At 70.9% G+C, this 230,686-nt stretch carries 200 protein-coding genes and 14 pseudogenes (2 of these 214 only partly in view); 136 read left to right on the forward strand and 78 right to left on the reverse strand.

Translation table 11 applies throughout. The features are described from left to right. A protein-coding gene (locus RPX00_RS26650) for a cupin domain-containing protein (protein ID WP_406629400.1) crosses the window boundary here: on the forward strand, positions 1 to 43 show its final stretch. It extends 605 nt beyond the left edge of the window; 43 of the gene's 648 nt are visible here — the last part of the coding sequence; the start codon falls outside the window, past its left edge; its stop codon occupies positions 41 to 43. Between the two features lie 55 nt (positions 44 to 98). Next, entirely contained in the window at positions 99 to 968 is an 870-nt protein-coding gene (locus tag RPX00_RS26655) for a LysR family transcriptional regulator (RefSeq protein ID WP_406629402.1), read from the forward strand. Here the strand turns inward: RPX00_RS26655 and RPX00_RS26660 are convergent. From RPX00_RS26660 to RPX00_RS26680, 5 genes are read right to left on the reverse strand one after another with little or no spacing between them, the layout of a single operon-like run. Then, a complete protein-coding gene (locus tag RPX00_RS26660) occupies positions 934 to 2,379 on the reverse strand; it encodes a purine-cytosine permease family protein (RefSeq protein WP_406629403.1) in 1,446 nt (481 codons plus the stop codon). The two genes, RPX00_RS26655 and RPX00_RS26660, sit on opposite strands and share 35 nt — an antisense overlap. After that, positions 2,379 to 3,776, reverse strand: coding sequence for a gamma-aminobutyraldehyde dehydrogenase (locus RPX00_RS26665; protein ID WP_406629405.1), 1,398 nt, complete (start codon positions 3,774 to 3,776; stop codon positions 2,379 to 2,381). Before RPX00_RS26665 ends, RPX00_RS26660 begins: the two co-directional genes overlap by 1 nt. Beyond that, a complete protein-coding gene (locus RPX00_RS26670) occupies positions 3,773 to 5,416 on the reverse strand; it encodes a thiamine pyrophosphate-binding protein (RefSeq protein ID WP_406629407.1) in 1,644 nt (547 codons plus the stop codon). Before RPX00_RS26670 ends, RPX00_RS26665 begins: the two co-directional genes overlap by 4 nt. Continuing rightward, positions 5,413 to 6,366 carry an agmatinase gene (gene speB / locus RPX00_RS26675; RefSeq protein WP_406629409.1) on the reverse strand — a complete coding sequence of 318 codons (954 nt, stop codon included), beginning with the start codon at positions 6,364 to 6,366 and terminating at the stop codon, positions 5,413 to 5,415. Before speB ends, RPX00_RS26670 begins: the two co-directional genes overlap by 4 nt. Next, positions 6,363 to 7,814, reverse strand: coding sequence for a sodium:solute symporter (locus RPX00_RS26680; protein ID WP_406629410.1), 1,452 nt, complete (start codon positions 7,812 to 7,814; stop codon positions 6,363 to 6,365). Before RPX00_RS26680 ends, speB begins: the two co-directional genes overlap by 4 nt. 109 nt (positions 7,815 to 7,923) lie before the next feature. On the opposite strand from RPX00_RS26680, the gene RPX00_RS26685 reads away from it, so the two are divergent. From RPX00_RS26685 to RPX00_RS26700, 4 genes are read left to right on the forward strand one after another with little or no spacing between them, the layout of a single operon-like run. Continuing rightward, the gene (locus RPX00_RS26685) at positions 7,924 to 8,526 is read left to right on the forward strand and encodes a PucR family transcriptional regulator ligand-binding domain-containing protein (RefSeq protein ID WP_406629412.1); all 603 of its coding nucleotides are present in this window, start codon (positions 7,924 to 7,926) and stop codon (positions 8,524 to 8,526) included. Further along, a complete protein-coding gene (locus RPX00_RS26690; protein ID WP_406629414.1) occupies positions 8,460 to 9,407 on the forward strand; it encodes a PucR family transcriptional regulator in 948 nt (315 codons plus the stop codon). The genes RPX00_RS26685 and RPX00_RS26690 overlap by 67 nt, the downstream gene beginning before the upstream one ends. A gap of 60 nt (positions 9,408 to 9,467) precedes the next feature. After that, complete coding sequence (locus RPX00_RS26695; protein ID WP_009075614.1) at positions 9,468 to 10,139, forward strand: response regulator transcription factor; 672 nt, start codon at positions 9,468 to 9,470, stop codon at positions 10,137 to 10,139. Next, positions 10,136 to 11,260 (forward strand): sensor histidine kinase, encoded by a 1,125-nt coding sequence (locus tag RPX00_RS26700; protein ID WP_406629417.1) that lies wholly within the window; start codon positions 10,136 to 10,138, stop codon positions 11,258 to 11,260. Before RPX00_RS26695 ends, RPX00_RS26700 begins: the two co-directional genes overlap by 4 nt. A 184-nt stretch (positions 11,261 to 11,444) precedes the next feature. On the opposite strand, the gene RPX00_RS26705 is transcribed toward RPX00_RS26700, so the two are convergent. Beyond that, positions 11,445 to 12,362, reverse strand: a complete 918-nt coding sequence (locus RPX00_RS26705; RefSeq protein WP_406629419.1) for a LysR substrate-binding domain-containing protein — start codon at positions 12,360 to 12,362, stop codon at positions 11,445 to 11,447. 93 nt (positions 12,363 to 12,455) lie between these two features. On the opposite strand from RPX00_RS26705, the gene RPX00_RS26710 reads away from it, so the two are divergent. Next, positions 12,456 to 13,508: an MBL fold metallo-hydrolase gene (locus RPX00_RS26710; RefSeq protein WP_406629420.1), complete on the forward strand. Its 1,053-nt coding sequence runs from the start codon at positions 12,456 to 12,458 to the stop codon at positions 13,506 to 13,508. Positions 13,509 to 13,510: 2 nt separating this feature from the next. Then, positions 13,511 to 14,827, forward strand: a complete 1,317-nt coding sequence (locus RPX00_RS26715) for an MFS transporter (RefSeq protein ID WP_406629422.1) — start codon at positions 13,511 to 13,513, stop codon at positions 14,825 to 14,827. A gap of 58 nt (positions 14,828 to 14,885) precedes the next feature. On the opposite strand, the gene RPX00_RS26720 is transcribed toward RPX00_RS26715, so the two are convergent. The 4 genes from RPX00_RS26720 to RPX00_RS26735 all read right to left on the reverse strand — a co-directional run bounded on the left by RPX00_RS26720 (position 14,886) and on the right by RPX00_RS26735 (position 21,246). Next, the gene (locus RPX00_RS26720; protein WP_406629424.1) at positions 14,886 to 16,037 is read right to left on the reverse strand and encodes a DDE-type integrase/transposase/recombinase; all 1,152 of its coding nucleotides are present in this window, start codon (positions 16,035 to 16,037) and stop codon (positions 14,886 to 14,888) included. A gap of 156 nt (positions 16,038 to 16,193) precedes the next feature. Further along, entirely contained in the window at positions 16,194 to 17,795 is a 1,602-nt protein-coding gene (locus tag RPX00_RS26725) for a PHP domain-containing protein (RefSeq protein ID WP_406629426.1), read from the reverse strand. A 143-nt stretch (positions 17,796 to 17,938) separates the two neighbouring features. Beyond that, positions 17,939 to 20,047: a 3-hydroxyacyl-CoA dehydrogenase NAD-binding domain-containing protein gene (locus RPX00_RS26730; RefSeq protein ID WP_406629427.1), complete on the reverse strand. Its 2,109-nt coding sequence runs from the start codon at positions 20,045 to 20,047 to the stop codon at positions 17,939 to 17,941. Continuing rightward, complete coding sequence (locus RPX00_RS26735; RefSeq protein ID WP_406643101.1) at positions 20,047 to 21,246, reverse strand: thiolase family protein; 1,200 nt, start codon at positions 21,244 to 21,246, stop codon at positions 20,047 to 20,049. The genes RPX00_RS26730 and RPX00_RS26735 overlap by 1 nt, the downstream gene beginning before the upstream one ends. Before the next feature lie 206 nt (positions 21,247 to 21,452). On the opposite strand from RPX00_RS26735, the gene RPX00_RS26740 reads away from it, so the two are divergent. After that, complete coding sequence (locus RPX00_RS26740) at positions 21,453 to 22,514, forward strand: tetratricopeptide repeat protein (protein WP_406629428.1); 1,062 nt, start codon at positions 21,453 to 21,455, stop codon at positions 22,512 to 22,514. Positions 22,515 to 22,539: 25 nt separating this feature from the next. Continuing rightward, a complete protein-coding gene (locus RPX00_RS26745) occupies positions 22,540 to 23,604 on the forward strand; it encodes a tetratricopeptide repeat protein (RefSeq protein WP_406629430.1) in 1,065 nt (354 codons plus the stop codon). 37 nt (positions 23,605 to 23,641) lie between these two features. On the opposite strand, the gene RPX00_RS26750 is transcribed toward RPX00_RS26745, so the two are convergent. From RPX00_RS26750 to RPX00_RS26765, 4 genes and pseudogenes are all read right to left on the reverse strand, one after another. Next, positions 23,642 to 24,613: a 3-hydroxyacyl-CoA dehydrogenase NAD-binding domain-containing protein gene (locus RPX00_RS26750; RefSeq protein WP_406629432.1), complete on the reverse strand. Its 972-nt coding sequence runs from the start codon at positions 24,611 to 24,613 to the stop codon at positions 23,642 to 23,644. Next, positions 24,610 to 25,722, reverse strand: a complete 1,113-nt coding sequence (locus RPX00_RS26755) for an NAD/NADP octopine/nopaline dehydrogenase family protein (protein ID WP_406629434.1) — start codon at positions 25,720 to 25,722, stop codon at positions 24,610 to 24,612. The genes RPX00_RS26750 and RPX00_RS26755 overlap by 4 nt, the downstream gene beginning before the upstream one ends. 219 nt (positions 25,723 to 25,941) lie before the next feature. Next, positions 25,942 to 26,088: pseudogene (locus RPX00_RS26760) on the reverse strand (SDR family NAD(P)-dependent oxidoreductase); the annotation flags it as partial. A gap of 62 nt (positions 26,089 to 26,150) precedes the next feature. Continuing rightward, positions 26,151 to 26,435: pseudogene (locus tag RPX00_RS26765) on the reverse strand (SDR family NAD(P)-dependent oxidoreductase); the annotation flags it as partial. Between the two features lie 51 nt (positions 26,436 to 26,486). Between RPX00_RS26765 and RPX00_RS26770 the strand changes: the two are divergent. Continuing rightward, positions 26,487 to 27,251, forward strand: coding sequence for an IclR family transcriptional regulator (locus RPX00_RS26770; protein ID WP_406629436.1), 765 nt, complete (start codon positions 26,487 to 26,489; stop codon positions 27,249 to 27,251). A gap of 140 nt (positions 27,252 to 27,391) precedes the next feature. Here the strand turns inward: RPX00_RS26770 and RPX00_RS26775 are convergent, their stop codons facing one another. From RPX00_RS26775 to RPX00_RS26785, 3 genes and pseudogenes are all read right to left on the reverse strand, one after another. Next, entirely contained in the window at positions 27,392 to 28,654 is a 1,263-nt protein-coding gene (locus RPX00_RS26775) for an HRDC domain-containing protein (RefSeq protein WP_406629438.1), read from the reverse strand. A gap of 71 nt (positions 28,655 to 28,725) precedes the next feature. Next, positions 28,726 to 29,441, reverse strand: a pseudogene (locus RPX00_RS26780) (response regulator). A 672-nt stretch (positions 29,442 to 30,113) separates the two neighbouring features. Next, positions 30,114 to 30,677, reverse strand: coding sequence for a DUF3000 domain-containing protein (locus tag RPX00_RS26785; protein WP_406629440.1), 564 nt, complete (start codon positions 30,675 to 30,677; stop codon positions 30,114 to 30,116). 560 nt (positions 30,678 to 31,237) lie between these two features. Here RPX00_RS26785 and hemE point away from each other — a divergent pair. The 4 genes from hemE to RPX00_RS26805 are packed head-to-tail and all read left to right on the forward strand — an operon-like array spanning position 31,238 to position 35,839. Next, the gene (gene hemE, locus RPX00_RS26790; RefSeq protein WP_406629442.1) at positions 31,238 to 32,320 is read left to right on the forward strand and encodes a uroporphyrinogen decarboxylase; all 1,083 of its coding nucleotides are present in this window, start codon (positions 31,238 to 31,240) and stop codon (positions 32,318 to 32,320) included. Beyond that, the gene (gene hemG / locus RPX00_RS26795; RefSeq protein WP_406629443.1) at positions 32,317 to 33,726 is read left to right on the forward strand and encodes a protoporphyrinogen oxidase; all 1,410 of its coding nucleotides are present in this window, start codon (positions 32,317 to 32,319) and stop codon (positions 33,724 to 33,726) included. Before hemE ends, hemG begins: the two co-directional genes overlap by 4 nt. Before the next feature lie 46 nt (positions 33,727 to 33,772). Then, complete coding sequence (gene hemQ, locus RPX00_RS26800) at positions 33,773 to 34,465, forward strand: hydrogen peroxide-dependent heme synthase (RefSeq protein WP_406629445.1); 693 nt, start codon at positions 33,773 to 33,775, stop codon at positions 34,463 to 34,465. A gap of 6 nt (positions 34,466 to 34,471) precedes the next feature. Next, positions 34,472 to 35,839: a CoA transferase gene (locus RPX00_RS26805; protein WP_406629447.1), complete on the forward strand. Its 1,368-nt coding sequence runs from the start codon at positions 34,472 to 34,474 to the stop codon at positions 35,837 to 35,839. Positions 35,840 to 36,387: 548 nt separating this feature from the next. On the opposite strand, the gene RPX00_RS26810 is transcribed toward RPX00_RS26805, so the two are convergent. The 9 genes from RPX00_RS26810 to RPX00_RS26850 all read right to left on the reverse strand — a co-directional run bounded on the left by RPX00_RS26810 (position 36,388) and on the right by RPX00_RS26850 (position 43,779). Next, complete coding sequence (locus RPX00_RS26810) at positions 36,388 to 37,179, reverse strand: TIGR04222 domain-containing membrane protein (protein ID WP_406629449.1); 792 nt, start codon at positions 37,177 to 37,179, stop codon at positions 36,388 to 36,390. Positions 37,180 to 37,279: 100 nt separating this feature from the next. Further along, positions 37,280 to 37,606, reverse strand: a complete 327-nt coding sequence (locus tag RPX00_RS26815; protein ID WP_406629451.1) for a hypothetical protein — start codon at positions 37,604 to 37,606, stop codon at positions 37,280 to 37,282. After that, entirely contained in the window at positions 37,603 to 38,406 is an 804-nt protein-coding gene (locus tag RPX00_RS26820; RefSeq protein WP_406629453.1) for a DUF692 domain-containing protein, read from the reverse strand. The genes RPX00_RS26815 and RPX00_RS26820 overlap by 4 nt, the downstream gene beginning before the upstream one ends. A 59-nt stretch (positions 38,407 to 38,465) precedes the next feature. Beyond that, a complete protein-coding gene (locus tag RPX00_RS26825; protein WP_406629455.1) occupies positions 38,466 to 39,413 on the reverse strand; it encodes a TIGR04222 domain-containing membrane protein in 948 nt (315 codons plus the stop codon). A gap of 99 nt (positions 39,414 to 39,512) precedes the next feature. Continuing rightward, on the reverse strand, positions 39,513 to 40,442 hold the full coding sequence (locus RPX00_RS26830; RefSeq protein ID WP_406629456.1) for a TIGR04222 domain-containing membrane protein: 930 nt from the start codon (positions 40,440 to 40,442) through the stop codon (positions 39,513 to 39,515). 112 nt (positions 40,443 to 40,554) lie between these two features. Continuing rightward, complete coding sequence (gene msrB / locus RPX00_RS26835; RefSeq protein ID WP_037819046.1) at positions 40,555 to 40,983, reverse strand: peptide-methionine (R)-S-oxide reductase MsrB; 429 nt, start codon at positions 40,981 to 40,983, stop codon at positions 40,555 to 40,557. A 19-nt stretch (positions 40,984 to 41,002) separates the two neighbouring features. Next, the gene (locus RPX00_RS26840) at positions 41,003 to 41,308 is read right to left on the reverse strand and encodes a hypothetical protein (RefSeq protein WP_344267465.1); all 306 of its coding nucleotides are present in this window, start codon (positions 41,306 to 41,308) and stop codon (positions 41,003 to 41,005) included. A 50-nt stretch (positions 41,309 to 41,358) separates the two neighbouring features. After that, positions 41,359 to 42,987 carry a protein kinase domain-containing protein gene (locus RPX00_RS26845; RefSeq protein ID WP_406643103.1) on the reverse strand — a complete coding sequence of 543 codons (1,629 nt, stop codon included), beginning with the start codon at positions 42,985 to 42,987 and terminating at the stop codon, positions 41,359 to 41,361. 117 nt (positions 42,988 to 43,104) lie between these two features. After that, positions 43,105 to 43,779 (reverse strand): TVP38/TMEM64 family protein, encoded by a 675-nt coding sequence (locus tag RPX00_RS26850; RefSeq protein ID WP_406629457.1) that lies wholly within the window; start codon positions 43,777 to 43,779, stop codon positions 43,105 to 43,107. A 37-nt stretch (positions 43,780 to 43,816) separates the two neighbouring features. Between RPX00_RS26850 and RPX00_RS26855 the strand changes: the two genes are divergently transcribed. The 3 genes from RPX00_RS26855 to RPX00_RS26865 all read left to right on the forward strand — a co-directional run bounded on the left by RPX00_RS26855 (position 43,817) and on the right by RPX00_RS26865 (position 46,820). Continuing rightward, positions 43,817 to 44,839: a DNA polymerase domain-containing protein gene (locus RPX00_RS26855; protein ID WP_406629459.1), complete on the forward strand. Its 1,023-nt coding sequence runs from the start codon at positions 43,817 to 43,819 to the stop codon at positions 44,837 to 44,839. A 193-nt stretch (positions 44,840 to 45,032) separates the two neighbouring features. Next, positions 45,033 to 45,425, forward strand: a complete 393-nt coding sequence (locus tag RPX00_RS26860) for a DUF6221 family protein (protein WP_116206681.1) — start codon at positions 45,033 to 45,035, stop codon at positions 45,423 to 45,425. 390 nt (positions 45,426 to 45,815) lie between these two features. Continuing rightward, positions 45,816 to 46,820 carry an MsnO8 family LLM class oxidoreductase gene (locus RPX00_RS26865; protein WP_406629462.1) on the forward strand — a complete coding sequence of 335 codons (1,005 nt, stop codon included), beginning with the start codon at positions 45,816 to 45,818 and terminating at the stop codon, positions 46,818 to 46,820. On the opposite strand, the gene RPX00_RS26870 is transcribed toward RPX00_RS26865, so the two are convergent. After that, positions 46,817 to 47,473 (reverse strand): maleylpyruvate isomerase N-terminal domain-containing protein, encoded by a 657-nt coding sequence (locus tag RPX00_RS26870; RefSeq protein ID WP_406629464.1) that lies wholly within the window; start codon positions 47,471 to 47,473, stop codon positions 46,817 to 46,819. The two genes, RPX00_RS26865 and RPX00_RS26870, sit on opposite strands and share 4 nt — an antisense overlap. Before the next feature lie 41 nt (positions 47,474 to 47,514). Further along, positions 47,515 to 49,107: a PucR family transcriptional regulator gene (locus RPX00_RS26875; protein ID WP_406629466.1), complete on the reverse strand. Its 1,593-nt coding sequence runs from the start codon at positions 49,105 to 49,107 to the stop codon at positions 47,515 to 47,517. Between the two features lie 117 nt (positions 49,108 to 49,224). Between RPX00_RS26875 and pruA the strand changes: the two genes are divergently transcribed. Continuing rightward, the gene (gene pruA, locus RPX00_RS26880; protein ID WP_406629468.1) at positions 49,225 to 50,853 is read left to right on the forward strand and encodes an L-glutamate gamma-semialdehyde dehydrogenase; all 1,629 of its coding nucleotides are present in this window, start codon (positions 49,225 to 49,227) and stop codon (positions 50,851 to 50,853) included. A 15-nt stretch (positions 50,854 to 50,868) separates the two neighbouring features. Continuing rightward, positions 50,869 to 51,798 (forward strand): proline dehydrogenase family protein, encoded by a 930-nt coding sequence (locus RPX00_RS26885; protein ID WP_406629470.1) that lies wholly within the window; start codon positions 50,869 to 50,871, stop codon positions 51,796 to 51,798. Positions 51,799 to 51,875: 77 nt separating this feature from the next. Here RPX00_RS26885 and trxA read toward each other — a convergent pair whose 3' ends face one another. Next, a complete protein-coding gene (gene trxA, locus RPX00_RS26890; RefSeq protein WP_378309216.1) occupies positions 51,876 to 52,247 on the reverse strand; it encodes a thioredoxin in 372 nt (123 codons plus the stop codon). 88 nt (positions 52,248 to 52,335) lie between these two features. Between trxA and RPX00_RS26895 the strand changes: the two genes are divergently transcribed. After that, positions 52,336 to 52,575, forward strand: coding sequence for a DUF2630 family protein (locus tag RPX00_RS26895; RefSeq protein ID WP_182890496.1), 240 nt, complete (start codon positions 52,336 to 52,338; stop codon positions 52,573 to 52,575). Positions 52,576 to 52,636: 61 nt separating this feature from the next. Further along, a complete protein-coding gene (locus RPX00_RS26900) occupies positions 52,637 to 53,224 on the forward strand; it encodes a TetR/AcrR family transcriptional regulator (RefSeq protein ID WP_406629471.1) in 588 nt (195 codons plus the stop codon). 648 nt (positions 53,225 to 53,872) lie between these two features. Here the strand turns inward: RPX00_RS26900 and RPX00_RS26905 are convergent. The 7 genes and pseudogenes from RPX00_RS26905 to RPX00_RS26935 form a co-directional block, all read right to left on the reverse strand. Beyond that, positions 53,873 to 55,440: pseudogene (locus RPX00_RS26905) on the reverse strand (alpha/beta hydrolase). 123 nt (positions 55,441 to 55,563) lie between these two features. Next, a complete protein-coding gene (locus RPX00_RS26910; RefSeq protein WP_406629472.1) occupies positions 55,564 to 56,637 on the reverse strand; it encodes an ATP-dependent DNA ligase in 1,074 nt (357 codons plus the stop codon). Between the two features lie 26 nt (positions 56,638 to 56,663). Continuing rightward, on the reverse strand, positions 56,664 to 57,263 hold the full coding sequence (locus RPX00_RS26915; protein WP_406629474.1) for an alkaline shock response membrane anchor protein AmaP: 600 nt from the start codon (positions 57,261 to 57,263) through the stop codon (positions 56,664 to 56,666). After that, positions 57,263 to 57,796, reverse strand: coding sequence for a DUF6286 domain-containing protein (locus tag RPX00_RS26920; protein WP_406629475.1), 534 nt, complete (start codon positions 57,794 to 57,796; stop codon positions 57,263 to 57,265). The genes RPX00_RS26915 and RPX00_RS26920 overlap by 1 nt, the downstream gene beginning before the upstream one ends. Then, entirely contained in the window at positions 57,796 to 58,182 is a 387-nt protein-coding gene (locus tag RPX00_RS26925) for an Asp23/Gls24 family envelope stress response protein (RefSeq protein WP_406629477.1), read from the reverse strand. Before RPX00_RS26925 ends, RPX00_RS26920 begins: the two co-directional genes overlap by 1 nt. Further along, positions 58,179 to 58,355, reverse strand: a complete 177-nt coding sequence (locus tag RPX00_RS26930; RefSeq protein ID WP_378309199.1) for a hypothetical protein — start codon at positions 58,353 to 58,355, stop codon at positions 58,179 to 58,181. The genes RPX00_RS26925 and RPX00_RS26930 overlap by 4 nt, the downstream gene beginning before the upstream one ends. Before the next feature lie 219 nt (positions 58,356 to 58,574). Continuing rightward, positions 58,575 to 59,030 (reverse strand): Asp23/Gls24 family envelope stress response protein, encoded by a 456-nt coding sequence (locus tag RPX00_RS26935; RefSeq protein ID WP_406629478.1) that lies wholly within the window; start codon positions 59,028 to 59,030, stop codon positions 58,575 to 58,577. A gap of 1,008 nt (positions 59,031 to 60,038) precedes the next feature. Between RPX00_RS26935 and zapE the strand changes: the two genes are divergently transcribed. After that, positions 60,039 to 61,082: a cell division protein ZapE gene (gene zapE / locus RPX00_RS26940; RefSeq protein ID WP_406629480.1), complete on the forward strand. Its 1,044-nt coding sequence runs from the start codon at positions 60,039 to 60,041 to the stop codon at positions 61,080 to 61,082. On the opposite strand, the gene RPX00_RS26945 is transcribed toward zapE, so the two are convergent. Continuing rightward, positions 61,024 to 61,605 carry a phosphatase PAP2 family protein gene (locus RPX00_RS26945; protein WP_406629482.1) on the reverse strand — a complete coding sequence of 194 codons (582 nt, stop codon included), beginning with the start codon at positions 61,603 to 61,605 and terminating at the stop codon, positions 61,024 to 61,026. The genes zapE and RPX00_RS26945 overlap by 59 nt on opposite strands. A gap of 76 nt (positions 61,606 to 61,681) precedes the next feature. Between RPX00_RS26945 and RPX00_RS26950 the strand changes: the two genes are divergently transcribed. Genes RPX00_RS26950 through RPX00_RS26960 form a run of 3 tightly spaced genes read left to right on the forward strand, consistent with a single transcriptional unit; the run spans position 61,682 to position 64,692 of the window. Then, a complete protein-coding gene (locus RPX00_RS26950) occupies positions 61,682 to 62,833 on the forward strand; it encodes a serine hydrolase domain-containing protein (RefSeq protein ID WP_406629483.1) in 1,152 nt (383 codons plus the stop codon). A gap of 24 nt (positions 62,834 to 62,857) precedes the next feature. Then, entirely contained in the window at positions 62,858 to 63,208 is a 351-nt protein-coding gene (locus RPX00_RS26955) for an EF-Tu/IF-2/RF-3 family GTPase (RefSeq protein WP_406629485.1), read from the forward strand. Beyond that, positions 63,205 to 64,692: a hypothetical protein gene (locus tag RPX00_RS26960; RefSeq protein ID WP_406629486.1), complete on the forward strand. Its 1,488-nt coding sequence runs from the start codon at positions 63,205 to 63,207 to the stop codon at positions 64,690 to 64,692. Before RPX00_RS26955 ends, RPX00_RS26960 begins: the two co-directional genes overlap by 4 nt. 33 nt (positions 64,693 to 64,725) lie before the next feature. Here the strand turns inward: RPX00_RS26960 and rocD are convergent, their stop codons facing one another. Further along, positions 64,726 to 65,964, reverse strand: a complete 1,239-nt coding sequence (gene rocD, locus RPX00_RS26965; RefSeq protein WP_406629488.1) for an ornithine--oxo-acid transaminase — start codon at positions 65,962 to 65,964, stop codon at positions 64,726 to 64,728. 183 nt (positions 65,965 to 66,147) lie between these two features. Here rocD and RPX00_RS26970 point away from each other — a divergent pair, with 183 nt between their 5' ends. The 12 genes from RPX00_RS26970 to RPX00_RS27025 all read left to right on the forward strand — a co-directional run bounded on the left by RPX00_RS26970 (position 66,148) and on the right by RPX00_RS27025 (position 84,735). Next, the gene (locus RPX00_RS26970; RefSeq protein WP_406629490.1) at positions 66,148 to 67,002 is read left to right on the forward strand and encodes a PPK2 family polyphosphate kinase; all 855 of its coding nucleotides are present in this window, start codon (positions 66,148 to 66,150) and stop codon (positions 67,000 to 67,002) included. Positions 67,003 to 67,023: 21 nt separating this feature from the next. After that, positions 67,024 to 69,114, forward strand: a complete 2,091-nt coding sequence (locus tag RPX00_RS26975) for a prolyl oligopeptidase family serine peptidase (RefSeq protein WP_406629491.1) — start codon at positions 67,024 to 67,026, stop codon at positions 69,112 to 69,114. Positions 69,115 to 69,478: 364 nt separating this feature from the next. Further along, a complete protein-coding gene (locus RPX00_RS26980) occupies positions 69,479 to 70,963 on the forward strand; it encodes a pyridoxal phosphate-dependent decarboxylase family protein (protein ID WP_406629493.1) in 1,485 nt (494 codons plus the stop codon). Further along, positions 70,960 to 72,252, forward strand: a complete 1,293-nt coding sequence (locus RPX00_RS26985; protein ID WP_406629495.1) for a lysine N(6)-hydroxylase/L-ornithine N(5)-oxygenase family protein — start codon at positions 70,960 to 70,962, stop codon at positions 72,250 to 72,252. The genes RPX00_RS26980 and RPX00_RS26985 overlap by 4 nt, the downstream gene beginning before the upstream one ends. Then, positions 72,249 to 74,042 carry an IucA/IucC family protein gene (locus RPX00_RS26990; protein WP_406629496.1) on the forward strand — a complete coding sequence of 598 codons (1,794 nt, stop codon included), beginning with the start codon at positions 72,249 to 72,251 and terminating at the stop codon, positions 74,040 to 74,042. Before RPX00_RS26985 ends, RPX00_RS26990 begins: the two co-directional genes overlap by 4 nt. Beyond that, the gene (locus tag RPX00_RS26995) at positions 74,039 to 75,343 is read left to right on the forward strand and encodes a glutamine synthetase (protein WP_406629498.1); all 1,305 of its coding nucleotides are present in this window, start codon (positions 74,039 to 74,041) and stop codon (positions 75,341 to 75,343) included. Before RPX00_RS26990 ends, RPX00_RS26995 begins: the two co-directional genes overlap by 4 nt. A gap of 51 nt (positions 75,344 to 75,394) precedes the next feature. Continuing rightward, positions 75,395 to 76,807 (forward strand): Si-specific NAD(P)(+) transhydrogenase, encoded by a 1,413-nt coding sequence (sthA, locus tag RPX00_RS27000; RefSeq protein ID WP_406629500.1) that lies wholly within the window; start codon positions 75,395 to 75,397, stop codon positions 76,805 to 76,807. Between the two features lie 57 nt (positions 76,808 to 76,864). Then, positions 76,865 to 78,817 (forward strand): intein-containing Rv2578c family radical SAM protein, encoded by a 1,953-nt coding sequence (locus RPX00_RS27005; protein ID WP_406629501.1) that lies wholly within the window; start codon positions 76,865 to 76,867, stop codon positions 78,815 to 78,817. Positions 78,818 to 79,386: 569 nt separating this feature from the next. Continuing rightward, a complete protein-coding gene (gene aspS, locus RPX00_RS27010) occupies positions 79,387 to 81,183 on the forward strand; it encodes an aspartate--tRNA ligase (protein ID WP_406629503.1) in 1,797 nt (598 codons plus the stop codon). A gap of 52 nt (positions 81,184 to 81,235) precedes the next feature. Continuing rightward, on the forward strand, positions 81,236 to 82,177 hold the full coding sequence (locus tag RPX00_RS27015; protein WP_406629505.1) for a DUF389 domain-containing protein: 942 nt from the start codon (positions 81,236 to 81,238) through the stop codon (positions 82,175 to 82,177). 69 nt (positions 82,178 to 82,246) lie between these two features. Next, on the forward strand, positions 82,247 to 83,434 hold the full coding sequence (locus tag RPX00_RS27020) for a phosphotransferase (protein WP_406629507.1): 1,188 nt from the start codon (positions 82,247 to 82,249) through the stop codon (positions 83,432 to 83,434). A 458-nt stretch (positions 83,435 to 83,892) separates the two neighbouring features. Further along, positions 83,893 to 84,735: an SGNH/GDSL hydrolase family protein gene (locus tag RPX00_RS27025; protein ID WP_406629508.1), complete on the forward strand. Its 843-nt coding sequence runs from the start codon at positions 83,893 to 83,895 to the stop codon at positions 84,733 to 84,735. Here RPX00_RS27025 and RPX00_RS27030 read toward each other — a convergent pair. Continuing rightward, a complete protein-coding gene (locus RPX00_RS27030; RefSeq protein ID WP_406629510.1) occupies positions 84,701 to 85,456 on the reverse strand; it encodes a metallophosphoesterase family protein in 756 nt (251 codons plus the stop codon). The two genes, RPX00_RS27025 and RPX00_RS27030, sit on opposite strands and share 35 nt — an antisense overlap. A gap of 68 nt (positions 85,457 to 85,524) precedes the next feature. On the opposite strand from RPX00_RS27030, the pseudogene RPX00_RS27035 reads away from it, so the two are divergent. Together RPX00_RS27035 and RPX00_RS27040 are read left to right on the forward strand one after the other, a co-directional pair. Next, a pseudogene (locus tag RPX00_RS27035) lies at positions 85,525 to 86,892 on the forward strand (replication-associated recombination protein A); the annotation flags it as partial. A 715-nt stretch (positions 86,893 to 87,607) separates the two neighbouring features. Further along, entirely contained in the window at positions 87,608 to 88,465 is an 858-nt protein-coding gene (locus tag RPX00_RS27040; protein ID WP_406629512.1) for an NAD(P)-dependent oxidoreductase, read from the forward strand. On the opposite strand, the gene RPX00_RS27045 is transcribed toward RPX00_RS27040, so the two are convergent. Further along, a complete protein-coding gene (locus tag RPX00_RS27045; RefSeq protein WP_406629514.1) occupies positions 88,449 to 89,360 on the reverse strand; it encodes a hypothetical protein in 912 nt (303 codons plus the stop codon). The two genes, RPX00_RS27040 and RPX00_RS27045, sit on opposite strands and share 17 nt — an antisense overlap. Positions 89,361 to 89,513: 153 nt before the next feature. Between RPX00_RS27045 and RPX00_RS27050 the strand changes: the two genes are divergently transcribed. The 8 genes and pseudogenes from RPX00_RS27050 to RPX00_RS27085 all read left to right on the forward strand — a co-directional run bounded on the left by RPX00_RS27050 (position 89,514) and on the right by RPX00_RS27085 (position 98,195). Next, entirely contained in the window at positions 89,514 to 89,909 is a 396-nt protein-coding gene (locus RPX00_RS27050; RefSeq protein ID WP_406629516.1) for a DUF948 domain-containing protein, read from the forward strand. Beyond that, positions 89,906 to 90,208, forward strand: a complete 303-nt coding sequence (locus RPX00_RS27055) for a hypothetical protein (RefSeq protein ID WP_101434607.1) — start codon at positions 89,906 to 89,908, stop codon at positions 90,206 to 90,208. Before RPX00_RS27050 ends, RPX00_RS27055 begins: the two co-directional genes overlap by 4 nt. Positions 90,209 to 90,290: 82 nt before the next feature. Then, positions 90,291 to 92,954, forward strand: a complete 2,664-nt coding sequence (gene alaS / locus RPX00_RS27060) for an alanine--tRNA ligase (protein WP_406629519.1) — start codon at positions 90,291 to 90,293, stop codon at positions 92,952 to 92,954. Further along, complete coding sequence (gene ruvX / locus RPX00_RS27065; protein ID WP_406629521.1) at positions 92,944 to 93,444, forward strand: Holliday junction resolvase RuvX; 501 nt, start codon at positions 92,944 to 92,946, stop codon at positions 93,442 to 93,444. The genes alaS and ruvX overlap by 11 nt, the downstream gene beginning before the upstream one ends. Then, positions 93,441 to 95,771 carry an endolytic transglycosylase MltG gene (gene mltG, locus RPX00_RS27070; protein WP_406629523.1) on the forward strand — a complete coding sequence of 777 codons (2,331 nt, stop codon included), beginning with the start codon at positions 93,441 to 93,443 and terminating at the stop codon, positions 95,769 to 95,771. The genes ruvX and mltG overlap by 4 nt, the downstream gene beginning before the upstream one ends. After that, positions 95,755 to 96,621 (forward strand): shikimate dehydrogenase, encoded by an 867-nt coding sequence (locus RPX00_RS27075; RefSeq protein WP_406629524.1) that lies wholly within the window; start codon positions 95,755 to 95,757, stop codon positions 96,619 to 96,621. The genes mltG and RPX00_RS27075 overlap by 17 nt, the downstream gene beginning before the upstream one ends. A gap of 43 nt (positions 96,622 to 96,664) precedes the next feature. Further along, a pseudogene (locus tag RPX00_RS27080) lies at positions 96,665 to 97,228 on the forward strand (GrpB family protein); the annotation flags it as partial. 25 nt (positions 97,229 to 97,253) lie between these two features. Beyond that, positions 97,254 to 98,195, forward strand: coding sequence for a D-2-hydroxyacid dehydrogenase family protein (locus RPX00_RS27085; RefSeq protein WP_406629525.1), 942 nt, complete (start codon positions 97,254 to 97,256; stop codon positions 98,193 to 98,195). On the opposite strand, the gene RPX00_RS27090 is transcribed toward RPX00_RS27085, so the two are convergent. The 5 genes and pseudogenes from RPX00_RS27090 to RPX00_RS27110 form a co-directional block, all read right to left on the reverse strand. Continuing rightward, positions 98,192 to 99,688, reverse strand: a complete 1,497-nt coding sequence (locus RPX00_RS27090; RefSeq protein ID WP_406629527.1) for an alpha/beta hydrolase — start codon at positions 99,686 to 99,688, stop codon at positions 98,192 to 98,194. The two genes, RPX00_RS27085 and RPX00_RS27090, sit on opposite strands and share 4 nt — an antisense overlap. After that, positions 99,685 to 100,499, reverse strand: a pseudogene (locus tag RPX00_RS27095) (serine hydrolase domain-containing protein). Before RPX00_RS27095 ends, RPX00_RS27090 begins: the two are co-directional and overlap by 4 nt. Before the next feature lie 125 nt (positions 100,500 to 100,624). After that, a complete protein-coding gene (locus tag RPX00_RS27100; protein ID WP_378309141.1) occupies positions 100,625 to 100,894 on the reverse strand; it encodes an HPr family phosphocarrier protein in 270 nt (89 codons plus the stop codon). Positions 100,895 to 100,923: 29 nt separating this feature from the next. Next, on the reverse strand, positions 100,924 to 102,162 hold the full coding sequence (locus RPX00_RS27105) for a PTS transporter subunit EIIC (RefSeq protein ID WP_406629530.1): 1,239 nt from the start codon (positions 102,160 to 102,162) through the stop codon (positions 100,924 to 100,926). After that, the gene (locus RPX00_RS27110; protein WP_406629532.1) at positions 102,159 to 102,956 is read right to left on the reverse strand and encodes a GntR family transcriptional regulator; all 798 of its coding nucleotides are present in this window, start codon (positions 102,954 to 102,956) and stop codon (positions 102,159 to 102,161) included. Before RPX00_RS27110 ends, RPX00_RS27105 begins: the two co-directional genes overlap by 4 nt. Before the next feature lie 245 nt (positions 102,957 to 103,201). Here RPX00_RS27110 and RPX00_RS27115 point away from each other — a divergent pair, with 245 nt between their 5' ends. Together RPX00_RS27115 and RPX00_RS27120 are read left to right on the forward strand one after the other, a co-directional pair. Continuing rightward, on the forward strand, positions 103,202 to 103,438 hold the full coding sequence (locus tag RPX00_RS27115; RefSeq protein WP_037713328.1) for a glucose PTS transporter subunit EIIB: 237 nt from the start codon (positions 103,202 to 103,204) through the stop codon (positions 103,436 to 103,438). Beyond that, positions 103,435 to 103,890 (forward strand): PTS glucose transporter subunit IIA, encoded by a 456-nt coding sequence (locus tag RPX00_RS27120; protein ID WP_406629534.1) that lies wholly within the window; start codon positions 103,435 to 103,437, stop codon positions 103,888 to 103,890. The genes RPX00_RS27115 and RPX00_RS27120 overlap by 4 nt, the downstream gene beginning before the upstream one ends. Positions 103,891 to 103,939: 49 nt before the next feature. Here the strand turns inward: RPX00_RS27120 and RPX00_RS27125 are convergent, their stop codons facing one another. Further along, positions 103,940 to 104,344 (reverse strand): Rieske (2Fe-2S) protein, encoded by a 405-nt coding sequence (locus RPX00_RS27125; protein WP_406629536.1) that lies wholly within the window; start codon positions 104,342 to 104,344, stop codon positions 103,940 to 103,942. Between the two features lie 99 nt (positions 104,345 to 104,443). Here RPX00_RS27125 and RPX00_RS27130 point away from each other — a divergent pair, with 99 nt between their 5' ends. Next, positions 104,444 to 104,836 (forward strand): hypothetical protein, encoded by a 393-nt coding sequence (locus tag RPX00_RS27130; protein ID WP_406629538.1) that lies wholly within the window; start codon positions 104,444 to 104,446, stop codon positions 104,834 to 104,836. Here the strand turns inward: RPX00_RS27130 and RPX00_RS27135 are convergent. Next, on the reverse strand, positions 104,799 to 105,215 hold the full coding sequence (locus RPX00_RS27135; protein WP_406629540.1) for a pyridoxamine 5'-phosphate oxidase family protein: 417 nt from the start codon (positions 105,213 to 105,215) through the stop codon (positions 104,799 to 104,801). The genes RPX00_RS27130 and RPX00_RS27135 overlap by 38 nt on opposite strands. Before the next feature lie 82 nt (positions 105,216 to 105,297). Here RPX00_RS27135 and RPX00_RS27140 point away from each other — a divergent pair, with 82 nt between their 5' ends. From RPX00_RS27140 to RPX00_RS27170, 7 genes are all read left to right on the forward strand, one after another. Beyond that, on the forward strand, positions 105,298 to 106,221 hold the full coding sequence (locus RPX00_RS27140) for an AraC family transcriptional regulator (RefSeq protein WP_406629542.1): 924 nt from the start codon (positions 105,298 to 105,300) through the stop codon (positions 106,219 to 106,221). Between the two features lie 103 nt (positions 106,222 to 106,324). Beyond that, positions 106,325 to 107,533, forward strand: coding sequence for a prepilin peptidase (locus tag RPX00_RS27145; RefSeq protein ID WP_406629544.1), 1,209 nt, complete (start codon positions 106,325 to 106,327; stop codon positions 107,531 to 107,533). Between the two features lie 49 nt (positions 107,534 to 107,582). Beyond that, a complete protein-coding gene (gene aroC, locus RPX00_RS27150; RefSeq protein WP_344267350.1) occupies positions 107,583 to 108,770 on the forward strand; it encodes a chorismate synthase in 1,188 nt (395 codons plus the stop codon). After that, positions 108,767 to 109,291: a shikimate kinase gene (locus tag RPX00_RS27155; protein ID WP_406629546.1), complete on the forward strand. Its 525-nt coding sequence runs from the start codon at positions 108,767 to 108,769 to the stop codon at positions 109,289 to 109,291. The genes aroC and RPX00_RS27155 overlap by 4 nt, the downstream gene beginning before the upstream one ends. 142 nt (positions 109,292 to 109,433) lie before the next feature. Further along, entirely contained in the window at positions 109,434 to 110,549 is a 1,116-nt protein-coding gene (gene aroB / locus RPX00_RS27160) for a 3-dehydroquinate synthase (RefSeq protein ID WP_406629548.1), read from the forward strand. Beyond that, positions 110,546 to 110,977 carry a type II 3-dehydroquinate dehydratase gene (gene aroQ / locus RPX00_RS27165; RefSeq protein ID WP_406629550.1) on the forward strand — a complete coding sequence of 144 codons (432 nt, stop codon included), beginning with the start codon at positions 110,546 to 110,548 and terminating at the stop codon, positions 110,975 to 110,977. Before aroB ends, aroQ begins: the two co-directional genes overlap by 4 nt. 423 nt (positions 110,978 to 111,400) lie before the next feature. After that, positions 111,401 to 112,891, forward strand: coding sequence for a beta-xylosidase (locus tag RPX00_RS27170; protein WP_406643104.1), 1,491 nt, complete (start codon positions 111,401 to 111,403; stop codon positions 112,889 to 112,891). Here RPX00_RS27170 and RPX00_RS27175 read toward each other — a convergent pair. Next, positions 112,815 to 113,414, reverse strand: a complete 600-nt coding sequence (locus RPX00_RS27175; RefSeq protein ID WP_406629552.1) for a B-4DMT family transporter — start codon at positions 113,412 to 113,414, stop codon at positions 112,815 to 112,817. The two genes, RPX00_RS27170 and RPX00_RS27175, sit on opposite strands and share 77 nt — an antisense overlap. 94 nt (positions 113,415 to 113,508) lie before the next feature. On the opposite strand from RPX00_RS27175, the gene RPX00_RS27180 reads away from it, so the two are divergent. Genes RPX00_RS27180 through nusB form a run of 3 tightly spaced genes read left to right on the forward strand, consistent with a single transcriptional unit; the run spans position 113,509 to position 115,672 of the window. Further along, positions 113,509 to 114,606, forward strand: coding sequence for a M24 family metallopeptidase (locus tag RPX00_RS27180; protein WP_406629554.1), 1,098 nt, complete (start codon positions 113,509 to 113,511; stop codon positions 114,604 to 114,606). A gap of 45 nt (positions 114,607 to 114,651) precedes the next feature. Beyond that, the gene (efp, locus tag RPX00_RS27185) at positions 114,652 to 115,215 is read left to right on the forward strand and encodes an elongation factor P (protein ID WP_009075786.1); all 564 of its coding nucleotides are present in this window, start codon (positions 114,652 to 114,654) and stop codon (positions 115,213 to 115,215) included. 40 nt (positions 115,216 to 115,255) lie between these two features. Then, positions 115,256 to 115,672 (forward strand): transcription antitermination factor NusB, encoded by a 417-nt coding sequence (nusB, locus tag RPX00_RS27190; protein WP_406643106.1) that lies wholly within the window; start codon positions 115,256 to 115,258, stop codon positions 115,670 to 115,672. Positions 115,673 to 116,772: 1,100 nt separating this feature from the next. On the opposite strand, the gene RPX00_RS27195 is transcribed toward nusB, so the two are convergent. Next, the gene (locus RPX00_RS27195) at positions 116,773 to 117,261 is read right to left on the reverse strand and encodes a transcriptional regulator (RefSeq protein ID WP_003096372.1); all 489 of its coding nucleotides are present in this window, start codon (positions 117,259 to 117,261) and stop codon (positions 116,773 to 116,775) included. Between the two features lie 260 nt (positions 117,262 to 117,521). On the opposite strand from RPX00_RS27195, the gene pyrR reads away from it, so the two are divergent. The 14 genes and pseudogenes from pyrR (at position 117,522) to RPX00_RS27265 (ending at position 133,181) form a co-directional block, all read left to right on the forward strand. Continuing rightward, positions 117,522 to 118,118 (forward strand): bifunctional pyr operon transcriptional regulator/uracil phosphoribosyltransferase PyrR, encoded by a 597-nt coding sequence (gene pyrR / locus RPX00_RS27200; protein ID WP_406629558.1) that lies wholly within the window; start codon positions 117,522 to 117,524, stop codon positions 118,116 to 118,118. Continuing rightward, positions 118,115 to 119,046 (forward strand): annotated as a pseudogene (locus RPX00_RS27205) (aspartate carbamoyltransferase catalytic subunit). The gene pyrR and the pseudogene RPX00_RS27205 overlap by 4 nt, the downstream one beginning before the upstream one ends. Continuing rightward, positions 119,043 to 120,329: a dihydroorotase gene (locus tag RPX00_RS27210; RefSeq protein ID WP_406629559.1), complete on the forward strand. Its 1,287-nt coding sequence runs from the start codon at positions 119,043 to 119,045 to the stop codon at positions 120,327 to 120,329. The pseudogene RPX00_RS27205 and the gene RPX00_RS27210 overlap by 4 nt, the downstream one beginning before the upstream one ends. After that, positions 120,329 to 120,832, forward strand: a complete 504-nt coding sequence (locus tag RPX00_RS27215) for a transporter (RefSeq protein ID WP_406629561.1) — start codon at positions 120,329 to 120,331, stop codon at positions 120,830 to 120,832. Before RPX00_RS27210 ends, RPX00_RS27215 begins: the two co-directional genes overlap by 1 nt. Continuing rightward, positions 120,784 to 121,953 (forward strand): annotated as a pseudogene (gene carA, locus RPX00_RS27220) (glutamine-hydrolyzing carbamoyl-phosphate synthase small subunit); the annotation flags it as partial. The gene RPX00_RS27215 and the pseudogene carA, both read left to right, overlap by 49 nt. A 77-nt stretch (positions 121,954 to 122,030) precedes the next feature. Further along, positions 122,031 to 125,348: a carbamoyl-phosphate synthase large subunit gene (gene carB / locus RPX00_RS27225; protein ID WP_406629563.1), complete on the forward strand. Its 3,318-nt coding sequence runs from the start codon at positions 122,031 to 122,033 to the stop codon at positions 125,346 to 125,348. Then, positions 125,345 to 126,187 carry an orotidine-5'-phosphate decarboxylase gene (gene pyrF, locus RPX00_RS27230; RefSeq protein ID WP_406629565.1) on the forward strand — a complete coding sequence of 281 codons (843 nt, stop codon included), beginning with the start codon at positions 125,345 to 125,347 and terminating at the stop codon, positions 126,185 to 126,187. Before carB ends, pyrF begins: the two co-directional genes overlap by 4 nt. A 107-nt stretch (positions 126,188 to 126,294) precedes the next feature. Then, positions 126,295 to 126,612 carry an integration host factor, actinobacterial type gene (gene mihF, locus RPX00_RS27235; RefSeq protein WP_003096398.1) on the forward strand — a complete coding sequence of 106 codons (318 nt, stop codon included), beginning with the start codon at positions 126,295 to 126,297 and terminating at the stop codon, positions 126,610 to 126,612. Further along, entirely contained in the window at positions 126,609 to 127,280 is a 672-nt protein-coding gene (gene gmk, locus RPX00_RS27240) for a guanylate kinase (RefSeq protein ID WP_406629567.1), read from the forward strand. Before mihF ends, gmk begins: the two co-directional genes overlap by 4 nt. Beyond that, positions 127,277 to 127,546 (forward strand): DNA-directed RNA polymerase subunit omega, encoded by a 270-nt coding sequence (gene rpoZ, locus RPX00_RS27245; RefSeq protein ID WP_020658117.1) that lies wholly within the window; start codon positions 127,277 to 127,279, stop codon positions 127,544 to 127,546. Before gmk ends, rpoZ begins: the two co-directional genes overlap by 4 nt. Then, positions 127,539 to 128,771: a bifunctional phosphopantothenoylcysteine decarboxylase/phosphopantothenate--cysteine ligase CoaBC gene (gene coaBC / locus RPX00_RS27250; protein ID WP_406629569.1), complete on the forward strand. Its 1,233-nt coding sequence runs from the start codon at positions 127,539 to 127,541 to the stop codon at positions 128,769 to 128,771. The genes rpoZ and coaBC overlap by 8 nt, the downstream gene beginning before the upstream one ends. 88 nt (positions 128,772 to 128,859) lie before the next feature. Then, on the forward strand, positions 128,860 to 130,062 hold the full coding sequence (gene metK / locus RPX00_RS27255; protein WP_406629571.1) for a methionine adenosyltransferase: 1,203 nt from the start codon (positions 128,860 to 128,862) through the stop codon (positions 130,060 to 130,062). Positions 130,063 to 130,194: 132 nt separating this feature from the next. Further along, positions 130,195 to 132,273: a primosomal protein N' gene (locus RPX00_RS27260; protein WP_406643107.1), complete on the forward strand. Its 2,079-nt coding sequence runs from the start codon at positions 130,195 to 130,197 to the stop codon at positions 132,271 to 132,273. A gap of 362 nt (positions 132,274 to 132,635) precedes the next feature. Next, complete coding sequence (locus tag RPX00_RS27265) at positions 132,636 to 133,181, forward strand: GNAT family N-acetyltransferase (protein WP_406629573.1); 546 nt, start codon at positions 132,636 to 132,638, stop codon at positions 133,179 to 133,181. A 217-nt stretch (positions 133,182 to 133,398) separates the two neighbouring features. Here the strand turns inward: RPX00_RS27265 and RPX00_RS27270 are convergent, their stop codons facing one another. Continuing rightward, positions 133,399 to 134,001: a hypothetical protein gene (locus tag RPX00_RS27270; protein ID WP_406629575.1), complete on the reverse strand. Its 603-nt coding sequence runs from the start codon at positions 133,999 to 134,001 to the stop codon at positions 133,399 to 133,401. Between the two features lie 98 nt (positions 134,002 to 134,099). On the opposite strand from RPX00_RS27270, the gene RPX00_RS27275 reads away from it, so the two are divergent. Beyond that, positions 134,100 to 134,591, forward strand: a complete 492-nt coding sequence (locus tag RPX00_RS27275) for a hypothetical protein (protein WP_406629576.1) — start codon at positions 134,100 to 134,102, stop codon at positions 134,589 to 134,591. On the opposite strand, the gene RPX00_RS27280 is transcribed toward RPX00_RS27275, so the two are convergent. Next, the gene (locus RPX00_RS27280) at positions 134,527 to 135,594 is read right to left on the reverse strand and encodes a helix-turn-helix domain-containing protein (RefSeq protein WP_406629577.1); all 1,068 of its coding nucleotides are present in this window, start codon (positions 135,592 to 135,594) and stop codon (positions 134,527 to 134,529) included. The genes RPX00_RS27275 and RPX00_RS27280 overlap by 65 nt on opposite strands. 253 nt (positions 135,595 to 135,847) lie before the next feature. Between RPX00_RS27280 and RPX00_RS27285 the strand changes: the two genes are divergently transcribed. The 4 genes from RPX00_RS27285 (at position 135,848) to RPX00_RS27300 (ending at position 137,799) form a co-directional block, all read left to right on the forward strand. Continuing rightward, a complete protein-coding gene (locus RPX00_RS27285) occupies positions 135,848 to 136,468 on the forward strand; it encodes a hypothetical protein (protein WP_406629579.1) in 621 nt (206 codons plus the stop codon). A gap of 34 nt (positions 136,469 to 136,502) precedes the next feature. Further along, complete coding sequence (locus RPX00_RS27290; protein WP_406629581.1) at positions 136,503 to 137,165, forward strand: Crp/Fnr family transcriptional regulator; 663 nt, start codon at positions 136,503 to 136,505, stop codon at positions 137,163 to 137,165. Between the two features lie 71 nt (positions 137,166 to 137,236). Next, entirely contained in the window at positions 137,237 to 137,569 is a 333-nt protein-coding gene (locus RPX00_RS27295; protein ID WP_406629583.1) for a hypothetical protein, read from the forward strand. Further along, on the forward strand, positions 137,566 to 137,799 hold the full coding sequence (locus tag RPX00_RS27300) for a hypothetical protein (RefSeq protein WP_406629584.1): 234 nt from the start codon (positions 137,566 to 137,568) through the stop codon (positions 137,797 to 137,799). Before RPX00_RS27295 ends, RPX00_RS27300 begins: the two co-directional genes overlap by 4 nt. 416 nt (positions 137,800 to 138,215) lie before the next feature. On the opposite strand, the gene RPX00_RS27305 is transcribed toward RPX00_RS27300, so the two are convergent. After that, positions 138,216 to 138,674, reverse strand: coding sequence for a GatB/YqeY domain-containing protein (locus RPX00_RS27305; RefSeq protein WP_406629586.1), 459 nt, complete (start codon positions 138,672 to 138,674; stop codon positions 138,216 to 138,218). Positions 138,675 to 138,798: 124 nt separating this feature from the next. Here RPX00_RS27305 and fmt point away from each other — a divergent pair, with 124 nt between their 5' ends. The 3 genes from fmt to RPX00_RS27320 are packed head-to-tail and all read left to right on the forward strand — an operon-like array spanning position 138,799 to position 141,649. Next, positions 138,799 to 139,725, forward strand: a complete 927-nt coding sequence (gene fmt, locus RPX00_RS27310; RefSeq protein WP_406629587.1) for a methionyl-tRNA formyltransferase — start codon at positions 138,799 to 138,801, stop codon at positions 139,723 to 139,725. Next, complete coding sequence (locus tag RPX00_RS27315) at positions 139,722 to 141,146, forward strand: RsmB/NOP family class I SAM-dependent RNA methyltransferase (protein ID WP_406629589.1); 1,425 nt, start codon at positions 139,722 to 139,724, stop codon at positions 141,144 to 141,146. The genes fmt and RPX00_RS27315 overlap by 4 nt, the downstream gene beginning before the upstream one ends. Next, the gene (locus tag RPX00_RS27320) at positions 141,143 to 141,649 is read left to right on the forward strand and encodes a flavoprotein (protein WP_406629591.1); all 507 of its coding nucleotides are present in this window, start codon (positions 141,143 to 141,145) and stop codon (positions 141,647 to 141,649) included. The genes RPX00_RS27315 and RPX00_RS27320 overlap by 4 nt, the downstream gene beginning before the upstream one ends. 133 nt (positions 141,650 to 141,782) lie before the next feature. Here RPX00_RS27320 and phoA read toward each other — a convergent pair whose 3' ends face one another. Beyond that, positions 141,783 to 143,186: an alkaline phosphatase gene (gene phoA / locus RPX00_RS27325; RefSeq protein WP_406629593.1), complete on the reverse strand. Its 1,404-nt coding sequence runs from the start codon at positions 143,184 to 143,186 to the stop codon at positions 141,783 to 141,785. A gap of 168 nt (positions 143,187 to 143,354) precedes the next feature. Here phoA and rpe point away from each other — a divergent pair, with 168 nt between their 5' ends. The 5 genes from rpe (at position 143,355) to RPX00_RS27350 (ending at position 147,049) form a co-directional block, all read left to right on the forward strand. Next, positions 143,355 to 144,038 (forward strand): ribulose-phosphate 3-epimerase, encoded by a 684-nt coding sequence (gene rpe / locus RPX00_RS27330; protein ID WP_406629595.1) that lies wholly within the window; start codon positions 143,355 to 143,357, stop codon positions 144,036 to 144,038. Between the two features lie 85 nt (positions 144,039 to 144,123). Beyond that, the gene (locus tag RPX00_RS27335; protein ID WP_406629597.1) at positions 144,124 to 144,729 is read left to right on the forward strand and encodes a riboflavin synthase; all 606 of its coding nucleotides are present in this window, start codon (positions 144,124 to 144,126) and stop codon (positions 144,727 to 144,729) included. Between the two features lie 33 nt (positions 144,730 to 144,762). Then, on the forward strand, positions 144,763 to 146,094 hold the full coding sequence (locus RPX00_RS27340; RefSeq protein ID WP_406629599.1) for a bifunctional 3,4-dihydroxy-2-butanone-4-phosphate synthase/GTP cyclohydrolase II: 1,332 nt from the start codon (positions 144,763 to 144,765) through the stop codon (positions 146,092 to 146,094). Continuing rightward, positions 146,091 to 146,597, forward strand: a complete 507-nt coding sequence (gene ribH / locus RPX00_RS27345; protein ID WP_370938750.1) for a 6,7-dimethyl-8-ribityllumazine synthase — start codon at positions 146,091 to 146,093, stop codon at positions 146,595 to 146,597. Before RPX00_RS27340 ends, ribH begins: the two co-directional genes overlap by 4 nt. 5 nt (positions 146,598 to 146,602) lie before the next feature. Then, positions 146,603 to 147,049: a PH domain-containing protein gene (locus RPX00_RS27350; RefSeq protein ID WP_406629601.1), complete on the forward strand. Its 447-nt coding sequence runs from the start codon at positions 146,603 to 146,605 to the stop codon at positions 147,047 to 147,049. Between the two features lie 6 nt (positions 147,050 to 147,055). Here RPX00_RS27350 and RPX00_RS27355 read toward each other — a convergent pair whose 3' ends face one another. Continuing rightward, positions 147,056 to 147,841, reverse strand: coding sequence for an exodeoxyribonuclease III (locus tag RPX00_RS27355; RefSeq protein WP_406629603.1), 786 nt, complete (start codon positions 147,839 to 147,841; stop codon positions 147,056 to 147,058). Between the two features lie 146 nt (positions 147,842 to 147,987). Between RPX00_RS27355 and uvrC the strand changes: the two genes are divergently transcribed. The 7 genes and pseudogenes from uvrC (at position 147,988) to RPX00_RS27390 (ending at position 154,645) form a co-directional block, all read left to right on the forward strand. Then, the gene (gene uvrC, locus RPX00_RS27360) at positions 147,988 to 150,024 is read left to right on the forward strand and encodes an excinuclease ABC subunit UvrC (protein WP_406629605.1); all 2,037 of its coding nucleotides are present in this window, start codon (positions 147,988 to 147,990) and stop codon (positions 150,022 to 150,024) included. Positions 150,025 to 150,076: 52 nt separating this feature from the next. Beyond that, positions 150,077 to 150,933 (forward strand): annotated as a pseudogene (gene rapZ, locus RPX00_RS27365) (RNase adapter RapZ). Between the two features lies 1 nt (position 150,934). Beyond that, complete coding sequence (yvcK, locus tag RPX00_RS27370; protein WP_406643110.1) at positions 150,935 to 151,897, forward strand: uridine diphosphate-N-acetylglucosamine-binding protein YvcK; 963 nt, start codon at positions 150,935 to 150,937, stop codon at positions 151,895 to 151,897. A 36-nt stretch (positions 151,898 to 151,933) separates the two neighbouring features. After that, positions 151,934 to 152,923 (forward strand): DNA-binding protein WhiA, encoded by a 990-nt coding sequence (gene whiA / locus RPX00_RS27375; protein ID WP_093574335.1) that lies wholly within the window; start codon positions 151,934 to 151,936, stop codon positions 152,921 to 152,923. A gap of 749 nt (positions 152,924 to 153,672) precedes the next feature. After that, on the forward strand, positions 153,673 to 154,140 hold the full coding sequence (locus RPX00_RS27380; RefSeq protein ID WP_406629608.1) for an LLM class flavin-dependent oxidoreductase: 468 nt from the start codon (positions 153,673 to 153,675) through the stop codon (positions 154,138 to 154,140). Between the two features lie 2 nt (positions 154,141 to 154,142). Beyond that, a pseudogene (locus tag RPX00_RS27385) lies at positions 154,143 to 154,334 on the forward strand (LLM class flavin-dependent oxidoreductase); the annotation flags it as partial. A 92-nt stretch (positions 154,335 to 154,426) separates the two neighbouring features. Then, positions 154,427 to 154,645, forward strand: coding sequence for a hypothetical protein (locus RPX00_RS27390; RefSeq protein ID WP_406643341.1), 219 nt, complete (start codon positions 154,427 to 154,429; stop codon positions 154,643 to 154,645). A 46-nt stretch (positions 154,646 to 154,691) separates the two neighbouring features. Here RPX00_RS27390 and RPX00_RS27395 read toward each other — a convergent pair whose 3' ends face one another. Together RPX00_RS27395 and RPX00_RS27400 are read right to left on the reverse strand one after the other, a co-directional pair. Continuing rightward, positions 154,692 to 156,767: a PQQ-dependent sugar dehydrogenase gene (locus tag RPX00_RS27395; RefSeq protein WP_406629610.1), complete on the reverse strand. Its 2,076-nt coding sequence runs from the start codon at positions 156,765 to 156,767 to the stop codon at positions 154,692 to 154,694. A gap of 183 nt (positions 156,768 to 156,950) precedes the next feature. Next, a complete protein-coding gene (locus RPX00_RS27400; RefSeq protein WP_406629611.1) occupies positions 156,951 to 157,391 on the reverse strand; it encodes a PPOX class F420-dependent oxidoreductase in 441 nt (146 codons plus the stop codon). 77 nt (positions 157,392 to 157,468) lie between these two features. Between RPX00_RS27400 and RPX00_RS27405 the strand changes: the two genes are divergently transcribed. Genes RPX00_RS27405 through RPX00_RS27415 form a run of 3 tightly spaced genes read left to right on the forward strand, consistent with a single transcriptional unit; the run spans position 157,469 to position 164,214 of the window. Beyond that, positions 157,469 to 158,932 carry a hypothetical protein gene (locus RPX00_RS27405; protein WP_406643112.1) on the forward strand — a complete coding sequence of 488 codons (1,464 nt, stop codon included), beginning with the start codon at positions 157,469 to 157,471 and terminating at the stop codon, positions 158,930 to 158,932. Continuing rightward, positions 158,932 to 159,735 (forward strand): hypothetical protein, encoded by an 804-nt coding sequence (locus RPX00_RS27410; protein WP_378309088.1) that lies wholly within the window; start codon positions 158,932 to 158,934, stop codon positions 159,733 to 159,735. Before RPX00_RS27405 ends, RPX00_RS27410 begins: the two co-directional genes overlap by 1 nt. A gap of 12 nt (positions 159,736 to 159,747) precedes the next feature. Next, entirely contained in the window at positions 159,748 to 164,214 is a 4,467-nt protein-coding gene (locus tag RPX00_RS27415) for a hypothetical protein (RefSeq protein ID WP_406629613.1), read from the forward strand. A gap of 43 nt (positions 164,215 to 164,257) precedes the next feature. Here RPX00_RS27415 and RPX00_RS27420 read toward each other — a convergent pair whose 3' ends face one another. Continuing rightward, positions 164,258 to 165,238 carry a YncE family protein gene (locus RPX00_RS27420; protein WP_406629615.1) on the reverse strand — a complete coding sequence of 327 codons (981 nt, stop codon included), beginning with the start codon at positions 165,236 to 165,238 and terminating at the stop codon, positions 164,258 to 164,260. A 113-nt stretch (positions 165,239 to 165,351) separates the two neighbouring features. Here RPX00_RS27420 and RPX00_RS27425 point away from each other — a divergent pair, with 113 nt between their 5' ends. The 7 genes from RPX00_RS27425 to RPX00_RS27455 all read left to right on the forward strand — a co-directional run bounded on the left by RPX00_RS27425 (position 165,352) and on the right by RPX00_RS27455 (position 172,443). Next, positions 165,352 to 166,248: a LysR family transcriptional regulator gene (locus tag RPX00_RS27425; protein ID WP_406629617.1), complete on the forward strand. Its 897-nt coding sequence runs from the start codon at positions 165,352 to 165,354 to the stop codon at positions 166,246 to 166,248. Between the two features lie 48 nt (positions 166,249 to 166,296). Beyond that, positions 166,297 to 167,775, forward strand: a complete 1,479-nt coding sequence (locus RPX00_RS27430) for a winged helix DNA-binding domain-containing protein (RefSeq protein ID WP_406629619.1) — start codon at positions 166,297 to 166,299, stop codon at positions 167,773 to 167,775. Positions 167,776 to 168,646: 871 nt separating this feature from the next. Then, positions 168,647 to 169,648 (forward strand): type I glyceraldehyde-3-phosphate dehydrogenase, encoded by a 1,002-nt coding sequence (gene gap, locus RPX00_RS27435; protein WP_182896131.1) that lies wholly within the window; start codon positions 168,647 to 168,649, stop codon positions 169,646 to 169,648. Positions 169,649 to 169,653: 5 nt separating this feature from the next. Next, on the forward strand, positions 169,654 to 170,868 hold the full coding sequence (locus tag RPX00_RS27440; protein WP_406629621.1) for a phosphoglycerate kinase: 1,215 nt from the start codon (positions 169,654 to 169,656) through the stop codon (positions 170,866 to 170,868). Further along, entirely contained in the window at positions 170,869 to 171,654 is a 786-nt protein-coding gene (gene tpiA / locus RPX00_RS27445; protein WP_406629623.1) for a triose-phosphate isomerase, read from the forward strand. A 137-nt stretch (positions 171,655 to 171,791) separates the two neighbouring features. After that, the gene (gene secG / locus RPX00_RS27450; RefSeq protein WP_033292761.1) at positions 171,792 to 172,022 is read left to right on the forward strand and encodes a preprotein translocase subunit SecG; all 231 of its coding nucleotides are present in this window, start codon (positions 171,792 to 171,794) and stop codon (positions 172,020 to 172,022) included. A 76-nt stretch (positions 172,023 to 172,098) separates the two neighbouring features. Next, complete coding sequence (locus tag RPX00_RS27455; protein WP_009075886.1) at positions 172,099 to 172,443, forward strand: RNA polymerase-binding protein RbpA; 345 nt, start codon at positions 172,099 to 172,101, stop codon at positions 172,441 to 172,443. An 860-nt stretch (positions 172,444 to 173,303) separates the two neighbouring features. Here the strand turns inward: RPX00_RS27455 and RPX00_RS27460 are convergent. Continuing rightward, the gene (locus RPX00_RS27460) at positions 173,304 to 174,506 is read right to left on the reverse strand and encodes a sensor histidine kinase (RefSeq protein WP_406629626.1); all 1,203 of its coding nucleotides are present in this window, start codon (positions 174,504 to 174,506) and stop codon (positions 173,304 to 173,306) included. A gap of 444 nt (positions 174,507 to 174,950) precedes the next feature. Between RPX00_RS27460 and RPX00_RS27465 the strand changes: the two genes are divergently transcribed. Then, on the forward strand, positions 174,951 to 175,622 hold the full coding sequence (locus RPX00_RS27465) for a GntR family transcriptional regulator (protein ID WP_406643115.1): 672 nt from the start codon (positions 174,951 to 174,953) through the stop codon (positions 175,620 to 175,622). A gap of 158 nt (positions 175,623 to 175,780) precedes the next feature. Here RPX00_RS27465 and pgl read toward each other — a convergent pair whose 3' ends face one another. Genes pgl through tkt form a run of 6 tightly spaced genes read right to left on the reverse strand, consistent with a single transcriptional unit; the run spans position 175,781 to position 183,957 of the window. Continuing rightward, the gene (pgl, locus tag RPX00_RS27470) at positions 175,781 to 176,554 is read right to left on the reverse strand and encodes a 6-phosphogluconolactonase (protein WP_406629628.1); all 774 of its coding nucleotides are present in this window, start codon (positions 176,552 to 176,554) and stop codon (positions 175,781 to 175,783) included. Further along, positions 176,551 to 177,585 carry a glucose-6-phosphate dehydrogenase assembly protein OpcA gene (opcA, locus tag RPX00_RS27475; protein WP_406629630.1) on the reverse strand — a complete coding sequence of 345 codons (1,035 nt, stop codon included), beginning with the start codon at positions 177,583 to 177,585 and terminating at the stop codon, positions 176,551 to 176,553. Before opcA ends, pgl begins: the two co-directional genes overlap by 4 nt. Then, on the reverse strand, positions 177,582 to 179,108 hold the full coding sequence (gene zwf, locus RPX00_RS27480; RefSeq protein ID WP_406629632.1) for a glucose-6-phosphate dehydrogenase: 1,527 nt from the start codon (positions 179,106 to 179,108) through the stop codon (positions 177,582 to 177,584). Before zwf ends, opcA begins: the two co-directional genes overlap by 4 nt. Beyond that, positions 179,105 to 180,724: a glucose-6-phosphate isomerase gene (locus RPX00_RS27485; protein WP_406629634.1), complete on the reverse strand. Its 1,620-nt coding sequence runs from the start codon at positions 180,722 to 180,724 to the stop codon at positions 179,105 to 179,107. Before RPX00_RS27485 ends, zwf begins: the two co-directional genes overlap by 4 nt. 10 nt (positions 180,725 to 180,734) lie before the next feature. After that, a complete protein-coding gene (tal, locus tag RPX00_RS27490; RefSeq protein ID WP_406629635.1) occupies positions 180,735 to 181,844 on the reverse strand; it encodes a transaldolase in 1,110 nt (369 codons plus the stop codon). Between the two features lie 13 nt (positions 181,845 to 181,857). Then, positions 181,858 to 183,957, reverse strand: coding sequence for a transketolase (gene tkt, locus RPX00_RS27495; protein ID WP_406629637.1), 2,100 nt, complete (start codon positions 183,955 to 183,957; stop codon positions 181,858 to 181,860). 431 nt (positions 183,958 to 184,388) lie between these two features. On the opposite strand from tkt, the gene RPX00_RS27500 reads away from it, so the two are divergent. The 3 genes from RPX00_RS27500 to RPX00_RS27510 all read left to right on the forward strand — a co-directional run bounded on the left by RPX00_RS27500 (position 184,389) and on the right by RPX00_RS27510 (position 188,503). Beyond that, positions 184,389 to 185,369, forward strand: coding sequence for a heme o synthase (locus tag RPX00_RS27500; protein ID WP_406629638.1), 981 nt, complete (start codon positions 184,389 to 184,391; stop codon positions 185,367 to 185,369). Between the two features lie 89 nt (positions 185,370 to 185,458). After that, on the forward strand, positions 185,459 to 187,699 hold the full coding sequence (locus RPX00_RS27505) for a HelD family protein (RefSeq protein WP_406629640.1): 2,241 nt from the start codon (positions 185,459 to 185,461) through the stop codon (positions 187,697 to 187,699). A gap of 288 nt (positions 187,700 to 187,987) precedes the next feature. Beyond that, positions 187,988 to 188,503, forward strand: coding sequence for an FKBP-type peptidyl-prolyl cis-trans isomerase (locus tag RPX00_RS27510; RefSeq protein WP_406629642.1), 516 nt, complete (start codon positions 187,988 to 187,990; stop codon positions 188,501 to 188,503). A 1-nt stretch (position 188,504) separates the two neighbouring features. Here the strand turns inward: RPX00_RS27510 and RPX00_RS27515 are convergent, their stop codons facing one another. Then, positions 188,505 to 189,476, reverse strand: a complete 972-nt coding sequence (locus tag RPX00_RS27515; protein ID WP_406629644.1) for a quinone oxidoreductase family protein — start codon at positions 189,474 to 189,476, stop codon at positions 188,505 to 188,507. A 92-nt stretch (positions 189,477 to 189,568) separates the two neighbouring features. Here RPX00_RS27515 and RPX00_RS27520 point away from each other — a divergent pair, with 92 nt between their 5' ends. Both RPX00_RS27520 and RPX00_RS27525 read left to right on the forward strand, forming a co-directional pair. Continuing rightward, the gene (locus RPX00_RS27520) at positions 189,569 to 189,886 is read left to right on the forward strand and encodes a hypothetical protein (protein ID WP_406629646.1); all 318 of its coding nucleotides are present in this window, start codon (positions 189,569 to 189,571) and stop codon (positions 189,884 to 189,886) included. Next, a pseudogene (locus tag RPX00_RS27525) lies at positions 189,883 to 190,747 on the forward strand (RimK family alpha-L-glutamate ligase). Before RPX00_RS27520 ends, RPX00_RS27525 begins: the two are co-directional and overlap by 4 nt. On the opposite strand, the gene RPX00_RS27530 reads toward RPX00_RS27525, so the two are convergent. From RPX00_RS27530 to mptB, 7 genes are all read right to left on the reverse strand, one after another. Further along, positions 190,744 to 190,968 carry a helix-turn-helix domain-containing protein gene (locus tag RPX00_RS27530; RefSeq protein ID WP_406629647.1) on the reverse strand — a complete coding sequence of 75 codons (225 nt, stop codon included), beginning with the start codon at positions 190,966 to 190,968 and terminating at the stop codon, positions 190,744 to 190,746. The pseudogene RPX00_RS27525 and the gene RPX00_RS27530 sit on opposite strands and share 4 nt — an antisense overlap. Continuing rightward, positions 190,968 to 191,588: a hypothetical protein gene (locus RPX00_RS27535; RefSeq protein ID WP_406629649.1), complete on the reverse strand. Its 621-nt coding sequence runs from the start codon at positions 191,586 to 191,588 to the stop codon at positions 190,968 to 190,970. Before RPX00_RS27535 ends, RPX00_RS27530 begins: the two co-directional genes overlap by 1 nt. 61 nt (positions 191,589 to 191,649) lie before the next feature. Beyond that, the gene (locus tag RPX00_RS27540; RefSeq protein WP_406629651.1) at positions 191,650 to 192,585 is read right to left on the reverse strand and encodes an acyl-CoA desaturase; all 936 of its coding nucleotides are present in this window, start codon (positions 192,583 to 192,585) and stop codon (positions 191,650 to 191,652) included. 291 nt (positions 192,586 to 192,876) lie between these two features. Beyond that, the gene (locus RPX00_RS27545) at positions 192,877 to 193,848 is read right to left on the reverse strand and encodes a COX15/CtaA family protein (RefSeq protein ID WP_406629653.1); all 972 of its coding nucleotides are present in this window, start codon (positions 193,846 to 193,848) and stop codon (positions 192,877 to 192,879) included. 123 nt (positions 193,849 to 193,971) lie between these two features. Further along, on the reverse strand, positions 193,972 to 194,760 hold the full coding sequence (locus RPX00_RS27550; RefSeq protein WP_406629655.1) for an ABC transporter permease: 789 nt from the start codon (positions 194,758 to 194,760) through the stop codon (positions 193,972 to 193,974). Continuing rightward, the gene (locus RPX00_RS27555; RefSeq protein WP_406629657.1) at positions 194,757 to 195,683 is read right to left on the reverse strand and encodes an ABC transporter ATP-binding protein; all 927 of its coding nucleotides are present in this window, start codon (positions 195,681 to 195,683) and stop codon (positions 194,757 to 194,759) included. The genes RPX00_RS27550 and RPX00_RS27555 overlap by 4 nt, the downstream gene beginning before the upstream one ends. Positions 195,684 to 195,689: 6 nt before the next feature. Continuing rightward, positions 195,690 to 197,330, reverse strand: coding sequence for a polyprenol phosphomannose-dependent alpha 1,6 mannosyltransferase MptB (gene mptB / locus RPX00_RS27560; protein ID WP_406643117.1), 1,641 nt, complete (start codon positions 197,328 to 197,330; stop codon positions 195,690 to 195,692). A 243-nt stretch (positions 197,331 to 197,573) separates the two neighbouring features. Between mptB and RPX00_RS27565 the strand changes: the two genes are divergently transcribed. The 9 genes from RPX00_RS27565 to lepB all read left to right on the forward strand — a co-directional run bounded on the left by RPX00_RS27565 (position 197,574) and on the right by lepB (position 205,488). Next, a complete protein-coding gene (locus tag RPX00_RS27565; RefSeq protein ID WP_406629658.1) occupies positions 197,574 to 198,428 on the forward strand; it encodes a helix-turn-helix transcriptional regulator in 855 nt (284 codons plus the stop codon). Further along, positions 198,425 to 199,873, forward strand: coding sequence for a Fe-S cluster assembly protein SufB (gene sufB, locus RPX00_RS27570; protein WP_406629660.1), 1,449 nt, complete (start codon positions 198,425 to 198,427; stop codon positions 199,871 to 199,873). The genes RPX00_RS27565 and sufB overlap by 4 nt, the downstream gene beginning before the upstream one ends. Further along, positions 199,874 to 201,046 (forward strand): Fe-S cluster assembly protein SufD, encoded by a 1,173-nt coding sequence (gene sufD, locus RPX00_RS27575; protein WP_406629662.1) that lies wholly within the window; start codon positions 199,874 to 199,876, stop codon positions 201,044 to 201,046. A gap of 39 nt (positions 201,047 to 201,085) precedes the next feature. Next, positions 201,086 to 201,856 carry a Fe-S cluster assembly ATPase SufC gene (gene sufC, locus RPX00_RS27580; protein WP_406629664.1) on the forward strand — a complete coding sequence of 257 codons (771 nt, stop codon included), beginning with the start codon at positions 201,086 to 201,088 and terminating at the stop codon, positions 201,854 to 201,856. Between the two features lie 49 nt (positions 201,857 to 201,905). After that, positions 201,906 to 203,222, forward strand: coding sequence for a cysteine desulfurase (locus tag RPX00_RS27585; protein ID WP_406629666.1), 1,317 nt, complete (start codon positions 201,906 to 201,908; stop codon positions 203,220 to 203,222). Then, a complete protein-coding gene (gene sufU, locus RPX00_RS27590) occupies positions 203,219 to 203,668 on the forward strand; it encodes a Fe-S cluster assembly sulfur transfer protein SufU (protein WP_009075916.1) in 450 nt (149 codons plus the stop codon). The genes RPX00_RS27585 and sufU overlap by 4 nt, the downstream gene beginning before the upstream one ends. After that, positions 203,665 to 204,063, forward strand: coding sequence for a metal-sulfur cluster assembly factor (locus RPX00_RS27595; RefSeq protein ID WP_406629668.1), 399 nt, complete (start codon positions 203,665 to 203,667; stop codon positions 204,061 to 204,063). Before sufU ends, RPX00_RS27595 begins: the two co-directional genes overlap by 4 nt. Before the next feature lie 216 nt (positions 204,064 to 204,279). After that, entirely contained in the window at positions 204,280 to 204,630 is a 351-nt protein-coding gene (locus RPX00_RS27600; RefSeq protein WP_406629669.1) for a hypothetical protein, read from the forward strand. A gap of 87 nt (positions 204,631 to 204,717) precedes the next feature. Further along, complete coding sequence (gene lepB / locus RPX00_RS27605) at positions 204,718 to 205,488, forward strand: signal peptidase I (protein ID WP_406629670.1); 771 nt, start codon at positions 204,718 to 204,720, stop codon at positions 205,486 to 205,488. On the opposite strand, the gene RPX00_RS27610 is transcribed toward lepB, so the two are convergent. Next, positions 205,403 to 207,334, reverse strand: coding sequence for an ABC1 kinase family protein (locus tag RPX00_RS27610; RefSeq protein ID WP_406629672.1), 1,932 nt, complete (start codon positions 207,332 to 207,334; stop codon positions 205,403 to 205,405). The genes lepB and RPX00_RS27610 overlap by 86 nt on opposite strands. 173 nt (positions 207,335 to 207,507) lie before the next feature. On the opposite strand from RPX00_RS27610, the gene RPX00_RS27615 reads away from it, so the two are divergent. Beyond that, positions 207,508 to 208,050: a snapalysin family zinc-dependent metalloprotease gene (locus RPX00_RS27615; RefSeq protein ID WP_406629674.1), complete on the forward strand. Its 543-nt coding sequence runs from the start codon at positions 207,508 to 207,510 to the stop codon at positions 208,048 to 208,050. A 198-nt stretch (positions 208,051 to 208,248) separates the two neighbouring features. On the opposite strand, the gene RPX00_RS27620 is transcribed toward RPX00_RS27615, so the two are convergent. Further along, entirely contained in the window at positions 208,249 to 208,974 is a 726-nt protein-coding gene (locus RPX00_RS27620) for a class I SAM-dependent methyltransferase (protein ID WP_406629676.1), read from the reverse strand. 83 nt (positions 208,975 to 209,057) lie between these two features. Here RPX00_RS27620 and RPX00_RS27625 point away from each other — a divergent pair, with 83 nt between their 5' ends. Then, the gene (locus tag RPX00_RS27625) at positions 209,058 to 210,257 is read left to right on the forward strand and encodes a histidine kinase (protein ID WP_406629678.1); all 1,200 of its coding nucleotides are present in this window, start codon (positions 209,058 to 209,060) and stop codon (positions 210,255 to 210,257) included. Beyond that, positions 210,254 to 210,898, forward strand: coding sequence for a response regulator (locus RPX00_RS27630; protein ID WP_406629680.1), 645 nt, complete (start codon positions 210,254 to 210,256; stop codon positions 210,896 to 210,898). Before RPX00_RS27625 ends, RPX00_RS27630 begins: the two co-directional genes overlap by 4 nt. Here the strand turns inward: RPX00_RS27630 and RPX00_RS27635 are convergent. Further along, positions 210,882 to 212,561 carry a GGDEF domain-containing protein gene (locus tag RPX00_RS27635; protein WP_406629682.1) on the reverse strand — a complete coding sequence of 560 codons (1,680 nt, stop codon included), beginning with the start codon at positions 212,559 to 212,561 and terminating at the stop codon, positions 210,882 to 210,884. The genes RPX00_RS27630 and RPX00_RS27635 overlap by 17 nt on opposite strands. A gap of 145 nt (positions 212,562 to 212,706) precedes the next feature. Continuing rightward, positions 212,707 to 213,813: a lycopene cyclase family protein gene (locus RPX00_RS27640; protein ID WP_406629683.1), complete on the reverse strand. Its 1,107-nt coding sequence runs from the start codon at positions 213,811 to 213,813 to the stop codon at positions 212,707 to 212,709. Between the two features lie 38 nt (positions 213,814 to 213,851). On the opposite strand from RPX00_RS27640, the gene RPX00_RS27645 reads away from it, so the two are divergent. The 8 genes and pseudogenes from RPX00_RS27645 to RPX00_RS27680 all read left to right on the forward strand — a co-directional run bounded on the left by RPX00_RS27645 (position 213,852) and on the right by RPX00_RS27680 (position 222,988). Beyond that, positions 213,852 to 215,414: a deoxyguanosinetriphosphate triphosphohydrolase family protein gene (locus RPX00_RS27645; protein ID WP_406629685.1), complete on the forward strand. Its 1,563-nt coding sequence runs from the start codon at positions 213,852 to 213,854 to the stop codon at positions 215,412 to 215,414. 178 nt (positions 215,415 to 215,592) lie between these two features. Then, positions 215,593 to 215,946, forward strand: a complete 354-nt coding sequence (locus tag RPX00_RS27650) for an N-acetyltransferase family protein (RefSeq protein WP_406629686.1) — start codon at positions 215,593 to 215,595, stop codon at positions 215,944 to 215,946. Positions 215,947 to 215,996: 50 nt separating this feature from the next. Then, positions 215,997 to 216,713: a barstar family protein gene (locus tag RPX00_RS27655; protein WP_406629688.1), complete on the forward strand. Its 717-nt coding sequence runs from the start codon at positions 215,997 to 215,999 to the stop codon at positions 216,711 to 216,713. 280 nt (positions 216,714 to 216,993) lie between these two features. Continuing rightward, on the forward strand, positions 216,994 to 219,792 hold the full coding sequence (locus tag RPX00_RS27660; protein ID WP_406629690.1) for a S8 family serine peptidase: 2,799 nt from the start codon (positions 216,994 to 216,996) through the stop codon (positions 219,790 to 219,792). Between the two features lie 333 nt (positions 219,793 to 220,125). Then, the gene (locus tag RPX00_RS27665; protein WP_406629691.1) at positions 220,126 to 220,803 is read left to right on the forward strand and encodes an acVLRF1 family peptidyl-tRNA hydrolase; all 678 of its coding nucleotides are present in this window, start codon (positions 220,126 to 220,128) and stop codon (positions 220,801 to 220,803) included. Positions 220,804 to 220,961: 158 nt separating this feature from the next. Then, positions 220,962 to 221,549, forward strand: a pseudogene (locus tag RPX00_RS27670) (ATP-binding cassette domain-containing protein); the annotation flags it as partial. A 123-nt stretch (positions 221,550 to 221,672) separates the two neighbouring features. Continuing rightward, positions 221,673 to 222,599 (forward strand): ABC-F family ATP-binding cassette domain-containing protein, encoded by a 927-nt coding sequence (locus RPX00_RS27675; RefSeq protein WP_370648251.1) that lies wholly within the window; start codon positions 221,673 to 221,675, stop codon positions 222,597 to 222,599. 179 nt (positions 222,600 to 222,778) lie between these two features. Continuing rightward, complete coding sequence (locus tag RPX00_RS27680; protein WP_003071237.1) at positions 222,779 to 222,988, forward strand: helix-turn-helix domain-containing protein; 210 nt, start codon at positions 222,779 to 222,781, stop codon at positions 222,986 to 222,988. Here RPX00_RS27680 and RPX00_RS27685 read toward each other — a convergent pair. Further along, a pseudogene (locus RPX00_RS27685) lies at positions 222,983 to 224,283 on the reverse strand (glycosyltransferase 87 family protein); the annotation flags it as partial. The gene RPX00_RS27680 and the pseudogene RPX00_RS27685 sit on opposite strands and share 6 nt — an antisense overlap. A 190-nt stretch (positions 224,284 to 224,473) precedes the next feature. Between RPX00_RS27685 and RPX00_RS27690 the strand changes: the two are divergent. Next, positions 224,474 to 226,339 (forward strand): ABC transporter ATP-binding protein, encoded by a 1,866-nt coding sequence (locus tag RPX00_RS27690; RefSeq protein WP_406629693.1) that lies wholly within the window; start codon positions 224,474 to 224,476, stop codon positions 226,337 to 226,339. A 54-nt stretch (positions 226,340 to 226,393) separates the two neighbouring features. On the opposite strand, the gene RPX00_RS27695 is transcribed toward RPX00_RS27690, so the two are convergent. Next, positions 226,394 to 227,122, reverse strand: a complete 729-nt coding sequence (locus RPX00_RS27695) for an SIS domain-containing protein (protein ID WP_406629694.1) — start codon at positions 227,120 to 227,122, stop codon at positions 226,394 to 226,396. A 66-nt stretch (positions 227,123 to 227,188) separates the two neighbouring features. On the opposite strand from RPX00_RS27695, the gene RPX00_RS27700 reads away from it, so the two are divergent. The 4 genes from RPX00_RS27700 to RPX00_RS27715 form a co-directional block, all read left to right on the forward strand. Beyond that, entirely contained in the window at positions 227,189 to 227,929 is a 741-nt protein-coding gene (locus RPX00_RS27700; protein WP_406629696.1) for an alpha/beta hydrolase, read from the forward strand. A gap of 89 nt (positions 227,930 to 228,018) precedes the next feature. Continuing rightward, positions 228,019 to 229,272 carry a class I SAM-dependent methyltransferase gene (locus tag RPX00_RS27705; RefSeq protein ID WP_406629698.1) on the forward strand — a complete coding sequence of 418 codons (1,254 nt, stop codon included), beginning with the start codon at positions 228,019 to 228,021 and terminating at the stop codon, positions 229,270 to 229,272. A 105-nt stretch (positions 229,273 to 229,377) separates the two neighbouring features. Further along, positions 229,378 to 230,571, forward strand: a complete 1,194-nt coding sequence (locus RPX00_RS27710) for an LCP family protein (RefSeq protein ID WP_406629700.1) — start codon at positions 229,378 to 229,380, stop codon at positions 230,569 to 230,571. Positions 230,572 to 230,645: 74 nt separating this feature from the next. Next, on the forward strand, positions 230,646 to 230,686 hold the 5' portion of the coding sequence (locus tag RPX00_RS27715; protein WP_406629702.1) for a GNAT family N-acetyltransferase. Its footprint extends 484 nt past the window's final position; only the first 41 of its 525 coding nucleotides appear in the window; the start codon lies at positions 230,646 to 230,648; the stop codon falls past the right edge of the window.

A 230,686-nucleotide genomic window follows, 5' to 3' on the forward strand; every position in this document is an offset into this window, starting at 1 on the left:
GCCGAAGGATCTCAAGCCGGTGGTGATCACCCGGCGGCGGTAGTGGCGGTGCCCACACCTGGTGCACGGCCGAGCACCGAGAGTGGTACTCCGGAGTAGTGATCGATCCGGTGCTGCTGCGCACTTTTCTCGCCGTGGCCGAGGCGGGCGGGTTCTCCGAAGCCGCCCGCCGGCTGGATCTCGGGCAGTCGACGGTGAGCCAGCACGTCCGCCGGCTCGAGACGGCGGTCGGCTGCGTGCTGTTCGAGCGCGACACGCACAGCGTGCGCCTCACCGGCGACGGCGAGACGATGACCGGTTTCGCCCGCGGCATCCTCGACCAGCAGGACCGCGCGCTGCGGTACTTCTCCCGGCCGGGCCCGCGCGGGCGGGTCCGGTTCGGGGTGTGCGAGGACTTCCTGCTCGGCCACGCCGCGGACGTCCTCGGCCGGTTCCGCGGCGCGCATCCGGGGATCGACCTCGAACTGTCGGTCGAACTGAGCGCGGTGCTGCACTCCCGGCTCGCCGACGGAGAACTCGACCTGGTGCTCGCCAAACGCGATTCCGGACAGGGCCTGCGACGGGATCCGCTCGTGTGGGTCGGCTCGCCCGGACTCGAACTGGTCCCGGGCGAGCCGGTGCCGCTGGTCCTCTACCCGGAGCCGAGCGTCACCCGGGCCCGCGCGCTGAACGCCTTGCGCCGCAACGGAGTGGAGTGGCGGATCGGCTGCGTCAGCGAACGGCTCAACGGCCTCCGGGCCGCGCTCGACGCGAGACTCGGAATCGGCCTGTTCGCGGCGTCGGTGGTCCCGGACGGACTGGTCCCGGTCGCCGGACTGCCGGACCCGGGATCGGTCACGTTCGTGCTGAGCCACCGAGGCTCGGCGCGGGGTTCGACAGCGGCGCTGGCGGACACGATCCTGTCGGCCCGGTGGAGCCGCCCGGACCAGCTGGTCACGCTTGCGCAGCCACCGCTTCCGCTGGGCTAGCCGAAGGCCCGAAGACCTCCCGAGGCTCCGGAAACACCTTCACCAGCACCGGATACGCCACTGCGGCCGTGCACAGCGTCACCACCAGGCTGATGTCTACCCCGCCCGCGACGCCCGCCAGCGGGCCGGTGATCATCGGCGTGTTCGCGCACAGCAAACCCAGTGCGGTGGCCGGGATCCAGGCCGCCATCGCGCGCCAGTTCACGCCCCGGTGGAACCAGTACCGGCCGCCGGTGCGGCCTTCGTTGAACACCTGCAGGTCGGCCGGGTCGTAGTAGCCGCGGCGCTGCACGTAGCCGATCATCATGATCACCATCCACGGCGACGTGCACAGCACGATCAGCGTCGCGAACGCGTTGATGCTGGACACCATGTCGAGCACGAAATTGCCGACGAAGATGAACAGCACGCTGAGCGTCCCGATCAGCAGCGTCGCCCGCACGCGGGACAGCCGCGGGAAGATCGAGCTGAAGTCCAGGCCGGTGCCGTACAGCGCGGTGGTCCCGGTGGACAGGCCGCCGATCAGCGCGACCACGATCAGCGGGATCGCGTACCAGAGCGGGGAAATCGCGGTCAGCCCGGTGACGTAGTCGGCCGGGTCGGCGACCAGGGTCGCGGTCGCGATGCCGAAGCCGAACGGCAGCAGCGTCGCCAGCTGGGCGAGGAACGGCGCGGCCAGCAGCGAGCGGCGCGAGTGGGTCGCCGGGATGTAGCGCGACCAGTCGCCGAGGAAGGCGCCGAACGAGATCGGGTTCGCCATCACGGTCAGCACGGCGAGGATCCACGTCGGCCAGAAGGTGCCGAGCGCGAAGGCGCCGCTGCCGGCGAACGACGGGTCGAACGAGCCGCCGTAGGCGAAAATCCCGACCAGCATGATGAGCGTGCCCAGCGTGACGGCGACGCGGTTGACCAGCAGCATGAACCGGTAGCCGTAGATGCATACGACGAGCACGGCGATCGCGATCACGCCGTAGGCGACCGCGCGCAGGACCGGACCGCCGTCGATGCCGAAAAGCCGTTGTGCCGCACCGGCTACCGCGTCGCCGCTCACCCACACCGAGATCGCGAAGAAGGTGATCGCGGTGAGCAGCGACAGGAACGAACCGACGCATCGGCCGACCACGCCGAAGTGCGCGCCGGACGAAACCGCGTTGTTGGTGCGCGTCACCGGGCCAAACAGAGCCATCGGCGACAGGACGAGCGCGCCGAGCACCACGCCCACGACCGTCGCCGCGAGCGCCGCCCAGAAGCTCAGCCCGTACGCGATCGGCAGCGTGCCAAGGATGATCGTGGCGAACGTGTTGGCCCCGCCGAACGCGAGCCGGAACAGGTCGCGCGGCCGGGACGTCTGCTCGGCGGTCGGGATCGGCGCGATGCCGTGCTGTTCGACCTCGGTGACTTTGCCGCCCATCACTCGAACCTCGTCATCACGTGCTTGACCCGGGTGTACTCGGCGAACGAATACGCCGACAGGTCCTTGCCGTGCCCGGAGCGGCCGAACCCGCCGTGCGGCATTTCGGCGGTCAGCGGGCCGTGCGTGTTCACCCACACGCAACCGAAATCGAGGTCGCGCGACACCCGTGCGACGCGCGCGACGTCGTTCGTCCAGACCGAAGAGGCCAGGCCGTACGGGACGCCGTTGGCCAGCTCGATCGCCTCGGCCTCGTCCGCGAACGGCTGGACGGTGATCACCGGCGCGAAGATCTCCTCCTGGACCAGCTCGTCGTCCTGGCGGAGGCCGGACACGACGGTCGGCGCGAGCTGGAAGCCCGGTCCGGGCGCGGTGCCGCCGGTTTCGACGCGCGCGTGCGGCGGCAGCTGCTTCAGCAGGCCGAGCACGCGGTCGAGCTGGGCACGGCTGTTGAGCGGCCCGTAGTCGACGTCCGGACGGCGGGTGGCGGCCGTTTCCGCCAGCGCGGCGACGAATTCGTCGTGGATGCTCTGGTGCACCAGCACGCGGCTGCCCGCCGTGCAGTCCTGGCCGGCGTTGTAGAACGCGGCGTCGGCGATCCGCTCGGCGGTGTCGGCGAGGTCGGTATCCGGGAAGACCAGCAGGGGAGCATTGCCGCCCAGCTCGAGGTGGGTGCGCTTGAGATCGGCTGCGGCGACGGTGGCCACGTCGATGCCGGCCCGGGTCGAACCGGTGATGGACACCAGATCGGTTCGCGGGTGGCGGACCAGCGCGCGGCCGGTTTCGCGGTCGCCGCACAGCACGTTGAACACGCCCGGCGGCAGGAATTCCGCCGCAGTTTCGGCCAGCAGCACGGCGGTGGACGGCGTGGTTTCCGCGGGCTTGAGCACCACGGTGTTGCCCGCGGCGAGCGCCGGGCCGATCTTCCACACGGCCATCATCAGCGGGTAGTTCCACGGCGCGATCTGCGCGCACACGCCGATCGGCTCGCGGCGGATCACCGACGTGTGCCCGGCGAGGTATTCGCCCGCGCCGGTGCCTTCGAGCTGACGCGCCGCGCCGGCGAAGAACCGCAGCGTGCTCACGCACTCCGGGATCTCCTCGTCCAGCATGACGGCGCGGACCTTGCCGGTCTCGCGCACCTCGGCGTCGGCGAACTCTTCCGCGCGGGCTTCCAGCGCGTCGGCGATCTTGAGCAGGGCTTCCTGGCGCTGCGCGGGCGTGCTGCGCCGCCACGACTGGAACGCGCGCGCCGCCGACTCCATCGCGAGGTCCACTTCGTCCGGTCCGGAAAGGACACTGGTGCCGAAGACCTTGCCGGTGGCCGGATCGGTCAGCTCAAGGGTCTTGGCGGTGTCGACCAACGCGCCGCCGACGAAGTTGCGGATGTGGGTCACGAGTGCTCCAGGTGAGTCGGGGCGAACATCTTCAGCAACGCGGGAAGCACGACGACGGACGGGCCGGGAGTGCGCAGTGCGTCGGCGAGGTCGGCGCGGACAGTGTCCACAGTGGTCTTTCGCGCGGGGATGCCGAACGATTCGGCCAGCGCGGCGAAATCCGGCCGGGGCAGCTCGGTCGCGGTGGTCTGGCCGAACGCGCCGGTGAGGTACTCGCGCAGGATGCCGTAGCCGCCGTCGTCGATGACCAGCCAGGTCACGTCGAGCTGGTGCTGCACGGCGGTGGCCAGCTCGGCCAGGCCGTACATCGCGCCGCCGTCGCCGGACACGGCCAGCGAACGCACTCCGGCCGCGGCGGCGCCGAGTGCGCCGGGAAGTCCGTAGCCGAGGCCGCCCGCGCCCTGTGCGGTGTGGATCGGCGCGCCGTCCGGATTCCACGCCGACCAGGCCCAGTAGGCCGCGATTGTCATGTCCCAGAAGGTTTGCGAGCCGTCGGGGAGTGCGGCGCGGATGTCCTCGATCAGCTTCCGCTCGAGAGCGAGCGGCTGACTGTCCAATCTGGACTCCATGCGCGCGAGCAGATCCTTCACCGCCGCTTCGGCGCGACCGTCCGCGGGACGCGGGGTGAGCTGGCCCAGCAGCGCGCGGAGGGTGTGCCGGACGTCGGCGTGCAGGGCAAGCGCGGGGTAGTTGGATTCCAGCTTCCCGAGATCGGCTTCCACCTGCACGATCCGGCCGCGCGGCGCGAACTCCCGGTAGTTGCTGGACAGCTCGCCCAGCCCGGAGCCGAGCACCAGCAGGACGTCGGCGTCGGCGAGGAATTCCGTGGTGTGCCAGTCTTCCAGCCACGATTGCGCGGACAGCTCGTGGTCCCAGGCGAAGACGCCCTTGCCGCCGAACGTCGACACCACCGGTGCGCGCAGGGCTTCGGCGAGCTGGCGCAGCTCGTCGTGCGCCCCGGACCGCAGTGCGCCGCCGCCGGCGAGAATGACTGGATTCTTCGCCGCCGCAAGGAGTTTCGCGGCTTCGGCGACCAGCTCCGGCAATGGTTCGAGCGGTGCTGGAGCCGCGGTTACCGACGTCAGCTCCGGCAGGTTCGCCGAGGCGAGCAGCACGTCCTGCGGGATTTCCACCCACACCGGCCCGTACGGCGCGGTCGCGGCGGATTCCCACGCCTCGCGCAGCGCGGTCGGGATCTGGCTGATCGAGCGGACCACGTGCACCGACTTGACGACGTCGCGGAAACTGGCCTGCTGGTCCGGCAGCTCGTGCAGGTAGCCGTGCCGTCCGCCGCCGAGCCCGGCGACCGGGATCTGGCTGGAGATCCCGAGCACCGGCACCGAGGCCGCGCGCGATTCCTGCAGCGACGCCAGCGTGAGCAGCGCGCCAGGGCCGGTCGACACGATCATCGGCGTGACCGGCACCGGGCCGTGCGGATCGGCGGCGAGCCGGGCGCGCGCGTGACCGTCCGCGGCGAAGGCGAGGTTGTTCTCCACCCGCGAGCTGACCACGCGCAGGTCGTCCGCCCGCCGCAGCGCTTCGAACAGGCCGAGCGCGTGCTGTCCGGGCAGGCCGAACACGGTGTCCGCGCCAAGCGCCCGCAGTGTCTCTACGACAACGTCGCCGCCGATCCGGGTCATGCGTCGCGTCCCAGGGCCAGCAGGCTGACGAGGTCGTAGGCGACGTGCGAAGCGGCGACCGCGGTGATCTCGGCGTGGTCGTAGGCCGGGGCCAGCTCCACGACATCGGCGCCGACCAGGTTGAGCCCGCGCAGGCCGCGCAGGATCTCCAGCAGTTCGCGGCTGGTCATGCCGCCCGCTTCGGGAGTGCCGGTGCCGGGCGCGTGCGCGGGGTCGAGTACGTCGATGTCTACGGACACGTACAGCGGACGGTCGCCGATGCGCTGGCGAAGCGCGTCCACGGTCTCGTCGATGCCGCGTCGCAGCACGTCGCCGGACGTGACGATGCCGAAGCCGAGGCGACGGTCTTCTTCGAGGTCGCGCTTGCCGTACAGCGGGCCGCGCGTGCCTACGTGCGACACGGCGCTGGTGTCGAGGATGCCTTCTTCGACCGCGCGACGGAACGGGGTGCCGTGCGTGTACGGCTCGCCGAAGTAGGTGTCCCAGGTGTCGAGGTGCGCGTCGAAGTGAAGCAGCGCAACGGGACCGTGCTTCTTCGCGGCCGCTCGCAGCAGCGGCAGCGCGATGGTGTGGTCACCGCCGACAGTCACCAGCTTCGTCGGGCCCGCCGTAAGCGCTTCGGCTTCCTGCTGGAGCTTCTCGATCGCTTCGCCGATGTGGAACGGGTTGACCGCGATGTCGCCCGCGTCCACGACCTGCTTCTCAGCGAACGGCGAAACGTCCAGGCCCGGGTGGTACGGCCGAAGCAGCCGGCTCGCTTCGCGCAGCGCGGAAGGACCGAAGCGCGCGCCGGGGCGGTAGGACACGCCAGAGTCGAACGGCACGCCGACCACGGCTACGTCAGCGCTCGGCACCTCGTCGATCCGCGGCAGCCGCGCGAAGGTCGCGAAGCCGGCGAAGCGCGGGATCTGCGACGAGTCGAGCGGGCCGACCGGACGCTGTTCACTCACTGGGTCAACTCCTGTCGGGTTTCGGATGCGCTGAGATCTTCAGCGGCTTCGGAGCCATGCAGACGTTGTGTCCACACGGAAAGAATGCTGTCCGGCGTACGCGGTGTCGCGAGACTGACGCCGACGTACACGATCAGGCTGACGCCAAGGCCCCAATAGATCGGGCTGTTGGCCGCAACCCCGTCGATGAACATGAAGGCGATGACGGACACCGTTCCGGCCACCATCGACGCGTACGCGCCTTCGCGAGTACCGCGCTTCCAGAACAGCGCGCCGACGATCGTGACGAGCAGACCGCCGACGAGGATGTCGTACGCGATCGTGAGCGCGTTGACGACGTCGTCCACGAGCATTGCGATACCGATGGCCACGATGCCCAGCACAAGTGTCGTCACTCGGTTACGCAAGACCTCGCCACTCTTAAGGCCGACCTTGCGCAACAGGTCCGAAGTCGTCGTGGTGGCGCACGCGATCAGCGCGCCACTCGAGGTCGACATCAGCGCCGACAGCGCCGCAGCGAGCACGAGACCGCGTACGCCGGTGGGCAGCAGCCGTTCGGCGATGGTGGCGAAGGCGTCCTGCGCACTGCCGAGGTCTGGGTACAGCACCTTCGCCGCCGTGCCGATCAGCGCGCCCGCGATGCCGTAGACGAGGCAGTAGACGCCGGAGATGATGCCGCCGCCGGTCGCGACGCGCGGCGTGCGCGCGGTGAACACGCGCTGCCAGATGTCCTGTCCGATCAGCAGCCCGAAGGTGTAGATCAGGAAGTAGGTCAGGATCGTCTCGCCGCCGATCGAGGTGAACTCGAAGTACGACGCGTCCAGCTTCTCGGCCATCCCGCTGAAGCCGCCCGCGGACACGAGCGCGATCGGCAGCAGCACGAACAGGATGCCGATCGTCTTGATCACGAACTGCGCGATGTCGGTCAGCGTGATCGACCACATGCCGCCGAGCACCGAGTACAGCACCACGATCGACCCGCCGATCGCGATCCCGGCCCAGCTCGGGATCGAGAACAGCACCTTGAAGATCGACGCGAACGCCAGCGTCGAGGTGACCGTGAGCATCAGCGTGTAGCCCCACATCACCGCGCCGGACACCGCGCTCGCGCGGCCGCCGTAGCGCAGGTCGAGCATCTCGCCGACGGTGTAGACGCGCAGTTTCACCAGCCGCCGCGCGAAAACCGCGTGCAGCACCAGGATCCCGGCGCCGATCGTGATCACCAGCCACGCGCCGGAGATGCCGTAGGTGTAGCCGAGCTTCACGCCGCCGACCGTGGACGCGCCGCCGAGCACGACGGCCGCCATCGTGCCGGAGTACATGAACCAGCCGAGCCGCCGTCCGGCGACCAGATAGTCGGATTTGGTCTTGGCCAGCCGGAGGCCGATCCAGCCGACCCCGATCATGCCCGCGATGTACAGCGCGATCACCGCATAGTCGCCGCCCACGGGTCCTCCTCGAAACGGGGTGGGATGTTCTTGCGGGACACCGTAGGGCCGGGCGGCCCCGCGATGGCATGGGACGATGTATCCAAGACTTCGCCGACGATTGGTTGAAATGACCCAGCAGGACGTGCTGTTGCCCGCGGAGGTGACAGTTCCACTACGCACCGTCGCGGGCAACCCGGAGCTGGCGCTCGACGTCGTGCCCGAAACGCTGCGCCCGGGCGCGCTGGACCGGCCGGTGCGCTGGGCGCACGTGAGCGAACTGGCCGACCCCGCGCCGTACCTGGTGGGTGCCGAACTCGTGCTCACTGCGGGCGTGAACCTGCCGAAGGACGCCGACCGCTACGTACGCGGACTACGCGACGCAGGCGTCACCGCGCTCGGCTTCGGCCTCACGCCGACGGTCTCGGAAGCCCTGCCGCCTTCGCTGCGCGACGCCTGCGCGGAGCACGGTCTGCCGCTACTGGTGGTTCCGCCCGCGACGCCGTTCTTGGCGATCAACCGTGCCGTCGCGGTCGCTCTCGCCGAAGCAGGGCGGCATGAAGAACGACGGCTATCCGAAGGCCGCGAAGCGCTTACGCGAGCCGCAAGCGGCGGCTTGGGGAGCTGGTTGCCGCTCTCGCCGGACGGCTGCGCGGCTGGGTCGCGATGGTGGGCGCTGGGGACGTGCTGGCCGCGGGCTACGACGCACCGCAGCCGTTGCCGTCGCCAGTGAAGGAATTGCTCGCGACCCTGCGCTCTCGCTCCGGAATCCGCATCGCCTCCACCGAATTGCCCGACGGCACCCACGTGGTCGCGCAGCCGGTGTACCCCCAAGCGACCGCCGCGCATCTGGTCGTAGTCGGCCGGGCGCAACGGTTCGACAGCGGAGACCGGGCGATCCTCGCCGTCGGCGCGGCGCTGCTGGGCCTGGTCGGCCGGGCCGGATCGGACAGCGCGGAACTCGGCGCCGCAGCCACGGCGTTGCTGCTCGGCAGCCCCGGCGCGGACGCACTCACCGGAGTGGTCGGCAGCGATCAGGCCCGGCTCGTCGCCGGAGTCGCCCATCGAAAGGGCCCGGACGCACTCGCCCGGCGCCCGGACTGGCTGCGCGCCCGCCTCGACACCCCGCTGGTCCAGGTCCTGCCCGGCCCCCGGTTCTACGCCATCGCCCACGAGCTTGGCGACCTGGACGGCCTCCTCGAACACGGCTGGCTCGCGGTGGCCAGCACCCCGCATCTCGCCGCCGACCTGCCCGCCGCCGTCGCGGAAACCGAACTGCTGCTAGCCCGCGCCCGCGCGCTGTCCCGTCCGCTGGCCGCGAGCGCCGATCCGCTCGGCTTCGACGAACTGATCCCGCCCGCCGCGGCCGGCGCGTTCGCCGAACGCCTGCTCGCCCCGCTGCGGGAGCTGGACCGCGCACACGGCCGCGAACTGGTGCCGACCCTGCGGACCTGGCTGGCGCACCACGGCAGCTGGGACCGCACCGCCGCCGAGCTTGGCGTGCACCGCAACAGCGTGCGGCACCGGATCGGACAGGTCGAGCGCGCGCTGGACGTCCGGCTGGCCGACCCGGAAACGCGAATGCGGCTGTGGTTCGCGTTGCGGTGGGGGTGAAACGCGAGTGTCCAATCAGGCTTCTCAGGTGCTCTCAGGAAACTATGGGATTGTGGTCTGGTGCGAGTTCTGGTAGTCGAAGACGAAGAGCCGTTGGCCGACGCGATCGCCCGCGGGCTGCGGCGGGAGGGCATGGCCGTCGACATCGCGCTCACGGGCGACGACGGGCACGAGAAGTCGTCCGTCACGCGGTACGACGTGGTGCTGCTCGACCGCGACCTGCCCGGGATGTCCGGCGACGACCTGTGCCGCGAGATCGTGACGTCCGGCGAGCTGACGCGAGTGCTGATGCTGACCGCGAGCAGTTCGGTGTCCGACCGGGTGGACGGGCTGTCGCTGGGCGCGGACGACTATCTCGCCAAGCCGTTCGCCTTCCCGGAGCTGGTCGCGCGCGTGCGGGCGCTGGGCCGCCGCGCCACGCCCGCCGCTCCGCCGCTGCTCACCGCGGGCGACGTCGAGCTGGACCCGGCGAAGCGCACCGTCCGGCGCGCGAGCGGGCCGGTCGAGCTGACCCGCAAGGAGTTCGGCGTGCTCGAGGTGCTGCTGTCCGCGGGCGGGTCCGTGGTCAGCAGCGAGGAATTGCTGGAACGGGTGTGGGACGAGAACGCCGACCCGTTCACCACCACCGTCCGGGTGACCGTGATGACCTTGCGCAAGAAGCTCGGCGAACCGGGCATCATCGAGACCGTGGTCGGCTCGGGCTACCGGGTGTCGGTCGCCGGCTCCGAGTGAGGCTTCCCGGTACCCGCAGCCTGCGGGTGCGCGTCACCGTCCTGGCGACCGTCCTGGTCGCCGCGGCGGGGCTGTTGCTGCTGTGGCTCGCGTGGACGCTCGTCGGCGACGCGGTCGACGCCGTGCCGCACATGCCGCCGGGCACGATCGTGCGGGTCGACGGCGTCGACGTGGACGCGTCCACGCTCGCGCAGCATCTGCGCAGCCACGCGGTCACCCGGGTGCTGATCTTCGGGTCGCTGGCGTTCTTTTTCGTGGTGGCCGCGGCGGCGATCCTGGCCTGGACGTTCACCTCCCGCGTGCTGCGCCCGCTGCGCGAGATCGCAGGCACGGCGCAACGGCTGTCGATCGAGTCGATGGGGGAGCGCATCGGCGAGATCCGCTCGCGCGACGAACTCGCCGAACTGGCCAGGACCTTCGACGACATGCTCGACCGGCTGCAGGACGCGTTCGATTCGCAGCGGCATTTCGTGGCCAACGCGAGCCATGAATTGCGCACCCCGCTGTCGGTGATCCGCACCGAACTGGACGTGACGCTGTCCGACGAACACGCCGACGAGGCCGAGTTCCGCCGGATGGCCGGGGTCGTGCTGGACGCGACGAACCGGGCGGGGCAGCTGGTGAATTCGCTGCTGCTGCTGGCTCGCACCGACGGAGCTGGGCTCGTGACGCGGGAACTGGTGGACCTGACCGTGCTCGTGGAACGGGCGTGGTCCGCCGTCCGCGGCGAGGCCGAACAACGGGGCCTGCGCGCGGATTTCACGATGCAGCCGTCCCCGGCGATCGGGGATCCCGCTCTGCTGGAACGGATCGCGGGAAACCTGGTCGAAAACGCGGTGCGGCACAACGTCGACGGCGGCTGGATCGAGGTGACGACCGAACCGGGCGCGCACTGGTCGACGCTGCGCGTGCGCTCGTCCGGCGGCCTGCTGGACCCGGCGGCGGTGCCGGAACTGTTCCAGCCGTTCCGCCGCGCGGGGGTAGCCAGGACGGCGCGTTCCGGTGCGGGGCTGGGATTGTCGATCGTGCGGGCGGCGGTCCAGGCGCACGGCGGGACGGTGTCGGCGGAGCCGGTGGTCGGGGGCGGGCTTGCGGTGACGGTGCGGCTGCCCACCGCGTAGCATCGCTGTTTCATGGGGCAAGAGCTGCGCGACGACAACGCGGAGGCGGCGGGGAACCGGACGCTCGGCGAGATCCAGGAAGCTTTCCGCGGGCTGCCGCCGATGGACAGCGCCGAATGGCATCGCGAGCGCGCCGCCGACGATGCTGTCTTCGGTCCGGACCGGGGGGCCTGGCCGACGGTCCTCATTGGACCGGACGCCCCGCCTCCCCGAACTCGCGGACGCAGAAGTCCGTGAGCGCCGTCAGCGCGGCCGTGGTCTGGCCGCCCCGGACGCGGGCGAGCACCACCGCGTTCTCCGGCAGGTCGTCGGAGATCCGCCGGTAGATCAGCGGCAGCCCGTCGTAAGTCCGGTCGCCGTGCGGTCTGCCCATCAGCACCGAATAGCCGAGCCCGCGCGCGACCATGGCCCGGATGGTCTCGACGTTGGCCATGCTCCAGCCGGCGACCGGCTCGACCCCCGCGTGCCGCATCAGGTTTTCGACCAGATCGCGGGCGGGGCGCAGGGAGGTCAGGATGGCGGGCTCGTCGCTGAGTTCCGCGAGGGCGATCTCGTCGCGGTTGGCGAGGCGGTGGTTCGCGGGCAGCATCAAGCGCAGCCGGACCGGGGCGATGCGTACGTGGTCCAGCCCGGGGCGCAGATGGGCGGAATACAGCAGGCACGCGTCGATGTCGCCGTCGGCGAGTTGCTGTTGCAGTTCGTCGGACGGGCCTTCGGCGATTTCCAGCCGCAGCGCGGGATGTTCGCGCGTGAAGTGCTCGATGATGCCGGGCAGCACCCACGGCGACAGCGTGGGGAAGCAGCCGATCCGCAGCGTGCCGACCAGTTCTCCGCGCATGACGTGCGCGGTGTCGCGCAGCCGTTCGGTCTCGGCGAGGATCGTGCGCGCCTGGTCCGCGGCGAGCCGTCCGGCGCGGGTGAGGGTGACCCCGGTGGCGCGCCTGCGCAAGGTCAGCTGGACGGCGAGGCTGGATTCGAGGTCGGTCAGGGCTTGCGAGACGGCGCCGGGCGAGACGTGCAGTGCCCGTGCCGCGTCGCTGATCGAGCCCTTTTCCGCCACCGCGACGAAGTACTGGAGCTGTCTGAGCGTGAGTTCCTTCATCACTTCTTCTTAAAAAGATCCGCATCTTTTATGGCTTTTCGCCGGGTTTCGAGCCTCCCATACTGAGCCGAAGTTCTCGACGCGGAGGTCTGAATGCAGCCAGCAACCCCAGGAACAGCCCAGCCGTACGTCGTCACGCTCGGCACCGCGGGCGGGCCGCGATGGTGGGGCTCCGGTCCCGGCCGCCGCCGTTCCGGCATCGCGACCGCGGTCGTGGTGGGCGACGCGGCGTACTTGGTCGACTGCGGGCAGGGCGCCGGGGAACAGCTGAGCCGGGCCGGCATCCCGCTCTCGTCGCTGCGCGGCATCTTCCTGACCCACCTGCACTCGGACCACACGGTCGAACTGGCCGCGCTGACCGTGTTCGGCTTCATGGCCATGCGGAATCCGCGTCAGCGGCCCCTTTCGATCCTCGGGCCGGGCAACCGCGGCGCGTTGCCGCCGGTGTCGCCGGTGGCGGAGACCGCGCCCCGCCCGGCGTTTCCGGACAACCCCACGCCGGGCACGTCCGAGCTGGTCACGACACTGCTGCGGGCCTTCGGCACGGACCTGACCGACCGCATGCTCGACTCGCTGCGGCCGTCCCCGCTCAGTCTCTTCACCGCCAGCGACATCGCCGTCCCCGAGCACCTCGGCTACCACCCGAACGACAACCCGTGCCCGGCCGCGGAGCCGTTCGAGATCTACCAGGACAAACTGGTGCGGGTCACCGCGACGCTGGTGCAGCATCCGCCGGTCGCGCCCGCGTTCGCGTTCCGGTTCGACACCGGCGCGGGGTCGGTCACGATCTCCGGCGACACGACGTACTGCCCGAACCTGGTGCGGCTGGCCGAGGACACCGATCTGCTGCTGCACGAAGCGATCGACTTCGACTGGGTCGAGCGAAGCTACCTCGACGAGGACCCGCGCATCGCGCTGGCGGCGAAGCAACACCACCACAAGTCGCACAGTTCGCCGCGGCAAGCCGGGCAGGTGGCCGCCGAGGCGGGCGCGCGAGCCTTGGCGCTGCACCACCTCGTCCCCGGCGACGCGGACCCGTCGGTCTGGCGCGCCGCGCGGGACACCTACGCGGGCCCCGTCCTGGTGCCCGACGACTTGCAAGTGATCAGTTTCGCCCGTGTCCCGCAGCCCGTCGGCGAAGCGTGATCATGACTACGCCCCAAGAAACGACCGCGAGTACCGCCGCCGATCAGCTCGGCAGCCGTCACCTGCGACGAGTCCTGTTGTCCAGTTTTCTGGGCAGTGCCATCGAATTCTACGATTTCGTGCTCTACGCGACCGCCGCCGCGATCGTGTTCGGGCACGTGTTCTTCACCGGGCTGGGACCGGGGCTCGCGGCGTTCGCCTCGTTCGGCACGCTCGCAGCGGGCTACATCGCCCGGCCACTCGGCGGAATCGTCTTCGGGCACTTCGGGGACCGCATCGGCCGCAAACGCGTGCTCGTGGTGTCGATGCTGGCGATGGGCCTCGCCACCACGATGATCGGCCTGCTCCCGTCGAGCGCGCAGATCGGCGCGGCCGCCCCGGCGGCGCTGATCGTGCTGCGGGTGCTGCAGGGCTTCGCCGTCGGCGGCGAATGGGGCGGGGCGATGACCATCGCGCTCGAACACGCTCCCGGCGGCAAACGCGGGTTCGCGGCGAGTTTCGCCAACCTCGGCGGCCCGGCGGGCGCGGTGCTGGCCAGCGGCGCGGTGACGCTCGCCAGCCTGCTGCCGGACCGGAGTTTCCTCAGCTGGGGATGGCGGATCCCGTTCCTGCTCAGCATCGTGCTGGTCGGGGTCGGGCTGTGGGTGCGGTCCTCGGTCGAGGAAAGCCCGTTCTTCCAGCGGGTCCAGGCCGAGGCCGAGAAGCGGCGGATGCCGCTGGCGGAGGTCTTCGCCGGATACTCCCGCCAGGTCGTCCTCGGCCTGTTCGCGGGGCTGGCCATGTTCGGCATGATGGGGATCGCCACGATGTGGGCGGTCAATTTCGCGGTGGACCACGGGGCCAGCCGCACCGGCGTGCTCAACGCCAAGACCTGGGCCGCGGTCGTCATGTTCGCCGCGACCGTGGCCAGCGCCCGGCTGTCGGACCGGGTCGGCCGCAAACCGGTGATGATCGCCGGGGTCGTCGCCATGATGGCGTTCGCCTTCCCGATGCTGCAGCTGGTCGGCAGCGGATCGGCGCTCGCCTACGCCGTCGCGGTGGCGGTCGGGCAGGGGCTCCAGGGCGTCGTCCTGGGTCCGTACGCGGCGTTCCTCGCCGAACTGTTCCCGACGCGCGTGCGGTTCACCGGGGCTTCCCTGTGCTACCAAGGGGCTTCGACGCTGTGGGCGGGCTTCACCCCGGCGATCGCGACCAGTCTCGTGCTCGCGGCGGGCGGCGGGACGACGTTGTTGGGCGCGGTGTGGATCGGTGCGCTGGCGCTGTGTCTCGTGGCGGTGCTGTGCAGTCGCGAGGGGCGGGCGCGAGAGCTGCCATCGTGAGTGGCAATCCCGGTTAGAACCGGGTGTGCTGTCTCAGGACCTCATGGACAGATGTGTTTCAGGACTTCGTGGACGGTTTCTGGTTGGTGAGGCGTTGGTAGCGTACTGATCTGTCGAGGGTGAGCTGGCGGGCGAGGGTGTCGCCGATCATCACGGTGACGCGGTCGTTTTGCCAGTAGACGGTGGCGGTGCGCCCGGCCCATTGGCGTCCGAGGACGATGGAGCAGCCGGAGAAGGCGATGACGCCGGTGGCGGAGACGGGGCGGGCGGTGACGCCGCTGGGCCGGCGGGGGCCGGTGGTGGGGGCGGCTTTGGGCCGGGCGTCGTAGCGTTGCCGGGGTGTCTGGCCGTCGAGGCTTTGGTGGCGGCGGTTGTTGTAGACGTTCTGGTAGTCGTCGAGAAGCTGTTGCAGGGCGGGGAGCGTGTCGGCGGGGGGCCGGGCGGCGAGCCATTTCTGCAGGGTCTGGTGGCTGCGTTCGTCTTTGCCGCAGGTCTGCGGGTGGCGGGGGCTGGAGGCGATGGCGGTGATCCCTCGCTCGGCGAGGCGGCGTTCGGTCTCGACCATCCGGCCGCGGTGTTTGCCGGAGAAAGCGAGCCCGTTGTCGGACAGGATTCTCACGGGCAGGCCGTGGCCGGCGAAGGCCTGTCGCAACGCGGCCCAGGTGTCGGCGCTGTTCTCGCTGGCCGCGGCGTGGCAGCCGATGCTGAGGCGGGAGTGGTCGTCGAGGATCTGGATGATGCAGACTTTCGTGCCGTCGGCCAGGCAGTGCTCCATGCCGTCGATCTGCCAGCAGCCATTGGGGTCGGCGTACTCGAACCGCCGCCGCGTTTTCGGTTTCTTGCGGGGCTGCGGGACGATCTGCCCGCGGGCGCGCAGGATCCGGTAGACCGAGGACTGCGACGGCGGCGGGACGAGCCCGGCGTCCTCCAGCCGCCAGCGGATCGAGATCGGCCCGTTGTCCAGTCCCTCGTCGGCGAGTTCCTTGCGGGCCCGCAGCACCGCCTCGGCCACCGATGCCCCGAACGCGGTCGGGCGGCGGTGCGGGGCGGTGCTGCGGCGGGTGAACCCGTCCGCGCCCTCGGCCCGGAACCGGGCCACGTACTTGTAGAAGGTGTCCCGGGACAGGCCGTGCCCGCGGCAGAACCGCGCCACGTTGACCCTCTCGCCGTGAGCGACCCGGGCGACCGCGGAGACGAACTCAGGATCCATCGAAAACCCTGCTCTGCCCATCGCCGCATGATCACCACAACAACCCTGGCCACCACACCGACAGGCCGGTCAGTGTCCGCGAAGTCCTGAAACATCAACTGTCGGCGATGTCCTGAAACTCAACACCCGGTTAGAACCGGGATTGCCCCTCACGACCTACCGGACGTCCACGAACGTCGGATTCCCGTACAGCCACAGGTCTTCGTACGGATCAGCCTGCCCGATCACGTCCATCGCCGGCTCGATCCCGCCCGCGACGTGCCGCTTCCCGTCCGTCCCGCGCACCCGCACGTAGAACGGCTCCCGCACGTTGCGGAACGTGTGCTTGAACATCACCCGCCGACCCGCGTAACCACGCGACGGCGTGAACGACTCGACCACTCGCGTACCCGGCGCAGTCATCGAGTCGCGGTCCGCCGCCGGGCCGGTCACCGGGCCCGAGATCAGGTCCAGGCGGCCGAGGCGCGGCACCGAACCCGAGCCGTTGGGCCGGTACGCCGTCACCGCCGAAACGACGACCGTCACCGTCGAGCCGCGGCGTACGCGCAGCCGTCCGCCGAACGTCGCGCATTCGCCGCCGCCGTAAACGCCGATTTCCAGATGCTGTACCAAACCGCCGTGGGACAACCAGATCCGCCCCGCGCGCAGACCTTCCAGCACGCCGTCGAAAGTCGGCCGCCGCACACCGACCACGGTGCGGCTGAACTCGCCGGGGTAGAAATCCGCGTACGGCGCGGACAATTGCGGGACCCCGCTGTCGACCGGGTCCGGGTACTTGCCGGTCTGCTCGTACCAGCCGTCCGGCACCGCGGGCCGCACCAGGTGGTCGCCGCGGTTGTAGTGCGAGTCGGAGTTCGTGGTGATCCACCACGGTTTTCCTTCGGCCAGCAGGGAATCCCAGAGCCCGCCGACCTTCGCGGCGGTCCAGTCCCAGCCGCCGAAGGTCCGGTACGCCTCGGCCGGGAAGCCGGGCCACGAGTTCGCGCCGGGGTCGTTGGCGTAGCCGCCCCGCGCGCCGCCATTGCCTTGCGGCTTGGGGAATCCGTCGGCCTGCGCGCCGGGCGCGCCCTCCATGCCGATCACGATTCCGGGCGCGGTGTCGCGGTAGTTGCGCAGTTCGTGCGGCGACACGCGGCCGTTGCGCAGCGGGTGGTTGATCAGCACGACCGGCGCGTGGATCCGGCGGGTGCGCTCCTGTTCGGCGAGCCACCGCAAACCCTTGAGCGTCAGCTCTTCGTGCTCCGGGCTGGACGATTCGGAACCGGTGAGCCGCCAGTCGAAACTCCGCTCGAACTCGCGCAGCACGCTCGCCTGGTCGCGTCCGGCCTGGAAGAACAGCGTGGCGTGCTCCGCGCCCGGCACGTTCCACTCCATGCCTTGCCACAGCAGCAGATCCGGATGCCTGCGCTGCGCGGCGACCACGTCGCGGCTGGTCGGCTCCACCGACGACTTCTCGTGCGTGGCGTGCCCGTGATCAGTGAAGACGACCCACTTCGCGCCGTGCTCGCGCGCACCGGCCGCGATCCGGTCGATGGTGTACATCGCGTCGTACGAGTACTGGCTGTGCGTGTGGTGATCGCCGGCGACCCACTGGTAGCGGCGGCCGAACAACCAGTCGAGATCAATGCCCAGATCGAGGCCCGCCGCGTCCGCCTGACCCGGCGCCAGCACCGGTGCCCCGGCCGCGACCGCGCCGGCCAGCCCCGCGCGCTTGAAGAATCCGCGACGGCCGACGCCGCCCGGGTTCGTGCTGTTCATCCTGCTCCTGACCTGCTCGAAAGATTCGGCAGGACGCTATGGGGCAGCGGTGAACGGCGGGGGCCCGGAAGATAACGGATCCGCCCGGTGTGTGCCGGTTCACGGCGGAGCCGCCCCGCGGACAGGGCGGCTCCGCCGGAGGCTTACGCCGGGACCGAAGCGACGCCCTTGGAGAGGAACGGCTTGCCGTTGACCCGCTCCGAGACGCCCGCGCGGTCGAGGTACGGCGTGATGCCGCCCAGCCAGAACGGCCAGCCCGCGCCGAGGATCAGGCACAGGTCGATGTCCTGGGCCTCCGCGACCACGCCCTCGTCGAGCATGATCCGGACCTCTTCGGCGATCGCGTTCAGCGCGCGGTCGCGGACCTGCTCGGCAGTGGATGGCTGGTCGCCCTGCTTCCACAGTTCGGCGACCTCCGGGTCGACCGACGGCGTGCCGGTCGCGTCCCAGGTCCAGACGCCCTTCTTGCCCGCCTTCACGAACTTGTCCAGGTTCTCGCTCACCGTGAAGCGGTCCGGGAACGAGCCGTGCAGCGTCTCGCCGACGTGCAGCGCGATCGCCGGGCCGACGAGCTGCATCAGGTTCAGCGGCGACATCGGCAGGCCGAGCGGCTCCAGCGCGGAGTCGGCCACGTCGAACGGCGTGCCCTCGTCCACCGCCACCAGCACCTCGCCGAGGAACCGCAGCAGGAGCCGGTTCACGACGAACGCGGTCGCGTCCTTCACCAGCACGCTCGACTTCTTCAGCTGCTTGCCGACCGAGAACGCGGTGGCCAGCGCCGCGTCGTCGGTCTTCTCGCCGCGCACGATCTCCAGCAGCGGCAGCACGGCGACCGGGTTGAAGAAGTGGAAGCCGACCACGCGCTCCGGGTGCTGGAGCTTCGAGGCCATCGCGGTGATCGACAGCGACGAGGTGTTCGTGGCCAGGATCGCCTCGGGGGAGACGTGCTGCTCCAGCTCGGCGAACACCTGCTGCTTCACGCCCAGCTCTTCGAACACGGCCTCGATCACGAAGTCCGCGTCGGCGAACGCGGCCTTGTCGAGCGAGCCGGTGACCAACGCCTTCAGCCGGTTCGCGCCGTCCGGGGACACGCGCTTCTTGGCGAGCAGCTTGTCGATCTCTTCGTGGACGTACGCGACGCCCTTGTCGATCCGCGCCTGGTCGACGTCGGTGAGCACCACCGGCACCTTGAGGCGGCGCACGAACAGCAGCGCCAGCTGGCTGGCCATCAGGCCCGCGCCGACGATGCCGACCTTGTTCACCTTGCGCGCCAACGCCTTGTCCGGCGCGCCGGCCGGTCGCTTGGCCCGCTTGTTGACCAGGTTGAACGAATACAGCCCGGCGCGCAGCACGTCCGACATCAGCAGCTCGGCGAGCCCGTCGGTCTCCGCCGCGTAGCCGCGGTCGAGGTCGTTCTCCCGCGCCAGCTCCAGCAGCTCGACGGCCTTGGTCGCGCCCGGCGACGCACCGTGCGTGCGACCGTCCACGATGGACTTGGCGCGCGCGATCGCCGCGTCCCACTCCGCGCCGCGGTCGATTTCCCGGCGGGCCGGGGTGATTTCGCCGTTGACCACCTTGGCCAGCCACAGCAGCGACTGCTCCAGGTAGTCCGCGGAACCGAAGACCTCGTCGACGATGCCGAGTTCGGCGGCCTTGCGCACGTTCAGCATCTTGTTCTGCGCCAGCGCGTTCTCGATGATCACGGTGACGGCGGCGTCCGGTCCGATCAGGTTCGGCAGCAGCTGCGTGCCGCCCCAGCCCGGGAACAGGCCGAGGAAGACCTCGGGGAACGCGATCGCCGCGGTGTTCTCCGACAGCGTCCGGTAGTGGCAGGACAGCGCGAGTTCGAGCCCGCCGCCCATCACCGCGCCGTTGACGAACCCGAAGGTCGGGATCTTCGACTCGGTGAGCCTGCGGAACACGTCGTGCCCGGTCTGCGCGATCTCCCTCGCCAGCTTCGGGTCCGACACCGCCTCGACGCCGGAAAGGTCCGCGCCGACGGCGAAGATGAACGGCTTGCCGGTGACCGCGATCGCGGCGGGCTCGGCGGCGAACGCCTCGTCCAGCGCGGCGTTCAGCGACACGAGACCCTGCGGGCCGAAGGTGTTCGGCCGGGTGTGGTCGTGGCCGTTGTCCAAAGTGATCAGTGCGACCGGCTTGTCCAGCCCCGGAACCTTGACCAGGTTCGTGACCGCGTTGGTCACGACCTCGTCCGGGAACGCGGCCTTCGCCTCTTCAGCGGTGAAAGTCATTACTTCGCCCCCTCAGAGCCGTTGTAGGCCGGGTTCTCCCAGATCACGGTGCCGCCCATGCCGATGCCGATGCACATCGTGGTGAGGCCGTAGCGCACGTCGGGGCGCTCGGCGAACTGGCGCGCCAGCTGCGTCATCAGCCGCACGCCGGAGGAGGCCAGCGGGTGCCCGCACGCGATCGCGCCGCCCCACTGGTTGACCCGCGGGTCGTCGTCGGCGATGCCGAAGTGGTCGAGGAACGCGAGCACCTGCACCGCGAACGCCTCGTTGATCTCGAACAGCCCGATGTCCTCAATGGACAGACCGGTGCGCTTGAACAGCTTCTCGGTGGCCGGCACCGGGCCGATGCCCATGACCTCCGGCTCGACGCCGGCGAACGAGTAGCCGACCAGCCGCATCCCGATCGGCAGGCCCAGCTCGCGCGCGGTGTCCTCGTCGGCGAGGATCGCGGCGGTGGCGCCGTCGTTCAGACCGGCCGCGTTGCCCGCGGTGATCCGTCCGTGCGGACGGAACGGCGTCTTCAGCTTCGCCAGCTGCTCGACGGTCGTGCCCGGGCGCGGCGGCTCGTCCTCGGTCGCGAGGCCCCAGCCGAGTTCCTTGCTCCGGGTGGCGACCGGAACCAGCTCCGGCCCGATCTTGCCGGTCTTGACCGCCTCGGCGTACTTTTCCTGGCTGCGCGCGGCGAACGCGTCCGTGCGCTCCTTGGTGATCTCCGGGAACCGGTCGTGCAGGTTCTCGGCGGTCTGGCCCATCACGAGCGCGGTCGGGTCGACCAGCTTGTCCGCGACGATCCGCGGGTTCGGGTCGACGCCCTCGCCCATCGGATGGCGTCCCATGTGCTCGACGCCGCCGGCGATGGCGATGTCGTACGCGCCGAAGCCGATGCCGCTCGCGGTGGTGGTCACCGCGGTCATCGCGCCCGCGCACATCCGGTCGATCGCGAAGCCCGGCACGGACTTCGGCAGCCCGGCGAGCAGCGCGGCGGTGCGGCCGATGGTCAGGCCCTGGTCGCCGATCTGCGTCGTCGCGGCGATCGCCACCTCGTCCACGCGCTCGGGCGGCAGCTCCGGATGCCGCCGCAGCAGCTCGCGGATGGCGTTGACGACGAGGTCGTCCGCCCGGGTCCCGGCGTACATGCCCTTGTCGCCCGCCTTGCCGAAGGGCGTGCGTACCCCTTCGACGAAGACGACATTGCGCACCCCTCGCGCGGTGGGCGCGAGCGGCGGCGTTGCTGGTGCGGCCACGAATGCTCCTGAAGTCGAGAGTGTTCCTGTTCCGCACCCTAGCCCTTGTTACCCGTGGGTAACCAGTGCAGTGGCCCGGTCGAGTGGGGGACGGCACACTCCCGGGGCAGGAGTGGCATGGGGCACACTGGAGGAACGCGCCAACCGGATGGGGGACGGCAATGGGGCTTTTCCGGGCGAACCCGGCGGCTGAACTGACTCGGCTGCGCAAGAAACTGGCGAAAGCCGCGGACCCGGATTCCCCGGAGAGCCTCGCGATGCGCCACCGGATCGGCCTGCTGCTGATCGAAGCCGGCGACTGGCCCGCGGCCGAGGAGCACTACACCGAACTGGCCGACGCCCAGGTGCGCGTCGAGGGAGAACAGCACCCGGGCACGCTCGGCGCGTGGCTGAACCTGGCGACGGCGAAGGCCGCGTTGGGCCAGGTCGAGGACGCGGTGCACCTCATGGAGTCCACAGTGGACATCTACGACGCGGTGTTTCCCGACGACCCGGCCACCATGCAGGCACAGCTGATGCTGTCCGAGATGTACTCGCTGTCCGGGGAGTACGACGGGGCGCTGGACGTGCTCAGCAAGCACCTGAACGCGTGCGTGGACAAGTTCGGGGAGTATCACGAGCAGACCATCGCGAGCGCTCGCCGAAAGGTGAGTGTGCTGCGGACGCTGGGCCGATACGACGAGGCCGCCGGCCTGAACTCCGGCCTCTCCCGAAAACCGCGAGACGACCACGAACGCGACCGAGCCGCCGCGGTCGGCCTGCTGATCCGAGCGGAGCGCGGCGCGGCGAAGGCGGTCCAGTACAAGGCAAGGGAACTCGCCGAGCAGTACCGCACGCCGGAGTTCGTCGAGGTGCTCGCCGCGGTGCTGCTGCGGGCCGGGGAACCCGCGGAGGCGGCGGAGCTGTACCGCGCCGTGCTGTCCGCACAACCGGCCGCGCAGCAGTGGGGCCCGGCCGGGGAACTGGCCCGCGCGTACCTGGAAAGCGGCCAGCTCGACGCGGCGGAGACGCTGGCGAGGGAACTCGTGTCAGCCGACGGCCTGCCAGACGGACATCCGCTGAAGCTCGGCTTCCGCGCGACGCTGGCGCGAGTCGCCCGGGAACGCGGCCGGGACGAGGAGGCGGACCGCGAGCTGGAGGCGGTCGCGGCGGGCTTGACCGAGGCGTTCGGGCCGAAGCATCCGGACGTTCTCGAGGTCGCTGGGTGGCTGAAGAAGGACTGAATCGCCGGGCGGGCAGACTGTCCAAGTGGGATTCTTCCGCTCGAAGCCAGAGCCGGCCGACGAGGTCGCCGCGCTGCGGGCCGCGCTCGCGAAGGCGCGTAACCCGACGAGCGTGCCGAACCTGCGCCGTCGGCTCTTGCTGGGCCAGTTGCTGCTCGAGAACGAGGACTGGTCAGCCGCGGAACAGCACTACGCGGATCTGGTACCCGCGTTGACGGAGACCTTCGGCCCGCGCGAGCCGAACACCCTTGCCGCGTGGGCGAATCTGGCGTGTTGTCAAACGGCGCAGGGCCGTCCGGCGGAGGCGATCCCGCTGCTGGAACGCACCGCCGAGCTGTTCGAGGAAACCTGGGGCGCGCGCCAGCCAGCCACGTTCAAGACCCAGCTTCTCCTCGCGGAAGCGTACGGCGTCGCAGCGCGGTACGAGGACGCGCTGGTGGTGCTGGACGCCCACATCGACTACTGCGCGGCCGAACTCGGCCCGGCGCACGCCCGGACGAAAGCCGGACGACGTCGGAAGGCCGCCATGCTGCGCGCGCTGGCCCGCTACGAGGCGGCCGAACGATTGCTGTCCGACGAGGATGCGCTCTGCGAGACCGACGAGCAACGAGACGCGGTCCGCGGAATCCTCTTGGTGGTGCGAGCCGAAATCGGAGACCCGGAGCCCGCGATCGCTCCGTTGCGCGAGCTGGTCGCGAGGCGGCCAGGGCTGGGGGAGTGCCTGGCGACCGTTCTCCTGAAGGCAGGGCAAGCGCCCGAGGCGGCCGACCTGCTCCGCCGGATCTTGAGCGAAGAGCGAGGCCGGAGCGCGCTGATCCTGCGCGGTACCTTCGCGCGAGCCTGCCTGGAGAGCTGCGACTTGGCCGAAGCCGAGCACTCCGCGCGAACCGTGCTGTCTGCCGAGGCCTGGCCAGCAGGACACCCGGTGCTGCTCGGCCTCCGCGCGACGCTGGCCCGCACCGCCGCCCGTCGGGGCGACCGGGCAGGTGCTGCCGCGGAGCTGGCGGCCGTGGTCTCCGGCCTCGAAGCAGTCCTCGGCGAAGACCATCCGCAGACCGTCCAGGCAGCCGGATGGTTGAAAAAGTGCTGACGGCCGCGGGCCCGAACCCGCGGCCGCCAACCAAGAATCACTCCGCCGAACCGTCTTCCGGACGCACCGGAACCGCCGTCCCGTCCTGCAAATGCGGTCCGCGCAGCCGGAAAATGTCCTCGAACTCCCGCATCCGCGCGGCCCGGTACTCCGGCACTCCGTCCGGGTCGAAGCGGTAGAACCCGGCCCCGTCCTGGAGGCCGCGCCGGTGTTCGGTCATGTTCTCCTCGACGATCGCGGGCGCCTGGAAGCGCTCGCCGAGTTCGCCGGTCAGGTAGCGCGAGGCGTAGTAGAGGATGTCGCCGCCGCCCCAGTCGATGAATTCCAGCGGGCCCAGCACCGAGAACCGCGGGCCGAGTCCGGCGCGCACCGCCAGGTCGATCTCGGCGGGGCCGGCCACCCCTTCCTCGACCATCCGCGCGGCCTCGTTCATCAGCAGCGCCTGCAGCCGCGGCACGATGTACCCGGCGGCGGGCCCGCACACCACGGGCACCTTGCCGATTTCGCGCAGCAGCGTCACCAGCCGGTCGACCGCGGCCGGGTCGGTGTCGTCGCCGCGGCTGACCTCGACCAGCGGCATCAGTTCGGCCGGGTTGAGCCAATGCGCGTTGACCACGCGTTCCGGCCGGTCGGCGAGTTCCGCGATCTGCGTGACCAGGAAGGTCGACGTCGTCGAGGCCAGCACCGCCGACTCGGGCACCTGCGCGCCGAGCCAGCCGAACACCTCGCGCTTGACCGCCATGACCTCCGGCACGGCCTCGAACACCACGGTCGCGTCGGCGAGTTCCTTCGCCGAACGGTCGCCCAGCGTCAGGCTTTCCAGCGCGTCGGCGTGGCCGAACATCGCGCGCAGCCGGTCGGCGAGGCGCTTGCGGACCTCGTCGCGGCGGAGCTGGCGTTCCTCCTCGGTCCGGTCCTTGACGTCGGCGAGCAGGACCGGATGGCCCGCCGCTAGGAAGGCCAGCGCGATGCCCTCGCCCATCCGTCCGGCGCCGACGATCGCGATCACGACTGGACTCCGTTCTGCAGCAGCTCGGTCAGCCCGGCCCGGTCGAGGTCCGCGAGGCCGAGGTTTTCGAAGGTCCGTCCCTCGGCGTAGAAATCGCGGCCAGTGATCGCGGAGCCGAGAGCCAGCAGGCCCTCCGCGACCGGTGTCGGCACCCCGGCGAACCGGCCCGCGGACACCAGCAGCGACAGGCCGAGCCGGGTGTCCTCCACCATGTAGCGGTGCGTGTGGAGGTCGATCTTCTCGCGCCAGTCGCCGCTGTCGGTCAGCCTCTCGTGCGCCGCGCGGCCGTACATCCACTCCTCGCCGTCGGTGGCGTAGTGGTCGGCCAGTGGGAAGTGCGGCGCGCCGTAGCCGAACGCTTCGCGCAGCGCGACCCGCTCGGCGTCCAGCGCGTCGGTGACGCTGCGGATGGACGGCTGCGTGCCCTCGTTGTGGATGTCCCAGGCGGCGAAATGCTCCAGCGGACCGGCGTTCATCGTGATCAGCGGCGGGTGGATGATCGGGCCCGCGTTCATCAGCGCCCCGCTGAGCCCGTCGCCCGCGTCCTCGATGCTCGGGTACGCCTCGCGCAGCGTCTGGAACGCGCTTTCGGCCAGCCGCAGCGGGAACACCCCGGTCGGCAGGCGGGTCGCGTAGCCGCTGATCACCACTTCCGCGTCCCCGTGCCGGCGCGCGAGGTACGGCAGCGTCCCGGCTTCGGCGAACGCGATGTCCGGGCTTCCGCCCGCGCCGGCGACGGCCTTGGCGAACACCATCGAACCGAACGTGCCCGGCGGCAGGAACACCACCTGGCCCTCGGTCAGCAACGGGGCGAGCCGCGGAGCCAGGTCGTCGTGCGTCGTCGAGGGCAGCGGGATCACGACGAGAGCCGCTCCGCGCACCGCCTCCGCGAGGTCCGCCACCGGGTTGATCTCCCCGGCGCCGTCGCCGACCGGCACCGAACGGGAGCCCCGGTAATCCCGGACGGCCACCGCCCCGGTCGCGCGCACCGCTGCCAGCGCCTCGGCGTTCCGCCGCCACCAGCGCACCTCGTGGCCGTGCTCGGCGAGTTCCGCCACCGTGGCCCAGGAACCGTGCCCGCCCCCGAGAACCGCGATCTTCACTGTCATGTGCTCCTGTCTCGTGCTGGTGTGCTGACGCACTTTCTCACGGGCCGGCCAGGTCGGTCCGCGCCCAAAGCCGATCTTGCTGCTCGCGCACGATCGCGCCGAACTCCGCGGGCACGATCGTCCGGTACGGCCCGGATTCGACCGCCAGGCCCGGATCGCGCTGCCTGGCCAGGAAATTCGAAAACTCGTGCTCCGACGCGGCGCGTTCGCCACGAGCTTTTCGTTGAACCCGGTGGAAAACGGCCCGGGTTCGACGACCCGGACTTCGATTCCGTGCGGCCGAGGTTCCTGACGGACCGCCTGCGCCATCGCCTCCAGCGCGAACTGGCTGGCCCCGTACGCGCCCGCCCCGGCCCGCGGCGACGAGCCGGTCCGAGACCAGCCGGGTCAGCTCGAGCGTGCCGAAGACGTGTCTTCCGCACCACTGCGGAATCCGTGCGCAGCAAGGGACCTTCGGCTCCGAATCCGGCGTTGTTGAGCAGGACCGACGCGTCGAGTTCCGCGGCTGCCTCGCGATCGGCCGCGTCGAGCAGATCGAGCCGGGAGACCTCCGCGGCGAGCCCGTGCTCGGCGAACGCCGCCCGCGTCGGCTCCACCTGATCGTCCCGTTCGACGGTGGCGAACACCCGGTGCCCGCGCGCCGCGAGCGTCAATCCCGCTCCCAGGCCGAGACCCGAACCGGCGCCCGTGATCAAAACCGACTCCTCGCCCACGCCCGCAGTGTCGCTTGCGCCGAGGCCCGGCCTCAATCAGACTTCCGCCACATGGAAGCCAGACCCACCGCGGCGGCGCGGCTGCTGTCGGTGCTGGACTGCTTCAGCGCACAGACGCCGGTGCGTTCGCTGACCGAGATAGCCAAGACCGCCGGCCTGCCGTTGAGCACGGCGCACCGGCTGGTCGGCGAACTGGCCGAGTGGGGAGCGCTCGCCCGCGACGAACACGGCGGCTATCACCTCGGCCTGAAACTGTGGGAGCTGGGCTCGCTGTCGCTGGCCAGGGCGTCTCTCCGCGAGATCGCCCTGCCGTACCTGGGCGACCTGTTCGACGCGACCGGCGAGAACGTGCACCTCTCCGTGCTGGACGGCACCGACGTGGTGTTCCTGGCCCGCCTCGCCGGGCACCGGTCGGTCGGCATCCTGACCACGACCGGCGCCCGCCTGCCCGCGACCACGACCGCCACCGGCCGGGTGCTGCTCGCGCACGCCGCCGCCGACACCCGCGAATCCGCGCTGACCAGCCCGATCGTCGCGGAAACCCCGCACACCACGACCGATCCGGACGCCCTGCGCGCCGAACTCGCCGACATCGCCCGCACCGGCTACTGCGTCGCCGACCGCCAGCTCGCCGACGACGCGGTCGCCGTCGCCGCCCCGATCCGCGACGCGTCCGCCCGGGTCACCGCCGCGGTGGCGGTCGTGGGCCGCCGCGAGACGACGTCAGTGGCCCATCTGGTGCCCGCAGTGGTCACCACGGCGACCGGAGTGGCGCGGTCGCTCGGTTACCGCAGACCGGCCCGTCGCCGCGCCTGATCGCCGCTGAGACGCTGTCCGGGCGGCTTGGCGGACTCGCCGAACCTTGCCGCGAAAGAACCGCGCCCCAGCCGCCCACCCCGTTGCCTTCCGAAGGTCTAAACCTCAGGTAGAGGTCTGAACCACCAGGTGCCGGTCCGTCAGGAAGCCGTGCTGTGCAACGCCTTGCTCAGCGCCGCCGCGGTCAGCTCCACCTGCCACGGCCGGGCCCCGCCCGCCCGCAGCGCGTCCGCCACCGAGTCCTCCGCGAGGTCGGCGGGCGGCCGCCAGCAGGTGCGCCGGACCAGGTCCGGCAGCAGCAGGTTCTCCACCGGCAGCTTCCGGTCCTCCGCGATCGCGGCCAGCGCGGCCCGCGCGGCGGCGAGCCGGGCGGCGGCGTCCGGGTCCTTGTCGGCCCAGCGGTTGACCGGCGGCGGACCGTCGGACGGCTGGCTCGGGCTCGGCAGCTCGCTCGACGGCAGCGCTTTGGCCGCCTGGAGGTGCCGGAGCCAGCTGGCCGTGTACTTGCGCTGCACGCGGCCGCTGAACACCGGCAGCGCCTGCAGCTCCTCGACCGTCTTCGGGTCCGAGGTCACCGCGTTGACGATCGCGCTGTCGGGCAGGATCCGGCTCGGCGCGCGGTCGCGTTTGCGGGCCAGCTCGTCCCGGGCCTGCCACATCTCCCGCACCGCGGCGAGGCCGCGCGGGCTGCGGATCTTGTGCACTCCGGACGTCCGGCGCCACGGTTCGGCGCGCGGCGCGGGCGGGGGAGCGGTGCGGACCGCCTCGAACTCCTGCTGAGCCCACTCCAGCTTGCCCTGCGCGGCGAGTTCGGCTTCGAGCTTCGCGCGCAGTTCGTTGAGCAGCTCGACGTCGAGCGCGGCGTAGTTGAGCCAGTCGACCGGCAGCGGCCGTTTCGACCAGTCCGCGGCGCTGTGCCCCTTTTCGAGCGTGTACCCGAGCAGCAGCTCCACGAGCGTGCCCAGCGCGACGCGTTCGTACCCGGCCAGCCGTCCGGCCAGCTCGGTGTCGAACAGCGACCGCGGGCGCAGGTCCAGCTCCGCCAGGCACGGCAGATCCTGGGACGCCGCGTGCAGCACCCACTCGGTGTCGTTGAGGACGTCCCGCAGCGGGGCGAGGTCGTCGGCGAGCGCGATCGGATCGATCAGCACCGTGCCGGAGCCTTCGCGGCGCAGCTGGACGAGATAGGCCTTGGGCCAGTACCGGTAGCCCGAAGCCCGTTCGGTGTCGACGGCGACGGCGCCGGTGCCCGCGGCCAGCCGCGCGCACGCCTCGGCGAGCGCGGCGGGGTCGGCCACCACCGGAGGGGTGCCTTCCGCCGGTTCGCGGAGCAGCACCGGCGTTCCGGAGTCTTCGGTGGTCTCGTCTCCGGTCCGGGCTCCGTCCGCCTGTGCAGTTCCCATGTCCGACGACCCTACGGGACGGGCGGACCGCGCCTGGTCCGCCCGCCCCGCGGGGACGTGGTTCGTCGTCGTCAGCGGATCACGCCGGCTCGCATCGCCAGCGCGACCATCTGCGCCCGGTCGCCCGTGCCGAGCTTGCGCCCGATGCGGGACAGGTGGGACTTGACGGTGAGCGCGGAGAGGGAAAGCTCCTCCCCGATCTCCTTGTTCGACTGCCCGTCCGCGACGAGCTGGAGCACCTCCACCTCGCGAGCGGACAGCTCGCGCGGGGTGTTGTCGGTGCCCGCCACGCGCGTGCCGGTCGCCAGGACCGGGGCCACGCTCGGGTCGGCGTAGACGCCGCCTTCGAGAACCCGGCGCACGCCGTCGGTGACCACCACCGGCGACGCCGACTTCAGCAGGTACGCCTGTGCTCCGGCCTGGAACGCGGAGCGCACCGCGTACGGGTCGTCGGAGGATGCCAGCACCACCACGCGCGGCCAGCCGTGGCTACGGAGTTCCGTAACCAGTTCGATGCCGCTGCCGTCCGGCAGTCCGAGATCGAGGATCGCCAGGTCGCACGGGCCGGTGGCCTGTGCTCGCGCCCTCGCCTCGGCCACCGTGGCGGCCTCGTGGACAGTGCCCGCACCCATCTGTGCGAGTCGTGCTGCGATTGCCTCCCTCAACAGCGGGTGGTCATCGACCACCAACACGGAAAAAGCTCTTCCCGCGGGTGCGGAACCATGCTCGCCGGCAAAGCACCGGCTGGCGTGGATCGGACGGCCTGAGATAAGCCGACGGTAGCCACGTCACTACCTCCCTGGAGTCGGTCGTGCCCCCCGACCGGCACCGGGACCTTCGGCCGTTCAGCCGCGCCAGCTTTAGACCGAAAGTGGTGTCGTCCCAGGCACTGTAGCCGTCCCGACGCCGTTGCGGGGGGATCGAATGGGTATCTATCCGAAACAGTTCGTCACTCAGCGAGGTCGTTGTAACACGATCGGACTAACGATCGGAGTCTTGTTAACGACTGGCGACCGGGCCGCGATGCACCTGAGTTACCGGCATCGAAACGGGCGTGCAGATGGCCCGTGCACCTGCGGGTGCTGCCGGACCGGGGCGGCCGCCCCGGCTCCCCGGTCCCGGAAATGCGCTCCGGCCGGGGCAAGATCATTTTCTTTCACGTTTCGCCGCGCGCCCCGGCGGTTCGATCGGGCCCGGGCGGGGGCGGCGGGAACGGGCCTGAGGCGGCGTCTGGGCGGGTGACCTGGGGTTCACTGCCTGTGATCACGCGCGGCCACGAACGTGCGGCACCCGGGACAACGGCCGCTCCGGTCCACGGTGGACGGTCAGCCGCGGCCGCCCGGAACCCCCGCCGAAGATCCCGGCCGCGCGCCGGGCAAGGCGCAAGCCGCCGGAAAAGCCGCGCCGGTGCGCGTGCGAACGCCCCGCGGCGGCTGCCCGACCGGGTGAACTTGGGAAATCAGGAGCTTTGGCGCTGCTCGAACAGCGTGACGCCCACCGGCGGCAGCCCCACGACGCTCGCCATCACCTGGCAGAACGCGAGCCCGTGCGGCCCGAGCGCGGCGTCGGTCGGCGTCCAGGAGGCCCGCAGCTCGAGATCGTCGGTCCGGGCAGGCCCGGAGATGTCGCCGAACCGCGCCGAGGACGTCTCGGTGACCGTGCCGCCGAGCGCCTTCCAGGACGCGCCGGAGGCCTCCAGCGCGTCGGTGAGCCACGACCAGCCGACCGCGGGCAGGAACGGATCCGTGGCCAGCTCGCGGTCCAGCTCGGCCCGGACGTACATGACCAGCCGCATCACGCCGTCCCAGCCCTCCTGGCCGTCCGGATCGTGCAGCAGCACCAGCCTGCCGGACGCCATGACGTCCGCGGGTCCGGAAACCTCACAGCTCAGCGCATACGACCACGGCGCGAGCCGCTGCGGCGCACGCATCGTCTCGAGCCGGATCTCCGGGCGCGGCCGGACGGCTTGCAGCGCCGCGACGGCTTCGCGGAAGAGATCGGGCACTGGCGTCATCGCGGTCACGCTCCGACTGTAGGGCTGCGCCGCCCGGTTGCGGACGCAGGCGCGCCGAGCGAGACCCACCCGCGACCCGGGGAACCCCTCCGCCCGCCTTCCCCTCGGCTCGCGGCTCGCTACGTCCTCCGGTTCGCCGTCTGCCTCGGCCCCGCGCTTCGCCTCAGTCTTCGACTCACTGTTCGCTTCGCCCGACGCCCGACGCCCGACGCCCGACGCCCGACGCCCGACGCCCGACGCCCGACGCCCGAAGTGCGAAGTGCGCGGCCCGAGGCGCGAGGCCCGACGCCCCCGCGCCCCGCGCCCCGCGCTTCGCCCTTCAGCCGTCGCCAACGCCCTGTGCCTCGCCCACCCCCTCGGTGTCCACCTATCTCCACCTCGCCGTCCCCCGCCGCGCCACCTTTTCCTCCCACCTGCCGCATCTAGCGCAGACCACAACGAATCCAGCATCAAAACCGGCCACCAGATACCGAATCCGAAGCCGGTCACCCAAGACGCCGCCACCCCGAACCCGGGACCGGGCTCGTTGGGCACGGGGCGGCCCAGGACTGTCGGACCCGCGTGGGACCATGGGGTTCGTGCCTCAGGTTTCGCCCGCGCCCGTCGGCGCCCCGTCCGTCTCGCCCCGTCGCGCCCTGCCCGGCTCGGCTTTCCTCGCCGCCGCGCGCGGGGAGCGGCCCGCGCACGTTCCAGTGTGGTTCATGCGCCAGGCAGGCCGTTCGCTGCCGGAGTACCGCGCGCTGCGCGAGGGCGTGCCGATGCTCGACGCGTGCTTCGACCCGGAGATGCTCGCCGAGATCACGCTGCAGCCGGTCCGCAGGCACGGCGTCGACGCGGCGATCCTGTTCAGCGACATCGTCGTCCCGCTCAAGGCGGCGGGCGTCGACATCGACATCGTGCCCGGCACCGGTCCGGTCGTGGCCTCGCCGGTGCGCGACGCGGAGGCGGTGCGCGCGCTGCCGAAGCTCGAACCCGAGCAGGTGGAGAAGGTCGCCGAGGGCGTCCGGCTGCTGGTGAAGGGGCTCGGCGAGACGCCGCTGATCGGATTCGCCGGCGCGCCGTTCACGCTGGCCAGCTACCTGATCGAGGGCGGCCCGAGCCGCAACCACGAGCACACCAAGGCCTTGATGCACTCGCAGCCCGAGGTCTGGCACGACCTCGCCGCGCGCCTCGCCGACATCGCCGCCGCGTTCCTGCGCGCCCAGCTCGACGCGGGCGTCGACGCGGTGCAGCTGTTCGACTCGTGGGCCGGGGCGCTGTCCGAGCGCGACTACCGTGAGTTCGTGCTGCCGCATTCCGCGCGGGTGCTGGCGGCTGCGGGGGAGTACGACGTGCCGCGGATCCACTTCGGCGTCGGCACCGGCGAGCTGCTCGGCGCGATGCGCGAGGCGGGCGCGGACGTGGTCGGCGTCGACTGGCGGATTCCGCTCGACGTCGCGGTGCACCGGCTCGGCGGCAAGGCGTCGGTGCAGGGCAACCTCGACCCGGCGCTGCTGTACGCGTCGTGGCCGGTGCTGGAGGCCGAAGTGCGCCGGATTGTCGAGGAGGGCCGCGCCGCTCGAGGACATGTGTTCAACCTCGGCCACGGCGTGCTGCCGGGGGTGGACCCGGAGGTGCTGACTCGCGTCGTCGAGCTGGTGCATTCGCTGTGAAGCACGTCGCGGTCGTCGGCGGCGGGATCTCCGGGCTGGCCGCGGCGTACCGGTTGCGCAAGCTGCTCGGCGATCGCGTCACGATCACCGTTTTCGAGAGCACGCCCGCGATCGGCGGGAAGCTGCGCACGGCCGAGGTCGGCGGAGTCGGCTACGACGTGGGTGCCGAAGCCTTCCTCGCCCGGCGGCCCGAGATGGTTTCGCTGGTCGAGGAGGTCGGTCTCGCCGATCGCCTCGTGCACCCCACGAAGGCGCGCGCCAAGATCCACGCCGGCGGTTCGGTGCAGAGCTTGCCGCCGGGCACCGTGATGGGAGTGCCGGCGTCCGCGGAGTCGGTCGCCGGGGTGTTGTCCGAGGACGGACGGCGCGCGGTCGAGAAGGAGCGTTCGCTCGGCCCGGTCGAGCTGGGTTCCGGCGACGTTCCGCTCGGGTCGTTGCTGCGCACGCGCTTTGGGGACGAACTGGTGGACCGCCTGGTCGACCCGCTGCTGGGCGGCGTGTACGCGGGCGGTGCCGACGGTCTCGGCCTCCGCGCGACGATGCCCGGCCTGGCCAACGCGATCGCGGCCGGCGCGGGTTCGCTCACCGAGGCCGCCTCGTCGCTGCTGCCGAAAACTCCTGGTACTGCACCGGTTTTCGGCAGTCTCACCGGCGGCCTGCGCGGGTTGCTCGACCGGTTGCTGGAGCTGTCCGGTGCCGAGCTGCGCACGTCGTCGACAGTCCGCGCGCTACAGCAGACACCGTCCGGCTGGCGTCTCGAGTTCGGCGCGGCCGCCCCAGCGCACGCGCCTTCGGACAGTCCGGTAGCCGCGGACGCGGTGCTGCTCGCAGTGCCCGCCCCGGCCGCGCGAAAGCTGCTCGACGGAGTGGCCCCGGCGGCCTCGACCGCGTTCGGCGAGGTCGAACTGGCATCGATGGCGGTCGTCGCGTTCGCGTTCCCGCCTGGGACTGAACTGCCCGACGCGTCCGGAATCCTGATCGGCGCGGGGGAGCGGGACGCGGAAGGTGTGCCCTACGCCTGCAAGGCGTTCACGTTTTCGTCGAACAAGTGGGCGCACTTCGGCGGCGACGGCCCGGTGCTGGTGCGCGGTTCGGTCGGCCGGTTCGGCGAACCCGGCGCGCTGAACGGCGACGACGACGCGCTGATCGCCGCGGTCCGCGGGGATCTGGCCCGCCTAGCCGGGGTCACCGCGACGCCGATCGACACCTTGGTCACGCGCTGGGGCGGCGGCCTGCCGCAATACGGCACCGGGCACCTGGAGCGGGTGATGCGGATCGAGACGGCCGTGGCGGATGTCCCGGGCCTGGCCGTGGCGGGCGCCACGTTGCACGGCGTCGGGCTGCCGGCCTGCGTGGCCACCGCCGATGCCGCTGCCCGGCGCGTCGCGGAGCAGCTCTTCGTGTGACGGAGCCCCATGGCGACCGCCGCGCCGGGAGTGCCAGGATGGAGGCATGGCGCGGCTGAATTACAACGAACTCAACGACACGATCCGCTACACCACGTGGTCGGTCTTCCGGATCGAACCGGGGAAGTTGGGGGAGGACCGCGCCGCCGCCGGCCAGGAGACGGCCGAGTACCTCGACGGGCTCGAGGCCAAGGGCGTCGTCGTCCGCGGCGTGTACGACGTGTCCGGCCTCCGCGCCGACGCGGACTACATGATCTGGTGGCACGCCGAGGAAATCGAGCAGGTCCAGGCCGCCTACACCGGGTTCCGGAGCACGCCGCTCGGCCGCGCGTCCACGCCGGTCTGGAGCCAGACCGCGCTGCACCGGCCCGCCGAGTTCAACAAGAGCCACGTGCCCGCGTTCCTGGCAGGCGAGGAGGCACGCAAGTACGTCTGCGTGTACCCGTTCGTCCGGTCCTACGACTGGTACCTGCTGCCCGACGAGGAACGCCGCAAGATGCTGGCCGACCACGGCAAGGAGGCGCGGGATTACCCGGACGTGCGCGCCAACACCGTCGCGTCGTTCGCGCTCGGCGACTACGAGTGGATCCTCGCCTTCGAGGCCGACGAACTGCACCGGATCGTCGACCTGATGCGCCACCTGCGTAACACCGAAGCCCGCCGCCACGTGCGCGTCGAGATCCCGTTCTACACCGGAACGAAGGTGGCTCCCGCCGAACTCGTCGCGGCTCTGCCGTAACCGCCGGTGCAGGACGTACTCGCCGGAGCCTGGCAGGAGCTTGCCGGGGAACCGCTGCCTGCCGTGTCCTTGACCGGCGACGAATCCGTGCTGCCCGGGCACTTCCGGGTCCCCGCCATGGCGACCGCCAGCATCGCCGCGGCCACGCTGTCCGCCGGCGAACTGCTGCGCCTGCGCGGCATCGAGCCCGGCACGGTGTCGGTCGACACCCGGCACGCCGCGGCCGCGTTCCGCAGCGAACATCTGCTGCGCGTCGACGGCGAGCCAGGGCCGAGCCCGTGGGGCCGCATCGCGGGCGACTACCGCGCCGCCGACGGCTGGATCAAGCTGCACTGCAACACCACCCGGCACGAGGCGGCGGTCTGCTGGGCGCTCGGCGTGCCGGCGACCCGCGAGGCGGTGACCAAAACCGTGGCCGGGAAGTCCATGGCAGAGGTCGAATCCGCCGTGGTGACCGCGGGCGGCGCGGCCGCGTTGATGCGCTCGCGCGAGGACTGGCTGGCACACCCGCAAGGCCAAGCGGTCGCGGAGTTGCCGCTGGTCGAGTTGAACCGCATCGGGGACGCGCCGAAGCGCACCCTGTTCGACTCGGACCGGCCGATGGGCGGCGTCCGCGTGCTGGAGCTGACGCACGTGCTCGCCGGCCCCGTGGCAGGCCGCGTGCTGGCCGCGCACGGCGCGAACGTGCTGCACGTCGGAGCCGCGCACCTGCCGCGGATCCCCGTGCTGACCATGGACACCGGACAGGGCAAGCGATCCGCGTTCGTCGCGCTCGACACCGAGGGCGGCCGCGCGAAGCTGAAGAAGCTCATCGCCCGCGCGGACGTCCTCGTCCAGTCATTCCGCCCGGGCGCGCTCGCCCGGATCGGCTTCGGCCCGGAACAGCTCGCCGAACTGCGGCCAGGCCTCGTGGTGGCGGACGTGTCGGCGTACGGCTGGACAGGCCCGTGGGCCCGCCGCCGCGGCTTCGACAGCCTCGTGCAGATGTCGTCCGGCATCGCCGAGGAGTACGCCACCGACGCCCCCGCTCCGCTGCCCGCGCAGGCCCTCGACCACGCCACGGGCTGGCTGACCGCCGCCGCGATCATGACCGCGCTCCGCCGCACCGTCACCGACGGCGGCAGCTGGCACGCGCGACTGTCCCTCGCCGGGACCGGCCGGTGGCTGGATTCCTTGGGCCGCAAGGATCCCGAACCGTCCGAAGTGGACTACACGGACCTGCTGGAGACGGTCGACAGCGACTTCGGCCAGATGACCCGGGTGCGGATGGCCGGGGAACTGCCGGGTGCGCCGCCGAGGTGGGATCACCCGTCGCACCGGCCTGGCGCGGATACCGCGGTGTGGTCGCCGGTCGTGCCCCACCCGGTCGCGTAGCCGCTCGTGGGGCAGTGCCTAAACCGGCCCGAGCCCTCCCGCGATCTGCCTGCCCGGGCAGCCCGCGAAACCGCCCAGCCCGACAAGATCGGCGGGCCTCAGTCCACGTCCTCCGGTCTGCGGGAGGCAATGCCGTCGTCGGCAGTGGCGTCGTTCAGCTGATGCGGGTGCGGATGGCCGGGGAACTACCCGGTGCGCCGCCGCGCCGGGAGCATCCGTCGCATCGGCCTGGTGCGGACACCGCGGCGCGGTCTCCAGTCGTGCCCCACCCCGTCGCGTGAGCGCCCGGGGCGGTGCCTAGACCTGCATGAGCCCGCTCGCGATCCGCCTGTCCGGGCAAGTCGCGAAGCCGTCCAACCTGACAAGGTCGGCAGGCCCCGGTCCGCGTCCTCCGGTCTGCGCGAGGCAATGCCGTCGTCGGCCAGTTGATGCGGGTGCGGATGGCCGGGGAACTGCCCGGCGCGCCGCCGCACTGGGATCACCCGTCGCACCGGCCCGGTGCGGACGCCGCAGCGCGGTCTCCAGCCATGCCCCGTGAGCACCAGCGCCTAAACCGGCATAAGGCCTCCCGCGATCCGCTTGTCCGGATAGGCTGCGAAGCCGCCCAGTGCGACGAGATCAGCAGGCTCCAGCCCGCGTCCGCCGGCGGCGGCCTGCTGTTCGGCCTGCGCGAGCAACGCCGTCCCGGCGGTCGTCGGCGGCAGTGAAGCGACCTTCCGTTCGCCGAACTTCTTGGTGATCCGCTGGCTCCCGACGAGGCAGAGCCAGAGCGTCAGCGCGATCTCGACGAGAGCGAGCAGCACCATCGGATTCAGGTGCCCCCGGCCGATGTCGTAGACCAGCCGGGCCACGGCGGCGACCACCACGATCACGCCGATCGCGGTCAGCGTGTACCCGAGACCGGTCAACGGCCTGCGCCTGCTGACCAACTGCCGCTGGACCAAGTCCGTTTCGAGCGTCCGCACGGCGGGCTTGAGCACCGGCGAACGCACAACCCACGACGCGAGACGGCCCGGCCCGGCCGCCTGGTGCACGGCCTGCTCGATCGGCGGCGACGCGGGCGGCGGACCGCTCGCGACGACCTCGCCGCGTTGCCCGAGCTGCAACTGGCCGCGCGCGAGCAGGGCTGCGATCGCGGTCTCGACCACCCGGGGCCTGCCGTCCTTCAGATACGCCACGTCGTAAGCATCGCGCGGCACCGCGGCGGACTCCGGCGCGTGCGCCTGCTTCGCCAGCTTGTCCTTGCCCGTGGCCAGAATGCTCACCACTCCCACTGCCGTCGCCACATAGACGAGGTACAGCGCGAAGTTCGGGCCGAGCGCGGCCCAGAATCCGTTCACGACAGGTTTCCTCCTCCCGGCCCGGCAGAGATCGGATAACACCGCCGTAACCAGACATGTCGCCAGCGTAGCCATCCCCACCGACAAAAACGGAACGGGCTCAGCGGCGAAACCATCTGCGCCGAGGTTTGGGCAGGTCACCGCGCTCGACGAGCCACGCCGCGAACGCGTCGGCATACTCCCGGGCCCGAATCGAGGTCGTCTTCGGACGCTCCGCCGCATACGCGTCGAACAACGGCCGATACCGCTCGCCCAGCGTCTCGGGCAGATCCGGCCGCAGGTACGCCACCAGCCGCCGCCGCTTGGCGAGCAGCACGTCCGCCTCGATGCGCAACCGAGAGGCATCGAAGCCGGACGGCGGCTCGCCTCCGGTCAGCAGACTGTCCAGCAGCGCGGCCTGCCGGGCCGCCAGTTCTTCCCGGCTCACAGCGTGACCGCGGTCCGCAATGCGACCAGCTCGGCGGCGAGTTCGGAATCGGTGGGGTAGTCGTCGTCGCGCTCCAGGAGAACGCCCGGCGGATCCGTGCGCCGACGCAGTTCGGCCAGCAGATCCAGCACCTCCGGCAGCACCGGATGCGCGTGCGTGTCGTGATAAACCCCGTCGCGCTCGACGCCGCCCGCCATGTGCACATACGCGAGCCGTTCCCACGGAATCCCGTCCAGGAACGCCACCGGATCGGTGCCCACGTTGCGCGCGTTCGCGTACAGATTCGCGACGTCGATGATCAGCAGGCACCCGGTCCGCTCGGTCAGCTCGGTGAGGAACTGCTCCTCGGTCAGCTCGCTTTCCGGCCACTCCAGCAGCGCCGCGATGTTCTCCAGCGCCAACGGGACGTCCACAATGGACTGAGCCAGCCGGACGTTGTCCACCAGCACGTCCAGCGCCTCGCGCGTGCGCGGCAGCGGCATCAGATGCCCGGAATCGAGCCCGCCCGCGCGGACGAAGCACACGTGGTCGCTGGCCAGCGGAGCGTCGAGGACCCGGGCCAGCTCGGCGAGATGCTCCACCCGCGCGGTGTCCAGCGGCTCGGCTCCGCCCAGCGACAGCGACACCGCGTGTGGCAGCACCGGCATCCCGCGATCCTTCAGCGCCAGCAGGCTTTCCGGCAGGTGCGGGGCGTGCAGGTTCTCCGCCACCACCTCGACCCAGTCGACGCCCGGCAGCCGCGCGATCGACAGGTCCAGTTCCGGCCGCCAGCCGATGCCGATCCCCAGCCGGTCAGCCACCGCAACCACCTCCACATCCGTCGCGGGCCACGGTTCCCGCGGCGCTTTTCGACGCCAAGCTACCCGCCGCAGCCGCCCCCGCCGCCGCAACTGCTGCCCCCGCCGCCGCAGGAGGATCCGCTGCTGCACGAGGACCCGCCGCCGCACGAAGACCCGCCGCTCGAACCGCCGCCCCCGGCCCAGGAGCTTCCACCGCCGCTGAGCAGGGCTGTGCTCATCTCGTCGTCCGGGTACAGCGCGATCCCGCCGAGCGCGACCACCCCCGCGGCACCGGCGAACAACACTCCGCCGCCCCGGCTCGCGGCCGCGAACTCCTCAGGCCGTTCCTGCGCGGCCCTGGCTTCTTCCTTGGCCTGAACCACGATCGCGTGGCCCGCGTCGGTCGGCCGGGCCGTCTGTCGGGCCTTTCGGGACGAGAACGCGATCAACGTCAGGGTCCCGGCCACGACAAGCAGCGCGATCAGTCCGCCGATCGGCCGGTCAAGCTGCGCTCCGTTGACCGCGCGGGCAATGCCGATCACCAGCAGCACGCCATAGACCGCCACGACGCCGGCACGGAAGCTGTCCAGCCCGTCTCCGGCGACGGTGACCAGCCCGCGCCGCTCGAGGTCCTCGCGGATCTTGTTCACTTCCGGCTGGACGACAGTCGCCGTGCGCATCTTGGCGACGGTCGCCGTGCCGCCCTGAGCGGCGTCGTGCACCGCGCGTTCGAGCCCGTTGCGGGGTCGCTTGCCGATCGCGCTCAGCTTGCCCTTGCTGCTCACCCGCAGCAGTTCCTGCTCCAGCAGCGTCGCGATCGCGGTGTCGACCGCGCGGTCCGCGCCGCCGGCCAGGTAGGCGAGCTGGTAGACGTCCGGCCGCAGCGGCGCCTCGACCGTCGCGGGCGCGTTCCGCTTCCGGGACCGCGCGAAGGACGGCCAGCTCAGCTGCACCACCAGCACGACGGCCAGCGCCAGACCGTAGATCAACAGGAATTGCGGGCCCGAAATGCCCCACGGTTCGTCCACGGCTTCCCCTCTTCCTCAGCCTTGCCGGCACTCTAACCGGCCCGGTCGCCGGAGGTTGTCGGCAGAACTGACGCGGCCGGCGTCCGGTTCGTTCCCGGCTCAGCTGTTCCCGCCGCCGCAGCCTCCGCCGCCTCCGCACCCGCTGCCGCATCCGGATCCGCACCCCGAACCGCCGCACCCGGACCCGCAGCCGGATCCGCAGCCCGCACCGCCGCCGCAGCCCGATCCCGCGGTCCAGTAGCCCGCCGCACCGGCGAACCCGCCCGTGACGCCGGTGCCCGCGATCGCCGCCCGCGCCTGCCGGGTCGCCGGGAGCCCGCGGAGCAGCGCGATTCGCAGCTCGCGGTCCGGATGATTCGAAAGCCCGCCGACCGCGACGCTCCCTGTCATGCCGCTGAGCAGGCTCTGATCCGGCCACGCCGCTTGGGCCGCCGCGCGTCCGGCCTCGGTCGGCTGGATCCGCCGGGCACGCCGACGTCGTGACAACGCGGTGAACACCAGCCACCCTGGTACGAGCACCGAAATCAGCACGAAGCCGTTCAGCGCGCCGACAAACGCGGCCACCCCGGCAGCGGCCAGCACCGCTTCGCCGATCGCCACCCATTTCCACACTCGTTGCAGCGCCTGGCCGTCGACGAGCAGACCCCGCTTGGAGAGGTCGTCGACCAGCTCGTGGACCGCTTCGCCCCAGACCAGACCGCGCAGCACCGTCGCGATCCCGACGCCGGTACCGGCCAGCTCAGCGGCTTCACGGCTCAGGTCGTCGGACGGTTCGGTCGGCGTGCGGTACAGCCGTCCCACGGAATCCGCACGCAGCTGCTCTCGCTCCAGCATCGCGGCGACTGTCGTTTCAGCGACCCGGATCGGTCCGTTCGTCAGCAACGCGACCTGCGCCGCGGACGTCAGCCTGGTGTCGGGGTGCCTTCCTCGGCACAACCGGTCGACCGCGCGCAGCCCCAGCCACCAGCAGATCGCCGCCAGCACCAGGAGCAGCGCGGCCGGCATCGCGCGTTCGATCGTCCACTCCATCACGGACCCCCTCCGGATGAACACTCCACGCTACCCGCTCGCCCGGGGTTGCCGCCGGATGAAAAAACCGCCCTCCCCATGGCGGGAAGGGCGGTTTCCGGGGACCCGGGCGTCAGTCGCCGGAGTCCTCGACGAGCTTCAGGGAAATCGAGTTGATGCAGTACCGCTGGTCCGTGGGGGTGGCGTAGCCCTCGCCCTCGAACACGTGCCCGAGGTGGCTGTGGCACGAGGCGCACAGCACCTCGATGCGCCGCATGCCCATGGTGCGGTCCTCGCGCAGCAGCACCGCGTCGGAGTCCGCCGGGTCGTAGAACGACGGCCAGCCGCAGTGGCTTTCGAACTTCGTGTCGCTGCGGAACAGCTCCGCGCCGCAGGCCCGGCACTCGTACACGCCGGTGGTCTTGGTGTCGGTGTACTCGCCGGTGAACGGCCGTTCGGTGCCGGCCTGCCGGAGCACCGCGTACTCCTCCGGGGCCAGCTGTTCCCGCCATTCCTGGTCGGACTTCACCACGCGCGGAGTGGTGCCGACGACGGGTTTCATACCTTTCACCCTTCCCACGTTACCTGGAGAGAAATGCGACCGTGTGCAGCGCGATGTCCCAGGCGGTGACCAGCAGCCCGAGCACGATCAGCACCACGACCAGCGCGGACACCCAGTAGCGGAGCCCGCCGGTGCGGCTGCTGGACTCGGCGAAGTCGGCGACCTGGTCCAGACACGCCTCGACGGTGAAAGTGGGCCCGGTGCGCTCCATCCGGTCGAGATGGGCGGCGAACGCACGGGCCTCCGGGTCGTACGGATCCAGCCCGACCAGATCCTCGTGGAACCGAGGATTCCAGCCCGGCGGCAGAGCTCCGTTCTCGGCCATGCCTCAACGGTAGGCTATTCGCCCCGCCGGACCCACCTCTGCGGCGAGTGTCACTGTGCTGGCGCACCGCTCCCGAGGCGAGGGTCGCTGTTGATGAGCAACGTGCCGTCGGGTCCGGCGATGACCTGCACGATCTTCTGCGTCGGCTCCCCGCCCTCCGGGGTGAGGGTGATCTGGACGTCGGCGGAGCCATCCGGATTGTTCTGGTGCTTGTAAACGTTCGCGCCCTTGTAGCCGCTCAGCTTGTTCTGGTCCCAGTACGAAGCGAAAGCGGCCTGATCGCCGAAGGCCGCCTGTGCCGACGGGGTCAGCATCGCCCACGCAGTGGGCGATCCGGCGTTCTGAAAGAACTTCACGGCCAGTTGGCCGGCTGGGCCCCACTCGACGTTGCCGTTGGACTTGACCGGCGGCGCAGAGGAACTCGGCGTGGTCGACGGACTCGCGGGTGCGGAAGAACTCGCGGGCGGCTGCTGCGCGTTCGACGGACTGCCGCCCTTGTCCCGGCTGCTGCTCAGCACCAGGAACACCACCAGCGCCACCGCGACAACCGCCACGGCCCCGCCAGCGAGGAACGCCATCTTCTTCTTCCGCGCCGCCGCTGGGGAAACCTTCGCCCCAGACCCGGCACCGGAGTAGTTCGGCGCAGCGGCAGTCGGCGTCGGCCGCACTGCGGGCTGCGGGCGCGGCGGAGTGCTCGGGGCAGGCCGCGCCCCCACCGGCACGAACGCCGCGGTCGGCGTGCGCGGCGGGTTCGACGGAGCCTTCGGTGCAGACGCAGCGGCAGCCGCCGGAGCACCCATACGCGCCCACGGCGGCCGGGACCCGTTGCTCCCCGGGCTGCGATTGCCCGACAGCAACTGCTGCGGCGCAGCCGGTTCCCCGGTCGCCAGCGTGGCCAGCCGCTCCCGAGCCTCGGCCATGCTCGGCCGCTCCGACGCTTCGCTGCGCAGCAGGCTCATCAGCAACGCGGTTGCCGGACCGGCCTGCGTCGGCGGGTTGACCTGTCCGTTCGCCGCCGCGTAGAGCAGGGCGAGCTGGTTTGTGGTGTTGCCGTACGGAGTCTGGCCCTCGATCGCCTGGTACAGCGTCGCGCCGAGGGCGAACACGTCCGAGCTGGGCACCGGGTCGGCGCCGCGGGCCAGCTCGGGCGCGAGGTACGCGGGAGTGCCGCCGATGAGGCCGGTCTGGGTGAGCGTCATGTCGCCGGCCGCGCGCGAGATGCCGAAGTCGGTGATCTTCGCGGTGCCGGTTTCGTCGATGAGGATGTTGCCGGGCTTGACGTCGCGGTGCACGATCCCGGCGCGGTGCGCGGCCACGAGCGCCGCGGCGACCTGCTCGCCGATCCGCGCGACCTGGCCGACCGGCAGCGTGCCCTGTTCGGCCAGCACGGCGGACAGGCTCGGGCCGTTGAGGTACTCCATCACCAGGCACGGATCGCCGCCGTGCTCGGCGACGTCGAACACGACGATCGCGTTGGGGTGCTGGAAGCGGGCGGCGTTCTTCGCCTCGCGCATCGCGCGCTGGCGCATGTTGTCGCGTTCGGCCTCGGAGACGCCCGGCTGCGGCAGGATCTGCTTGATCGCCACGGACCGCTCCAGGCGCACGTCCACGGCACGCCACACCACGCCCATGGCACCGCTACCAATGTGCTCGACGAGGCGGTAGTGCCCCGCGATCAGCTGCCCGGTGTCGATGACGCCCGCTCCTGACGAAAGTCCCGTGATCGTGGTCGTGCGCAGCACGGATACCCCTCGCGCACCCGAACGAGTGTAGCGGTCGGAAGTACCTGCCCGCCGTCAGCCAGCCGGTGCCGACGGCACGGGAGCTTCCGGCTCCGCGGCGGGGGCGCGCTTCCTCAGCACTCGCACCAATCCTGCCGCTCCGAGGGCCGCGAAGACCGCGTAGCAAGCCAGCAACGCGGGCGGCGTGTCGCCGGTGAGGGCGTCCGCGAAAACGACCACTGCGATGGTTCCCGGGACGCTGCCGAGCGCCGTTCCGGCAAGGTACGGAAGGAGTTTCACGGACGAAACGCCGCACAGGTAGTTCATCGCCGAAAACGGGACGACCGGGATCAGCCGCAGCGATGTGATGGCGAGCACGCCGCCGTCGGAGAGCCGGTCGTTCACCGCTCGCACCGGCGCCCGGTGGAGGTGCCGCATGATCAAGTCCCGGCCGAGCAGCCGCGCCAGCCCGTACGCCAGCGCGGCGGCGATCGTGGTGGCTGCCAAGGCGATGAACACTCCCGCGACGCTGCCGACGAGCAACCCGGCGGCGAGATTGAACACCGTCCGCGGGATGGGCGCGACGGTGAGCAACGAGTAAGCCACGAGGAGTACGAGCGGAGTCATCGATCCGGTGGCGGCGGCCCACGTGCGCAGCTGCGCCGGGCCGGGGATCGGCAGCCACAGCGCGGCGGCCGCGAGAAGAGCCACCACGACCAGGGCGACGATCAGCTTGGTTCTCCCGGACACCCCGCCACGGTACGGCACTCGCGGCTACGGTGGCCGCATGGCCAAAAACGGCGATCCGGTCGAATACCAGGTGGGAGAGCGCACCGTCCGGGTGTCGAGCCCGGACAAGGTCTACTTCCCCGAACGCGGCATCACGAAGCGGCAGGTGGTCGAGTACTACCTCGCCGTGGCCGATCCGCTGCTGCGGGCGATCGGGGAGCGGCCGACCACGCTGAAGCGCTACGTCGACGGCGTCACCGGCGAGTGGTTCTACGCCAAGCGCGTGCCCAAGGGCGCGCCGGACTGGCTCGAAACCGCGCGGATCGCCTTCCCGTCCGGCCGCACCGCGGACGAGGTCTGCCCGACCGAACCCGCGGTCTTCGCCTGGGCGGCCAACCTCGGCACTTTCGACTTCCACCCGTGGCCGGTGCGCAGGTCCGACGTCGACCACCCGGACGAACTGCGGATCGACGTCGACCCGCCGGAACGCGCCGGTTTCGCCGACGCGGTCGAGGTCGCCGGCGTGGTCCGCGAGGTGCTCGCCGACGCCGGGCTCACCGGCTACCCGAAGACGTCCGGCGGTCGCGGCGTGCACGTCCTCGTGCGGATCCGCCCGGAGTGGGATTTCATCGCGGTGCGGCACGCGGTGATCGCGCTCGGCCGCGAGGTCGAACGGCGGATCCCGGACAAGGCCACGGTGTCCTGGTGGAAGGAGGAGCGCGGCGGACGCGTCTTCCTCGACTACAACCAGGCGGCGCGGGACCGGACGGTCGCCTCGTCCTGGTCGGTGCGCGGCACCCCGCGCGCGACCGTGTCGACGCCGCTCACCTGGGACCTGCTCGCCGACGTCGACCCCGACGACTTCGACGTGCTGACCGTGCCCGGCTTCCTCGCCGAGCGCGGCGACCTGCACGCGCCGATGGACGAGAAGGCGTTCGGCCTGGAGACGCTGCTGGAGTGGTACGAACGCGACGACCGCGACCTCGGCGGCGCGGAGCTGCCGTATCCGCCGGACTATCCCAAAATGCCGGGAGAACCGAAGCGGGTGCAGCCGAGCAAGGCCCGATCCGACGAGGCGTGACCGGTCGATCGCCGGGTGTGATCACTCTGGGTGATCAACATCGCGGGGAATTTCACGAAAGTTTCCGCAGGTCGCACTGAGTTTTCCGAGGTCGATTACCATGGGGGACGCCGCTGGGCGGTAACGCGCCGGGGTCGGGGTGCGACTATTGCCGGGGCCGGAGGGGAGCCGGGACCGGAGGAGGGAGACCGTCGTGGACGACCTGATCGCGTTCCTCGCCGCGCGCGTCGGACAGCGGCAGGCGCTGATCATGCAGGCGGTGCAGAAGGGCAAAGCCGGCGAGCCGCTGAACCGCGGCGAGGCCAAGGTCGGGCTGGAGGAGCGGGTCCGTTCCCTCGGCGATCTTGAGCTTGACGTGGTCAACCAGATGATCAACGAGATCGAGGCGACCCGTCGGATCATGCTCGCGCATCGGACCACGGTGTCGGAGAAGGTGCCGGGGTTTCCGTTGTATGGCAGTGAGTACTGGTGCGAGACCTGCCATGTGCCTGCGGATGAAGCCGGGTCGAATTGGTGTTTGACGTTGCGGTTGCTGGCGTTGCCTTATGCGGAGCATCCGGATTACAGCGAGCGGTGGCGGCCTTAGGGGGCTGCGGGTTCGCTGGGGGCCGTGGTTGCGTGGGGCACCCCGAAGCCAATTGTGATGACGGGCGGCGGGTGCTTGTCAAGGCGGGAAAGATGCCTTGACAAGCACCCGCCGCCCGCATTGGGGCTTCGTATCGGGGTGCGGGGGAGGGCTGGGTGCCTGGATGAGCTGGGTGCATCGGTGGCGGCAGCGGTCCGTGAAGGACTCCTTGGGGGAATCTAGGTCCGTGAAGGGGTCCCTCACGGCCAGCCGGGGTCGCCGGAGGGGCGTCGAGGGTCGTGAGGGCCGCCCTGAGGGAACCAGCGTCTGTGAAGGTGGCCCTCACGGACGGGATGCGGTCGTGAGGGCCACCTTCGCGGCGGGAATTCGGCCCGGGTAGGCGGCGTTGGCGTGAGCGTGGACGTTCCGATTTCCGTGCTGGACCGCTCGCCTGTGCGGCGAGGGCGGGGGACCGCGCAGGCTGTCCGGGACACTGTCGCGTTCGCGCGGGACATCGAAGCGCTCGGCTACCACCGGTTCTGGGTTTCCGAGCACCACGGCGTGCCGGGCGTCGCCGGGTCTGCTCCCGCGGTGCTCGCGTCGGCCGTCGCGGCCGCGACCTCGACGATCCGGGTCGGGTCCGGGGGCGTGATGCTGCCCAATCACCGGCCGCTCGTGGTCGCTGAGCAGTTCGGGATCCTGGAGTCGTTGTTCCCGGGGCGGATCGACCTCGGGCTCGGGCGGTCGGTCGGGTTCATCGAGCCGGTGCGCCGGGCGCTCGGGCAGGGCAAGGACGCGGCTGACGGGTTCGCCGACCAGGTTCGCGAGCTTCTCGCGTACTTCCGCGGCGAGCACGACGGCGTGCATGCCATCCCGGCCGAAGGGCTGTCGGTGCCGGTCTACTTGCTGGCGACGGGGGCGGGTGCGGATCTCGCGGCCGGGCTCGGGCTGCCGCTGGTGATCGCTCCGGCGCACGGGCAGCGGGCGATGGTCGAGGCGATTTCCCGGTACCGCGAGACGTTCCGGTCCGATGTGGACGATCCGCATGTCGTCGTGTCGACAGCGGTCGCGGTGGCGGACACCGCGGAGGAAGCCCGGCGGCTGCTGGTGCCGGAGGCTTGGTCCACGGTGTACTCGCGCAGCCACGGGGTGTTCCCGCCGCTTTCGCCCGCGGACGAGATCTTGGCGCTGCCGATGACCGAACGCGAACGCCGTCGGCTGGACGACACTCTCGCCGGGCAGATCAGCGGCACTCCGGACGAGGTCGGCGCACAGCTCGCGGACCTGGTCGCCGCGACTGGTGCCGACGAATTGCTCGTCAGCACCAGTACTTACGACCCGGCTGCGCGCGTCGAATCGTTCGCCGCGCTCGCTCGTCTCGCGGATTTGCCTGCGGCGGAACGGCTTCCGGTCTAGCCGAGCACGATCGGCAGCTTCTCCGCCAGCTCGCCCAGCGCCGCCTTCTCGTCCTCCGTCGCGGCTCGGCGGCCGGTCGCCACCAGGAGTGCGCTCCGGTCGTCCAGCGACGGCGGCAGCGGCGAACCCAGCGCTGCTTCCACCGTCTTCCGGGTCGCTGCCAGGCATTCCGCGTCCGGACCGTCCACTCCGGACAGATGCATGACCAGGTCGAGGTGGTGCAGCGTCGCTTCCACGACGTAGGTTTCGAAATAGTCCGCGACCGTCATGACGTAATCGCGCGTTTCCACCCTCGACGCCGGGTCCGCGAGCTTCGCGGCGCGGCCAGCCGCCTGGGCCAGGTCGTCGAGGTGGTGCGCCAGCCAGGCGGTGGTGCCGTAGGCGACCGCCGCACGGCGGGTGAACAGGCCGTCCTCGTTCATGCCGGTCGGGAGTTCGGTGCCGAGTTCCCAGTACTGGGCGGCGGTGTGCGTCGGTTCGGCGTCGGTGGGCGTCGCGAGCGTGATCAGGATGTCCTGCGCATCGATGACCAGGTGGAACACCAAGTCCTGCACGAGCCAGCCGGTGCAGCCCGACGGGATCAGCCACTGCTCGTCTTCGAGAGATTTGACGGCGTTCTGAAGAGCGTTCCAGGAGCGGAAGAAGAGGTCCACGACGGCACCTTAGCGATCACGAACCCCCGCGGCATCCGGTTTTACAGCCGCAGCAAAAGCTCGGTGAGCAGTCGCTGCGCCGGATCGGTCAGGTCGATGCCGGACACCTCGGACGCCCGCCGCACCCGGTATCGCACGGTGTTCGGGTGGATGTTCAGCGACCGGGCGGCCGTGCGGACGTCGCCGAAAGCGTTCAAATACGCCAGCACCGCGGGGATCAGGATGTCGCCGTGGTCGGCGTCGTGGGCGCGGAGTTCAGCCAGCCGGGGGTCGCGCAGCCGAGGCTGATCTCCCAAGTAGGCCAACACTTCCGACAGCAACACGTCCGCCCGGACGTCGGCCAGCGACGCGACGTCGGACGGCCAATGCCCGCGCGTCATGGCCATCAGGACGCGGTCGGCGTCGCCCCTTGACGACGCTGCGTCCGAAAGCTTCGGCACCACCCCGCCGAGGGCGGCACGGACCGGTGTGTCGAGGTGTTTCCGTGCCGCACCAACGATTTCCTTCGCCAAAGCCAGCACCGGGGCGTCCGAATGCTCCGGCAGATCCGGCAGCAGCGCGTACACCCGGCCGCCGAGCACGCTCACGAGCGCGGTTCGCCGGTACGCGGCGGTGTGGACGGCGATCAGGTGCACCAGTTCTGCCCGGCGCAGCAACCGGTCCGACGCGGCGGTGGCCTGCTGTCGAGCAAGCGTGAACGCCAATACCTGTGCAGGACGCGCCGGATCCGCCCCGATGTCGTCCGCGACGGACTCGGCGTCGACGCGTCCTTCCAGCAACCCGGCGAGCAGATCCTCGCGCAGCCGCAGTTGCGGGTCGGGCAGGGTTCGCGCGCGGATCAGTTGCGGCGCAAGGGTTCGGCTCGCGCCGAGCAGCGCAACCTCGGCTTGTTCGGTCAGCGGTTGCGCGCCTTCCTGCACCCAGATCGTGCCGAGCGGCTGCGATCCCGCGTGAATTCCGGCGGCGATCCGGCGGCGGATCCCCAGTTCTGGCCGTTCGTCGACGCGCACGATTCCTTCGCCGGCCCGGAGGCGCTGGTAGACGCCCCATTCGCGGAGGATCGCGAGGTACCGTTCCGGTCCTTCGCGGCCCAAGATCGACAGCCGCCGCAGTTCGTCGACCTCGTCGCCGGCCCGGGAGTACGCGAGTACGCGGCTCGCCGTGTCCTCGATGCTGACGAGGCCGCCGGTGAGCGTCGCGACCGTCTGGGCCAGCGCGAACAGGTCGCCGAGCACCTCGCCGTTCTCCGCTTCGCCGCCCGCTCGGGCCGCGTCGACCACGCCGCGAGCCAGCGCTTCGACCTGCTCCCACCGCGCCTCCGCGCCGACGGTGAGCAGGGCGACGCCAGCGTCCGCCGCGACGTCTGTGCCGCCGTCGCCCTTCACCGCCACTGCGGCCGCCCCGCCGCGTCCCGCCGCCCGGATCGCTGCGGCCGCCGACCGGCCCCGCGCGCCGATCACCAGAACGAGGTCGCCGGGGTGCGTTTCGGGCGGGTCCTCGGGATCGAGGATCACCACGTCCTGCACCGGAACGCCCAGTCCGCGCGGGGCGACGAGCACTCGCACGAGAGGCTCGCCGAGCGTCGCGAGCACGTGCCGCAGCGAGGCTCCGGCGAACGGTTCAGCGGCCGTCACTGCGTAGGCCGATCGGACAAAACCATATGGGCGATTCTAGCCGCTTGAACAAACCCCTGGACGCCGCGCAGCGTTATCTTTCGGGCAACCGACAGGTAAGCCAACGAGGGAGCCGCCGTGGACGCCGTGACCCAGACCCCCACCCCGAAGAACGAGCCGGTGCTGACGTACGCGCCGGGCAGCGCCGAGCGCGCCGAGCTGGAGGGTGCGCTGAAGAAACTGGGTCAGGCCGGTCCCGTCGACCTGACGGTCACCGTCGGCGGCGAGCAGCGCGCGGGCGGCGGCGAGAAGATCGACGTTGTCCAGCCGCACAACCACAGCCATGTCCTCGGCACCATCCAGAGCGCCACGAAGCAGGACGCGACCGACGCGATCGCTGCTGCCGCGAAGGCCGCTCCGGAGTGGCGCGCGCTGTCCTACGACGACCGCGCGGCCATCCTGCTGCGCGCGGCTGACCTGCTGACCGGCCCGTGGCGCGCGAAGCTGAACGCGGCCACCATGCTGGGCCAGTCGAAGACGGCGACGCAGGCCGAGATCGACTCCGCGTGCGAACTCGCCGACTTCTGGCGCTTCAACGTCGCGTTCGGCCGCAGCATCCTCGACCAGCAGCCGGTCAGCTCGCCGGGCGTGTGGAACCGGATGGAGCACCGTTCGCTCGAGGGCTTCGTGTACGCGATCACGCCCTTCAACTTCACCGCCATCGCCGGCAACCTGCCCACCGCGCCCGCGCTGATGGGTAACACCGTGCTGTGGAAGCCGTCGCCGACGCAGAGCTTCGCCGCGCACCTGACCATGCGGCTGCTCGAAGAGGCGGGCATGCCGCCGGGCGTGATCAACCTGCTGCCGGGCGACGGCAAGGCCGTCTCCGAGGTCGCGCTGACGCACCGCGACCTGGCGGGCATCCACTTCACCGGCTCCACCGCCACCTTCCAGCACCTGTGGGGCACTGTCGGCGCGAACATCGCCGGCTACCGCAGCTACCCGCGTCTCGTCGGCGAGACCGGCGGCAAGGACTTCGTGCTCGCGCACCCGTCCGCCGACATCGACGTGCTTCGCACGGCGCTCGTTCGAGGTGCCTTCGAGTACCAGGGCCAGAAGTGCTCCGCTGCTTCGCGTGCGTACGTGCCGCGCAGCATCTGGGAGCAGCTGAAGGACGGCCTTGCATCCGAGACCGCCGCGATCAGCTACGGCGACGTCACCGACCTGTCGCACTTCGGCGGCGCGGTGATCGACCGTCGTGCCTTCGACAAGCACGCCGCGCTCTTCGAGCGCGTTAAGAACGACAGCGAGGTCGAGATCCTCGTCGGTGGCACTGCGGACGACAGCGTCGGTTACTTCGTGCAGCCGACCGTTCTCGTCTCCACGAACCCGAAGCACGAGATCTTCAGCACCGAGTACTTCGGCCCGATCCTGTCGGTGTACGTGTACGAAGACGCTGACTTCGACTCCGTGCTGCAGCTGGTCGACGAGACCGCTTCGTACGCCCTGACCGGTGCCATCATCGCGAACGACCGCGCGGCTGTCGCGAAGGCGTCGCAGGCGCTGCGGTTCGCTGCGGGCAACTTCTACGTCAACGACAAGCCGACCGGCGCCGTCGTCGGCCAGCAGCCGTTCGGCGGGGCGCGCGCGTCCGGCACGAACGACAAGGCCGGCTCGGTCTTCAACCTGCTCCGCTGGACGAGCCCGCGCTCGATCAAGGAGACGTTCGTGCCGCCGACCTCCGTGCGCTACCCGCACCAGGGCTGAGAAGGAGACGCCACCATGCTGCGTGCCCCGTTGCTCGCCGCCGCTCGTTCGCAGCGGATGCGTGCGCTGATCGAAGCGGTTCCGGTCACCCGTTCCGTGGTGCGCCGGTTCGTGTCCGGCTCGGCTACCGCCGACGCCGTGCGCGCCGCGCGGGAACTCGCCGCCGACGGCCGGAAGATCACCATCGACCACCTCGGCGAAGACACCACCGACGCCTCGCAGGCCACGGCCACCGTGCAGGCGTACGAGGAATTGCTGACGGCGCTGTCCGAACAGGGCCTCGCCAAAGGCGCGGACGTTTCGGTGAAGCTGTCCGCCGTCGGGCAGTTCCTGCCTGGCGACGGCGAAGGCGTCGCGCTCGAGAACGCGCGGAAGATCTGCGCGGCGGCCGACGCGGTCGGCGCGACGGTGACGCTAGACATGGAGGACCACACCACCACGGACTCGACGCTCGGCATCCTCCGCGAGCTGCGCGCCGAGTACCCGTGGGTCGGCGCGGTGCTTCAGGCTTACCTACACCGCACCGAACAGGACTGCCGCGAGCTGTCCGGCCCCGGGTCGCGCGTGCGGTTGTGCAAGGGCGCCTACGCCGAGCCGGAATCGGTGGCGTTCCAGGACAAGGCCGAGGTGGACAAGTCCTACGTGCGCTGCCTGCGCGTGCTGATGGCGGGCAAGGGCTACCCGATGGTGGCCTCGCACGACCCGCGGATGATCGCGATCGCGGGCAAGCTCGCCGCCGACGCCGGGCGCACGACCGGCGACCACGAGTACCAGATGCTGTACGGCATCCGGCCCGAGGAGCAGAAGCGGCTCGCCGCCGAAGGCGAGACCGTGCGCGTGTACGTGCCGTGCGGCGACGAGTGGTACGGCTACTTCATGCGACGGCTGGCCGAGCGGCCGGCGAACCTCGCGTTCTTCCTGCGCGGGCTCGTCACCCGGTCCTGAACCAGCGCGAAGGCCCGGCACCCTGGTGGGTGCCGGGCCTTCGTGTTCCCCGGGTTGTGCGCCTGCGGTGGCTGGCTTCAGGCCTGCTCGGCTTCTTGCGCGGCGGCGGCCTTGCGCACCTCGTCCATGTCGACCTCGCGGGCCTGGCGGATGAGGTCTTCCAGCGCGGCTTCCGGAAGCGCGCCGGGCTGGGCGTAGATGAGGGTCTTGTCGCGGATCACCGCGAGCGTCGGGATCGAGCGGATGTTGAACGCGGCGGCGAGCTGCTGCTCGGCCTCGGTGTCGACCTTGGTGAAGGCGATGTCGCCGTGCTTTTCCGACGCCTTCTCGAACACCGGCGCGAACTGGCGGCACGGACCGCACCAGCTCGCCCAGAAGTCGATCAGCACGAACTCGTTGTCGGTCACGGTCTGGTCGAAGTTCTCCGCGGTCAGTTCCACTGTGCTCATGGGTGGTCCAACGAACGAACCGGGTGGGGAATTCCCGGGGGCGGGGTAGCGTCCTGGGTGAGTGTTCGCACTGTCTTGGGAGGTTGGCGTGGCTGACGGGATCTTGGGACGCATCGACGAGCTGATCGCCGAGGAGAAGGAGCTGCGGGACCGGGCCATCGGGGTCGGGCTGTCCTCGGACGACCGGGAGCGGCTGCGGCGGGCCGAGGAGGAGCTGGACCAGTGCTGGGATCTGCTCCGGCAGCGGCGGGCCAGGGTCGAGTTCGACGACGACCCGGACGAGGCCTCGGTCCGGTCCGTCGGCGAGGTCGAGGGGTACCGGCAGTAGGCAAAGGCTAACCGTTAGCTTTAGGCAACTGGACAGACTTTGTGGCTGATAGCATTCGCGGATGACTGAGCCGTCCGGGCGGCGCGAGCGCAAGAAGGCCGCGACCCGCCGGAAGATCGCCGACACCGCGCTCCGGCTGTTCCTCGAGCGCGGGTACGACGAGGTGGGCATCCGGGACATCGCGGCCGAGGCCGACGTCGCGGTGACCACCGTCTTTTCGCACTTCGCCTCCAAGGAGGCGCTGGTGTTCGAGCAGGACTCGAACTTCGAGGACAGTCTTCGCGGGGCGGTCTCCGGGCGGGCCCCGGAGGAGCCGTTGATCCCGGCCTTGCGGGACGAGATCCAAGCCCTCGTGCGGCACTGCACGGCGGACAGCGTCGCGCCGGTCTGGCGGATGATCGACGGATCGCCCGCGCTGCGGGAGTACGAGGAATCGATGCGGCTGCGGCACGCGGAGTCGCTGGCGGCCGCGATGGCGGCCGATCCCGGGCTGGAGCGCACCCCGACGGCGTGCCGGGCGATCGCCCGGTTCGTGGTCGACGCCTATTCGGTGGCACGCGAGGCGGCCGATCCGGAGGCCGCCGTGGACGAGGTCTTCCGGATGATCGAGGCGGCCTGGGCGGCGACCAGTCCGGTCGCGTCTCGTTAGGGCGGCCGGTTTTCCGGCGCCGGACGGCCGCGAGTTCTCCGCACTCCGGCTCGCGAGCGGCGGAATCCGGTGCGTTATCGCGGTTTTGGGCACTCGCAGTGAGATCTTCGGTATCGCACGGGTGAGCCGATCCCACTGGTTCGAGCGATGCGGCATCGAACAGGTGTTCGAGATACTGGTGGGGTGTTCGAAACGACTTCGGCGGGGCAGCCCCGGTCCCGCCATCCCAGACCACAGCGGGGCGAACGACTGCTCAGCCGGATCAGGCGGCTGCTGCGCGCCGGATGGCTGCGATGTTTCGGCCGGGCGGAACCGCCTGACCGGTGCGCTGCCGCTGCCATGGAAACCGCGTGCTCCGATCCCGAGAAAGACAGCGCTTATCAGGCCGCCGACACTACGAAGGCCGAGAGGGGCACTACCTGTCAGGCTGGCGAAACCACGAAGGCTGAGAGCGAGACTGCCTGCCAGGTCGCCGAAACCACGAATGCCGAGGACGAGACTGCTTGCCAGGCTGCCGAAACCGCGAGGACCGAGAACGAGACTGCTTGCCAGGCTGCCGAAACCGAGAGGACCGAGGACGAGACTGCTTGCCAGGTCGCCGACACCACGAAGCCCGAGAACGACGCTGCCTGCCAGGCTGGCCGGTCGTCAGGCCGGGCAGAGCGTGCCGTTGTCCGGGACCTTGCCGTCGATCAGGAAGGACTGCGCGGCGGAGGTGACGCAGGGGGACTGGCCCACCGCGCCGTGCGCGACGCCCTGCCAGGTGACGGTCACGGCGCTGGGCATCTGGTCCGCGGCCCGGGTGGTGCCGATCTGCGGCGTCACCGGGTCGGTGGCGGTCGCGGCGACCAGGATGGGCGGGGCTCCCGGCGCACCGGCCGGGGGCAGCGCCTCGCGGCGGACCGGCCAAGCACCGCACCAGGCCAGTTCCTGCGCGATCGCGGCGCCGAACTGCGGGTACTTGGCGCGCATTCCCGTTCCGGCGCGGTCCAGCTGATCGGCGGGCAGCCGGGTGGCCGAGTCGTTGCACCGGGTCGCCATGGTGCCGCCGATGCGCGACGTGCGGCCGCGCACGTCGGCCACGATCGGATTCGCGAAGCCGGCCAGCGCGGTGACGTTGCCGTTCTTGGCGGCGTTCAGCGCGTCGGCGAGGGCGGGCCAGGCGGAACGGTCGGCGAGTCCTTGGTACACCGCGTAGGTCGCCACGCCCGGGCTCATCGTCACGCCGTCGTCAGTGTCCACAGGGGACGTGCGAAGTCGATCGGTCACCGTCTTCAGCGCGGCTTTCGCGTCGCCCAGCGGGCAGTTGCGGGCGGCGCAGTCCGCGGCGAAGGCGTCGAACGTCGCCTGCGCGCCGGCGGCCACCGCGTCGAGCACGGCCGCTCGGTCGGCGCCCGGGTCCGGGATGCCGTCCAGCACCATGCGGCCCACCTGCGCCGGATAACGCACCGCGTACTCGGAAAGCACCTTCGAGCCGTCGCCGCGGCCCAGCGCGTTCAGGCGGTCAAGGCCCAGCTGTTTGCGCAGCTGGTCGAGATCGCCGGCGGTGCGCCAGCTGTCCAGCGCGGTCTGCGCGGTGTCGAGGTCGAGCGCGCATTGCTGACCGGCCCGGCGAGCCGCGTCGAGCACGTCGCCGAGGCCGCCGTTCGCGGGGTCCGCGCCCAGCAGCTCCGAACGCACCTCCAGCGGCACGCACTGCACCCCGCCGGACAGCCCGGTGCCGCGCCGGTCGACGCCGATCAGCGAGAACTTCTTCAGGAACTCCGGCGGCAGCTGGGTCGCCAGCCGCGCGGCGAACAGCGAGCCCGGCTCGCCGCCGACGTCGTTCACCACCACCAGCGGGATCGGGCCGTCGCCTGCCTTGAGCACGAGGATGCGGGCGAGCAGATGCTGCGAATCGTCGGGCGCGTCGAGCGGGGAGGTCATGCGGGCGCAGCTGACGTGCAGCGAGTCGGGCAGCGCCGGTGCGGACATCCGCTGCCGGGTGTCCGCGTCGCAGTTGGCCCAGCGCAGTGCGGATTTCTTGGGCTCGGCCAGCGGCGGCAGCGGCACCGCGGCGGTGCTCGGGGAGGTGCGGCGGTGGCGCGCCCGTCGTTGTCGATCACGGCCGGCCGCACGGAGGGCCCGCTGGTGCACCCGGCGAGCAGGAGCACTCCCAGCGTCGCCGCCACCAGCCGGGCGCGCGAACGGAAACGGCTGGGGGAACGGCGGTGCACGGGCTGGTCCTCACGTCTGCTCGGCGGAACTCTCGGACGAGCTTGGCACGCCTGGTGTGGGAAGCCAGTGAGCGGGTCCCGCGGCGTGTCCGGTCCACGCTGGTCCGGGCGGCGAGGGCCGGGTCAGCGGGTCCGGACGACCTCGCCCTGAAACACCGCTGCCAGGTCGTAGCGCGCCGGCTCGTCCAGCTGTGCGTAGCCGCACGACGACGGCTCGCGGTCCGGCCGCCAGCGCGCAAACTGCGCGGTGTGCCGGAAGCGAGACGGATAGCCGCCTTCCGTGTGCTCGTACGAGACCTCCACCACGCGCTCCAGCCGCAGCGGCACCCACGGCTGTTCTTTCGAACGCCAGCGCGTGATGCCGCCCGGCACCCGCTGTCCTTCGCGGACCGCGTCGCCCAGCCACGGATGCCCTTCGCCGTCAGTGATCAGCGGGGCCAGCTCCTGCGCCAGCTCGCGGCGACGCGCGACCGGGAACGAACCGACCACGCCGACGTGGTGCAGCAGCCCGTTCTCGTCGTACAGACCCAGCAGGAACGAGCCGACCGCCTCACCGGGTTCGCCGTCCACGTGCCAGCGCAGGCCCGCCAGCACGCAATCCGCGGTGCGGGAATGCTTGTACTTGAACAAAACTCGCTTGCCCGGCGAATACGGCTCGTCCAGCGGCTTGCCGATCACGCCGTCCAGCCCGGCCCCCTCGAACAGCTCGAACCAGTGCCGCGCGGTCTCCGGGGCGGTCGTCGCCGGCGTCAGCGCGATGCCCGGCAGGGACTCGAGCCGTTCGCGGCGCGCCGACGTCGGCTCGTCCACAAGCGACTCGTCGCCCAGCGCGAGCACGTCGAAGGCCACGAACTGCGCGGGCGACTGTTCGGCGAGCAGCTGGACGCGGCTCTCGGCCGGGTGGATGCGCTCGGTCAGCGCGTCGAAATCGAGCTTGCCGTCGCGGGCCACCACCAGCTCGCCGTCGAGCACCACCCGCTCCGGCAAGGATTCCCGCAGCGCGGCGAGGACCTCCGGGAAATACCGGTTCAGCGGTTTCTCCGCGCGCGACTGCAGGGTGATCTCGTCGCCGTCGCGGAAAACCAGGCAGCGGAACCCGTCCCACTTCGGCTCGAACAGCAGGCCGCCGGAATCGGGGATGGCTTTCGCCGGCTTCGCCAGCATGGGCTTGATCGGTGCCTGCACAGGGAGGGCCATGCGGGCATTCTGGGCGAAACGCGGGATCAGCGCACGCGTGCCGGGCCAGCCGTGTCGAGTTCGAGCCGCACGGCGGTCGGCAGCGTCGCGACGCCGAGCGATTCCCTGGCCCGGGTCAGCACGTACGCGTCGAGGTCTTCCCACACTCGCCGGACGTCTGTGCCCTCAGCCAGCCAGAGCGTGATCCGCAACGCTGGTTCGTCCACAGTGCCGACGGACCGGACGCGCGCCCGAGTGACCCCGTCGAGGCTTTCCGCGTCCGTCTGCACGGCCTCGGCCAAAGCCCCGGAGGTGACGGTCAGCTCCGCGCCGATCGTGTCGTCGAGCTTCAGGTCCGGACGGCGTTCCGGGCGCAGCGAACGGAAAAACCACCACAGCCCGAGCACCAGCAGCAGCACCCCGAGCACGACCGCGCCGATCCGCGCGTACAGCGAATGGTCGCGGAGCCAGCCGACCGCGATCGGGTCGAGCACCGGTCGGTGCCCGCGGAACTGCCCGAGCCATCCCATGCCGACCGCGAGCGCGCCGGCACCGGCCAGCACCCCGAGCACGCCGACCAGAGAGGTCAGCGTGCGCTCGGCGCCGTGCGAACGGCCTTGCGCGCGGCGCGCCGCGGAAGCACTCATCACCGGTCCTTCGGGGAGTCGACGACGACCGACACCTTCGGGCGGCGCTGCAGCGGGAGATCGTCCAGCACCCCGGCGACGGTCTCCAGCAGCCGCGGCCGCAGCTGTTCCTCGTTTTCCAGACGGCTTGTCGCGCGCACGCGCACCCGGCGGGAGCTGGCCGTCACGGACGCGCCACGCACGTTGTCCTCTGCGCGCACCGCCAGCCCGACCAACCGCGCGAGCGCCCGCGGCGACGTGCTCACCGTGATGCCGTCGGCGGGGTCGGTCATCCGCACCGCGCGGTCGCCCGCGCCGAGCGCCAGCACCAGGAGCACGAGCCCGGCGAGCACCGCGATTCCGGCGGTGAGCCGCACCGGCGTGCTGGTCCAGTCCAGCTCGGCGATCTCGGTCTTCCACCGGGGCCACGGCACCAGCAGCGGCGCCTTGCCGGGCTGCCACCAAGACCATCCGACCTCGAGCGCCAGCAGCGCGCCGCCGACCGCGACGGCCAGACCGAGCACAGTGGACAGAAGACGGACGAGGACGCGCATCATCGCACCCTCGGCGGCACGTCCGGCAGCAGCGCGGTGACCTTCACCGCGACCGAACGCACCTGATAGGAGGTGATCCGCTCGACCTCTTCGACGACCTTCGCGCGCACCTGCCCGGTCACTTCCCGCACCGGAGCCGGATAGCGCAGCGCCAGATCGAGGGACAGCTCGACGTCGTTGTCCGAGCCGCCGACCTTCGCGGACGCACCGGAAGTCCCCGTGCTGACGCCCGCGACGCGGCGTTCGGTGGACATCGTCCCGGGCACCTGGTCGGCGGCATGCTGCGCGACCTTGCGCACGACCGCGTGCGCGATGGTCAGCGAACCGCGTTCGGCGGGCTCCGGGAGGTCGCTGCGGGTCGGCCCTGCCTCGACCGCCCGGGTCACCTGTCCCGGCCCTTCCCGAACAGGTCGCCGAGGTCGAGTTCGCCGTCGAGGACCCGGCCGACCACGAGCCCGATGAGGCCGACCGCGAAGGTCACCAGGAAAGCGGTGAACCCCTGAGTGGCGGCCAGGCCGAGAATCAGCCCGGCGAGGATCCCGGTCTGCGTAGCGTTCAACGTGCGCCCTCCTGGGATTGCTTGCTGCGGCGAGTAAGGGGTGATGACTGATCTGACGTGCGGTGGCGAGCGGGTTGGTGCCCGGTGCGGTTTGCGGAGTGCCGGAGCGTTCCGGCTTCGCTGCCGGTCAGCTGTCGCTGTCCGGGCGCCGTCGCCACGCTCGGGCCTTCGGAACCGGCGCGGTGCCGGGGCCCGCGGCAGCGGACCGGCGATCGCCGGTCACTCGACCCGGCTGGACTCGGGTTCGTCCTCCTCGCCGGGCAGGTGGATGTCGTTGACCGAGATGTTGACCTCGATCACCTCGAGCGCGGTGATCTGCTCGACCGCGGTGATGACGTTGCGCCGGACGTCGCGCGCGACCTCGGCGATCCGCGCGCCGTATTCGACGACGACATCGAGGTCGATCGCGGCCTGCTTCTCGCCGACCTCCACCGAGACACCGGCGGTGGACGTCGAGCCCGAGCCCGGGATCCGGTCCCGGATGGCCCCGATCGCCCGCGACACGCCGCCGCCGAGCGCGTGCACGCCTGCGACCTCGCGCGCCGACAGCGCCGCGATCTTCTGCACGACCAGCGACGAGATCGTGGTGCGCCCGGCGGTGTCCGTCTGCTCGACCGACGTCAGCGCGGCGGAGGGGACGGCGGACGGGACATCGGGCCGGTTCGGGGTCGGCATGGTTCCTCGCTCCCTGTAGCGGACATGGCGCGTCCAGTGTCGCCGCGAGCGGCTCGCGGCGCCGGAGACGTGCCCGCTAGAACGATGTCCCGACCGGGCGAAAACTCACGCGGCATCCCTCGGATGGGTGATACGGCGCGAGGTTGGCGAGGGCATCGGCACTTCGGCGGCGACCGTCGGCCCGCGCCTGGCTCGCTTGGCTCACGCCTGGAACGACGCGGCGAAAGACGAGCGCACCCGATCGCCTCGGCGGCACAAAGGTGGCTGCGGCTGGGAACCGTGAGGGTTTGCCGAGCCTGCCCGGCTTCATGGCCCGGGAGCGGTCGCCCATGCGTAGCGTGGCGGCGGGCGTTGAGCCGACGCTCGGCGGGTTCGGGGCTGTGATGGCCGACGGCAGTCGCCGACGCCCGGCTGCTCCGGGCCGCGACGTCTGGGGTGGTCGTCGGTGCCCAGCTGTTCTGGGAGCGGGCGATAGCTGGCGGCGGTCACCGGTGTTCGGCGGTTCCGGAGCGCGTGACGGTTGGTGGCAACTAGTGGTTTCGGGGCGAGTGAGGGCTGGCGGCAGGCGTCGGTGTCCGGCGGGTCGTGGAGGGGCGCGCGATGGTTGGCGGCGGTTAGCGGTGTCGGCTGATCAGGGGCGCGCGAGGGGCAGCGGTGTTCGGCGGTTCCCGGGGCACGCCAGGGATGGCCGGCGGCGTTCAGCGGCGTCCGGTGGTTTCGGGGCGCACGATGGTCGCCGGTGTTCGGCGGTTCTGGGGTGAAGGCTGTCTGGCCGCAGTCAGCGGTGCTTGGCGGCTCCGGCTGCGCGATGACTGGCCGGGGGAAGCGCTGCGAGTCGGGGTCGGCAGCGCCGGACCAGCGGCGAAGCCCGGTGACAGTCACCACACGCGGCCCGCTTCAGCCGCTCTGTTGTCGGCCGAAAGGGGGCTTCGACCGGGGGATTTGCGGTGCTCCGGCGGGCTGAGGCGAGCCGAGGGCGCCGGGAGCGTCCGGATAGGCTCTGCGACCATGCCCGCAGCTGCGCTGACCGACCGGTTTCCCGAGCTTGGGGCCGATGAGCTGATCGCCTCCCTCGTGCCGCCGCCGCGGTTTGGCGAGGCTCGGTTCTCCACTTACCTGCCCAATCCGGACGAGCCCAGCCAGGCCGCGGCGGTCGAGGCGTGTTCGGCGTTCGCTTCGCGGATCGGGGCGGCGAAGGCCAGGAAGTCGCGGCTGCGGTCGCTCTTCGGCGGCGGTGCGGCGATTCCGGACGGGCCGATGGGGCTTTACCTCGACGGCGGGTTCGGCGTCGGCAAGACCCACCTGCTCGCCTCGACCTGGCACGCGACTCCGGGGCCGAAGGCGTACGGGACGTTCGTCGAGTTGACCCACCTGGTCGGCGCGCTGGGGTTCGCCAACGCGGTCGCGCGGCTGTCGGAGCACCGACTGCTCGCGATCGACGAATTCGAGCTGGACGATCCCGGCGACACCACGCTGGTCAGCCGGTTGTTGCAGGAACTCACCGACGCGGGCGTTTATGTCGCGGCGACCTCCAACACGTTGCCGGACAAGCTCGGCGAGGGGCGGTTCGCCGCGGAGGACTTCCTGCGGGAGATCCAGGCGTTGTCGCGGCGGTTCGGCGTCGTCCGGGTCGACGGGCCGGACTACCGGCACCGCGGGCTGCCTGATGCGCCGCCGCCGGTCGGCGACGACGAGCTGGACGCGTCCGCTGCCGCGCACGAAGGGTCCACTGTGGACGAGTTCGGGGCGTTGATGAAGCATCTCGAGCGGCTGCATCCGTCGCGGTACGGGAAGCTGCTCGACGGGGTGCGGCGGGTGCACCTCAAGCACGTGACGCCGGTGCCGGACCAGATGGTCGGGCTTCGGCTGGTCGCGCTGGCGGACCGGCTGTACGACCGCGCGATCCCAGTGGTGGTGTCCGGGGTTCCGCTGCCCGAACTGTTCGGCGAGGAGATGCTGAACGGCGGTTACCGCAAGAAGTACCTGCGTGCGATCAGCCGGTTGACGGCTCTGGCGCGCGACGCGGTGACAGCGCCGCCCGCAGCGCGGTGACCACGGCGGGGGCGAAGCAGACGCCGCCGGCGATGTCTGTGAGGTAGTGGTAGCCGAGGCCGATCATGCCGACGGCTGCGCAGGCGACCAGCACTACGGCCACGACAGCGGCGACAGCCTTGAAGCGGACTAGCAGCACCACGACGGTGAGGACGGCTACCAGGCTGACGGTGTGGCCGCTCGGGTAGACGAGTGTGCCGCCTTTCCAGCGGTCGAAGGCAGGCTTCAGGGCCCAGCTGTTGAGTGCGATGGCGATGAAGGGGCCTGCCACGGCTAGTAGTGCGTTTCGTCGGGAGCGTTGGTAGAGGCAGATTCCGGCGATGACCACCACGGCGGGGATGAGCACGTACGGCTCGGTGGGCAGCACAAGGGTGTTGAGCAGTCCTGGGCTTAGGGGCGCGGCGGACTTCTCGGCCCACTGGTCCACTGTGCCGGGTGGGTACGGCGCGACGAGGAGTCCTAACCCGAGCGTGGCGAGTGCGCAGAGTGCGGCGAAGAGGGCGAGAGTCCGCCTGACGGTCACGGATCGAAGCCTAGTCACATTCGTCGCGGTTCGCGGGTCCTTCCTTCGACACTGACGATCGGAGGGACACGAACCAATGGGGGACATCGAGATCCACGGGACTGTCGCTGACGGTTTCGAGGAGGTGCGCGAGGAGTTCGCGGTAGCGGCCGGGGCGAGCGCCGGGGTGCAGCTGGCGGTCCGCGTGCGCGGGCGGCTGGTGGTTGATCTCTGGGCTGGGGACGTTACGGGCGAGACGCTGACCGGCGTCTATTCGTCGACCAAGGGGGCGACGGCCTTGGTGGTCGCGCTGCTCGTGCAGGACGGGTTTTTGGATCTGGACGTGCCGGTCGCGCGTTGCTGGCCGGAGTTCGGTGCGGCGGGCAAGGATGGGATCACGGTGCGCGATGTGCTCACGCATCGCTCCGGCCTGATCGGGGTGGACGGCGGGCTGTCCGCGGAAGAACTCGCGGACGATCGGGTGATCGCCCGGCGGTTGGCTGGGCAACGGCCGTTTTGGCGGCCGGGTTCTGCCTACGGGTACAGCGGATTCGCTGGGTTCTCGGTCGTCGCGGAGGTGGTCCGGCGGGTCACGGGGCAGTCGGTGCAGGAGCATTTCGAGGCGCGAGTCCGCGAGCCGTATGGCCTCGATCTGTACCTCGGGCTGCCGGAGAAGGAGGAGCACCGCTACCGCGAGGTGCTGGCGGGCGAGGCGAGTGCGGAGGAACTCGCGGCGTTTCAGGCGTATGTCCCGGGGCCGCACAGTCTCGGCGGGATCGGCTACGGGCTCGACTCGACGCCGCCGCTTGACCAGGTCGCGTTCGTCAACACGCGGCGGGTGCGGGCGCTCGGGCCGGTTTCCGCGGGTGGGGTGGGCAGCGCGCGCGGGCTGGCGGGACTGTACGCGGCCGCTGTGTCCGGACTGGACGGACGGCCGCCGTTGCTCGAACCCGGCACGCTCGGCGAGTTCGCCATGCTGCATTCGACCGGCCGCGATCTGGTGACCGGCGACGCGGGCCAGTACGCGCTCGGGTTTCAGGCGAAGGGGCTGCGTTATCCGTTCTTGAGCGCGAATGCGTTCGGGCACAACGGGTCTGCTGGTTCCGAGTCCTTCGTGGACCCGCTCAGCGGCATCGCTTTCGGTTACACGCGGCGGCAGTTCTCCGCGACCTGGTCCTATCCGGAACACGACCGGCTGGCCGCCGCGGTCCACGCCGCGACCGAACGACAGGCGGTGCAAGAAGACTGACCGCTGTGATGCGATGCTTGTCCCATGTCGCTGTTCTCGCGCCGTCCGGCCGAAACCCCGTCCGGCCCGTTCCGCTTCCGGATCTCCGAGATCTACCAGATCCCGACGCGCGGAGTCGTGGTCACCGGCACGGTCACTGACGGCACCGTCCAGGTCGGTGCCAAGGCGGTAGTGCAGTTGCCCGGCGGTGCTCGCGAGGTCGTGGTGACACGGATCGAAACGGCTCGCCGCAAACGACAGTCTGCGGAAGCCGGTGCCGAGGCCGGGCTTTACCTGTCCGGTCTCAGCACCGGCGACATCCCGACCGTGCCGGGCGGCGACGGACTGCAGCAGGACAACGCCGGCTTGAGCGGCGTTGAGGTGACCTCCGCTTGAGCGGGCACTCCCATTCACCAGAACCGCGCCGTTCACCGGCGATCCGGCTGATCCGGTTCCTGCGGCTGGTGTACGCCCTGCCGATCGGGCTCGCGATCGCCGGCATCGTCGGCGGCTTCGTCCTCGGCTACGGCTGGTACATCGCGGCCGGGTCGATCGGCATCAGTCTCACCATCATGGTGCTGATCCTCGGCAGCGTCGCCCGGTCGCTGCACGGCACCGCCTCCCCGCAAGGCACGAAGTTCGTCAAGGAGCAGGGCGACCGGGCGCTCGCCAAGATCGAAAATCTCAAGACGACCGGGACGCAGATCAACGACGCGTACGTCACCGAGCTGAAGCTGGTCGTCGCGCCGCCGGACGGGCAGGCGTACAGGGCGATCGCCCGGGAGCTGATCCATCCGGTGCGTTCCGCCGCGTACCAGCCGGGCACGGTCGTCGTGGTCAAGCAAAGTGCGCGGTATCCCGGCGTGATCGTGGTGGACGCCGATCCGCCGCGGGAGTGGACTGAGCGGCCGTGGCAGGTCGGGTCCATCGGGGAGGAGCGCACGCCGGAACCCGAAGCGCGGCAAGGGAGCGTCGCCGGGCGGCTGGCCATGACGGTGGTGAGCACGGTTGTCGTCGTGGCGGCGTTGCTGGTGCCGATTCGCGACGATGTGCTCGGCCAGCTGCTCGCGCAGCCGAACATGTTCACGGCGGACACCTTGCGGGCTGGCGTGGCGAAAATGGCTGCCGAGAGCGAGCGTTTCGAAGAACTGACAGTGGAATCGGACCTGATCCGCGCTGAAGTGCCTGGAGCGGACCTCACCTATCGCGGCGGCACAGTCAAGCGCGATCCAACCAGCACCGGCGCGGCGGACAAGCAATTCGCCGCGAGTGAGGTCAATTTCGACGCGATTCCCGGCCTCGTCGCGCGTTTCGGCGGAGACCCGGCAGACGCGCGAGTGTACGTCCGCCGCGAGAAGGTCGGCGTCACGATCACCGTCCACTCAGCCAAAGACAGCGAGCGCGAGCTGGTGGCGGACGCGAAAGGCGTCCCGGCGCTCACGGCGGACGCGTTCACCGAGCGCGGTTTCGAGGAAGTCGCCGCGCTGTTGACCAAAGCGAGCGGTCGTCACGAGGTGTACGAGGCGATCATCCGCACCGATCACGTGGAGTTCCAGGTGCCCGGCCCCGCTGCGGGCACCGCGGACGACTACGACTGGCACCGCGGGCGTCTGGTCGAGCACCGGCCTTCGCCGATCCAGCCGGAGCAGGACGCGCCGCTGTTCGCGTTGTCGAAGCTGTCGCCGAAGGCGTTGCCCGCGATCCTCGCGAAGGTGAACGAACGCATGCCCGGCTTCCCCCGCGACGAGGTTTCGGTGGGGTTCCGGGAGAACAACGGGACGTGGAGCCTGAGCACGTCCGTCAAGGACGACTACGGCCGCGGCATCGAGGTGACCGCTTCGCCGGACGGATCGTCGATCGCAGTGGTGCCCACCCGGTGACCGCCGCCCGGAAAACGGCGGTCACCGGGTAGCTCAGCCGCGCACGACCTGCGCGATCGCGTCGACGCCGCGGTCCAGTTCGGCTTCGGTGATCACCAGCGGCGGCGCGACCCGGAGTGTGCGGTCGTGCGTTTCCTTGCACAGCACGCCCAAACCGGCCAACGCCTCGGACGCCGCCCGTCCGGTCGGACCGCCCGGCGCGATGTCGACGCCCGCCCACAGGCCGCGTCCGCGCACTTCCGATACACCGTTGCCGACCAGCTTCGCCAGCCGCTCGTGCAGGTGTGCGCCGAGTTCGGTGGCCCGCTTCTGATACTCGCCGGTCTGCAGCAGCCGCACCACGGCACGGCCGACCGCGCACGCCAGCGGGTTGCCGCCGAAGGTCGAGCCGTGTTCGCCCGGCTTCAGCACGCCCAGTACGGCACGGCTGCCGACGACAGCCGACACCGGGACGATGCCGCCGCCGAGAGCCTTTCCGAGCGTGTACAGGTCGGCGCGGACGCCTTCGTGCTCCAGCGCCAGCACGGTGCCAGTACGCGCGAGACCGGACTGGATCTCGTCGGCGATCATCAGTACGCCGTTCTCGTCGCACAGCCGGCGCACTTCGGCGAAGAACCCCGGCGGTGGCACGATAACGCCCGCCTCGCCCTGAATCGGCTCCATCAGCACAGCCGCCGTACGCGGCGTGATGGCCGCCTTCACTGCTTCAGCGTCGCCGTACGGCACCTGGACGAAGCCCGGTGTGAAGGGGCCGTAGTCGGCGCGCGCGGTTTCGTCGTCGGAGAACGAGACGATGGTGGTGGTACGGCCGTGGAAGTTCGACCGTGCGACCACGATTTCCGCAGTGCCCGCCGGAACGCCCTTCACCTGGTACGCCCACTTGCGCGCGACCTTCACCGCGGACTCCACTGCCTCGGCCCCGGAGTTCATCGGCAGCACCATTTCGGTGCCGGTCAGCTCGGCCAGTTCGCGGCAGAACAAGCCCATCTGGTCGTGGTGGAACGCGCGGGAGGTGAGCGTGACGCGGCCCAGCTGCTCGGTGGCGGCGGCGATCAGCTCGGGGTTGCGGTGGCCGAAGTTGAGCGCGGAATAGCCGGCCAGGAAGTCCAGATAGGACTTGCCGGCCACGTCGGTCACCGAAGCGCCCTCGGCTTCGGCGATCACGACCGGCAGCGGATGGTAGTTGTGCGTGCTCCATTGCTCGTCGAGCGCGATGAAGCCGTCGGAGGAGGTGGGACGCGCGGTGCCGGCAGGCTGGACGGACGCTGTCATGCGTTCAGGCTAGAGGCCGTTCGCGGGGAGTTCAGCCGGGAAACGTTGCTTTCCCCCGTCGTTCGTTGCGCAATCAGGGGGTCTGACCGGCGAATCGCTGCGCGGCTCGCTCGACCGGATGACACCCGGCCGGACGGCCGGGAAGTCCCCGGGATCGGCGGCCGGTCCGGTTATCGTCCCGGGATGGCGAAGAAGCAGCAGAACGGAAACCGGGTCCGCGACGCGCTCCGGGCGGGCGACGAGCTGCCGGACCCGGCTTCGTCGCCCGTGGGGCCGGAAAAGAAGGAAAAAGGCGGCAAGAAGCTGGCGTCCGCCGGGGAACAGCTCGCCGGGTTGCAGGAAGCGCTGTACGCGGAGGGCATCGGCGGCGGCGAACGCAGTGTGCTGCTGGTGTTGCAGGGGATGGACACCTCCGGCAAGGGCGGCACCGTCGGCCACGTGCTCGGTCTGGTGAACCCGATGGGCGTGCAGTACGCCGGGTTCAAGAAGCCCACGGCCGCCGAGCGCAAGCACGATTTCCTGTGGCGCATCCGCAAGAAGCTCCCGTCGCCGGGGCATCTCGGCGTGTTCGACCGCTCGCACTACGAGGACGTTCTCGTGCCGCGCGTGCTCGGCCAGCTTCCTGCCGCTGAGCGACGGCAGCGCTACACGCAGATCAACGCGTTCGAGAAGGAACTGACCGACAACGGCACCGCTGTCGTGAAGGTGTTCCTGCACATCTCGCCCGAGGAACAGCTCCGTCGCCTCACCGCGCGGCTGGACCGGCCGGAGAAGCGGTGGAAGTTCGACCCGTCGGACATCGAGGCGCGTCGGCAGTGGCCTGCCTACCAGCAGGCGTATGCCGACGTGTTGAAGCGCACGTCCACTAAGCACGCTCCGTGGTATGTCGTGCCCGCCGACCGCAAGTGGTACCGGAACTGGGCCGTCGCCGAGCTGCTGGTGGAGACGCTGGCCGAGCTGGACCCGAAGTTCCCGGAGCCGACTTACGACATCGACGAGCAGCGGGCGGCGCTGCAGGGTGTTGGCGTTTCCGGCTGAGCATCTGAAAGAGTGCTGGTCGTGACCGATTTCGCACTCGACGATGTTCCGTTCCTCCGCCAGCAGGCCCGCACCCAGCGGTTCACTCTCGGCGCGCCCAAGCAGTTCCGGGTCGCCCCGGACGGTTCGCGGGTGCTGTTCCTGCGCAGCGCCACCGGTACCGACCCGCGGCACAGCCTGTGGTCGTTCGACCTCGCGACCGGCGAGGAGACGAAGCTGATCGACGCCGCCGAGCTGGTGTCCGGCGACGAGGACCTGCCGCCGGAGGAACGCGCGCGGCGCGAGCGGGCCCGGGAGACCGGCGGCGGCGTGGTGGCGTTCGGCGTGGACGACGCGTTCACCGTCGTCACTTTCACGCTGTCAGGCAAGCTTTACACGCTCGACCTCGCGAGCGGCGAGACCCGGATCCTGGTCGACGGGTCCGTGATCGATCCGCGGCCGAACCCGACCGGCACGCACGTCGCGTACGTGCGCGAGCGCCGGCTGCACGTGATCGAGCTGGCGACCGGCGAGGACCGCGTGCTCGCCGGCGAGGACAACGAGGACGTCACCTGGGGCCTCGCGGAGTTCATCGCGGGCGAGGAGATGGCCCGCACGCGCGGCTACTGGTGGGCGCCGGACGGGCGCAGCCTGATCGTCGAGCGCGCGGACCGCGGACCGGTGCCGCGCTGGACGATCGGCGACCCGGCGAACCCGCAGCAGCCGGCGAACGTCGTGGCGTATCCGTCGGCAGGCTCGCCGAACGCCGAGGTGTCGCTGGCCGTGCTGAGCCTGGACGGAAGCCGCGTCGACGTAGTGCCGGGCGACTGGGAATACCTGGTCACCGTGCACTGGTCGGCGGGCGGGAAGCCGCTGCTGGCCGTGCAGCCGCGGGACCAGAAGCGGCTCACCGTGCTCGCGCTGGACCCGGCCGACGGGTCTGTCGCCGAGGTGCACACCGAGACCGACGAGCACTGGGTGGAGATCTTCCAGGGCGTGCCCGCGTGGACCTCGGACGGCGAGCTGGTGGTGGAAAGCGCGGCCGACGGCGACCACCGGCTCGTGGTCGGCGGCAAGCCAGTCACGCCGCCGGGGATGCAGCTGCGGATGGTGCTGCACGTCGGCGACGAAATCCTTTTCACCGCTTCGGAAGACGACCCGACGCAGATCCACCTGTACCGCACCGAAGACGGCTCGGTGCGTCGACTGTCCACAACGGACGGTGTGCACGTCGGCTCGGGCAGCGCGGCTCTCACGGTGCTCTCCTCGTGGAGCCTCGACCACAGCGGTCCGAAGGTCACCGTGCTGCGGGACGGCATCGAAGTGAGCGAGATCGAATCGTCCACTGTGGACCCCGAGATCGTGCCGAACTTGACCTGGCTCACCCTCGGCGAACGCCGGCTGCGCGCGGCTTTGGTGCTGCCGCGCGGATACGAGCCGGACGAGGGCAAACTGCCGGTGCTGCTCGACCCGTACGGCGGCCCGCACGCGCAGCGGGTTCTCCAGAGCCGCAACGCTTTCCTGACCCCGCAGTGGCTCGCCGACCAGGGCTTCGCCGTGCTCATCGTCGACGGCCGCGGCTCGCCCGGCCGGGGACCGGCGTGGGAGAAGGAGATCGCCGGCAAGCTCGCCGACGTCACGCTGGCCGACCAGGTCGACGCGCTGCACGCCGCCGCGGCCGAGCGTCCCGAACTGGACCTGGACCGGGTCGCGATCCGCGGCTGGTCCTACGGCGGCTACCTGTCCGCGCTCGCCGTGCTGCGGCGGCCGGACGTGTTCCACGCGGCGGTCGCGGGCGCGCCGGTCACCGACTGGTCGCTGTATGACACCCACTACACCGAGCGCTACCTCGGCAAACCGGAGGACGAACCGGAAAGCTACGAGCACAACTCGCTCATCGCGAGCGCCGGTTCGCTCGAACGGGCGCTGCTGATCGTGCACGGCCTGGCCGACGACAACGTCTTCCCGGCGCACGCGCTGCGGCTTTCCTCGGCGCTGCTGGCGAAGGGACGTCCGCACGGCTTCCTGCCGCTCGCGGGGGCGACGCATATGACGCCGCAGGCGGAGGAGGTCGCGGAGAACCTGATGCGCACCCAGGTCGCTTGGGTACACCGGGAGCTAGGCAGTGTTTGATGGCGCCGGCTTCGCCGGCGCGGCGGGATCGCCTTTAGTCGGCGTGTCGAGGAACAGCGCACCCGGCCCGGGGGGCCGTGCACGCTGCTCCTCGACACGCCGACGCGATCCCGCGTTTCGGTCCAGTCGGAATCCAGAGGGGCTGACCGCGTCGGTGCTGCCGACCGGCGACGTCTTCGGGGTTCCGGCGCGCTGAACTCCGCGGAACGGCCGGTGCTCCCTTGGCGGGGCACCGGCCGTTTCGTGCGTGCGGGGTGTTTCGCGGGTGCACCGCGAGCGGTGTGCGGACCCGGTCGCGGGCTGCCGGTGCGTGCCCGTACTGTTGCTCAGGGTAAGGCAAGGTTACCCTAAGAAAGGCGGCTCCATGGCGGATGCGCGCTCAGCGCCGGCGGCCTCGTCCGGCGTGGCTTCGGCGGAGTGGCTGGCGGGCGGTCCCGGCGGCGCGGACCGGCTGGCCCGGCTGCTTCCGGCGGCGTTGCGCGGGATGGCGGCGGGCATGGCGGAACGCGGCGGCCCGGTTCCGGCAGGCGGTCCGGCCGCGGTGGCGGCGGCGCTCGCCCGGTCTTCCGGTGCGGCGCGGTACGGAGTGGGCGCCGAACAGGCCCTGGAAGAGCTTTCCGCCTTGCTCGCCGCCGGATCCGCCGATCCAGCCGACCCGGCGTGCGCCGCGCATCTGCACTGCCCGCCGCTGGCGGTTTCGGTCGCCGCCGATGTCGTCGCGTCCGCGCTGAACCCGTCCATGGACTCGTGGGACCAGGCCCCGGTCGCGAGCGAGATCGAGCGCGAGTTCACCACCGGCATCGCCCGGCTCTGCTACCCGGACGCCGCCCGTCCGGACGCCGTCGTCACCTCCGGCGGCACCGAGTCCAACCTCCTCGGACTCCTTCTCGCGCGGGAATCCGCGGTGACCCGACCGGTCTGCGGGGCCAATTCGCACCACAGCGTCGCTCGCGCCGCATGGCTGCTCGGGCTGCCCGCACCGGTCGTGGTGCCGTGCGCGGACGACCGCATGGTCCCGTCTGCGCTGGCCGAGACGTTGGCGTCGCTCGGTGCGCAGGCCGTGGTCGTCGCGACCGCAGGCACGACGAACACCGGCCGGATCGACCCGTTGCCGGAGATCTCCGAGATCTGCCGCCGGACTGGCGCGCGGCTGCACGTCGATGCGGCGTACGGCGGTCTCGCGCTCTGCAGCGACCGCCTTCGCACCCGCGTCGCCGGTCTGGAGCTGGCCGACTCGGTCGCGCTCGACCTGCACAAATTCGGCTGGCAACCGGTCGCCGCCGGGGTGTTCGCCGCTCGCGAGGAGAACGATCTGCGCGCGCTGACCGTCCGTGCCGAGTACCTGAACGCCGACGACGACACCGAGGCCGGACTGCCCGATCTGCTCGGCCGTTCGCTGCGCACCTCCCGCCGCCCGGACGCGTTCCGGATGGCGGTCACGCTGCGCGCGCTCGGCACGGCGGGGATCGGTGCGCTCGTGGAACGCTGCTGTGCCAACGCTTCCGGGGTGCACGCGATGGTCGAAGACCACCCGGCGCTGCGGTCGTGGGGCACGCCGGAACTGTCCACAGTGGTCTTCCGCCCGCTGGCGGCGGATGAGCTGCCGGGGGCGGCCGGGGACGACCTGGTCGCGCAGGTGCGGCGCACATTGCTGGAGGAGGGTACAGCGGTGATCGGCCGCGGCGCGTTGCCGACCGGCCCGGACGGTGAGTCACAGCTCTGGCTCAAGCTCACTCTCCTGCACCCGCACACCGAAGCCGCCGACTACCGAGCGCTGCTCGACGCGGTGGCGACGGTCGCGGCGGACCTGCGCGCGACCGTCGCGCGGGAAAGCCCGGTCGCGTCGTGAGGCGTTACGACGTCGCCGGGGTCGGGATCGGGCCGTTCAACCTGTCGCTGGCCGCGCTGGCGGATCCGCTCGACCAGCTGGACGTCGTGCTGTTCGACGCGCGTCCCGAGTTCCGCTGGCATCCCGGCCTCCTCGTGGACGGCGCGACGCTGCAGGTGCCGTTCCTCGCCGACCTGGTGACGCTCGTCGACCCGACCAGCCGGCACTCTTTCCTCAACTACCTGCGCGAACGCGGCCGGCTGCTGCCGTTCTACTTCGCTGAGCGGTTCCATCTGCCGCGCGCCGAGTACGACGACTACGGCCGCTGGGCGGCGGCCCGGCTGCCGTCGTGCCGGTTCGGGCACGAGGTCACCGGCCTCCGCTGGATCGACCGCGAAGAGGCGTTCGAGCTGACCGTCAGCGGCGCGGAACCGGTGTTGGCGGCGGCAGTCGTGCTCGGCGTCGGTACTCAGCCGAGCGTGCCGGAACCGTTGCAGGCCTTGGTTTCCGCGCCGGACGTGCTCGCGCTGCACTCCGCTGACTACCTCACGCGGCGGTCCGAGCTGATCGCCGCGGATTCGGTGACGGTGGTCGGTTCGGGGCAATCGGGGGCCGAGGTGTTCCTCGACCTGCTGCGCTCGCGGTCCACTATGGACGGTCTGCGCTGGCTCGCGCGGACGCCCGCCTTCGCGCCGATGGAGTACTCCAAGCTCGGCCTGGAGCAGTTCACCCCGGACTACACGGCGTACTTCCACGGCCTTCCCGAAGCGGTCCGCGACGAGCTGCTCCCGAAGCAATGGCAGCTGTACCAAGGGATTGACGCCGAGACGATGGCGGAGATCCACGACGAGCTGTACCGCCGGAGCATCGGCGGCGGCTGGCCGGGCGCGATGCTGACGCCGGGTGTCGAGGTGGTGTCCGCGACCGTCGGCGACGGGATCGAGCTGGGGCTTCGGCACGCCCAGCAAGGAACGACCGCGACCCATCGGACGTCCGCCGTGGTCGCTGCCACCGGCTACGCGGAGACGCCGACCGGGCCGCTGCTGCAGGGGCTCGGCGACGCGGTGCGCCGTGACGCGCAGGGGCGGCTCGTCGTCGGGCCGGACTACCGCGTCGAACTCGACCTGCCCGGGCAGTTGTTCGTGCAGAACGCGGAACGGCACACGCACGGCCCCGGCGCGCCGGATCTCGGGCTCGGCGCGTGGCGAGCCGCGGCGATTCTCAATGCTGTGTGCGGAAAACCAGTGTACGACCTGCCCGAGCGAACCGCGTTCACCACTTTCGGCCTTACCCAGACGGAGGACCAGTGACCCTGACCGACGACGCTGCGTGGCGGGCCGCTGGCTCGCTCGTCACCCACAAAATGCTCGGCGAGCTGTCCTACGAAGCGATGCTGGTGCCAGTGGCGGGCGAACCGACGCGGGCTGGGCACCGCAGCTGGCAGCTCGATCTGCCTGGCGAAGTCTCGTACCGCTTCGAGGCCCGCCGAGGCGCGTTCGAGTCGTGGACAGTCTTGCCTGGCAGCGCAATCCGGATCGCCGGCGGAACCGAAGGCCCGGCGGACGACCCGCGCACGCTGATCGTCGACGCGCGCGAACGGCTCGGTCTCACCGGCCTGCGGCTGGCCGACGTCCTCGCCGAGCTGACCTCGACCGTCGCCAACGAGGCGACCCGTCTGCGCCGCGCACCGAGCGCCGCCGAACTGTCCACGATGGACTACAACCTCGCCGACGGTCATCTCACCGGCCACCCGAGGCTGGTGGTCAACAAGGGCAGGGTCGGTTTCTCCGCCCGCGACCGCGCCCGCTACGCACCCGAATCCGGTACCGACATCCGGCTCCGCTGGTATGCCGTGCACCGCGATCTCGCGCAGTTCCGCAGCGTGGCCGGGCTCGACGCGGAGACCCTGCTGCGCGAGGAGCTGGACGACCGCACCCGAGCCGAGTTCGCCGCCCGCACGGCCAGCCTCGGCGATCCCGCCGACTACGTCTGGGTGCCGGTGCATCCTTGGCAGGCCGACGAAATCATCGGCACGCTCTACGCGGCCGAGCTGGCGACCGGGCAGATGGCCGAGCTGGGGGAGAGCGGCGACGTCTACCGTCCACATCAGACTGTGCGAACCCTGGCCAACCGCTCGCGGCCGGACCGGCGCGACGTGAAAACCGCGGTGTCCGTGCGAAACACGCTCGTCTACCGCGGCCTGAACTCCGCGGCGACGCTCGCCGGACCGTCGGTCACCGCATGGCTGCGCCGGATCGACGCGGCCGACCCGTTGCTCTCCGAGAAGTACCGCTTCGAGCTGCTCGGCGAGGTGGCGAGCGTTTCGGTCCGGCATCCGCTGTTCGGCTCGCTGGAGGAACTGCCGTACCGGTTCCACGAGACGCTCGGCGCGTTGTGGCGCGAGCCGCTCGTCGCCCGGCTCGCCGACGGGGAACAGGCGATCTCGTTCGCCGCGCTGCCGTACCGAGATGCCGGCGGCGAGACCGTGCTGACCAGGTTGATCACGCAGTCCGGCGAGGGGGCGGAAGCGTGGCTTTCGCGGCTGTTCGACCTGCTGCTCACACCGTTGCTGCACTGGCTGCTGCAGTACGGCGTCGGATTCTGCCCGCACGGCCAGAACCTCGTGCTGGTGGTGGACGCGAACGGCAGCCCGCTGCGCGTCGCGATCAAGGACTTCGCACAGGGCGTGGACCTGCTCGACGAGGAATTGCCCTGCTACGCCGACCTTCCGCCAGACGCGGCCGCCGACATGCTGCGCTGGCCGGCGCATCTGCTCGCGCAGTCGCTGTTCAGCTCGGTCTTCTCCGGGCAGCTGCGCTTCTGGGCGGAACTGCTGCTGGACGACCTCGACCTGGCTCGCGGCGATTTCTGGGCCTTGGTACGCGAGGTCGTCGGCCGCTATCGCGACGAAAACCCCGATGTGGCCGAGCGTTTCGACGCTTGCCGGCTGTTCGCGCCGGACGTCGAGCGGGTCACGCTGAACCGCGAACACCTCGCCGGACAGGGCTTCGACAAGGTCGAGCGCGACGACGAGTTCGACGTCCGCTGGGGCCGCGTGCCGAATCCGTTGCACAGCCCCGATCCGGACGGTGCCTGGTGAACCCGTTCGACCGTCCGGTCGGGCCGCGGTCGCTGGCCGTGCGTGCCGAAGCGGGTTCGGCGGCTGCGGAAGTGCTGCGTCGCATGCTCGCCGAGGACGGCGCTCGGCTGGTGCTTTTGGTGCCGGATCCGCACGCGCGCTTCGCGGCGGTGGAGCTGGCCGCGCCGTTCGCCGCCGAGGTCGTGGACAGCGGATACGGCGTGTGCAGCTACATCTTCGCCTGGACGCCGGAGCGCGAACCGTTGCCAGAGGTCGGGCCGCTGAAGCCGTACCTCGGCGGGTTCAGCGACCTGCGCGTGCGGCTGGACGCGGCGACGGCGTTTCCCCTTGGCGACCGGACTTGGGCGGTCGTCGGGGACGCGGAGTTCCCGTCTGGCGAACCGGCCGGGCTCGCGCCGCGGACCGTGTTGCGGACGCAGCTGACCCGGTTGGAGGAACACGGGCTGGTGCCGTCGATCGGGATCGAGCACGAGGTGGTTTTCCGTACGCTGGAAGGGGAACCGCTCACCGGGCACGGCGTGGACTACGCCCTTGGCGGCACCGAACGCCTCGCGCCGCTGCTGGCCGATCTGCGGTCCGCGACGGCTGGTCTCGGCGTGGAATCGGCGCGGGCGGAGTGTCATCCGGGCCAGTACGAGGTCGTCCTCCGCCACCGTGACGCGCTCGCCGCCTGCGACGACGCGTTGCTGCTGCAGCTGCTGACCCGTCGGGTAGCTGCGCGACACGGTGCGCAAGCCGACTATCTGGCCGCGCCGGAACCCGGTCAGGGGAATTCCTGCCACGTCCACCTGTCACTGTCCACTTCAGACGGACTCCCGTTCGCACTGGACGCTTTTCTGGCCGGAGTCCTGCGAGACGCGCGGGCGTTATCCGCGGTGTGGGCCCCGACGTGGAACAGCTACGTCCGGCTCCGGACCGCGCCCTTCTCGCCGCGCGAGTTGCGCTGGGGGCCGGACGACCGGACCTCCTCGATCCGGCGGTGCGGCACGTCATCCGCGCCGCGCCTGGAGTTCCGCTTCGCTGGCGCGGACGCCCAGCCACACCTCGTCGTCGCCGCGCTGATCGCCGCGGGGACGGCCGGGCTGGACGAACAGTTGTCGCCGCCGGAAGCAGGTTCTCTGTGCGGAGAGCTGGCGGCGTCACCCTGGGAGGCATTGGCGTTGCTGGAAGAGGGACGGCTGGGCGCATTGCTGGGGGAGGACGTGGCGGCGCAGCAGGCCGCCTTGCTGCGCGAGGAACTGGACGCGGCACTCGGGTCGGTGACCGATTTGCACCGCCGCCGGGGTGCGTTGCGGTCGTGACCGTCCTGCTGGGACTTGCGCGGACCGGCTCGAGTGCGCAGTCTCAGTGCGGTGAGCGACTACGAGTACGACCTCATCGTCATCGGCTCGGGCCCGGGAGGGCAGAAAGCCGCCATCGCGGCGGCGAAACTGGGGAAGAAAGTCGCCGTCGTCGACCGGCACGACATGGTCGGCGGCGTGTGCGTCAACACGGGCACCATCCCGTCGAAAACGCTGCGCGAAGCCGTGCTGTACCTGACCGGGATGAACCAGCGCGAGCTGTACGGCGCCAGTTACCGGGTGAAACAGGACATCACCATCGCCGATCTCATGGCGCGCACGCAGCACGTCATCGGGCGCGAAGTCCAGGTGGTGCGCGCACAGTTGCTGCGCAACCACGTCGATCTCATCGGCGGCGTTGGGTCGTTCGCCGATCCGCACACCGTCCTGGTCGACGGCAAACACCGCGGCGACCGGCGCACCATCACCGGCCACTACGTCGTGATCGCGACCGGCACCAGCCCCGCGCGCCCGGACCACGTCGACTTCGACGCCGCCCGCGTGCTCGACTCGGACGAGATCCTGGCGATGGAGACCATCCCGTCCTCGCTGGTCGTGGTCGGCGCGGGCGTGATCGGGATCGAGTACGCGTCGATGTTCGCCGCGCTCGGCTCGCGGGTGACCGTGGTCGAGCAGCGCGACCAGATGCTCGACTTCTGCGATCCGGAGATCGTGGAGTCGCTGAAGTTCCAGCTGCGCGACCTCGGCGTCACGTTCCGGTTCGGGGAGAAGGTCGCGAACGTCGCGGTCTCCGACGAGGCCACCGTGACGACTCTGGTGAGCGGCAAGCGAATCCCGGCGGACGCGGTGATGTACTCGGCGGGCCGCCAGGGCATGACCGGTGCGCTGGCGCTGGAAAACGCGGGCCTCACCGCGGACCGGCGCGGCCGGCTGGAAGTCGACGAGCACTACCGGACCTCGGTCGAGCACGTGTACGCGGTCGGCGACGTGATCGGGTTCCCGGCGCTGGCGGCGACGTCGATGGACCAGGGCCGGCTCGCCGCCTACCACGCGTTCGGCGAACCGGCCAACGACATCGGTGCCTTGCAGCCCATCGGGATCTACACGATTCCGGAGATCTCGTACGTGGGTGCGACCGAGGCGCAGCTGACGTCGTCGTCGGTGCCGTACGAGGTCGGCATCGCGCGTTACCGGGAGCTGGCGCGCGGCCAGATTTCCGGGGACAGCTATGGGATGTTGAAGCTGCTGGTGTCGACGGCGGACCGGAAGTTGCTGGGAGTGCACGTATTCGGCACCGGAGCGACGGATCTCGTGCACATCGGCCAGGCCGTGATGGGCTGCGGCGGCACGGTGGATTACCTGGTGGACGCGGTGTTCAACTATCCGACGCTGTCCGAGGCGTACAAGGTGGCGGCGCTGGACGCCACGAACAAGATCCGCGCTTTGGAGCGGTTCGCGGGCTGAGCCGGGCCTCGCTCGTTCGAGGGGTGTTCGAACATATGTTTGACAGTGCTTTAGAACATGTGTTCGACTGTAGGGGTGCGTTGGGAACAGTTGCGAGCGGGGAAGGAGGAGCCGGCACTCCCCGGTCTCGGTGCCTTCGGAGATGTCGTGCGGTCGGTGCGGGCGCCGGAGTTCGGCGGCGTCACCTTCCATGAGGTGCGCGCCCGGTCCGTGCTGAACCGGGTGCCCGAGTCGTCCGCGGTGCCGTTCCGGTGGTCGGTCAATCCTTATCGCGGGTGTTCCCACGCGTGCACGTACTGCCTCGAGGGCGACACGCCGGTGCTAATGGCGGACGGCCGCGCGAAGCCGATCGCCGAGCTGCGCGTGGGCGACCGGATCATGGGCACGCGCGGGCACGGCGTCGCGCGCAGGCTGGTGCCCACCGAGGTGCTCGCGCACTGGACCACGGTGCGCCCGGCGTACCGGGTCACGCTCGACGACGGCACGCGGCTCGTCGCCGGGCCGGACCACCGGTTCCTCAGCGCGCGCGGCTGGAAGTACGTCACCGGCAGCAAACTCGGCACCGCGCAGCGTCCGCACCTGGAACCCGGCACGGAACTGGTCGGCGGCGGCCGGTTCACCCGCACACCGGACGACACGCTCGGCTACCGCGCCGGATACCTGTGCGGAATGCTGCGCTCCGGCGGATTCGCCGCGGAAGCAGACGCAGCCACGCGAGCGCTGGCGTACCTGCCGGATTTCGGTTCGTCGGTGAGCTTCATGCGCATCCCCCGGGAACCGGATGCCCATTGGGCACGCGGATTCCTCGCCGGGCTGTTCGACCTCGCCGGCGGCTACCGGCGCGGCACGCTGTCCATCGCGCACGACGAGAACGAAGTGGTGGACATGCTGTTCGCCGCGCTGGACCGGTTCTCGTTCGGCTACGAGACGGTGGGCCACCGCCAGCACCCCGGCCGCCGCCAGGCACGGCTGACCGGAGGAACCGGCGAGGTGCTGCGGTTCCTGCACCTGGCCGACCCGGCGGTCGAATGGAAACGCTCGCTCGACGGCACCGTGATCGGCGGCGTCCGGCGCACGGTCACCAGCGTCGCACCGGTGGGCCTGGAGCTGCCGCTGTTCGACATCACCACCGGCACCGGCGATTTCGTCGCGGACGGGATGGTGTCGCACAACTGCTTCGCGCGGAACACCCACACGTACCTGGATTTCGACGCGGGCCGGGATTTCGACACCCAGGTCGTGGTCAAGGTCAATGCCCCGGAGGTGCTGGCCGCGCAGCTGAAACGGCCGAGCTGGCAACGAGAACCGGTGGCGATGGGCACGAACACCGACCCGTACCAGCGCGTCGAAGGCCGCTACCGGCTGATGCCCGGGATCATCCGCGCGCTCGCGGACTCCGGGACGCCGCTGTCGATCCTCACCAAGGGCACCATGCTGAGCCGGGACCTGCCGCTGCTGGAGTCGGCGGGCAAGGACGTCCCGGTCCACCTGGCGGTGTCACTGGCCCTGCTGGACGGCGACCTGCAGCGGCGGCTGGAACCAGGCACCCCGACCCCGCGCGCCCGGCTGGACCTGATCCGAAAAGCCGCCGACGCCGGGCTGCCGTGCTCGGTGATGGTCGCACCGGTGCTGCCGTACTTGACGGACTCGCCCGAGGCGCTGGACCCGCTGCTCGCGCAACTCGCCGAGGCCGGAGCGACCAGGGTGACGGTGCTGCCGCTGCACCTGCGCCCAGGCGCGCGCGAGTGGTTCGCGGCGTGGCTGAAACGGGAATACCCGGAGCTGGCTCCGCGATACCGGCGTTTGTACGCGCGGGGAAGTTACGTCGACCGCGGCTACCGCGAACGCCTGGCGACGGTGGTCGCCCCGTTGCTCCGACGGCACGGGCTGGACCCGCGGGCCCCAAGAGCGCACGCGGAAACCCGCGCGGAACCAGGGGAGACCGGGGAATCGGGTGCGGTGGTGCCGGAACAACGGGCGGGGGAGGCGGAACAGTTGCGATTGCTGTGACCCGCCGGGCGCGGCGACTGGGCGGAGCCGGGAGCAGTCCGGACGAACCGTGCTGTGCACGCGGGCGGGCGGGCCCGGGGGCCGCCCGCCCGCGTGCCTCGGAAAACTGCGATCCGCAGACCCCTCGAGCAAGGGAGCCGACCATCGTGCGCCAACCCAGCGGCGGGGCAGCGCGGGGGTGAGCCCACGACTCTGCGGGGGTCCCGTCGCCGACTGAGCCTCGTGCCGCGCATTGGTGCCGTGAGCCGAACCAGCTTCGTCTCGCGATCCGAACGCGCCCTGCGAACCTCATCTCGAACTCGAACCCGAACCCGAACCGTCCTTCCGGGCCAATCCGGTCAAATCGGCATCGCCACAGCCCCGCGCCGCCCGTGCGAGCGAAAGTTCACCCGACCCCCCCACCCGGCCACCACGGCACCATCCCAACCGCCGCCCGTCCCTCCCAGTCAAACCTGCTCGCGCCCCTCTTCACCGGGTTCGTTAGCCTCTGTATCCGGCGAAATGCGTGTCCGGCGAAATGCCGACCACCCGCCGCACCGAACTTCGTGGACCTAGGGAGAGCAGTCGCAGTGCTCCGCACTCATCAAGCCGGCACTCTGCGTGCCGGGCAGGCCGGTCAGACCGTCACCCTCACCGGCTGGGTGGCGCGGCGGCGCGATCACGGCGGAGTCATCTTCATCGACCTCCGGGACGCCAGCGGCGTCGCGCAGGTCGTCTTCCGCGAGGGCGAGATGGCCGAGCGCGCGCACGCGCTGCGCTCCGAGTTCTGCGTGAAGGTCGTCGGCGAGGTGTCGCAGCGGCCCGAGGGCAACGCGAACCCCGACATCCCCACCGGCGACATCGAGGTGCTCGCCACCGAACTCGTCGTGCTGTCCGAGGCCGCTCCGCTGCCGTTCCCGATCGACGACCGGGTCGACGTCGGCGAGGAGGTCCGGCTCAAGTACCGCTACCTCGACCTGCGCCGCAGCGGTCCGGCGGCCGCGATCCGGCTGCGCAGCGAGGTCAGCCGCGTCGCGCGCGAGGTGCTGCACGGGCAGGACTTCGTCGAGATCGAGACGCCGACGATGACCCGCTCCACCCCGGAGGGCGCCCGCGACTTCCTGGTCCCGGCGCGGCTCAAGCCCGGCTCCTGGTACGCGCTCCCGCAGTCGCCGCAGCTGTTCAAGCAGCTGCTGATGGTCGGCGGCATGGAACGCTACTTCCAGATCGCCCGCTGCTACCGCGACGAGGACTTCCGCGCCGACCGGCAGCCCGAGTTCACCCAGCTCGACATCGAGATGAGCTTCGTCGAGCAGGACGACGTCATCGCGGTCGGCGAGGCCATCGTGAAGGCGCTCTGGAAGCTGATCGGCCACGAGATCGCCACGCCGATCCCGCGGATCACCTACCGCGAGTCGATGGCGAAGTACGGCTCCGACAAGCCGGACCTGCGCTTCGACCTCGAGATCACCGAACTCACCGACTTCTTCTCGGACACGCCGTTCCGCGTGTTCCAGGCCCCGTACGTCGGCGCGGTCGTCATGGCGGGCGGTGCCTCGCAGCCGCGCCGTCAGCTCGACGCCTGGCAGGAGTGGGCGAAGCAGCGCGGCGCGAAGGGCCTGGCGTACGTCCTGGTCAACGAGGACGGCACGCTCGGCGGCCCGGTCGCCAAGAACCTCTCCGAGACCGAGCGCGCGAACGTCGCGGAAGCCGCGGGCGCGAAGCCCGGCGACTGCATCTTCTTCGCCGCGGGCAAGGTTTCCGCCGCGCAGCCGCTGCTCGGCGCCGCGCGCGACGAGATCGGCCGGCGGCTCGGGCTGATCGACGAGGACGCCTGGTCGTTCGTGTGGGTCGTGGACGCGCCGCTGTTCGCGCCGGTCGAGGACATCGGCGACGACGTCGCGGTCGGCTCCGGCAAGTGGACCGCCGTGCACCACGCGTTCACCTCGCCGACCCCGGAGTGGATCGACAAGTTCGAGCAGGACCCGGGCAACGCGCTCGCCTACGCCTACGACCTCGTCTGCAACGGCAACGAGATCGGCGGCGGCTCGATCCGTATCCACCGCGAGGACGTCCAGAAGCGCGTGTTCGCGCTGATGGGCCTCGGCGAGGAGGAAGCGCAGGAGAAGTTCGGCTTCCTGCTCGAAGCGTTCCAGTTCGGCGCGCCCCCGCACGGCGGCATCGCGTTCGGCTGGGACCGCATCGTGATGCTGCTGGCCAAGGCCGATTCGCTGCGCGACGTGATCGCCTTCCCGAAGACCGGCGGCGGCTACGACCCGCTGACGGCCGCGCCCGCGCCGATCACCGCGCAGCAGCGCAAGGAAGCCGGGATCGACGCGAAACCGGCTGTCCCGCAGAGCAAATCGGCTGCTGCTCAGGGGAAGTAGTGGCCACGCGCAGCGTGTCCGTTGAGGGTGGCTGGCGGGGCGGGGCGGGCTAGTGCTGCATCTCAGGGCAATCTGCCCGCCGGAGCGCACGGACGAGACGCTGGAGCTGCTGCGCACCCACCCGGGCGCGGCGCATCTGATCGTGCACCGCGGGGCGTCCGTCTCGCCCGAGGGCGACCTCATCGAGGCGGACATCGCGCGGGAGGCGGCAGACGAGATCGTCGACGCCTTGTGCACGCTCGGCATCGACCGCACCGGCGGCATCACGATGGAATCGCTGGACACAGCGCTCTCCGATGCCGCCGACGCGGCCGAGGAGGCCGCTCCCGGCGAAGGCGCGGACGCGGTCGTGTGGCAGGAGCTGCTCGGCCGTACCGGCGAGGAATCGCGGTGGAACGCCACGTTCCAGGCGTTCCTCGCCATCGCGTGCCTGCTGGCCGCGGTCGGCGTGCTGACCGATTCGTCGGTGACCATCGTCGGCGCGATGGTCGTCGGCCCCGAATTCGGCCCGCTCGCCGCGATCGCGGTCGGCGTGGTGCTGCGCCGCTGGGACCTGGTGCGCCGGGCCGGGGTCGCGCTGGCCGCCGGGTTCCCGATCTCGATGGCGATCACGCTGCTCGGCGTGCTGCTCGGGAGCACGGTCGACCTGTTCGATCCGCACGCGATCGTCAACAACCACCAGGTCGATTTCGTGTACCAGGTCGGGCCCGCGTCGTTCGTGGTCGCATTGCTCGCCGGGGCCGCCGGAATGCTCGCGATGACATCGGCGAAATCGGCCGCGCTGGTCGGCGTGTTCATTTCGGTGACGACCGTGCCCGCGGCCGGTTACGCGATGGTCGCGGCCGTCGCCGGACGCTGGGACCGGGCCGGTTTTTCGGTGCTGCAGCTGCTGGTCAACCTCTTCGGAATCGTTCTTGCTGCGGCCATTGTGCTGATCCTTCGCCGCCGCAAGCAACGTTCGGCGGCTTTGCTGCGTCCGCTTTCCCGTGGGTGATTCCGGGCGCGTCCCGGCGCCCGGAACGTTGTGGTCATGGTTGCTCAGTCACGAGTAGGGTCGGTGACAATGACAGTCGACACCTCTTCCGCCGGCGACGCCGGAGTCCGGGCGGAAGCCGGGGAACTCGCCGTCGCCGCGGCCGTCGCGGCAGGCGAGGCGGTGCTCTCGCGCCGGTTCGGGAGCGCGATCACGCTGGTCTCGCCCGAGCACCTCTCCGGAAGCGGACCGGCGACAGTCGTCCGGGCGCGCGTCGTGTCGTCCTCGTTCGCGCTGCCGCGCACCCTGGTGGTCAAGCACTATCCGGACCCGCCGGAACCCGGCCGTCCCGACCCGTTCGCGCAGGAAGCCGTGAGCTACCAGCTGTTCACCGCGCTGGCCCCGGACGAGCGGATGTGCCCCGAACTGCTGGCCCACGACGGCGGCGACCGCGTCCTGGTGATCGAAGACCTGGGCCGCGCACCGACCTTGCGAGACAAACTGGCCGCCCGCGACTCCCGCGCCGCCGAACGCGCCCTGCTGTCCTGGGCCCGGTCCCTCGGCAGGCTGCACGCGAGCACCGCGAGCCGGGAAGCCGATTTCAACGCCCTGCTACGCCGCCTGGGCGGCCCCGTACGCACCGACAACGACGGCCTGTCCGGCCTCGCTGAGGACGTCGAAGGACTCCTGTCCGAACTGCTGGACGTCGCCGTCCCCGAGGCCGTGCGGGAACGCATCGCCGAGGCCGTCGCCCAGGCGCGTTCAGCCGCCTTCCGCGCGTTCAGCCCCGTCGAACTGGCCCCGGAGAACAACCTGGTCACCGGTGCCGGAGTCCGCTTCCTGGACTTCGAACGAGGCCGCGTCCGCACCGCTTTGGTGGACGCGTCCTGCCTGCGCCTGCCCTTCGTCTCCGACCCGCGCGCGATGGCGCTGCCCGCAGGCATGAGCGAGGCGATGATCGCCGCCTGGCGAGCCGAAATCGTGGACGTGTGGCCGTCCTTCGCCGACGACGTCGAGCTGGCGAAGCAACTCACTATCAGCGAGATGCTGCAGGTCTGGCAAATCACGAGGGACCTGCTGCCCCGCCTGAACCTCCGCCGCCACGCAACCCCCGTCAGCAGGGAAGCCGCCCTGGTCACGTGGTGGCGCGAACTGGCGAGGCACGCCGGCTACTCCCGCCTCACCGAGGTCGCCGAACACTCCACGAGAGTCGCCGCAGCACTGGCCGCCCGCCTGGGCCCGCACGCCGACCTGGCCTTCTACCCAGCCTTCCGCTGAGTCCGTGAGGGCCACCTTCACGGACTCAGATTCCCTCAAGGGGTCCTTCACGACCCGCCCCCGCCGCCCCCGCTGCCGCCGATGCGCCCCAATGTGGCATTGGTTGCGCAGGACGCACCGAACGCCACATTGGGTGCACGCAACGCACCCAATGCCACATTGGGGCGCAAGCCCCGCCCCCACCCGAAACCGCCACCGATGCACTCAACTCACCAGTGCACCCACACCACCCCCGCACCCCGATACGAAGCCAAAATGCGGTCTGAGGGTGCTTGTCAAGGCATCTTTCCCGCCTTGACAAGCACCCTCAGACCGTCATCACAATCGGGCTTCGGGGTGCCCCGACGCCAGCACAAAGCAATGTCGCCGCCAGGCGACGAGCCCCGGCACACCGGAAGTTCCCACCTCCGTCCATACCGCGTTACCTCCCCATCACCAGCGGTGAGCTTCCATCCCCGATGGTCATAGCCGTGACCGTGATCAGCGTCGGAGTCACCCCAACCCCAGCCCCACAGGCACCCCCACAGCCACCCCGCCAAGCCACCCGCCTAGCCGTCCTAGGCGACTCAACAGCAGTAGGCCTAGGCGACCCCCTCCCCAACCGAGGCGGCTGGCGAGGAGTAGGCCCCCTAGTAGCCGACGCACTAGGCATAGAAAAAGCTGGCTACCTAAACCCGTCCTTCACCGGCGCCCGAATGGCCTGCGTCCGCACCGACCAACTCCCCCTGGCGATCGCACACCAGCCAGACGTAGCCCTGGTCATAGTCGGTATGAACGACACCCTCCGCCCGGACTTCAACCCGGACAACGTCGCCGCCGACCTCACCGCGATAGTCCGCGAGCTGACCGCCATCGGCACCACAGTCCTCCCGGTCCGCTTCCACGACCACAGCAAGGTTTTCCGCCTCCCGCCGTCGCTGAAACGAGCCCTGAGCGCCCGAGTCGCCGAGCTGAACGAGGCCATCGACCGCGTAGTCGAAACCGAAGGCATCGGCTGCCTGAACCTCGACACTCTCCCCGGCGCCTACGACCTCACCGTGTGGAGCGTCGACCGCCTCCACCCGTCCGAACTGGGCCACCGCCTGCTCGCGCAAGGCTTCACCGACCTGGCCGCGACAGCCGGTTTCGCCGTGCCGGAGCCAGTCAGCCTCACCTGCTCCGGCGGCGTAGAGCCAAGCGCGGCAGGACACTTCGGCTGGCTAGTCGCGAAGGGCGTCCCATGGCTGTGGCGACGCGGCCGCGAATTCCTGCCCTACGCCGCGGTCATCATGTGGCGTTCGTTCCGCGAGCGCGTGGGCTGAATACCCGCAACGCCTCCGCATCAGACGCTGGATTCCGCAGATAATCGTCGCTCCAGCCCTGAATTCCGGGATACTCCGACGCTTCCGCCATCTCCTGGCACGCAGCCTCCACGTCGAACCCGGTGCGCCGCAGTTCGACGCCAGGACCGAGCCGCGCCCAGTGTGCACCGGTTGTGCCGTAAGGCATTCCGACGCTTCCCGGGTTCACGATCCGACGCCGGTCGGCCAGCCGCAGGAACGGCATGTGCGTGTGCCCGCACACCACCGTCTCCGCCGTGACGCCGTCGAGGACTTCCTCCCAGCGCGACAACGGACTGTCGACCAACGCGACCTCTTCGTCATCGCGCGGAGTGGCATGGCAGAACAGCACTTCGCCGAGCCCGTCGATTTCCAGGGTCACCGTCAACGGCAACCCGGCCAGCAACGTCACCTGATCCGGCCGCAGTTGCTCCGCCGCCCACGGCGCGATCGGATCCGGGATTTTCGTGTCTCCGCCGCGGGCGAGCGTGACGAGTTCGCGGTCGGCGTTGCCGCGCACCCACACCGCGCGGTCGCCGAGCGAAACCAGCCGGTCGAGCGTTTGCCGGGGCAGCGGTCCGGCGGCGAGGTCGCCGCACAGCACCACCAGATCCGCCGCGCGGACGTCGGGTTCGGCGAGAACCGCGTCGAGGGCGGGCAGCACGCCGTGGATGTCGGACAGCACCGCGACCGAAGAGACCATCGCCCCAGTCTGCCCGCCGCGGGGCCGGGCGAGCGGGATTGTCGGTGCGGTCGGATACCGTCGTCAGCGTGGCACAGGACGAACTCTTCACGGTGAACCCCGACGTGGGGCCGCCGCCGGAACCCTCCGGAGCGAACCAGGCCGAACCGCAGGCCGACCCGGCGACGTCGCCGCTCGCGGTCCGGATGCGCCCGCGCACGCTCGACGAGGTGGTCGGCCAGCAGCACCTGCTGCGGGAGGGCGCTCCGCTGCGCCGGCTGGTGGAGGGGGCCGCCCCGGCGTCCGTGCTGCTCTACGGCCCGCCGGGCACCGGCAAGACCACGCTGGCCAACCTGGTGTCCATCGCCACCGGCCGCCGGTTCGTCGCGATGTCCGCGCTGTCGGCGGGCGTCAAGGAGGTGCGCGGCGTCATCGAGGAGGCGCGGCGGCGCCGGCAGTACAACACCGAGAACACCGTCCTGTTCATCGACGAGGTGCACCGGTTCTCCAAGACCCAGCAGGACGCGCTGCTCGGCGCGGTCGAGGACCGCACGGTGCTGCTGGTGGCGGCCACCACGGAAAACCCGTCGTTCTCGGTCGTGTCGCCGCTGCTGTCGCGGTCGCTGGTGCTGCAGCTGCGTCCGCTCACCGACGACGACATCGTGGCCGTGCTCGAACGCGCGCTGACCGACGAGCGCGGCCTCGGCGGCGAACTCACCCTCACCGACGACGCGCGCGCCCACCTCGTGCGGCTCGCCGGGGGCGACGCGCGGCGGGCGCTCACCGCGCTGGAAGCGGCCGCGGACGCCGCGTCCGCCACGGAGAACAAGACGATCGACCTCGCCGTCGTCGAGTCCACAGTGGACAAAGCAGCGGTCCGCTACGACCGCGACGGCGACCAGCACTACGACGTGATCAGCGCGTTCATCAAGTCGATCCGCGGGTCGGACGTCGACGCGGCTTTGCATTACCTGGCACGGATGATCGAGGCGGGGGAGGACCCGCGGTTCCTCGCCCGCCGGCTCGTGGTGCACGCGAGCGAGGACGTCGGGCTCGCCGATCCGACGGCGTTGCAGGCGGCGGTGGCGGCGGCGCACGCGGTGCAGTTCATCGGCATGCCGGAGGGCAGGCTCGCGCTGGCGCAGGCGACGATCCACCTCGCGACAGCGCCGAAATCGAACGCCGTGGTCACCGCGATCGACACCGCGCTGAGCGACGTCCGGTCGGGGTCGATCGGCACCGTCCCGCCGCATCTGCGCGACGGGCACTACGCGGGTGCGAAGCAGCTCGGCAACGCCAAGGGCTACCGGTACCCGCACAACGTCCCGGAGGGCGTGCTGGCGCAGCAGTACCCGCCGGACGAGCTGGTCGGCCGGGACTATTACGAGCCGACCCAGCGCGGCGGGGAGCGGACGCTGGCCGAGCGGGTGCCGCGGCTGCGGCGGACGATCCGGGGGAGCGGCAGAGCTGACCGGCGTCCCGATGGCCGGTACCTGAGTGAACGTCGCCACTTTCTTCCCGCCGGAGGCCCGGCCGGGAACATCCGGGCGTCCGGCTGGTTGATCCTCTTCAAGGAGAGGGGAGCCGCGATGACGCTGCTGACCGTGTGGCCGGACGACCAGCCCGGGCACGTGCTGTTGCGGACAGAGGACACCGGCGCGATCGTCGCGGAACTCGCCCGGATCGGCGCCGGGTTCGCGCGGTGGCCGGTGGACGGCGGCGGGCTCGCGGAGGCGGAGCTGCTCGCCCGGTACCAGGAGCGGATCGACGCCCGGATCGCCGGGCCGGGGTATCACGCGGTGGACGTCCTGGCGAGCGAGCCCGGTCTCGTCGAGCGCAGCGCGAACGGGGCCGAGGACCGGTTCTTCGCGCGGGGGTCGGCGGTCTGGTACCTGCACGCCGGGCACGAGGTGCACGCGGTGCTGTGCGAGCCGGGGGACGTGCTGACGATTCCGGCGCACGTCCGGCATTGGCACGACGGGGGCGCCCGGCCGGACCACGTGACGATCCGGGTCCGGCATCCGGCGGAGGCGGCCCCGGAGGCGGCGCCGGGCCCGGTGGCGGTCGGGGACTTCCCCGGGTTCGCCGAGCTGGTGGCCGAGCGGGTCGGCACCTGGCCCGCGCTGACCCGCTGATCCTGCCGATCCGCGCGCCTCGCGGCACGATGACCGGATGACCACAGTCGCATTCCTGGGCACCGGAATCATGGGCCGTCCGATGGCCGCCAATCTCGCTCGCGCCGGGCTGACCGTGCGGGCCTGGAACCGGACCCGCGCCAAAGCCGAGCCGCTCGCCGCCGAAGGCGTCACCGTCGTCGAGTCGCCGGGAGAAGCGGTCAAAGGCGCCGACTACCTGGTCACCATGCTCGCGGACGGGCCTGCGGTCGCCGAGGTCTTCGCCGGGCTCACGCTCGAACCGGGCACGATCTGGCTGCAGACCAGCACCGTCGGCGTCGACTGGGCCGACCGGCTCGCCCAGGCGGCCGTCGCGGCGGGGGTGCCGTTCGTCGACTGCCCGGTGATGGGCACGAAAGCGCCCGCCGAACAAGGCCAGCTCCAGGTGCTCGCGGCGGGGCCGGACAACGTGCACGAGGGCGCCGCGCCGGTGTTCGACGCGATCGGCTCGAAGACCCGCTGGCTCGGCACCGAACCCGGCACGGCGACGCGGCTCAAGCTCGTCATGAACGCCTGGATCCTCGCGCTCACCAACGGCACCGGCGAAAGCCTCGCCCTGGCCCGCACGCTCGGTGTCGACCCGCAGTTGTTCTTCGACGTCATGAGCGGCACCGGGTTCGACGTCCCCTACGCGCGAGCGAAGGGTCCCATGATGCTCTCCGGCGAGTACCCGACCAGCTTCCCGGCGTCGCTCGCGGCGAAGGACGCGCGGCTCGTCGTGGAAGCAGCGGGCCACGCGATCGACGTCGGCGGCGCCGCGGCCGCGTTGGCGCATCTGGAGACCGCGGTCGAAGCGGGCCACGGCGAGGACGACATGGCCGCGGTGTACGAGGGGATCGTCAAGAAGGGGCGTTGAGCAACGACGCGACCCGGTCCACGCCGATGCCGGAGATGATCAAGCGTTCCTTCGCGTTTCCGAGGAGCCGCGCGGTCCATGGGGTGAAGCCGCCGTCGCCAACCGGCGCTGGACCGGCACCGAAGTCGCCGGTGACGGTGAAGCAGAGGCCGGAGTAGTAGTCGCGGCCGACCGCTCGGTCTGGATCGTCAGCGACAGCCACGTCGGGCAATGCTTCCTGTACTGAGGCGGCGAAGTCGGCGAAGCGACTGTCCAATGTGGTCACCAGGAAGCCTGCTGACTTGGCGCCGGCGGCGCGTACCGCGTCGGTGAGGAATCGTGCGTGCTCCACCAGGTGTTCGCGCTCGAAGGCCAGACTGCCGCGGTCGCGACCCGCGGTGATCGCGGCGAAGAGCGAGAAGTGCGCGTACAGCCCGGGAGCCGGCGGTTGCGCGCGCACCACGCGTTGCAGGGTGGCGAGCCGCACCGGTGCCGAACCGGTCCGCCGGACAGCGGCTTCGAGCGCCAGCCCGTTCGTCGGGTCCGCGGCGACCTCGGTGCCGCGCCCGGTCGGCACGACGCGATGCTGGGCGAGCCCGGCCACTGTGGAATGCGTGCCCAGCGGTGTCACCGGAGAGAGCTGGATTCGCTCGAATTCTGGTGGAGCGGCGGAAAGCAAGGCGTCTTCGACCCGCCGCAAAGTCTCGAACGGCAGTGGCGCGGGCGTAGCGAAGCGGTCCTCGCGATAGCGGCGCAATACGTCCGGCCCGCGCAGTTTCGCTGCCCGACGCCGGGCCACTTCCAGTTGCAGCGTGGTCAGATCGGCGCCGGGCAGAGTCGTGAGCACATCGGCGGCCTGGCCGCCCGGCCCGGCGAGCACGCGGGGCAGCGGACCGCGTCCGTTCGAGGAGTCCATCACCCGAGGAGACCAGCCCGGAGCCGTCTCCGCGAACTGTTTTCGGCCGCGGCGACTGCGCTGGGTGACCGCAGCGGCGGGGGTCCCCGCCGAGAAGCGCCCCAGGCGGTAACCTCACAGCACCTAAGACCCCGCACCACCCGAGGAGGGCCCGTGTCGGCAGGGCAGATCGCCGCGCTGATCGCCGCAGGAGCTTTCGTACTGCTGGTCTTGCTGCTGGCGATCCCGCTGCTCAAGCTCGGCCGCACGCTGGACGAGGCGACGATCGCGATCCGCAAGGCGCACGAGAACAGCGACCCGATCCTGATCGGGGCCAACGAGACGATCACGCACGTCAACACCCAGCTCGAACGGGTCGACGGGATCACCGCGAACGCACAGGCGGTGAGCGGCAACGTGTCCGCGCTGTCGTCGGTGTTCACCGCGACGCTCGGCGGCCCGCTGGTGAAGACCGCCGCGCTCTCGTACGGGATCAGCAAGGCCATCCGCGCGCGCCGGAAGAAGCAGGAAGCCAAGGCGCAGCGCCCGGCCCGCCGGGGGAAGAAGTGAAGCGGCTGTTCTGGCTCGGCGTCGGGGTCGTCGCCGGGGTCGCGCTGAGCCGCAAGGCGACCGAAACGGCTCGTCAGGCCACGCCTGCCGGGTTAGCATCGAACCTGGGCGACGCCGTGCGGGAACTCGCGGGCGCCGTCGGTTCGTTCGGCGCCGAGGTGCGCGCCGGGATGAACGAACGGGAACAGGAGCTGCACGACATGGTCGAGGAGCGGACCGCCGCCGTCGCGCCGCCTTCGGGCGCGGGCAGGCACGCCGCACGTCGCCCCGCCCGGCGAGCTCGCCGGGCGGAGGGCTGATCTCCGCGCGCCTTCCGCCGCCTCCGACCCCCGTTTCCTTTTCCCCGGCCGAAGCCGGGTTTTCCAGCACAAGGACGTACCCGTGGACACACACGAGATCACCGACCGTTTCCTGCGCCACTTCGAGAGCCGGGGCCACACGCGCGTGCCGAGCGCCCCGCTGATCCTCGACGACCCGAACCTGCTGTTCGTCAACGCGGGCATGGTCCAGTTCAAGCCGTACTTCCTCGGCGAGGCCCCGCCGCCGTACCCGCGCGCGACCTCGGTGCAGAAGTGCGTGCGCACGCCGGACATCGACGAGGTCGGCAAGACCACCCGGCACAACACGTTCTTCCAGATGGCGGGCAACTTCTCGTTCGGCGACTACTTCAAGGAAGGCGCGATCGAGAACGCCTGGGAGCTGATCACCAAGTCCCAGGACGACGGGGGCTTCGGCCTCGACCCGGACCGGATCTGGGCGACGGTCTACGAGAAGGACAGCGAGGCGGCCGGGCTGTGGCGCAAGCTCACCGGCCTGCCCAGCGACCGGATCCAGGTCCGCGACGGCAAGGACAACTACTGGGACATGGGCGTGCCCGGTCCCGGCGGCCCGTGCTCGGAGATCTACTACGACCGCGGCCCCGCGTACGGCCGCGAGGGCGGCCCGGTCGCCGACGAGGACCGCTACATCGAGATCTGGAACCTCGTCTTCATGCAGGACGTCCGCGGCGACCTGAGCCCGAAGCTGGGCCACCCGCCGATCGGCGAGCTGCCGAAGAAGAACATCGACACCGGCATGGGCGTCGAGCGCGTCGCGACGATCCTGCAGGGCGTCGAGAACGTGTACGAGACGGACCTGGTGCGCCCGGTGATCGGCCGCGCCGAGGAGTTCTCCGGCCGCCGCTACGGCGCCAACCACGCCGACGACGTGCGCTTCCGCGTCATCGCCGACCACGCGCGCACCGGCGTGCTGCTGATCGGCGACGGCGTCACCCCCGGCAACGACGGCCGCGGCTACGTGCTGCGCCGGCTGCTGCGCCGCATCGTCCGCTCCACGCGCCTGCTGGGCGTGCAGGAGCCGGTGCTGCAGGAGTTCGCGAAGGTCGTCAGCCAGACCATGGGCCCGACCTATCCCGAGCTGGTCAGCGGCTTCGACCGGATCTCCGAGGTCGTGCGCGTGGAGGAGGAGGCGTTCCTCGCCACCCTCACCAGCGGTTCGCGCATCTTCGACCTGGCCGCGGCCGAGACGAAGAAGGGCGGCGGCGACGTGCTCGCCGGCGACAAGGCGTTCCAGCTGCACGACACCTACGGCTTCCCGATCGACCTGACCCTGGAAATGGCGGCCGAGCAGGGCCTGACCGTGGACGAGGCGGGCTTCCGCACGCTCATGGAGGAGCAGCGCAAGCGCGCCAAGGCGGACGCGGCGTCGCGCAAGAGCGGCCACGGCGACCTGTCCGAGTACCGGAAGGTGCTGGAGCAGCACGGCGAGACCGAGTTCCTCGGCTACACCGAGCTGCAGGCGGACGCGAAGGTCGTCGGCCTGCTCGAAGACGGCCTCCCGGTGCGCAGCGTCGCGGCGGGCCGCAAGGCCGAGCTGGTGCTCGACCGCACCCCGTTCTACGCCGAGAGCGGCGGGCAGATCGCCGACACCGGCGTGCTGGTCGGCGACGGCGTCGAGCTGAAGGTGCTCGACGTGCAGAAGATCGTGCCCGGCCTGTTCGTGCACCGCGTCGAGGTCACCCAGGGCGAGGTCGGGATCGACACCCGGCTCACCGGATCGGTGGACGCGAACCGCCGCCTGTCGATCGAGCGTTCGCACTCGGCCACGCACCTCGTGCACGCGGCCGTCCGCGGCGCGTACGGCAAGCGCGCGGCGCAGGCCGGTTCGCTCAACGCGCCGGGCCGGATGCGCTTCGACTTCACCACGCCGGGCGCGGTGTCGGCCGACATCCTCACCGAGGTCGAGCAGGAAGTGAACGACTACCTGCAGACCGACGTCGAGGTGCAGAGCTACACCACGACCAAGGACAAGGCGCTCGAGCTGGGTGCGGTCGCGCTGTTCGGCGAGAAGTACGGCAACGATGTCCGCGTCGTCGACATGGGCGAGTACTCGCGCGAGCTGTGCGGCGGCACGCACGTCGGCCGGATCGGCCAGCTGGGCCTGGTCAAGCTCGTGTCGGACGCGTCGGTCGGCTCCGGCGTGCACCGCGTCGAGGCGCTGGTCGGGCCGGACGCGCTCAAGCACGTCCGCAAGGAGCAGCTGCTCGTGTCGCAGCTGGCGAACACGTTCAAGGTGCCCTCCGACGAGCTGCCGGGCCGGATCGAGGACGTGCTGTCCCGGCTGAAGAACGCGGAGAAGGAGATCGAGCAGCTGCGCACGCAGCAGGTGCTCGGCTCGGCCGGCGCGCTGACGGACAAGGCGCAGGACGTCAACGGCGTCTCGGTGGTCGCCGAGGTCGTGCCGGACGTCGACGGCAACGGCCTGCGCGCGCTCGCCTCGGACATCCGCGGCCGTCTCGGCGACCGCGCCGGCGTGGTCGCGCTGTTCGCGCCCTCGGGGGAGAAGGTGGCCTTCGTGGTCGCCACGACCTCCGCGGCGCGCGACAAGGGAATCGCGGCGGGCAAGCTCGTGCCGTCGTTCGCCGAGGCGATCGGCGGGCGCGGCGGCGGCAAGCCGGACATGGCCCAGGGCGGAGGCAGCAACCCGGCCGGTGCGGAGCAGGCTGTGACGGCGCTGCGCGCGGCGGTCGCGAACCTTGGCCGCTGAACCCAGGAGAGGCCCGGATCGGCCCGGCGAGTCCGATCCGGGGCGGGGCAGGCGGCTCGCGGTCGATGTCGGGTCTGTCCGGGTGGGAGTCGCGCTGAGCGATCCCGCCCCGATCCTCGCGAGCCCGCTCGTTACCCTCTCCCGTGATGCGAAGGACGACAGCGATCTGGACCGGCTTGCCGACCTCGTCACCGAACACGAGGTGGTCGAGGTGATCGTGGGCTTGCCGAGGACGCTGGCGAACCGGCAGGGCGCGGCCGCGGACCTCGCGCTCGCTTATGCGGAAAAGCTCGCCGGGCGCGTGGGGGACGTGCCCGTGCGGCTGGCAGACGAGCGGTTGACGACCGTCACCGCGTCGCGAATGCTGTCCCAGCGGGGGGTCAAGGGACGCAAGCAGCGCGCCGTGGTCGATCAGGCAGCGGCAGTCGAGATCCTGCAGGCCTGGCTCGACGCCGTCGCCGCGCACCGCGCCCGGAAAGGCGACTCATGACCGACCCCCGCGGCCCCGGCGAGCCGGGCGGCCGCCGTCGGCTGCGCAACCCCGAGTCACCGGATGCGCCGGACCCCGCCGCGGGTCCGGCCGCTCCGGGCGGGCGGCGCAGGCGACGAGAGCCCGACAGCGAACCTCCTCCCCGCCGTGCGGCGGCCGAAGGCATGCCTGGCGAACGGCGACGTCCGCGCGGCGACGTGCCGCAGCGTCCTCCCGCCGAAGGACGCCGGCGTGCGCCCGAAGGCGCGCCTCGTCCGGCTGGCGAAGCGACCCGTCGCGTCGCACCGGACGCGATGCCTCCTGACGAACCGCCGCGCCGTCCGGCCGCCGACGCGCCGCCGACCCGGCGCCGTCGTCCGCCCGCGCCGCAGCGGTCGACGGAGAACTGGGACCTGCCGCCGCACGCGGCCGACGACCTTCCGCGGGCCCGCCCGCGCCGCATAACTCCGGGCGATGTCCCGGTGGCCGGGAACGAAGTTCCGGACGTCGAGCCGCCCGCCGGCCGCCGCCGTCGGCGCGAGGACGTTCCGCCGCCGGTGGACACTGAACCGCCGTCGGGCCGTCGTCGGCTTGAGGACGCGCCGCCTGCCGGCCGTCGTCGCCGGCGCGAGGACATTCCGCCGCCGGTGGACGTCGAGCCGCCGTCCGGCCGCCGTCGCCGCGACGACGCCGATGTGCCGATGGAAGCCGCCGCGCCTGGCCGCCGCCGGGCGCCGGACCTGCCGCCGCCTCCGCCTCGGCGCGCGCCCGCTCCGCCGCCGGACGGCTCCATGCCGCCGGATCCCCGGTTCGCGGACGCGTCGATGCCGCCGGACCCGCGTTTCGCCGAGGCTTCGATGCCGCGCGATCCCCGGTTCGCCGAGGCGTCGATGCCGCCGGATCCCCGGTTCGCCGAAGCCTCCATGCCGCGAGACCCGCGCTTCGCGGACGCGTCGATGCCGCGCGACCCGCGCAGCCAGCCGCCGCGCCGGCAGCCGGTCGAGCAGCCCACCGAGGTGATCCCGGCCGTGGCCGCCGCCCACGAGGAGCGTCCGGGCGAGCAGCCGATCGACGACCTCTTCGAGGACGAGTACGACGAATACGGCGAGTACGACGAGCACGCCGCGTACGACGAAGACGGCTACGAGGACGGTTACGACGAGGACGGCTATCCCGAAGACGGGGCAGAGCCGCCGGTCGAGGAGCCGCCCGCGAAGCGGCCCCGCAAGAAGCGCAAGCGCGCGATCGGCTGGATCGCCGCGGTGCTCGTGCTCGTCCTGCTCAGCGGCGGGGCCTATTTCGGGTACCAGAAGATCTTCGGCTACGCGGACTTCGACGGTTCCGGCGAGGGCGACGCGCTCGTGCAGGTCGAACAGGGCGACACGACGTCCGCGATCGGCGCGAAGCTCACCGACGCGGGCGTGGTCGCGAGTTCCCGCGCGTTCGTGAAGGCCGGGTCGGAGAACGCCGCGCTCAGCCGGATCCAGCAGGGCTACTACCTGATGCGCAAGCACATGTCGGGCGAGAGCGCGGTCGAGCTGATCACCTCGGCCCCGGCCCGGGTCGGGCGGCTGGAGATCCGGCCGTACACGCAGTTCGACGACATCACCCAGCCCGACGGCAAGGTCACGCCGGGCGTGTTCAGCCTCATGTCGAAGGCGTCCTGCGCGACCTTGGACGGCAAGAGCACTTGCATCCCGGTCGACCAGCTGCGCAAGACGGTCGCCGACGCCGATCTCAAGGCGCTCGGCGCGCCGGAGTGGGCGCTGGAAGGCGCGGGCAAGGCGCTGAGCAAGGACAAACGCCTGGAAGGCCTGATCGCGCCCGGCGTGTACGACGTGAAACCCGGCTGGAGCGCGACCGAACTGCTCACCGATCTGGTGAAGCAGTCGGCCGATTCGATCCAGGCGTCCGGGCTCAGCGCGCAGTCCACCGGGCCGGGGAAGTCGGCGTACGAGACGCTGATCGTCGCGTCGCTCATCGAGCGCGAGGCGATCAAACCGGACTTCGGCAAGATCTCGCGGGTGATCTACAACCGGCTGCAGCAGCGCATCCGGCTGCAGCTGGACTCCACGGTCAACTACGTGCTGGACCGCCCGACGCTGCTCACCAAACCGGAGGACCGGGCGAAAGCGGGACCGTACAACACCTACGCCAACTACGGTCTCCCGCCGACGCCGATCGCGGTGCCCAGCATGGACGCGATCAAGGCCGCGGTCAGCCCGACGCCGGGCGACTGGGCGTACTTCGTGAAATGCGAGAAGGACGGGCATTCCTGCTTCGCGGTCACGAACGACCAGCACAACGCGAACCGGACTCTGGCGGAGCAGCGTGGCGTCATCAAGTGACCGGCCGCGCCGCGCGGCGGTGCTGGGCAAGCCGGTAGCGCATTCGCTGTCGCCGGTGCTGCACCGCGCGGCGTTCGCGGCGCTGGGGCTGGACGGCTGGACCTACGACCGGATCGAGACCGACGCCGACGAGCTGCCCGGTTTCGTCGGCGGTCTCGGCCCGGAGTGGGTCGGCCTGTCGGTCACCATGCCCGGCAAACGGGCCGCGCTCGACTACGCCGCCGAGGTCACCCCGCGCGCGGCCGCGGTCGGCGCGGCGAACACGCTCGTGCGTCGCGCGGACGGCTGGCTCGCCGACTGCACGGACGTCGACGGCGTGACCGGAGCCCTGCGCTACGCGGGCGGCTTCGAGCCTGCCGCGGGCGACCAGGCGGTCGTGCTGGGCGCGGGCGGGACGGCCGCCGCCGCGGTGGTCGGATTGGCCGCGATGGGCGTCTCGACGGTGTGCTTGGTGGTGCGGGAACCGGCGCGGGCCGCGGAAACCGTGGACGCGGCCAAGCGCGCGGGCCTGGCCGTGGAGGTCCGGCGATGGTCCGAAGTGGACTTCGCGGACTTAGCGGACGCTGCGGCGGTGCTCGTCAACACGGTGCCGCCGGACGCGGTCGTGCCGCACCTCGCGGAGCTGGCCCGGATCGGCAGCGTGCTCGACGTTATTTACCACCCGTGGCCGACGCCGCTGGCCGAAGCTGTCGGCGAGCGCGGCGGACGGCTCGCGACCGGGCTCGACATGTTGCTGCACCAGGCGTTCGGACAAGCGGAGCAGTTCACCGGGCTCCCGGCGCCGCGCGAGGAGATGCGGGCCGCGCTGCGCGAGGCGAGCGGGAACATCCTGCCGCTGCCGATTTCCTGATAACCTGGCGGGCTGCTTTCAGCCAGCAACAGGGGGAATCACCGTGACCAGGCAACAGTTCGGCGAGGAAGAAATCCAGGCGGCGTGGGTCGGCGAGGCTCCGAAGCTCGGCACCACCATCACGCTCGCCGAGTACGACCCGGAATGGCCGCGGCTGTACGAACGCGAGGAAGCCCGAATCCGCGCGGTGCTCGGAGAACGCGTGCTGCTGATCGAGCACGTCGGCTCCACTTCGGTACCGGGGCTCGCCGCCAAACCGATCGTCGACATTCTGCTCGAAGTGCCCGATTCGGACGACGAAGCGGCGTACGTTCCCGACCTCGAAGCGGCGGGCTACCGGCTGGTGATCCGCGAGCCGGACTGGGAGAAGCACCGTTTGTTCAAAGGCCCGGACACGAACATCAACCTGCACGTCCATTCGCCGGGCAACGGCCAGACCGAACGCTATCTGCTGTTTCGCGACCGGCTGCGCGGCCATCCGGAGGAACTGGCCCTGTATCTGGAGACGAAACGGGAACTCGCCGCGCAGGTCTGGGAGTACGTGCAGAACTACGCCGACGCGAAGAACGATGTGATCGACGAGATCATCGAGCGGGCGCGCAACGCCTGACCATCAGGTTACGGTGGGCGGCATGAAGATCGCGATCCTCGACGACTACCAGAACGTGGCTCTCCAGTGTGCGGACTGGACGCCGCTCGGGGCGGAGATCGAGGTGTTCCGCGAGCCGTTCGCCGGGTCGGACGAGGTCGTCGCGCGGCTGGCCGGGTTCGACGTCGTGGTCGCGATGCGCGAGCGCACGCCGTTCCCGGCCGCCGTGTTCGATCGGCTGCCCGGGTTGAAACTGCTGGTCAGCACCGGTCGGCGGAACGCGGCGATCGACCTCGACGCGGCGAAGCGGTGCGGGGTGGTCGTGTCCGCCACCGGTGCGCTCGCCGCGTCGACGGTGGAACACGCGTGGGCGCTCATCCTGGCCGGCGCGCGCGGTCTGCCCGCCGAGTTCCGTTCGATGCGCGAGGGCGGCTGGCAGGTCGGGCTCGGGATGTCGTTGCGGGACAAGACCCTCGGCCTGCTCGGGCTCGGCAGGCTCGGTGCCGAGGTCGCCCGGATCGGCCAGGCGTTCGGGATGAAACCGATTGCCTGGAGCCAGAATCTCACGCGGGAACGGGCGGCCGAGCACGGCGTCACGGCAGTGTCCAAAGAGGACTTGTTCGCGCGGGCCGATGTGTTGTCCGTCCACTTGGTCCTGTCCGAGCGCACCCGGGGCCTGGTCGGTGCCGCCGAATTCGCCGCGATGAAGACGACCGCGCTGCTGGTGAACACCTCGCGCGGGCCGATCGTGGACGAAGCGGCGTTGCTGGATGCCTTGCACGGCAAGAAGATCGCCGCCGCCGCGCTGGATGTCTACGACATCGAGCCGCTGCCCGTGGACCATCCGCTGCGGACGCTGGACAACGCGATCCTGACGCCGCACCTCGGTTACGTGAGCAGGGAAACGTACGAGGTCTTCTACGGCGGCGCGGTGGAGGACATCGCCGCGTTTCAGGCGGGCGAGCCGATCAACGTGCTGAACTAGGGGAACGGCCGGACCTGCGGCGGGTACACCGTCCCGTCCGGAGGCACGGTCAGATCCACGAAATACCGCGTCATCGCGGCGGAAGCGGCCGGGCTCGGCACGTCGAGGGTCGTGTGCCCGGCACCGTCGACCACGATGACATGACCGTCGCCGAGTTCCCGTGCGGTGGCCTGGGCGTTGGCGAGCGGGGTGACCGGGTCGTTCCGGTTGGCCAGGATCAGGATCGGATGCTGCCGGGGCCGGTTCCACGGTCCGAGGTACCGGTCTTCGTCGTGAGCGGGCCAGCCGACGCACTGCGCCATCGAAAACACCGGCGCGATCCCGAAATACGGCTGCCGTTTCGCTTCCGCGGCCGCGAGTTCGGCGTACTTGGAAGTGTCCTGCGGCAGTTCGCTGTCCAAGCACTGCACGGCGAGGAAGCCAGGCGAATGCGTCGGCACGCGCGGGTCGAGCACCGGCGCGGGGGACACCGGCGACGACGGCACGAGCCCGGCGAGCGTCTTCGCCAGCTGCGGCCACCGCGAGGATTGATACAGCGCGCGGTCGACCGTCTCCAGCAGCGACGACACCGTCATACCGCCGACCGGACCGTGTGTCAGCCGGGCGAAGACCGCCGCGAATTTCTGTTTCAGGTCACCGCCGGCGAAGGCGCATTTGCCCGGGCCAGCCGCGTTGCAGGCGGCGAAAAACGCTTCCAGTTCCTGTTGCTGGGCAGTCGCGACATCAGCGCGCACGTCGACCGGTTTGTGCTGCTGACCCGGCTGTCCGGTGGCGTTCGCGACGAGGTCGAGTGTTCCGTCCAGGGCCATCGCGCGCAGCTTGCCGGGGAACAGGTTCGCGTAGGTGCCGCCGAGATACGTGCCGTACGAGTAGCCGTAGAAGTTCAGCTGCTGCTCGCCCAGCGCCTGCCGGAGCACGTCCATGTCCCGCGCGACGTTCGCGGTGGACAGATGCGACAGCTCGGCTCCGGTGCCTGCCGCGCACGCCTTGCCGACGGCCGCGCTCGCGGTCCAGAACGCCGCGCTGTCCCGCAACGGCGAACCGGCCGCCGGAGGGGTTCCCGGGCACTGCACCGGGGCGCTGCCGCCGATTCCGCGCGGATCGAAGCTCACCAGGTCGAACTTGGCCCGCAGTTCGTCCGGGTAGCGCGGGCCGAAGCGCATCAGCTCGCCGACGCCGTCGGTGCCCGGTCCGCCGAAATTGATCACCAGCGACCCGACGCGGTGCGCGGGATCGGTGGTCGGCATGCGGATCACCGAGAGGTTCAGCTTCGCGCCGCCGGGTTCGCGGTAGCTCACCGGAACCGGCGCGGTCGCGCACTGGAAACCGCCGTGGCACGGTGCCCAGTCGAGCTTCGGCACCGCGGTGCCGTTGGTGCCCAACGGAAGCGGCGCGTTCGGCGCGGGCAATGCTTGGGGCGCTTGGGTTTGCGCGGCCGGTGCGGAACAACTCGCGACCAGCAGCAGGGCCGCGAGCGCGGGCCGGAACTTCACGCGGAGAGTTCCGCCAGCACGGCGTCGGTGAACGGCGGCCACACTTGCGCGGCCCACGGCCCGAACGAACGGTCGGCGAGCCCGACGCAGGCGTGCCCCGCTTCCGGGTCCACCCACAGGAAGGTGCCCGACTGCCCGAAGTGGCCGAACGTGCGCGGCGAGCTGTGCGCGCCGGTCCAATGCGGGCTCTTGTGGTCGCGCAGCTCGAAGCCGAGCCCCCAGTCGTTCGGCTTCTGGTGCCCGAACCCGGGAAGGACGCCGTTCAGGCCGGGAAACGCGATCTCGGTGGCCGCGTTCAGGGTCTCCGGCGAAAGCAGCTTGGGCGACTGCAGTTCGGCGGCGAACCGGAGCAGATCGTCCACTGTGGACACCGCGCCGGAGGCGGGGAGCCCTCCAAACGGGTCGAGGTCATGCCCAGCGGCTCGAAAAGCGCTTCTCGCTGGTACTCGGCGAACTCGATGCCGGAGTGCCCGGCCAGCGCGTCGGCGAGTTCCTCGAACCCGGCGTTGGAGTACAGCCGTCGCGTGCCGGGCTCGGCCATCGCCTTGTGCGCGTCGAAGGCCAGCCCGGAGGTGTGCGCGAGCAGGTGCGCGACGGTGGAGCCTTCCGGCCCGGCGGGCGTGTCCAGTTCGACGACGCCCTCTTCGATCGCGATGTGCGCGGTGTAGGCGGTGAGCAGTTTGGTGACCGACGCGAGCCGGAACGGGCGAGCCGGGTCGCCGTGACGGCCCCGGACGTCGCCGGAGGCGGAGACCACCCCGGCCGCCGCGTTGTCCACCGGCCACTCGTCGATCAGGCGCAGACTCTCCATGTCCGCCAGCGTAATAGGGCCCGCCCCGGCGCCGTTCCGCAGTGCCCTGACGCGAACGAACCGTGCGGGGCCCCGGAAGTCCGGGAGCCCCGCACGGTTCGTGTTTTCCCCGTGGAGCGGTATCGCTACTGAGCGTCGAGGTCGGTGGCGACCAGCTCGGCGACGGCCTCGACCGCCGCCTCGGCACCGTCGCCCTCGGCGCTGATGACGACCTCGTCGCCGTACGCGGCGGCGAGGGTCATCAGGTTGAGGACGCTGCCGGCGGCCACCGGTTCGCCGCCGTCCTTGGCGATCCGCACCGCCACGGGCTGGGCCGCGGCCGCCTTGGCGACCAGTGCGGCCGGACGGGCGTGCAGCCCCACCTTGCTGGCCACGGTGACGCGTTTCTCCGGCATGGTGTACCTCTCTTGCCTTTTCTCGGGTGTTACTTCGCGGCCGTGCGCTCGAGGTCGCCCTCGATCGAGTCGTCCTCGCGGCCCGGCGTGCGCAGGTTGAACTTGGTGATCACGAAGCGGAACACCACGTAGTAGATCACGGCCAGGACGAGCCCGATCGGGATCAGCAGCCACGCCTTGTGGGCGGTGTCCAGCGACGAGTTGAGCGCGAAGTCGATCGCGCCGCCGGAGAACGAGAACCCGAGGTGGATGCCGAGTGCGTTGCAGACCGCGAGCGAGATGCCGGTCATCACCGCGTGGAAGATGTACAGCGGCCACGCGACGAACATGAACGCGAACTCGATCGGCTCGGTGACGCCGGTGACGAAGGCGGTCAGCGCGGCCGAGATCATGATGCTGCCGACGAGCTTGCGCTGTCCGGGACGCGCGGTGTGCACGATCGCGAACGCCGCGGCCGGAAGCGCGAACATCATGATCGGGAAGAACCCGGTCATGAACGCGCCGGAGCCCTGCACGTGGCCGAAGAAGTTGTTCAGGTCGCCGCCGCCGAAGATGAACCACACCGGCACGTTCAGCAGCTGGTGCAGGCCGACCGGGATGAGCAGCCGGTTGAGCAGGCCGTAGATGCCGCCGCCGAGGACCGGCGAGCCCATGACCGCCTCGCCCGCGGAGGTGATCGCCTGGTCGACGTACTTGAAGACCAGGCCGAAGAGGACGCCGAGCACGAGCATCGCCAGCGCGGTGATGATCGGCACGAACCGGCGGCCGCCGAAGAACGCCAGCCAGGACGGCAGCTTGATCCGGTGGTAGCGCTGCCACAGCAGGGCCGCCACGATGCCGGACACGATGCCGGTCAGCACGCTGTAGGGCCAGTGGATGGGCTGGCTTTCCCAGCCCGGCTTGTAGCCCTGCTGGCTGCTGGTCGGGGCGATCACCTGGATCACGTTGTTGAACACGACCCAGCCGATGACCGCGGCGACGGCGGTCGAGCCGTCGCCCTTGCGGGCGAACCCGACCGCGATGCCGATCGCGAAGATCAGCGGCAGCCAGTTGAAGATGCTGCCGCCCGCCGCGCCGATCACGTCGGCGGCTTTGCCCCAGTCCAGGCCCTTCTTGCCGAGGACGTCTTCCTGGCCGAGCCGGTTCAGCAGACCGGCCGCGGGCAGGGTCGCGATCGGCAGCATGAGGCTGCGGCCGAAGCGCTGCAGCCCGGCGAGGCCGCCGCCCTTCTTCTTCCCGCTGGCCCCAGCCGCGGTGGTGGCGCTCATCGGATACCTCCATTGTGGGGTTGGTCGCCGGAACCCGGGGTGTTCCGGTCCAGCTGCATGGTCACCTGGTAGTGGTCGCCCCGGTACCAGGACGTCATGTCCTCCACCGGTTCGCCGCCCGAGCTGGAAACCCGGCGGAACACCAGGAGCGGACTGCCGGTGCGCATGCCGAGCAGGCGCGCCGTCTCGCGGTCCGCGGATTCGGCCCACACCGTCTGGTACGCCTGGTCCGGCCGGCGCGAGAAGGCGTCGGCGAGCTGGGCGTACAGCGAACGGGTCAGGTCGAGGTCGAGCAGGCCGGGGGTCCGGCCCGCGTGGTACCAGCCGCGTTCCACGGCCAGCGGAACGCCGTCGGCGCGCCGCAGCCGCACGAGCCGGTGCGCGGGCACGCCCTCGGACAGGCCGAGCGCGCGCGCCGAGGTCACCGGCGGGACCTCGGTCGAGGTCGAGATCACTTCGGTGGTCGGGGTGAGCCCGCGCCGGCGCATGTCGTCGGTGAACGACATCAGGTACACCTGCAGTTCCATCCGCCTCGCGGCGGTGAAGGTGCCCTTGCCCCTGACCCGGGCCAGCAGTCCTTCCTCGACGAGCTTCCCGATCGCCGAGCGGACAGTGAGCCTCGATACGCCGTAGTGCTGCGCGAGTTCCCGTTCGGACGGGATCGGGGAGCCCGGCGGGAGGTCGCGCTCCACCAGGCGGCGCAGGATTTCCCGCAGCTGGGCGTGCTTCGGGGTCGGCCCGTTCACCACGCGCTCGGCGGGGTCGGGCGGCGGAACGTGCGCGGCCGCACTCATCTCGGTGTCGCCCTCCCTCGCCTGTCGCGCACCGGGGCCGGTGCTCGCGTCCGCGCCGGAAGATTGGTACGTTCCGGTCTAGACCAATGATCTGATGGGGCAGGATGCTCCGCAGCGCGAGCAGGTGTCAACCACCGTTATCCGTTCGTGGCCGGGCCCGCCGGGCAAGGCGGCAAACGGCGTAGTAATGGTGGCGGAGCGCACCTGTTCCGCGTGGAAAACCAACGGGATACGAGGAGGCCGCGATGGCGGATGACAGGCCGGAAAAGATTCTCGCGGCGCTCGGCGGCGCGGACAATCTCATCGAGATCGAGGGCTGCATCACGCGGCTGCGGTGCGAGGTCGAGGACATGTCCGCCGTGGACGAAGCCGCGCTGAAGGCGGCGGGCGCGATGGGCGTCGTGAAGATGGGCTCGGCGGTCCAGGTCATCGTCGGGCCGGAGGCGGACACCATCGCCAGCGACATCGAGGACTTGATGTGAGCCTGCCCATCCTGAGCCCGGTCGCGGGCGAGGTCGTCGCGATCACCGAGGTTCCCGACCCGGTGTTCGCCGAGGCGATGGTCGGTCCCGGCATCGCGGTGCGGCCCTCCGGCGGCCGCGCGGACGCGGTCGCGCCGGTCGACGGAACCGTGGTGACGCTGCACCCGCACGCGTACGTCGTGGCCACTGAGGACGGCCGCGCGGTGCTCGTGCACCTCGGCATCGACACGGTCAAGGAAAAGGGCGAGGGGTTCACCCTGCACGTCGTGAAGGGCGAGCAGGTGCGGGCAGGCCAGCCGATCGTGGGCTGGGACCCGGAGGCGGTCGCCGCCAAGGGCTACTCGCCGATCGTCCCGGTCGTCGGGCTCGACGCGTCCGCCGACGTGCTCGCCGGCCTCGAAGGCGGGCGCACGGTCGCCGCCGGCGACGAGTTGTTCACCTGGAACAGTTGAGCACCGGTGCCCTTTGTGGACGGTGAATGTCCACAAAGGGCGGTTCCGGTCACGCCGTGACGACGTCTCCGTTCTGGAGCTTCACGGCCACTTTCGCCAGCGGCTGGCTCGCCGGGCCCTGCTTCACCGCACCGGTCAGCGCGTCGAACACCGAACCGTGGCACGGGCAGTGCGCCTGCCCGTCCCGCGGCGGATTCACCGTGCAGCCCTGGTGCGTGCAGACGGCGCTGAAACAAGCGACCGTCCCCGCCGACGGCTGCGCGACGAGGACGTCCTGCCCGTCCGGGGTTTTCGCGGATTTCGCTTGTCCCACCGGCACTTCCGCCAGCGCGATCACCTTCCCGCCCGGCTTCGGGGCGGCCGGTTCGGAGCCGCTCCCGCACGCGGTGAGCGCGACGGCGGCGGCCGCCCCGGAGGCGATAACTGAGCGGCGGGAGTGCAGTTCGGCAGTCATACCCAGTGCAACGGACCGAGGCGGTCCGGGGTTCAGGTGAACCGTCGCGCCCGCCCGTGCGTGTAGTCCGTATCCGGCATCCGCACGGAAGGAGACGGCATGCTGACGACCTGGATGCGAGCGCTGGGCGCGGCCGGCCTGGCTGGCTCGGCGGCGATCCACTTCTACCTGTACTGGGGCAGCGGCTACGCGGACATCCCGGTGGTCGGGCCGCTTTTCCTGGTGAACGGCGTCGCGGGCGCGGTGATCGCGCTCGCGCTGCTCTTCTGGCGGCACTGGCTTCCGGCGTTCTTCACGCTGGGCTTCGGCGGCGTGACGCTGCTGGCCTACCTGCTGTCGGTGACGGTGGGCTTCTACGGCGTGCACGACCAGTTCAACAGCCAGTACGAATACTGGGGCGTGATCACCGAAGCGGTGTGCGTGATCTGCGGCCTGGTACTGCTGGTACAGGCGCTCAGAACGCGTAGCGGTGCACCTTCTCCGGGTGAATGACGACCCGGACCTGCGGCAGTTTTTCGAGGACGTCGAGCCCGGCCGCGCCCTCGGCGGTGCTGAGGTCCCAGTACCGGGCGGCGAGCCGGCGGGCGAGGTCGTGCCCGCCGTCGGCCTCCACCGTGACGCGCCCGGCGACTGACACCCAGCGCTCCGGTTCCCCGACCGGCGCGGCGACGACGATCGACGCGCGCGGATCCTCGCGCAGCTGGCGGATCTTGGCCGAGTCCGGGTCGGTGAACAGCTGGATCGTGCCGTCGTCGGCCGCCTCGAACCACACCGGACGCGGCTGCGGCGGCCGCGGTCCGGCGGCGACGGTCAGGAAGCCGTGCAGGGGACGGCGGAGGAACTCGAGATCGTGGTCGGTGAGCGTGCTCATGACGGGGATTCAACCGGGCTTTCCCGGACGATCCCATAGGCGAGAAGCCGGATCGCCTGTCCATTCGTCTAATCTCGGGGGAGTGGACGCGTTCAGCGATTTGATCCGCGGGGTCCGGGCGCACGGTTCGCTGTTCGGCTGCTCGGCCCTGTCCGCGCCGTGGTCGCTGCACTTCACGGACGGTGCTCCGCTGACCCTGTGCGCGCTGCTGAGCGGCGAGGGCTGGATCGTGCCGGAAGGGCATCCGCCGGAGCTGCTGCGCGCCCGCGAGAGCATCCTGGTCCGCGGCCCGTTCTCCTTCGTGGACCGGCTGGACACTCCCGCCGCCCCCGTCGCCTGCGGCGAGTTCTGCGCCACCCCTGACCAGGGCGGCACCCGGCACCACCTCGGCTGGAACGACCCGTTCCACGGCGAAGCCGACCTGATCGTCGGCGCGTATCCGGTCCGGAGCCGCAGCCGGATGGCCGCGCTGCTGGACGAGCTGCCGGTCGTCGTCCGCCCGCCTTCCCCGGACGCGGAAGACCCGGTGCTGGACCACCTGGCGGCCGAACTGGCAGTCGACGCGCCAGGCCAGCAGATCGTCCTGGACCGCTTGCTGGACTGGATGCTGGTCTGCCTCCTGCGCGACTGGTTCGACCGGCCCGGCGGCACGCCGCCGCCGTGGTGGGCCGCGCAGCGGGATCCGGTGGTGGGAACGGCTCTTCGCCTGCTGCACGCGGACCCAGCGGCCCCGTGGACGGTGGTCTCGCTGGCCGCCCGGACCGGAGTTTCGCGGTCGACACTGGCCAAACGTTTCGCGGACCTGGTGGGCGAGCCGCCGATGACGTACCTCACCCGCTGGCGGATGACGCTGGCGGCGGACCTCCTGACGGAACAGGAATCGATGCCGGTCGCGGAAGTCGCGCGGGCGGTCGGGTACTCGGATGCCTTCGGATTCAGCTCGGCGTTCAAACGGGTCCGGGGGACGAACCCGAGCGGGCACCGGCGGGCCTTCGCCGGTTCCTGATTTTGCCACCGCGGAGTGAACCTTCCGGCGTGTCGCGCACGAGGGGTCCCCTCGCACCCCGGTTTGTTTGCGCTGGTCCCAACCTCGGGGACAGGCTGGCTGCATGGTCCTGACAGCAGTGCTGGCGGCCGGGGCGGTGGTCCCGGTGCTGCTGGCGATGATGAAGAAAACCGGTGCGCCGGTGCCGCTTTCGCTCGGCCTGGCGATTGCCGTCGCGGCAGCCTTTGTAGCCGCCGCCCGTGCCGACGCAGGCATGCTGCCAGCTTGGTGGCTTCCCGTGCCCTGGCTGGTCTCGGTGGTCGGCGTCCCGTTGGCATTGGCTGATGCCCGACACCGTCGCTTGCCCGACGTCCTCACCCTGCCCGCCTACCCGGCTGTAGCCCTGACGCTCACCCTCGCCGCATTCGGCGGCGGAGGCTGGCGCTTGGCCGCTGGCGCCGCCGTGGGCTGCCTGCTGTTCGGCGGAACACACCTGATCGTCCACCGGCTGTCAGCGGGCGGTCTCGGCCCTGGAGACGTCAAACTGGCTGGTTCATTCGGTGCCGTCCTGGGCGCGGTCGGCGGACTGGCCCCGGCGGTGGGGGCAGTCCTGGCAGCGACGGTGAGCGCGGTGGCGGTGGTGCCGATGTGGTTGATGCGCCGGATCCGCGCGCCTCGGGCCTCTGTCGGCTCTCATCTCGCAGCCGGGCCTAGCGCGCCGTCGCCCCGTTCCCTGGCCACAGGAGGCATCGCCCCGAACCAATCCGAGCGATCCACGCTGACCGGCTCAGCGGAGGAACCGGCGATGTCCGGTCCCGCCCAGCCGCCTGGTGCCGCCCAGCTGGCTGATCCCGCCGAGCCGACCGACGTCGCCCGCGCCCCAGCCCCCCGTTCCCTGACGGCAGGAGGCATCACCCCGAACCAACCCGAGCGATCCACGCTGACCGGCTCAGCACAGGAACCGGCGGCGGCCGGTCCCGTCCCGTTGCCCGGTGCCGCCCAGCTGGCTGACCCCGCCGAGCCACCCGGTCCCGCCCAGCTTGACCCCGCCCAGCCGCCAGAGCCGACCGACGTCGCCCGCGCCCCAGCGCTGTCCGACTCCTCCCGCATGCCGGTCGGCCGTGCCCGCATCCGCGCGCTGGCCGACCGCGCGCTGGCCCGCCGCGTCCCGGCGATGTCCGACCCCGCCCGTGCACCGGCCCCGGCCGACCGCACCCCGATCCGCGCCGGACCCCTCGGAGCCGGACCCCTCCGCGTCCCCTACGGTCCCGGCCTCGTTCTGGCCACCTGGGCGTGCGCGGTCTTCCCCGCCGCGGGAACCGGCATCGCCTGAGGCCAGGGGCTCTGCCGGGGCGTCCGGCGGGCCGTGACAGGATTGTCCGGTGCTGCGCTGGATCACCGCTGGAGAATCGCACGGACCCGCCCTCGCCGCTGTGCTCGAAGGGCTGCCCGCCGGGGTGGAGGTGACGACCTCGGACCTCTCCGCGCAGCTCGCGCGGCGCAGGCTCGGGTTCGGCCGCAGCCCGCGGATGGGCTTCGAGACCGACCAGGTCCAGTTCCTCGGCGGGGTCCGGCACGGGGTCAGCCAGGGCGGCCCGATCGCCGTCCAGATCGAGAACGCCGAGTGGCCCAAGTGGGAGAAGGTCATGGCGGCCGATCCGGTCGACGAGGCCGAACTCGCCGGGCTGGCCCGCAACGAGCCGCTGACCCGGCCCCGCCCCGGGCACGCCGACCTTCCCGGCATGCAGAAGTACGGCTTCGACGAGGCCCGTCCCGTCCTCGAGCGCGCCAGCGCCCGCGAGACGGCCTCGCGGACCGCGCTCGGCACTGTCGCGCGGAACTTCCTGCGGCAGCTGCTCGGGGCCGAGGTGCTGAGCCACGTCGTCTCGATCGGCGGTGCCGACGCGCCCGACGGCCCGCTGCCGCAGCCGGGCGACCTCGCGGCGATCGACGAGAGCCCGGTGCGGGCGTTCTCGGCCGAGGGGACCGAGGCGATGATCGCCGAGGTCGACGCGGTGCGGAAGGCGGGCGACACTGTCGGCGGCGTGATCGAGGTGATCGTCTACGGCCTGCCCCCGGGCCTCGGCTCGCACGTGCACTGGGACCGGCGGCTCGACGCGCGGCTCGCCGGCGCGCTGATGGGCGTGCAGGCGATGAAGGGCGTCGAGGTCGGCGACGGCTTCACCACCGCCCGCCGCTGGGGCAGCCAGGCGCACGACGAGATCGACCGCGGCACCGGGCCGGTCGGCGTCACGCGCCGGTCGAACCGCGCGGGCGGGCTCGAAGGCGGCATCACCAACGGCGAGCCGCTGCGGGTGCGCGTCGCGATGAAGCCGATCTCCACCGTGCCCAAGGCACTGTCCACAGTGGACGTCCGGACCGGGGAGCCCGCGGTGGCGATCCACCAGCGCTCCGACGTGTGCGCGGTGCCGCGTGCGGGCGTGGTGCTGGAATCGGTGGTCGCGCTGGTCGTGGCGGACGCGGCGCTGGAGAAGTTCGGCGGCGATTCGCTGGCCGAGACCCGGCGCAACGCGCAGGCGTACCTGAAGGCGCTCGAGGAGCGCTGGTGAGCCCGCGCGCGGTCGTCATCGGCCCGCCCGGCTCCGGCAAGAGCACGGTCGGGCCGCTGCTGGCCGACGCGCTCGGCGTCACCTTCCGCGACACCGACGACGACATCGTCGCCCGCGCCGGACGCGCCATCTCGGACATCTTCGCCGACGACGGCGAACCGGCGTTCCGCGCGATCGAGGAGGAAGCGGTCGCCGCCGCGCTCGCCGAGCACGACGGCGTCCTGTCCCTCGGCGGCGGCGCCCCGCTCACCCCGGGCACCCGCGCGCGGCTTCAGGAGCACACAGTGGTGTTCCTGAACGTCGGCCTCGCGGCGGGCGTCCAGCGCACCGGCATGTCCAGCGCGCGCCCGCTGCTCGCCGGCATCAACCCGCGCGCCACCTTCAAAGCCCTGCTCGACCAGCGGCTGCCGGTGTACCGCGAGGTGGCGACCGTCGAGATCGAGACCGACAAGCGCACGCCCGAAGAGGTCGTCGCGGCCGCCGTCGCCGCCCTCGAACCCGACCGGGTCCGCGGGCAATGACCCGCCACCGGCCCGGACCGAGCCAGCGGCACCCGCACGGTGCCGTCCGGCCGGCCGCGCCGAGCCAGCGGTGCCAGCACGGCATCGCACCGAGCCACCACCCAGCCCAGGACCGCCGGGTCCGGGAGCAGTGAGGAGAACCGTGCCCGCCACCCCGCCCGTCCGGATCCGGGTCGCCACCGCGCAGCCGTACGACGTGCTCGTGGGGCGCGGCCTGCTCGGCGAACTCACCGAGCAGCTCGCCGACGCGTCGAAGGTCGCGATCGTCCACCCGCCGACGCTCACCGCCACCGCCGAGGCCGTCCGCGACGAACTGGCGGCCGCCGGGCTGGACGCGCACCGCGTCGAGATCCCCGACGCCGAGGACGGCAAAGCCTTCTCCGTCGCCAGTTTCTGCTGGGAGGTCCTCGGCCGGATAGGGCTGGACCGGCGCGGCGTGGTCGTCGCGCTCGGCGGCGGGGCGGTCACCGACCTCGCCGGGTTCGTCGCGGGCACCTGGATGCGCGGCGTCCGGCTGGTGAACGTGCCGACGACGCTGCTCGGCATGGTCGACGCCGCGGTCGGCGGGAAGACCGGCATCAACACCGAGGCGGGCAAGAACCTCGTCGGCGTCTTCCACGAGCCCTCCGCCGTCCTGGTCGACCTCGCGACGCTGGAATCCTTGCCGCGCAACGAACTCGTCGCCGGGATGGCCGAGATCGTCAAGACCGGGTTCATCGCCGACCCGCGGATCCTCGAGCTGATCGAGGCCGATCCGGCCCAGGCGCTCGACCCGTCCGGCGACGTGCTCGCCGAACTGGTCCGCCGCTCGATCCAGGTGAAGGCCGACGTCGTCGTGGCCGACCTGCGCGAATCCGACCTGCGCGAGATCCTCAACTACGGCCACACCCTCGGCCACGCCATCGAACGCCGCGAGCGCTACCGCTGGCGCCACGGCGCGGCGGTCAGCGTCGGCCTGGTGTTCGCCGCCGAACTGGCGCGACTGGCCGGACGGCTCGACGACGCCACCGCCGACCGGCACGCCGCGGTGCTCAAGCTGATCGGCCTGCCCACGACGTACGCCCCGGACGCGCTGCCCCAGCTGCTGGAAACCATGAAGGGCGACAAGAAAACCCGCTCCGGCGTACTGCGCTTCGTCGTCCTCGACGGCCTCGGCAAACCCGGCAGGCTGGAAGGCCCCGACCCGTCGCTGCTCGCCGCCGCGTACTCGGCGATCGCGGCCGAGGCCCCGGAAAACGGCGGGAGCGTGCTGCTGTGAAGACGTTCGTGTTCAACGGCCCCAACCTCGGCAGGCTGGGCAAACGCGAGCCGGACGTCTACGGCTCCACCACCCACGACGACCTCGCGAGGCTGTGCGTCGAGACCGGTCAGGAACTGGGCCTCGACGTCGAGGTCCGGCAGACCGACCACGAGGGCGAACTGGTCGGCTGGCTGCACGAAGCCGCCGACGCGGGCGCGCCGGTCGTGCTGAACGCCGGAGCCTGGACGCACTACTCGATCGCCGTCCGCGACGCCGCCGCCCAGCTGACCGCGCCGCTGATCGAACTGCACATCAGCAACGTGCACAAGCGCGAGGAATTCCGGCACCACAGCGTGCTTTCGGACATCGCGACCGGGGTGATCGCCGGTCTCGGGGTGGACGGTTACGCCCTGGCGCTGCGCTGGATCGCCGCACACCCGTCCTGACGTCGCGGTAGACGCTGCTGCCGGGCGGTTCCGGTTGCCGCGGCGGGCTTTCCCGCATCACGACCAGGGTGTTCGTGCCGGTGAGAACCTGCTTGAACACGCACGACGCCGCTGGGGCTGGGGGCGGTTGCCCCGGGTGGTCGTGAGTGGCAATGCCGGTTCTCACCGGCATTGCCACTCACGACACCGGCGGCGGCGTGGTGTGCTTGGCCTCGGCTGAGATGCCCGGCGTTGCACTGGACCGCCGTGCACTCAGCCGCCTTTCCGGCCAAAGATCACCGCACAGCCCGAAAAGCAAGCTCTTGGCAAACCCGCCGCTGGACCGGCGAATGCCCGACGTGGTTCACCCATCCGGTGCCGCTGTCGCTACACTCGGCGATCATGCACCCGTTTCGTCGTGGGGGTCGGCGACCCGTGCGTCAGCTGCTCTCGCTGCTGATCGCCGGATCCCTCGTTTCCGGGTGCAGCCAGACGTTGGCCCAGCCGCAAGCCGAGGGCACCGGGCACGGCGGCATCGCGGGCGGCGCGCCGCAGCCCCCTCAAGACCCGCCTCGGGTGGCGGACGTCGCGCTCGCCGCCGGGGCCAGCAGGCAGAGCGGCGGAGTGGTCGCAGCCGGGGCCGCGGACGCGTCGTACAACTACGGCCCCACCGTGATGGTCGAGAACGGCCGCACCCGGATCTGGTGGTGCAGCCAGTACAGCAGCGCCCCGCCGCCGGGCGACGACATCCTCTACGCCGAGGGTCCCTCGGCCGACGGACCCTTCACTGGTCCGGGTGGCGGCGCGCCAGCGGCGGTCCTCTCCGGCGCGCCCGGCAACTTCGACGGCATGCACACCTGCGACCCGTCGGTGCTGCGCGTCGGCGGCACGTACTTCATGTACTACACCGGCGCCGCGGGCGACCACGCGCTCGGCAACGCGATCGGCACGGCCACCAGCCCGGACGGCATCCACTGGACCCGCTCGAACGGCGGCAAACCGATCCTCGGCGCGTCGCACGACGTCCACCGCGCCAACGTCTACGGGGCCGGCCAGCCCTCCGTGGTCTTCCTCGACGGCTGGTACTACCTCATGTTCACCGACACCACCGGCCGCGCGGCGGGCTGGAACGGGGCGGGCCAGTTCGTGATCCGGGCGCACGACCCGGCGTTCCGCGAGGGCGTGGAAATGCTGGGGGAGAAGGGTTTCGAGCCCACTCCGACGACCGCCGCTCCGCGCACCCGGTCGGTGGTCGACGCGTTCAGCGTGGACCTGGAGTGGGTCGGCGCGCTCGACGCCTTCGCCATCGCGCACGAAACCGCGGGCGGCACCACGATCACCTTCTGGGACCGCGAGTTCACGATGCAGCCGTACAAACCGGTGGTGATCCCGGGAGCGTGGAAGGAAGGCCCCGGTCTCGTCCGCCGTCCGGACGGCCACGCGCCGACGTCGGTCAGCGATCCGTGCGACCTGGTTTCGCTGGACGTCGTGCGCGCCACCGAGATCGGCCCGACCGGCGCGCCGACCGCGCTGAAGCACTTCGGGCTCGACGTGAAGGGCGCCGGCGGCTGCTCGACCCCAGCACGCAGCACCGCGACCTTCGACGGCGTCGCGATGCCGTCCCCGGACCGCGTGATCGACCTCTACCGGCGCGGCGAGCGCATCCGGATCGATCGGCGTTCAGTCGCCGCGGTGCTCGCCGGGGAACTGGTCGACCGGCCGTTGCCGCAGGTGCCGGAGGTGCCGGTGAAAACCCGCCTGCGCTCTGGCGCGACAGTCGTGCACGCGTACGGCCGCGGCTACGGCATGGTGCTCGACGGGCAGCTTTACGGCCTGCCGGACACGGTGATCGTGTCGCTCAACGGTTCCGGGGTGCAGGAGATCGACCCGCGACAGTGGGACGGCGCCGCGCGCGGTTTGCCGCTGGGCGGCTGACCGGAGACGGTTTCGGGGTTCGCGGGGCCGGGCTCGGCGGGAGTTCGAGTTCGCCGGAGCGGCTGCCGGTGCCGTCTTCGTCCTCGTCGTCCGGTTCCGGGGCGGACTCGTCCTCGTCTTCCGCGGCCGAGGGACGCCGGATCCGGCCGCCGACGAACAACCCGAGCCCGGCGGGCACCAGCACGAGCAGCGCGGAGAACGCCGCCCCGCCGGTGAGCGCGGCCTTCAGCTCGGAAACCCCGGTCTGGTCGACGAAGATCGCCCGGCCGATCACGTACAGGATGCCCGAGCACACGCCCGCGACCAGCGACGCGATGAACCACGCGCGCCCTCTGTCCGGCACGTCGCGCCAGCCGTCGATCGCGCTCCACAGCGCCGCGACACCGACCAGCACGGCGATGGCGAGCGACGTGAACAGCGTCTGGCCGGTCGGGTGGAACACGGACCACTTGGCGAGCAGCGTCATCGCGGCGGCGTGCACGACCGCCATGACCAGCCCGCGCGTCAACCAGGCACCCAGCATGGACGGAGTGTAGGCGCGCCGAAGTTAACCGCCAGTAGGCCGTCCTCTCCCCGCGCCGCGACCGGGGCTGGAACGCGCTGGTTAAGCTGGCCGGGTGCCGGAAATCCACGCTCGCCGCCGCGCCGCGCTCGCCGCCCTGCTCCACGAGAACGGGGTCGACGCGCTGCTGGTCACCAACCTGCTCAACATCCGCTACCTGACCGGGTTCACCGGGTCGAACGCCGCGCTGCTGCTGCACGCGGGCGGCGACGCGAAGACCCTGTTCTGCACCGACGGGCGCTACACGACCCAGTCGGAATCCGAGGTGCCCGACCTGGAACGCGTGCTCGACCGCGCCAGCGCCCGCGCGCTCGCGGCGCACGCGGCGGGCCAGCTCGCGGACTACGGCCGGACCGGGTTCGAGAGCCAGTACGTGAGCGTCGAGGAGCACGAGCACCTCAAGGTGCGCTTCGACCGGGCGGAGCTGATCCGCCTTCCGGGGCTGGTCGAGCAGCTGCGGGCGGTCAAGGACGAGGTCGAGGTCGCCGCGTTGCGCGCCGCGTGCGCGGCCGCCGACCGCGCGCTGGCCAGCCTGATCGAGGCCGGGGGAGTGCGGCCGGGCCGGACCGAGCTGGAAGTGGCCCGCGACCTGGAGAACCGGATGCTGGAGCACGGTTCGTCCGGGATCTCCTTCGAATCCATCGTCGCCGCGGGCCCGAACTCGGCGATCCCGCACCACCGGCCGACCGGGGCCGAACTGCGCCGCGGCGACTTCGTGAAGTTCGACTTCGGAGCCACCGTCGACGGCTACCACTCGGACATGACCCGCATGGTCGTCCTCGGCGAGCCCGCCGACTGGCAGCGCGAGATCTACGACCTGGTGCGCCGCGCGCAGACGGCGGGCACCGACGCGGTCCGTCCCGGCGCGGTGGTGTCCGAAGTGGACGCGGCGGCGCGCTCGGTCATCGCCGACGCGGGCTACGGCGAGCAGTTCGCGCACGGTCTCGGCCACGGCGTCGGGCTGGAAGTGCATGAGGCACCGAGTCTCGCCGCGGCGGGCGTCGGTACACTGTCCGCCGGTATGGCGGTCACCGTCGAGCCCGGCGTGTACCTCGCGGGGCGCGGTGGCGTGCGCATCGAGGACACGCTCGTCGTGCGGGACTCCGGACCCGAACTCCTCACCCTGAGCACCAAGGACCTCGTGGCCGTCTGACGGCCGCGCAGCCGAAGAGATCGAACACAGGAGACCTGAAGACTCGTGGCCACCACCAACGACCTGAAGAACGGACTCGTCCTCAACCTGGACGGCCAGCTGTGGAGCGTGACCGCGTTCCAGCACGTCAAGCCGGGCAAGGGCGGCGCGTTCGTGCGCACCACGCTCAAGCACGTGCTGACCGGGAAGGTCGTCGACAAGACCTTCAACGCGGGCACCAAGGTCGAGACGGCCACGGTGGACCGCCGGAACATGACGTACCTGTACAAGGACGGCGCCGACTTCGTCTTCATGGACGGCGACACCTACGACCAGATCACCGTGCCCGCCGAGACCGTCGGCGACAACGCGAACTACATGCTCGAGAACACCGAGGTCCAGGTCGCGGTGCACGAGAACGAGCCGCTGTACGTCGAGCTGCCGACCTCGGTCGAACTCGTCATCCAGCACACCGACCCGGGCCTGCAGGGCGACCGCTCCACCGGCGGTACCAAGCCGGCGACGCTCGAGACCGGCGCGGAGATCCAGGTGCCGCTGTTCCTCTCGACCGGCGAGAAGATCAAGGTCGACACCCGCGACGGCCGTTACCTCGGCCGCGTCTCCAGCTGATGGCGGACAAGCTCCCCCGCACCCGAACCGCGGCGGCGCGATCAGCAGGCGCCAGGCCCGCAGGCGCGCGGTCGAAATGCTGTACGAGGCCGCCCAGCGGTCCGCCGACCCGGTCACGCTGCTGGCCGACCGGGTCGGCGCGGTCGAGGTGGACCCGGTCGCGGACTACACGATCACCGCGGTGGAGGGCGTCACGGCCCACCGCGAGCGGATCGACGAACTCCTGGCGGAGCACTCGCAGGGCTGGACCCTGGAGCGGATGCCGCCGGTCGACTTGGCCGTCCTGCGCGTCGGCGTGTACGAGATGCTGTGGGCCGCCGACGTTCCCGACGCGGTCGCGATCGACGAAGCGGTCGGCCTCGCGAAGGAACTTTCGACGGACGACTCGCCCCGTTTCGTGAACGGCGTGCTCGGCCGCATCGGCACGATCGCCGACCGGCTGCGCGCGATCCTGTAGCCGGAGGTAACCCGGCTGGGGGAATCGGCCACCTGAATGGCCGCTGCCTGATCGGGGCATCGCCGGGCCGCGGAGGCCGGGGCGAGGGGCGTTTTCGCGAAAATTGATCACCGAGCGGAATCAGAACCGGTCGGCGGGCGCCCTTCGGGGCGGCCTGTCCGGCCGGTTTTTCGTCGGGCCGGGGCGGTCCGCCGGAGGAGGGATCGGCTGCCGGGGAAGCCGGGGCTGGGGCAGCGGAAGTCGCTGCGGGGCAACGGTTTTCGGCGGCAGTCGTGCGGCTGGGCGGGCAGGTGCACGCGGGGGAATCGCGGCTGGGGCGGCGGGGGAACGGTTTCGGCGGCAGTCGTGCCGCCGGGCGGACAGGGGACACGCGGCTGGGGCGGCGAGGCAACGGTTTCGGCGGCAGTCGTGCGGCCGGGTGGGCAGTGTGCGCGAGGGAATCGCGGCTGGGGCGGCGAGGCAACGGTTTTCGGCGGCAGTCGTGTGCCCGGGCGGACGGGTGTGCGCAGGGGAATCGCGGCTGGGGCGGCGGCGCAACGGTTCTCGGCGGCGGTCGTGCGGCCGGGCGGACGGGTGCGCGCAGCGAAACCGCGGCTGGGCAGGGAAACCGCACGAGCCGGGGGCAAGTATTCGCTGGCCGCCGGGCCGGGAATTCGGGTGCGGCCGAGAGCGGAAAGCGCTCGAAACGGAACCCGGGCCGGTCCACGGAAAGCGCGGCGCGGAATGTCCGGAGCGGGGCGCGAGCAAGCCGTCGGAGCGGAATCTCGGGCGGGCTCAGGGAAATCCGCCCGGTGCCGGAAGCCCGGAGATGGGAAGCGGAACCCACTGAAACAGTGGTCAGGAATGGAAATACGCCGGAATCCGCGGAAATGCGATCCCCGGCCTGGGGAATTCAGGCGGGTTCACCGGCCGTAGCGGATCGGCCGCGGGAAAAGCGGCACGTCAGCGCGGCCCCGAGACGGGAGAGCGGGGCAGCGCAAGGCAGGTCAGCGCGGCGGCGGCGCGGCAATCCGGCCTCGCCCGAAGCGCGGCGGGCGTTCCCGGTTCCCCGGGCGCGGGAAGCCCGCCGCGTCGTGCACGGCCGTCGCCGCCATCGGTCGTCAGTCCTCTTTGGACGGCCGGGCTTCCGGCGGGAGGACGCCCCAGTCGATGAGCTGCTCGGTCAGCTCGCCGGGGGTCATGTCGTAGATGATGGCGAGCGAGCGCAGGTCCTCGGTGCGGATGGAGAGCACCTTGCCGTTGTAGTCGCCGCGCTGGCTCTGGATGGTGGCCGCGTACCGGGCGAGCGGGCCGACCTTCTCCGCGGGCAGCTGCTGGAGCCGCTCCAGGTTGATCACGATCTTCGTGGCGGGCTCGGCCCCGGACGGGACGCGGCCCTCCGGCAGCAGTTCGACCACCGGGACGCCGTAGAAGTCCGCCAGCTCGGCCAGCTTCTGGACGGTCACCGCCCGGTCGCCGCGCTCGTACGAGCCGACCACGACGGCCTTCCAGCGTCCGCCGGACTTCTGCTCGACCCCGTGCAGGGACAGGCCTTGCTGCTGGCGGATCCCGCGGAGCTTGGCCCCGAGCGCCTTGGCGTAATCGCCCATCTGGTGGTTCTCCGTTTCCTCACCCCGCGCCGGCCGGGAGGACCGGGCCGGGGACTCCTCGAGTCGAATACTCAGAGTAATGGTTACGCATAGTTGTCACCAGGTCAAGCAGTAGGTCGGTCCGCGCAGGTGGCGGCCGTGCGCGTACCACCCGGAAGACTGATTGACCGGTCCTGCTACTGTCGGTGCGGTTTCCGGCAGCAGCCGGTTGCCGACGTCCTTTAAGGACCCGTCCAGAGAGGCGGGGAAGGAGGTCCGCCTTGTCGTCACGTCCGCGTGGCGCGGCGGAGCCGGCGGGAGAGCGCGAGCTGCTGTCCGCCGGTGATGTCGCGCGCACGATCGCGAGGATGGCCCACCAGGTCATCGAGAAGACCGCTCTCGGAGCCGGTCCGCCGGAGCAGTACCCGGTGCTGCTCGGCATCCCCACCCGCGGCACTCCGCTGGCCGCGCGCCTCGCCGGGAAGATCGGCGAGTTCGCCGGGGCCGAGCCGCCGCACGGCGCCCTCGACGTCACCCTCTACCGCGACGATCTCCGCCGCCGCCCGCCGCGCGCCCTCGAGCAGACGCAGCTGCCGCCGGACGGGATCGACAACCGGGTCGTCATCCTCGTCGACGACGTCCTGTTCTCCGGCCGCACCATCCGCGCCGCCCTCGACGCCCTGCGCGACCACGGCCGCCCGCGTGCCGTCCAGCTCGCCGTGCTCGTCGACCGCGGCCACCGCGAGCTGCCGATCCGCGCCGACTACGTCGGCAAGAACGTGCCCACCGCGCGCGCCGAGGGCGTCTCCGTGCTGCTGTCCGAAACCGACGGCCGGGACGCGGTGCTGCTGCGCGCGCCGGAAGGAGAAACCCGGTGAAGCACCTGCTCGCCACCGACGGGCTCGACGCGGACACCGCGACCGCCGTGCTCGACACCGCCGACGAGCTGAAGCACACGCTGCTCGGCCGCGAGGTCAAGAAGCTGCCGACGCTGCGCGGCCGCACCGTGATCACGCTGTTCTACGAAAACTCCACGCGCACCCGGGTGTCGTTCGAGATCGCCGGGAAGTGGATGAGCGCGGACGTGATCAACGTCTCGGCGTCCAGTTCCTCGGTGAACAAGGGCGAATCGCTGCGGGACACCGCGCTCACCCTCGCCGCCGCGGGCGCGGACTGCGTGATCATCCGGCACCCCGCCTCGGGGGCCGCGCACCGGCTGTCCGGCTGGCTCGCCGGGCCGGGCACCGCGGTGGTCAACGCGGGCGACGGCATGCACGAGCACCCCACGCAGGCGCTGCTGGACGCGGCGACGCTGCGCGAACGCCTCGGTTCGCTGAAGGACCGGCGGATCGCGATCGTCGGCGACGTCCTGCACAGCCGGGTCGCGCGGTCGAACATCCACCTGCTCAGCACCCTCGGCGCGGAGGTGGTGCTCGTCGCGCCGCCGACGCTGCTGCCGGTCGGCGTCGAGAAGCTGCCGGTCACGGTGTCGCACGACCTCGACGCCGAGCTGCCCGCGGCCGACGCAGTGATGATGCTGCGCGTCCAGGCCGAGCGGATGCACGGCGGGTTCTTCCCCTCCGCGCGCGAGTATTCGATCTCCTACGGGCTCTCCGAACGCCGTCAGGCGCTGCTGCCGGACCACGCCGTGGTGCTGCACCCCGGCCCGATGCTGCGCGGCATGGAGATCTCCTCCGCGGTCGCGGATTCCCCTCCTCAGCCATTACCGAACAGGTCCGCAACGGCGTGCACGTGCGCATGGCGGTCCTCTACCACCTCCTGGCCAGTGAAGGAGCTGCCGCGTGAGCATCGTGATCAAGGGTGCCCGCCCGTACGGCGAGGGCGAGCCGGTGGACGTGCTGGTCGAGGACGGCGTGATCGCCGCCATCGGCGCGGTGAACGTCCCCGAGGGCGCCGAAGTGCTCGACGCCAAGGGACAGATCCTGCTGCCCGGGTTCGTCGACCTGCACACCCACCTGCGCGAGCCGGGCCGCGAAGACACCGAGACCGTCGACACCGGTTCCGCCGCGGCCGCGCTGGGCGGCTACACCGCCGTGTTCGCCATGGCCAACACCGACCCGGTCGCGGACAACTCGCTCGTCACCGACCACGTGTGGCGGCGCGGGCAGGAGGTCGGCCTGGTCGACGTCCACCCGGTCGGCGCGGTCACCGTCGGGCTCAAGGGCGAGAAGCTCGCCGAGCTGGGCACGATGGCCAAGGGCACCGCGGCGGTGCGGGTCTTCTCCGACGACGGCGTGTGCGTCGCGGATCCGCTGCTGATGCGCCGCGCGCTGGAGTACTCGACCGCGCTCGACGCGGTGATCGCCCAGCACGCCGAGGAACCGCGGCTCACCGTCGGCGCGCAGGCGCACGAGGGCGAGCAGGCCTCGCGGCTCGGCTACGCGGGCTGGCCGGCGTCGGCGGAGGAGTCGATCGTCGCGCGCGACTGCCTGCTGGCGCTGCACGCGAACGCGCGGCTGCACGTCTGCCACGTCTCCACCGCGGGCACGGTCGACGTCCTGCGCTGGGCGAAGGAGCGCGGCACGAAGGTGTCGGCCGAGGTCACGCCGCACCACCTGCTGCTCACCGACGACCGGCTGGAGACCTACGACCCGGTCAACAAGGTCAACCCGCCGCTGCGCACCGGCGGCGACGCGGAGAAGCTGCGCGCCGCGCTGGCCGAGGGAGTCGTCGACTGCGTCGCCACCGACCACGCGCCGCACGCCCCGCAGGACAAGGACACCGAATGGGCCGCGGCCCGGCCAGGCATGCTCGGCTTGCAGACCGCGCTGTCGGTGGTCGTCGAGACGATGGTCAAGACCGGCCTGCTCGACTGGCGCGGCGTCGCCCGGGTCATGAGCGAGCGGCCCGCGGAGGTCGGGAACCTGGCCGGGCACGGCCGTCCGATCGAGGCGGGCGAACCGGCGAACCTGACGCTGGTCGACCCGGACGCCGAGTGGACCGTGCGCGGGGCCGAACTGGCCAGCATCGCCGCCAACACCCCGTACGAGGGAATGCGGCTGCCCGGCGTGGTGACGGCGACCCTGCTGCGCGGGCGGATCACCGCGCGCGAGGGGAAGATCTGCTGATGGAGCGGTTGCTGCTGACGCTGGGGATCGTCGTCTTCTTCCTGCTGTGCCTGTGGGGCATGCGGATCGGCTGGAAGCGCAAGGCGCGTTCGCAGAGCGCGGTCGTGCCGCCGTTCCCGGAGATCCCGGCCGACCCGGGCGAGTTCCAGCTCGAATCCACCGGCGTGTACCTCAGCACGACCACCGCGGGCAACTGGCAGGACCGGATCGTCACCCGGGGCGCGGGACTGCGCACCGGCGCGGTCTGGCGGCTGCACCCGGACGGGATCGCGGTGGAACGCGGCGGCGCGCCGGACTTCTGGATCCCGCGCGCCTCGGTCACCGGGGTCCGGCGCGATTCGCGGATCGCCGGGAAGGTGATGGGCACCGACGCGCTGCTGGTGATCACCTGGCGGCTCGGGGATGTCGAACTGGACACCGGATTCCGCGGCGACGATCTCGACGACTATCCACAATGGATCGAAAAGCTTTCCGATCACGACATCAAGGGAGGTGCCCAGTGAGCACCGGCACTCGCGGCCCCGCCGCCCTGGTTCTCGAAGACGGCCGGGTGTTCCGCGGCGCGGCGTACGGCGCGCGCGGGCGGACCCTCGGCGAGGCGGTGTTCTGCACCGGCATGACGGGGTACCAGGAAACGCTGACGGATCCGTCGTACCACCGGCAGATCGTGGTGCAGACCGCGCCGCAGATCGGCAACACCGGCTGGAACGACGAGGACGACGAATCGGCCCGGATCTGGGTTTCCGGTTACGTGGTGCGGGATCCGGCGCGCACGCCGTCGAGCTGGCGGGCGAAGCGCACGCTGGACGAGGAGCTGGTGCGCCAGGGCGTCGTCGGGATTTCCGAAGTGGACACCCGCACCCTGACCCGGCACCTGCGCGAGCAGGGCGCGATGCGTGCCGGCGTGTTCTCCGGCGACGCGCTGGGCAGCGACGAGCAGATGGTGTCGGAGGTGCTGGCGAGCCCGCCGATGAAGGGCGCGGACCTCGCCGGCGAGGTCTCCACCGAGAAGCCGTATGTCGTTGCGGCGCAAGGCGAAACGCGGTTCCGGGTCGCGGCGCTGGACCTGGGGATCAAGTCGAACACGCCGCGGCTGATGACGCAGCGGGGCATCGAGGTGCACGTGCTGCCGTCGGGCACGAGCGCGGAGGAGCTGCTGGCTTTGGAGCCGGACGGGGTGTTCCTGTCCAACGGCCCCGGCGACCCGGCGACGACCGCGCACGCGACGGCGTTGACGAAAACCGTTCTGGAGCAACGGATCCCGCTGTTCGGGATCTGCTTCGGCAACCAGATCCTCGGCCGCGCCTTGGGTTTGGGCACGTACAAGATGCGCTACGGGCACCGGGGGATCAACATCCCGGTGATCGACGTGGCGACCGGCCGGGTCGCGATCACCGCGCAGAACCACGGGTTCGCCTTGGAGGGCGAGCCGGGCCAGCGGTTCGATTCCCCTTACGGGGCCGCGCAGATCAGCCACTACTGCCCGAACGACGACACGGTCGAGGGCGTGCGCGCGTTCGACGTGCCCGCGTTTTCCGTGCAGTACCACCCCGAAGCGGCCGCGGGTCCGCACGATGCCGCGCCGCTGTTCGACGAGTTCGTTGAGTTGATGGAGGCCCGCGCGAGCCACACTGGCGGAGCCCAGCTCGCGGGGGCCGACTGGGTGCGGGTATCCCGCAAGACACAGGAGAAGAAGGCCTGATGCCGAAGAGGACGGACATCCAGCACGTGCTGGTGATCGGCTCCGGGCCGATCGTGATCGGGCAGGCGGCCGAGTTCGACTACTCGGGCACGCAGGCCTGCCGGGTGCTGCGCAGCGAGGGCCTGCGCGTGAGCCTGGTGAACTCGAATCCGGCGACGATCATGACGGATCCGGAGTTCGCGGACGCCACCTACATCGAGCCGGTGACGCCGGACTTCGTGGAGAAGGTCATCGCCGCCGAGCGCCCCGACGCGCTGCTGGCGACGCTGGGCGGGCAGACCGCGCTGAACTGCGCGGTGGCGCTGCACGAGCGCGGCGTGCTGGAGAAGTACGGCGTGGAGCTGATCGGCGCGGACATCGACGCGATCCAGCGCGGCGAGGACCGGCAGAAGTTCAAGGACATCGTGCGCACGGTGGGCGCGGACGTGCCGCGCAGCCGGGTGTGCCACGACATGGACGAGGTCCGCGCGACGGTCGAGGAACTGGGCCTGCCGGTGGTGATCCGGCCGTCGTTCACGATGGGCGGCCTCGGCTCGGGCATGGCGCACACGACCGAGGACCTGGAGCGGCTCGCGTCGACCGGGCTGACGGAGTCCCCGGTCACCGAGGTGCTGATCGAGGAGAGCGTGCTCGGCTGGAAGGAGTACGAACTCGAGCTGATGCGCGACAAGCACGACAACGTGGTGGTCGTGTGCTCGATCGAGAACGTGGACGCGATGGGCGTGCACACCGGCGATTCGGTCACCGTCGCGCCGACGATGACGCTGACCGACCGCGAGTTCCAGGTGATGCGCGACGTCGGCATCGCGGTGCTGCGCGAGGTCGGGGTCGACACCGGCGGCTGCAACATCCAGTTCGCGTTCAACCCGGCCGACGGCCGGATGGTCGTGATCGAGATGAACCCGCGCGTGTCCCGTTCCAGTGCGCTGGCGTCGAAGGCGACCGGTTTCCCGATCGCGAAGATCGCGGCGAAGCTGGCGATCGGCTACACCCTCGACGAGATCCGCAACGACATCACCGGCGAGACCCCGGCGGCGTTCGAGCCGACGCTGGACTACGTCGTGGTGAAGGTGCCGCGGTTCGCGTTCGAGAAGTTTCCCGGCGCGGACCCGACGCTGACCACGACGATGAAGTCGGTCGGCGAGGCGATGTCGTTCGGCCGCAGCTTCCCCGAGGCGCTCGGGAAGGCGATGCGGTCGATCGAGACGAAGGCGACCGGGTTCTGGACGCGGCCGGACCCCGAGGGGGCCACGCTGGAGTCCACTTTGGACGATCTGCGCACCCCGCACGAGGGCAGGCTCTACGAGGTCGAGCGCGCGCTGCGGCTGGGCGCGACGGTCGAGCAGGTGCACGAGGCGTCCGGGATCGATCCGTGGTTCATCGACCAGATCGCGCTGATCGGCGAGGTCGGCGCGGAGGTCCGCGACGCCCCGGTGCTCGACGGCGATCTGCTGCGGCGGGCGAAGCGCACCGGCCTGTCGGACCGCCAGATCGCCGCGCTGCGCCCGGAACTCGCGGGCGAGGACGGCGTGCGGGCGCTGCGGCACCGGCTGGGGGTGCGGCCGGTGTTCAAGACGGTCGACACCTGCGCGGCCGAGTTCGCGGCGAAGACCCCGTACCACTACTCGGCCTACGAGACCGACCCCGCGGCCGTGTCCGAGGTCGCGGCGCAGGGCGACAAGCCGAAGGTGCTGATCCTCGGCTCCGGCCCGAACCGGATCGGGCAGGGCATCGAGTTCGACTACTCCTGCGTGCACGCGGCGATCGCGTTGCGCGAGGCCGGGTTCGAGGCCGTGATGGTCAACTGCAACCCGGAAACCGTGTCGACGGACTACGACACGAGCGACCGGCTGTACTTCGAGCCGCTGTCGTTCGAGGACGTGCTCGAGGTCGTGCACGCCGAGCAGCAGTCCGGCACCGTCGCGGGCGTGATCGTGCAGCTGGGCGGGCAGACCCCGCTCGGGCTCGCGCAGCGGCTGGCCGACGCCGGGGTCCCGGTCGTCGGGACGCCGCCGGAGGCGATCGACCTGGCCGAGGACCGCGGCGCGTTCGGCGAGGTGCTGGCCGAGGCCGGGCTGCCCGCGCCGAAGTACGGGACGGCGACCTCGTTCGAGGGCGCGAAGCGGATCGCCGACGACATCGGCTACCCGGTCCTGGTCCGCCCCTCCTACGTGCTGGGCGGGCGCGGCATGGAGATCGTGTACGACGAGGAATCCCTCGCCGGCTACATCCGCCGCGCCACCGAGGTCACCCCCGAGCACCCGGTGTTGGTGGACCGGTTCCTCGACGACGCCATCGAGATCGATGTCGACGCCCTGTTCGACGGCGAGGACCTGTACCTCGGCGGCGTGATGGAGCACATCGAGGAAGCGGGCATCCACTCCGGAGACTCGTCCTGCGCCCTGCCGCCGATCACCCTCGGCGCGCAGGACCTCGACGCGGTCCGCCGCTCCACCGAGGCCATCGCCCGCGGCGTCGGCGTCCGCGGCCTGCTGAACGTGCAGTACGCGCTCAAGGACGACGTGCTCTACGTCCTGGAGGCCAACCCGCGCGCCTCGCGCACCGTCCCGTTCGTCTCGAAGGCCACCGCGGTTCCGCTCGCGAAGGCGGCGGCGCTGGTGATGACCGGCTCGACGATCAAGGACCTGCGCGCCAGCGGGGTCCTGCCCGCCGAGGGCGACGGCGGCCGCATGCCCGCCGATTCCCCGGTCGCGGTCAAGGAAGCCGTCCTGCCGTTCCACCGGTTCCGCACCCCCGAGGGGCACGGCGTCGATTCCCTGCTCGGCCCGGAAATGAAGTCCACCGGCGAAGTCATGGGCGTCGACACCTCGTTCGGGAAAGCGTTCGCGAAATCGCAGAGCGGCGCCTACGGATCCCTTCCTACTTCGGGACGGGTTTTCGTCTCCGTCGCCAACCGCGACAAGCGTTCACTGGTCTTCCCGGTGAAGCGGCTCGCCGATCTCGGCTTCGAGATCCTCGCCACCGCCGGCACCGCGGAAGTGTTGCGGCGCAACGGAGTTGCCTGCTCGGTGGTGCGCAAGCACTCGGAGCCGGACCCCGGCAACGGCGAGCCGAACATCGTCGACGTGATCCTCGCGGGCGACGTCAACATGGTGATCAACACGCCGTACGGAAACAGCGGACCTCGCGTGGACGGTTACGAAATTCGCACCGCCGCGGTGTCGCGCGACATTCCTTGTGTCACCACGGTTCAAGGTGCCGCGGCGGCCGTGCACGGCATCGAAGCGCTTATCCGGGGAGACATCGGCGTGCGCAGCCTTCAGGACCTCCAGGCCGCGCTGAAGGCGACGTCGTGACGGCGCGGTTCGGGGCCCGGCTGGCCGAAGCGGTGGCCGCGCGTGGGCCGCTGTGCGCCGGGATCGATCCGCATCCGGGCCTGATCGAGGCGTGGGGCCTGCCGCTCGACGCGAGCGGGCTCGAACGCTTCGCGCTCAGCGCCGCGGAGGCGCTGGGCGAGGTGGCGGCGATCGTGAAGCCGCAGTCGGCGTTCTTCGAGGCGTTCGGGTCCGCCGGCGTGGCGGTCCTCGAACGCGTCGTAGACGTGGCTCACGACGCCGGAGCGCTCGTCCTGCTGGACGTCAAGCGCGGTGACATCGGTTCGACCATGGCGGCCTACACAGCGGCGTACGTGGCCGAGAAGGCGGCTTTCACCGCCGACGCGGCCACGGTGTCGCCGTACCTCGGCTTCGGCGCGCTCGACGCGGCGGTGACGGCGGCGCGCGAAGCGGGCAATGGGCTCTTCGTCCTCGCGCGCACGTCCAACCCGGAGGCGAACGCGTTGCAGCGCGCGCGGCTCGAAGACGGCCGTACGGTCGCTCAGAGCGTCGTAGACGCCGCTGCGGACCACAACGCGGGTGCTGAGCCGTACGGCGACGTCGGCGTGGTCGTAGGGGCCACTGTGGCTCCTGGGGAAGTCGACCTCAGCCGGCTCAACGGACCGGTGCTCGCGCCCGGTTTCGGGGCGCAGGGGGCAACCGAGGCGGATTTGCGGGCAGTCTTCGGGGACGGGCTCCCGGGCCTGCTCCCGGCGTCCTCCCGCGACCTGCTGCGCCACGGCCCGGACACCGGAGCGTTACGCCGTGCGGCCCAAGAGGTGAACGGCCGGTTGGCGGGGCCGCCGGAAAAAGACCAATAGCAGGCCCCGGAATCGCGCTCCACCAGCCACCCCCGCATTGTGGCCCCTGCTCAGGGGTGGGTACCGTCGCGTCACCCACCCAGATGTGAGAACTACCGGAGGAAAACGTGGCACTTCCCCAGCTGACAGAGGAACAGCGTGCTGCGGCGCTGGAGAAGGCCGCCGCCGCCCGCCGCATCCGTGCTGAGCTGAAGGAGCGGCTGAAGCGGGGCGGTACCACTCTGGTCGACGTGCTGAAGCAGGCCGAGGAGAACGAAGTCCTCGGCAAGATGAAGGTTTCGGCCCTGCTCGAGGCGCTCCCCGGCGTCGGCAAGGTCCGTGCCCAGCAGACGATGGAACGACTGGAGATCGCCCCCAGCCGCAGGCTCCGCGGGCTCGGCGACCGGCAGCGCAAGGCGCTGCTGGCCGAGTTCAGCGGCGAGTGAGCGGCGTCGGTCAGGACTACCCGGTGACCCGGGGCGCCGACCGCGGCAGTGAGCCGGTGGCGGGGGAGATCTCCCGCCCCCGGCTCACCGTCGTCTCCGGCCCTTCCGGCGTCGGGAAGTCGAGTGTGGTGGGACAGCTGCGCCGGCTCGAGCCGAACCTGTACTTCAGCGTTTCGGTGACGACGCGGGCGCCGCGGCCGGGCGAGGTCGACGGAAACCATTACCACTTCGTGGATTCCGCCGAATTCGACCGGATGGTGGCCGGGAACCGGCTGCTGGAGTGGGCCGAGTTCGCGGGCAACCGGTACGGGACGCCGCGCGAGCCGGTGGAGAAGGCGCTGGCGGACGGCCGTCCGGCGGTGCTGGAGATCGAACTGCAGGGCGCCCGGCAGGTCCGGGCCGCGATGCCGGAAGCCCGGCTGGTCATGCTGATGCCGCCGTCGTGGGACGAACTGGTCGGCAGGCTCACCGGACGCGGCACCGAGAGCGAGGCCGCGGTGGCCGCCCGGCTGGCCGAGGCCGAACGCGAACTGGCCGCGGCCGGGGAGTTCGACGAGCGGGTCGTGAACGCCGACGTCGAGGTCGCCGCGCGGCGGTTGCTAGACTTGATTACCGGCGGTGGCGATTCTGCCGCCGATCGATGTGACGATACGGAGCACCACGAGTGACTGTGCAACAGGCGACGCTGGAAGAGCTAGAGGGCATCACCAACCCGCCGATCGACGACCTGCTCGAAAAGGTCTCCTCGAAGTACGCGCTGGTGATCTACTCGGCCAAGCGGGCCCGGCAGATCAACGACTACTACGCGCAGCTGGGCGAGGGCCTGCTGGAGTACGTCGGCCCGCTGGTCGAGCCCGGCCCCCGCGAGAAGCCGCTGTCGATCGCGCTGCGCGAGATCCACGGCGGGCTGCTCGAGCACACCGAGGGTGAGTGACGCCAAGCCCAGGGTCGTCCTGGGCGTGGGCGGCGGCATCGCCGCCTACAAGGCGTGCGAGGTCCTGCGGGGCCTCACCGAATCCGGGCACGACGTCCGCGTCGTGCCCACCGAGGCCGCGCTGAACTTCGTCGGCGCGGCGACCTTCGAGGCGCTGTCCGGGAACCCGGTGCACACCGGGGTCTTCACCGAGGTGCCCGAGGTGCAGCACGTGCGGGTCGGCAAGGAGGCCGACCTCGTGCTGGTCGTCCCGGCGACCGCGAACCTGCTGGCCAAGGCCGCGCACGGGCTCGCCGACGACCTCCTCACGAACACCCTGCTCACCGCCCGGTGCCCGGTCGCCTTCTTCCCGGCGATGCACACCGAGATGTGGGAGCACCCGGCCACCCGCGACAACGTGGCGCTGCTGCGCTCGCGCGGCCTGGTCGTCACCGAACCCGCCGCGGGCCGGCTGACCGGCGTCGACACCGGCAAGGGACGGCTCGCCGACCCGGCCGAGATCGTCGACCTGGCCCGGCTGCTGCTCGCCGAGCCGAAGGCGCTGCCGCGCGACCTCGAGGGCCTGCGCGTGGTGATCTCCGCGGGCGGCACCCGCGAACCGCTCGACCCGGTCCGCTTCCTCGGCAACCGCTCGTCCGGCAAGCAGGGCTTCGCCCTCGCCCGGGTCGCCGCGCAGCGCGGGGCCGAGGTCACGCTGGTCGCCGGGCACACCGACGCGCTGCCGTCCCCGGCGGGCGCGACGCTGCGGCGCGTGTCCACGGCGGAGGAAATGCGCGAAGCGGTGCACGCTGCGGCCGAGGACGCGGATGTCGTCGTGATGGCGGCCGCGGTCGCCGATTTCCGTCCCGCTTCGCGGGCCGACCACAAGATCAAGAAGTCCGACGACAGCCCGGACCCGGTCATCACGCTCGACCGCAATGCCGACATCCTCGCCGAACTGGTGCGGAAACGGCGTTCCGGGCAGATCGTGGTCGGTTTCGCCGCGGAAACCGGAGACGAGAACGGCAGCGTCCTCGACCACGCCCGCGCCAAGCTCCGCCGCAAGGGCGCGGACCTGCTCGTGGTCAACGCGGTCGGCGACGGGAAGGCGTTCGGCACCGAGGACAACGCGGGCTGGCTGCTCGCCGCGGACGGCGCCGAGCAGGTCATCTCGCAGGGCGCTAAAGCCCGGCTGGCGGCCACATTGTGGGATGCCGTAACAGCGTTGATCGAACGTCGACTGTAGCTACAGGCCCGCTGGGTAGGGTGGGCCGTGCCAGGAGCGCCTGAAACCGGTGGGGCGCCATTGCTGAGGCGAGGGAAGTGACGAGGTCGTGTCTGCGTCCACGAAAAGGCTGTTCACGTCGGAATCCGTGACAGAGGGCCACCCCGACAAGATCTGTGACGCCATCAGCGACTCGATCCTCGACGGCCTGCTGAGCAAGGACCCGCGCAGCCGGGTCGCCGTCGAGACCCTGATCACCACGGGACAGGTGCACGTCGCGGGCGAGGTGACCACCGAGGCGTACGCGGACATCCCCACCATCGTGCGGGACGTCATCCTGCGCATCGGCTACGACTCGTCGGCCAAGGGCTTCGACGGCAACTCCTGCGGCGTGAACGTCGCGATCGGGTCGCAGTCCCCGGACATCGCCCAGGGCGTCGACACGGCGTACGAGTCGCGGGTGGAGTCGGACGAGGACGAGATCAACCGCCAGGGCGCGGGCGACCAGGGCCTCATGTTCGGCTACGCCTGCTCGGACACGCCCGAGCTGATGCCGCTGCCGATCGCGCTGGCGCACCGGCTCTCGCGGCGGCTGACCGCGGTCCGCAAGGACGGCGTGCTGCCGTACCTGCGCCCGGACGGCAAGACCCAGGTCACCATCGAGTACGCGGGCGAGCAGCCGGTGCGGCTCGACACCGTCGTCGTGTCCACCCAGCACGCGGACGGGATCGACCTGGAGCAGATGCTCGGGGTCGACGTGAAGAAGCACGTGGTGGAGCCGGAGCTGTCCGAGCTGGGCCTCGACACCGACGGCACCCGCCTGCTGGTCAACCCCACCGGCCGCTTCGTGATCGGCGGCCCGATGGGCGACGCCGGGCTCACCGGCCGCAAGATCATCGTCGACACCTACGGCGGCATGGCCCGCCACGGCGGCGGCGCGTTCTCCGGCAAGGACCCGTCCAAGGTGGACCGCTCGGCCGCGTACGCGATGCGCTGGGTGGCCAAGAACGTGGTCGCCGCTGGCCTGGCCGGGCGGGTCGAGGTGCAGGTGGCGTACGCGATCGGCAAGGCGGCCCCGGTGGGCCTGTTCGTGGAGACGTTCGGCACCGAGACGGTCGACCCGAGCAAGATCCAGTCGGCCATCAACGAGGTCTTCGACCTGCGCCCGGCCGCGATCATCCGCGACCTGGACCTGCTGCGCCCGATCTACGCCCCGACCGCGGCGTACGGCCACTTCGGCCGCCCGGACCTGAACCTGCCGTGGGAAAGCACCGCCCGCGCCGAGGCGCTGCGCTCGCTCGCCGGCGCCTGATCCGCTGACCGGTCCGTGAAGGGCTCCTTGCGGGACTCAGCTTCCCGCAAGGAGCCCTTCACGGCCTTCGGCGGCAGGAGTGTCGGGGGCGTCTGGTAGAGATCTTCTGGTGAGCAGCTCCGAACCCGCCCCCTGTGGGACCTGCCGGAGCCTTCGCGCTCCGCACCGGAGCCGAAGGCCGCACCGGCGAAGAAGACCTCGTCCGCCAAGTCACGCTCCCGGAAGGGCCAGCAGCAGCCCGCGCCCGAACTGCCGGTGGCGAAGATCGCCGTCGACATCCCGCTCGCGCACCTGGATCGCACCTTCGACTACCAGGTGCCGGAGAAGCTGCACGAAACCGCGGTTCCCGGCTGCCGGGTGCGGGTGCGCTTCGCCGGGCAGCTCGTCGACGGCTATCTCATCGAGCGCACGGACACGACCGAGTACGAGCGGAAACTCGCGTACCTGGAACGGGTCACGTCGAGCGAACCCGTGCTGCCGCCCGCTTTGCACGCGGTCTGCCGATCGGTGGCCGACCGCTACGCTGGCACGCTGTCCGACGTGCTGCGGCTGGCCTTGCCGCCCCGGCACGCGAAGGTCGAAGGCGAACCGCCCGCCGAACCTGCTCCCGCCCCGGCCGCGCCGGATGTGTCCGCTTGGTCCCGCTACCAACGCGGCGAAGCGTTTCTGGAAGCCGTCGCGGAGGGCCGTCCAGCCAACGCAGTCTGGCAAGCGCTCCCCGGCGAGGACTGGCCGCGCCGGCTCGCTGAAGCTGCGGCCACCGCGGCGTCCCAGGGGCGCGGCGCGGTGCTGGTAGTGCCGGACCATCGCGACCTCACCCGGGTGCACGAGGCGTGTATCGAGCTGGTGGGGGAGCAGGGCGTCGCGGCGCTGATCGCCGGTCTGGGCCCGGCGGAACGGTACCGGCGCTGGCTTTCGGTGCTGCGCGGCGCGGTCCGCGTGGTGGTCGGCACGCGCGCGGCGATGTTCGCGCCGGTCGCCGATCCGGGCTTGTTCGTGGTGTGGGACGACGGCGACGACCTGCACCTGGATCCGCACGCGCCGTACCCGCACGTGCGGGATGTGCTGATGGATCGGGCGCACGCCACGAAATCCGCGTTCGTCGTCGGCGGGTTCGCCCGGACCGCCGAAGCTCAGCTCCTGGTGGAATCCGGCTGGGCGCAACAGATCCAGGCCGGTCGCGCGGAGCTGCGCGCCGCCGCCCCGCGGGTGACCCCGGTCGGCGAAGACTTCGATGTCGCCCGCGACGAAGCCGCGCGCGTCGCCCGCCTGCCCGCCGTGGCTTTCGAGGCGGCCCGCCAAGCCTTCGCCGCCGGATTGCCCGCTTTGGTCCAGGTTCCGCGCCGGGGTTACGTCCCCGGATTGTCCTGCGGCCACTGCCGGACGCCCGCGCACTGCCGTCGCTGCGCCGGCCCGCTCGCGTTGCCCGGCGGTTCGGTCGACGGCGCCCCGCGTCCGCCCGCCTGCCGGTGGTGCGGCGTTCCGGAGACCGCTTTCCGTTGCCCCGCTTGCGGTTCCGTGCGGCTGCGGGCAGTGGTGGTCGGCGCGAAACGGACTGCTGAGGAGCTGGGCCGGGCTTTCCCCGGGGTGCCCGTCCGGACCTCCGGCGCCGCCGAGGTCTTGGCGACGGTGCCCGGACGCCCGGCGCTGGTGGTCTGCACGCCAGGCGCGGAACCGGTCGCCGAAGGCGGGTACGGCGCGGCGCTGCTGCTGGACGGCTGGGCGCTGCTCGGGCGTCAGGATCTCCGTGCCGCGGAAGAAACTCTCCGCCGCTGGATGGCCGCTGGCGCACTGGTCCGCCCCGCGTCGACCGGCGGCCGGGTGGTGGTCGGCGCGGAGGCCGGGCTGTCGGTGGTGCAGGCGCTGGTGCGCTGGGATCCGGGTTGGCATGCCAGCCAGGAGTTGGAGCAACGGCGGGAACTGGGCTTCCCGCCCGCGATGCGGATGGCGAGCGTCGAAGGAAGCCCGGCCGCGGTGGCGAGCGTGCTGGACGACCTCCCGCTGCCCGAGTCCGGCGAGGTGCTGGGCCCGGTCCCGCTGGGCGATTTCGACGCCGAGGGCAATGCGGAACGGGAGCGAGCCCTGGTCCGCGTGGCCCGCCCGGACGGCCGCGCACTGGCGACGGTGGTGCGGGACGCGGTGGCCCGCCGGGACGCCCGGAAGGCGGTCGAGCCGGTGCGGGTGCAGCTGGATCCGCTGGACCTGATTTAAGGGGCCGGGCGTGCCGCTCACCGGGATCCCCGAATCGCCAGCTGCGCAACTGGATCCGCTGAACCACATCGAGAAAACCGCTCAATCCAACGCCAAACCCGATCTCCGAGGCGGTTTTCCGCACTACTGCGCGGTTTCCGTTTAAACCGGTTCGTCCCGGGGTGTATTGGGGACGTGGGAACCGTGGGCGGGGCGCGGTGGCGCAGGGTGGCCGGTTGCTCCGTTCGCAGGACCAGGGTGCGCCGTCTGCGGTCTTCGCGCCTACGCCGCGCACACTTACTCTTGAGGCCGGGCGGCCATGATCAGGACCCGGCCCCGGCCGGTCTCCCGCTCGCGTGCCTGGTGGACAGGAGTCGGCATTGATGGGCGAGGTCTCGATCCGGCCAGCGGAACAGGCGGACCTCGCGGTGCTCGCGGCGGTTCTCGGCGACCGGGGGTTCTTCGAGGACCGGTACACCCGGCAGGCGAAGGGCCTCGGCGTCCTGTTCACCGCGTGGTGCTCCGTGCTGCCCGTCGGGGCCGTGTACCTCTGGCTCGAAGACGCCGAGGAGCCGCCGATCCGCGGGCATCTGCCCGGAGTTCCGCTGCTGAACCACCTGGAAGTGGCTCCGGACGCGCGCAACCGCGGCATCGGCGCGGCTCTCGTGCGTGCGGCGGAGAACTACCTGGTCGGCCACGGGCATGCGCTCGGCGCGCTCGCGGTCCGCACAGACAACACCCGCGCCGCTCGCCTGTACGGCCGTCTCGGTTACCGGGACTGGGGCCACGGCACGGTTGTCTGCTACGCGGAGCGCGTTTCGCCGGACGGGCGCACGGTTTCCGAGGCCGAGCGGTGCCACGTGCTGGTGAAGGGGCTGCGGGACGGCCGTCCGGCGCCGGTGGCCAGCCGGACGTGCGGGGAGCGGTGAGGGGTCAGGACTTGTGCACGATCTCCGAGATCCCGAGCGTGCGGAACGCGTCGTCCGGGTAGCCGGCCGAACCGTGCCGCGCGGGCAGGTGCCGGATGCACAGGTCCGGCGGGATCGGCAGGTTCCGAGGCCGAGCGGTGCCACGTGCTGGTGAAGGGGCTGCGGGACGGCCGTCCGGCGCCGGTGGCCAGCCGGACGTGCGGGGAGCGGTGAGGGGTCAGGACTTGTGCACGATCTCCGAGACTCCGAGCGTGCGGAACGCGTCGTCCGGATACCCGGCCGAACCGTGCCGTGCGCGCAGCGACAGCAGGTGCGTCTCCCAGGTGTCGCGGTCCCGCTGCCACGCGCGCAGGTACCGGATGCACAGGTCCGGCGTGATCAGCAGGTTGCGGCCGAGCGCGGCCTTCAGCGCCGCGACCATCCGGTCCTCGTACGCGCCGGTCAGGTACGGCGCGTCCTGCACCTGGCGCAGCGTCGTGCGGATGAACGCGCGGCGGCTCTCCAGGAAGTCCGCCCAGTGTTCGGTGGTCGCGTCGGCGATGCCGAGCCCGTTGTCCAGCAGGCAGTAGATGCCCTCGGCGAGCGTGTCGCCCAGTTCCTCCGAGCGGGCGCGCCCGGTGTTGCGAAAGGGGTCGTAGTCGTGCTGGGACGCGGCGCCGGTGACCGCGGTGGCGCGCAGGCCGGTGCCGCTGAGGAGAAAAACCAGTCCTCGTTGTAGATGTCCGGGAAGAACGAGGAGAACGCGTCGCGCCCGACCGCCAGCGCGCCGCCGCCGACGAAGGTGTCCTGCTGCCCGCCGGACTCGCGGTAGGCGTGGCACACCACGGAGTTGTCCGGCATGCCGGTGTTGGCGAGGCCGACGGCCGCGTACTCGCCGAGCAGGCCCGCCGCCGCGCGCAGGTCGCCCGGCTTCGACACATGGATGTCGTCGTCGAGGAACAGGACCCGCTGCCAGCCGGCGAGGTCGGCGACGAGCACGCCGAGGTTGCGCTTGAAGCTCGTGTCGGCGCGGCGCAGCAGGCGTTTCGCCTGCAGCAGCTTGCTCGTCGCGAAGGGCGGGACAGCTCCGAGACCGGCGGCTTCGTCGGTGTCGATCGCGCGGGCCCGCACCCCGGCGCGCTTCGCGGCGAGCACCGCGTCGCTCGCCCGCGCGTTCTTGCTGCACAGCAGCAGGAGCGTGGCGTCGACCTCGCGGGCCGCGCGGAAGGCGTCCTTGAGATAGGGGCGGGCCGGCCGTTGGGCACGACGATCGCGTCGAGCGGGGCCTGCGGCGCGTCCTCGGCGGCGACGGGATGCAGCAGCCGCTGGTGCGTCGTGTGCTGCGCCGGCGCTGCGACGGTCGCGGTCATGGGAGGCTCGATTCTGGCCACTCGTGCAGCCGGTTCTCTTGCAGGGTCCAGTCAGGGGTGAGCCCTTGGTTGTCGAAGACCGGGACCCGGCTGATGATGCTGAAGGAGTCCGCGCCCGCGAAACGCCGGTCGAGGTAGGCCTGGTTGCGGTCGCGGAAACGGCGGTCGGTCAGTGCTCGTACGGCCCCGAGGGTGCCGCGGCCGTACATCCCGTTGCACACGGTCACGGTGCGCTTGCGGTTGAGCGGGCTGACGCCGTGGTAGAAGTGGGCGACGTCTTCGATCAGTGTGCCGCCCCGCAGTTTGGCGCTGAACATCCGGGTCGACCCGTCCGGGTCGGTGACCACGAAGCCGCTTTCCAGCTGTTCCTCGTCGCCCTTGCGGCTGATCTGGCGGACCGGCGCGTCGACCCGGTCGAGCAGCGCGCGGGTCTGCGGGTTCCAGTCCACGCCGCCGAGCAGCACTAGGTGCGCGGTGTACTCGTCGGCCGAGAGCGTCGTGTTCTGGTCGGTGGTCCGGAAAGTGACGTCGCTCGCCGGGTTGCACGCGCGGATGTGGCCGTACAGCTCGATCAGCGCGTCCGGGTCGGCGTAGGTGTAGAGGTTCACGTAGTCCGGGCTGGACGGGTCGGTGTAGGCGATGCGGTACTTCTCCGGCAGCTGCGCGCAGACGATGACGATGTCCTGGTTCGGCGGGAAGTGCCACAGGCTGGACGGCGCGAAGACCGGCTGCGCGGGCAGATCGTCGAGGTCGCCGCGCAGTGCCTGCAGCTCCGCGAGCAGCTCCTTGCGCACGGTGTGCTCGTCGTCGGTCAGCTCGTCGACGCCGAGCAGGTGGAGCTTGCGGCCCTGCACGGAACGGCGGGTGGCGAAGAACGTCGCGTACGCCTCGAGCCGCGGCGGCGGCGGGGTCACCGGCTTCGCCACGTTCTCCCACGACGACAGCAGCCCGGTGCTCACGCCGAACGCCTCGGCGAGCTGCTTCTGGGTCAGCACCACGTCGGACCAGCTCTCCTTGCGCAGGGTACGCAGGCGGGCGGCGAGCGCGGGGTTGGGCTGAGACACGACTTCAGACCCTTCAGTGAAGTTCAGTCAGGCGTGAATGGCGGGATTCTACACCCGGGGAGCCGGGGTGGCCGGACAGACCGGGGTTTGCGTGTTGCCGGGCGGGCAGGGGTTGCCAATCGCGGACTGGGCCCGCACCTGAACGAAAGATGTCGTGTGCGCGACACCATTGTTTCAGTCCGAGCCCGCCCCTATAGTAGCTACTGTGAAAGTCTACTAGATTTCAGTAGCTTCCTGAAATAGGGGGGCGGTCATGGACACCTCAGCAGTACAGGCACCAGTACACCGAGCCATCGTGGTGGTCGACATCGAAGGGTCGACCACGCGCACGAACCCGGCTCGGGCCGGGCTCCGTTCGGTCCTGTTCGACCTGCTCGACGAGGCGTTCCGGGCCGGTGGCATCACCGAGCAGTTCCGGGACCCGTTCGTGGACCGCGGCGACGGCGCGCTGTGCCTGATCCGCCCGGTCGACGAGGTCCCGAAGACGGTGCTGCTCGCCCGCGTGGTGCCCGCGCTGGCCGAGCTGCTCGCCCGGCACGGCGACCAGGACCCCGACCTCGCCTTCCGGCTGCGCGTCTCGGTGCACGCCGGCGAGGTGCACTACGACGCGCACGGGCCCTACGGCGAGGACATCGACATCGCCTGCCGGCTCCTCGACGCCACTGATCTGAGACGCAGGCTGCGCAGCTCCTCGGGGCCGCTCGCGCTCGTCGTCTCGAACGCCATCCACCGTTCGGTCGTCCGGCACGGCTACGCCGGGATCGACCGCAGCGCTTTCGCGCACGCCTTCCACGTCCGCGTCGGCGGGCAGCGGACCCGGGGCTGGGTCCGCACCACCGACGCCGTCCGGCCGGGAGCGGGACTGATCGCCTGACGGGTCCGGCCGACGAGGAGGAGGGTGGACCGCCGTGGAGACGATCGGGTTCTGGCCCGCGCTGGGCGCCGCGGACCGGGCGAAGCTCGAAGAGCTGTCCGTCCGCAAGGCCTATCGGCGCGGGGACGTGCTCTGCCGGGAAGGCGACCGGGCCGCGGTGGTGCTGCTCCTGCTGACCGGCCACGTCCGGATCACCAAGGCGACGCCGGACGGGCGCGAGGTCGTGATCGGCGTCCGCGGCGAGGGGGACGTGATCGGCGAACTGGCCGTGATCGACGGCGGGCGGAGGTCGGCGACGGTGCAAGCGCTCGACGAACTGGACGTCCTGGTCGTGCCCGCCGCGCGGTTCGTCGCGCTGTGCCGGCGCGAGGTGGCGATCTCCTGGGCGCTGCTGCAAGTGCTGGCCGACCGGATGCGCGACGTCGGGCGCCAGTGGCTCGATCTCGGCGGCGGGACGATGACCCGCCGGGTGGCCGCGCAGCTGATGCAGCTGGCGGTCCAGCACGGCGTGCGGCGCGGTGCGGATATCGAAGTCTCGGTGCCCGGAACGCAAGCAGAACTCGCTATGACAGCAGCGATTTCGCGGGAATCGTGGGCCCGGGTGACCCGGGAACTGCGCCGCCAGGGGGTGATCAGCACCGGGCGCGGCCAGGTGACCATCCACCGGCTCGGCGAACTGCGGCGGCTCGCCCGCTGAACGTGTCAGCAGACACAGATTTCCCGGCCCCGCCGGGGTTTTCTGGAAGCACACCACCGAGGGAGGCAGTCATGGAACCGTTTCTTCCCGCTCCTCAGCCGGTTCGCTGGCGACGGGGGGTGTATGCGGCGGCGCTGGTCGTGCCGTTCACCGTTGCCCAGGTGTGGGCGCTGCTGGTGCTGTTGAGCTTCGAATCGTTCCATGGGCCTGCCGCTCAGGCGTTCCTGGTGATCCTCGCCGGTTCGCTCTTCGCGACGGTCGCGGGCTGGCGCTGGGTGTGGCAGCTGGGTTCGGAGCGCAAGCGCGTGCAGGCTCGCGAGGAACTGCGCCGGCGGGCGTACGAGAACATGCGCGAATTCGGGCGCGAGGACCTTCGCGAACCGCGGATACAGGTGCGGATATGACCACCGTGCTGGCCGCCGCGGAGGGCAGTGCGCAGGGCGGCGTGCCAGCGGGGGTGCTCGTGCTGGCGTTGGTGGCGTTGATCGCGGTTGTCCGGGTGTTGCGCTGGGTTGCTGGGCTGGCGGTGCGGTTGGCTTCGTCGGTCGCGGCGGTGTCCGGGTTGGTTGTCGGGGCCTGCGGGGTCGGGGGATTGGCGACTCTCACGGCGGTGGCGATGGCGGCCTCGAAATGAGGGCGGGGATGGTCGGAGTGGTTGGCGGGCAAGGGGGGTTGGCTACCCGGGAGGGGTGAGGTGCGGGCCGCGGTTTCGTACGGGCCGTGGTTGCGTGGGGCACCCCGAAGCCCGATTGTGCTGACGGACGGCGGGTGTTTGTCAAGGCGGGAAAGATGCCTTGACAAACACCCGCCGTCCGCAGGGAGGCTTCGTATCGGGGTGCGGGGGAGGGGCTGGGCGCCTCGTTCGGTGGGTGCATCGGGCGGGGTTCGAGGCGGGGGGTGGGATGGGGGGCTGTGAAGGACTCCTTGCGGGAATCTGGTTCCCGCAAGGAGTCCTTCACGGACAGCGGCGGGGGTGCGTGCGGGTCGTGAGGGGAACCCTGGGGGAATCTGCGTCTGTGAAGGTGGCCCTCGCGGATGTCTGGTGCGGGGTCATCCGGCGGAGAGCTGGCGTTTCACCTCTGCGGCTACGCGGGAGCCTTCGGCGCGGCCCGCGATCTTCGGCTGTACTGCCTTCATCACCGCGCCCATCCCGGCCATTCCTGACGCGCCGGTTTCCGTCACTGCCTCAGTGACCAGGGTGCGCAGTTCGTCGTCCGACAGCTGGGCGGGCAGGTAGGCGGTGAGGACTTCCGCTTCGGCTCGTTCGCGGTCCGCCGAGTCCGCGCGGCCTGCCTTCTCGAAAGCCTCGGCGGCATCGCGGCGTTTCTTCACTTCGCGGGTGATGATCTTCAGCACCTCGTCGTCGGACAGTTCGCGGGCCGCGTCGCCCGCGGTTTCCTCGTAGCCGATCGCCGAGAGGGTCAGCCGCAGGGTTGCCGAGCGGAGCTGGTCCCTTGCCTTGATCGCGGTCGTCAGGTCGTCGTGCAGGGTCGCCTTCAGCGTGGTCATGGACCCGATCCTGGCGCCCGTCGCGGCGGGCTGCCCGCGCCGCGCCGCCGGGAGGGGGTCTTCTAGACTCGCTTCCGATGTCCGACCAGCCTGAAATCCCCTTTTCCGTTCCGGAGGTGCGGTGATGCGTCTCGTTTTCGCCGGCACGCCGGAGCCCGCCGTTCCGTCGTTGCGCGCGTTGATCGAGTCCGGGCGGCACGAGGTCGTCGCGGTCGTCACCCGGCCCGACGCCCAGGCCGGGCGCGGCCGCAAGGTGCTGCGGTCCCCGGTCGGGACCCTCGCCGACGAGCACGGCATCGAGGTGCTCACGCCCGCGCGCGCCGGGGATCCGGCGTTTCTCGCCCGGTTGCGCGAGCTGGCCCCGGACGTCTGCCCGGTCGTCGCGTACGGGGCGCTGCTGCCGCAGTCCGCGCTCGACATTCCCGCGCACGGCTGGGTGAACCTGCACTTCTCGCTGCTGCCCGCGTGGCGTGGCGCGGCCCCGGTGCAGGCCGCGATCCGGGCCGGGGACGAGATGACCGGCGCGTCCACCTTCCGGATCGTGAAGGAACTCGACGCGGGCCCGGTGTTCGGCGTGGTGACCGAGACGATCGGCCCGGACGACACCGCGGGCGCGCTGCTCGGCAGGCTCGCCGAGTCCGGCGCGCACCTGCTGAAGTCCACCGTGGACGGCATCGAGGACGGCACGCTGCGCGCGGTCGAGCAGCCGGGCGAGGGCATGAGCTACGCGCCGAAGGTGACTGTCGAGGACGCGCGGGTGTCGTTCGCCGACCCGGCGTCGGCGGTCGACCGGCAGATCCGCTCGGTGACGCCGGATCCCGGCGCGTGGGCGGAGTTCCGCGGCGAGCGGTTCAAGCTGGGGCCGGTCACCGTGCTCGACGAGCCCGGTCCGCGGCCGGGGGAGCTGGTGGTCGAGCGCAAGCGCGTGCTCGTGGGCACGGCGACGAAACCGGTGCGGCTGGGCGAGGTCCAGGCGGCCGGGAAGAAACGGATGGCGGCCACCGACTGGGCGCGCGGCACGAGGATCGACGAAGGGGAGCGCCTGCGGTGAACGAGCGCGGAGAACGGCGGCCGTCACGGCCGCAGCGGGGCCGTCCGGCTCCGCGCAAACAGGGGCCGAAGCGGCCGCCGGAGATCGATCCGGCCCGCCAGGTCGCGTTCGACGTGCTGCGTGCCGTGCGCGAGAAGGACGCGTACGCCAACCTCGTCCTCCCGCAGCTGCTGCGGGAACGCCGGGTGGGCGGCCGCGACGCCGCGCTGGCCACCGAGCTGACCTACGGCGCCGCCCGCGCGCAGGGCCTGCTCGACGCGGTGATCGCCGCGTGCGCCGACCGGCCGATCGAGAAGACCGACCCGGTGGTGCTCGACGCGCTGCGGCTCGGCGTGTACCAGCTGCTGCGCACCCGCATCCCGGAGCACGCCGCCGTCGGGTCCACTGTGGACCTCGTCCGCGCGGAAGCCGGTTCGTGGGCAACGGGATTCGCGAACGCCATCCTGCGCACGGTGTCCACAAAGGACGAAGCGCAGTGGCTGGACGAGCTGACGCCGGACGAGGCGACCGACCCGATCGGCGCGTACGCGCTCCGCACCGCGCACCCGCGCTGGGTGGCCCGCTCGTTCGCGGAAGCGCTGGGGGACAAGGGTGCCGAGCTGAAGGCCGCCCTCGAAGCGGACGACGCCCGCCCCGAGGTGCACCTGGTGGCCCGCCCCGGCGAGATCAGCGCCGACGAACTGGCCGCGATCACCGGCGGCGACCCCGCGCCGTACTCGCCCTACGGCGTCCACCTGCCCGCGGGCGCGGGAGACCCGGCCGACGCGGAACCGATCCGCGAACGCCTTGCCGCGGTGCAGGACGAAGGCAGCCAGCTGTGCGCCATCGCCGTCACCAAGGCTCCGCTGGAGGGCTCCGACGAACGCTGGCTGGACCTGTGCGCGGGCCCCGGCGGCAAAGCGGCGCTGCTCGGCGCGCTGGCCAAGATCAGCGGCGCACGCGTGGACGCCGTGGAGAAAGCCCCGCACCGGGCCCGCCTGATCGAGAACGCCACCGAGGGCCTGCCGGTCACGGTGCACGTCGCCGACGGCCGCGAAACCGGCCTCGAACCGGGCTACGACCGGATCCTGGTCGACGCCCCGTGCAGCGGCCTTGGCGCACTGCGCCGCCGCCCCGAGGCCCGGTGGCGCCGCAAGCCGTCGGACGTCGCGGACCTCACCAAACTGCAGGGCGAACTGCTGATGGCGGCGCTCGATCTGGTGCGCCCCGGCGGCATCGTCACGTACGTCGTCTGCTCGCCGCATCTGGCCGAAACCGAAGGCGTGGTAGGGGAAACCGCTCGCCGCACCAAGTCCGAGATCCTGGACGCGCGCGAGTTCTTCCCCGACGTCCCGCAGCTCGGCGACGGCCCGTACGTCCAGCTGTGGCCCCACCGACACGGCACCGACGCGATGTTCTGCGCGGTGCTGCGCAAACCGTGACCGACCTGGGTTTGGTCGCCAGCTCGTGCGGAGGACTGGACACCCGGTTCACCGACGAGCTGGCGAAGCCGGCGGTCGCCCGGGGCTGGCGGCTGGCGATCACCCTGACCCCGACCGCGTGGGGCTGGCTGAAGGCGACCGGCGGCCTGGGCGAACTCGAAGCCACGACGGATCTTCCGGTACGCAGCACGTCCCGCCTGCCCGGCGAACCACGCCCGCACCCCGACCCGAAGGTGTTCCTTTTCGCCCCCGCGTCGGCGAACTCGGTGGCAAAACTGGCACTGGGCATCGCCGACAACCAAGCCCTCACGTTGCTAGGCGATGTCCTTGGCACCCCAGGCATCACCATCGTCGTGGCCTACCAGATCCAGCCGACCCGAGCCCACCACCCAGCCTGGCAACGCCACCTGGACGCCCTGACCGAAGCAGGCGTCCGACTACACCGCCTAGACCCACGACGCCCGTGGTCAGAACCCCTAGACCTACTCCCCTCGCCCGCATAACCAGCGAGGCACCCAGCCCTTCCCCCGCACCCCGATACGAAGCCTCCCTGCGGTTCGGGGGTGGTTGTCAAGGCATCTTTCCCGCCTTGACAAGCACCCCCGAACCGTCAGCACAATTGGGCTTCGGGGTGCCCTACCGGAGCTTCAACGCCCTCTTCACCGTCCCGAACAAATCAGTCTGATTAGTCAGCCCCACCACATTCGCCGCCTGCGGCCCATAAGCCGCAATCCGAACCTGCGTCCCCGTGTGCTCCATCGAAGACCCAGGCAGCGCAGTCCCGTAGTTGAGGGTCATGTTCGCCCCCTCATTAGTGATCAACGTGGCAGTCTGCCCAGGCGTCTTAGCGTCATTGGACACAATCTGACTCGTGTGCCCATGATCCGCCGTCACCACAACCAACGTGTCAGTGTGGCTACGCGCATAAGCAAGCCCAGCCGCCACCGCAGCATCGAAGTCGATCGTCTCCCCAATCTGCCCACACGGATCAGCCGCGTGGTCCTGCTTGTCGATCGAAGCCCCCTCGACCTGCAGGAAGAACCCCTTGTTGCTACGCCGATCCTCCAGCAACTGCAACGCCTTCTGCGTCTGCGCCACCAGCTTCGGCTGCGTCTTCGGCAGCGCCGGATTCGGCGTGCAGCGGGTCGGCGCAGTACCACCCTGCGTCGCCTTCGGACCAGTCCAGTTCACCGGCATGTTGCCCGACGCGAACAAGCCGAGCAGCGGCTTGCCGGGACGCGCCTTGGCGAGGTCGTCGGCGGTGTTCACCACGGCGTACCCGGCGGCCTTGGCCTGCTCCAGCACCGGCTTGCCCTTGAACTGCCCGGCGGTCGCCTTCTGGTCGAAGTACTTCGCACCGCCGCCCAGGAGCACGTCCGGGCGGGTCTGCACGAGCTGCTCGGAGATCGAGCCCGCGCCGCCGTTCTCCTTGGCGTTCTGCGCGCACTTCTTGGTCGTCTCGTCCGGGCCCTTGCAGTCGCGGTCGACGACGTGCGCGCCGAGCACGGCCGGGGTCGCGTCCTGGACCTCGGCGGTCGTCACGTCGCCGGTGCGCAGGCCGCTGCGCTTGGCGAGTTCGAGCAGCGTCGGGACCGGGTTGCCGTAGGCGTCCACGGAAATCGCGCCGTTGTAGGTCTTCGTGCCGGTCGCCCAGCCGGTGCCCGACGCCGCGGAGTCGGTGACGTAGTCCGGCTTCGCCGGGTTGCCCTTCTCGACCGCGTACGTGGTGTAGTCGCCGGTCAGCGGGAATTCGTCCATCGCGAGCCGGCCGGCCGCGCCGCGCTCGTAGTTGCGCGCCGAGGTGATCTCGGACTGGCCCATGCCGTCGCCGATGAACAGGATCACGTTGCGCGCGTGCCCGCCCTGGATCGCCTGGCGGACCTCCTGCGTGCGGTCGCCCTCGCCGGCCGAAGCGGCGCGGGCGCCCTGGTCGTCCTGGTTGCCCTGCGCCGCGATCGCGACTGGGGCGGCCGCGACCAGCGCGACGCCCAAAGCGCCCGCGGCCAGCCATTTGCGGCGGCCTGCCAAGACCGTTCTCATGATTCTCCTCGAGGTGCTTCTCGTCCGGAACTTCCGGTTGTGACCCATTAGTGCTCGCCGATATGTTCGAAGCGGAGAATCCGGGTGAGCGCCCGGTGTCCGGCAGGCGAACTCCGGTGGGTTACAGCCGGTGGACCGGGCGGAACCCGGCCCTCTTACACTCGGGCCGTGGCTTCACCTCTCATCGCACCCAGCATCCTGTCCGCCGATTTCGCCAGGCTCGGCGAGGAGATCGCGGCCGTCGCGCACCCCGGCGACACCCGCGCCGACTGGGTGCACGTGGACGTCATGGACGCGCACTTCGTGCCCAATCTGACCCTCGGCCTCCCGGTGGTCCAGTCGATTCTCAAGTCGACCGACCTCCCGATCGACTGCCACCTCATGATCGACGACCCGGACCGCTGGGCGATCGGCTACGCCGAGGCGGGCGCGTACAACGTCACGGTGCACGTCGAGGCCGCCGCGGACCCGGTCAAGCTGGCGAAGAACCTGCGCGCCGCCGGCGCGAAAGCCGGTCTGTCGATCAAGCCGGGCACGCCGCTGGAACCGCACCTGGAAACGCTCAAGCACTACGACACGCTGCTCGTGATGTCGGTCGAACCGGGCTTCGGCGGGCAGTCGTTCATCGCCGACGTGCTGGAGAAGGTGCGCACCGCGCGCCGGCTGGTCGACACCGGGCACCTCAAGCTGGTCGTCGAGATCGACGGCGGGATCAACGCCGACACCATCGAACAGGCCGCCGAAGCGGGCGTCGACTGCTTCGTCGCGGGCTCGGCCGTCTACGGGGCCGAGGACCCGGGCCGCGCCGTCGCCGCCCTGCGCGAGCAGGCCGCCCGTCTTCGCGTCAGCTGACCCTTCCGGCCCGGGAAGCTCCCGGGCCCGCGCGGGTGTTGGATGGAGGGGTCACCGACGGCGGTGGCCCGGCGAGGAGGCAGCAGTGTTCACGGGAATTGTCGAAGAGGTCGGCGAGGTCACCGCGGTCGAGCAGCTCACGGACGCGGCTCGGCTCACCGTGCGCGGCCCCCTGGTCACCTCGGACGCGGGCCACGGCGATTCGATCGCGGTCAGCGGCGTCTGCCTGACCGTCGTCACGGTGTCCGGCGGCGAGTTCACCGTCGATGTGGTGAACGAAACACTCCAGCGTTCGAGTCTCGCGAAGGTGGCCGTCGGCGACGCGGTGAACCTCGAACGCGCGACCCCGGCGGGCGGGCGCCTCGGCGGTCACATCATGCAGGGCCACGTGGACGGCACCGGAGCGTTCGTCTCCCGCGACGAGCGCGGCGTGACGACGTTCTCCCTGCCCCCGGCCTTGTCGCGGTACGTCGTGGAGAAGGGCTCGATCGCCGTGGACGGCGTTTCGCTCACCGTCGCGAGCGTCTCCGAGGACCGTTTTTCGGTCGCGCTGATCCCCACCACGCTGGAGGTGACGACCCTCGGCAGGCGGGAAGCGGGCGACCTCGTGAACCTCGAAGTGGACGTCGTAGCGAAGTACGTGGAGAAGCTCACTGCGCCACACGTGGCGGCGAACGCGCACAATGTGTGACATCCACCTGGCGGCAGGAGCAAAGGAGCACCCGTGAGCGAGACGAAGGCGGCCGAGCCGCAGACGGGATTGAGCCCGTGCGGAGCAAGTGCGGCGGTCGACGTGGACGCCATCGAGGCCGCGATCGCGGACATCGCCGCCGGGCGTGCGGTGGTCGTCGTCGACGACGAGGACCGCGAGAACGAGGGTGACCTCATCTTCGCCGCCGAGAAGGCGACGCCGGAGCTGCTCGCGTTCATGGTGCGCTACACCTCGGGCTACATCTGCGTGCCGTTGACCGAGAGCGAGGCGGACCGGCTGGACCTGCCGCCGATGTTCCACACGAACCAGGACGCCCGCGGCACCGCGTACAGCGTGACCGTGGACGCGGCCGAGGGCATCAGCACCGGCATCTCGGCCGTGGACCGGGCGCGCACCATCCGGCTGCTGGCCGACCCCGAAGCCACCGCGAAGGACTTCCGCCGCCCCGGGCACGTGGTGCCGCTGCGCGCCAAGGAGGGCGGCGTGCTGCGCCGTCCCGGCCACACCGAGGCGGCGATCGACCTGGCCCGGCTGGCCGGGCTGCACCCGGCGGGGGTGCTCTGCGAGATCGTTTCGCAGAAGGACGAGGGCGACATGGCCCGCCGCGACGAGCTGGAAGTGTTCGCCGCCGACCACGACCTCAAGATGATCTCCATCGCGGACCTGATCGCGTACCGGCGGCGCACCGAGAAGCAGGTCGAACGGGTCGCCGAGGCGCGGATCCCGCTGGCCGCGGGCACGTTCCGCGCGGTCGGGTACGACAGCCTGCTCGACGGGATCGAGCACGTCGCCTTCGTGTACGGCGAGATCGGCGACGGCGAGGACATCCTGGTCCGGGTCCACTCCGAATGCCTCACCGGCGACGTGTTCGGCTCGCTGCGCTGCGACTGCGGCCCGCAGCTGGACGCCGCGCTGCAGAAGGTGGCCGACGAGGGCCGCGGGGTCGTGCTCTACATCCGCGGGCACGAGGGCCGCGGCATCGGCCTGCTGCACAAGCTGCAGGCCTACCAGCTGCAGGACGACGGCGCGGACACGGTCGACGCGAACCTCGCGCTGGGCGTGCCCGCCGACGCGCGCGACTACGGCACCGGCGCGCAGATCCTGTGCGACCTCGGCGTCCGCTCGATGCGGCTGCTCACGAACAACCCGGCGAAGCGGGTCGGCCTCGAGGGCTACGGCCTGCGCGTCACCGGCCGGGTCGCGCTGCCGATCTCGCCGAACCCGGAGAACCTGCGGTACCTGCGCACCAAGCGCGACCGGATGGGGCACGACCTCAGCCAGCTCGAGCACTACGACCAGGTCGGAGCGTCCGACCAGGGCACCGAGGAGGACACCACGCGATGAGCGGCGAGGGGCGGCCGGAAGCCGCGCTCGACCTGCGCGACTGCAAGTCCCTGCGACTGGCGGTCGTCGCGACGCGGTGGAACGCGAAGATCACCGACGTGCTGCTGGAGCGCGCGCTCGCCGCGGCGAAGGACGCGGGCCTGGAGGAAGAGCCCACGGTCATCCGCGTGGCGGGCGCGGTGGAGCTTCCGGTAGCGGCGCAGGCGCTGGCGCGCAACCACGACGCGGTCGTCGCGCTGGGCGTCGTCATCCGCGGCGGCACCCCGCACTTCGAGTACGTGTGCGACGCGGTCACCGCCGGTCTCACCCGGGTCGCGCTCGACGAGAGCACGCCGGTCGGCAACGGCGTGCTGACCTGCGACACCGAACAGCAGGCGCTGGACCGTTCCGGCATGCCCGGTTCCGTGGAGGACAAAGGCTACGAGGCGGCCGTGGCGGCGCTCGACACCGCACACGTGCTGCGCGGCCTGGACAAACCGTGGACCGAGCGGGGATTCGTGTGAGCGTGATGACCGAGCAGCAGACCGCCCTGGTGATCCGGCCGCGCCGGGCGCTCGTCATGTGCAGCGTGCTGGCGGTGGCGCTGCTCGCGGCGTTCGTGGTGGTGGCGGTCCTGCTGCGCAGCTCGAACACCGGCGTGGTGTTCGAGGCGTCGGACCAGATCGCGATGATCGGCATCGGCGTCGCGCTGTCGGCGGGCACGATGCTGTTCGGCAACGCCCGCGTCCGCGCGGACGCCACCGGCATCGAGGTCCGCAACGTCCTGGCGCGCCGGGTGTTCACGTGGGACCAGGTGCTGTCGATCAGCTTCCCGGACGGCGCGTCGTGGGCCCGGCTGGAACTGCCGGACGACGAGTACTTCTCGGTGATGGCCGTGCAGGCCGTGGACCGGGAGCGCGCGGTGGCCGCGGTGCGCGCGCTGCGGAAGCTGCACCGGGCCGCCACCGAGGGCTGAGTTCTCTTACAGCTCCAGGTCCACGACGATCGGCGCGTGGTCCGACGGTCCTTTGCCCTTGCGGGCTTCGCGGTCCACGTAAGAATCGGTGACCGCCTTGGCGAACGCCTCGTTCGCGTAGACGAGGTCGATGCGCATTCCCTTGTTGTTGGGGAAGTTCCCGCCGCGGTAGTCCCAGTACGTGAACGGGTGGTCGTACTTCAGCGGGCGCGGGAAGACGTCGGACAGCCCCGCGTCGCGCAGCTTCTTCAGCGCGGCCCGTTCGGGTTCGGTGACGTGCGTGGATCCGGCGAAAACCGAGATGTCCCAGACGTCTTCGTCGGTGGGAGCGACGTTGAAGTCGCCGAGCACCGCGAACGGGCGCGCGTGCGCCAGTTCTTCGCCGACCAGGTCGCCGAGCTTCTCGAACCACTCGAGTTTGTAGGCGTAGTGCGGGTTTTCCGGTTCGCGCCCGTTCGGCACGTACACCGACCAGATGCGGATCCCGCCGCACGTGGCCCCGATCGCGCGCGCCTCGGCCTGCCCGTCGAAACCCGGTTCGCCCGGCAGCCCGCGCACGACGTCGCCGAGCCCGATCTTGGAGAGGATCGCGACGCCGTTCCACCGCCCCAGCCCGTACGCGGCGACCTCGTACCCGCGCGCGGTGATCTCCTCGGCGGGGAAGGCTTCGGTGGTGTTCTTGAGTTCCTGCAGGCAGAGCACGTCCGGCGCGGTCCGGTCGAGCCAGTCGAGCACGCGGGGCAGCCGGGGAACGATGGAGTTCACGTTCCAGGTGGCGACGCGGACGGTCATGGCTGCGCTCCCTGATCGCTCGGCGGGTCGGAGTGGCCAGGCTACGGCAGGACGGCGCCGGCTCGCCGCCGCGGGCACCACGATCGATGCGCGGCCATTAAGGGGTCTCACGGAAACTGTCGGACCTTCGCCATACAGTGGGGCACGTGGCTGATCCGACCACCTACCGACCTCAGCCGGGGAGCATCCCGGACTCGCCTGGCGTCTACAAGTTCCGCGACGACGCCAAGCGAGTCATCTACGTCGGCAAAGCGAAGAGCCTGCGCAGCAGGCTCAACTCGTACTTCGCCGACCTGTCCGGCCTGCATCCGCGCACGCGGCAGATGGTCACCACGGCGGCGAGCGTCGAGTGGACCGTCGTCGGCACCGAGGTCGAGGCGCTCCAGCTGGAGTACAACTGGATCAAGGAGTTCGACCCCCGCTTCAACGTCCGCTACCGCGACGACAAGAGCTACCCGGTCCTCGCCGTCACGCTGAACGAGGAATTCCCCCGGCTGCACGTCTACCGCGGCGCGCGCAAGAAGGGCGTCCGCTACTTCGGCCCCTACTCGCACGCGTGGGCGATCCGCGAGACGCTCGACCTCCTGCTGCGGGTTTTCCCCGCCCGCACCTGTTCCGCCGGCGTCTTCCGGCGGCACGGCCAGATCGGGCGGCCCTGTCTGCTCGGCTACATCGACAAGTGCTCGGCCCCGTGCGTCGGCCGGGTGTCGGCGGACGAGCACCGGGCGATCGTCGAGGATTTCTGCGACTTCCTCGCCGGCCGCACGGACGCGATGGTGAAACGGCTCGAACGCGAGATGGCGCAGGCGTCCGAGGAGCTGGAGTTCGAGCGCGCCGCGCGGCTGCGGGACGATCTCGGCGCGCTGCGCCGCGCGATGGAAAAACAGGCCGTGGTGTTCGGCGACGGCACGGACGCGGATGTCGTCGCCTTCGCGCACGACGAACTCGAGGCCGCCGTCCAGGTGTTCCACGTGCGCGGCGGACGCGTGCGCGGGCAGCGCGGCTGGGTGATCGACAAGGCCGAGGAAATGGACGTGCCGGCGCTGGTCGACCACTTCCTCACCCAGTTCTACGGCGAGGAATCCGACCGCGTGGGCCGCGACGACGTCGAGGCCGGTCCGGTCGTCCCGCGCGAGGTGCTGGTGCCGGAGCTGCCCGCGGACGCCGACGCGGTCGCCGAGTGGCTGTCCGGCCTGCGCGGGTCGCGGGTGAAGCTGCGAGTGGCGCAGCGCGGCGACAAGAAGGCGCTCGCGGAAACGGTGGAGCGCAACGCGAAGGAAGCGTTCACCCAGCACAAACTGCGCCGCGCGGGCGATCTCACGGCCCGGTCCGCGGCGCTGCAGGAGCTTCAGGACTACCTCGCGCTCGACAGCGCGCCGCTGCGCATCGAATGCATCGACATCAGCCACATCCAGGGCAGCGACGTCGTGGCGTCGCTGGTGGTGTTCGAGGACGGGCTGCCGCGCAAGTCCGAGTACCGCAAGTTCGCGCTGCGCGAGGCGGCGACCGAGGGCGACGTCGCGTCCATCGCCGAGGTCGTGCGGCGGCGGTTCTACCGCTATCTCAAGGAGACTGCCGAAACCGCCGAAAACGCCGCGGAAACGGCGGAAGCCGCCGCGGACGGCTCCGATCCGGGAGACGAAGCGATCCAGCCGGTGCGCGCCGGGATCGACCCGGAAACCGGCCGCCCGCGCAAGTTCGCGTACCCGCCGAACCTGCTGGTCGTCGACGGCGCGGGCCCGCAGGCCACCGCGGCCGCGGACGTGCTCGCCGAACTGGGCATCACCGACATCGCCGTCGTCGGGCTCGCGAAGCGGCTCGAAGAGGTGTGGCTGCCCGGCGAACCGGACCCGATGATCCTGCCGCGCACGTCCGACGCGCTGTATCTGCTGCAGCGGCTGCGCGACGAGGCGCACCGGTTCGCCATCCGCTACCACCGCGAAAAGCGCGCGAAGCGCATGCAGGCGTCCGAATTGGACAGTGTGCCCGGACTCGGGCAGGCTCGGCGCACCGCGCTGATCAAGCACTTCGGCTCGGTGAAGAAGCTCAAACAGGCCCGGGTCGAGGACATCGAAGCGGTGCCCGGTTTCGGCAGGCGCACTGCCGAGGCCGTGGTGGCGGCACTGGCCGGGGAGACCGGCGCCGCGCAGCACGCAGTACCGGGAGGGGACCAGGGGTCGTGATCGGGAAGGAAGAAGCAACGTGAGTGCGGAAGAGGAACAGCGGGGCAGCGGGATGGAGGTCGCGGTCGTCAGCGGCCTGTCCGGCGCGGGCCGGTCCACGGCGGCCAAGTGCCTGGAGGACCTCGGCTGGTTCGTGGTCGACAACCTGCCGCCCGAGCTGATCGCCACGATGGTCGAACTCGGCGCGCAGGCGAGGGGGCGATCACGAAGGTGGCGGTGGTGATGGACGTGCGCTCGCGCGCGTTCACCGACGACCTCGCCTCGGTGATCAAGGACCTGGACGCGCGCGGGTACAAGCCGCGCGTGCTGTTCCTGGAGGCCACCGACGCGGTGCTGGTGCGCCGCTTCGAATCGGTCCGCCGCGGCCACCCGATGCAGGGCGACGGCAGGCTCGCCGACGGCATCACCGCCGAGCGCAAGCTGCTCTCGCCGCTGCGCGAGGAGGCCGACCTCGTCCTCGACACGTCCGCGCTGTCGGTGCACGACCTGCGCGCGAAGATCGAGGACGCGTTCGGGTCGGAGACCAGCACGCAGACCCGCGTCACCGTGCTGTCCTTCGGCTACAAGTACGGTTTGCCGATGGACGCCGACCTGGTGATGGACGTGCGGTTCCTGCCGAACCCGTTCTGGATCCCGGAGCTGCGCGAGCACACCGGCCTCGACGGCGAGGTGCGCAATTACGTGCTGTCGCAGGAGGGCGCCGAGGAATTCCTCGACCGCTACCACCAGCTGCTGCGGCTCATCGGCGCCGGCTACAAGCGCGAGGGCAAGCGGTACCTGACGCTCGCGGTCGGCTGCACCGGCGGCAAGCACCGCAGCGTCGCGATCTCCGAGGAACTCGCCCAGCGACTGTCCAATGAGGACGGCATGGCAGTAAAGGTGGTGCACCGGGATCTTGGCCGGGAGTGACGTGCGCGCGGTGGCGCTGGGCGGAGGACACGGGCTGCACGCGACGCTGACCGCGCTCCGGCGGATCACCCGCGCCGTCACGGCGGTGGTCACGGTGGCCGACGACGGCGGGTCGTCCGGCAGGCTGCGCCGGGAACTGGGGCTGCTGCCGCCGGGCGACCTGCGCCAGGCGTTCGCCGCGTTCGCCGCGGAGGACGGCGGGCGGCTGTGGGCCGAGGTGTTCCAGCACCGTTTCGGCGGCGACGGCGCGCTCGCCGGGCACGCCGTCGGCAACCTGCTGCTCGCCGGGCTGTTCGAGGTGCTCGGCGACCCGGTGGCCGCGCTCGACGAGGCGAGCAGGCTGATGGGCATCTCCGGCCGGGTGCTGCCGATGTCGCCCGAGCCGCTGGAGATCGAGGGCGAGGTCAGCGGGCTGGACAGCGAGGACCCGGACGCGATCCGGCGCATCCGCGGCCAGGTCGCGGTCGCCAGCACGCCCGGCCAGGTGCACCGCATCTCGCTGCACCCGGCGGGCCGCCAGGAACGCCCGCCGCGCGGGTGCGCGGAGGCGATCGAGGCGGTGCTGGCGGCGGACGTCGTCTTCCTCGGCCCCGGCTCGTGGTTCACCAGCGTGCTGCCGCATCTTCTCGTCCCGGACCTGCACGACGCGCTCGTGCGCACGACGGCGACGAAGGTCGTCGTGCTGAATTTGGTCCCCCAACCGGGGGAAACCGGCGGGTTCTCCCCGGAGCGGCACCTGGACGTACTCTTCGAGCACGCGCCCGCGCTGCGGGTCGACGCCGTGATCGCGGACGGTGATTCCGTCCCTGACCCGGCAAGCCTGCGCCGGGCGGCCGAACGCCTCGGCGGAAGGGCCTGCCTGGGGGCGGTGGCCGACCCGGTCGTGGCGGGGCGGCATGATCCTGGTGCGCTCGCACAGTGCATGCGAGAGGCACTAGGCCTCGGCGGGGAGCACTGTGGGTGACGGCGGGCGCGCAGCGAAAGGCAGGAGGGGCAGTACATGGCGATGACCGCCGCGGTGAAGGACGAACTGAGCCGGCTCGAGATCACGAAGATCGGGCCGCGCCGGGCGGAGGTCGCGTCGCTGCTTCGCTTCGCGGGCGGGCTGCACATCGTGGCCGGCCGGGTAGTGGTCGAGGCGGAGCTGGACACGGGTTCGGTCGCGCGGCGGCTGCGCAAGGAGATCCACGAGCTGTACGGACATCATTCGGACGTGCACGTGATCACCGCGAGCGGCGGCCTGCGCAAGGGCACGCGCTACGTCGTGCGCGTGGTGAAGGACGGCGAGGGCCTGGCGCGCCAGACGGGCTTGATCGACCAGCGCGGCCGCCCCGTGCGCGGCCTGCCTGCCGCAGTGGTGTCCGGCGGAGTGGCGGACGCCGAAGCAGCCTGGCGAGGCGCGTTCCTGGCCCACGGCTCGCTGACCGAACCGGGCCGCTCGTCGTCGCTGGAAGTGACCTGCCCCGGCCCGGAGGCCGCCCTGGCCCTGGTCGGCGCCGCGCGGCGGATGGGTATCCAGGCGAAGTCCCGCGAGGTCCGAGGCGCGGATCGGGTCGTGGTCCGCGACGGTGACGCCATCGGAGCCCTGCTGACCCGCCTCGGCGCGCACACGAGCGTGCTGCAGTGGGAAGAACGCCGGATGCGCCGGGAGGTCCGGGCGACCGCCAACCGCCTGGCCAACTTCGACGACGCCAACCTGCGCCGCTCGGCCCGCGCCGCCGTCGCCGCGGCCGCGAGGGTGGAGCGAGCCCTGGAGATCCTCGGCGACACGGCTCCGGACCACCTGCTGGCGGCGGGCCGCCTGCGGTTGTCGAACCGCCAGGCGTCGCTCGAGGAACTGGGCCAGCTGTCCGACCCGCAGATGACGAAAGACGCGGTAGCCGGCCGGATCCGGCGGCTGCTGGCGATGGCGGACAAGCGGGCGAAGGAGCTGAGCATCCCGGACACGGAATCCGCGGTGACCCCGGAAATGCTGGAGGAAGAAGCCTGACCACGGCTGCCGGGCGCGGCTTCGGGGGAGCGGCGGCTGGCTGGGCCGGTCGGGGTGAGTAGCGGCTGCCAGGTTCGGCCTGGGAATCGGTGGGCTGGGTTCGGTCTGGGGGCGTGGTCGCCGGGCTCGGCCATGGTGGATGCTGCCTGGCGGGGGAGTGGTGGCTGGGCTCGGTGTGGGCCTGGATGCAGTGGCTACCGGATTCGGCCGGGGCGAGGAGCAGCTGCAGGGCGAGTGGCGGCTGCCGGATCCCGGCTGGTGGAGCGGCTGGCCGGGTTCGGTTCGGGCGAGTGGCGGCCGTGGGGTCTGGGTCGGGGTGTGATTGCTGCCGGGCTCGGCGGGGGCGAGTAGCGGCTGCCAGATTCGGCCTGGCGGAGAATCGGCGGCGAGGCCCGGCCTGCGGAGTCGCGGCCGGAAGCCCGCGAGCGCCCTGGCTCTGCCAGGCCCGCGCGGTGAACTCCGGCTGAATGCGGGGACGAGTCTCGTGCGTGGTCATGCTGGCTAGAACCGGCATAACCACGCACTACGGCCCCGACGCCAGCCTGCCATCATCCGGCCTGCCTGCGGCGCACTCTCCGCCTGCGCCCGTACACCTCTCCTCGGCTTTGCCGCCCGCCGCTCCCGGCCCGAGCCCCAGCCCTCCCCGCCTGGCCACACCCCGCCGCCCGTCCACCGCCACCACCTTCGTCCACAGTGGACAGTGCGCAAATCACCCCCGCCACACCACCGGGTTCGCTACCGTGGGAGGCATGATCGATGTGCCGCTCTCCGCACTTGAACTCGCGCTCGTCGAAGCCGGGCAGTCGGCCACGGCGGCGCTCGAGCCGCTCTCCGCTGTCGCGACGCGGCTCGACGTCCTCGGCTACCACCGGCTCTGGTTCGCCGAACACCACGGTTCCCCGGCCATCGCCAGTGCCTCCCCGCAGGTGCTCGCCGCGCACGCGGGCGCGGTGACCTCGCGGGTGCGGGTCGGGTCCGGCGGGGTTCTCGCGCCGAACCACGCCCCGTTCACGCTGGCCGAGCAGTTCGGCACGCTGTCCGCGCTCAACGGCGGCCGGGTCGATCTCGGCGTGGGGCGCGGGCCGGGTGCGCTCGATCCGGACGTCATCCGGGCGTTGCGCCGGGGGCCGAACCGGCCGGGGAAGCCGATTACCACGCCGACATCGACGAGCTGCTCGGGTATCTCGGCAGCGACCAGGTGCTTCCCGGCGGGGTGACCGTGCCGGAGCCGTGGCTGCTCAGTTCCAGTCCGGCGGGGGCGGAGGTCGCCGCGGAGCGCGGGTTGCCGATCGCGTTCGCGCATCACATCCGGCCGGACAACACCGCGGCCTCGCTGGAGCGGTACCGGGAGAAGTTCCAGCCCTCGAAGTGGCGTTCCGAGCCGTACGTGCTGCTGTGCGTCGAGACGATCTGCGCGGACACCGAGGCGGAGGCCGAGCGGCTGTCCGGGCCGATGAACGTGCTCAAATCCCACCTGCTCGCCGGCGGCGGGGAGACCAGCCGATGCTCACGCCGGAGGAGGCCGCCGGGTACGAGTTCGCGCCGGAGATGCTGCCGCAGCTCGAACACTTCCGCGCGGCGCAGGCGTACGGCGAGCGGGAGCAGGTTCAGGCCCAGCTCGCGGAGCTGGCGAAGCAGACCGGTGCGGACGAAATCATGGTCACGGTCCCGGTCTTCGACGCGAAGGCGCGCATCCGCTGCTACGAACTGCTGAAAGAATGAAGGTGCGGCAGGGTGACCGGCGCCGCTCCGGTCACCCTGCCGCGGCTTATCCGGCGATCGCCGCGCCGGGGAACTTCAGCTGCACCACCACGTTGTCGATGGTGTCCGGCGTGCCGCCGAGCTTGTCGTTGTTCGTCGAGGTCACCCACAGGTGCCCGTCCGGCGTCTTGGTCACCGAGCGCAGCCGGCCCCAGCGGCCGGAGAACACCGCTGACACGTCGCCGATGCCGTCGCCCTTGATCTGCGTCGCGAACAGCTGCTTGCCGGTCACCGCCGCGATGTAGATCCAGTCGTTCACGATCTCGATGCCGGACGGCCCGGCCTGCGAGGTCGGCCACGTCTTCTTCGGCGCGATCGTCCCCTTGCAGTCGCCGATCGTGCCCTCGCAGGCCGACCAGCCGTAGTTGCCGCCCTTCTGGATCAGGTTCAGCTCGTCCTGGCTGCTCTCGCCGAACTCCGACGACCACAGCCGCCCCTGCGAATCCCAGGCGAGGCCCTGCGGGTTGCGGTGCCCGTAGCTCCAGACGTACCGCGCGTTGCCGCCGGTGGCGTAGAACGGGTTGTCGCTCGGCGCGGAACCGTCCGGGTTGAGCCGCAGGATCTTGCCGTTGAGCGAACTCTTGTTCTGCGCGTTGGCCTTGACCTTCGCGTCGCCGACGGTGGCGTACAGCTTGCCGTCCGGCCCGAACGCGATCCGGCCGCCGTTGTGGTACTGGTTCTTCGCCATGCCGGTCAGCACCGGGGTGGTCGTCTTCGACAGCGTGGTGCCGTCGTAGGTGACCTTCACGATCCGGTTGTCGCTGGACGACGTGTGGTACAGGTACACCGCGTGGTCGGTGTTCCACTGCGGCGAGATCGCCAGGCCGAGCAGGCCGCCCTCGCCGTTCGTGGTGACCGCGCCGGGGATCTTGCCGAGCGTCGTCTTCTTGCCGTCCGGCGTGATCTGCAGCAGTTCGAACCGGTCCCGCTCGGTCACCAGCGCGTTGCCGTTCGGCAGGAAACCGACCGCCCAGCCGAGGTCGACCTTCGTGATGTCCTTGTCGTAGGACGGGATTCCGCCGCCGGCACCGGTGTTGCTGGTGGTCTTCGCGGTGACCGCGTTGCTAGCCGCGGAGGCGTTGCCGTTGGGGTCGCGCGCCTTCACGGTGAACGTGTAGGACGTGTTCGGCTTGAGGTCGGTGACCGTCGCCGAAGTCTGCGCGGTAGTCGAGACGACGGCACCGCCCTGGTACACGTCATAACCCGCGATGGAGCCGCTGTCGTCGGTGGAAGCCTTCCAGGACAACGAAATGCTGTCCGAAGTGCTGCCGGTCACCTTGAGCGAACCGGGCACGCTCGGCGGGGTTTTGTCGTCGCTGGGCGGGGTTTTCACGCCGACGACGTTGCTCGGCTGGGACGGGTTGCCCGCCGCGTCGTAGGCGATCACCGAGATGTCGTACGACGTGTTCGGCGTCAGCTGGTCGACGGTCGCCGAGGTGGTCTTGCCGTCCACGACCTTGAGCGTGTTGCCGCCGCGGTTGATCTCGTACCGCGTGACGCCGACGTTGTCCGTCGCCGCGTCCCAGCGGAAATCGGCGGCGGTGGGCCGGATGTTCGACGCCTGGAAGTTCTTCGGCGGCGTCGGCGGTTCGCTGTCGGCCGGTGCGGAGAAGCTGTCGGTGATCTTGTCGGTGTTCGGGCCGCCGTTCGCGGACGCCGACACGGTGCGCACGTGGTTGACGCCCGCGGTGAGCTGAACCTTCGCGGTGACGGTCTTCCACGTCGTCCAGGAACCCGTGCCGGGGAAGGAAACCGTGCCCTTGTCGCCGCCGTCGACCACGAGCTTCATCGGCCGGTCGTCGGCGGTTCCGTTGGCGTAGCGGAAAGTCAGCGTGTGCGTGCCGGCCTGTGCCGCGTCGACCGAGTAGTCGGCGTAGCTGCCGACGAGGTTGTCGAAGTCCACGAAACCCTTGCCGGAGTAGCCGGAGTGGTTCGTGGCGATCTTGGCCTGGGAGAGCGTCGCGTTCTCGGACTCGTAATCCCCGGTCGCCGCGGTCGCGGTCACGGGGGTCAGCAGTGCGCAGCCGAGCGCGGTCGCCGCGGTACCGGCGAACAGCGCGCTCAACGTCGAGCGTCGTGCCACGGGGGCCTCCTGCTTGAGGGGGATCGGGGCGGCGGCGGGGAACTGCACGGTCTTCGTTAGGAAAGTTTCCTATTTATCGGGACAGATCACACACCCTGGACCGGGGTGGTGTCAATAGTGCGATCGCGGCATTACGCTCCGCAGCCGTTGCCGCGGAGCGTAATGCCGAAAAGAACCAGCGGATCAGAAGCCGGCGATGTCCGCCCGCGCGATCACCTTCGTGATCCTCGCCCGGACGAGGGATTCTTCCGGGACGGCATTGCGCTCGCCGTAGGCCGGGCCGTTCTCCTCGCCCATGTACCGCGCGCCGAGCCGGGTGGCCCACTCCAGCATTTCGTCCAGGTCGTGGTGCAGTTCCGCCTCGGCGGTGAACTGGACGTACGAGAACGGCGGCCGCTGGTCGTCCACGGCGAGCGAGATCCGCGCGTCGCGGCGCAGGGCCTTGCCTTTCAGCGTGTCCGTGCCGGTGGTGAAGATCAGCTCGTCGCCGTTCGGGCCCTCGTTCAGCAGGAACCACACCGGCGTCACGACCGGGGCCCCGTTGGTCCGCACGATCCCCAGCATCCCGGTCCGCGTGCCCTCGCTCGCGAACTTCCACCACTCCGCCCTGCTCATCTCGCGCATGCCGGCCACGCTAGCCGTCCGCCTGTGCGGGCGCCTGGGCAGGCCGACTAGCCTGACCTGCTGTGCGATACGACGAGATGGGCGCCGCTGGGCTCGCCGACGAGGGGCTGACCCGTCGGCTGAAGGCGCTCGCCTGCACCGCGCCGTTGCACGACCTCGACGCGCGCAAGGCGAAGCTCGACTGGGCCGACGCCACGGTGTACCAGATGGCCGAGATCGCGCTGCACACGATCGACCAGGTCACCATCGCGATGGACTTCGACACCGGGGCCGGCCACGACCAGGTCATCGACCGGCTGCTGCCGTTCATCTCGCTGCAGGCCCCGTCGCGGATGCCGGACGAGCACGTGCGCGTGGCCAAGTGGGTGCTGGACAACCTGATCAACGTCGGCACCACCGACCGCGGCTTCCGGCGCGTCTACGGTTCGCTCGGCCCCGGCGGCTACCAGCGCCGCCAGTTCGACTTCAAGCTGCTGGTCGAGCTGGCCGCCCCGGACGGCGAGGTGTACCTGCGCGCCACCGACGAGGCGATCAACGTGCTGGTCGGAGCGCTGGACACGGACGTCGAGTCGGCGCAGATCGCGGCCGAGGTGAAGCTGGAGAACCTGATCAACCGCGGCCGCCTGGCCGACGCGAAGCTCGCCGCGGAGCAGGCGCGCTACCGCACCGTGCAGTACGGCGAGACGCTGCGCGCGAAGCTCGACGCCACTCGTCGCGACGTGCGTGCGGTCGACTGGGAGCAGGAGGTGCCGGAGCTGATCGAGTCGGCGCTCGGGCACATCGAGTCCCGGTTCCGCGCGGAGAACGCGATCCTCAAGAACATCACCACCGCGCGCGACGAATCCGAGGACGCCGACCACAAACGCCGCGCGGCCGAACTGGTCGACATCGTCGCCGACTGCATCCGGCGGCACACCCGGCTCCAGTCGCGGCTGGCCGACGCGGGTGCGGTCTTCCGTGCCGAACAGGACCGCCAGCAGTTCTCCGGGCCGCCGCAGCGGGCGACGATCGACCTGTTCGGCCAGCTCCTGATGCCGACGCTCGGGCTGCCGCTCGCCGATGCGACCGCGCCCGCCGAGCACTTCTTCCACGCCGTCGCCGGCATCACGACGCCGGTCGTGCCGTCGCTGTCCTCGCTGGTGTCGCTGCTGCTGCGGCCCGCCCCGGAGCGCGACCAGCTGGTCGGCGAGGTGCCGGAGCCGGAGCTGGTGCCCGCCGAGGTGACCGACCGGTTCGGCGACGACGTGTGGCGCCTCGCCGACGAACTGCTCGACCTGCCCGACGTGCCGCGCCGGCTGTCCGGGCTGCTGGAGGACGCGCGCCGCTCCGGGCAGCCGAACCTGGCGTCCCTGGTCGCGCTGCGTGCGCTGCACGCCTACAGTCCCGAGGTCGGCGCGGCGCGCCGGCAGGGGGAACGCCACGTGCTGCTCGCCGTCGACGACGGCACCCTGCTCGACGACCCGGACTTCGGCGGGGCCGATCTCCTGCTGTCCACCGCGGCGGTCGAACGAGCGGACGACGAGACCGAGGAGGTCGCCTGATGCCCGTGACGCACACGAGCGTCGACGCCGAGGCCGCCGCGCGCCTCGTCGCGTTCGGGATGCGCCCGAAGCAACTGCCCGCCCGCGACGTCGTGTACGGCGAGCTGGTGCGCCGGTACGGCGAGGACAACGCGTTCAAGGCGCTCACCCACTCCGTCGCCTCCGGGCTCGGGCTGATGGTGCTGGAGGTGACGCAGCAGGCCGGGTGCGTGCTCGCGGCCACCGACGAGTCCGTCTTCGAGATCAAGATGGACAGCTACGCCCGGCAGGCCAAGATCCGTGAGCGGCGCGAGACGGAAAAGGTGCTGCACGGCCTGATCCACCTCGCGACGGCCGCGCTCGGCTATCCGCGGCCGGACGACCTGGCCAACGACACCTACATCGGCCGCGTGAGCGTGGAGCAGGTCGACGCGATGGTCCGCGAAGCGGCGCGCGTGCTCGACGAGCGCGCGCAGTTGGCCGAGGCGAACAACGACCCGCTGGCGGACGCGCCGGAGCTGGAACAGGCGTGGCGCGCGTACGCCCGCCGTCCGGCCGCCGCGGCGACGAAGGACGGCCGGATGGCGGCCGACACCACGCGCGGCATGGTGTCGCGGGCGCTGCGATTCCTTGCCGACCAAGGCTTTCTGGTGCCGGTGAGCGACGAACAGGGCGGCACTTACCGCACCACGCCGCGGTATCAGATCCAGGTGCGCGAGCTGGCCGCGGACGCCGCGTTCGACGACCTGCTCGCGCTCGACGTCGTCGCGGTCGCCGGGGCCGGGGGAACGCTGCGCGCGACGGCCTCGGACACGCTGCAGTAAGAGGGGACAGGGATGTACGAGCTTTCGCGGGTCCGCCTGCATTCGGTGGGCCCGGCGGGCGCCCGGTACCAGGACGTGGTGCTGGACTTCAGCGGCGTCGGGGCCACGATCACCGCGCCGAAGCAGGACGCGCTGTTCTCCGCGGGCATCCACGCCGGCGGCCCGGTGCGCCGCCCGTCGCCGGCGAGCGTGCTGTTCCTGGAGAACGGCGGCGGCAAGTCCGTGCTGATCAAGCTGATCTTCTCGGTGATGCTGCCCGGGCGGCGCCAGGTCGTCGGCACCACGAGCACGAAGGTGCTGGAGAAGTTCGTGACGGCCAAGGACGTCGCGCACGTGGTGCTGGAGTGGCTGCACGTCGAGACCGGGCAGCGGGTGATCACCGGCAAGGTGTCGGAGTGGCGCGGGCACGTGACGTCCGCGGACTCGGAGAACCTGGTCGACTCCTGGTACTGCTTCCGCCCGACCGCCGACGTCGCCCTCGATTCGCTGCCGCTGACCGAGGACGGCAGGCTGCTCACGATGTCCGGGTTCCACGACCGGATCGCGGGCGCGGCGATGGCCGAACCGGAGCTGGAGCTGTTCTGGACGCGCCGGCACCACGAGTGGACCGGGCGGCTCGACCAGCTCGGCCTGGACACCGAGCTGTTCCGCTACCAGCGCGCGATGAACGCGGGCGAGGGCGAGGCGGCCGACGCGTTCCAGTTCTCCACCGACGAGGCGTTCGTGGAGTTCTTGCTGCGCGCGGTGCTGTCCGAGGACGAGCCGAAGGACCTCGCCGAGGTCGTGTCGACGTACGCGAACAACCTCGCGCAGCGCGGCGATCTGATGGCGGAGAAGGAGTTCGTCGAGGGCGCGCTGGAGCTTCTGGGGCCGCTGGCCGAGGAGGAAGGCGTGGCCGCGGCGTCGCGCCGGATCGCCGAATCGGCGCGCGCGGACCTCGGCGAGCTGGCCGGGCGGATCCACGCGCGCAACGAGCTGGAGAACGCGCGGCTGTCCGGGCTGGAGGAGCACGTCGAGGAGGTGCGGACCGCGGAGAAGCTCGCCGAGGGCGACCATCGGCGGCTCACCGCGGGTGTCACCGAACTGCGGCGGCTGGTCGCGGTGCTGCGGTTGGAAGAAGCGCAGATCGAGCGCGAGCGGGTCGACGGCGAGCTGGCTGAAGCGAAGACGCAAGCTGAGGCGTGGCGCGAAACCGCGACTGTGCTGAACCGGTTGAACGCCGCGCGCAAGGCGAAAGACCTGCGTGAGCTGGTCGGAAACCGGGAAGAGAAGGCGAAACCGGCGTTGGCCGCGCGGGATGCGGCGGCGGCAGCGTTGGGGCGCGGGTTGCTTTCGCTGGCGCGGGATGCGCAGCGGCAGGCGGACAAAGCCGAGGCGCACGCGGACGCCTTGCGCGCCGAAGCGGAGAAAGCGCAGACCGAACGGGATGAGGCGGCGAACCTGGCTGCCGGCCGTCGGGCTGAGGCGCGCGGACTGTCGTCGCGGATCGCTGAGCTGCGCGAGGAAATCTCCGAATCCGTCCGAAGTGGACTGTTGGCCTCTGGTGCGGATGTCGCCGAGGCGGCCCGGTCGGCGCGGGCGGAAGCGGAGGCCGCGGCGGCGGAATCCGTTCGCCGGGAACAGGAACTCGACCGGGTCGGCGAGGATCTGCAAGCGGCGCAGCGTTCGGTGAACGAGGCGCACCAGCTCGCCGGGTCCACTCAGGACCGGCTCGTCCGGGCCGCGGAAGACCTCGACCGCGCGCACCGGCGGACCGACGCGCTGGCCGCCGAACCGCGGCTGATGGAGCTGCTCGGCGCGGACGACGTCAAGCTGGAGAGCGATCTTCCGGTCCTGCTGCAGCGATTGCGCGACGCGAGCGCGGCGGTGGAGAAGGAACAGACCGCGCTGCGGATGGAGGAGTCGGCCGACGAGCGGGCGCTGGCCGCGCTCGGGTCGGGCGGGCTGCTGCCGCCACCGGAAGACGTCCAGGCCGCGCTGGACGCGTTGGAGCAGGCCGGAATCACCGCGTGGTCGGGCTGGCGCTATCTGTCCAAACTGGACTCAGTGCGGCGCGACGAAGTGCTGGAACGCATGCCGCAGCTCGTCGCCGGGGTGCTGCTGAACGACGCGGGACAGGTCAAGCGGGCGCGGGAAGTGCTGGCGGCTTCCCGGCTGCTGCCGAGTGCGGTGATCGCGGTCGGGACCACGGACGCGTTCCAGAAGGACGGCCCGGCCGCGGCGGGCGTCGAGTTCCTCGTGCCGCCGAACCCGGCGATGTACGACGAGGAAGCCGCCGACACCGAGCGGGAAGCCGTGGCGCAACGGCACGCCGAGCGGCAGCGTCGGCTGGAGCAGCTGTCGGAGTCGCTGGCTAACGACGGCGCGTTGACGTGGAAGCTCACCACCTGGCGCGAGGACTACCCGGCGGGTGCCATCGGGACGCTCGCGGAGCAGGCCGAAAGCGCTCGCGTCGCCCGGGAGACCGCGCAGACCGCGCTCGCGCAGGCCGAGGCGGAATTCGCCCGATTGAGCGAAAAAGCCGCTGCGCTGCGGGAACGAGTCCCGGCGTTGCGGATCGCTGCCGCGGAAGCCGAGGAGAAGGCGCGTCGGCTCGGCGAGCTGTCCGCCCGGGCGGCGCGCGTCGCGGAATGGACCGAAGAAGTCGAGCGGGCCACGGAAATCGCGGAACGCGCGGAGACGTCGGCGGCCGAGGCGTCGGCCCGGGCGGCGCGGTTGCGCGAACAGGCGGCGGAGGAGCAGCGGACCGCGGACGGGCACCGCCGCACCGTCACCACCGCGCGGTCCGAGCTGGCCGAAGTGCCGGGCGCGGCCGAGTTGCCAGAGGACGTCGAAGCGCCTTCCGAACCGGTGGACGCGTTGCGGCGCACCTTCGCGTCCGCGTCCGAGGCGTACGCGAAGGTCGAGGTCGGCAGCGATCTCCGGGCCGAGCTGGAGCAGGCGGAATCCGCCGAGGCGGCGGCGTCGTCTGCTTTGGAAGCGTTGGACGAAGAGGTCCGCGTGCGCGCGGCGACGCTGCTGGAGACGCCGGACGGTTCGGATGCCTCCGCGCGGGCGGCGGCGCTGGCGCGGGCGCGGCGAGTCGTCGACGCGCTGGAAGAGGAACGCACCGAAGCGATCGGCCAGGTGTCGACGCGGCGGGCCGAGCTGGACGTGCTGCCGTTGCAGACCGGGGTCGCGTCGCCGGCCGAGCGGCCGCGCGACATCGAACACGGCCTGGAGCTGATCGACGCGGCCTCGCTGGAGGTGTCCGCGGCCGCCAGGAAGTGGGAAGAGCTGCAGGAGCGCCGGGCTGCGGCGGAAGCGACGCTGGACGCGGGCAAGGCTTCGGCGTCCGGCTTCGGGCTGCTGTCGGAATCGTTGGCGCACTTGCGCTCGGAGGAGCCCGCGGACGCCTACGACGGCGACGTCGAGTCCGCGCGGACCCGGTACAACCAGCTCAACACCGTCCTGAACGACGCGCAGTCGGCCGCCGATTCCGGCGACCGGCGGGTGCGCGCGGCGGCGGACCAGCTGGCGCAGTACGCGACCGAGAAGCGGTTCGAGAAGCTCAGCACCCCCGTGCGGCAGCAGGTGATTTCCGTGAAGCGGGACCAGCTTCCCGCGCACGCGGCGGAATGGAGCGAGGCGCTGCGCCCCCGGCTGCGGACCCTCACCGACGACCTCGCGCAGATCGACCGGCACCGCGGCGGCATCATCACGCGGCTGCAGGGCATGGTCGAGGGAGCGTTGCGCACCCTGCGCTCGGCGCAGCGGGTGTCGCGGCTGCCGGACGGGCTCGGCGACTGGTCCGGGCAGGAGTTCCTGCGGATCCGGTTCACCGAGCTGGAAGACCACGTGCTGGCGGAAAAACTGGGCGAGGTCGTCGACGAGGCGGCCGCGGGCAAGACCGCCGACGGCCGCGACGTGAAGCGCGACGGGCTGTCGCTGGTGCTGCGCGGCGTGCACGTGGCCGCGCCCAAGGGGTACCGGGTCGACATGCTCAAACCGGACTCCGTGCTGCGCACCGAACGCCAGCGGGTGTCCGAAATCCGCGACGTGTTCTCCGGCGGCCAGCAGCTGACCGCGGCGATCATCCTGTACTGCACGCTGGCGGCGTTGCGGGCCAACAACCGCGGCAAGGCGCGCAACCGGCATTCCGGCGTGCTGTTCCTGGACAACCCGATCGGCCGGGCGTCGGCCGGGTACCTGCTGGAGCTGCAGCGGGCCGTCGCGGAGGCGCTGGGCGTGCAGCTGATCTACACGACGGGCCTGTTCGACGCGGGCGCGCTGGCGGAGTTCCCGCTGATCGTGCGGCTGCGCAACGACGCGGACCTGCGCGCCGGGCGGAAGTACCTGTCGGTGGACGCGACGATCCGGAACTCCCTCGACGATCTCGGCGACCCGGACGGCGTGGCCCGGCTCTCGGCGACGCGGATGTTCAGCCGCACCTCTGCGGCGGAACCGGCGGATGTGGCGGAGGAAGAGCAACCCGCCTGACGGGCTGGCTGGCGCGCGGTCTCGCACCGCGCGCCCAGCCCAGTCAGGCGACGGGTACGTACGCCAGCCCGTGTCCGCCCGGTGCCCCGGCCGTTTTCGTGTCCAATGTGGTCACCAGCGTCCGGGTCTCGAGGTCGATCACCTCCACCGCGGATGAACCCGCTCCGGACACGAAGGCGACCCGACCGTCCGGATCGGACAGAATGGCCAGCGGGAACTCGGTTTTCAGCTCCATGGACCCGAGGAATTCGTTGCTGGTCGCGGAAAACGCCAGCAGCCGCCCGCCCAGCTCGGCGGCCAGCACCTCGCCGGACGTCGTGCAATGGATCGGCAGCACCGGACGTTCCGTCGGCAGCAAGGTTTCGGGCGCCCCGGTGACCGCGTCGAACACCCGGACCCCAGGCGTCGCACGGACCGGTTCGGTGCCGTTGTCCAGATAAGGCGTCGCGACATACAGCTGTTTCCCGTCCCGGGAAATCCCCAGCCCTTCGCTGCCCGGAACGGAAATCCGCTCGACCTCACCGCTGTCGAGATCCACAAAGGACACAAACGGGGCTTCCTTGTTGGTCACGAACCCGCGCCGCCCGTCCGGACTGATCGCCGCCCAATGCGGCCCCGGTGCCCCGGTCGCGAGATGCCGCACCGGCCGTCGCGTCGCGGTGTCGACCACCACGAGCCCGCCTTCGCCGCCCGGACCGGCCTCGACGGTGACGTAGAGCAGCCCGCGCATCGGATCGATCGCCAGCCCGTGCGGCGCGTGGTACGGCGAGAGGTCGACGACCTCCACGATCTCGCGCGAATCCGGATCGATCGCGGTCAGCTCGGTCGCCCGTTCGCCGTGGCGGTGATAGGCGCCGTCGCGGTACGCACTCGCACTCCAGACGACGCGGTGGACGGGGTCGAAGCAGAGGTCGTGCGGCTGCGCGGGCACTTCGACGGTGCCGAGATGCTTCCCGGACCCGACGTCGAAAAAGGCGACCGCCGGCCCCTTCGCTCCCGCGACCGCGAGTATTGCTTCCTGCATGGTTGTTCTCCTCTGTTGGCTTACCTGATCCACTCTGGGCGGCCGCGGATTGCGCGTCGATGCAAGAATCGGCACGGAATTCTTCCGCTGAACGCAAACCTTCCGGGACGGTCATGGACCTCAACCTCTTGCGCGTGCTGGACGCGCTGCTGCAGGAAGGCAGCGTCACGCGCGCCGCGGCCAGACTGGGCAGCTCGCCCGCCGCGGTGAGCCGCACCCTTGCCAAACTGCGTCGCGCCGCCGGCGACCCGCTCCTGGTGCGCGCGGGCCAAGGCCTGGTCCCGACCCCGCGCGCCCTGGAGTTGAAGGACGAAGTAGCCACCCTGGTGCACCGCGCCGACCGCATCCTGGGCCCCGGCCCCGGCTTCACCCCCGCCGACCTGCGCCGCACCTTCACCGTCCAAGCCGCCGACCTGGTCGTGAGCGGTTTAGCCGGCGCCCTGACCGCCCGCCTCCGCGCCGAAGCCCCGCACGTCGAGGTCATCTTCCTGCCGGAGTCCACAGAGGACAGCGGGGCATTGCGCGACGGCTGGGTAGACCTGGAAATCGGCGCCGCCGGCCATCACGACCCGGAAACCCGCACCGAACCGCTGGTGCGCACAACGGTGCTAGGCGTTGCGCGACAAGGGAATCCCCTCTTCGCCGCGTCTGTAAGTCCTGCCCGCTTCGCCGCCGCCGAACACATCGGCATCTCCCGCCGAGGCAAACAACAAGGCCCGATCGACACCGCCCTCGCACAGCTAGGCCTGCACCGCCGAGTCGCCGCGGTCGTCCCCGGCCACCCGAGCGCCCTTGTCCTGGCGAGCGAAAGCGACCTGGTGACCATCGGCGTCGCCGGCTGGCTGGACTCGTTCCTGACCGCGCTGAGCCTGCGCACCTTCCCGATTCCGCTTGACCTGCCACCCGTCGAACTGGGCCTGGCCTGGCACCCCCGCACCGCCGCCGACCCGGCTCAGCTCTGGTTCCGACACCTGGTGCGCTCCGCCATGCTCGCGAGTTCTCCCACCTGACCAGCGCTAACGCGGTTTCTGTCGGACCCTCCTGGTAGAAATCGAGCCGTGAAGATGACCCTCGCCCAACGCCGAGCCCGCCTCGGCGTACGCCACCACCTCGCGGCCCGGGCGACGACCGTCGAGCAAGCAGTCGACGGCGTCGTCGCACTGCACGCCACCGATCCGGCTTCGGTGTACCTGTCCGCATGGTCGCGCGTGCGCGCAGTTTCCGTTGCCGACGTCGAAGATGCCCTGTACTCCCGACGCACCCTCTTACGCCTGTTAGGCATGCGGCGCACGATGTTCGTCACTGATGTTGCTACTGCGGGTTTGGTGCAAGCTGCGTGTTCCTACGACATCGCCGCCCGCCAACGCCGCCTGCTGGAAAAGCACCTGGGCACCCAAGGCCATCCGGAAAATGTCCCGCGCCCCGGCGAATGGCTGGACGAGGTCATGGCGAGCGTCGAGAAAGCCTTGCGCGCCAGAGGATCGGCAACCGCCCAGCAACTGGCGGACGACGAGCCGCGCCTGCGCCAGCAACTGCTGATGGCTAAGGGGAAGCCGTACGAGTCGATCGGCAACGTCACCAGCCGGGTGCTGTTCCAGCTGGCCGCAGAGGGCCACATCGTGCGCGGGCGACCACGGGGGAGTTGGCAGAGCACGCAGTACCACTGGTCCCCGCTGACTGATTGGCTGGCGGGAAGTGCTGCTGGGACAGAGCGCGGGGAGCTGGGTGCTGTCGGTGATTCGAGCCGTTCTGGGCTGGGCGTCGCTGGGGAGCTAGGTCGTGGGGAGCTGGGTGCTATCGGTGATTCGGTCCGTTCTGGGCTGGGTGCTGTCGGGGAGCCAGGCCGCGCGGTGCCAGGTGCTGTCGGTGATTCGGGTCGTTCTGGGCCGGGTGCCGCCGGGGAGCCAGGCCGGTCGGGCGGCGGTGTCGTCGGCAAACCAGATCCCTCGGGTGTCGGTGTCGTCGGCACACCAGGCCGCTCCGATCCCAGCCCCTCCGACTGGCCAGGCCTCCCGGAAGACGAAGCCCGAGCCGCATTAGCCCGGCGCTGGCTCCACGCCTTTGGCCCCGCCCCGGTCGCCGACCTCCGCTGGTGGACCGGCTGGACCGCGGGCCAGACAAAGAAAGCGCTGACCGCCGTCGCCCCCGCCGAGGTCGACCTGGACGGCGAAACCGCGATCGCCCTGCCCGGCGACCTGGCCCCGGTAGCCGCTCCCGCCCCGTGGGTCGCCCTGCTCCCGGCGCTGGACCCGACCGCGATGGGCTGGCAGTCCCGGGATTGGTACGTCGGCCCGCACCGCGCCGCCTTGTTCGACCGCAGCGGCAACATCGGCCCGACAGTCTGGAGCGACGGCCGGATCGTCGGAGCCTGGGCCCAGCGCCCGTCGGGAGAAGTCGCGGTGCGCCTGCTGGAGGACATCGGCACCGAGAAGACCGCCGCGGTGGACGCCGAGGCCGCCCGCCTGAGCGAATGGCTGGGGGAGGCCCGGGTAGTGCCGAAATTCCGGACCCCGGCGGAGAAGGAGCTGGCTGGATAGCTGCCTCCGCGAGCGGCGCGGGACGGCGGTGGATCCACGCTCCCGCCCGCGGCGCCAGCCTGCTCGGCTCGTTTTGCCGCGAACGTGCGTGCCGTGGCTTCCCGCCCAGCCGAGTCTCGCTCGCCGCGCCGTCGCCCCGGAGTTGCGGCTTCCCGGTGCGGTGGACTTCGGACGGGTGCCACCCGCCCTGTGCCCGCGCGTGACTGACGTGCCGTGGCCTCCCGTCACGGTTGACGTCGGACAGGTGCCGTCCGCGCGCGAACCGGCGCATCGCGGCTTTCCGGCGCAACTGATCTCAGCCAGGCCCTGTTCGCCTGCGAACTCGCGTTTCGTGGCTGCTCGGCGTGACTGGCCTCAGACAGGTGCCGCTCCGCTCGCCGTCCGCAGAACCCGCCTGCCGAAGCCTCCCGCCTCTGGTCTGGCCCCGCTTGCTTTGCCGTCGCGCCCGAACTCGCCGCCCAGGCCGACCCCCGCCCGCCGACCCCGCCAACGCCGCCAACCCCGCCGGGCCGACCCCGCTCGAGCCCGTCTCCGGCCAGGACCACCGTCCCGACAGCGTGAACCGGGGCACCAAGACCGATCAAGCCACTGGTCCGGTCCCGCCCCCGGCGCTCGGGGGAGCGCCCGCCCCGTTTCCGGCCCTCACCCGGCTGAGCTGGGTTCTTAATCGATTCTTGACGTCTCCCGGCAGTGGTGGAAGTCTCGTCAGGGCAGTCCGGGGCGACGGGGCCCGCACGCTAGGGTTGCACCGATTCCGGAAGTCGCAGAAGTCTTCCGGGGCGGGCGCCCCGGGGAACTTCCGCAGTGACCAACTTCAGCGGTCGGCGGCCGGTGCGCCGCCGCCGTGATCAACACCAGAGGAGTGGCAGCAGTGACCGTTCGCGTAGGTGTCAACGGCTTCGGCCGGATCGGCCGCAACTTCTTCCGTGCCGTGAAGGCGAGCGGTCACGACATCGAGGTCGTCGCGTTCAACGACCTCGGCGACGTCGCCACCATGGCCCACCTGCTCAAGTACGACTCGATCCTCGGCCGCTTCCCGGGCGAGGTCAGCGTCAGCGACGAGGGCATCGTCGTCGACGGCAAGACCATCAAGGCCCTCGCCGAGCGCGACCCGGCCAACCTGCCCTGGGGCGACCTGGGCGTGGACGTCGTCGTCGAGTCGACCGGCTTCTTCACCAACGCCGACGCCGCCAAGGCGCACATCGCCGGCGGCGCGAAGAAGGTCATCATCTCCGCGCCCGCCAAGGGCGAGGACCTGACCGTCGTCCTCGGCGTCAACGACGACAAGTACGACGGCTCGCAGACGATCATCTCGAACGCGTCCTGCACCACCAACTGCCTCGGCCCGCTGGCCAAGGTCCTCAACGACGCCTTCGGCATCGAGCAGGGCCTGATGACCACGATCCACGCCTACACGCAGGACCAGAACCTGCAGGACGGCCCGCACAAGGACCTGCGCCGCGCCCGCGCCGCCGCCCTGAACGTCGTCCCGGCCTCGACCGGCGCGGCCAAGGCGATCGGCCTCGTGCTGCCGGAGCTGCTCGGCAAGCTGGACGGCTACGCGCTGCGCGTCCCGGTCCCGACCGGCTCGGCCACCGACCTCACCGTCACCCTCAAGAAGTCCGCCACGGTCGACGAGATCAACGCCGCCTACAAGGCCGCCGCCGAGGGCCCGCTGGCCGGCATCCTGAAGTACTCGGTCGACCCGATCGTGTCCTCGGACATCGTCACCGACCCGGCGTCGTGCATCTACGACTCGCCGCTCACCAAGGTGATCGGCAACCAGGTCAAGGTCGTCGGCTGGTACGACAACGAGTGGGGCTACTCCAACCGCCTCGCCGACCTGATCAAGCTCGTCGGCTCGAAGCTCTGAGCCGGATGAGCGTCAAGAACCTCGAAGACCTGCTGGGCGAGGGCGTTCAGGGCCGCTACGTGCTGGTGCGCAGCGACCTGAACGTCCCGCTCGACGGGTCGGCCATCACCGACGACGGCCGGGTCCGGGCCGCGCTGCCGACGATCAAGAAGCTCGCCGGCGCGGGCGCGAAGGTCGTCGTCACCGCGCACCTCGGCCGCCCCAAGGGCGAGCCGGACCCGAAGTTCACGCTCGCGCCGGTCGCGAAGCGCCTGGGCGAGCTGCTCGGCTCCGAGGTCCCGCTGGCCGGCGACCTCGTCGGCGAGTCGGCGAAGGCGCTGACGGCCGGGCTGGCCGACGGCAGCGTCGTCTTGCTGGAGAACGTGCGCTTCGACGCGCGCGAGACCAGCAAGGACGCGGTCGACCGGTCCGAGCTGGCGGCCGAGCTGGCCGCGCTGACGCCGGGCGGGGCGTTCGTCTCCGACGGCTTCGGCGTCGTGCACCGCAAGCAGGCCTCGGTCTACGAGATCGCCGCGGTGCTCCCGGCGTACGCGGGCGGCCTCGTGCTGGCCGAGCTGGACGTGCTGAAGAAGCTCACCGACGACGTCAAGCGGCCGTACGTGGTCGCGCTCGGCGGCTCGAAGGTGTCCGACAAGCTCGGCGTCATCGCGAACCTGCTCACCAAGGTCGACCGGCTGCTCATCGGCGGCGGCATGGCGTACACGTTCCTCAAGGCCAAGGGCTACGAGGTCGGCACGTCGCTGCTGCAGGAGGACCAGCTGGACCAGGTCAAGGGCTTCCTCGCCGAGGCGGAGAAGCGCGGCGTCGAACTGGTGCTGCCGGTCGACGTGCTGGCCGCTGAAGGCTTCGCCGCCGACGCGGCGCACGAGGCCGTCGACGTCACCGCCATCCCGGCCGGCCGCATGGGCCTGGACATCGGCCCGCGCAGCGCCGAGCTGTTCGCGCAGAAGCTCGCCGACGCGGCGACCGTCTTCTGGAACGGCCCGATGGGCGTCTTCGAGTTCGAAGCGTTCGCCGGCGGCACCCGCGCGGTGGCCGAGGCGCTCGTGAAGAGCGACGCGTTCACCGTGGTCGGCGGCGGGGATTCGGCCGCCGCGGTGCGGCAGCTGGGCCTTCCCGAGGACGGCTTCTCGCACATCTCCACCGGCGGCGGCGCTTCGCTGGAGTACCTGGAAGGCAAGGAGCTGCCCGGCGTGGCGGCGCTGGAGGGGAAGAACTAAGTGGCACGCAAGCCCCTGGTGGCAGGCAACTGGAAGATGAACCTCAACCACCTCGAGGCCATCGCCCTGGTGCAGAAGATCGCCTTCGCGCTGCCGGAGAAGTACTACGCGAAGGTGGACGTGGCCGTGCTGCCGCCGTTCACCGACATCCGCAGCGTGCAGACGCTCGTCGACGCCGACAAGCTCTCCCTCACCTACGGCGCGCAGGACCTGTCGCCGCAGGACTCGGGCGCCTTCACCGGCGACATCTCCGGCCCGATGCTGGCGAAGCTGGGCTGCAGCTTCGTCACCGTCGGCCACTCGGAGCGCCGCGCGATCCACGGCGAGACCGACGAGATCGTCAACAAGAAGGTCAAGGCCGCGCTCAAGCACGGGATCACGCCGATCCTGTGCGTGGGCGAGGAACTCGAGATCCGCGAGGCGGGCGAGCACCTCGAGCACACCCGCAACCAGCTCGTCGAGGCGCTCAAGGGCCTCAAGGCCGAGCAGGTGCAGTCGATCGTGATCGCGTACGAGCCGGTGTGGGCCATCGGCACCGGCAAGGTCGCGACCGCCGCCGACGCCGAAGAGGTCTGCAAATCCCTGCGCGGGACGCTGTCGGAGAAGTACGGCGACGAGGTCGCCACGGCGGTCCGGGTGCTCTACGGCGGCTCGGTGAAGTCCGGGAACGTCTCCGAGCTGGTGGCCGCGGACAACATCGACGGCGCGCTGGTCGGCGGTGCGAGCCTGGACGGCGAGGAGTTCACCAAGCTCTGCGCGCTCGCCGCCGGTGGCCCGCTGCCCTGATCGTGGGCACTACCGGGTAGCCTGTGTGTTCGGTCCGTCACTAGAGCAGTGGACGAGTCCAGGGGTACGGTGAAGATCCGCACGCTGGTGCGGGTCCGGCCGTACCCCTGCATGCTCCGACAAGCACAGAGGATGACATGAAGCTGTTCCTGCAAATCCTGTTGATCGCCTCCAGCGTTCTGCTGGTGGTGGCCGTGCTGCTGCACCGCGGCCGGGGCGGCGGCCTGTCGTCGCTGTTCGGCGGGGGGATGCAGTCGAGTCTCGCGGGGTCCAGCGTCGCCGAGAAGAACCTCGACCGGATCACGCTGCTGCTCGGAGCCATCTGGCTGATCAGCATCGTGGGTCTCGGCCTCCTGCTCAAGGTCTGACCGGGTCCCCGGAAGGGGACTTGCGATCGGCGTGCCTATTGGGGGGCGCGCCGCCGATTCCAACGGGTGAGGATTCATGGTTGGCGGTAACGCGATTCGCGGCACCCGCGTGGGTGCCGGTCCTTCGGGCGAATCGGAGCGGGGTGAATCGGCGCCACGGCGCCGGGTGTCGTATTGGTGCGCGAACGGGCACGAAGCTCGCCCGTCGTTCGCGATGGACGCGGAAATCCCCGACGAATGGGACTGCCCGCGCTGCGGGCTCCCGGGCGGTCAGGACGAGCAGAACCCGCCCGCCGCGCCTCGTACCGAGCCGTACAAGACGCATCTGGCTTACGTGAAGGAACGCCGCAGCGACGCCGACGGCGAGGCCATCCTCGCCGAAGCGCTCGAGCGCCTCCGCCAGCGCCGCGAATTGATCTGAGGCACGGCTTCTCCGGGACCACCGGCTTCCCGCCCGCGAGGGCGAGGGCCGGTGGTTTTTTAGTTCCCGGGGCGGGGCGAGAGGCCGGAGCCGCAGTGGTCCCGGGTGGTCTGGACCTGGGTGCCTCAGATCGGCGGAGACGCTCCTGATCGGACGGCGGGCTCCCGGGGGCCGCCCGGAGGGTCGCGGCTTGTGAGGAGAGGTCTGGACCTCCGCGCGGCCGTTCGCGGGCTCGGCGCAGGGGCGATTCCGGCCGGTCGGGTTCAGGTGGCGGGTTCTGGGGTGCCGCCCGGACTGTCGCGGCTTGTGAGGAGAGGTCTGGACCTCCGCGCGGCCGTTCGCGGACTCGGCGCGGGGTGCGATCTCGGCCGGTCCGGTTCGGACGCCGGGTCGACGGTGCCGTCCCGGCTCGCGGATTCTTGACCGGTCCAGACCAATCTTGGCCTCGGTCCGATAGCGACTGAGGTCCGGCTGCGGTGGCCCTTCGGTGCGGTTTGCCGCCGAGTCGCGCGGTGCCGCGACAATTCGCCCGGACAGGGCAGGGCGGCGGTGATTTCCCGGTGGTCTGGACCGGCACCGGACCGCGCGGAGTGCTCGAAAATGCGGTGCGGGCAGAGACCTTGACCGGTCCAGACCAATCTTGGCCCCGGTCCGATAGTGACAGCGGCCAAGCTGCGCTGCCCTCCGGTGCGGTTTGCCGCCGAGCCGCGCGGTGCCGCGACAATCCGTCCGGACTGGGCGGGACGGCGGCGATTTCCCTGTGGTCTGGACTGGTGCCGGACCGCGCGGAGTGCTGGAAAATGCGGTGCGGGCAGAGACCTTGACCGGTCCAGACCAATTCCGTCGGCGTCTCCGGCGGCTCAGCGGTCCAGCGGATACCGGGCCCGCACCCGGAAACCGCCGTCCTCGGTGCCGGACGTTTCGAAGCTTCCGCCCAGCAGGCGGGCTCGTTCGGCGAGGCCGGTGAGGCCGTGGCCGCCGGAGGGGAAGGCTTCTCCGGTGCGGCAGGCGCGGGCGTTTTCGACCTCGATGTCCAGTGCGCCGCTCGCCGCGTGGATGCGGATCGTGGCTGTCGCGCCGGGGGCGTGTTTGTGGACGTTCGTCAGGCATTCCTGCACCGTCCGGTACGCCGCCGCCGAGACCTGGCTCGGCAGGGTGTCCGGGAGCTGCTCGACGGTCAGCTGCACCGGGACGTCGGACGTGCGGATCAGGTGGTCGAGTTCGCCTATCCCGGGCCGCGGGCCGTCGTCGCCCGCGCCGGAGCGCAGCACGCTCACCAGGGAGCGCAGCTCCTCCAGGGTTCGCGTCGAGAGCTGGCGGATGACCTGCGCCGTTTCCAGGGCCGGGCCTTCCTTGGCCTGCGCCTGCAGCGCGCCGGCCTGCATGGCGATCAGCGTGATCTGGTGCGACACCACGTCGTGCATCTCGCGGGCCAGCCGCGCGCGTTCCTCGGCGCGGACGGCGTCGGCGTGGAAGCGGCGTTCGCGGTCGCGGCTCTTCGCCAGTTCGCGCAGTTTCGCCGAAATCTCGGCGCGCGCTCCGATCAGCAGCCCGATCGCGATCGGCATTCCGGCCACCAGCACGCCGTAGATACCGTCCAGCACGTGCTCGCGCCAGCTCAGTTCCGCGAACTCCGACAGCGGCCACCGCACGAACCGGCAGGTGAACACCAGTCCCGCGCCGACCCAGGTCTGCCAGTGCAGCTGCCGCCGCGTCGCGAGCATGCCCAGGTTGAGCATCGACGCCAGCTGCGCCCATCCGGCGAGGAATCCCGGCACCGCGACGAGCACCGCCAGGAACGGGAACCGGCGCCGCACCACGACCGCGAGACACGCGGCGGCCGACAGGTACAGCGAATACGGATGCGCCTTCGGCGGCACCACGAGCCAGACGTCGAGCACCGCCAGCAGCACGACCACCGCTTCGACGGCGATCGTCGCGGCGAGGGGTTTCCGGAACACGGCGAACGCCCCGGTCAGGCTGGCGCGCCTGTCCCGCCGAGCGGCTCCCGCTGCGGAGCTGCTCATCGAGATGCCAGGAATCGAGAGTCCCTCAGTGCTCATCGCGGCGACCCCATTCGTCTTGTGGACTTGGTGATGAGATGCTCCGGCCACCCGATCGGGACGCGCGGTGGTCAACAAATGTGCGGATGCTAACGGGAATGTGTGTGTTGACGGTAAGTTTCACCCAGAGTGGTTCTTGTGGTGTTGTAATCTCCACAGCTGCTCCATAGGGGTGAAGGATCTGCGCGGGACATCACCTTGTGTCGATCACATCACCTTATGTTCACCATACGGCGGTTCCCACATACTGGTGAGCCGCCTTTTGGCGCAGGGTCAGTTGCTCCGTTTGCCGCCCAGGTCCAGCCCGCACGTTCAGGGGAGAGATCACCCGTGCGGGTGGGGTATAAGTATCGCTGCGCAGTCGAAGGCCCGCGCGAGCTGCCTGAGCAGCGGCGTTGATAATCGACGATCGCGCGGATTGTCTAACCTGAAGCCATGAAGCAGATGCTGTCCGAGCAGATCTACGACCGGGTCCGCGACGCGATCATGCGCGGCGAGGTCGAGCCGGGGCAGGCATTGAAACCGCAGGAGCTGGCGGCGCGGTACGAGGTCAGCCTCGCCGTGGTGCGGGAGGCGCTGGTCCGGCTGGTCGGCGAGGGGCTGGCGGAGCGGCTGACGAACCGGGGGTTCGCCGTGCCCGAGTTCGCCGCTCAGCGGTGGCAGGAGATCCTCGAGGCGCGCCGGACGGTCGAGCCCGAGGTGCTGCGGCTGTCCGTCGTGCGCGGGGACCTGGAATGGGAAGCCCGGGTGCGCGCGGCGGGGCATCGGCTCGCCCGGACGCAGATGTATGTGCCGGACGAAGGCAGCTACTACTCCGCTGCTTGGGCGGAGGCGCATCGCTTGTTCCACCGCACGCTGCTCGACGGCTGCGGGAACGCGGTCCTGCTGGAGAACTTCGACCGGATGTGGACGGCGAGCGAGCTGGCCCGGCGGTGGTCGGTGCATCCGGCGCACCGGCTGCCGGTGGAGGACGTGCTCGCCCAGCACGAGGGGCTGGAGCAGGCGGCGCTGAGCCGGGATCCGGACGTGGCGGCGCGACTGCTGACCGGCCACCTGGCGGCGACGGCGGCGGTGCTCACCGGGGCGGACGCGGGGGAGCGGGATGGTGCCGGTTAGAACGGGCGCAGGCACTCACAACCCGCGAGCCGAGCCCGCCACCTCGATCGCGCGATAGAGCCGGTGCGGGCACTCACGAGGCCCGCTCGCTATTTCCCTTGCTCCGCAACGAAAAGGCTCCTCGCGCCACGCACGAGGAGCCCCTTCCGCAAAGCCGTTTACTCAGCCGGCGGCTGGTACACCTTCGTCAGCTTCCCGGCCGCTTCGCGGTCCAGGAGCCACAGCGTCCGCCGGTAGCCGCGGGCGCCGGAGACCGGGATCTGCGTTTCCGGAGCCCCGGCCAGCGCCTGTGCCACCGCGTCCGCCTTGGCGGTGCCCGCCGTCATCAGCCACACCTCGCGGGCGCGGCGGATGGCCGGCAGCGTGAGCGACACACGCGTCGGCGGCGGCTTCGGGCAGTCGCGCACCGGAACCACCGAGCGCTGCGTTTCGCGCACCTCGGCGGTTTCCGGGAACAGCGATGCCGTGTGGCCCTCGCCGCCGAGGCCCAGCAGCATGATGTCGAACTCCGGCACCTCCGCGCCGGGGCCCGCCGCGTCGGACAGGACCTTCGCGTACGCCTCGGCGGCCGCGTCGACGTCGTCGCCGAACTCGCCGTCCGACGGGGCCATCGCGTGCACCCGCTCCGGAGCCAGCGGCACGTGGTCGAGCAGGGCTTCGCGCGCGCCCTTCTCGTTGCGCTCGTCCGAATCTGCCGGGACGAACCGCTCGTCGCCCCAGTAGACGTCCAGCCGCGACCAGTCGATCGCGTCGCGCGCGCTCGACTCCCGCAGCTCGCGCAGCACGGCGATGCCGGTGCCGCCGCCGGTGAGCACCACCGACGCCGCGCCCCGGGCTGCCTGCACGTCGACGATCCGGGTCACCAGCCGGGCCGCGGCGGCCGCGGCGAGCAGGTCCGGGTTTTCGTAGACGACGACCTCGGTCCGGCTCATGAGCCGCTCTTTTCCGCCGTCTTGCGGCTGGTGGCCTTCGCTGGAGCCTTCGCCGGTGCTTTCGCGGCGGCGGGCTTGGCCGAAGCCTTGGCCGCGGCCGGTTTGGACCCGTTCGACGCGGCGATCTTGTGCAGCCCGTGCAGCGAAGCCTCGTACACCTCGTCCGGGTCGAGCCGCCGCAGTTCCTCCACGAGGCACTCCGGATTGCTGCGCCGCTGCAACGCGATCCGCCGCGTCGGCTGGCCCGGCTGGGTCAGCGTGCCGACCCGCCCGTCCGGCCGCGTCAGCTCCACCGCGCCCGACTTCCGCTCCAGCTTCACTGAGATGATGCCCTGCGCACTCGAGCTTTTGACCCGGTGCACCGGTGCCTTGAGGTACTCGGCGAGCCAGCCGGCGAGCAGTTCGGTGGACGGCGAATCGGCCTCGCCGGTCACCGTCGCGCTCGTGATCTTCTCGTACGGCGGCAGGTCCAGCGCCGACACCAGCTGCGCCCGCCAGCGGGTCAGCCGGGTCCACGCCAGGTCGGTGTCACCCTCCACATAGGACTTCGCGCGCGTGGTGAGCGACCTTATCGGGTTCTTCTCCGCGGCCGAGTCGGTGATCCGCCGCTGTGCCAGCTGGCCCAGCGGGTCCTCCGCGGGGGCCTTCGGACCGGCTCCCGGCCACCAGGTGACGATCGGCGCGTCCGGCAGCAGCAGCGGCACGACCGCGCTCTGCCCCTGCGCGGCCAGCGGGCCGTACAGCCGCAGCACGATGACCTCGCTCGCGCCGGCGTCGCCGCCGACGCGGATCTGGCCGTCTATGCGCGGCGCGGCCGTGCGCGCGCCCTTCGCCACGACGATCACCCGCGACGGGTGCTCGCGGCTGGCGTCGTTCGCGGCCTCGATGGCGTCCTCGAGCTTGGCGTCGTCGTCCGCGACGATCACCAGCGTCAGCACCCGGCCGAGCGCGACCTGGCCGCCCTGCTCGCGGATCTCCACCAGTTTCTTGTTCAGCGCCGACGTCGTGGTCGACGGCAGGTCGATGATCACGGACGCCTCCAGTGCCTGCCGGTACGTTCCAGCATCTCGTCAGCCGACTTCGGGCCCCAGCTGCCCGGCGGGTACTGCTCCGGCGCGGTGCCGAGCTTCGCCCAGTGCGACAGCACCGGGTCGAGGATTTCCCACGACAGCTCGACTTCCTCGTTCACCGGGAACAGCGACGGCTCGCCCAGCAGCACGTCCAGGATCAGCCGCTCGTAGGCCTCCGGCGACGATTCGGTGAACGCGTGGCCGTAGCCGAAGTCCATCGTGACGTCGCGGACCTCCATCGTGGTCCCCGGCACCTTCGACCCGAACCGCAGCGTGATGCCCTCGTCCGGCTGCACGCGGATGACCAGCGCGTTCTGCCCCAGCTCCTCGGTGGAGGTGGAGTCGAACGGCAGGTGCGGCGCGCGCTTGAACACGACCGCGATCTCGGTGACCCGGCGGCCGAGCCGCTTGCCGGTGCGCAGGTAGAACGGCACGCCCGCCCAGCGGCGGTTCTGCACCTCCAGCGTCACCGCGGCGTAGGTCTCGGTGGTCGAGTCCTTCGCGAACCCGGCCTCCTGCAGCAGCCCCGGCACCTTGGTGCCGCCCTGCCAGCCGCCCGCGTACTGCCCGCGCGCGGTGGTCTGGTCCAGCGGCAGCATCGGCTTGGTCGCCGCCAGCACCTTGGCCTTCTCCGAGCGCAGCGCCTTCGGCTCGAACGACAGCGGCTCGTCCATCGCGGTGAAGGCGAGCAGCTGCAGCAGGTGGTTCTGGATGACGTCGCGCGCGGCGCCGATCCCGTCGTAGTACCCCGCGCGGCCGCCGAGGCCGATGTCCTCGGCCATGGTGATCTGCACGTGGTCGATGAAGTTCGCGTTCCAGATCGGCTCGAACAGCTGGTTCGCGAACCGCAGCGCCAGGATGTTCTGCACCGTCTCCTTGCCGAGGTAGTGGTCGATGCGGAACACCGACTCCTCGGGGAAGACGTCGTTCACGATCGCGTTGAGTTCCTTGGCGCTCTTCAGATCGTGCCCGAACGGCTTCTCGATGACGACGCGCCGCCAGGTGTTCTCGTCGGCCTGCGCGAGGCCCGAACGCGCCAGCTGCTTGGTCACCACCGGGAACGCGCCCGGCGGGATCGACAGGTAGAACGCCGTGTTGCCGCCGGTGCCGCGTTCCTCGTCCAGTTCGCGCACGGTCTTCGCCAGCCGGTCGAAGGCGTCGTCGTCGTCGAAAGTGCCCTGGACGAACCGGATTCCTTCGGCGAGCCGGTTCCACACCGACTCCTTGAACGGCGTCCGCGCGTGCTCCCGCACCGAATCGTGCACCAGCTCGCCGAAGTCCTGGTGCTCCCAGTCCCGGCGGGCGAAGCCGACCAGCGAGAACCCGGCGGGCAGCAGCCCGCGGTGCGCGAGGTCGTAGATGGCCGGCATCAGCTTCTTGCGCGCCAGGTCGCCGGTGACGCCGAAGATCACCAGGCTCGACGGCCCGGCGATCCGCGGCAGCCGCTTGTCGCGGGCGTCGCGCAGCGGGTTGCGCCAGGTCACTGGGCGGCCTCCTGTACTGCGCGGACGAGTTCGGCGAGCCCGGCGGCGCGGTCGGTCAGGTGCAGCCGCAGCACCGGACGCCCGTGTTCGGCGAGCACCTGTCCGTCGCCGAGCGCCTGCGCGTGCTGGAGCTGCCCCAGCGTGTACGGGCGGTCCGGCACCGCGAGGTCGTCCTCGACCGCGCCGGTGATCTGCAGGAAGCTGCCGTTCTGGTGGCCGCCCTTGTGGTACTGCCCGGTGGAGTGCAGGAAGCGCGGGCCCCAGCCGAACGTGGTCTGCACGCCGGTGCGCTTGGCGATTTCCGCGCGCAGCAACGAGGTCGACGCGTCGTCCAGCCGGTCCAGGTAGGCCTGCACGGCGATGTACCCGCCGTCCGCCACCGAACCGAAGAACGCGCGCAGCACGTCGGCGAGCTTGCCGTCGGTGGAAACTCCTTCGCTGCCAAAGACTTCGACCGCACCGTCCACAGTGTCCGGTGCCTCGCCGCCCTTCAGCTTCTCCGGGTCGTCCAGCAACGCACGAGCCGCCTTCTTGGCCGCCTCGACGTCCGGCTGGTCGAACGGGTTGATCCCGATCAGCCGTCCGACGAGCGCGGTCGCGAACTCCCACAGCAGGAACTGCGCGCCGAGCGGGCCGGTCACCGAGATCTGCGCCGCGCCTTCCGGGGCGCCGATCGCGACCGCGGTCGCGTCCTTGCCGTGGCCGGCGAACCCGGGAGCGTCCGGGCCCTCGACGGCCACCGGCAGCAGGCCGGTGCCGAGCTTGCCGGTGGACTCGGCGATGAGCTGCTCCGCCCAGTCCGGGAATCCCTTGATGCCCGAACCGGTGTCGGCCAGCACGACCTTCTCCGCACCGGCTTCGTGCGCCGCGCCCCACGCCGCCGCCAGCTGCACGGCCGGGTTCTCGGCGGTGTCCTCGGCGAGCGTTTCCGCCACCGACGCGGCCTGGTCGAGCAGCCGTGCGACGTCCGCGCCCGCGAGACCGGCCGGCACGAGGCCGAACGCGGTCAGCGCGGAGTAGCGGCCGCCGACGTGCGGGTCGGCCAGGAAGGTCTTGCGGTAGCCCTCTTTCTCCGCCAGTTCGGAGAACGGGGAGCCGGGATCGGTGACGACGACGATGCGCCGCGCCGCGTCGATCCCGGCGTCCGCGAACGCCTTGGCGAAAATCCGGCGGTGGCTGTCGGTCTCGACGGTGCCGCCGGACTTCGACGACACCACGATGACCGTGCGCTCGAGGTCGCCCGCGAGCGCGTCGGCCACCTGGCCGGGGTCGGTCGTGTCGAGCACCGTGAGCGGGACGCCGGCGGTGGCGGTGATGACCTCCGGCGCGAGCGACGAGCCGCCCATGCCGGCGAGCACCACGCGGTCCACGCCCTCGCTGCGCAGTTCCGCGCGCAGCGCTTCGATTTCCCCGATCAACGGACGCGACGACTTGTGCAACGTCGTCCAGGACAATCGGATCGACGCTTCGGACTCGGCGTCCGGACCCCACAGGGTGGAGTCCTTGGCGGCGAGCTTGGCAGCGGCGCCGTCGGCGGCCAGCCGCTGCGCCAGCGGCGCTGCCTTTTCTGCCAGTTCGGCGTCGACGATCACGACGCCGGTTTCGTCCCCGCTCATGGTCTCTGGTTCAGCCCCTCGCTTTGTTCAGCTGCCCGGTCACCGTGTCCAGCAGTTCCTGCCAGGACTTCTCGAACTTCTCGACGCCCTCGGTCTCCAGCGTGACGAAGACGTCCGGCACGTCGATGCCCGCCGCGGCCAGTTTGTCGAAGACCGCCTGCGCCTGCTCGCCCTTTCCGGAAACCGTGTCGCCGGTGATCTCGGCGTGGTCGGCGACCGAGTCCATGGTCTTCTCGGGCATCGTGTTCACGACGTCCTTGACCACGAGCTGGTCGACGTAGCGGGTGTCGGAGTAGGCCGGGTCCTTCACGCCGGTGGAAGCCCACAGCGGACGCTGCGCGTTCGCGCCCGCCTCGGCGAGCGCCTTCCACTGGTCCGTGGCGAACAGCTTCTCGAAGGCCGCGTACGCGAGCCGCGCGTTGGCGATGGCCGCCTCGCCCAGCAGCGCCTTGGCCTCGTCGGTGCCGATCGCGTTCAGCCGCTTGTCGACCTCACTGTCCACACGGGACACGAAGAACGACGCGACCGAGTGGATGCCCTTGAGGTCGTGGCCGTTGGCCTTCGCCTGCTCCAGACCGGCGAAGAAGGCCTTGATGACGGCCTCGTAGCGCTCGACGGAGAAGATCAGCGTGACGTTGACGCTGATGCCCTCGGCGAGCACCGCGGTGATCGCCGGCAGACCCTCTTCGGTCGCCGGGATCTTGATCATCACGTTCGGCCGGTCGACGGTCTTCCACAGGTCCTTGGCCTCGGCCACCGTCTTCGCGGTGTCCTTCGCCAGGCGCGGGTCCACCTCGATGGACACGCGGCCGTCGACGCCGTTCGTGGCGTTGTACACGTCGCGGAACAGGTCCGCGGCGTTGCGCACGTCGGTGGTGGTCAGCTCCCGGACGGTGCCGTCGAGGTCCGCGCCGCGGGCGGCGAGGTCGTTGACCTGCGCGTCGTAGGCGGCGCCCTTCGACAGCGCGTTCGCGAAGATCGTCGGGTTGGTGGTGACGCCGACGACGTGCTTGTCGCGGATGAGCCCGGCGAGGTTGCCCGATTCCAGGCGCTCCCGCGAAAGGTCGTCCAGCCAGATCGAGACGCCTGCTTCGGACAGCTGTCCGAGTCGGTCAGTCATGATTGCGCTCCTTTCAGTTCTTGGTGTTGGCGATCGAGCGGCGCGCGGCGTCCACCACGGCTTCGGCGGTGAAGCCGAACTCGCGGAACAGCGTCGCGGCGTCGGCCGAGGCTCCGTAGTGCTCGATCGACACGTTCTCGCCGGCGTCGCCGGTGAAGCGCTGCCACGGCATCGCGATCCCGGCCTCGACCGAGACGCGGGCCTTGACCGTCGGCGGCAGGACGGCGTCCTTGTAGTCCTGGTCCTGCGCGTCGAACCACTCGACGCACGGCATCGACACGACGCTGGTCGGGATGCCGTCCGCCTCGAGGGTCTTGCGCGCCTCGACGGCCAGCTGGACCTCGGAACCGGTGGCGATCAGCACGACCTCCGGGGTGCCGTTGGACGCCTCGGCCAGCACGTAGCCGCCCTTCTTGACGCCCTCGGCGTTCGTGCCCTCGAGCACCGGCACGTTCTGCCGGGTCAGCGCGAAGCCGGACGGGTGGTGCACGTCCTCCAGCACGGCCTTCCACGCGTACGCGGTCTCGTTGGCGTCCGCCGGGCGGACGACGTTGAGGCCGGGGATGGCGCGCAGCGCGGCGATCTGCTCGATCGGCTGGTGCGTCGGGCCGTCCTCGCCGAGACCGATCGAGTCGTGCGTCCACACGTAGATGACCGGGGCCTTCATCAGCGCGGCGAGCCGGACCGGCGGGCGCATGTAGTCGGAGAAGGTGAGGAACGTCGCGCCGTACGGGCGGGTGCCGCCGTGCAGCGCGATGCCGTTGAGGATCGAGCCCATCGCGTGCTCGCGGATGCCGAAGTGCAGCGTGCGGCCGTACGGGTTGGTCTTCCACATGTCGGTGCCGGCCGCGGCCGGGCCGAACGAGTCGGCGCCCTTCATGGTGGTGTTGTTGCTCTCCGCGAGGTCCGCGGAACCGCCCCACAGCTCGGGCAGCGGCTCGGCCAGCGCGTTCAGCACCTCGCCGGAGGCCTTGCGGGTGGCGATGCCCTTGGCGTCGGGCTCCCACGACGGCAGGTTGTCCGCGAAGCCCTCGGGCAGCGTGCGGGTGGACAGCCGGTCGGCCAGCTTCTTGCGCTCCGGGTTCGCCGCGGCCCACGCCTCGAAGCGCTCCTGCCACTCGGCGCGCTGCTTCTCGCCGCGCTCGATCGCCTGGCGGGTGTGCGCGAGCACGGCCGCGTCGACGTCGAAGTTCTTCTCCGGGTCGAAGCCCAGCGCCTTCTTGACGCCGGCGACCTCTTCCGCGCCCAGCGCCGCGCCGTGCGCCTTGCCGGTGTTCATCTTCGTCGGGGCCGGGTAGCCGATGATCGTGCGCAGCTGGATGAACGACGGCCGCGTGGTCTCGGCCTGCGCCGCCTTGATGGCCGCCTCGATCGCGACGACGTCCTCGCCGCCGTCGACGGTCTGCACGTGCCAGCCGTAGGCCTCGTACCGCTTCGCGACGTCCTCGGACAGCGCGATGTTGGTGTCGTCCTCGATGGAGATCTTGTTGTCGTCGTAGAAGACGATCAGGTTGCCCAGCTCCTGGCGGCCCGCGATGGACGAGGCCTCGGAGGTGACGCCCTCTTCGATGTCGCCGTCGGAGGCGATCACGTAGATGTGGTGGTCGAAGATGCTCTCGCCGGGAGCGGCGTCCGGGTCCAGCAGGCCGCGCTCGCGCCGGGCCGCCATCGCCATGCCGACGCCGTTCGCGAGGCCCTGGCCCAGCGGGCCGGTGGTGGTCTCGACGCCCTTGGTGTGCCGGTACTCCGGGTGGCCCGGGGTCTTGGAGCCCCAGCGGCGCAGCTGCTCGAGGTCTTCCAGCTCCAGGCCGAAACCGGCCAGGTACAGCTGGATGTAGAGGGTCAGGCTGGAGTGCCCGGCGGAGAGCACGAACCGGTCGCGGGCGGGCCACTCCGGGTCGGCCGGGTCGTGCCGCATGGTGCGCTGGAACAGCGTGTACGCCAGCGGCGCCAGGCTCATCGCAGTGCCCGGGTGCCCGCTGCCGCAGTTTTCGACGGCGTCCGCGGCGAGCACGCGGGCGGTGTCCACGGCGCGGGTGTCGGTTTCGGTCCAGTCGGCCGGCACGTTGCGCCGGAGCAAGGGGTTGGTCTCGCTGCTAGAGGTTTCGGACACTGAACTCGAACTCCTGCGTCGGTGAAGTGATGGCTGTATTCCGTGCGTGCCGCTCAAGTGCTGCGGTGTGCGCCCTCAGTTATCTCAATCGATCCCGAAGGGACGATATTCCTGCTGGCGGCGCTGCGCAGGCGGAGCGAACGGCCCGTCGGCTGCAGCCTAGTGCGTACGCGTGCGCGCGAGCGCGGGCGCGCACCCTGCGGGTGAAGTGATCCTGCCCGCCTTCCGGTCTCCGGCTACCCGCCGCGGGCGCTCGCGACTCGTTGCGGCGGACGTGACGGAGAAGACATCGCCGGGCGTGTCCCGGACCCGCGGGCATCGGGCCGTTCCGGCACGTCTAACATCGATTGCGGGCCAGGCACGGGAGTTCTCCAGGAGCACCGCCTCTTTTCTTCCGGGCCGCCCGGCCCAGGACTGACTCAGGGAGAGAAATGTCGTTGGTGAACGCTGCGCACGGACGCAGTGACGACACCAGCGCCGTACCCCCGGAAGGCGGGCGACCGCACGGGGCCCGGCGAAGCTTCCGCCAGGTGGCCGGCGCGTACGCCGCGCTGGCGAAGCCGCGCGTGATCGAGCTTCTCCTCGTCACCACGATCCCCGCGATGTTCCTCGCCGGGCGCGAGGTGCCGAACCCGTGGCTGGTGGTCGCGACGCTGGTCGGCGGCACGATGGCCGCGGGCAGCGCGAACGCGCTCAACTGCGTGATCGACAGCGACATCGACAAGGTCATGAACCGCACCAAGCGGCGGCCGCTGGTGAAGGACGCGGTGCCGCGGCGCAACGCGCTGATCTTCGGCCTCGTGCTCGGCGCCGCCTCGTTCGCGGTCCTGTTCTTCACGGTGAACCTGCTGGCGGCGGTCCTCGCGATCGCGACCATCCTGTTCTACATCTTCGTCTACACCCTCGGCCTCAAGCGGCGGACGTCGCAGAACGTGGTCTGGGGCGGCGCGGCGGGCTGCATGCCCGTGCTGATCGGCTGGGTCGCGGTCACCGGCACCGTGCAGTGGCCCGCGTTCGTGATGTTCGGCGTGATCTTCTTCTGGACCCCGCCGCACACCTGGGCGCTGGGCATGAAGTACCGCGACGACTACGAGCGGGCGGGCGTCCCGATGCTGCCGGTCGTCGCGACCGCCGAGCACGTGGCGCGGCAGATCGTCATCTACTCGTGGGTGATGGTCGCCTGGACGCTGCTGCTGCTCCCGGTCACGAGCTGGCTGTACGCGACCTTCGCGATCCTCGCCGGCGGCTGGTTCCTCTTCTACGCGCACCGGCTGCAGGCCGCCGTGCACCGCGGCGAGGAGACCAAGCCGATGGCGCTGTTCCACCGGTCGAACACGTACCTGATGATCGTGTTCGTCGCGCTGGCGGTCGACTCGGCGATCGGCTTGCCGGTGCTCGGCCTCCCGTTCTGACCCGTTCCGCGACCGGGCAGGAATGGCCCGGGATCCTCGCCGGTTGCACTCTTCCGGCCCCGATCCCGACCTGAAAGCAGGACCTTTCCTTGCCCGAGGAACCGGCCTACGAAGCCGAGCTGCGCCGCGAGCAGGCCTACACCGACGCGCTGTTCGCGAAGCTCGACGCCGAACGCACCCAGACCCAGCGCCGGCTGGACGAGACCCTGCGCCAGACCGGCGGGACGCCGCAGGCGCGCACCGAACGCGAAGCCGCCACGGCCCTGCACAGCGACCGGCTCGCCCAGCTCGGGTCGGTCGAGCAGGGATTGTGCTTCGGGCGGCTGGATTTCGTGCCCGGCAGCAGCGACGAGGAGACCGCCTACATCGGGCGGCTCGGGCTGTTCGACGAGGACGACGACTACCGCCCGCTGCTGATCGACTGGCGCGCGCCGGTCGCGCGGCCGTTCTACCTCGCCACCGCCGCTTCGCCGGACGGCGTGCGCCGCCGCCGGCATCTGCGGTCGCTGAGCCGCCGGGTCACCGGGTTCGACGACGAGATCCTCGACCTGACCGCCGCCGACCAGGGCCAGGACCTCGGGCTCGCCGGCGAGGCGGCGCTGCTGGCCGCGCTGGAGCGTCGCCGGACCGGCGAGATGGCCGACATCGTCGCCACCATCCAGGCCGAGCAGGACCGGATCATCCGCGCGCCGCTCGGCGGGGTGATGGTGGTGCAGGGCGCGCCGGGCACCGGGAAGACCGCGGTCGCGTTGCACCGCGCGGCATATCTGCTGTACACGCATCGCCAGCAGCTGACCACGCGCGGCGTGCTGGTCGTCGGCCCGAACCCGACTTTCCTGCGCTACATCGGCCAGGTCCTGCCGTCGCTCGGCGAGACCGGCGTGCTGCTGGCGACCATCGGGCAGCTGTGGCCGGGCCTGGACGCGGACGGCGTCGAGTCGCCGGAAGCGGCTGAGGTGAAGGGCCGGCTGGTGATGGCCGACGTGCTCGCCAAGGCGGTCCGCGACCGGCAAGGTGTACCCGATCCGGTGATCGAGATCGAGCACGAACGCGAGATCCTCAAGCTCGACCGGAAGACCTGTGCGCAAGCCCGCACCCGGGCCCGCCGTTCGCGGCGGCCGCACAACCTCGCGCGCCGGCTGTTCGTCTCCGACGTCCTCGACTCGCTCACCCGGCAGGCCGCCCGCGCTTTGGGCGAGGATCTGCTGGACGCGCAGGACGTCCAGGACATCCGCGCCGAGCTGGCCTCGAGCCCCGCGGTGGCCGCCGCGCTGAACTCGCTGTGGCCGAAACTCACCCCGGGAGGCCTGCTGGACGACCTGTTCGCCGACCGCGAACACCTCGACCGGGCGGCCGGCGAGCTGCTGTCCGAAGAGGACCGGAGGCATCTGGAGAGCGGCCGCGACGCGAAGTGGACGCCCGCCGACGTGCCGCTGCTCGACGAACTGGCCGAACTGCTCGGCAGCGACGATTCCGAGGAACAGGCCGAGCAGAAGCGCCAGGAACGCGTCGAGCGCGCGTACGCCGAAGGCGTGCTGGACATCCTCGAGCAGGACGAGGAAATCCAGGACGAGGAGATCCTGCGGGTGTCCGACGTGCTGGACGCCGAACTGTTCGCCGAACGCCAGCAGGCGCGCAGCGAGCTGACCGCGGCGCAGCGGGCGGCGCAGGACCGGACGTGGACGTTCGGGCACGTGATCGTGGACGAGGCGCAGGAACTGTCCGCGATGGACTGGCGGCTGCTCATGCGCCGCACGCCGAACCGGTCGATGACGCTGGTCGGCGACGTCGCGCAGACCGGGGCTGCCGGGGGAGCGCGGACCTGGGACGAGGTGCTGTCGCCGTACGTCGCCGACCGCTGGCGGCTGGAGCAGCTGACGGTCAACTACCGGACCCCGGCGGAGATCATGGCGGTCGCGGCGGGCGTGCTCGCGGAACTCGACGTGGACCTGGCCGCACCGGTGTCGGTGCGGGAGACCGGGGTGCCGCCGTGGAGCGTGGAAACCGGTTCGCTGGATGAGGAACTGCCCGCGCTCGTGGCCGCCGAACTGTCCGCTGTGGACGGTGGGACCGTGGCGGTGCTGGTGCCGGCCGGCCGGCTCGACGAGGTGCGGAAGCTGCTCCCGGAGGACGACCGGCTGAGCGTGCTGACCGTCGACCGGGCCAAGGGGCTGGAGTTCGACGGGGTCGTGCTGGTGTCGCCGGACGAGATCGTGGCGGGGTCGCCGCGCGGGCTCAACGACCTGTACGTGGCGTTGACCCGGGCGACGCAGCGGCTCGGCGTGGTGCGGACTGGTCCGGCGGTGCCTGCTCTCGGCGGGCTTGGTTAGTCCCGGATCAGCGACCGCATGACGGCACCTTCAAGTCCGTGAGGGGAACCCTGAGGGAATCTGATTCCCTCAGGGTTCCCCTCACGGACGATGATCCTGCTCTCGCCGCTCGCGCTGGGCCCGGCACGAACCCGCCGACCCCTTTGGCCTGGGCGGACGTGCCTCACGCCGCACACATGACGCAGCCTCAAGTTCCTGGCATGGGGAATCAGCGTCCGTGAAGGTTTCCTCACGGACGACCGGACCCGCCCGCAACGGAACGGCTGCGCCGTGCGGATACAGTCAAGCATGCAGAAATTCGGCAGGACAGCCGTCGTCGGCGCGGTCGCGGCGGTCGCCGCGTTCGGGCTCACGGCCTGCGGCGACGACAGCAGCGCGGCCCCGGCGGCCCCGAGCCGCGAGTGCACCGCGGACGACATCAAGACCACCGGGAGCTTCGGCCAGGTCCCGGAGATCACCATCCCGGACGGCTGTGCTCCGCCGAAGAAGCTGATCACCAAGGACCTGTCCGCGGGCTCCGGGAAGGCCGCGGCCGCCGGGTCGAAGCTGTCCATGAACTACCTGGTCGTGACCTGGTCGAACAAGAAGAAGCTGGACAGCTCGTTCGACCGCGGCGAGCCGTTCGGGCTCGACCTCGGCGCCGGGCAGGTGATCGAGGGCTGGGACCAGGGCCTCGTCGGCGTCAAACAGGGCGGGCGGCGGCTGATGATCATCCCGCCCGCCCTGGCCTACAAGGACGGCGGGCGCGGCATCGCGCCCAACGAAACGCTGGTCTTCGTGACCGACGCCCTGTCGGTTTCCTGACTCAGGGGATCAGCAGCAGCTTCCCGGTCGTCCGGCGTCCCTGCAGGTCCTCGTGGGCCTTGCGGGCGTCGGCGAGCGGGTAGCGGCCGCCGACGCGGACGTTGAGCGAACCGTCCCGCACGGCGGCGAACAGTTCGCCGGCGCGCCAGTCGAGTTCCTCGCGGGTGCGCAAGTAGTGGCCGAGCGTCGGGCGGGTCAGGTACAGCGAGCCGCCGGAGTTGAGCCGCTGCGGGTCGAGCGGCGGGACCGGGCCGCTGGCCGCGCCGAACAACGCCAGCGTGCCGCGGATCTTCAGGCTCGCGAGACTGCCGTCGATGGTGCTCTTGCCGACCCCGTCGTAGACCGCGGCGACGCCTTCGCCGTTGGTCAGCTCGCGGGTCACGGCGGCGAAGTCCTCGCGGTCGTAGCGGATCACGTGGTCCGCGCCGGCGCCGCGGGCCAGCTCGGCTTTCTCGTCGGTGGACACCGTGGCCAGCACTCGCGCGCCGCGTGCCTTCGCCAGCTGCACCAGCAGCAGGCCGACGCCGCCGGCCGCCGCGTGGACGAGGATGTCGTCGCCTGCCTTGACTTCGTAGGTCGAGCGCACCAGGTAGTGCGCGGTCAGGCCCTGCAGCATCGTGGCCGCGGCGATCTCGTCGGAGATGCCTTCGGGCACCTTCACCGCGGCACCGGCCGGGATCACCGCGCGCTGGGCGTAGCTGCCGAGCACGCCCTGCCAGGTCACGCGGTCGCCAGGCGCGAAGCCGGTGACGCCCTCGCCGGTCTCGACGACCGTCCCGGCGCCCTCGGAGCCGAGGACGAACGGCAGGTCGATCGGGTAGATGCCCTGGCGCTGGTAGGTGTCGATGTAGTTGACGCCCGCCGCGGCGAGGTCGACCAGCAGCTCGCCGGCGCCGGGCGGGCCGGGCTCGATTTCGGCCAGTTCCAGCACTTCCGGGCCGCCGGTCCGGGTCACCTGCACTGCGGTCGGCATGGTTCCTCCTCGAGATGTGCGCGTCCGCCGTCCACTATGGCCGAGAACACGGTCGGGCCGCGGGGGCGGGGGTCTCGGGTTAAGCTCCGGACGTGGCTGAGGAGACCGAAAACACGCCGACCGCCCCGACCGCCCGCCAGCTGGCGTCCGCCCGCGCGTTCGTGGCGAAGCACGGCAAGCCGTCGCGCGCCGTGGTCGAGAACATCGGGCTCGCCGGGGCGCGGGTCGTGCTCGTGGGCCCGGACGGGGCGATGGGCGACGTGCTGGTCGCCGGGGTCGAGACCGGGTCCGCGCTGGTCGAGCAGGTCGAGGACCTCGAGGCCGCGGAGTGGGACAGCGAGACGGTGAAGACGGTCAAGATCGGTGCCGCGCACCGCCGCAAGATGGCCGGTCCGCGAGCCGGACGGTGACCCGCTCGGCGATTTTCGTCGGCTGCTCCGCGCTGCCCGAAGGCGACGGCGACGAGGCCGCGGTGCTGCCCGCGCTCGCCGATCTCGGTTTCACCGTGCGCTGGGCCGCCTGGGATTCGGACGCCGACTTCGCTGCGGCGGACATCGTGGTCCTGCGCGCTGCGTGGGACTACCCGGAGCGCCGCGACGAATTCCTCAGCTGGTGCGAGGACGTTCCGGGCCTGAGCAACGCGGCCGCGGTCGTGCGCTGGAACACCGACAAGACGTATCTCGGCGAACTGCTGGACGCGGGCGTGCCGACGGTTCCGGTGGAGATCGTGCCGCCGGGGGAGAAGCCGCGCTGGCCGAAGAAACCGTTCGTGGTGAAGCCTTCTGGTGGGCGCGGGAGGCCGTGGCGCCGCTCGGTTCGACGCTGCCGGCGCGGAGGCGGAGAAGCACTTGAGCGCGCTGCACGACGACGGGCGCACTGCTCTCGTGCAGCCGTATCAGTCCAGTGTGGACACTCAGGGCGAGATCGCGGTGACGTTCTTCGGCGGCGTTTATTCGCACGCCTTCACGAAAGCCGCGCTTCTGGAGTCCAAAGTGGACGCTTCCGGGCTGTACCGGGAGGAGCGGCTGGCGGCCGCGGTCCCGGCGCCGGAGGTGCGGGCGGCGGCGGAGGACGCGCTGGACGCCGCGTGCGGGCTGCTCGGCATCCTGCGGGCGGAACTCCTGTACGCGCGGGTCGACCTGGTCCGCGGCGACGACGGCCGTCCGCTGGTGCTGGAACTGGAGCTGACCGAACCGTCGCTGGGCTTCCGGCACGCGGACGCGGGCGCGCCGCTGCGGTTCGCGTCGGCGGTGCGGCAGCAGCTGGCCTAGTCCCGCCGGAAGGCCAGCAGGTCGCCCGGCTGGCAGTCCAGGACCTCGCAGATCTTGGACAGCGTCGAAAACCGGATCGCTTTGGCCCGGCCGTTTTTCAGCACCGACACGTTGACCGGGGTGATCCCGACCCGGTCGGCCAGCTCGGCGACGGTCATCCCGCGCGCGGCGAGCAGTTCGTCGAGCCGGATCTCGATGCGGTGCGGTTCTTCGGGCGGCATCAGACGGTGCCTTCCAGGTCTTCCGCCATCCGGACCTCGATGCGCAGCAGCTTCGCGACCACCAGCGCGGAGACCCCGGCGAACACGCACCACCACGGGAAATCCATCTGCAGCTCCTGCAGCCACGCGTGGTACTGCCCGTTGAAATCGGCGCCGCCGAGCAGCTTCCCGGCCAGCTCGTACTGGAAATAGTGCTGCAGCCCTTCGGCGACCGGCCCGGCGACGAGCACGAACCAGCCGAGCGTGCGGAGCCGTCCCGGCGTGACCGGCGAGTGCAGGCCGGGACGGGCCGCGCCCCAGAGGAACCGGCAGAGCAGCAGCAACGCCACCGCGCTGAACACGACAGTGGGCAGGGTCGCGCCCATCGAGAGCGCCACGTCGGCGCCGGTCGGGCCGTTGTCGCCGGGGCAGACCCGTGCGGTCGCCGGGATCACGAACGTGCTGGCCCCGGTGGACATCCCCGCGCCGGTGGCGGGCCCGACCGGCGCGCCGTGTCCGGCTTCGACGCAGGCTTGCAGCGCGGTGCGGACGGTGCCGTAGTTGACCAGTACGAACGCAAGCACTGACCCCGCCCCGACGGCGGTGACGATGCGTTTGTCCGGGGTGCTCAACGGTTCCATGTCCGCCCCCTTATCGAAAAACGATACCTATCGAAAGACGATAGCATCGTTTTTCGATAGGTCAACCGGGCTGCTGCACGCGCTTGGCGGCGAGCCGGTCCGCCCGGGGCCAGCGGACGTCGCTCGCCCAGCCGAGCCGTTCGAACGCCCAGATCACCCGCGCCGACACGTCCACCTGCCCGCGCAGCACGCCGTGCCGGGCGCAGGTCGGGTCGGCGTGGTGGGAGTTGTGCCACGACTCGCCCATGGACAGCAGCGCCAGCGGCCAGAAGTTCGCCGCGCGGTCGCGGCTCGCGAACGGGCGGTCGCCGATCAGGTGGCACACCGAGTTCACCGACCAGGTCACGTGGTGCAGGAACGCGATCCGGACCAGACCGGCCCAGAAGAACGCCGTCAGCGCGCCCTGCCAGGTGCCGCTGAACGCCCACCCGAGCACGGCGGGCAGGGCGAGGCTGAGGGTGATCCACAGCCAGAAGAACCGGTTCACCAGGCGCAGATCGCGGTCCCCGACGAGATCCGGCGCGAAGCGGTCGGCGTTGGTGACCTCGCGCTGGAACATCCAGCCCATGTGCGCGTGCCAGAACCCGCGCAGCAGTGCGGCGGGCGAGGTGCCGAACAGCCACGGCGAATGCGGATCGCCCTCGCGGTCGGAAAACGCGTGGTGGCGGCGATGGCTCGCGACCCAGAAAATCACCGACCCCTGCACGGCCATGCTGCCCGCGATCGCGAGCGCGATCCGCAGCGGGCGGCCCGCTTTGAATGCGCCGTGGGTGAAGTAGCGGTGGTACCCGACGGTGACGCCGAGCGTGGCGAGCACGTAGAAGACGGTCGCGAGGACGAGGTCGGTCCAGCCGATGCCCCAGCCCCAGACCAGCGGGACGGCGGCGATCAGCGCGGCGAACGGCACGAGCAGGAACGTCTTGAGCACGATCATCTCGGCGGTCCCGCGCCGGCCGGAGAGAAGCGGTTTCGCGGGGCGGGCAGGGGCGGTCGGCATGGCGCACCTCGGGCTTTTCGGAAAGCCGGACGGCCACGACGGTAAGCGGCCGACCTGTCCGCCGGGCCGACGCGCAGTTACGCCTGGATGACCGTCAGTTCGCGGTGGCGAGTTCGTGGTTGTGCCGCGGGATCGCGGTCGGATGCTCGGCGGCCTTGGCGTTCGTGTCGGCGGTTTGGTGGTTTCGGCGCAGAGGCTGGGCCTGTCAGGGCGGCGCGGTGGGCGCGAGTATGGAGCGGGTGCCGTCGTTCGTGCGGTCTCTGGACAGCAGCGTGTCGGCTGCTTGGCCCGTCAGTTCGCGGTGGCGAGTTCGCGCTTCTCCGCGGGCTCCAGCGACGTCACCGGACCCCGGTCGCGAGTTCCCGTCCACAGCACCGCCGTCACGACGATCACGAGCGCCGAGCCCAGCACGTGGAACGACACCATCGCCTCCGGCACGCCCAGCGCGTACTGCACCGTGCCCAGAACTCCCTGCAGCAGCGCGACAATCCACGCCCACGCGTACCGCTGCCACACGGTCTTCGGCGCGCCGACGCGCATCAGCGTGAGCCCGAAAACCCCCAGCACGACCAAGTACGCGATCAGCAGTGCGCTGTGGACGCGCGCCAGTGTCTCGATCGGGGCGTCGAGGCGATGCGTGTTGACGTCGCCGCCGTGCGGGCCCGCGCCGGTGACCGTGGTGCCGGCGATCAGGACCGCCCACATCAGCACCGTCAGCAGCACCAGCATCTGCCGCCCCAGCTTCGGGACCAGCGGGCGTGCCGGTTCGTCTCCTTCGCGGAACGCCTTCAGCAGCAGCACCGCCAGCCACACCAGCGGCGTCGAGGCGAGGAAATGGATCGCGACCGTCCACCATTCCAGCTTCGCCAGCACGGTCAGTCCGCCGATGACCGCCTGCAGCACCACGCCGCCGGGCATCGTCCAGGCGAGCTTCACCAGGCGCTTGCGCTCCGGGTGGTCGATCTGGATCCGCCACGCGGTGAGCACCGCCAGCGCGGCCACCACGATCACGACGCCGGTCAGCATCCGGTTCGAGAACTCGATCCACTGCGTGACCGCGTCGATGCCGGGATGCTGCACCGGCACCAGGCTGCCCGCGACGCACTGCGGCCAGGTCGGGCACCCCAGCCCGGACCCGGTCACCCGCACCACGGACCCGGTGACGCCGATGCCTGCCTGCGCGACCACCGCGGCGATCCCGACCGCCCGCTGAACCGCGGCGGACGGATACGGCAGGCGGGCGATCAAACTGCTGAGGGACACGCGGAAAGAATACTCGCGCGCGATTTCCCGGGTGCACGCGGCGGTATTGTCCAGCGCGAATTCGCCAGCGTGCGCAAGGAATCGGGTGCGGCGGGCGTCACATCCGGGCGGCCGGAAAACGATTCAGGTGAGTTTCGTGGTCCGGGTCGCCAGCACTCCGGCCACCGCCGCCCACACCACCAGCACTGCCGCCGGTCCCAGCGGGAACTGGCCGTCCACCAGCGCCGCGCGCATCCCCTCCGCCAGCGCGCCGGACGGCAGCAGTGACACCACCACGCCGACTCCGGACGGCAATGCCGACGGGGCGAGCAGAATCCCGCCAGCCAGCAGCAGCACGAACCACACGATGTTCGCCAGCGCCAGCACGGCTTCCGCGCGCAACGCGCCGCCCAGCAGGACGCCCAGCGCGCCGAAAGCCAGCGTTCCCAGTACCAGCAGCACGATCGCGGAGCCGATTCCGGCGGCCGACGGCGACCAGCCCAGGAAAGCCGCCACCACGCCGAGCACCACGGACTGCAGTGCGACCACGACCAGGGCCGCGACGACCCGTCCGGCGACCAGCAGCCAGCGCGGCAAAGCCGTCGCCGAAAGGCGCTTCAGGACGCCGTAGCGGCGGTCGAAGCCCAGCGCGATCGCCTGGCCGGTGAAGGCCGACGACATGACCGCCAGCGCGAGGATCCTCGGCGTCATCCAGTCCACTTTGGACGTCGAACCGAGCTGGCTCGCGGGCAGGATGTCCAGCAGGCTCAGGCCGATCAGCAGGGCGAGCGGGATGATCAGGGTGAGCAGCAGCTGCTCGCCGTGCCGCAGGGTCAGCGCGGCCTCGACCCGCGCGTGCGTGCGCAGCATCCTGCCGAGCGAGCCGCGGCCGGGCGCGGGGGCGAAAGTGCCCGCGGGGAACGGAGAACTCATGCGCGAAGCTCCCGTCCGGTGAGTTCGAGGAACACTTCTTCGAGCGTCCGCCGTCCGACTTGCAGTTGTTCGGGCAGCACACCCTGCTGCGCGCACCACGCGGTAACGGCGGAGACCACCTGCGGGTCGACCGCGCCTTCGACCAGGTACGAACCGGGCGCGGATTCGGTGACCCGGTAACCCTCCGGCAGCGCGGCGGCGAGCAGCGTCGTGTCGAGCTTGGTGCGGGCGCGGAACCGCAGCTGCGCCGCCTCTCCTGCTTCCAGGGTGAGCGAATGCGGCGTGCCTTCGACGACCACCTTGCCGTGGTCCACGATCACCACCTGGTCGGCCAGCGTTTCCGCTTCCTCCATGAGGTGGGTGGTGAGCAGGACGCTCACGCCGTCCGCGCGCAGGGCCGCGAGCAGGTCCCAGACCAGCCGCCGCGCCTGCGGGTCCATGCCCGCGGTGGGCTCGTCCAGGAACACCAGCTCCGGACGGCCGACCAGCGCGCACGCCAGGGAAAGCCGTTGCTGCTGCCCGCCGGAGAGCCGTTTGAACGGGGTCCGCTTCGCGCCGGCCAGCCCGAGCACGTCGAGCAGCCACGCCGGATCGTGCGGGTGCGCGGCGCAGGAAGCCACTAGCCGCAGCATTTCCTCCGCGCGCACGCCCGGGTACGCGCCGCCGCCCTGGGGCATGATGCCGACGCGCGGGCGGAGCCGGGAGCTGTCCGCGACGGGGTCGAGCCCGAGCACGCGCACGCGGCCCGCGTCAGGTCTGCGGAAACCCTCGCAAATCTCGACGGTGGTCGTTTTTCCGGCGCCGTTCGGCCCGAGCAGGGCCAGCAGGGAACCACGCTCCATGCGCAGGTCGATGCCGTCGACCGCGGTGGTGGAGCCGTAGCTTTTCGCCAAGCCGGAGATCTCGACGGCGGGGTTGTCCACAACGAATCACGATACGACGTCGGCGGGCGCGCGCGGTGCTGGGGACGCCGGAGGTGTCCTGGACAACAGCAGCGGCGAAAGCCGGTACACGATCGCGAGCCCGCCGAGGGTCACCAGCGCGGCCGCGCCGTAGGCCCACGGCAGGACGTACGAACGGCCGTCGAAGGTGCCGCCGGTGGGCGGCAGCAGGAAGGGCAGCCCGGCGCTGATCACGGTGGCGACCACCCGGAACCGCGACGTCCCGGCCGCGGCGGCGAGCGGGATCACCGCCCACAGCAGGTACCACGGCTGCAGGTTGATCTGCAGGATCATCGCCGCGCCCAGCGAGACGCCGAGCCCGATGATCGGCCGGTACCGCCATTTGAAGCTGGCCCACAGGAATTTGATCGTGACGGCCGCGGTGATCACGTTGCCGAGCGTGCCGAGGATCGGCACCAGCGCGTCGGTGTGGTTGCCGAGCCCGAGCGCGATGCCGAGGACGCCGCCGAGGTTCGCCACCTCCGCGGTGGGGGAGATGAACGAGCGCACCAGACCCGGCGTGCTCGCCGTCGCGCCGATCCAGCCGAAGCCCAGCCCGGTGCCGACGCAGATCGCGGTGAGCACGACGCCGAACAGCAGCGCCATCGGCGCGCCCGCCCACACCAGGTCCTTCAGCCGCCCGTGCCATCGCCGCGCCACCATCACCGACAGGAACGGCAACGCCAGCACCGCCGGGATCTTCACGGTGGCCCCGACGGTGATGATGACGACGCCGAGCGCGATGAAGAGCAACTCGCCCTTCGCCAGCGGCGGCGGACTGTCGCCCTTCACCCGCACCGGCAGCCGCCGGATGCCGATCTCCAGCCCGGCCACCATGAGCCCGATGGCCAGCGAATCGTTGTGCGCGCCCGCGACGAAGTGGAAGATCAGCAACGGGTTCGCCGCGCCGAGCCACAGCGCGGTGGCCGGCTGCACGCCGAACCGCCGGGCCAGCCGCGGCACCGCCCACACGATCAGCAGCACCCCGACCATCGCCAGACCGCGCTGCAGCAGCACGCCGGCGACGATGTTGTTGCCACCGACCGGGGCCAGCCAGCCGCCGAGCCGCAGCAGCAGCGGGCCGTACGGGGCGGGCGTCTCGCGCCAGATGTTGGTGACGCCCGCGGTGAGCGGGTCCGCCACGCCGAGCGCCTGCGCCGGGCCCAGCTGATACGGGTCCATGCCGCGGTGCACGATCTCGCTCTGGGCGAGGTAGCTGTAGACGTCGCGGGAGAACAGCGGCGGGATCAGCAGCAGCGGCGCGACCCACATCGCGACGGTGCGGGCGAGCTGGCCGCTGGTGGCCAGCCGGGCGCTGGCCGGGCGGGCGAACCGGGCGAGCATGAGCCAGCTCAGCACCAGGATGCCCATGCCGGAGAAGGCGATCGCGAGCGATACCGTCGGGATGCGGACGAACAGCCGCAGCACCGGCAGGTCCTGCACCGGGTTGATCACCGGCGCGGCGCCCGCCCCGAGCGAGCCGAGCGCGAGGAACAGCGAGCCGACCGTGCCGAAGCGGCGGACCACGTCGAGGCCGCGGGTCTCGGCGGCGTTCAGCGGATCGGTGCGGCGCGGGCCGACCGGGGACGGCGGGACGGCGGTCGCGGTGTCGCTCGAGCCGCCGGAGATGTCCGGTTCCGGTGCCCGCTGATCCGGGTGCTCGCCGACTGCCACGCCCGGAAGCGTATCGACTCCGGTTCCGGCGGCGTGGCGAGTCCGGCCGGAAAGCCGCGGCGGGCTCCGGTCCGGCAGGTCGGCGGCGGGTCCGGCGCGGCGAGCGGCCGAGCGGTTCCGCTCCGGTTCCGCGTGAGTCGGGTCACTGGGCGACACCCCGCCTTTGCCCGCTGGCCGGAAATAAGACACACTTGTGTTGTGAAAAAGAACGGGACCACCGGCGAGGGGCGCGGCGACCAGCCGCGCACCGCGGCCGTCGGCGTTCCCGTGCAGGTCAGCGCGGTGAACGTGGCCGAGGGCCGGACCCGGCACGAGGTCGCCCGGCTGCTGCTGGAGCAGGGCCCGATGACCGCGGCCGTGGTCGCCGAGCAGCTCGGCATCAGCCCCACGGCGATCCGCCGCCACCTCGACGCGCTGCAGGCCGACGGCGAGGCCGAGACCCGCGACGCCCCGCGCAAGGGACCGCGCGGGCGCGGCCGCCCGGCCAAGCTGTTCCTGCTCACCGAGGCGGGCCGGGCCCGGTTCGGGCACGCCTACGACGACCTCGCGGTGTCGGCGATCCGCTTCCTCGCCGAGCACGCCGGCCCGGACGCGGTGCGCGCGTTCGCCGAGCGCCGGGTCGAGGGGCTCGTCGGGCCGCACCGGCAGGCGATCACCGGATCGGCTGATCCGGTCGAGCGCGCCGAGGCCCTCGCGACCGCGCTGAGCAGGGAGGGCTACGCTGCCTCGACCCGCCAGATCGGCGCGGAAACCCCGGTCGCCCACGCGGGCGCGCAGCTGTGCCAGCACCACTGCCCGGTCGCGCACGTCGCCGCGGAATTCCCGCAGCTGTGCGAGGCCGAGACGGAAGCGTTCGCGAAGCTGCTGGGCACCCACGTCCAGCGGCTGGCGACGATCGCGCGCGGAGACAACGCGTGCACCACACACGTACCCGCCGGACCGGCGGGTATCCCGGCCCATCCCGAGCCGGACCGCACGACGAAGCCCGGAGAAGCGGCCCCGCCGCCGGAAGGGCACGCACCACGGATCCCGAATGGAGGGAAACCCGCATGACTGCCGCTGCCGAGCAGCGCACTCCCACCACCGAGCCGTTGAGCCAGGAAGAGACCATCGCGTCCCTTGGCAACTACGCCTTCGGCTGGGCGGACTCCGACGAGGCTGGCGCCAGCGCCCGCCGCGGCCTGAACGAGGATGTCGTCCGCGACATCTCCGCGAAGAAGTCCGAGCCCGAGTGGATGCGCGACGCCCGATTGAAGGCGCTCAAGCTGTTCGACCTCAAGCCGATGCCGAACTGGGGCGCCGACCTCTCGGGGATCGACTTCGACAACATCAAGTACTTCGTGCGGTCCACCGAGAAGCAGGCGGCCAGCTGGGAAGACCTGCCCGAGGACATCAAGAACACCTACGACAAGCTGGGCATCCCCGAGGCGGAGAAGCAGCGCCTCGTGGCCGGCGTCGCCGCGCAGTACGAGTCCGAGGTCGTCTACCACCAGATCCGCGAGGACCTGGAGGAGCAGGGCGTCCTGTTCCTGGACACCGACACCGCGCTCAAGGAGCACCCGGAGATCTTCCAGGAGTACTTCGGCTCGGTGATCCCGGCGGGCGACAACAAGTTCTCCGCGCTGAACACGGCGGTGTGGTCCGGCGGCTCGTTCATCTACGTGCCGAAGGGCGTGCACGTCGACATCCCGCTGCAGGCCTACTTCCGGATCAACACCGAGAACATGGGCCAGTTCGAGCGGACGCTGATCATCGTCGACGAGGACGCCTACGTCCACTACGTCGAGGGCTGCACCGCGCCGATCTACCAGTCGGACTCGCTGCACTCCGCGGTCGTCGAGATCATCGTGAAGAAGGGCGCCCGCTGCCGCTACACGACGATCCAGAACTGGTCGAACAACGTCTACAACCTGGTCACCAAGCGCGCCAAGTGCGAAGAGGGCGCGACCATGGAGTGGGTCGACGGCAACATCGGCTCCAAGGTGACCATGAAGTACCCGTCGGTCTTCCTCATGGGCGAGCACGCCAAGGGCGAGGTCCTCTCGGTCGCGTTCGCGGGCGAGGGCCAGCACCAGGACGCCGGGGCGAAGATGGAGCACCTCGCGCCGCACACGTCCTCGACCATCGTGTCGAAGTCGGTCGCGCGCGGCGGCGGCCGCACGTCCTACCGCGGCCTGGTCAAGGTCGCCAAGCGGGCGCACCACTCGCGCTCCAGCGTGGTCTGCGACGCCCTGCTGGTGGACACGATCTCGCGGTCGGACACGTACCCGTACGTGGACATCCGCAACGACGAGGTGTCCATGGGCCACGAGGCCACGGTGTCCAAGGTCAGCGAAGAGCAGCTGTTCTACCTGATGTCGCGCGGCCTCGACGAGGCCGAGGCCATGGCGATGATCGTGCGCGGGTTCGTCGAGCCCATCGCGCGCGAGCTGCCGATGGAGTACGCGCTCGAGCTGAACCGCCTGATCGAGCTGCAGATGGAAGGGTCCGTCGGCTAAATGTCCGTGGCAGAGAACAACGTTTCCGAAGCGCTTCGCGAGGGGGCCGTCATTCCGGCGGCCTCCCGCGCGGAGCGGTTCACCTCCTACGACGTCGCGGCCTTCGAGGTCCCCGGCGGCCGTGAGGAGAACTGGCGCTTCACTCCGATGAAGCGCCTGCGCGGCCTGCACGACGGTTCCGCCGTCGCCTCCGGCGAGATCACGCTGGAGACCGAGGCCGCGCCCGAGCTGAAGATCGAGACCGTCGGCCGCGACGACGCGCGCCTCGGCGAAGCGGGCGTGCCGAGCGACCGCATCGCGGCGCAGGCGTACTCGTCGTTCGCCAAGGCCACGATCGTCACGGTGCCGAAGGAGACCGAGGCGTCGAAGCCGTCGCTGCTGCGCATCCACGGCCCGGGCGAGGGCAAGGTCGCCTACGGCCACCTGCAGGTGCGCGCCGAGGCGTTCGCCAACGCGGTGATCGTGCTCGACCACGTCGGCTCCGGCACCTACGCGGACAACGTCGAGTTCGTCATCGGCGACTCGGCCAAGATCACCGTGGTCAGCGTCCAGGACTGGGCCGACGACGCGGTGCACGTGTCCGAGCAGCACCTGCGGCTGGGCCGCGACGCGACGCTCAAGCACACCGTGGTCACCCTCGGCGGCGACCTGGTGCGCGTCTCGCCGACCGCGACTTTCGCGGACAAGGGCGGCGACGTCGAGATGCTCGGCCTGTACTTCGCCGACGCCGGCCAGCACCAGGAACACCGGCTGTTCGTGGACCACGCGGTGGCGAACTGCAAGTCCAACGTGATGTACAAGGGCGCCCTGCAGGGCGACGACGCGCACACGGTGTGGATCGGCGACGTGCTGATCCGGGCGGCCGCCGAGGCCACCGACACCTACGAGCTGAACCGCAACCTCGTGCTCACCCCCGGCGCGCGCGCCGACTCGGTGCCGAACCTCGAGATCGAGACCGGCGAGATCGAGGGCGCGGGCCACGCGAGCGCGACGGGAAGGTTTGACGACGAGCAGTTGTTCTACCTCCAGTCGCGCGGGATCGGCGAAGAGGCCGCACGACGGCTGGTCGTGCGCGGGTTCTTCCACGAGATCCTGGCCCGGATCGGCGTGCCGGAGGTGCGCGAGCGCCTCGAAGCCGCGATCGAGGCCGAGCTAGAAGCCGTGGGCGCCTGACCGTCGTCCGTCCCTTTCAGACTCTTTAGGAAAAGCAGAATGGCTACCCTGGAAATCAAGGACCTGCACGCGTCGGTGACCACCGACGAAGGCGCCAAGGAGATCCTCAAGGGCGTCAACCTGACCATCCGGTCCGGCGAGACGCACGCGATCATGGGCCCGAACGGCTCCGGCAAGTCCACCCTGTCCTACGCGATCGCCGGCCACCCGAAGTACACGGTGACCTCCGGCGAGGTGCTGCTGGACGGCGAGAACGTGCTCGAGATGAGCGTCGACGAGCGCGCCCGCGCCGGCCTCTTCCTCGCCATGCAGTACCCGGTCGAGGTGCCCGGCGTCTCGATGTCCAACTTCCTGCGCACCGCGGCCACCGCGGTCCGGGGCGAGGCTCCCAAGCTGCGCCACTGGGTCAAGGAGGTCAAGGACGAGATGGGCAAGCTCGGCATCTCGCAGGAGTTCGCCGAGCGCTCGGTGAACGAGGGCTTCTCCGGCGGCGAGAAGAAGCGCCACGAGATCCTGCAGCTGGCGCTGCTCAAGCCGAAGTTCGCCATCCTCGACGAGACCGACTCGGGCCTGGACGTCGACGCGCTGCGCGTCGTGTCCGACGGCGTGAACGAGTACAAGGCGGGCAACGAGGTCGGCGTCATGCTGATCACGCACTACACCCGCATCCTGCGGCACATCACGCCGGACTTCGTGCACGTCTTCGCCGACGGCAGGATCGTCGAGTCCGGCGGCCGCGAGCTGGCCGACGAGCTGGAGGAGAACGGCTACGTCAAGTACGTCGGCTCCGCCGAGCCCGCCAAGGCCTGACGCTGCCGCGCCCCGTTCCCGACGACACCGCGAGAGAGGAGTTGGCTCGATGACCACCACGGCTTCGAACAGCCCGACCAACTCTGTTCCCCTTGACGTGGCGGCACTGCGTGCCGACTTCCCGATCCTGACGCGCACCGTGCGCGACGGGAAACCCTTGGTGTACCTGGACTCCGGAGCGACCTCGCAACGGCCGGTGCAGGTGCTCGACGCGGAACGGCGGTACGTGTTCACGTCGAACTCGGCCGTGCACCGCGGTGCCCACCAGCTGTCCGAAGAGGCCACCGACGCCTACGAATCCGCGCGCGCCAAGACCGCGGAATTCGTCGGCGCGGACCCGGAGGAGCTGGTGTTCACCAAGAACGCCACCGAGGGCATCAACCTCGTGGCGTACGCGATGAGCAACGCCGCCACCGCCGGTCCGGAGGCTGAACGCTTCCGGATCGGCGAGGGCGACGAGATCGTCATCACCGAGATGGAGCACCACGCGAACCTGGTGCCGTGGCAGCAGCTGTGCCAGCGCACCGGGGCGACGCTGAAGTGGTTCAAGGTCACCGCCGAGGGCAGGCTCGATCTGTCCGATATGGACAGTGTGATCACGCCGCGCACCAAGGTGGTCGCGTTCGCGCACCAGTCCAACGTGCTCGGCACGGTCAACCCGGTGGACAAGCTGGTGGCCAAGGCGAAGGAGGTCGGCGCGCTGACCGTCCTCGACGCCTGCCAGTCCGTGCCGCACTTCCCGGTGGACTTCCACGCGCTGGGCGTCGACTTCGCGGTGTTCTCCGGGCACAAGATGCTGGCCCCGTCCGGCATCGGCGTGCTGTACGGCCGGACCGAACTGCTCGAAGCGATGCCGCCGTTCCTCACCGGCGGCTCGATGATCGAGCTGGTCACCATGGAGCGCACCACGTTCGCCGCGCCGCCGCAGCGGTTCGAGGCCGGGGTGCCGATGACGTCGCAGGCGATCGGTCTCGGCGCGGCGGTGGACTACCTGTCCGCCGTCGGGATGGACCGCGTCGCGGCGCACGAGCACGAGCTGGCCGCCGCCGCGATCGCCGGCATCGGCGCGATCCCGGGCGTGCGCATCGTGGGGCCGACCGATCTCGAAGACCGGGGCGCGACCGTCGCGTTCGTGATCGACGGCGTGCACCCGCACGACGCCGGCCAGGTGCTCGACAGCCTCGGCATCGCGGTGCGGGTGGGCCACCACTGCGCGTGGCCGCTGCACCGGGCCTGTTCGGTGCCCGCGACCGTGCGGGCGAGCTTCTACCTGTACAACACGCTGTCCGAAGTGGACGCGCTGGTCGCCGGGATCCGCGAGGCGCAGAAGTTCTTCGGGGTGGCCCAGGACGGGGCCGCGCAGTGAACCTGGAGAGCATGTACCAGGAGATCATCCTGGACCACTACAAGAACCCGCACGGGCGCGGCCTGCGCGATCCGTTCGACGCGGAGTCGTTCCAGGTCAACCCGACCTGCGGCGACGAGATCACCTTGCGGGTGAAGGTCAGCGACGGCAAAGTCGAGGACGTGTCCTACGACGGGCAGGGCTGCTCGATCAGCCAGGCGTCCGCGTCGGTGCTCACCGACCTGGTCGTCGGGCACACGGTCGACGAGGCGTTCGCGACCATGGACGCCTTCGTGGAACTGATGCAGGGCAAGGGCAAAGTCGAACCGGACGAGGACGTACTGGAGGACGGCGTCGCGTTCGCCGGCGTCGCGAAGTACCCGGCGCGCGTGAAGTGCGCCCTGCTCGGCTGGATGGCGTTCAAGGACGCCGTGTCCAGTACCACCACAGGAGCTGAGAAGGCATGAGCGAAGAGACGGTCACCGACCCGCGCGAGGGGCGCACCGCCGCGGACCTGCCCGAGCAGGCCGCCGCCGTCCCCGCCGACATCGCCAAGATCGAGGACGTCGAGGAAGCGATGCGCGACGTCGTCGACCCGGAACTCGGCATCAACGTCGTGGACCTCGGCCTGGTCTACGACATCCGGGTGGAAGCCGACAACACCGCGACGCTGGACATGACGCTCACGTCCGCGGCCTGCCCGCTCACCGACGTGATCGAGGACCAGACGTCGGCGGCGCTGACGTCCGGCGGGCTCGTGAGCGACTTCCGGATCAACTGGGTCTGGATGCCGCCGTGGGGCCCGGAGAAGATCACCGACGACGGCCGGGAGCAGTTGCGGGCGCTCGGTTTCACGGTCTGAGGGTTATCGCTTGCGGAGGCCGCTTCCGGTTCGCCGGGGGCGGCCTTCGGCGTATCCGGGGCTGATGCGTTCGGGCGCATGCCGGGCGGAACGCCGGATTCTGTCGGGGCCGGGTGCTATGACTGATCGATGACCGAATACGGCGCTGAATCCGTTCCGGAAAGACCTGAAGAAAGACTTGAAGAGAGACCCAGCCGCGGCCTGGCGGTGGGCGCGGTGTCCGTGGCCGCGGTGAGTTTCGCGCTCGCGGTGCTGACCTGGCTGGCCTGGCTGCTGGTCCGGCCCCGGCTGCTGATGACCGGGATGTATCCGATCGTGGCCGAGGTGTTCGTCCTGGTGCTCGGCGCGCTGTGGTTCGCGGCGCTGCTGGCCGGGGTGCTGGCGACAGTGCTGGGGCTGCTCGGCGGCGCACGGCGCTACGGCGGCGACCTGGCCCGCAAGGGCGCGCTGCTGGGCGGGTTGACCGTGGTGGTGGCGCTGGCCGGGACGGTCGCGTTCACGGTGAATCCCGGCGTCTCCCCGCTGTATCCCGCCGGGCGGCCGCTCAATTCGATCCTCCGCGAGTGAGGTATGTATAACGACCTATACGGCGGCGGCCGGTGCGGTCGGCTCCGGGTCGGTAACGGTCGCGCGGGCCGCTTCGATGATCGCTGAGTGACGGAAGACTTCCCGGCCGCGCCGCCTCCGGCAGTGCGCGGGCCGCGCCGGTTTCCCTGGCTGCTCGCGATCTTCGTCGTGCTCATGGCCGCGGGTGCCGTGGTGACGGCGACCGGGCTCCTCAAGGTGTTCAGCTACCGGTCGGTGGTCGTGACCGGCGGGGCGATGGCGCACACCGTCGCTCCGGGCGAGCGGGTCGTCTTCGGGCTGCGCGAGGGGCAGGAGATCCATCGCGGCGACCTCGTCGTGTTCAACGCGAGCGCGTTCGGCGACGGACGGCGCGGGATGTTTCTGCAGCGCGTGATCGCGGTCGGCGGCGACGAGGTCGAGTGCTGCGACATCGAGCGCCGGATCAAGGTGAACGGCAAGTCGATCGCCGAGCCTTACGCGGTCGGCGAGCAGACGACCTTCTACGCGAAAGTGCCGCCGGGTGCGGTATTCGTGGCGGGAGACCGGCGGGACGACGCGGACGATTCCCGGTGGCGCGTCAACGAACCCGGCGGCGGGGCGGTGTCGCTGTCCGCGGTGTACGGAGTCGTGTCGGCCACCGGGAACCTGTTCTGGGTCAAGCAATTCCCGGCGACCACCGCGTTCACCGACGCCGGATTGCCCGGGACGACCGAGCCGGATTCCGGGCCGGTGACCGGCCGGATCACCGCGGGGGCCGGGGCGGGGTTGTTCCTCATCGGGTTCGCCGGTCTGCTCGGGACCGTCGTCCGGAGCGCCGGAAAACGACGAAAAGCAGCCGCAGCCCCGCCAGTGCGCTGATCATCAGCAGGTTGTAGCCGAATACCTGGTTCAGCGTCAGCCCGGGCACCAGCTGCGGTCCGCTCGAACTGGCCAGCAGCAGCACGGCCATGAGCCCGGTCGCGATGCCGACCAGTGCCAGCAGTACCTCGTGCACGAGGCCGGTCACCAGGTCGCGGTCGCGTTCGTCGGAGAACAGCCGCATGTTCACCGACAGCCTGCCTTCTTCGAGCGCCGCGCCGATCCGGTCGACGCGGCGGGGCAGGCGGCGCAGCACCGGCAGCAGGGCGGTGAATTCGTCGGTGACGGTGCGGCGCAGGGTTTCCGGGCGCAGGCCGATGCGTTCGGTGGCGAACGCGCGGGACTCGGCGACCAGGTCGAAGTCCGGGGCCAGCGTCGCGAGGGTGCCTTCCATGGTGGCCAGCGCGCGGAAGACCGCGGCGATCGGCGGCGGGACGGCGAGGCGGAAGTCGGCGACGACGCGGAACAGGCCGGTGAACAGGTCGAGCCCGGGCGTCCGGCCCGGTCCGAAGTGGCGGGCGAGCAGGACGCCGAGTGCGCGTTCCAGGCGTTGCTCGTCGAGGTCGTCCGGGCGGTGCACGATTTCCAGCAGTCCGTCGCGGACGCCGGCGGGGTCGCCGCGGTCGATGGCGGGCAGCAGGGCCTGCAGACCGGCGCGCAGGCCGGTGTCGAGGCGGCCGACGGAGCCGAAGTCCAGCAGGCCGAGCGTGCCGTCTTCGAGGAGCAAAACGTTGCCGGGGTGCGGATCCGCGTGGAAGACCCCGCCCAGCAGCACCTGGTCGAGCAGGCCGCGCAGGAAGGTGCGGGCCAGGTCTTCGCGGGAGCGCCCGGAACTGGTGGCGAGCGGTTTGCCGTCGAGCCGCCGCATCACCAGAACGCGCTCCGTGGACAGTGCTTTGTGGACAGTCGGCAGCGTGACGCCGGGGGCCGGATGCGCGGCGATGGCGTCGATGTTCGCGGCTTCGGTGCGGAAATCCAGTTCGTCCTCAAGGGATTCGGCGAATCCGTCGGCCAGTTCCCGTACGCCGAGCGACCGTGCCCAGCCCGCGCGTTCGTACAGCACGGCGGCGAGCCTGCGGACGATGTCGATGTCGCGTTCGACCTGTTCGCGGATTCCGGGCCGCTGCACCTTCACCACGACCTCGGCCCCGGACCGCAGCCGGGCGCCGTAAACCTGCGCGATCGACGCCGCGGCAAGGGGTTCGTCGTCGATGTGCGCGAACGCGGCGAGGTCGATTTCCTCGCGCAGCAAGGCGCGCACCTCGTCCTCGGGCGCGGGCGGCACCTGGTCGTGCAGCCGGCTGAGTTCGCGGATGTACACCGGGGGAAGGAGATCTGCGCGGGTCGAAAGCAGTTGCCCGAGTTTCACGAACGTCACCCCGGCCTCTTCCAGCGCCAGTCGCAGCGACCGCGCGAGTTTCGCCGAGCCGTCGGGGTCCGCGGTGCGGCGTCCGGTGAGGAACGAGCCGAGGCCGTGCCGGATCGCGATGCGCATGATCCGCGAGTAGCGCCGGGCGCGGGCCGCGCGGGACCGCAGCGAGCGCAGCCGGGCGAACAACCCGGGTCCGCCGGACGGAATCGCGAGTTCGGCGACGAACAGGACCAGCAGGGTCACCGCGAGCGCGCTGCCCGCCAGCGGGATCAGCAGGCCAACCGCGACCCCGGCGTTGCTCAGCACGGCGACCGGGAACATCCGGATGACGGTGCCCGCGACGATCCAGCCGGCGAGCGCCGCGCCGAGCGCCCGGACGAGACCGACGCGCACCCCGAGCACTTTGCGGGCCGCGGCGACGAGCGGCCACAGCACCACGACGTAGGCCAGCAGGCCGAGCAGGATCGTTTGCATGCCGACGAGCACACCAGCGCGGCGGCGCGCGCGGATCCAGCCGGGGCGGGACGGGCCTCCCTCTCGCGGGGGAGCGCCCTACTTTCGGACGTAGTCCCTCCCGGTGGTGAACTTCTAACGTCATCCAGCGGACAAAGGGTTGCTTGCTTTCCCGATGAGCTACGGAGGACACGATGCACGCACGAGGGTTCCGGCGGATCGCCGCACTGACCGCGGTCGCCGCCGCGCCGCTCGGCTTCGGCCTGGCCACCGCACCCGCCGCGTCCGCCGCCGCGGCGACCACCGTCTACTACAGCTCGGCCGGCGCGCCCGACTACGTCTCCCAGATCGACCAGGGCGCGGCCAACTGGAACGCCGCGGTCAGCGACGTGCGGCTGGTGAAGGACGAGGGCAAGGCGACGATCACCATCCACGAGGTGCACAGCGGCGGCTCGTACACGCAGACCGACGGGCACGGCAACGGCGACGTCTACCTGGACACGAGCCAGGTCGCCGAGGGCTACGACCCCACTCGGATCGCCGCGCACGAACTCGGCCACAACCTCGGCCTGCCGGACCACTACGAGGGACCGTGCACGGAGCTGATGTCCGGCCACGGGCCGGGCACGTCGTGCACCAACGCGAAGCCGGACGCGCAGGAGTCGGCGAAGGTGCAGCAGTTGTGGGCCAACGGGGTCCGGATCGAGGGCACGCGGGTTACGAAGACCGTCTACTGAGGGCGTCGTGAGTGGCGATCACGGTTCTAACCGGGATCGCCACTCACGAGACCCGGCCACGACGCATACCCGCGCGGGACAGACCTGTTGCCGCGGACAGCAAGGGGACGACGGTGAGAGACACGCTCGGTGCCCCGCTGCTGGGGACCTCGTGAGTGCCTATGCCGGTTCTAACCGGGATCGCCACTCACGACCCCGCTACTCCGCCTGCAGCAGGAAGAACAAGAAACTCGGGCTGACGCACAGCATCCGGTAGTCCTCCGGGAACAGCTTTTCCGCCTCCGGCACCGGTTTCGGCTCGCTGATCGTCGAGATCCGGAACCCGGCCTCGGCGAACGCGTCGGTCATCGCGTGCAGCGGGCGGTTCCAGAAGCTCATCGGCGTCGTCCGGCCGTCGACCTCCCAGTCCTCGGTCCATTCGTAAGTGGCCGAGTAGTCCGTCTGCTGCCCGGCCTGGCGTTGCAGCAGGTGGATCGCGTACGGATGGTCGACCACCACGATCAGCCGTCCGCCGGGCCGGAGGACGCGGTGGAATTCGGCTAGCGTCGGGCCCCAATCCTTCAGGTAGTGCAGCACGAGCGAGGCGACGACGTCGTCGAAAGCGTTGTCGGCGTAGGGGAGTGGCTCGGCGACGTCGGCGACGCGCAGGTCCACGTCCGGGCCTAGCCGCTGGCGGGCGATTTTGAGCATGCCGCTGCTCAGGTCGAATCCGGACACCTCGGCGCCGCGTTCGCGCAGTGCGACGGTCAGCGGTCCGGCGCCGCAGCCCGCGTCGAGAATCCGCCGTCCGGCCACGTCTCCGGCCAGCGCCAGCACGGCGGGCCGCTCGTAGTAGGCGTTCTGGATCTCGGTGTCCGACATGGCGGTGTAGGTCTCGGCCAGCAGGTCGTAATCGTTGATCACGGCGCTCTCTTCCGAAGGCATGCGATCCAGGCTGCCAGAAAACCGCTGCGAGGGTCCCGCTCTGGAGGGAGGCGCCCGCCCGGACCGCCTGTCAGGATTGGCGGGTGCGTTTCCTCCGTCCGCTGGTCAGCGGGGTCACCTATCGCCGGTGGGTGTACTTGATCCTCGGCGCCGCGCTCAGCGTGCCGTACCTGCTGCTCGCGATGATCGCGATGCCGTCGCTGATGCCGTTCGCCACGACGATGGGCTGGGCGAGCCTCGCCGGATTCGTCGTGACGGTCGCCGTGCTGGCCGCGACCGCGTTTCTGCCCGCGGTGCGGGTGCTGGAGGCGGCGGCGGTGCGGGAACTGCTCGCCCAGCCCGCGCCCGGACACGGACGGCTGCGGTGTGCGGCGATGTTCGTCCTGCACGTCGCGGCCGGACTGGTGACCGGGCTCGCGACACTCGCGCTGCCGGCCGGATTCGGGTTCGCGATCAACGCGGTCTTCACCGGTCGGCTTGTCGACACGCCGGATTTCCGGCTGACGGTTCCGCGCGGCTGGGCGTCGGCGTGGCTGCCCGCCGTGTTCGTGGTGGCTTTCGTCCTGCTGATCTACTTCGTGTGGGGCGTCGGCGGATTGCTGCGTCGCGCGGCGGCCCGGTTGCTCGGCTGGTCGGCCGCCGAACGCATCGCGCAGCTGGAACGGCGCACCGACCAGCTCGCCGAACGCACGCGGCTTGCGCGTGAACTCCACGATTCCGTCGGACACGCGCTTTCCGTCGTCACACTGCAGGCCGGGGCCGCACGGCGGACGCTGCACACCGATCCCGGCTTCACCGAGGAAGCGCTCACCGCGATCGAGGAGTCGGCCCGCACCGCGCTCGACGACCTCGACCACGTACTCGGCCTGCTTCGCGAAGAAGCGCGCGACCGGACGCCGCACGCGGGTCTCGCCAATCTGCCAGCGTTGATCACCGTGACGCAGCAGTCCGGCACGGATTGCCGCGTCGAGGTGGAGGGCGATGTCGCGAAGGTGCCCGCGGTGGTGTCCCGCGAGGTTTACCGGATTCTGCAGGAATGCCTCACCAACGCGGTCCGGTACGCGGGCAAGGTGCCGGTCACCGTCGCGCTGGCGGTCGCGGACGGGCAGCTGCGGGCCGAGGTCGCGAATCCGCTCGGCTCGGCCCGGCCGTCGCGCGCCCGGGGCGGACGCGGCCTGCGGGGCATGGCGGAACGGGCGGAGCTGGTGGGTGGCAAGCTGTCCGCGGGACCGGTGGGCGAAAACTGGGAGGTCGTGGTGACGGTGCCGTGGGGGACCCGGTGAGCGTGCGAGTCCTGCTGGTGGACGACGAACGGCTGATCCGGGCCGGGCTGCGCGCGATCGTGGACAGCGAACCGGACCTGACCGTGGTCGGCGAGGCCGCCGACGGCGCGGAGGTGCCGGGCCTGGTCGGGCAGCTGCGGCCGGACGTCGTGCTGATGGACGTGCGGATGCCCGCCGTGGACGGGATCCGCGCGACGGAGCATCTTCTGTCCGCTGTGGATGATCCGCCGAAGGTGATCGTGGTGACCACCTTCGAGAACGACGACTACGTGTACGACGCGCTGCTCGCCGGGGCCAGCGGATTCCTGCTGAAACGCGCGCGGCCGGAGGAGATCGTCGCCGGGATCCGCACGGTGCTGGCGGGCGATTCGCTGCTGTTCCCGGCCGCGATCCGGGGCATGGCCGCGCGGCGTGCGCCCGCGACGGGCGCCCCGCTGGACTTCCTGACCGAGCGGGAACGCGACGTGCTGCGGCTGATGGCGGCCGGACTGTCCAACGGGGAGATCGCCGCCGAGCTGTATCTGGGGCTGCAGACGGTGAAAACGCACGTGGGGAACGTGCTGGGGAAGCTGGGCGCGCGGGACCGCACGCAGGCGGTGATCCGGGCCTACGAGTCGGGGTTCGTCAGGCCGACCGGCTGATCGCGACGTCCCGGCCGATGCCGCGCAGGACCTCGACGCGGTCGCTGCCGGGACGGCTGAGGACCCAGCTGGAGCCGGGAACGGCTTTGGCGCGTTTCTTCAGCGGGGCCAGCAGCCGGGAAGCGTCCCGATAGGACGGAATGGTGCCGCTGCCGCACACCAGCGTCGCCAGGGAAACCGTGACCGGCATGCCTTCGGCGGACCAGTGCGTGTCCAGCAGCGCCGCGGCGACCGTGCCGATTTCGTCCACGTCGCACACGATCAGGAAATCGTCGCCGCCGACGTGGCTCACGCGCATCCGCGGCAGCCGCCGGGAGAGATCGGTGAGCGTTTCGCCGAGGGCGCGGATCAAATCGTCGCCCGCGGCGAAGCCCGCGTTGTCGTTGACCGACTTGAAGGCGTCGACGTCCAGCCACGCCGCCACGAACTGCTCGCCGCTCGCGATCCGGCGTTCGACGTCGCGGGCCGCCGCCTCGCTGCCCGGCAACCGGGTGAGCGGGCTGAGCGTGACGGCCTCCTCGACCTTCGCCTCGGCGACGCCGCGCACGACCTCGGTCACCAGCACCACGCCGAGGCAGTGCCCGGCCGCGTCGACCACCACGACGTCGTCGCCGGTGCGGCCCCAGTCGGCGTCGGTGACCAGTTCGAGGAATTCCAGCGCGCTCGCACCCGCCTCGATCAGATGCGGTTTGTCCGCCAGCCGCGCGGCGGACCGTTTCGCGTGCAGGGCGTGGCCGTACGGACCGGTGATGGTGACGAGGAAACGCGTCCGGTCGACTGACCACTGTGGACGGTTGTCCGCGTCGACGCCGACCACGCCGCTCGGCGCGTCGGCCGCGGCGAGCACCTCGCGGACGTCGTCGCAGGTCGCGTCCACCGGCAGGGTCGTGGCCGGGCGCAGGAAATCGCCGACGCGCGGGGCCTGCGGCGGCGCGGGCGTGCGCCGGTCCTCCGGGAGGACCGCGCCGGAGGCGGGCGCGGACCGGTGCGCGGCGGGCGGCGCGAGCAGGTTGCCCTGCGCGATCCGGACGCCGAGCTGCTGTGCCGCGTCGAGCTGCGACTCGGTCTCGATCCCGGTCGCGACTAGCCGGATGTTCGTGCGCGTCGTGTAGTGCAGCAGCGCCTCGACGACGGCTGTCGACGCCGGGTCGCCGGGCAGCCCGCGCAGCACGCTGCGGTCGAGCTTCACCAGGTCCACCGGCGACTGCGCGAGCAGCGCCAGCGGGAGGTCGCCGCGGCCGAGCCCGTCGAGCGCGAGCCGGAAGCCCAGTTCGGTGAGCGCGCGCATGCCGTCGAGCAGGCGGCCGGTGGGCAGGTGCGTGAACGGCGGCCCGACCTCGAGCACGACGTCGCGGGTGCGCCGTCCGGCCGCGCCGAGTTCGGCGATCAGCTCGTCGAACGCCTCCACCGGCGACGCGAGCGTGCGCGCGGAGAGGTTGAGGTGCAGCGGGAGCGCGCTCGGGCGCTCGGTTTCCTGCCGCACCGCGGCGGCGGCCAGCCCGAGGTCGACCTCGGTGAGCCTGCCCTCGCGGCGGGCCTCGGCGAGAAGTTCGTGCGCCGTGCCCCGGCCCGGCCGGGCCAGTGCCTCGTACGCGACGACCCCGCCGGTGTGCAAGCTGTACATCGGCTGGAAGGCGAATCGGACCGCACGCAGCGTCGTCACGGAGGCGATACTCGCACCGCCGAAGGCGACTGCGAAACCGTTGTCAGCTGATGTTCACCGGCGCGGCACTTTGGCCACCGGATCGGACTAGCGAAATGCTTTCGGCGTTCCCTCGATCGGGAGCGGGAAAATTCCCGGCACCGGCTCAGCCGAGCAGCCGGCGGCGGATCCCGGCCGGGGCCGCGCGGAACAGGTTTGCCATGGTCGCGGCAGTGCCGGGCAGGTCGGTGCGGCCCGAGGTGAACGCGCGCTGCGCCGGGACCGGGAGGCTGAAGAAAAGATCGAAAAATTGCGCTGACTGCGCGGGTGACATTCCGCACAATGCACGGAGTCCGTGGCGGCGCAAGACGTGCACCGCGCGGGCTTCCGGCGGCCACAATGCCTTCCGCGCGGCGCTGGCCGCGGCCGCCGGGCCCGCGTCGAACGCGCTGGCGAGGGCGTCCGCGACGCGGGGCGCGAGCTGCAGCGCGGTCGCGAGGCTGTAGCCGGTCGCCGGGTGCACGAGCGCGCCCGCGACCCCGAACGGCACCGCCTGGCCGCGCTTCGGCAGCGGGACGTCGAGCACGATCCGCACCCGCTCGACCCGGCCCGCCGGACGGATTCCCGCCGCGGTGAGCCGTGCGTGCAGCCGCTGGGCGAGTTCGGACACTGGCAGTCCGGGCTTGCGTGCCAGGGACGTCTCCTCGACCAGCACCGAGCCGTCGCCGAGCGGGAGGAGGTAGCGGAAGCTGTCCGTGCCGTCGCGCCAATCCATGAAGACCGCGGTCTCGGCCGGTGCCAGGCGTTCGGCCTGGTCCGCGGGCAGCACGAGCCCATACGCGGTCTGCTCGGCGCGTGGGCCGCGGAGTTTGGGCGCGCCAGACGCGTCGACGAACACCGCCGTCGCCAGCCGCCGACCGTCGGCGAGGAGAACGGTCGAACCGTGCGGGCCGTGCTCCGCGCCGTCCGCCTTGCCTGTGATGACCTGGACTTTCGGCTCGGTCAGCCACTCGCGCAGCCCGGTGTTGTCGAGCACCCGATACGCGCGATCGACGCGGTGCTCGCGAGTTCCGTACGCCAGCGTCGTGGCCGGAGCCGCCGCGATCGCCCGATCCGGCAGTTCGGGGACCTCGTCCGCCCACAGTCCGTAAGTGTTCGGCCACTTTCGGTGCGGATCCGGGTCGAGGACGGCTGTTTCCAGCCCTCGCCGGGCGCACGCGGCCGCCAGCGCCCGCCCGGCCGGGCCGCCGCCCGCCACCAGCACGTCGGTCATCCCGCGATCCTGCCGTACGGGCGGATACGGTGAGACACATGGACGAGACCGATCCGAGGGCAGCGCGCCGGGACCCGGAGAGCGGGGCGGGCGGGTTCACCGATCTGGCGACCAGCCCGTTCCGCGTCGACCGCGACCGGATCACCGCGTCGCCGTTCTTCGCGCGGCTGGGCGGGGTCACCCAGGTGGTGAGCGCGGGCGGGGCCGGGCTGCTGCACAACCGGCTGACGCACAGCCTGAAGGTCGCGCAGGTCGCGCGCGGGATCGCGGAGCGGATCACCGGGGCGAGCGAATCGGCCGAACTGGCGATGAAACTCGGCGGCTGCGATCCGGACGCGTGCGAGGCCGCCGCGCTGGCGCACGATCTCGGGCATCCGCCGTTCGGGCACCTCGGCGAGCAGACCCTCGACCGGATCGCGCGGCACCGGTTCGGCCTCGCCGACGGTTTCGAAGGCAACGCGCAGACGTTCCGCATCCTCACCACGACGGACGTGCGCGGCCCGTCGTCGATCGGCCTCGACCTCACGACGGCGGTCCGCGCGGCGGTCCTGAAGTACCCGTGGGCGCGTCTGCATTATCCGCAGCCGCATCCGACCGAGATGCCGTTGCCGCCGCGCGGCGCGGCCGAACCGGACGACGCTCCCGGGACCGGCGCGAGCAAATTTTCCGCCTATGTCACGGAATTGGACGACTTCGAGCAGTCGCGCGCCCCGTTCGCCGCGCGGATCGAGCCGTGGCAGCAGACCGTGGAAGCGTCCGTAATGGACACTGCCGACGACATCGCGTACGCGATCCACGATCTGCAGGACTTCCACCGCATCGGCGTCCTGCAGCACGCGCCCGTCGCCGCTGAACTGGGGGAGTGGCTGGCGCACGCCGTCGAACTGGCCTCTTTGGACGATGCCCGGCTGAGTGCCGAGATCCGCCGCCCAGGCCGTTCCCTGGAGCGGATGCGCCGGCGGATGCACCTGAAGGACAGCTGGATCGTGGACGACGACGCCTTCGCCGCGGCCGTCGCGAGAGTCCAGCGAGAACTGGTCGACGGCCTCCTCGCGGACGGCTTCGACGGCTCGACCGAAGCCGAACAAGCGACCGCCGCGTTCTCCGCGAACTGGACGGCGCGGCTGGTCGACGGGGTGTTCGTCCTGTCGTCCCCGTCGACCCGGTCCGGACACGTCTCGCTGCGGCCCGCGCAGTGGCACGAGGTGCAGGTGCTGAAGTTCGTCCACCGGCGGTTTGTGTTGCTGCGCCCCGATCTCGCGTTGCACCAGCGCGGTCAGGCGAGCCTGGTCACGACGCTGGTCGACGCCCTGGACGCGTGGCTCCTGGACCGCGACGAGGCTTCCCGGCTGCCGCGCCGGCTGCACGACCTGATGGAACTGGCGCACGACGAGTACGCCGGCCTGGCCCGGACCGCGCCGGAGCTGCTGGTCGGCGCGACCGGGGAACGGATCGAGGGCGCGGACGCGGTGCGCGGCTTGGCCAGGGGCCGGGCGGTGGTGGACTTCGTGGCTTCGCTGACGGACAAGCAGGCGGTGACGTTGCTGGAGGCGCTGTCGGGCCGGTCGAGCCAGCCCTGGTCGGATTCCTTCGTGCTGTAATCGGCTTGCATCGACCGGGGTTCGACGGCCACGGTGGACGGATGCCGTTGACGATCCGGGAAGCCGGCGCCGAGGATTGGCCGGGGATCTGGCCGATCGTCCGGGACGTGGTGACCGAGCAGCAGACGTTCCCCTACGACCCGGCCATGACCGAGGCGGAAGCCCGGGAATCTGGCTGGTGCCCGCCCCGGCGCGAGTGGTGGTCGCGGCCGAGGGGGACCGGGTGCTGGGCACGGCGAACATGTATGCCAACCGGCCGGGTCCGGGGAACCATGTCGCGTCGGGGAGTTTGATGGTGGCCCGGGATGCGCGCGGTTCCGGGGTGGGGCGGGCGTTGGTTGTTGACCTGATCGAGTGGGCTCGGCGGGCTGGGTTCATGGCGGTGCAGTTCAATGCGGTGGTGGAGACCAATGTTCCGGCGATTCGGTTGTACGAGAGTCTGGGGTTTGTGACGTTGGGGGTCGCGCCGGGGGCGTTCCGGCATCCGGTCGAGGGGCGGGTCGGGCTGCGGATCATGTGGCTGGAGCTGTGACTCGTCACGGACAGCGGCAACTCAAGTCCCCGCGGACGGAGGGAAGCGGGATGCCCTTGTACCGGCTCGTCTCCGACGAGAGCTGCCCGGATTTCGTACTCGCCTTCGAGTCGTTGTCCGGGTTCTTCGCCGACGAGACGACCGACGGGCAGATGATCCTCGAGGGCGTTCGCAACGCAGCCGACGCGCGTCCGGCGACTATGGACGATGCGGTGCTCGAGGTGGTCGACGATTCCGGAGAAGCGATCGGCAAGTATTGGCTCGGCTGCTTCACGCTGAAGCCGAAGAACATTCTCCTGGCTCCGGACGGGGCCGACAGCCTCGAAGTTCCGTCCCGCGGCGGCGAGCCGTTTCCCCATGCGCAGGCGATCTGGGCGCGGTGGAGCCGAGGATCGGTCCAGCCTCGCGAATGGACTCGGTATCCCGCGGCCCAGCACGGCGACTGGATGCACGTAGTGCAAAACGCGTGGTTCACCTCGGGAAAGCACGCGATGCGATACGGCACGGGCGACATCGTCATCGACGGGAAGGGCCTGTCGTCGAAGGACTCGTTCTACTGTGCCATCGGCGAGGCGGCGAACGGTCCAGGCGGGTACTTCGGCAGCAACTTGGATGCGCTCGACGACTGCGTCCGGAGCGGATCGGAGCGGGGACCGCGCTATTCGGTGGTCTGGAATGCCGTCGAGACGTCTCGCCGAGTCTTGGGCGATGCCTTCGTGGACGCGGTCACGGAAATCTTCGGCAACCGCGGAGTCGATCTGCGCTGACCGGCGAATCCGGTGCACGGTCGGGAGGAGCCAGTGCTGCCCGGTGCAGGGCAGCTTCGGCCGAACGGCCTACGACGTCCGGCGGGAGGCGAAAATTGCTCCGCCAACGTCACCCCAACGGCCGTTTTTCCCGGACAGAAGTGGGACTTAGCTGGATCCAGCCGGTGATCACCGGCGTTGGCCAGCGTGAGTCGGGGCACGCGGTGTGAGATCGGAGGCGCACGTGCGTCGGAACCGTTCACCAAGAGCCTCGACGAAAACCGCGAGAAGACGGACGGGCGTGGTCGCCGCGGCGGTGCTTGCCGCCGGGCTGGCGACACCGCCCCTCGCGGAAGCGCAGGAGTCCACTGTGGACACTGCGAACAGTCAGATCGCCGCGCTGCAGGCGCTCAAAGCCGGGCAGACCGCGACTGAGTCCAAAATAGACAGCAAACTGCTCGTCCAGGAGAAGATGCGCACGCGGAGCCTGAGCGCCGCCGCGTTGCCGGGCCTCTCGAAAACAGGGGACAAGGCGCTCGTCGACATCCGGGTCACGAAGGTCAGCGACGGGCTCGTCAACGACCTGGTCAAGGCTGGTGCCGCGGTGCGCGCGGTGTCGAGCGCGGCGGCGAGCATCCGGGCCGAGGTGCCGCTGGGGGCGTTGCCGGAGATCGCGAAACGCGGCGACGTGAAGCACGTCGAGACCGCGGACCTGGCGATGACGGCGCGGCAACGGGACAACAAGGAAAGCACTGAAACCAAGCAGCAGAAGGCTGATCGCATCGATCGGCAGCTCAAGGAAGCCCTCGCCACGCAAGCCAAGGCGCCGGTCGTCAGCGCGGGGGACCGGGCGCACAACGCGGACGCGGCGCGCCAGCAGTTCGGGGTGACCGGCACCGGGGTGAAGGCGTGCGCGCTGTCCGACGGGGTCGATTCGCTGGAGGTTTCCCGGGCCAAGGGCGAGCTTCCGGCGGTCGATGTCCTGACCGGACAGGCAGGCACCGGTGACGAAGGCACCGCGATGCTGGAGATCATCCACGACCTCGCCCCGAACGCGAAGCTCGGTTTCGCGACGGCGTTCACCTCGGACGCGAGTTTCGCCGACAACATCCGCAAGCTGCGCTTCGAAGCGCACTGCGACGTGATCGTCGACGACGTCATCTACTTCAAGGAATCCCCGTTCCAGGACTGGATCATCGCGCAAGCGGTGAACGACGTGACGGCCAACGGCGCGCTCTACTTCTCGTCCGCGGGCAACGAAGGCAACGTCGCCGACGGCACCGCGGCGCACTGGGAAGGCGACTTCGTCGATTCCGGCGTCCCGATCGGCAAATTCGCCGGCACTGCGCACAACTTCGCCGGTGCGGCCGGAAAGCAGGTGTTCGAGCCGATCTCGGACGCGTCGTCGGCCAACGTCCCGGTGACGTTGCACTGGTCCGACCCGGTCGGCGCGGCCGCCGACGACTACGACCTTTACCTCCTCGACGCGCGCGGCAACGTCGTCAGCTTCAGCCAGGACGTCCAGAACGGCACCCAGGACCCGTACGAGCAGCTGGCCACCCCGCTGTTCGGCGGCAGCGGCCTGCGGCTCGCCGTGGTGAAGTTCTCCGGGGCCAACCGGTATCTCTCGCTGACCGCGTTCGGCAGCCGGTTCCGCGACTCCGCGGACGGGCTCAAGGCGTACTCCACGCCCGGCGCGGTCGTGGGCCACGCGGCGGCGCGCAAGGCGTTCGCGGTCGCCGCGGCACCCGCCGAGGCGGCGTTCGGGCGGCCGCTCGAACCGGGCGACCCGGCCAACCCGACCGGACCGTATCCGGCGGCGTATTCGGGGGCCAGCAAGGCGGAGCGGTTCAGCTCGGACGGTCCGCGGCGCGTGTTCTACGAGGCCAACGGCACCCCGATCACGCCGGGCGACGTGTCCTCGACCGGCGGCGAGGTCCGGCAGAAGCCGGAAATCACCGCGGCGGACGGCGTGCACACCTCGGTGAGCGGGTTCGACCCGTTCTTCGGCACGTCGGCCGCGGCACCGCACGCGGCCGCGATCGCGAGCCTGGTGCTGTCCGGCAATCCCGGACTGTCCAATTCGGACGTTCGCGAGGCGTTCCTGAAGACCGCGGTGGACATCGAAGCACCCGGCCCGGACAACCTCACCGGCGCTGGAGTGGTGTTGGCGGACAAGGTATTGACCTACACCGGAGCCAGCCCGCAGCCGTACGCGGAGGCCGGGCAGCCGACCGTCCGCGGCCCCAGCGGCGGCAGCACGCTCAACCCCGGTGAGACCGCGACGGTCACGCTGCCGGTGAAGAACAACGGCGACGGCACCGCGGTGTCCACGAGCGTCGTGCTCTCCTCGCCGACTCCGGGCGTCACGATCGAGCCGCGCGCGAAGTCGTACGGCACGATCAGCCCGGGGCAGACCGGGATCAACGACTTCACCGTCACGGTTCCGGCCAGCCAGCAGCTCGGTTCGCCGGTGGTGCTCAACGCGCGGGTGACGTTCGCGGGCTCGTACTCGCCGCGGACCAGCACGTTCGGGCTGCCGGTCGGGACGCCGTCGCCGGTCGCGCAGACGTTCGCTTACGCCGGCCCGGCGGTCGCGATCCCGGACAGCTCGTCGCTCGGCGCCTCGGTCCCGCTCGTGGTGAGCGGCGTCGGGCCCGCGTCGAAGGTGTCGCTGTCGATCGACGGCACCACCTGCACCGCCGCGGAGAAGGCGACCACGGTCGGCATCGACCACACCTACGTCAACGACCTGGTCGGCACGCTGACCTCGCCGTCCGGCGCGACGGCGACGCTGTTCCAGAAGGGCGGCGGCAGCGGCAACAACCTCTGCCAGGTCGTGTTCGACGATTCGGCGGCCAAGCTGTTCAGCACGACCGGGTCGCCGGACGCGCCGTACACCGGCACCTACCGTCCGGTCACGCCGCAGGCCCAGCCGGGCACGTCGGCGGACGGCACGTGGACGTTCAAGGTCGTCGACACCACCGGCGGCGACACCGGTTCGATCCGCAGCGTTTCGCTGCACGTCAACGGGTACGTCGCGGCCGGACGTCCGGCGGACGTGCAGAAAGTGGTGACGAGAGGACCTCAGCTGGCTTAACGGACGCGGGGCCGTCGCGAACCGCGGCGGCCCCGTACCGTTTCCGGTATCAATGCCAGGGACTTAAGGCAGCGCTATGGGTGCCGTTGAGAGGATCGTCTGCCCTGGTTGAGGGGGCTGGCCAGGGTCGGCGCGGCTCGTGGCGAGTGGCGGGAGCGGGTTGGTCGTTCGTGAGGGACTCCTTCACGGAATCTGATTCCCTCAGGGGTCCCCTCACGGACCTTCGGATACGGTCATACTGGGGTCAATCGGGCAGTTCGGTGCCGCTGGCGTCCTTTGTGGATGGTCCAGCAGCCGTGGGTCACGCAGCTTAAGTCCCGTACCGTTTTCGGTATGGCACGGCAGGTCGCGGGCGGCGGACGGGCGGTGGAGGTCCCGCCGGAACGGCTCGACGGCTGGTTCGCGCGCTTCGCGGAACGCAACGACGGCGCGGCGACTACAGTTCTCGCTGCGACCGAAGTACGGGTCTCAGCCGGCAACGGCACCACGGCCACCGCGACTGTCCAGTTTGGACCGTTGGCCGAGCGAGGCGAATACCCCGGGCTGGCCGTCGAACCACTGATCCGGCACGTACGAACGCCGCGGCTGATCGCGCTGCTGCTGGTCCGCAAGGGCGCACATTCGCTCGGGCTCGCGTACGACGGCCGCGTAGTTCTTTCCCGGACCGACCGCCATCACGTACAAGGCCGAACCGCGGCAGGTGGCTGGTCGCAGCAACGCTTCGCCCGCCGCCGGGAAGGTCAGACGCGCGCGGCGCTGCATTCGGCGGCGCGGGACGCGTACGAAGTTCTGCTCCCGCGAATGTCCGAAGTGGACGCTGTGGTGCTCGGCGGAGACCGCCGGGCGCTGGACGAACTGCGCGCCGACCGCAGGCTCGCCCCGGTGTTCGACCGGGTGGAGCCGTGCGTGCTGGAAATCCCCGGACCGCGGCGCGAGGTGCTGGCCGAGGCGGCGCTGCGGGCGCGCGCGGCGGAGCTGGTGGTGAGGGAGCCGACAGCGGGCCCCGAGTGAATCCGGACACGGCCTCGAAAACCGTTCGACGCCGACCCGTACACTGGGTTCGTGGTCATCAGGGCATTCGTGCGGATTCAGAGAGAATAACCGCCCGCCCCGCATCGTGCGCGGTGCCGGGGCGCTCCAGCACGTCCACCCGACCACCCCCGTCTCCGGGAGTTCTCTTGATCACGGCCACCGGCCTTGAGCTGCGCGCCGGTTCGCGCATCCTGCTCAACGGCGCCACCCTCCGCATCCAGTCCGGCGACCGCATCGGCCTCGTCGGCCGCAACGGCGCGGGCAAGACCACCTCGCTGAAGGTCCTCGCGGGCGAGGGCGAACCGCACGCCGGCGACGTCCGGCGCAGCGGCGAACTCGGCTACCTGCCGCAGGACCCGCGCGAGGGCGACCTGTCGGTCACCGCGAAGGACCGCGTGCTGTCCGCGCGCGGGCTCGACACCCTGCTGCGCGACATGGAAAAGGCGCAGACCTCGATGTCCGAGCTGGTCGACGACAAGCAGCGGGACAAGGCGATCAACCGCTACGCGCGGCTCGAAGAGCGGTTCTCCTCGCTCGGCGGGTACGCCGCGGAGAGCGAGGCCGCGCGGATCTGCTCGAACCTCGGCCTCGCCGACCGCATCCTTTCCCAGACGCTGAGCACGCTTTCGGGCGGTCAGCGCCGCCGCGTCGAGCTGGCGCGCATCCTGTTCGCCGCCGCCGAGGCGGGCGCGGGCGGCAAGTCCGAGACGATCCTGCTGCTGGACGAGCCGACCAACCACCTGGACGCCGACTCGATCAACTGGCTGCGCGGCTTCCTCAAACAGCACGACGGCGGACTCGTGGTGATCAGCCACGACGTCGAACTGCTCGGCGACGTCGTGAACAAGGTGTGGTTCCTCGACGCCACGCGCGGCGAGATCGACATCTACAACATGAGCTGGCAGCGCTACCTCGACGCGCGCGCCACCGACGAGAAGCGCCGCCGCCGCGAGCGCGCGAACGCCGAGAAGAAGGCGTCCGCGCTGCAGGCGCAGGCCGCGAAGCTCGGCGCGAAGGCGACCAAGGCCGTCGCGGCGAAGAACATGGCCCGCCGCGCGGAGCAGATGCTGTCCTCGCTCGACGAGACGCGCCAGGCGGACAAGGTCGCCCGGATCAAGTTCCCGGAACCGGCCTCGTGCGGGCGCACGCCGCTGACCGCGGACGGACTGTCCAAGTCGTACGGCTCGCTGGAGATCTTCACCGGCGTCGATCTGGCGATCGACCGCGGCTCGAAGGTCGTCGTGCTCGGATTGAACGGAGCCGGAAAGACGACATTGCTCCGGCTGCTCGGCGGAATGGAAACCCCGGACACCGGATCCGTCGAACCGGGTCACGGATTGCGTTTGGGCTATTACGCACAGGAACACGAAACTCTCGACCACGAAGCGTCGGTGTGGGAAAACATCCGCCATCTCGCTCCGGACACCGGCGCGCAGGAGCTGCGGAACCTGCTCGGCTCGTTCCTGTTCACCGGCGAGCAGCTCGACCAGCCCGCCGGGACGCTGTCCGGCGGCGAGAAGACCCGGCTCGCGCTCGCTGGACTCGTGTCCAGCCAAGCCAATGTGCTGCTGCTGGACGAACCGACGAACAACCTCGACCCGGCCAGCCGCGCGCAGGTGCTCGACGCGCTGCGCAGCTTCGCCGGCGCGGTCGTGCTGGTGACGCACGACCCGGGCGCGGTCGAGGCGCTCGAACCCGAGCGCGTGATCCTCCTTCCGGACGGAACCGAGGACCACTGGTCCGCCGATTATCTTGAACTTGTCCAGCTTGCCTGACCGAGTGCGTCCGTTCGGGTGCTTACCGTGTCGGCGAAAGCACTGGAATGGCCCAATGTGATCGCGGTTTCGATCGTTTTACGGCTGTCGTCTGGCAATCCGGCGCGTAGTGTTCGATCATTGCCCCGGCAGGGGCCGCGAATGGCCCGGAACAACCACTCGGCGGGAAGGCGATCGACGTGGCTGATCTCAAGAAAGGCGCGCGGATCACCGGCAACACGCGCGACAAGCTGGCCGCTGACCTGAAGAAGAAATACGAGAAGGGCTCGAGCATCCGGGCGCTGGCCGAATCCACCGGACGGTCCTACGGGTTCGTCCACCGGGTGCTGTCGGAGTCCGGGGTCCAGCTGCGGGGGCGCGGCGGGGCCACGCGAGTCAAGAAGAAGTAGCGTCAGCGCGGCCGTTGCGCGGGGGCGCGCGGTCGGTCCGGAGGCCCGGAAGGTCAGCGCGGCGCCGAGGAGTACCAGCGGGTACACGAGGTAGCCGTACCGGGTGGCCGGAGTGAGAAGGATCAACGCGCCGAGTCCGACGGCGGTTCGCGTCAGTGCAGCGGATCCCGTCGCGGGGGGCCGGCGTGCCAGCCAGACCAGCATCGCCACCGCCGCAAGGCCCACCAGCACCAGCGAAATCGCGGTGCCGGCCGGTCCGGCCTGTGCGATCAGATGCCCGGGCAGCGGGCTCGCCGCGGGGAGCGGACCGCGCCCATGCCGAGCGGGAAGCGGATCACGTGCTCGGTGAACGCCGCCGGGTTCGCCAGATACACCGGCAGGTGCAGCACGATCGTCGTCACGGCGAGCGCGGCCGCGAAGCGACCTGTTGCCGCCCAAGGATTTTCGCCGCGCGCACGCCGGTAAACGAATACCGCGAGCACCGCGGCCGCCGGCGCGACGATGAGTTTCGCGCTGATCACCAGCGCCAGCACGAGCCCGGTCCATCCCGGACGGCCGGACGCGGCGAGCGCGAAGGCCAGCACGAGCAGCCCGACGATCGCGAGGTCCGGACCGGCCACCGCCCAGGTCAGCGCGGTGAGCGGACAGGCGATCGCGAGCTGTGCGGCGAAAACCGGGATCCGGGGCCGGTTCAGCAGCCGCCAGGACGCGTAAGCGCAGAGCACCGCGGCGAGCGCGAACATCCAGCGCGCGTCGGTCAGTGCATTGAGGACCGGGGTGCCGCCGAACAACGCGCGCGGCAGCCCGAAGACGGTCATCACCGGGCCGTAGGGCGTGTAGTCGTTCACCACCGGCGCGCGGCCGAGCGCGGCGATGTCGACGTACGGGGTTCCGCTGTGCAGCAACAGATCCGCGCTGCGCTCGATCACCCACACCTCGGGCTGCGCGGCCCACGAGAACGGGGTGATCAGCCAGTCGGTTCCGGTCAGCCGCCGGATCACCAGCATCAGCAACGGCGCGCACATAGCGAGCACGACTACCGCGCCGATCCCGATCCAGCGCGAACCGAATTTGCCGTTAGTTTGCATTCCGCGCCGCGCGGAAAACAGCAGCCATCCGCTGTGCGCGGCCGCCAATCCGTATCCGGCGACCGCGAAATTGCCCCAGATCCGGTAGCCGTAGAACTCCGAGGCGAGCGCGGTGCCGAGCGCGAAGGCGAAGCAGCCGGCGTAAAAGACGAGATCCCAGGCGGCGACGCGCACCGGAGGGGACGCCTCGGCGCGCGCAGGGGCCATCAGCAGTTCCACCCGCGTTTCCTCCCCCGTTCGCCGACCCCGAAACGCCAGGCTACCGAGCCGCGCCGCACCGCCCGCGCCCCGGCCCGGTCCGGTCGGGAAGAATGCGGGGCGGCCCGGTGTTGTGCAGGTCATCTCCGGAAAAAAGTTCAAGTAATCTAGAGGTTTTCACGAGCTGGGGGACACTCCAATGGACAACACCTGGGCGCTGCTCAGCTCCGCGATGCGGGCCGGCGACGCGCCGAAAGCGCTGACCAAAGGCACGCTCCGGCGCGTCGCGCGGTTCGCCCGCCCGCACTGGAAGCGGCTGCTGGCCTTCCTGGTGCTCACCGTGATCTCGGCGGTGCTGGCGGTGACGACGCCGGTGCTCGCGGGCAAGGTGGTCGACGCGATCGTCGGCGGGCACGAGCTGAACGTGGTGGTCTGGCTGTCGGTGGTGATCGCGGTGCTCGCGATCGTCGACGCCGGGATGGGGCTGGCCGAACGCTGGCAGTCCGCGCGGATCGGCGAGGGCATCATCCTCGACCTGCGCGTGGCCGTGTTCGAGCACGTGCAGAAGCTGCCCATCGCGTTCTTCACCCGCACTCGCACCGGCGCGCTGGTCAGCAGGCTCAACAACGACGTGATCGGCGCGCAGCGCACGTTCACCGCGACTTTGTCCGGTTTGGTCACCAACGTGATCCAGTTGGCGCTGTCGCTGGTCGTGATGGTGTCGCTGTCCTGGCAGGTGACGCTCGTCGCGCTGGTGCTGTTGCCGATTTTCGTACTGCCCGCGCGCCGGCTCGGCCGCCGCATGGCCGGGCTGCAGCGCGAGGCCGCCCAGCTCAACGCCGGGATGACCACGCAGATGACCGAACGGTTCTCCGCGCCGGGCGCGACCCTGGTGAAGCTGTTCGGCCGGCCGCGCCAGGAGGTCGCCGACTTCGGCCTCCGCGCCGGACGGGTGCGCGACATCGGCGTGCGCACCGCGATGCTGACGCGCTGGTTCATGACGAGCCTGACGCTCGTGTCGGCGCTCGCACAGGCGCTGGTCTACGGACTCGGCGGCTACCTCGCGCTCACCGGGAAGCTCGAACCGGGCACCGTGGTGGCGCTGGCGCTGTTGCTGACCCGCCTGTACACCCCGCTGACCGCGCTCGCGAACGTGCGCGTGGACGTGATGACCGCGCTGGTGTCGTTCGAGCGCGTCTTCGAGGTGCTGGACCTGGAGCCGATGATCAAGGAGCCGGCCGAGCCGAAGAAGCTGCCCGAGGGCGGGGTTTCGGTCGAGTTCTCCGGCGTGCGGTTCGGCTACCCGGCGGCGGACAAGTTCTCGCTCGCCTCGCTGGAGGACGTGGCCACTTTGGACAGCCGGGGCGGCGAAGAAGTGCTGCACGGCGTGAGTTTCCGCGCCGAGGCCGGGCAGATGGTCGCGCTGGTCGGTTCGTCCGGCGCGGGCAAGTCGACGATCGCTTCGCTGCTGCCGCGGCTGTACGACGTGGACGAGGGTGCGGTCCGACTGTCCGATGTGGACGTCAAGGACCTGAGTTTCGCTTCCCTGCGCGAAACCGTCGGCGTGGTGACCCAGGACGGGCACCTGTTCCACGACACGATCCGCGCCAACCTGAGCTACGCGCGCCCGGACGTCACCGACGACGAGATCTGGGCCGCGCTGGAGAAAGCCCGGCTGGGCGATCTCGTGCACTCGCTGCCGGACGGGCTCGACACCACCGTCGGCGAACGCGGCTACCGGCTCTCCGGCGGGGAACGACAGCGGCTCACCATCGCGCGGCTTTTGCTGGCCCAGCCGAAGGTCGTCGTGCTGGACGAAGCGACGGCGCACCTGGATTCGGAATCCGAGGCCGCGGTGGGCGAAGCGCTCACCGGCGCGCTGGAAGGCCGGACGTCGCTGGTGATCGCGCACCGCCTGTCGACCGTGCGGGCGGCGGATCTGATCCTGGTGGTGGAAAACGGCGACATCGTGGAACGCGGCACGCACGACGAACTGCTGGCGCGGGAAGGGCGGTACGCGGAGCTGTACCACACGCAGTTCTCGGAGGAGGCTGCGGCAGCGTAGTGGGGTCGTGAGTGTTGATCACGGTTCTAACCGTGATCAACACTCACGACGCGATCAGCGCAAGGCGGGCACCCGAGGCTCGTACTTCGCCAGCAGCGCCGCGTTCGCCGCGTCGCCACCCTCCACATTGGAGCTGCGCCACAACGGAACGTCGAGCCCCTCGGCGGTGCCCCGGTCGTAAACCTCAGCCAGAATCAGATTCCACAGGAACGCATTGACCACAGTGGACAGCGGTCCAGTACGCGGGGCGTCCGCCGGATAGCTGGCGTCGCCGGGAATCACCAGCGAATCCAGCACCACGGTGCCTTCCTCGGCCAGCGTCGTGGCGGACCGGCGCGGCGCGGCGGCCACGCACGCCCGCGACGTCACGGCGATCACCGCGGCGCCTCGGCGACGCGCACCGGAGGCCAGTTCGACCGGGTACGGATTCACGCCGGAGGTCGAGAACACGACCAGCACGTCGTCCGGTCCCGGCGCGCGTTCGGCCAGCACCTCCTCGGCGAGGCCGGAGCGGCGCTCGGTGCGCGTGCTGTGCTGCGCGCCGTGCAGCGGCAGCAGTTCCGGGTGGTACAGCGGATAGACGCAGGCGAGCCCGCCCGCGCGGTAGAACGTCTCGGCGACCGCGGCGAGCGAGTGCCCGGCGCCCGCGGTGAAGATCAGCGCGTCGGCCCGGATCACCCCCAGCAGCAGGTCGGCGGCTGCGGAGATCTGCGCGGCATTGGCCGCCGCGGCTGCCTCGAGCTGGTCCGAAGTGCTCTTCACGAGATCCGTGGCGCTCACCACACCTGCCCTTCCTCGCGGGTCCGGGCACCGAATCTATCGGGTGGACACGCTTCGTGGTGGATTACCGTGGAGTTGATCGAAACGGGGGTGCCGGTGAACGGGAAACGGCAAGGCGGCCAATCGGATCCGGCCGTGCGGGTGTGGCGGGCCCCCGGGCAGACCCGCGCGGTGGCGCTCGTGCTGCACGGCGGGGCCGAACGCAGCACCGCGGTCGTCCGGCCGTGGCGGCTGGCGTACCAGCGGATGGTGCCGCTCGCGCGGTCGCTGCACCGCGCCGGACGGCAGCACGGCCTGGAAGTCCGGCTCATGCGCAACCGGCTGTACGGCTGGAACGGGCGGCTGGAAAGCCCGGTGCCGGACGCCCGCTGGGCGCTCGACCGCATCCGCGCCGACCATCCCGGGCTGCCGGTGGTCCTCGTCGGCCATTCGATGGGCGGCCGCGTCGCGCTGCGGGTCGCCGACGATCCGGCGGTGACCGGCGTGTGCGCGATGGCCCCGTGGACGCCGCCGGGCGAACCGGTGGACGCGGTGGCCGGCCGGGCGGTGCTGATCGCGCACGGCACCCGCGACCGGATGACCTCGCCCGCCGAGTCCTACGCCTTCGCCGCGCGCGCCCGCGAGGTCACCGAGCTGGTGGCCCGGTTCGAGATCGCCGGGGAGGGCCATTCGATGATCCGCCGTCCCGCGGTCTGGACCCGGCTGATGTGTGCTTTCACACTGGACCGGATCGGACCGGGGGAAACGGACGAGACTCTTCTCCAGGCCTGGTCCCGCCCTTCCGGCGACCGGCTGCGCATCCCGGGGTGACCGGCGATCGCGGCCAGGTCGCGAGGGCAGCGGGGACGAAGCGGGAATATCATGGGGAAGGGCTCGAAAGCCCGTTCGGAGGGAGTGTCTTGTCCACGTCACGAGTCGATCCGACGGTGGTCTCGCAGCCGGTGCCCGACGAATCCCGATGGCCCGGTCTCGCCACGCCGCCGCATTCGCCGCTGCGGGCGCGCGCGGCCGAGGCGCTGTTCCGGCACGCGGTGAAAACGCTGGACGTGCGCGTCACCTTCCCGGACGGGACGGTGCTGGGCGCGGGCGGCCCGGACGCGCCGGAGATGCGCATCCACCGGCCGGCGGCGTTCTTCCACCGGCTCGGCGCCGACGCGAAGATCGGCTTCGGCGAGGCGTACCTGGTCGGCGACTGGACGGCCGACGACCTGGCCGGCGTCCTCACGCCGTTCGCCGAGCGGCTGTCCACGCTCGTGCCGCCGTTCCTGCAGCGGTTCCGCCGGTTCGCCGAGCGGATGCAGCCGTCGGAGGAAGAGAACACGATCGAGGGCGCCCGGTCGAACATCCACCGGCACTACGACCTGTCGAACGACCTGTTCAGCGCGTTCCTGGACGAGTCGATGATGTACTCCTCGGCGCTGTTCGGGCCCGGGGACACGCTCACCCAGGCGCAGCACCGCAAGCTCGACAGCGTGCTCGACTACGCCGGCGTGCGCGAGGGCAGCGAGGTGCTGGAGATCGGCACCGGATGGGGCGAATTGTCCATTCGCGCGGCTTCTCGCGGCGCGAAGGTCACGTCGCTGACCATCTCGCAGGAGCAGAAGGTGCTCGCCGACGCGCGGATCGCCGAGGCGGGCCTGTCCGACCGCGTCGACGTGCGGCTGTGCGACTACCGCGAGGCCACCGGCGAGTACGACTCGGTGGTCAGCGTGGAGATGATCGAGGCGGTCGGCGCGTCCTACTGGCCCACGTTCTTCTCCACGATCGGCAAGCGGCTGCGCCCGGGCGGCCGGTTCGGCCTGCAGGCGATCACCATGGACCACGACCGGATGCTGGCCTCGGCGAAGTCCTACACGTGGATCCACAAGTACGTCTTCCCCGGCGGCATCATCCCGTCGGTGCAGGCGATCGAGGACGGGATGCGCGAGAACACCCGGCTGAAGCTGGCCGGGATGCGCGAGTTCGGCCAGGACTACGCCCGCACGCTCAAACTGTGGCGGGACCGCTTCCAGCAGCGCTGGGACGACATCCGCGGGTTCGGGTTCGACGACGTGTTCCGGCGGATGTGGGAGTTCTACCTGGCCTACTCCGAGGCCGGGTTCCGGTCCGGGCATCTGAAGGTCCACCAGTTCGGGTTCGCCGACCCTCGCTGACCTCACCTCTCCCCGCCGGGACAACCCGCGTAGGGTCCCGCACGTCCACCGCAGGAGACCGCGCGGGACACCGCGCGGCCGCACACCGGATCGGGGAGACAGGCCATGACGTACGGAGGCGACGACGGCAGGCGGCGGATGCCGCCCAGGCCACCGCAGCCCCCCGCACGCCCGCGCCAGCAGCAGCGGGCGCAGATGCTGCCGCTGCCGGGGAGAGGGCAGAGCCCCTACGACGCCCGCACCCGGCCGATGGGCTCGCGTGGCGAGGCTCCGGCCCCGCCGCCGGCGCCGCCGCGCCAGGACCCGCCGGAGTACGGGGGCCAGCAGCCGCGGCCGCGCCGCCGCCGCCGGTGGAGCGTGGGCAAGATCCTGCTGACGCTGCTGATCGTGTTCGTGCTGTTCGTGGGCGCGGTCTGGGCGTACCTGGAGTTCTCGATCAACCGGGTGGACGCGATCGGCGACTACGCCGGGCGCCCGGCCGCGGCGTCGGGCACGAACTGGCTGATCGTCGGGTCGGACAGCCGCCAGGGCCTGACCGCGGAGGACGAGGAGCGGCTGGCCACCGGCGACACCGGCGAGGCGGGCGGGCAGCGCACCGACACGATCATGATCGCGCACCTCCCGGACAACTCGACGAAGCCCACGCTGCTGAGCCTGCCGCGCGACTCGCAGGTGAAGATCCCCGGCCACGGCACGAGCAAGATCAACGCCGCGTTCGCGCTCGGCGGGCCGAAACTGCTGGTCCAGACGGTCGAACAGGCCACCGGCCTGCGCATGGACCACTACGCGGAGATCGGCTTCGGCGGGTTCGCGAACATCGTCGACGCGATCGGCGGGGTCGACATGTGCATCGAAAAGGACATGAGCGACCCGATGACCGGCATCGACATCAAGGCGGGCTGCCAGAAGCTCGACGGCCGCTCGGCGCTCGGCTTCGTCCGGATGCGCCACGCCGAGGCGACGCCGCGCTCGGACCTCGACCGGGTCGCGAACCAGCGGAAGTTCATCGGCGCGCTGGTGAGCCAGGTGGCGAGCCCGGGCACGCTGCTGAACCCGTTCGACTTCTTCCCGCTGCTCGGCTCCGCGCCGGACGCGCTGACCATGGACACCGGCGACCACGTGCACAACCTGGCCGGCCTGGCGATCGCGATGCGCGGGATTTCGTCCGACGGCGTCACGACCACGACGGTGCCGCTCACCGACGCGTCGGCGCAGCACTGGGACAAGAAGAAGTCCGGGCAGCTGTTCGACGCGCTGAAGAACGACACCGAGGTGCCGAAGGACATCGTGATGAACTGATTTCCGCACTGGAACGGCGGCGGTCTTCGCGAAATTCGCGAGCCCGCCGCCGTTTCTGCTGTCAGGATGACGGTATGGACACTCTCACCGACGGCGTGGTCACCCTCGTGCGCTG

Origin of the sequence: Amycolatopsis sp. WGS_07 (genome assembly GCF_045278895.1) — a bacterium.
Lineage (GTDB): Bacteria > Actinomycetota > Actinomycetes > Mycobacteriales > Pseudonocardiaceae > Amycolatopsis.

Bases quoted from the DNA above. Each gene is read 5' to 3' on its own strand.
- RPX00_RS26670 (WP_406629407.1), bottom strand. From the start codon at position 5,416: ATGACCCGGATCGGCGGCGACGTTGTCGTAGAGACACTGCGGGCGCTT.
- RPX00_RS26950 (WP_406629483.1), top strand. From the start codon at position 61,682: ATGGGGGACATCGAGATCCACGGGACTGTCGCTGACGGTTTCGAGGAG.
- RPX00_RS26775 (WP_406629438.1), bottom strand. From the start codon at position 28,654: ATGGGAACTGCACAGGCGGACGGAGCCCGGACCGGAGACGAGACCACC.
- RPX00_RS26885 (WP_406629470.1), top strand. From the start codon at position 50,869: ATGCTGCGTGCCCCGTTGCTCGCCGCCGCTCGTTCGCAGCGGATGCGT.
- carB (WP_406629563.1), top strand. From the start codon at position 122,031: ATGCCGAAGAGGACGGACATCCAGCACGTGCTGGTGATCGGCTCCGGG.
- whiA (WP_093574335.1), top strand. From the start codon at position 151,934: ATGGCGATGACCGCCGCGGTGAAGGACGAACTGAGCCGGCTCGAGATC.
- RPX00_RS27295 (WP_406629583.1), top strand. From the start codon at position 137,237: ATGGAACCGTTTCTTCCCGCTCCTCAGCCGGTTCGCTGGCGACGGGGG.
- RPX00_RS27265 (WP_406629573.1), top strand. From the start codon at position 132,636: ATGGGCGAGGTCTCGATCCGGCCAGCGGAACAGGCGGACCTCGCGGTG.
- RPX00_RS27500 (WP_406629638.1), top strand. From the start codon at position 184,389: ATGTCGTTGGTGAACGCTGCGCACGGACGCAGTGACGACACCAGCGCC.
- RPX00_RS26660 (WP_406629403.1), bottom strand. From the start codon at position 2,379: ATGGGCGGCAAAGTCACCGAGGTCGAACAGCACGGCATCGCGCCGATC.
- RPX00_RS26770 (WP_406629436.1), top strand. From the start codon at position 26,487: ATGGAAGCCAGACCCACCGCGGCGGCGCGGCTGCTGTCGGTGCTGGAC.
- RPX00_RS26715 (WP_406629422.1), top strand. From the start codon at position 13,511: ATGACTACGCCCCAAGAAACGACCGCGAGTACCGCCGCCGATCAGCTC.
- RPX00_RS27355 (WP_406629603.1), bottom strand. From the start codon at position 147,841: ATGACCGTCCGCGTCGCCACCTGGAACGTGAACTCCATCGTTCCCCGG.
- RPX00_RS27045 (WP_406629514.1), bottom strand. From the start codon at position 89,360: ATGGACTCCTCGAACGGACGCGGTCCGCTGCCCCGCGTGCTCGCCGGG.
- phoA (WP_406629593.1), bottom strand. From the start codon at position 143,186: ATGAGAACGGTCTTGGCAGGCCGCCGCAAATGGCTGGCCGCGGGCGCT.
- RPX00_RS27040 (WP_406629512.1), top strand. From the start codon at position 87,608: ATGACCACAGTCGCATTCCTGGGCACCGGAATCATGGGCCGTCCGATG.
- RPX00_RS27275 (WP_406629576.1), top strand. From the start codon at position 134,100: ATGGATGTCGTCGTCGAGGAACAGGACCCGCTGCCAGCCGGCGAGGTC.
- RPX00_RS26855 (WP_406629459.1), top strand. From the start codon at position 43,817: ATGGCCAAAAACGGCGATCCGGTCGAATACCAGGTGGGAGAGCGCACC.
- RPX00_RS26705 (WP_406629419.1), bottom strand. From the start codon at position 12,362: ATGAAGGAACTCACGCTCAGACAGCTCCAGTACTTCGTCGCGGTGGCG.
- RPX00_RS26900 (WP_406629471.1), top strand. From the start codon at position 52,637: ATGACTGAGCCGTCCGGGCGGCGCGAGCGCAAGAAGGCCGCGACCCGC.
- RPX00_RS26730 (WP_406629427.1), bottom strand. From the start codon at position 20,047: ATGACTTTCACCGCTGAAGAGGCGAAGGCCGCGTTCCCGGACGAGGTC.
- ribH (WP_370938750.1), top strand. From the start codon at position 146,091: ATGAGCGGCGAGGGGCGGCCGGAAGCCGCGCTCGACCTGCGCGACTGC.
- RPX00_RS26970 (WP_406629490.1), top strand. From the start codon at position 66,148: ATGGCGAAGAAGCAGCAGAACGGAAACCGGGTCCGCGACGCGCTCCGG.
- secG (WP_033292761.1), top strand. From the start codon at position 171,792: ATGAAGCTGTTCCTGCAAATCCTGTTGATCGCCTCCAGCGTTCTGCTG.
- RPX00_RS27350 (WP_406629601.1), top strand. From the start codon at position 146,603: ATGACCGAGCAGCAGACCGCCCTGGTGATCCGGCCGCGCCGGGCGCTC.
- RPX00_RS27460 (WP_406629626.1), bottom strand. From the start codon at position 174,506: ATGAGCACTGAGGGACTCTCGATTCCTGGCATCTCGATGAGCAGCTCC.
- RPX00_RS27390 (WP_406643341.1), top strand. From the start codon at position 154,427: ATGCTCACGCCGGAGGAGGCCGCCGGGTACGAGTTCGCGCCGGAGATG.
- RPX00_RS27135 (WP_406629540.1), bottom strand. From the start codon at position 105,215: ATGAGCACGCTCACCGACCACGATCTCGAGTTCCTCCGCCGTCCCCTG.
- RPX00_RS27655 (WP_406629688.1), top strand. From the start codon at position 215,997: ATGCCCTTGTACCGGCTCGTCTCCGACGAGAGCTGCCCGGATTTCGTA.
- pgl (WP_406629628.1), bottom strand. From the start codon at position 176,554: ATGAGCCGGACCGAGGTCGTCGTCTACGAAAACCCGGACCTGCTCGCC.
- RPX00_RS26725 (WP_406629426.1), bottom strand. From the start codon at position 17,795: ATGAACAGCACGAACCCGGGCGGCGTCGGCCGTCGCGGATTCTTCAAG.
- RPX00_RS27405 (WP_406643112.1), top strand. From the start codon at position 157,469: ATGGGCGCCGCTGGGCTCGCCGACGAGGGGCTGACCCGTCGGCTGAAG.
- RPX00_RS27530 (WP_406629647.1), bottom strand. From the start codon at position 190,968: ATGCCGCCCGAAGAACCGCACCGCATCGAGATCCGGCTCGACGAACTG.
- RPX00_RS27485 (WP_406629634.1), bottom strand. From the start codon at position 180,724: ATGAGCGGGGACGAAACCGGCGTCGTGATCGTCGACGCCGAACTGGCA.
- RPX00_RS27425 (WP_406629617.1), top strand. From the start codon at position 165,352: ATGGACCTCAACCTCTTGCGCGTGCTGGACGCGCTGCTGCAGGAAGGC.
- sufC (WP_406629664.1), top strand. From the start codon at position 201,086: ATGGCTACCCTGGAAATCAAGGACCTGCACGCGTCGGTGACCACCGAC.
- RPX00_RS26910 (WP_406629472.1), bottom strand. From the start codon at position 56,637: ATGGCCCTCCCTGTGCAGGCACCGATCAAGCCCATGCTGGCGAAGCCG.
- RPX00_RS27710 (WP_406629700.1), top strand. From the start codon at position 229,378: ATGACGTACGGAGGCGACGACGGCAGGCGGCGGATGCCGCCCAGGCCA.
- zapE (WP_406629480.1), top strand. From the start codon at position 60,039: ATGCCCGCAGCTGCGCTGACCGACCGGTTTCCCGAGCTTGGGGCCGAT.
- RPX00_RS26710 (WP_406629420.1), top strand. From the start codon at position 12,456: ATGCAGCCAGCAACCCCAGGAACAGCCCAGCCGTACGTCGTCACGCTC.
- tal (WP_406629635.1), bottom strand. From the start codon at position 181,844: ATGACTGACCGACTCGGACAGCTGTCCGAAGCAGGCGTCTCGATCTGG.
- RPX00_RS27195 (WP_003096372.1), bottom strand. From the start codon at position 117,261: ATGGGCGATTACGCCAAGGCGCTCGGGGCCAAGCTCCGCGGGATCCGC.
- RPX00_RS26915 (WP_406629474.1), bottom strand. From the start codon at position 57,263: ATGAGTGCTTCCGCGGCGCGCCGCGCGCAAGGCCGTTCGCACGGCGCC.
- RPX00_RS27020 (WP_406629507.1), top strand. From the start codon at position 82,247: ATGACAGTCGACACCTCTTCCGCCGGCGACGCCGGAGTCCGGGCGGAA.
- RPX00_RS27515 (WP_406629644.1), bottom strand. From the start codon at position 189,476: ATGCCGACCGCAGTGCAGGTGACCCGGACCGGCGGCCCGGAAGTGCTG.
- RPX00_RS26920 (WP_406629475.1), bottom strand. From the start codon at position 57,796: ATGCGCGTCCTCGTCCGTCTTCTGTCCACTGTGCTCGGTCTGGCCGTC.
- RPX00_RS26955 (WP_406629485.1), top strand. From the start codon at position 62,858: ATGTCGCTGTTCTCGCGCCGTCCGGCCGAAACCCCGTCCGGCCCGTTC.
- RPX00_RS27415 (WP_406629613.1), top strand. From the start codon at position 159,748: ATGTACGAGCTTTCGCGGGTCCGCCTGCATTCGGTGGGCCCGGCGGGC.
- RPX00_RS26690 (WP_406629414.1), top strand. From the start codon at position 8,460: ATGGTGGGCGCTGGGGACGTGCTGGCCGCGGGCTACGACGCACCGCAG.
- RPX00_RS27005 (WP_406629501.1), top strand. From the start codon at position 76,865: ATGTGTTCGACTGTAGGGGTGCGTTGGGAACAGTTGCGAGCGGGGAAG.
- mltG (WP_406629523.1), top strand. From the start codon at position 93,441: ATGACCGACCCCCGCGGCCCCGGCGAGCCGGGCGGCCGCCGTCGGCTG.
- RPX00_RS27690 (WP_406629693.1), top strand. From the start codon at position 224,474: ATGGACAACACCTGGGCGCTGCTCAGCTCCGCGATGCGGGCCGGCGAC.
- RPX00_RS27510 (WP_406629642.1), top strand. From the start codon at position 187,988: ATGCAGAAATTCGGCAGGACAGCCGTCGTCGGCGCGGTCGCGGCGGTC.
- RPX00_RS27640 (WP_406629683.1), bottom strand. From the start codon at position 213,813: ATGACCGACGTGCTGGTGGCGGGCGGCGGCCCGGCCGGGCGGGCGCTG.
- RPX00_RS26720 (WP_406629424.1), bottom strand. From the start codon at position 16,037: ATGGATCCTGAGTTCGTCTCCGCGGTCGCCCGGGTCGCTCACGGCGAG.
- hemQ (WP_406629445.1), top strand. From the start codon at position 33,773: ATGGCGCGGCTGAATTACAACGAACTCAACGACACGATCCGCTACACC.
- RPX00_RS27615 (WP_406629674.1), top strand. From the start codon at position 207,508: ATGCACGCACGAGGGTTCCGGCGGATCGCCGCACTGACCGCGGTCGCC.
- RPX00_RS27145 (WP_406629544.1), top strand. From the start codon at position 106,325: ATGGTCCTGACAGCAGTGCTGGCGGCCGGGGCGGTGGTCCCGGTGCTG.
- msrB (WP_037819046.1), bottom strand. From the start codon at position 40,983: ATGAAACCCGTCGTCGGCACCACTCCGCGCGTGGTGAAGTCCGACCAG.
- RPX00_RS27025 (WP_406629508.1), top strand. From the start codon at position 83,893: ATGGTCATAGCCGTGACCGTGATCAGCGTCGGAGTCACCCCAACCCCA.
- trxA (WP_378309216.1), bottom strand. From the start codon at position 52,247: ATGAGCACAGTGGAACTGACCGCGGAGAACTTCGACCAGACCGTGACC.
- RPX00_RS27550 (WP_406629655.1), bottom strand. From the start codon at position 194,760: ATGAGTTCTCCGTTCCCCGCGGGCACTTTCGCCCCCGCGCCCGGCCGC.
- RPX00_RS27285 (WP_406629579.1), top strand. From the start codon at position 135,848: ATGGACACCTCAGCAGTACAGGCACCAGTACACCGAGCCATCGTGGTG.
- fmt (WP_406629587.1), top strand. From the start codon at position 138,799: ATGCGTCTCGTTTTCGCCGGCACGCCGGAGCCCGCCGTTCCGTCGTTG.
- RPX00_RS27125 (WP_406629536.1), bottom strand. From the start codon at position 104,344: ATGACTGCCGAACTGCACTCCCGCCGCTCAGTTATCGCCTCCGGGGCG.
- RPX00_RS27420 (WP_406629615.1), bottom strand. From the start codon at position 165,238: ATGCAGGAAGCAATACTCGCGGTCGCGGGAGCGAAGGGGCCGGCGGTC.
- RPX00_RS27585 (WP_406629666.1), top strand. From the start codon at position 201,906: ATGACCACCACGGCTTCGAACAGCCCGACCAACTCTGTTCCCCTTGAC.
- RPX00_RS26755 (WP_406629434.1), bottom strand. From the start codon at position 25,722: ATGACAGTGAAGATCGCGGTTCTCGGGGGCGGGCACGGTTCCTGGGCC.
- sufD (WP_406629662.1), top strand. From the start codon at position 199,874: ATGTCCGTGGCAGAGAACAACGTTTCCGAAGCGCTTCGCGAGGGGGCC.
- RPX00_RS27305 (WP_406629586.1), bottom strand. From the start codon at position 138,674: ATGACCACGCTGAAGGCGACCCTGCACGACGACCTGACGACCGCGATC.
- RPX00_RS27115 (WP_037713328.1), top strand. From the start codon at position 103,202: ATGGCGGATGACAGGCCGGAAAAGATTCTCGCGGCGCTCGGCGGCGCG.
- RPX00_RS27110 (WP_406629532.1), bottom strand. From the start codon at position 102,956: ATGAGTGCGGCCGCGCACGTTCCGCCGCCCGACCCCGCCGAGCGCGTG.
- RPX00_RS26685 (WP_406629412.1), top strand. From the start codon at position 7,924: ATGACCCAGCAGGACGTGCTGTTGCCCGCGGAGGTGACAGTTCCACTA.
- RPX00_RS27215 (WP_406629561.1), top strand. From the start codon at position 120,329: ATGGAGCGGTTGCTGCTGACGCTGGGGATCGTCGTCTTCTTCCTGCTG.
- RPX00_RS27610 (WP_406629672.1), bottom strand. From the start codon at position 207,334: ATGCAAACGATCCTGCTCGGCCTGCTGGCCTACGTCGTGGTGCTGTGG.
- RPX00_RS27535 (WP_406629649.1), bottom strand. From the start codon at position 191,588: ATGGAACCGTTGAGCACCCCGGACAAACGCATCGTCACCGCCGTCGGG.
- RPX00_RS27030 (WP_406629510.1), bottom strand. From the start codon at position 85,456: ATGGTCTCTTCGGTCGCGGTGCTGTCCGACATCCACGGCGTGCTGCCC.
- rocD (WP_406629488.1), bottom strand. From the start codon at position 65,964: ATGACAGCGTCCGTCCAGCCTGCCGGCACCGCGCGTCCCACCTCCTCC.
- hemE (WP_406629442.1), top strand. From the start codon at position 31,238: ATGGGGTTCGTGCCTCAGGTTTCGCCCGCGCCCGTCGGCGCCCCGTCC.
- RPX00_RS27465 (WP_406643115.1), top strand. From the start codon at position 174,951: ATGCTGTCCGAGCAGATCTACGACCGGGTCCGCGACGCGATCATGCGC.
- RPX00_RS27455 (WP_009075886.1), top strand. From the start codon at position 172,099: ATGGTTGGCGGTAACGCGATTCGCGGCACCCGCGTGGGTGCCGGTCCT.
- RPX00_RS27440 (WP_406629621.1), top strand. From the start codon at position 169,654: ATGAGCGTCAAGAACCTCGAAGACCTGCTGGGCGAGGGCGTTCAGGGC.
- RPX00_RS27665 (WP_406629691.1), top strand. From the start codon at position 220,126: ATGGCACGGCAGGTCGCGGGCGGCGGACGGGCGGTGGAGGTCCCGCCG.
- RPX00_RS27380 (WP_406629608.1), top strand. From the start codon at position 153,673: ATGATCGATGTGCCGCTCTCCGCACTTGAACTCGCGCTCGTCGAAGCC.
- sufB (WP_406629660.1), top strand. From the start codon at position 198,425: ATGACTGCCGCTGCCGAGCAGCGCACTCCCACCACCGAGCCGTTGAGC.
- RPX00_RS27620 (WP_406629676.1), bottom strand. From the start codon at position 208,974: ATGCCTTCGGAAGAGAGCGCCGTGATCAACGATTACGACCTGCTGGCC.
- RPX00_RS27085 (WP_406629525.1), top strand. From the start codon at position 97,254: ATGAAGATCGCGATCCTCGACGACTACCAGAACGTGGCTCTCCAGTGT.
- RPX00_RS27540 (WP_406629651.1), bottom strand. From the start codon at position 192,585: ATGCCGACCGCCCCTGCCCGCCCCGCGAAACCGCTTCTCTCCGGCCGG.
- RPX00_RS27400 (WP_406629611.1), bottom strand. From the start codon at position 157,391: ATGCGCGAGATGAGCAGGGCGGAGTGGTGGAAGTTCGCGAGCGAGGGC.
- RPX00_RS27105 (WP_406629530.1), bottom strand. From the start codon at position 102,162: ATGAGCGCCACCACCGCGGCTGGGGCCAGCGGGAAGAAGAAGGGCGGC.
- RPX00_RS26935 (WP_406629478.1), bottom strand. From the start codon at position 59,030: ATGCCGACCCCGAACCGGCCCGATGTCCCGTCCGCCGTCCCCTCCGCC.
- RPX00_RS27410 (WP_378309088.1), top strand. From the start codon at position 158,932: ATGCCCGTGACGCACACGAGCGTCGACGCCGAGGCCGCCGCGCGCCTC.
- RPX00_RS27300 (WP_406629584.1), top strand. From the start codon at position 137,566: ATGACCACCGTGCTGGCCGCCGCGGAGGGCAGTGCGCAGGGCGGCGTG.
- RPX00_RS26830 (WP_406629456.1), bottom strand. From the start codon at position 40,442: ATGGAGTGGACGATCGAACGCGCGATGCCGGCCGCGCTGCTCCTGGTG.
- RPX00_RS27130 (WP_406629538.1), top strand. From the start codon at position 104,444: ATGCTGACGACCTGGATGCGAGCGCTGGGCGCGGCCGGCCTGGCTGGC.
- RPX00_RS27175 (WP_406629552.1), bottom strand. From the start codon at position 113,414: ATGCTGGGTGCCTGGTTGACGCGCGGGCTGGTCATGGCGGTCGTGCAC.
- RPX00_RS26740 (WP_406629428.1), top strand. From the start codon at position 21,453: ATGGGGCTTTTCCGGGCGAACCCGGCGGCTGAACTGACTCGGCTGCGC.
- RPX00_RS27645 (WP_406629685.1), top strand. From the start codon at position 213,852: ATGGACGAGACCGATCCGAGGGCAGCGCGCCGGGACCCGGAGAGCGGG.
- RPX00_RS26840 (WP_344267465.1), bottom strand. From the start codon at position 41,308: ATGGCCGAGAACGGAGCTCTGCCGCCGGGCTGGAATCCTCGGTTCCAC.
- RPX00_RS26980 (WP_406629493.1), top strand. From the start codon at position 69,479: ATGGCGGATGCGCGCTCAGCGCCGGCGGCCTCGTCCGGCGTGGCTTCG.
- RPX00_RS27100 (WP_378309141.1), bottom strand. From the start codon at position 100,894: ATGCCGGAGAAACGCGTCACCGTGGCCAGCAAGGTGGGGCTGCACGCC.
- RPX00_RS27595 (WP_406629668.1), top strand. From the start codon at position 203,665: ATGAGCGAAGAGACGGTCACCGACCCGCGCGAGGGGCGCACCGCCGCG.